The 230,686-nt window shown below is 58.0% G+C and carries 174 protein-coding genes (2 of these 174 only partly in view); 78 read left to right on the forward strand and 96 right to left on the reverse strand.

Annotated features, from left to right (window positions below; translation table 11 throughout):
- Positions 1-707, forward strand: the 3' portion of a protein-coding gene (locus tag HF945_RS13445; RefSeq protein WP_290523078.1) for an alpha/beta hydrolase family protein. 523 nt of this gene lie to the left of the window's left edge; the window shows 707 of its 1,230 coding nt (coding positions 524-1,230); its start codon lies off the left edge, out of view; it ends in the stop codon at positions 705-707.
- 298 nt (positions 708-1,005) lie between these two features.
- On the opposite strand, the gene HF945_RS13450 is transcribed toward HF945_RS13445, so the two are convergent.
- From HF945_RS13450 to HF945_RS13460, 3 genes are all read right to left on the reverse strand, one after another.
- Positions 1,006-1,638, reverse strand: a complete 633-nt coding sequence (locus HF945_RS13450; RefSeq protein ID WP_290523079.1) for a DUF502 domain-containing protein — start codon at positions 1,636-1,638, stop codon at positions 1,006-1,008.
- 89 nt (positions 1,639-1,727) lie between these two features.
- Positions 1,728-2,231 (reverse strand): transcription elongation factor GreB, encoded by a 504-nt coding sequence (gene greB / locus HF945_RS13455; RefSeq protein WP_290523080.1) that lies wholly within the window; start codon positions 2,229-2,231, stop codon positions 1,728-1,730.
- Positions 2,232-2,262: 31 nt separating this feature from the next.
- Positions 2,263-2,685 (reverse strand): VOC family protein, encoded by a 423-nt coding sequence (locus HF945_RS13460; RefSeq protein WP_290523081.1) that lies wholly within the window; start codon positions 2,683-2,685, stop codon positions 2,263-2,265.
- A gap of 311 nt (positions 2,686-2,996) precedes the next feature.
- On the opposite strand from HF945_RS13460, the gene hemB reads away from it, so the two are divergent.
- Entirely contained in the window at positions 2,997-4,001 is a 1,005-nt protein-coding gene (hemB, locus tag HF945_RS13465) for a porphobilinogen synthase (RefSeq protein ID WP_290523082.1), read from the forward strand.
- A gap of 72 nt (positions 4,002-4,073) precedes the next feature.
- Positions 4,074-4,538 (forward strand): MarR family winged helix-turn-helix transcriptional regulator, encoded by a 465-nt coding sequence (locus HF945_RS13470; RefSeq protein ID WP_290523083.1) that lies wholly within the window; start codon positions 4,074-4,076, stop codon positions 4,536-4,538.
- Here HF945_RS13470 and HF945_RS13475 read toward each other — a convergent pair.
- Positions 4,522-5,379 carry an alpha/beta fold hydrolase gene (locus tag HF945_RS13475; RefSeq protein ID WP_290523084.1) on the reverse strand — a complete coding sequence of 286 codons (858 nt, stop codon included), beginning with the start codon at positions 5,377-5,379 and terminating at the stop codon, positions 4,522-4,524. The two genes, HF945_RS13470 and HF945_RS13475, sit on opposite strands and share 17 nt — an antisense overlap.
- A gap of 301 nt (positions 5,380-5,680) precedes the next feature.
- Positions 5,681-7,795: a TonB-dependent siderophore receptor gene (locus HF945_RS13480; protein WP_290523085.1), complete on the reverse strand. Its 2,115-nt coding sequence runs from the start codon at positions 7,793-7,795 to the stop codon at positions 5,681-5,683.
- A 253-nt stretch (positions 7,796-8,048) separates the two neighbouring features.
- Here HF945_RS13480 and ppk1 point away from each other — a divergent pair, with 253 nt between their 5' ends.
- The gene (ppk1, locus tag HF945_RS13485) at positions 8,049-10,130 is read left to right on the forward strand and encodes a polyphosphate kinase 1 (RefSeq protein WP_290525421.1); all 2,082 of its coding nucleotides are present in this window, start codon (positions 8,049-8,051) and stop codon (positions 10,128-10,130) included.
- Positions 10,131-11,184: 1,054 nt separating this feature from the next.
- On the opposite strand, the gene ppx is transcribed toward ppk1, so the two are convergent.
- Positions 11,185-12,675: an exopolyphosphatase gene (ppx, locus tag HF945_RS13490; RefSeq protein WP_290523086.1), complete on the reverse strand. Its 1,491-nt coding sequence runs from the start codon at positions 12,673-12,675 to the stop codon at positions 11,185-11,187.
- 227 nt (positions 12,676-12,902) lie between these two features.
- Between ppx and trxA the strand changes: the two genes are divergently transcribed.
- The 7 genes from trxA to HF945_RS13525 all read left to right on the forward strand — a co-directional run bounded on the left by trxA (position 12,903) and on the right by HF945_RS13525 (position 20,645).
- Positions 12,903-13,229 carry a thioredoxin TrxA gene (gene trxA / locus HF945_RS13495; protein WP_290523087.1) on the forward strand — a complete coding sequence of 109 codons (327 nt, stop codon included), beginning with the start codon at positions 12,903-12,905 and terminating at the stop codon, positions 13,227-13,229.
- Between the two features lie 283 nt (positions 13,230-13,512).
- Complete coding sequence (rho, locus tag HF945_RS13500) at positions 13,513-14,772, forward strand: transcription termination factor Rho (protein ID WP_246971573.1); 1,260 nt, start codon at positions 13,513-13,515, stop codon at positions 14,770-14,772.
- Between the two features lie 457 nt (positions 14,773-15,229).
- Entirely contained in the window at positions 15,230-16,702 is a 1,473-nt protein-coding gene (ubiD, locus tag HF945_RS13505) for a 4-hydroxy-3-polyprenylbenzoate decarboxylase (RefSeq protein WP_290523088.1), read from the forward strand.
- 188 nt (positions 16,703-16,890) lie between these two features.
- Positions 16,891-18,252: a D-arabinono-1,4-lactone oxidase gene (locus HF945_RS13510; protein ID WP_290523089.1), complete on the forward strand. Its 1,362-nt coding sequence runs from the start codon at positions 16,891-16,893 to the stop codon at positions 18,250-18,252.
- 180 nt (positions 18,253-18,432) lie between these two features.
- Entirely contained in the window at positions 18,433-19,713 is a 1,281-nt protein-coding gene (locus tag HF945_RS13515) for an alanine racemase (protein WP_290523090.1), read from the forward strand.
- Positions 19,714-19,786: 73 nt separating this feature from the next.
- Entirely contained in the window at positions 19,787-20,146 is a 360-nt protein-coding gene (locus HF945_RS13520; protein WP_290523091.1) for a NirD/YgiW/YdeI family stress tolerance protein, read from the forward strand.
- Positions 20,147-20,297: 151 nt separating this feature from the next.
- Complete coding sequence (locus HF945_RS13525) at positions 20,298-20,645, forward strand: NirD/YgiW/YdeI family stress tolerance protein (RefSeq protein WP_290523092.1); 348 nt, start codon at positions 20,298-20,300, stop codon at positions 20,643-20,645.
- A gap of 85 nt (positions 20,646-20,730) precedes the next feature.
- On the opposite strand, the gene HF945_RS13530 is transcribed toward HF945_RS13525, so the two are convergent.
- Positions 20,731-23,022, reverse strand: coding sequence for a TonB-dependent receptor (locus tag HF945_RS13530; RefSeq protein ID WP_290523093.1), 2,292 nt, complete (start codon positions 23,020-23,022; stop codon positions 20,731-20,733).
- 236 nt (positions 23,023-23,258) lie between these two features.
- On the opposite strand from HF945_RS13530, the gene HF945_RS13535 reads away from it, so the two are divergent.
- Entirely contained in the window at positions 23,259-24,200 is a 942-nt protein-coding gene (locus tag HF945_RS13535; protein WP_290523094.1) for a metal-dependent hydrolase, read from the forward strand.
- Between the two features lie 50 nt (positions 24,201-24,250).
- Here HF945_RS13535 and HF945_RS13540 read toward each other — a convergent pair whose 3' ends face one another.
- Positions 24,251-25,735: an amidase gene (locus HF945_RS13540; RefSeq protein ID WP_290523095.1), complete on the reverse strand. Its 1,485-nt coding sequence runs from the start codon at positions 25,733-25,735 to the stop codon at positions 24,251-24,253.
- A gap of 152 nt (positions 25,736-25,887) precedes the next feature.
- Between HF945_RS13540 and HF945_RS13545 the strand changes: the two genes are divergently transcribed.
- Positions 25,888-26,898, forward strand: a complete 1,011-nt coding sequence (locus HF945_RS13545; RefSeq protein WP_290523096.1) for a zinc-binding alcohol dehydrogenase family protein — start codon at positions 25,888-25,890, stop codon at positions 26,896-26,898.
- 181 nt (positions 26,899-27,079) lie between these two features.
- Here the strand turns inward: HF945_RS13545 and HF945_RS13550 are convergent, their stop codons facing one another.
- Together HF945_RS13550 and HF945_RS13555 are read right to left on the reverse strand one after the other, a co-directional pair.
- Positions 27,080-28,957 carry a phytase gene (locus tag HF945_RS13550; RefSeq protein WP_290523097.1) on the reverse strand — a complete coding sequence of 626 codons (1,878 nt, stop codon included), beginning with the start codon at positions 28,955-28,957 and terminating at the stop codon, positions 27,080-27,082.
- A gap of 72 nt (positions 28,958-29,029) precedes the next feature.
- Complete coding sequence (locus HF945_RS13555) at positions 29,030-31,522, reverse strand: TonB-dependent receptor (protein WP_290523098.1); 2,493 nt, start codon at positions 31,520-31,522, stop codon at positions 29,030-29,032.
- Between the two features lie 386 nt (positions 31,523-31,908).
- Between HF945_RS13555 and HF945_RS13560 the strand changes: the two genes are divergently transcribed.
- Both HF945_RS13560 and HF945_RS13565 read left to right on the forward strand, forming a co-directional pair.
- Positions 31,909-32,808: a diguanylate cyclase gene (locus tag HF945_RS13560; RefSeq protein WP_290523099.1), complete on the forward strand. Its 900-nt coding sequence runs from the start codon at positions 31,909-31,911 to the stop codon at positions 32,806-32,808.
- Positions 32,809-32,810: 2 nt separating this feature from the next.
- The gene (locus HF945_RS13565) at positions 32,811-33,842 is read left to right on the forward strand and encodes an AraC family transcriptional regulator (RefSeq protein WP_290523100.1); all 1,032 of its coding nucleotides are present in this window, start codon (positions 32,811-32,813) and stop codon (positions 33,840-33,842) included.
- A gap of 343 nt (positions 33,843-34,185) precedes the next feature.
- Here the strand turns inward: HF945_RS13565 and HF945_RS13570 are convergent, their stop codons facing one another.
- The 5 genes from HF945_RS13570 to HF945_RS13590 all read right to left on the reverse strand — a co-directional run bounded on the left by HF945_RS13570 (position 34,186) and on the right by HF945_RS13590 (position 39,142).
- Entirely contained in the window at positions 34,186-35,709 is a 1,524-nt protein-coding gene (locus HF945_RS13570; RefSeq protein ID WP_290523101.1) for an NAD(P)/FAD-dependent oxidoreductase, read from the reverse strand.
- A 39-nt stretch (positions 35,710-35,748) separates the two neighbouring features.
- Positions 35,749-36,585: an SDR family NAD(P)-dependent oxidoreductase gene (locus tag HF945_RS13575; protein ID WP_290525422.1), complete on the reverse strand. Its 837-nt coding sequence runs from the start codon at positions 36,583-36,585 to the stop codon at positions 35,749-35,751.
- A gap of 19 nt (positions 36,586-36,604) precedes the next feature.
- Positions 36,605-37,543 carry a metal-dependent hydrolase gene (locus tag HF945_RS13580; protein WP_290523102.1) on the reverse strand — a complete coding sequence of 313 codons (939 nt, stop codon included), beginning with the start codon at positions 37,541-37,543 and terminating at the stop codon, positions 36,605-36,607.
- A 269-nt stretch (positions 37,544-37,812) separates the two neighbouring features.
- Positions 37,813-38,379: a DUF2780 domain-containing protein gene (locus HF945_RS13585; protein WP_290523103.1), complete on the reverse strand. Its 567-nt coding sequence runs from the start codon at positions 38,377-38,379 to the stop codon at positions 37,813-37,815.
- A 148-nt stretch (positions 38,380-38,527) separates the two neighbouring features.
- Positions 38,528-39,142, reverse strand: coding sequence for a trimeric intracellular cation channel family protein (locus HF945_RS13590; RefSeq protein ID WP_290523104.1), 615 nt, complete (start codon positions 39,140-39,142; stop codon positions 38,528-38,530).
- 143 nt (positions 39,143-39,285) lie between these two features.
- Between HF945_RS13590 and HF945_RS13595 the strand changes: the two genes are divergently transcribed.
- On the forward strand, positions 39,286-41,478 hold the full coding sequence (locus HF945_RS13595) for a TonB-dependent siderophore receptor (protein ID WP_290523105.1): 2,193 nt from the start codon (positions 39,286-39,288) through the stop codon (positions 41,476-41,478).
- A 547-nt stretch (positions 41,479-42,025) separates the two neighbouring features.
- Here HF945_RS13595 and HF945_RS13600 read toward each other — a convergent pair.
- From HF945_RS13600 to HF945_RS13610, 3 genes are all read right to left on the reverse strand, one after another.
- Positions 42,026-42,862 (reverse strand): S1-like domain-containing RNA-binding protein, encoded by an 837-nt coding sequence (locus tag HF945_RS13600; RefSeq protein WP_290523106.1) that lies wholly within the window; start codon positions 42,860-42,862, stop codon positions 42,026-42,028.
- Positions 42,863-42,983: 121 nt separating this feature from the next.
- On the reverse strand, positions 42,984-43,520 hold the full coding sequence (locus HF945_RS13605) for a DUF2058 domain-containing protein (RefSeq protein ID WP_290523107.1): 537 nt from the start codon (positions 43,518-43,520) through the stop codon (positions 42,984-42,986).
- Between the two features lie 68 nt (positions 43,521-43,588).
- Positions 43,589-44,113, reverse strand: a complete 525-nt coding sequence (locus tag HF945_RS13610; protein WP_290523108.1) for a DUF4262 domain-containing protein — start codon at positions 44,111-44,113, stop codon at positions 43,589-43,591.
- Between the two features lie 140 nt (positions 44,114-44,253).
- Between HF945_RS13610 and HF945_RS13615 the strand changes: the two genes are divergently transcribed.
- Positions 44,254-44,994: a TIGR04219 family outer membrane beta-barrel protein gene (locus HF945_RS13615; protein WP_290523109.1), complete on the forward strand. Its 741-nt coding sequence runs from the start codon at positions 44,254-44,256 to the stop codon at positions 44,992-44,994.
- 2 nt (positions 44,995-44,996) lie between these two features.
- A complete protein-coding gene (locus tag HF945_RS13620; protein WP_290523110.1) occupies positions 44,997-45,746 on the forward strand; it encodes a TIGR04219 family outer membrane beta-barrel protein in 750 nt (249 codons plus the stop codon).
- Here HF945_RS13620 and HF945_RS13625 read toward each other — a convergent pair whose 3' ends face one another.
- The 8 genes from HF945_RS13625 to thiC all read right to left on the reverse strand — a co-directional run bounded on the left by HF945_RS13625 (position 45,747) and on the right by thiC (position 55,912).
- Complete coding sequence (locus tag HF945_RS13625; protein WP_290523111.1) at positions 45,747-46,625, reverse strand: acyltransferase; 879 nt, start codon at positions 46,623-46,625, stop codon at positions 45,747-45,749.
- Positions 46,626-46,689: 64 nt separating this feature from the next.
- Positions 46,690-48,933 carry a DNA topoisomerase IV subunit A gene (gene parC / locus HF945_RS13630; protein ID WP_290523112.1) on the reverse strand — a complete coding sequence of 748 codons (2,244 nt, stop codon included), beginning with the start codon at positions 48,931-48,933 and terminating at the stop codon, positions 46,690-46,692.
- 162 nt (positions 48,934-49,095) lie between these two features.
- Positions 49,096-50,982, reverse strand: coding sequence for a DNA topoisomerase IV subunit B (gene parE, locus HF945_RS13635; protein WP_290523113.1), 1,887 nt, complete (start codon positions 50,980-50,982; stop codon positions 49,096-49,098).
- A gap of 56 nt (positions 50,983-51,038) precedes the next feature.
- On the reverse strand, positions 51,039-51,647 hold the full coding sequence (locus tag HF945_RS13640) for a YqiA/YcfP family alpha/beta fold hydrolase (RefSeq protein ID WP_290523114.1): 609 nt from the start codon (positions 51,645-51,647) through the stop codon (positions 51,039-51,041).
- A 256-nt stretch (positions 51,648-51,903) separates the two neighbouring features.
- Positions 51,904-52,710, reverse strand: coding sequence for a 3',5'-cyclic-AMP phosphodiesterase (cpdA, locus tag HF945_RS13645; protein WP_290523115.1), 807 nt, complete (start codon positions 52,708-52,710; stop codon positions 51,904-51,906).
- Positions 52,711-52,951: 241 nt separating this feature from the next.
- The gene (locus HF945_RS13650; RefSeq protein WP_290523116.1) at positions 52,952-53,410 is read right to left on the reverse strand and encodes a DUF1249 domain-containing protein; all 459 of its coding nucleotides are present in this window, start codon (positions 53,408-53,410) and stop codon (positions 52,952-52,954) included.
- Complete coding sequence (locus HF945_RS13655) at positions 53,407-54,036, reverse strand: NUDIX domain-containing protein (RefSeq protein WP_290523117.1); 630 nt, start codon at positions 54,034-54,036, stop codon at positions 53,407-53,409. The genes HF945_RS13650 and HF945_RS13655 overlap by 4 nt, the downstream gene beginning before the upstream one ends.
- Complete coding sequence (thiC, locus tag HF945_RS13660) at positions 54,029-55,912, reverse strand: phosphomethylpyrimidine synthase ThiC (protein WP_290523118.1); 1,884 nt, start codon at positions 55,910-55,912, stop codon at positions 54,029-54,031. The genes HF945_RS13655 and thiC overlap by 8 nt, the downstream gene beginning before the upstream one ends.
- Before the next feature lie 159 nt (positions 55,913-56,071).
- Between thiC and HF945_RS13665 the strand changes: the two genes are divergently transcribed.
- Positions 56,072-57,484, forward strand: coding sequence for a TolC family outer membrane protein (locus tag HF945_RS13665; protein ID WP_290523119.1), 1,413 nt, complete (start codon positions 56,072-56,074; stop codon positions 57,482-57,484).
- A 406-nt stretch (positions 57,485-57,890) separates the two neighbouring features.
- Here the strand turns inward: HF945_RS13665 and waaA are convergent, their stop codons facing one another.
- Positions 57,891-59,159 (reverse strand): lipid IV(A) 3-deoxy-D-manno-octulosonic acid transferase, encoded by a 1,269-nt coding sequence (waaA, locus tag HF945_RS13670; RefSeq protein ID WP_290523120.1) that lies wholly within the window; start codon positions 59,157-59,159, stop codon positions 57,891-57,893.
- A 90-nt stretch (positions 59,160-59,249) separates the two neighbouring features.
- Here waaA and HF945_RS13675 point away from each other — a divergent pair, with 90 nt between their 5' ends.
- From HF945_RS13675 to HF945_RS13685, 3 genes are all read left to right on the forward strand, one after another.
- On the forward strand, positions 59,250-60,443 hold the full coding sequence (locus HF945_RS13675) for an FAD-dependent oxidoreductase (protein WP_290523121.1): 1,194 nt from the start codon (positions 59,250-59,252) through the stop codon (positions 60,441-60,443).
- Positions 60,444-60,691: 248 nt separating this feature from the next.
- The gene (locus HF945_RS13680; protein ID WP_290523122.1) at positions 60,692-61,486 is read left to right on the forward strand and encodes an aldo/keto reductase; all 795 of its coding nucleotides are present in this window, start codon (positions 60,692-60,694) and stop codon (positions 61,484-61,486) included.
- Between the two features lie 23 nt (positions 61,487-61,509).
- The gene (locus tag HF945_RS13685) at positions 61,510-61,854 is read left to right on the forward strand and encodes a hypothetical protein (protein ID WP_290523123.1); all 345 of its coding nucleotides are present in this window, start codon (positions 61,510-61,512) and stop codon (positions 61,852-61,854) included.
- A 131-nt stretch (positions 61,855-61,985) separates the two neighbouring features.
- Here HF945_RS13685 and HF945_RS13690 read toward each other — a convergent pair whose 3' ends face one another.
- On the reverse strand, positions 61,986-62,837 hold the full coding sequence (locus tag HF945_RS13690; RefSeq protein ID WP_290523124.1) for a patatin family protein: 852 nt from the start codon (positions 62,835-62,837) through the stop codon (positions 61,986-61,988).
- Positions 62,838-63,172: 335 nt separating this feature from the next.
- Between HF945_RS13690 and atzF the strand changes: the two genes are divergently transcribed.
- From atzF to HF945_RS13740, 10 genes are all read left to right on the forward strand, one after another.
- The gene (gene atzF, locus HF945_RS13695; protein ID WP_290523125.1) at positions 63,173-64,972 is read left to right on the forward strand and encodes an allophanate hydrolase; all 1,800 of its coding nucleotides are present in this window, start codon (positions 63,173-63,175) and stop codon (positions 64,970-64,972) included.
- Entirely contained in the window at positions 64,966-68,589 is a 3,624-nt protein-coding gene (gene uca / locus HF945_RS13700; RefSeq protein ID WP_290523126.1) for an urea carboxylase, read from the forward strand. Before atzF ends, uca begins: the two co-directional genes overlap by 7 nt.
- A 19-nt stretch (positions 68,590-68,608) precedes the next feature.
- The gene (locus HF945_RS13705; protein ID WP_290523127.1) at positions 68,609-69,334 is read left to right on the forward strand and encodes a GntR family transcriptional regulator; all 726 of its coding nucleotides are present in this window, start codon (positions 68,609-68,611) and stop codon (positions 69,332-69,334) included.
- A gap of 100 nt (positions 69,335-69,434) precedes the next feature.
- The gene (gene urtA, locus HF945_RS13710; protein ID WP_290523128.1) at positions 69,435-70,733 is read left to right on the forward strand and encodes an urea ABC transporter substrate-binding protein; all 1,299 of its coding nucleotides are present in this window, start codon (positions 69,435-69,437) and stop codon (positions 70,731-70,733) included.
- Between the two features lie 168 nt (positions 70,734-70,901).
- Positions 70,902-72,575, forward strand: a complete 1,674-nt coding sequence (gene urtB, locus HF945_RS13715) for an urea ABC transporter permease subunit UrtB (protein WP_290523129.1) — start codon at positions 70,902-70,904, stop codon at positions 72,573-72,575.
- A 1-nt stretch (position 72,576) separates the two neighbouring features.
- A complete protein-coding gene (gene urtC, locus HF945_RS13720; protein ID WP_290523130.1) occupies positions 72,577-73,734 on the forward strand; it encodes an urea ABC transporter permease subunit UrtC in 1,158 nt (385 codons plus the stop codon).
- On the forward strand, positions 73,731-74,576 hold the full coding sequence (gene urtD / locus HF945_RS13725; protein WP_290523131.1) for an urea ABC transporter ATP-binding protein UrtD: 846 nt from the start codon (positions 73,731-73,733) through the stop codon (positions 74,574-74,576). Before urtC ends, urtD begins: the two co-directional genes overlap by 4 nt.
- A 173-nt stretch (positions 74,577-74,749) precedes the next feature.
- The gene (gene urtE / locus HF945_RS13730) at positions 74,750-75,445 is read left to right on the forward strand and encodes an urea ABC transporter ATP-binding subunit UrtE (protein ID WP_290523132.1); all 696 of its coding nucleotides are present in this window, start codon (positions 74,750-74,752) and stop codon (positions 75,443-75,445) included.
- A gap of 564 nt (positions 75,446-76,009) precedes the next feature.
- Positions 76,010-76,885 (forward strand): AEC family transporter, encoded by an 876-nt coding sequence (locus tag HF945_RS13735; protein ID WP_290523133.1) that lies wholly within the window; start codon positions 76,010-76,012, stop codon positions 76,883-76,885.
- A gap of 165 nt (positions 76,886-77,050) precedes the next feature.
- Complete coding sequence (locus HF945_RS13740) at positions 77,051-77,971, forward strand: bile acid:sodium symporter family protein (protein WP_290523134.1); 921 nt, start codon at positions 77,051-77,053, stop codon at positions 77,969-77,971.
- 185 nt (positions 77,972-78,156) lie between these two features.
- Here the strand turns inward: HF945_RS13740 and HF945_RS13745 are convergent, their stop codons facing one another.
- Entirely contained in the window at positions 78,157-79,698 is a 1,542-nt protein-coding gene (locus HF945_RS13745) for a hyalin (RefSeq protein WP_290523135.1), read from the reverse strand.
- Positions 79,699-79,954: 256 nt separating this feature from the next.
- On the opposite strand from HF945_RS13745, the gene HF945_RS13750 reads away from it, so the two are divergent.
- Positions 79,955-81,616: an ATP-binding protein gene (locus tag HF945_RS13750; protein WP_290523136.1), complete on the forward strand. Its 1,662-nt coding sequence runs from the start codon at positions 79,955-79,957 to the stop codon at positions 81,614-81,616.
- A 32-nt stretch (positions 81,617-81,648) separates the two neighbouring features.
- Here the strand turns inward: HF945_RS13750 and HF945_RS13755 are convergent, their stop codons facing one another.
- Together HF945_RS13755 and pdxH are read right to left on the reverse strand one after the other, a co-directional pair.
- Positions 81,649-82,260 carry a response regulator transcription factor gene (locus HF945_RS13755; protein WP_290523137.1) on the reverse strand — a complete coding sequence of 204 codons (612 nt, stop codon included), beginning with the start codon at positions 82,258-82,260 and terminating at the stop codon, positions 81,649-81,651.
- A gap of 81 nt (positions 82,261-82,341) precedes the next feature.
- The gene (gene pdxH / locus HF945_RS13760; RefSeq protein ID WP_290523138.1) at positions 82,342-82,971 is read right to left on the reverse strand and encodes a pyridoxamine 5'-phosphate oxidase; all 630 of its coding nucleotides are present in this window, start codon (positions 82,969-82,971) and stop codon (positions 82,342-82,344) included.
- A 99-nt stretch (positions 82,972-83,070) separates the two neighbouring features.
- On the opposite strand from pdxH, the gene HF945_RS13765 reads away from it, so the two are divergent.
- The 3 genes from HF945_RS13765 (at position 83,071) to HF945_RS17385 (ending at position 85,717) form a co-directional block, all read left to right on the forward strand.
- Positions 83,071-83,634 carry a gamma-glutamylcyclotransferase gene (locus tag HF945_RS13765; protein ID WP_290523139.1) on the forward strand — a complete coding sequence of 188 codons (564 nt, stop codon included), beginning with the start codon at positions 83,071-83,073 and terminating at the stop codon, positions 83,632-83,634.
- Positions 83,631-84,080: a YchJ family metal-binding protein gene (locus HF945_RS13770; RefSeq protein WP_290523140.1), complete on the forward strand. Its 450-nt coding sequence runs from the start codon at positions 83,631-83,633 to the stop codon at positions 84,078-84,080. Before HF945_RS13765 ends, HF945_RS13770 begins: the two co-directional genes overlap by 4 nt.
- Before the next feature lie 212 nt (positions 84,081-84,292).
- Entirely contained in the window at positions 84,293-85,717 is a 1,425-nt protein-coding gene (locus HF945_RS17385) for a fatty acid desaturase (RefSeq protein ID WP_366492081.1), read from the forward strand.
- Position 85,718: 1 nt separating this feature from the next.
- On the opposite strand, the gene HF945_RS13785 is transcribed toward HF945_RS17385, so the two are convergent.
- Complete coding sequence (locus HF945_RS13785; RefSeq protein WP_290523141.1) at positions 85,719-86,753, reverse strand: AraC family transcriptional regulator; 1,035 nt, start codon at positions 86,751-86,753, stop codon at positions 85,719-85,721.
- Positions 86,754-86,904: 151 nt separating this feature from the next.
- On the opposite strand from HF945_RS13785, the gene HF945_RS13790 reads away from it, so the two are divergent.
- Both HF945_RS13790 and HF945_RS13795 read left to right on the forward strand, forming a co-directional pair.
- The gene (locus tag HF945_RS13790; RefSeq protein WP_290523142.1) at positions 86,905-88,080 is read left to right on the forward strand and encodes an alkane 1-monooxygenase; all 1,176 of its coding nucleotides are present in this window, start codon (positions 86,905-86,907) and stop codon (positions 88,078-88,080) included.
- Between the two features lie 151 nt (positions 88,081-88,231).
- A complete protein-coding gene (locus HF945_RS13795) occupies positions 88,232-89,452 on the forward strand; it encodes a saccharopine dehydrogenase NADP-binding domain-containing protein (protein ID WP_290523143.1) in 1,221 nt (406 codons plus the stop codon).
- Positions 89,453-89,611: 159 nt separating this feature from the next.
- Here the strand turns inward: HF945_RS13795 and HF945_RS13800 are convergent, their stop codons facing one another.
- The 5 genes from HF945_RS13800 to HF945_RS13820 all read right to left on the reverse strand — a co-directional run bounded on the left by HF945_RS13800 (position 89,612) and on the right by HF945_RS13820 (position 94,638).
- On the reverse strand, positions 89,612-90,049 hold the full coding sequence (locus HF945_RS13800) for a hypothetical protein (protein ID WP_290523144.1): 438 nt from the start codon (positions 90,047-90,049) through the stop codon (positions 89,612-89,614).
- 241 nt (positions 90,050-90,290) lie between these two features.
- Positions 90,291-91,202 (reverse strand): bestrophin family ion channel, encoded by a 912-nt coding sequence (locus HF945_RS13805; RefSeq protein WP_290523145.1) that lies wholly within the window; start codon positions 91,200-91,202, stop codon positions 90,291-90,293.
- 7 nt (positions 91,203-91,209) lie between these two features.
- Positions 91,210-91,971: an ABC transporter permease gene (locus HF945_RS13810; protein ID WP_290523146.1), complete on the reverse strand. Its 762-nt coding sequence runs from the start codon at positions 91,969-91,971 to the stop codon at positions 91,210-91,212.
- Complete coding sequence (locus HF945_RS13815; protein ID WP_290523147.1) at positions 91,968-92,918, reverse strand: ABC transporter ATP-binding protein; 951 nt, start codon at positions 92,916-92,918, stop codon at positions 91,968-91,970. The genes HF945_RS13810 and HF945_RS13815 overlap by 4 nt, the downstream gene beginning before the upstream one ends.
- Before the next feature lie 310 nt (positions 92,919-93,228).
- Positions 93,229-94,638: a PhoPQ-activated protein PqaA family protein gene (locus HF945_RS13820; protein ID WP_290523148.1), complete on the reverse strand. Its 1,410-nt coding sequence runs from the start codon at positions 94,636-94,638 to the stop codon at positions 93,229-93,231.
- Between the two features lie 137 nt (positions 94,639-94,775).
- Here HF945_RS13820 and HF945_RS13825 point away from each other — a divergent pair, with 137 nt between their 5' ends.
- On the forward strand, positions 94,776-95,789 hold the full coding sequence (locus HF945_RS13825) for an isocitrate dehydrogenase (RefSeq protein WP_290523149.1): 1,014 nt from the start codon (positions 94,776-94,778) through the stop codon (positions 95,787-95,789).
- 252 nt (positions 95,790-96,041) lie between these two features.
- Positions 96,042-97,289 carry a hypothetical protein gene (locus HF945_RS13830; protein ID WP_290523150.1) on the forward strand — a complete coding sequence of 416 codons (1,248 nt, stop codon included), beginning with the start codon at positions 96,042-96,044 and terminating at the stop codon, positions 97,287-97,289.
- Between the two features lie 221 nt (positions 97,290-97,510).
- Here the strand turns inward: HF945_RS13830 and HF945_RS13835 are convergent, their stop codons facing one another.
- From HF945_RS13835 to HF945_RS13865, 7 genes are all read right to left on the reverse strand, one after another.
- Complete coding sequence (locus tag HF945_RS13835; protein ID WP_290523151.1) at positions 97,511-99,175, reverse strand: hypothetical protein; 1,665 nt, start codon at positions 99,173-99,175, stop codon at positions 97,511-97,513.
- A 117-nt stretch (positions 99,176-99,292) separates the two neighbouring features.
- Positions 99,293-100,465, reverse strand: a complete 1,173-nt coding sequence (locus HF945_RS13840) for a helix-turn-helix transcriptional regulator (protein WP_290523152.1) — start codon at positions 100,463-100,465, stop codon at positions 99,293-99,295.
- Between the two features lie 198 nt (positions 100,466-100,663).
- Positions 100,664-101,626 (reverse strand): LuxR family transcriptional regulator, encoded by a 963-nt coding sequence (locus HF945_RS13845; protein ID WP_290523153.1) that lies wholly within the window; start codon positions 101,624-101,626, stop codon positions 100,664-100,666.
- A gap of 146 nt (positions 101,627-101,772) precedes the next feature.
- Positions 101,773-102,171 (reverse strand): hypothetical protein, encoded by a 399-nt coding sequence (locus tag HF945_RS13850; RefSeq protein ID WP_290523154.1) that lies wholly within the window; start codon positions 102,169-102,171, stop codon positions 101,773-101,775.
- A gap of 57 nt (positions 102,172-102,228) precedes the next feature.
- Positions 102,229-103,380 (reverse strand): hypothetical protein, encoded by a 1,152-nt coding sequence (locus HF945_RS13855; RefSeq protein ID WP_290523155.1) that lies wholly within the window; start codon positions 103,378-103,380, stop codon positions 102,229-102,231.
- Between the two features lie 228 nt (positions 103,381-103,608).
- Positions 103,609-104,691, reverse strand: a complete 1,083-nt coding sequence (gene hemH, locus HF945_RS13860) for a ferrochelatase (RefSeq protein WP_290523156.1) — start codon at positions 104,689-104,691, stop codon at positions 103,609-103,611.
- A 325-nt stretch (positions 104,692-105,016) separates the two neighbouring features.
- The gene (locus HF945_RS13865; RefSeq protein WP_290523157.1) at positions 105,017-105,421 is read right to left on the reverse strand and encodes a thioesterase family protein; all 405 of its coding nucleotides are present in this window, start codon (positions 105,419-105,421) and stop codon (positions 105,017-105,019) included.
- A 188-nt stretch (positions 105,422-105,609) separates the two neighbouring features.
- Here HF945_RS13865 and HF945_RS13870 point away from each other — a divergent pair, with 188 nt between their 5' ends.
- Together HF945_RS13870 and HF945_RS13875 are read left to right on the forward strand one after the other, a co-directional pair.
- Positions 105,610-107,193 carry an ABC-F family ATPase gene (locus tag HF945_RS13870; RefSeq protein ID WP_290525424.1) on the forward strand — a complete coding sequence of 528 codons (1,584 nt, stop codon included), beginning with the start codon at positions 105,610-105,612 and terminating at the stop codon, positions 107,191-107,193.
- Between the two features lie 228 nt (positions 107,194-107,421).
- Positions 107,422-107,730, forward strand: coding sequence for a DUF1244 domain-containing protein (locus HF945_RS13875; protein ID WP_290523158.1), 309 nt, complete (start codon positions 107,422-107,424; stop codon positions 107,728-107,730).
- 238 nt (positions 107,731-107,968) lie between these two features.
- Here the strand turns inward: HF945_RS13875 and HF945_RS13880 are convergent, their stop codons facing one another.
- The 3 genes from HF945_RS13880 to HF945_RS13890 form a co-directional block, all read right to left on the reverse strand.
- The gene (locus HF945_RS13880) at positions 107,969-109,858 is read right to left on the reverse strand and encodes a choice-of-anchor I family protein (RefSeq protein WP_290523159.1); all 1,890 of its coding nucleotides are present in this window, start codon (positions 109,856-109,858) and stop codon (positions 107,969-107,971) included.
- 289 nt (positions 109,859-110,147) lie between these two features.
- Positions 110,148-111,713: an NAD(P)/FAD-dependent oxidoreductase gene (locus HF945_RS13885; protein ID WP_290523160.1), complete on the reverse strand. Its 1,566-nt coding sequence runs from the start codon at positions 111,711-111,713 to the stop codon at positions 110,148-110,150.
- A 64-nt stretch (positions 111,714-111,777) separates the two neighbouring features.
- Entirely contained in the window at positions 111,778-112,710 is a 933-nt protein-coding gene (locus HF945_RS13890) for a ferritin-like domain-containing protein (RefSeq protein ID WP_290523161.1), read from the reverse strand.
- Positions 112,711-112,820: 110 nt separating this feature from the next.
- On the opposite strand from HF945_RS13890, the gene HF945_RS13895 reads away from it, so the two are divergent.
- Together HF945_RS13895 and HF945_RS13900 are read left to right on the forward strand one after the other, a co-directional pair.
- Positions 112,821-113,429 (forward strand): TetR/AcrR family transcriptional regulator, encoded by a 609-nt coding sequence (locus HF945_RS13895; RefSeq protein ID WP_290523162.1) that lies wholly within the window; start codon positions 112,821-112,823, stop codon positions 113,427-113,429.
- A gap of 270 nt (positions 113,430-113,699) precedes the next feature.
- Positions 113,700-114,914: a hypothetical protein gene (locus HF945_RS13900; RefSeq protein ID WP_290523163.1), complete on the forward strand. Its 1,215-nt coding sequence runs from the start codon at positions 113,700-113,702 to the stop codon at positions 114,912-114,914.
- 189 nt (positions 114,915-115,103) lie between these two features.
- On the opposite strand, the gene HF945_RS13905 is transcribed toward HF945_RS13900, so the two are convergent.
- Positions 115,104-116,603, reverse strand: a complete 1,500-nt coding sequence (locus HF945_RS13905; protein ID WP_290523164.1) for an NAD(P)/FAD-dependent oxidoreductase — start codon at positions 116,601-116,603, stop codon at positions 115,104-115,106.
- 251 nt (positions 116,604-116,854) lie between these two features.
- Positions 116,855-117,181 carry a hypothetical protein gene (locus tag HF945_RS13910; RefSeq protein WP_290523165.1) on the reverse strand — a complete coding sequence of 109 codons (327 nt, stop codon included), beginning with the start codon at positions 117,179-117,181 and terminating at the stop codon, positions 116,855-116,857.
- A 293-nt stretch (positions 117,182-117,474) separates the two neighbouring features.
- On the opposite strand from HF945_RS13910, the gene HF945_RS13915 reads away from it, so the two are divergent.
- Entirely contained in the window at positions 117,475-117,669 is a 195-nt protein-coding gene (locus HF945_RS13915; protein ID WP_290523166.1) for a hypothetical protein, read from the forward strand.
- A 44-nt stretch (positions 117,670-117,713) separates the two neighbouring features.
- Here HF945_RS13915 and HF945_RS13920 read toward each other — a convergent pair whose 3' ends face one another.
- The 3 genes from HF945_RS13920 to nudE all read right to left on the reverse strand — a co-directional run bounded on the left by HF945_RS13920 (position 117,714) and on the right by nudE (position 120,439).
- Positions 117,714-118,589 carry an alpha/beta hydrolase family protein gene (locus HF945_RS13920; RefSeq protein ID WP_290523167.1) on the reverse strand — a complete coding sequence of 292 codons (876 nt, stop codon included), beginning with the start codon at positions 118,587-118,589 and terminating at the stop codon, positions 117,714-117,716.
- Positions 118,590-118,870: 281 nt separating this feature from the next.
- Entirely contained in the window at positions 118,871-119,683 is an 813-nt protein-coding gene (gene cysQ / locus HF945_RS13925) for a 3'(2'),5'-bisphosphate nucleotidase CysQ (RefSeq protein WP_290523168.1), read from the reverse strand.
- 210 nt (positions 119,684-119,893) lie between these two features.
- Entirely contained in the window at positions 119,894-120,439 is a 546-nt protein-coding gene (gene nudE, locus HF945_RS13930) for an ADP compounds hydrolase NudE (RefSeq protein WP_290523169.1), read from the reverse strand.
- Positions 120,440-120,499: 60 nt separating this feature from the next.
- Between nudE and yrfG the strand changes: the two genes are divergently transcribed.
- The 5 genes from yrfG (at position 120,500) to HF945_RS13955 (ending at position 125,898) form a co-directional block, all read left to right on the forward strand.
- Positions 120,500-121,171 (forward strand): GMP/IMP nucleotidase, encoded by a 672-nt coding sequence (gene yrfG, locus HF945_RS13935; protein ID WP_290523170.1) that lies wholly within the window; start codon positions 120,500-120,502, stop codon positions 121,169-121,171.
- A complete protein-coding gene (locus HF945_RS13940; protein ID WP_290523171.1) occupies positions 121,164-121,550 on the forward strand; it encodes a S4 domain-containing protein in 387 nt (128 codons plus the stop codon). The genes yrfG and HF945_RS13940 overlap by 8 nt, the downstream gene beginning before the upstream one ends.
- A 34-nt stretch (positions 121,551-121,584) precedes the next feature.
- Positions 121,585-122,439 carry an Hsp33 family molecular chaperone HslO gene (hslO, locus tag HF945_RS13945; protein ID WP_290523172.1) on the forward strand — a complete coding sequence of 285 codons (855 nt, stop codon included), beginning with the start codon at positions 121,585-121,587 and terminating at the stop codon, positions 122,437-122,439.
- Positions 122,440-122,807: 368 nt separating this feature from the next.
- Complete coding sequence (locus tag HF945_RS13950) at positions 122,808-124,352, forward strand: phosphoenolpyruvate carboxykinase (RefSeq protein ID WP_290523173.1); 1,545 nt, start codon at positions 122,808-122,810, stop codon at positions 124,350-124,352.
- Positions 124,353-124,605: 253 nt separating this feature from the next.
- A complete protein-coding gene (locus HF945_RS13955) occupies positions 124,606-125,898 on the forward strand; it encodes an NAD(P)/FAD-dependent oxidoreductase (RefSeq protein ID WP_290523174.1) in 1,293 nt (430 codons plus the stop codon).
- A 382-nt stretch (positions 125,899-126,280) separates the two neighbouring features.
- Here the strand turns inward: HF945_RS13955 and HF945_RS13960 are convergent, their stop codons facing one another.
- The 11 genes from HF945_RS13960 to HF945_RS14010 all read right to left on the reverse strand — a co-directional run bounded on the left by HF945_RS13960 (position 126,281) and on the right by HF945_RS14010 (position 155,312).
- Positions 126,281-131,479 carry an OmpA family protein gene (locus HF945_RS13960; RefSeq protein WP_290523175.1) on the reverse strand — a complete coding sequence of 1,733 codons (5,199 nt, stop codon included), beginning with the start codon at positions 131,477-131,479 and terminating at the stop codon, positions 126,281-126,283.
- A complete protein-coding gene (locus HF945_RS13965) occupies positions 131,479-144,675 on the reverse strand; it encodes an isopeptide-forming domain-containing fimbrial protein (RefSeq protein WP_290523176.1) in 13,197 nt (4,398 codons plus the stop codon). The genes HF945_RS13960 and HF945_RS13965 overlap by 1 nt, the downstream gene beginning before the upstream one ends.
- Before the next feature lie 761 nt (positions 144,676-145,436).
- A complete protein-coding gene (locus tag HF945_RS13970) occupies positions 145,437-146,831 on the reverse strand; it encodes an AgmX/PglI C-terminal domain-containing protein (RefSeq protein ID WP_290523177.1) in 1,395 nt (464 codons plus the stop codon).
- A 23-nt stretch (positions 146,832-146,854) separates the two neighbouring features.
- Positions 146,855-147,337 (reverse strand): biopolymer transporter ExbD, encoded by a 483-nt coding sequence (locus HF945_RS13975; RefSeq protein ID WP_290523178.1) that lies wholly within the window; start codon positions 147,335-147,337, stop codon positions 146,855-146,857.
- Complete coding sequence (locus HF945_RS13980; RefSeq protein ID WP_290523179.1) at positions 147,334-147,816, reverse strand: biopolymer transporter ExbD; 483 nt, start codon at positions 147,814-147,816, stop codon at positions 147,334-147,336. The genes HF945_RS13975 and HF945_RS13980 overlap by 4 nt, the downstream gene beginning before the upstream one ends.
- A gap of 10 nt (positions 147,817-147,826) precedes the next feature.
- On the reverse strand, positions 147,827-148,549 hold the full coding sequence (locus HF945_RS13985; protein ID WP_290523180.1) for a MotA/TolQ/ExbB proton channel family protein: 723 nt from the start codon (positions 148,547-148,549) through the stop codon (positions 147,827-147,829).
- A 32-nt stretch (positions 148,550-148,581) separates the two neighbouring features.
- On the reverse strand, positions 148,582-148,866 hold the full coding sequence (locus HF945_RS13990) for a hypothetical protein (protein WP_290523181.1): 285 nt from the start codon (positions 148,864-148,866) through the stop codon (positions 148,582-148,584).
- Positions 148,867-148,882: 16 nt separating this feature from the next.
- The gene (locus tag HF945_RS13995; protein ID WP_290523182.1) at positions 148,883-149,473 is read right to left on the reverse strand and encodes a tetratricopeptide repeat protein; all 591 of its coding nucleotides are present in this window, start codon (positions 149,471-149,473) and stop codon (positions 148,883-148,885) included.
- Positions 149,470-152,847: a tetratricopeptide repeat protein gene (locus HF945_RS14000; protein WP_290523183.1), complete on the reverse strand. Its 3,378-nt coding sequence runs from the start codon at positions 152,845-152,847 to the stop codon at positions 149,470-149,472. The genes HF945_RS13995 and HF945_RS14000 overlap by 4 nt, the downstream gene beginning before the upstream one ends.
- Positions 152,844-154,802, reverse strand: a complete 1,959-nt coding sequence (locus HF945_RS14005) for a hypothetical protein (RefSeq protein ID WP_290523184.1) — start codon at positions 154,800-154,802, stop codon at positions 152,844-152,846. The genes HF945_RS14000 and HF945_RS14005 overlap by 4 nt, the downstream gene beginning before the upstream one ends.
- Positions 154,803-154,805: 3 nt before the next feature.
- The gene (locus HF945_RS14010) at positions 154,806-155,312 is read right to left on the reverse strand and encodes a hypothetical protein (protein ID WP_290523185.1); all 507 of its coding nucleotides are present in this window, start codon (positions 155,310-155,312) and stop codon (positions 154,806-154,808) included.
- Between the two features lie 300 nt (positions 155,313-155,612).
- Between HF945_RS14010 and HF945_RS14015 the strand changes: the two genes are divergently transcribed.
- The 4 genes from HF945_RS14015 to HF945_RS14030 all read left to right on the forward strand — a co-directional run bounded on the left by HF945_RS14015 (position 155,613) and on the right by HF945_RS14030 (position 159,605).
- On the forward strand, positions 155,613-156,542 hold the full coding sequence (locus HF945_RS14015) for a YihY/virulence factor BrkB family protein (protein WP_290523186.1): 930 nt from the start codon (positions 155,613-155,615) through the stop codon (positions 156,540-156,542).
- Positions 156,543-156,620: 78 nt separating this feature from the next.
- The gene (locus HF945_RS14020; RefSeq protein WP_290523187.1) at positions 156,621-157,844 is read left to right on the forward strand and encodes a lytic murein transglycosylase; all 1,224 of its coding nucleotides are present in this window, start codon (positions 156,621-156,623) and stop codon (positions 157,842-157,844) included.
- Positions 157,845-158,334: 490 nt separating this feature from the next.
- Entirely contained in the window at positions 158,335-159,456 is a 1,122-nt protein-coding gene (locus HF945_RS14025; protein ID WP_290523188.1) for a PQQ-dependent sugar dehydrogenase, read from the forward strand.
- Between the two features lie 8 nt (positions 159,457-159,464).
- Positions 159,465-159,605 (forward strand): hypothetical protein, encoded by a 141-nt coding sequence (locus HF945_RS14030; protein WP_290523189.1) that lies wholly within the window; start codon positions 159,465-159,467, stop codon positions 159,603-159,605.
- A gap of 124 nt (positions 159,606-159,729) precedes the next feature.
- On the opposite strand, the gene HF945_RS14035 is transcribed toward HF945_RS14030, so the two are convergent.
- Positions 159,730-162,486 carry a hypothetical protein gene (locus HF945_RS14035; protein ID WP_290523190.1) on the reverse strand — a complete coding sequence of 919 codons (2,757 nt, stop codon included), beginning with the start codon at positions 162,484-162,486 and terminating at the stop codon, positions 159,730-159,732.
- 203 nt (positions 162,487-162,689) lie between these two features.
- On the opposite strand from HF945_RS14035, the gene HF945_RS14040 reads away from it, so the two are divergent.
- The 3 genes from HF945_RS14040 (at position 162,690) to HF945_RS14050 (ending at position 167,792) form a co-directional block, all read left to right on the forward strand.
- A complete protein-coding gene (locus HF945_RS14040) occupies positions 162,690-164,657 on the forward strand; it encodes a CocE/NonD family hydrolase (RefSeq protein WP_290523191.1) in 1,968 nt (655 codons plus the stop codon).
- Between the two features lie 274 nt (positions 164,658-164,931).
- On the forward strand, positions 164,932-166,149 hold the full coding sequence (locus HF945_RS14045) for an MFS transporter (RefSeq protein ID WP_290523192.1): 1,218 nt from the start codon (positions 164,932-164,934) through the stop codon (positions 166,147-166,149).
- A gap of 710 nt (positions 166,150-166,859) precedes the next feature.
- A complete protein-coding gene (locus HF945_RS14050) occupies positions 166,860-167,792 on the forward strand; it encodes an IS110 family transposase (protein WP_290525365.1) in 933 nt (310 codons plus the stop codon).
- A 781-nt stretch (positions 167,793-168,573) separates the two neighbouring features.
- Here the strand turns inward: HF945_RS14050 and HF945_RS14055 are convergent.
- Positions 168,574-169,890 (reverse strand): ATP-binding protein, encoded by a 1,317-nt coding sequence (locus HF945_RS14055; protein WP_290523193.1) that lies wholly within the window; start codon positions 169,888-169,890, stop codon positions 168,574-168,576.
- A gap of 93 nt (positions 169,891-169,983) precedes the next feature.
- The gene (gene ompR / locus HF945_RS14060) at positions 169,984-170,694 is read right to left on the reverse strand and encodes a two-component system response regulator OmpR (RefSeq protein ID WP_290523194.1); all 711 of its coding nucleotides are present in this window, start codon (positions 170,692-170,694) and stop codon (positions 169,984-169,986) included.
- A gap of 241 nt (positions 170,695-170,935) precedes the next feature.
- Between ompR and HF945_RS14065 the strand changes: the two genes are divergently transcribed.
- The 10 genes from HF945_RS14065 to rsd all read left to right on the forward strand — a co-directional run bounded on the left by HF945_RS14065 (position 170,936) and on the right by rsd (position 183,973).
- Positions 170,936-172,234: an HlyD family efflux transporter periplasmic adaptor subunit gene (locus HF945_RS14065; RefSeq protein ID WP_290523195.1), complete on the forward strand. Its 1,299-nt coding sequence runs from the start codon at positions 170,936-170,938 to the stop codon at positions 172,232-172,234.
- Positions 172,227-175,835: an efflux RND transporter permease subunit gene (locus tag HF945_RS14070; protein ID WP_290523196.1), complete on the forward strand. Its 3,609-nt coding sequence runs from the start codon at positions 172,227-172,229 to the stop codon at positions 175,833-175,835. The genes HF945_RS14065 and HF945_RS14070 overlap by 8 nt, the downstream gene beginning before the upstream one ends.
- Before the next feature lie 480 nt (positions 175,836-176,315).
- Positions 176,316-176,678: a response regulator gene (locus HF945_RS14075; protein WP_290523197.1), complete on the forward strand. Its 363-nt coding sequence runs from the start codon at positions 176,316-176,318 to the stop codon at positions 176,676-176,678.
- Positions 176,679-176,838: 160 nt separating this feature from the next.
- Positions 176,839-179,184, forward strand: coding sequence for a Tex family protein (locus HF945_RS14080; RefSeq protein ID WP_290523198.1), 2,346 nt, complete (start codon positions 176,839-176,841; stop codon positions 179,182-179,184).
- 118 nt (positions 179,185-179,302) lie between these two features.
- Positions 179,303-180,865 carry a glutamate--cysteine ligase gene (gene gshA, locus HF945_RS14085; RefSeq protein WP_290523199.1) on the forward strand — a complete coding sequence of 521 codons (1,563 nt, stop codon included), beginning with the start codon at positions 179,303-179,305 and terminating at the stop codon, positions 180,863-180,865.
- Positions 180,866-181,355: 490 nt separating this feature from the next.
- Positions 181,356-181,550: a ribosome modulation factor gene (locus HF945_RS14090; RefSeq protein ID WP_290523200.1), complete on the forward strand. Its 195-nt coding sequence runs from the start codon at positions 181,356-181,358 to the stop codon at positions 181,548-181,550.
- A gap of 142 nt (positions 181,551-181,692) precedes the next feature.
- Complete coding sequence (locus HF945_RS14095; protein WP_290523201.1) at positions 181,693-182,196, forward strand: disulfide bond formation protein B; 504 nt, start codon at positions 181,693-181,695, stop codon at positions 182,194-182,196.
- 7 nt (positions 182,197-182,203) lie between these two features.
- A complete protein-coding gene (locus tag HF945_RS14100) occupies positions 182,204-182,572 on the forward strand; it encodes a CidA/LrgA family protein (protein ID WP_290523202.1) in 369 nt (122 codons plus the stop codon).
- Positions 182,562-183,290, forward strand: a complete 729-nt coding sequence (locus HF945_RS14105) for an LrgB family protein (RefSeq protein ID WP_290523203.1) — start codon at positions 182,562-182,564, stop codon at positions 183,288-183,290. The genes HF945_RS14100 and HF945_RS14105 overlap by 11 nt, the downstream gene beginning before the upstream one ends.
- Before the next feature lie 200 nt (positions 183,291-183,490).
- Positions 183,491-183,973, forward strand: coding sequence for a sigma D regulator (gene rsd / locus HF945_RS14110; RefSeq protein ID WP_290523204.1), 483 nt, complete (start codon positions 183,491-183,493; stop codon positions 183,971-183,973).
- A gap of 427 nt (positions 183,974-184,400) precedes the next feature.
- Here rsd and HF945_RS14115 read toward each other — a convergent pair whose 3' ends face one another.
- From HF945_RS14115 to HF945_RS14145, 7 genes are all read right to left on the reverse strand, one after another.
- Positions 184,401-184,625, reverse strand: a complete 225-nt coding sequence (locus HF945_RS14115) for a hypothetical protein (protein WP_290523205.1) — start codon at positions 184,623-184,625, stop codon at positions 184,401-184,403.
- Positions 184,622-185,980, reverse strand: a complete 1,359-nt coding sequence (gene creD, locus HF945_RS14120) for a cell envelope integrity protein CreD (RefSeq protein WP_290523206.1) — start codon at positions 185,978-185,980, stop codon at positions 184,622-184,624. Before creD ends, HF945_RS14115 begins: the two co-directional genes overlap by 4 nt.
- 354 nt (positions 185,981-186,334) lie before the next feature.
- Positions 186,335-187,735, reverse strand: coding sequence for a two-component system sensor histidine kinase CreC (creC, locus tag HF945_RS14125; RefSeq protein WP_290523207.1), 1,401 nt, complete (start codon positions 187,733-187,735; stop codon positions 186,335-186,337).
- On the reverse strand, positions 187,732-188,388 hold the full coding sequence (creB, locus tag HF945_RS14130) for a two-component system response regulator CreB (protein WP_290523208.1): 657 nt from the start codon (positions 188,386-188,388) through the stop codon (positions 187,732-187,734). Before creB ends, creC begins: the two co-directional genes overlap by 4 nt.
- Before the next feature lie 71 nt (positions 188,389-188,459).
- Positions 188,460-188,918: a hypothetical protein gene (locus HF945_RS14135; protein WP_290523209.1), complete on the reverse strand. Its 459-nt coding sequence runs from the start codon at positions 188,916-188,918 to the stop codon at positions 188,460-188,462.
- Positions 188,918-189,919, reverse strand: coding sequence for a putative solute-binding protein (locus HF945_RS14140; RefSeq protein WP_290523210.1), 1,002 nt, complete (start codon positions 189,917-189,919; stop codon positions 188,918-188,920). The genes HF945_RS14135 and HF945_RS14140 overlap by 1 nt, the downstream gene beginning before the upstream one ends.
- A 422-nt stretch (positions 189,920-190,341) precedes the next feature.
- Positions 190,342-190,785: a GAF domain-containing protein gene (locus HF945_RS14145; RefSeq protein WP_290523211.1), complete on the reverse strand. Its 444-nt coding sequence runs from the start codon at positions 190,783-190,785 to the stop codon at positions 190,342-190,344.
- Positions 190,786-190,903: 118 nt separating this feature from the next.
- Between HF945_RS14145 and HF945_RS14150 the strand changes: the two genes are divergently transcribed.
- On the forward strand, positions 190,904-191,521 hold the full coding sequence (locus HF945_RS14150; protein ID WP_290523212.1) for a TetR/AcrR family transcriptional regulator: 618 nt from the start codon (positions 190,904-190,906) through the stop codon (positions 191,519-191,521).
- A gap of 109 nt (positions 191,522-191,630) precedes the next feature.
- A complete protein-coding gene (locus tag HF945_RS14155; protein ID WP_290523213.1) occupies positions 191,631-192,596 on the forward strand; it encodes a nitronate monooxygenase family protein in 966 nt (321 codons plus the stop codon).
- Between the two features lie 82 nt (positions 192,597-192,678).
- On the opposite strand, the gene HF945_RS14160 is transcribed toward HF945_RS14155, so the two are convergent.
- Positions 192,679-193,536 carry an alpha/beta hydrolase gene (locus HF945_RS14160; protein WP_290523214.1) on the reverse strand — a complete coding sequence of 286 codons (858 nt, stop codon included), beginning with the start codon at positions 193,534-193,536 and terminating at the stop codon, positions 192,679-192,681.
- A gap of 104 nt (positions 193,537-193,640) precedes the next feature.
- Between HF945_RS14160 and HF945_RS14165 the strand changes: the two genes are divergently transcribed.
- Positions 193,641-194,195 (forward strand): TetR/AcrR family transcriptional regulator, encoded by a 555-nt coding sequence (locus HF945_RS14165; RefSeq protein ID WP_290523215.1) that lies wholly within the window; start codon positions 193,641-193,643, stop codon positions 194,193-194,195.
- Between the two features lie 93 nt (positions 194,196-194,288).
- Here the strand turns inward: HF945_RS14165 and HF945_RS14170 are convergent, their stop codons facing one another.
- The 4 genes from HF945_RS14170 to glnK form a co-directional block, all read right to left on the reverse strand.
- Positions 194,289-194,618, reverse strand: a complete 330-nt coding sequence (locus HF945_RS14170) for a potassium channel family protein (RefSeq protein WP_290523216.1) — start codon at positions 194,616-194,618, stop codon at positions 194,289-194,291.
- Positions 194,619-195,439: 821 nt separating this feature from the next.
- Entirely contained in the window at positions 195,440-196,639 is a 1,200-nt protein-coding gene (locus HF945_RS14175) for a class I SAM-dependent rRNA methyltransferase (RefSeq protein WP_290523217.1), read from the reverse strand.
- A 486-nt stretch (positions 196,640-197,125) separates the two neighbouring features.
- Positions 197,126-198,388 carry an ammonium transporter gene (locus HF945_RS14180; protein ID WP_290523218.1) on the reverse strand — a complete coding sequence of 421 codons (1,263 nt, stop codon included), beginning with the start codon at positions 198,386-198,388 and terminating at the stop codon, positions 197,126-197,128.
- 73 nt (positions 198,389-198,461) lie between these two features.
- Positions 198,462-198,800, reverse strand: a complete 339-nt coding sequence (gene glnK, locus HF945_RS14185) for a P-II family nitrogen regulator (RefSeq protein WP_062814825.1) — start codon at positions 198,798-198,800, stop codon at positions 198,462-198,464.
- A 349-nt stretch (positions 198,801-199,149) separates the two neighbouring features.
- Here glnK and HF945_RS14190 point away from each other — a divergent pair, with 349 nt between their 5' ends.
- The 3 genes from HF945_RS14190 (at position 199,150) to HF945_RS14200 (ending at position 203,258) form a co-directional block, all read left to right on the forward strand.
- The gene (locus tag HF945_RS14190; protein ID WP_290523219.1) at positions 199,150-199,395 is read left to right on the forward strand and encodes an accessory factor UbiK family protein; all 246 of its coding nucleotides are present in this window, start codon (positions 199,150-199,152) and stop codon (positions 199,393-199,395) included.
- 838 nt (positions 199,396-200,233) lie between these two features.
- Complete coding sequence (locus HF945_RS14195; RefSeq protein ID WP_290523220.1) at positions 200,234-201,955, forward strand: recombinase family protein; 1,722 nt, start codon at positions 200,234-200,236, stop codon at positions 201,953-201,955.
- Positions 201,956-202,295: 340 nt separating this feature from the next.
- Positions 202,296-203,258, forward strand: a complete 963-nt coding sequence (locus HF945_RS14200; protein WP_290523221.1) for a hypothetical protein — start codon at positions 202,296-202,298, stop codon at positions 203,256-203,258.
- A 16-nt stretch (positions 203,259-203,274) separates the two neighbouring features.
- On the opposite strand, the gene HF945_RS14205 is transcribed toward HF945_RS14200, so the two are convergent.
- The 3 genes from HF945_RS14205 to HF945_RS14215 all read right to left on the reverse strand — a co-directional run bounded on the left by HF945_RS14205 (position 203,275) and on the right by HF945_RS14215 (position 206,453).
- Positions 203,275-203,898 carry a hypothetical protein gene (locus HF945_RS14205; RefSeq protein WP_290523222.1) on the reverse strand — a complete coding sequence of 208 codons (624 nt, stop codon included), beginning with the start codon at positions 203,896-203,898 and terminating at the stop codon, positions 203,275-203,277.
- A gap of 992 nt (positions 203,899-204,890) precedes the next feature.
- On the reverse strand, positions 204,891-205,478 hold the full coding sequence (locus HF945_RS14210; protein ID WP_290523223.1) for an HNH endonuclease: 588 nt from the start codon (positions 205,476-205,478) through the stop codon (positions 204,891-204,893).
- A gap of 6 nt (positions 205,479-205,484) precedes the next feature.
- A complete protein-coding gene (locus HF945_RS14215; RefSeq protein WP_290523224.1) occupies positions 205,485-206,453 on the reverse strand; it encodes a DNA cytosine methyltransferase in 969 nt (322 codons plus the stop codon).
- A 116-nt stretch (positions 206,454-206,569) separates the two neighbouring features.
- Here HF945_RS14215 and HF945_RS14220 point away from each other — a divergent pair, with 116 nt between their 5' ends.
- Entirely contained in the window at positions 206,570-207,958 is a 1,389-nt protein-coding gene (locus HF945_RS14220; protein ID WP_290525425.1) for a YifB family Mg chelatase-like AAA ATPase, read from the forward strand.
- 499 nt (positions 207,959-208,457) lie between these two features.
- Here the strand turns inward: HF945_RS14220 and HF945_RS14225 are convergent, their stop codons facing one another.
- From HF945_RS14225 to HF945_RS14240, 4 genes are all read right to left on the reverse strand, one after another.
- Complete coding sequence (locus HF945_RS14225) at positions 208,458-209,657, reverse strand: acyl-CoA dehydrogenase family protein (RefSeq protein WP_290523225.1); 1,200 nt, start codon at positions 209,655-209,657, stop codon at positions 208,458-208,460.
- 33 nt (positions 209,658-209,690) lie between these two features.
- On the reverse strand, positions 209,691-210,446 hold the full coding sequence (locus tag HF945_RS14230) for an SDR family oxidoreductase (protein WP_290523226.1): 756 nt from the start codon (positions 210,444-210,446) through the stop codon (positions 209,691-209,693).
- A 65-nt stretch (positions 210,447-210,511) separates the two neighbouring features.
- Positions 210,512-211,000 (reverse strand): NUDIX domain-containing protein, encoded by a 489-nt coding sequence (locus HF945_RS14235; protein WP_290523227.1) that lies wholly within the window; start codon positions 210,998-211,000, stop codon positions 210,512-210,514.
- Between the two features lie 532 nt (positions 211,001-211,532).
- Complete coding sequence (locus HF945_RS14240) at positions 211,533-212,579, reverse strand: AraC family transcriptional regulator (protein WP_290523228.1); 1,047 nt, start codon at positions 212,577-212,579, stop codon at positions 211,533-211,535.
- A 119-nt stretch (positions 212,580-212,698) separates the two neighbouring features.
- Here HF945_RS14240 and HF945_RS14245 point away from each other — a divergent pair, with 119 nt between their 5' ends.
- Positions 212,699-213,763 (forward strand): acyl-CoA desaturase, encoded by a 1,065-nt coding sequence (locus tag HF945_RS14245; protein WP_290523229.1) that lies wholly within the window; start codon positions 212,699-212,701, stop codon positions 213,761-213,763.
- 360 nt (positions 213,764-214,123) lie between these two features.
- Here HF945_RS14245 and HF945_RS14250 read toward each other — a convergent pair whose 3' ends face one another.
- Both HF945_RS14250 and HF945_RS14255 read right to left on the reverse strand, forming a co-directional pair.
- Positions 214,124-214,666 (reverse strand): macro domain-containing protein, encoded by a 543-nt coding sequence (locus HF945_RS14250; protein ID WP_290523230.1) that lies wholly within the window; start codon positions 214,664-214,666, stop codon positions 214,124-214,126.
- A gap of 249 nt (positions 214,667-214,915) precedes the next feature.
- Positions 214,916-215,605: a pseudouridine synthase gene (locus HF945_RS14255; RefSeq protein ID WP_290525426.1), complete on the reverse strand. Its 690-nt coding sequence runs from the start codon at positions 215,603-215,605 to the stop codon at positions 214,916-214,918.
- Between the two features lie 170 nt (positions 215,606-215,775).
- On the opposite strand from HF945_RS14255, the gene rep reads away from it, so the two are divergent.
- Positions 215,776-217,797, forward strand: coding sequence for a DNA helicase Rep (gene rep, locus HF945_RS14260; RefSeq protein ID WP_290523231.1), 2,022 nt, complete (start codon positions 215,776-215,778; stop codon positions 217,795-217,797).
- Positions 217,798-218,184: 387 nt separating this feature from the next.
- On the opposite strand, the gene HF945_RS14265 is transcribed toward rep, so the two are convergent.
- Positions 218,185-218,616: a YqaA family protein gene (locus tag HF945_RS14265; RefSeq protein WP_290523232.1), complete on the reverse strand. Its 432-nt coding sequence runs from the start codon at positions 218,614-218,616 to the stop codon at positions 218,185-218,187.
- Positions 218,617-219,062: 446 nt separating this feature from the next.
- On the opposite strand from HF945_RS14265, the gene ggpS reads away from it, so the two are divergent.
- Positions 219,063-221,348 carry a glucosylglycerol-phosphate synthase gene (ggpS, locus tag HF945_RS14270; protein WP_290523233.1) on the forward strand — a complete coding sequence of 762 codons (2,286 nt, stop codon included), beginning with the start codon at positions 219,063-219,065 and terminating at the stop codon, positions 221,346-221,348.
- Positions 221,349-221,437: 89 nt separating this feature from the next.
- On the opposite strand, the gene HF945_RS14275 is transcribed toward ggpS, so the two are convergent.
- The 3 genes from HF945_RS14275 to HF945_RS14285 form a co-directional block, all read right to left on the reverse strand.
- Positions 221,438-221,773, reverse strand: coding sequence for a hypothetical protein (locus tag HF945_RS14275; protein WP_290523234.1), 336 nt, complete (start codon positions 221,771-221,773; stop codon positions 221,438-221,440).
- A gap of 89 nt (positions 221,774-221,862) precedes the next feature.
- Positions 221,863-222,789, reverse strand: coding sequence for a HEPN domain-containing protein (locus HF945_RS14280; RefSeq protein ID WP_290523235.1), 927 nt, complete (start codon positions 222,787-222,789; stop codon positions 221,863-221,865).
- A 1-nt stretch (position 222,790) separates the two neighbouring features.
- Positions 222,791-223,849: a DUF262 domain-containing protein gene (locus HF945_RS14285; protein ID WP_290523236.1), complete on the reverse strand. Its 1,059-nt coding sequence runs from the start codon at positions 223,847-223,849 to the stop codon at positions 222,791-222,793.
- Positions 223,850-224,209: 360 nt separating this feature from the next.
- On the opposite strand from HF945_RS14285, the gene HF945_RS14290 reads away from it, so the two are divergent.
- The gene (locus HF945_RS14290) at positions 224,210-225,196 is read left to right on the forward strand and encodes an integron integrase (RefSeq protein WP_290523237.1); all 987 of its coding nucleotides are present in this window, start codon (positions 224,210-224,212) and stop codon (positions 225,194-225,196) included.
- Positions 225,197-225,450: 254 nt separating this feature from the next.
- On the opposite strand, the gene gcvPB is transcribed toward HF945_RS14290, so the two are convergent.
- The 5 genes from gcvPB to HF945_RS14315 all read right to left on the reverse strand — a co-directional run.
- Complete coding sequence (gene gcvPB / locus HF945_RS14295; RefSeq protein WP_290523238.1) at positions 225,451-226,917, reverse strand: aminomethyl-transferring glycine dehydrogenase subunit GcvPB; 1,467 nt, start codon at positions 226,915-226,917, stop codon at positions 225,451-225,453.
- Entirely contained in the window at positions 226,914-228,272 is a 1,359-nt protein-coding gene (gene gcvPA, locus HF945_RS14300) for an aminomethyl-transferring glycine dehydrogenase subunit GcvPA (protein WP_290523239.1), read from the reverse strand. The genes gcvPB and gcvPA overlap by 4 nt, the downstream gene beginning before the upstream one ends.
- A gap of 165 nt (positions 228,273-228,437) precedes the next feature.
- Complete coding sequence (gene gcvH, locus HF945_RS14305) at positions 228,438-228,824, reverse strand: glycine cleavage system protein GcvH (RefSeq protein WP_290523240.1); 387 nt, start codon at positions 228,822-228,824, stop codon at positions 228,438-228,440.
- A gap of 325 nt (positions 228,825-229,149) precedes the next feature.
- A complete protein-coding gene (gene gcvT / locus HF945_RS14310; RefSeq protein ID WP_290523241.1) occupies positions 229,150-230,229 on the reverse strand; it encodes a glycine cleavage system aminomethyltransferase GcvT in 1,080 nt (359 codons plus the stop codon).
- Between the two features lie 373 nt (positions 230,230-230,602).
- Positions 230,603-230,686, reverse strand: partial view of an Ig-like domain-containing protein gene (locus tag HF945_RS14315; RefSeq protein ID WP_290523242.1) — the 3' end only. 3,177 nt of this gene lie beyond the right edge of the window; the window shows 84 of its 3,261 coding nt (coding positions 3,178-3,261); the start codon falls outside the window, past its right edge; its stop codon occupies positions 230,603-230,605.

Raw genomic sequence — 230,686 nt, forward strand, 5'->3', positions numbered from 1 at the left:
TCATGATCCACGGTTTTGTGGCCGACCCTTACTGGCTGAACACCCGCTGGCTGGCCCTGCCCTGGTTCTACAAACAGGGCTTTGATGTACTGCTCTATACCTTGCCGTTCCATGGCCGTCGCAAGGGCACGTTGGCGCCCTTCAGCGGCGCCCAGTTCTTCAGTCAGGGCATGGCCATGCTCAATGAAACCTTTGCCCACGCCATCCATGACCTGCGTATCTTCATGAACTATCTGCGCGAGGGCGGCACACCGGCCATGGGCGTCACCGGTATTTCCCTGGGTGGCTACACCACCGGGCTGCTCTCCTCGCTGGAAAAGGATCTGGCGTTTGCCATTCCCAATGTGCCACTGGTAAGCATCATGGACCTGATGAAAAGCTGGTTCCCGGTGAATTTGCAGTTTCCGCTGTTCCACAAAGTCTATGACACGGACATGGCGGGCCTGCGCAAATTGACCGCGCTGCATTCCCCCCTGACCTGGCCCTGCCAGATCCCCCAATCCGGGCGCATGATCATCGGTGGTGCCGGGGACCGGTTTGCCCCGCCCAAGCATACCGATCTGCTTCGTCAGCACTGGAACGATTGCAATGTACACTGGTTCCCGGGCAACCATCTGTTGCACCTTGATCAGGGTTGTTACCTGCGAACCATGCGGGATTTCATGCGCGATGCACTGGAAGAAAAGGCGGTAAAATTGAGCGCGTAGAAAATTTGGGGCGAGTTGCGAGTTGCGAAGATCAAAACCGGGACATTAAACATCCGCAAGGTTTGGTTTTCACTCTGCGATCCCGGTGGTGAACAACCAGACCGTCCACCCACCGGACTCGTAGGGCGGAAATTGGCGAATGCCAATCTCCGCCATCAGCACCAACGAAAAGGCGGAGATCGGCTCACGCCGATTTCCGCCCTACGCCTCAACGGGACAACCTGAAGTTTTGACCTTCCACGCCCCCGTGCGGAGTTCCTTCCAGGGGACGCCTGCAGCGGCTTCGTAGTCAGGCCGATCACCCCGCAGGCTTGTCGGTCTTGAACAGGGATGCGGTGCCAGCGCCGCAGGACACCACGGTTTTCATCATACTTTCCACGCCGATTTCCGGGTGCAGCTCCACCAGACTTTCTTCCACGTGGTAGATGAAGCCACTGGTGGGGTTGGGGCCAGTGGGGACAAATACCGTGACATGTCCATCATCGTGGCGGGAGGTGACCAGCGCGGTCACGGACACATCTACCTGCTTTCCATAGAGCCATACCCGCGCCACTTCGCCACGACTGAACGGGCTGTCACTACTGTTGCCCATCAGCTGGGCAATCACTTCACGCACCGTCACATAGCCGGGCAGGCGGCTCATCACGTTCTCTTCCCACTGCTGCCACAACCAGCTACCCAGCCGGGTTGCCACCAGGGTGCCAACCAGAAAACACAGCACCAGCACCGCCAGAAACGCCAACCAGTCCGCCACGAACTTGGGGAGTCCGAAGGCGTTGATGAACACCGAGGTAAACGGCGCAATCATCTCCGTCACCGTCTGGTAGATCCAGCGGAAGAAGAACACGATGATGGAAATGGGCAGCAGGATGGTCAGGCCACCCAGCAGGGATTTGCGGATAAAGAACCAGACACGTCGGTTGGCGGTCATGGAAAGAATATTCCTCTGTTCACAGGGCGAAAATTGTCTCGGCAATCGCCGCCGGCTATGGCGGAGATGGGCTCACGCCCATTTCCGCCCTACGTTTCGGCATACCAGATGCGGTTAATGAAAAGACAACGTTCACCCGCCGGGGTTCTCACTGCCACCTCATCATCCACCTGTTTCTTGAGCAAGGCCCGTGCCAGTGGCGCATCAATGCTGATGTACCCCCTGGCGGAATCGGTTTCGTCGGGCCCTACCAGCCGGTAGGTTTCCAGATCGCCGTCTTCGTTTTCCAACTCCACCCAGGCGCCAAAAAACACCTTGCTCTGATCTTCCGGCAAACGGTCCACCACCGTCATGTCATCCAGGCGCTTGCTGAGAAAGCGCACCCGCCGATCAATCTCGCGCAGCTGCTTCTTGCCGTAGATGTATTCGGCATTCTCGGACCGATCCCCCTGGGCGGCGGCTTCCTGCACCGCCTGGGTCACTTCCGGGCGCTTCACCTTCCACAGGTACTGCAACTCGTCATTGAGCGTTTTATAGCCTTCGGCAGTGATGTACTTGGAGGCAGGTTTGCCCTTTGGTCGCCAACGCCCCATGCCCTATACCTCAGCTCTTAAACTTCGGCTCTTAAACTTCAAAAATGCGATCCAGCTCACGCAACCCCTTGAACTCCAGCACATTGCCGGTGGGATCCTGGACAAAGAAGGTGCCCTGCTCGGCCGGCTGGCCCACAAAACGTTCCCGGGGCTTGAGCAGAAATGGCCAGTCGTGCTCATAGATCCGCTCCACCAGAATTTCCCAGGTGGCAAAATCCAGCACCACACCGAAATGCGGCATGGGCACCGGGTGGCCATCCACGTCGCTGTAGCCCTGGATCGGGGTCAGATTCTCGCCCTTGTGCAGGGACAATTGATGGCCATGCAGGTCAATATCAATCCAGTTGGGCGCATCCCGCCCACGGCGGCCACCGATCACGCGGCAGTAAAAATCCGCCGCGTCTTCCAGATCATTTACCAGAAAGGCCAGATGAAAGGCCGGCTGTTTTTCCATTATCCACTGCTCTTGCTAAACTCACGCGAACCAGCTTGATGCCAGGACCACCCTCGAAGAGTGGCAGGCGGTGAACAAGTAGTTGAAAGTTCAAAGTTTAAAGTTGAAAAGCGCGAGACAGGCAGTGCTGTTTGATCGGCCTTACCCGCGCCCGAACGTCAAGCGCGGGCACCGCGCTGGAAGCCCTCTCAACTTCACCCGCATTTAAACTTTAAACTTTGAACTTTCAACTCACCCCATCACGCCGCAAACACCACTCCCGTGACTGTTCCGGCATCAGACGCGCCCATGTTACTAGAGGACTCCACCCAATGTCTGTGTCTCGTGCCCCCTGGCCTGCCACCCGCATGCGTCGCATGCGTCGTGATGATTTCTCCCGCCGCCTGATGCGCGAGAACACCCTGACGGTGGACGACCTGATCTACCCGGTATTCGTGCTGGAGGGCAGCAACCAGACCGAAACCGTACCGTCCATGCCCGGCGTGGAGCGCATGAGCATTGATCTGCTGGTCAAGGAAGCCGAGGAACTGGCTGAATTGGGTGTGCCCGCCATGGCCCTGTTCCCGGTGACTCCCGCCGATGTGAAAACCCTGGACGGGCGCGAAGCCTGGAACCCGGAAGGGTTGGCCCAGCGGGCAGTAAGGGCCATCAAGGCAGCGGTACCGGAAATGGGCATCATTACCGACGGCGCCCTGGACCCGTTCACCACCCACGGCCAAGACGGCATCATTGATGACAACGGCTATGTGCTCAATGACGTGACCGTGGATGCCCTGGTGAAACAGGCCCTCTCCCAGGCGGAAGCCGGTGCCGACGTGATCGCCCCGTCCGACATGATGGATGGGCGCATCGGCGAGATCCGCAACGCCCTGGAAGCCCACGGCCATATCCACACCCGCATCATGGCCTACTCCGCCAAGTATGCCAGCGCCTACTACGGCCCTTTCCGCGATGCGGTGGGCTCCGCCGGCAACCTGGGCAAGGCGGACAAGACCACCTACCAGATGGACCCGGCCAATTCTGACGAAGCCCTCCATGAGATCGGGCTGGATCTGGCCGAAGGGGCCGACATGGTGATGGTCAAGCCGGGCATGCCTTATCTGGATGTGGTGCGCCGGGTGAAGGACGAATTCAAGGTGCCGGTCTATGCCTATCAGGTGAGTGGCGAGTACGCCATGCACATGGCCGCCTTCCAGAACGGCTGGCTGGATCAGGACAAGGTGATGATGGAATCCCTGCTGGCCTTCAAGCGTGCCGGCGCGGACGGCATTCTCACCTACTTTGCCAAGGCCGCGGCCATCAAGTTGAAGGGCTGAGTCTTCAGCCCTCTTGCAGGACCCGGACCGGCTCCCTTTATAATGCATACACACTATAAAGGGAGCCCCCCCATGTCATCACGCAACACCCCGGCTGCACTCTCCCCGGAAACGGTGGGCCTGCAATGTGCAGCGCTGCATTCCCGAGTACTGTCGCGATTGGTGACCCGCCTCTACAACCAGCACCTCAATGACAGCGGGCTGCGTGTCACCCAATTCTCCGTGCTCAACGCCATCAAGGCCCGGCCACCCGAGTCCATTTTCCAGCTGGCCGAACTCCTTGGCATGGAGCGTACCTCCCTGCAACGCACCGTGGACAAGCTGATCGAGAAAGGCCTGGTGGCATCCGAACCCACCGGCAACAAACGCGCTCTGGGCCTGTCTCTCACCCCCGCGGGTGAGACCTGCTATCAGCAGGCACTGGCAGGCTGGCAGGCCGCGCAGCAGCATTTCGAGTCACTGGTGGGCAAGAAAAGCTGGCAACAGATGTCCTCCGAACTGCGCCGCTTCAGCCACCAGGTCAAGCAGGAACTCTGAGCTGCCCGGCATCCGCTACAGACACGGATAACACGCCCTCACGGGCAAACCCGGCCACCTGCTCGAGTACGTCCTTGTCCGCCAGCACCCGGCGATGGCCCTTGCCCACGGTCTGATGCAGCGTGGCTGCGGCAACCGACCGATACAAACGCAGCGAATCCGTGAACGGCACTTCCCGATCGTCGCTGTCGTGCACCAACAACAGCCTGGCATCGATCCGCTCGCCACGACGGGCAATATCCAGGGCGTCATAGCTGATGCCGACCCGGGCCGCCATCTTGTCCTGCAACTGCTTTCTGGCGCGCCCACCCAGCTTCAGCATGACTGCCATCCTGCCAACCACACCACGAAAGTCCGTGGGCGCCGCGATCAGCACAGCCCTGGCAATATCCCCGCGCTCTGACAGCACATAGGCCGCCGCCGACGCTCCCATGGAATGACCAATCAGCACCTCCACCGGCTCGCCAATCACATCCAGCGCCTGGCGCAGTGTGGCAATGAACTCCCCCACATGGCTGCCACCATCGGCTTCACTGCCGTGGCCGGGCATCTGCAGGGCATAAAACGAAAAGTCGTCTCTGCCCAGAACCTTCATCATGGTCTCAAACTGCGTCCAGTGCCCTGACCAGCCATGGACCAGCAGCACCCGTTTCGGGCCTCCGGCCCAGATGTTCAGGCGGGCACGCTCGCCCACCGGTAACTGACGGTCAGGCGCAAACTCGGCCCGCCCCCGCCAAGCCAGTGGCAGCCTCGGCCCGGTCATCATCTGTAGCGCCAGGTCACTGGCCCGGCCAGGGAAAAGGCGACTGAACAGTGCCATGATCCATTGGAATGCTTTCATGATTCACCTCTTTTGATGTACATACACTTTAGTGTCTCCAGATTTCCGCATTTCTGAAGATGGACATATATTTAGTGTATTTACACTTAACAACCAAAAGCAAGGACTCTTGCGTGCAAGCGAAAGGCTCCTCCCGTCAAGCCAAACCCTTCGCAAGCAAGCTCCCACAAAAAAACAGCGGCCGGGTTTGTTGATATTGAGGAATATGACGAGGTTGCCTTTCCCTTATGTCATTACGTCAGACCCGCAGACCCACAAAAAAGCCGGCGCAAGCGCCGGCTTTTTTTCAACTTGCCTACTATCAGAAGCGATAGCGGGCGTTGGCGGTAACGGTACGGGTTTCACCGTAGCCACAGTCAAACACGGAACCATTCAGTTCCCCGCGACACCAGGACACATATTCCTTGTCGGTCAGGTTCTGAACATTGACGCTGAAGTCCCATTGCTTGATGCCATAGCCAAGCATGGCATCGTACATGGTAACAGAAGGGACTTTCGGGCCAGCACCACTGCCATAGTCGAAGCCCACATTGTCGCCAATGTAACGGGCGCCGGCACCAAAACGCAGACCATTCTCCAGCTCGTACTTGGCCCATGCAGAGGCGGTTTGATCAGCCAGATAAGGCAGACGTTCGCCACTGCCATCATTGACCGCACGGATATCCGTGTAGCTGGCCAGCACTTCCAGGTTGCCCAGCTGTTTCTTCATTTCCACTTCCCAGCCTTCTGACTTGGCGCCGATCTGGTCAATCGTGTTGGGGCTGGTGCCCTGCACCACACGGTTGGTTTCTTCGATGTAGAAGTAAGCAGCCCCCACAGAGAAGTCACCAGCATCGTTCAGGTACTTAATACCCGCTTCCTGTTGCTCACCAGTGGTCGCTTCAAGGCCAGAGCCGGTATTGGGGTTGTTACCCAGATTGGGAACAAAGGCTTCAGAGTAGCTCACGTACGGAGACAGCCCGAAATCAAACTGGTACATCAGGCCCAGACGTCCTGTTGTTTCACTGTCCCGGCTCTGAGTGTTACTACCGCTGACCACATAAACAGTATTGGTGGATTCGTCATGACGCAGCGCGCCGGACACCACCACATTACCGATGTCCACGTGATCAATCAGGTAAACCCCGGTTTGACGAATACCGTTGTCATTGCGGTCCACGGGCGCCAGAGAAGCGTAATTCACATTTCCGTATACCGGGTTGTACAGGTTCAGCTGAGACCCTGTCGCGGAGGAATAATAGTTACCCTCTTCCCACAGCGCATCCTGATAATCGACCCCGAAGGCGAAAGTATGCTCAGTACCGAACAGGCCAAAATCACCCTCAAGCCGCACATCAAAGTTGCTCACATCGGTAGAGCGATCCGCCATGTGCATGGTACGGAAGATGTCACCGTTCGGGCTGATCGGGAAGCCAATGGCAGCCCAGTGTTCCCGGGTTTCCGTTTCGGTTGAGGTATGACGAGCCGTCAGTGCCACAGCCCATTGATCATTCAAACGCTGATCCACAAACAGGGTCACTTCATCCATGCTGCGGTCATAGCGGTCCCAGCTAGGCTCACCCACAAAGGTCTCCACCGGAATATCCCCTCTCACACCCGGCAGCAAGGTACCTTCGGCCGGGAGAAACTGGGCAGAGATGCCGCCATTATTTTCCTGGAAATTGAACAGCAGGGAAATGGTGGTGTTGTCCGTGGGCAGCCAGGTAAAGGACGGCGCAAACAGGAAGCCGTTGTCATCCACGTAATCCACCTGGGTGCCACTTTCCCGCTTCAGCGCCACCATGCGGTATAGCAGCTTGCCATCTTCCGACATGGGACCGGTCACATCCGCCGCCAGCTGCTTGCGGTCGTAGGAACCCACCTGGGCCCAGACCTCACCTTGCTGTTCTGCTTTCGGCAACTTGGAGACCGTATTGACGATCCCGCCCAGTTCAGCCTGTCCGTACAACACGGAGGACGGACCTTTCAGAACCTCGATGCTTTCCATGGCATAGACATTCGGACGGACACTGTTATAGCTGCCATAAAGAGACCGCAGTCCATCCTTGTAGAAGGACGCATCCAGTCCCCGCACTTTCACCCAGTCACCGCGGGTATCAAAACCGAAGGCCCCGGCATAGACACCGGAGGAATACAGCAACGCGTCCTGCACGTTCTTGGCCCCGGTATCCTTGATGAATTCCTCATTCACCACCGTGATGGCGTAGGGGGTTTTCTCGACAGGCACCTTCAGCTTGCCGGTTTTTGCAGGCTCACCTTCGGTGATGTAGCCCTCACCCTCTTCCACGTCAGCACCCACCTGTACAGCCGGGATAACATTGACAGATTCAGCCTCTTCGGCCTGAACAGACAGCGGCAACAGCAGGGAGACCCCCACCAGCGGCGCGCCCCAGATCGCGCGGTTTCGGCAAGTCATTGGCAAACTCCAAGAAAAACAATGCTAATAATGATAACGATTCGCATTATATATGCTATCTGCCCCGCTGAAAAGTAAGCAATGTATGCAGGCCAGCGTCGTCTGATACCGCCTGGCCAGACGAACGTCTTTTTCCGGGCGGCCAGCAGGATTAAGCTGAATGAACGGGCAGTTTCTTCTGCCTTGTCATTCTCATGTCACATTTATGTCATGGAATAGAGGCCCTTCCAGCAGTGCCGGTCAGGACGACACCATGAATGATATCGCCAGCGAACACAGCGCCATCGACCTCAACACCCCGGACTATTACTTCAACCGGGAATTAAGCCTGCTGCAGTTCAATCTGCGGGTTCTTGAACAGGCCATGGACGAGAATCATCCGCTCATGGAGCGTCTCAACTTCCTGCTGATTTTCTCCAGCAACATGGACGAGTTCTTCGAGATCCGTGTGGCCGGGCTGCGCAACAAGCTGGAAACCGGCACCGGCCAACCGGGCCCGGACGGCATGCTGCCGGATGAGCTGCTCAAGGAAATCAGCCGTATCACCCATGAAGCGGTTGATCGCCAATACCACATTCTCAATAACATCCTGCTGCCGGCCCTGCGCGAAGAAGGGGTGGACTTCCTGCGCCGGGAAGACTGGACCGAAGCCCAGGCAGAGTGGGTGAAAAAATATTTTCGCGAGCAAATCTACCCGGTACTGACCCCGATCGCCCTGGACCCCTCACACCCCTTTCCACGGCTGGTGAACAAGAGCCTCAACTTTATCGTACCCCTGGATGGCAAGGACGCCTTTGGTCGTTCCACAGGCCTGGCCATTGTCCCTGCGCCCCGCTCTCTGCCCCGCCTGATTCGCATACCTGATGAGATAAGCGGCGACGGCGATGACAACTTCGTGTTTCTGTCCTCAATGATTCATGCCCATGTCTCTGACTTGTTCCCCGGCATGAAGGCCACCGGCTGCTATCAGTTCCGGGTAACCCGGAACGCGGATCTGGAAGTGGACGAGGAAGCGGAAGACCTGGCCCTGGCCCTGAAAGGCCAGTTGCTGTCCCGCCGTTACGGTGACGAAGTGCGTCTGGAAGTGGCGGACAATTGCCCTCGCCATCTGATGCACTATCTGCTGGAACAGTTCGAACTGGGCGAAGACGATCTGTATGAAGTGAATGGGCCGGTAAACCTGGCGCGCATGTTCACCAGCGTAAACCGTCCGCGCCTGCACTATCCGCCGTTCACCCCGAAAGTGCACCCCACAGTGAAAAAGTCCGAATCGATCTTTGATGCCATTGATCAGGAAGACCTGCTGCTCCATCACCCCTATCAATCTTTCCAGCCGGTAATTAACCTGCTTGCAGAGGCGGCGCGTGATCCCAAGGTGCTGGCCATCAAACAAACCCTGTACCGCACCGGCACCAAGTCAGAAATCCTTGATCATCTGGAAACCGCCGCCCGGAACGGCAAGGAAGTCACCGCCATTGTGGAACTGCGCGCCCGGTTCGACGAGGAATCCAATATTGAGGGGGCACGTCGGCTGCAGGAAGCCGGCGCCATCGTGGTGTACGGGGTGGTGGGTTACAAGACCCACGCCAAGATGCTGCTGGTGGTGCGCCGCGATGGCGACGGCATCAAACGCTATGTGCATCTGGGCACCGGCAACTACCACACCAAGACCACCAAGCTATACACCGACTACGGCCTGATGACCGCGGACAAGGCGATCGGCCAGGATGTGCACAAGATCTTCCAGGAGCTCACCGGCATGGGCAAGGCGGCGCGGCTGAAACAGCTGAAACACTCGCCATTCACCCTGCATCCGTCACTGATCGAGTGGATTGAATTCGAAACCGCTGAAGCGGAAGCCGGGCGCCCCGCGCGCATCATCGCCAAGTTCAATTCCCTCACTGAGGAAAAGATCATCCAGGCGCTCTACCGGGCCAGTCAGGCCGGCGTGGAAATTGATCTGATCGTGCGCGGCATCTGCTGCCTCAAACCCGGCATACCCGGTGTCTCGGACACTATCCGGGTACGCTCCATCGTCGGTCGTTTTCTGGAACACACCCGCATCTATCACTTCCATCACGGTGGTGAGGATCTACTGTATTGCTCCAGCGCCGACTGGATGGACCGCAACCTGTTCAACCGGGTGGAAACCTGTTTCCCGGTAAATGATCCGGCCCTGAAAGCGCAGATGCTGGAAGAAGGCCTGCATTATTATCTGCGCGACAACAGCCGCGCCTGGCTTCTGCAGAGCGATGGCAGCTACCGCCGAGCTGAACCGGCAGAAGGAGAAGAGATGTTTATTGCCCAGCAGACGCTGCTGGACACGTTGGGGTAGTTGCGGGCGACGCCTGACGCCTGACGCCTGACGCCTGACGCCTGACGCCTGACGCCTGACGCCTGACGCCTGACGCCTGACGCCTGACGCCTGACGCCTGACGCCTGACGCCTGACGCCTGACGCCTGACGCAAAAAGGCCCGCCCGGTAACCCGGGCGGGCCTTTTTGCGTCGGTAAAACCCTCACTATACCCCGCTGCAGGAACGTAGCGCAGCGGAGTAACGCACGGAGTGCGGCCCCGAAGGGGTGAGCGAAGCGAATAACTTGCCTGCTCGCGATCCGAGCCTAAGCGAGGAAATGAGTGAAGCGAGTTTCGAAACGCAAAACCCGCATAGAGGATTCGGGTTTGGGTTTTGATCTTCGAAACTCGTGACTCGAAACTCGCCTCTGGAATCCTTACCTCGCTTGGGCTCGGATCGCTTGCAGGCAAGCTCCTACAGCAACCTTCAGCGTTTGCGCGATGAAAGCGCACCAGCGACATCCGCACGGCATCTTCCCCGTTAGAGTGAGTCGAGGAACGGAGCCCTGTGACGGCGCAGAGCAAAAAACCTGTCTGAGCGGAGCGAGTCTTTTGTGCGTCCGGCACAGGGCGAGTACCGGAGTGTGCCTGCGGAGCAGGCCGAACGGAGTCGGGGCAAGGGGGGCGTAAGCGGGGGTTTGCAAAACATGTTTTGCCCGCTGGAGCGCCATTCCCATACCGGGGAATGGCCGGAATGCCAGAGGGGGAGCCTGTTCCCCCTTTGGGTCCGTCCGGCGAGGACAAGCACGTGTCATGGTGCGATGGCATATCAGCCAATGCCAAGTCTCGCAGGCCGGGACCACCATCACCGCAATATTCGCGCCTCACCGAAGCGAAGGATAGTCTGCAAGCTCCTACAGCGGCTTCGTAGCATGTGATCTTTATGTAGGAGCCCAGCTTGCCTGGGCGAATTCGGCCTATCCCCAAAATACATAGCCTCGGGAACCTTTTGGCCTTCCTTAATCCAACCAGCGTAGCTCGTAGCTCGTAGCTCGTAGCTCGTAGCTCGTAGCTCGTAGCTCGTAGCTCGTAGCTCAGCTCAATTTCAGCTCACACCCGGCCGCCTGAAAGTACTCCTGCTCCTGTTCCAGATCCGCCAGGGTCAGGGGGTGCTCTTCCAGCCAGCCTGACGGGAAGGTCAGGTTGAGCACATTGTCTTTCACTTTCAGGCTCATGGCCGGGATCAGTTCATCACAGCGGGCATGATGCAGGCGTGCCGCAATGCGCAGCACCAGGCACAGGCGCAACAACGGCTCACGCTCATCTCCCGGCAGCTCTTCAAGGGACGAAAGCGGAATCTTGCGCCGGTGACCACGCACCAACACCGCCACTGCCTCCTGTTCCTGGCGGGAGAAACCTGGCAGGTCAGAATTCGTGATCAGGTAGGCGCCATGCTTGTGGAACTGGCTGTGTGACACTGCCAATCCCAGCTCATGCAGCAGTGCACCCCAGCGCAGGGTGTCGGCCATTTCTTCGTCATCAAGCCCCCAGTCATTGGCCGCCTGCGTAAACAACGACATGGCGGTTTCGCACACCCGCTCAGCCTGGCTGCGCTCCACATGATGGCGGTTCATCAGCGACTGAATGCTGCGATCGCGCACGTCCTCATGGCCGAAGCGACCCAACAGGTCATACAGCAAACCTTCACGAAGCGCCCCGCTGGACACCTCCATGTACTCGATATTCAGCTGTTCGAAGATGCCGTAGAGAATGGCGAGCCCGGAAGGAAAGATGGGCCGGCGATCTTCGCGCAGCCCCTTGAGATCCAGCTTGGCCACACTGCCAGCCTTGATGACACGCTTGCGTGCTTTCTTGAGCCCCTCAAGGGTAATGCCGGCATCACACCAGCCATTTTCCACGCAGACCTGGCTGATGGCCTTGATGGTGCCGGACGCGCCGACGCTTTGCTGCCAGCCAATACGCCGGTAGTTGGCATGGATGGACAGCACTTCCTGACGGGCTGCGGTGACCGCCTTGTCGAAGGCTTTCTCGCTGATATTGCCATCCGCAAAGAAGCGCCGGGCAAAACTGACGCAGCCCATGTGCAGGGATTCCGTTTCCGAGGATTCAAACCGCTCGCCGATGATCAGCTCCGTGGAACCGCCACCAATGTCCACCACCAGCCTCTGCCCGGCATCATCCGCCAGGGTATGTGCCACCCCCAGATAGATCAGCCGTGCTTCCTCGCGCCCCGCCACGATCTCGATATCATGGCCGAGCACCTCCTCCGCCCGGTCTATGAACTGCCGGGCATTGCGGGCCTGACGCAGGGTATTGGTACCCACCACCCGCACACTGCCACGGGGAATGCCGGCAATGCGCTGGGCGAAACGCCCCAGGCATTCCAGCGCCCGTGTCTGGGTCTCGTCATCAATGCAGTTGTCCTTATCGAGACCTGCCCCCAGTTGCACCTTCTCCGACAGGCCGTCCATAAGCTGAATTTCACCGTGCACCTGACGTGCCACGACCATATGAAAGCTGTTTGACCCCAGATCAATGGCGGCCAGATGTTCGCCGTGCTCCATGCATACTCCTGTCTGCGAATTGGCCGATAGTACCCTGAAATCATGGCGTTAGGATGTCAGCGGCAGTGCATTTCCCATGCTTTACTTTGCCGGCTATCCGTCGTGATAGGCAAATCCACTAACGATTATTCATTCACTCGCTTGAAAATGAGTGCCTGCAACCTGATATTATTGCCCAGTGCGACGACCCCAGCGGTCAGCCAAACCCTTTATATCAGGAGAATTCGATGAGCGGCGAGATTATCAATGTGACCGACGCGGACTTTGAAGCCCAGGTCATCAATGCAGACGGCCCGGTGCTGGTAGACTACTGGGCACCCTGGTGCGGCCCCTGCAAAATGGTCGCGCCGATCCTGGAACAGCTGGCCGGCGAGTACGAAGGCCGCCTGACCATTGCCAAGATCAACATTGACGACAACCCGGACACCCCGAAAAAGTACGGTGTTCGTGGTATTCCGACCCTGAGCGTGTTCAAGAACGGCAACGTGGAAGCCACCAAGGTGGGCGCCCTGTCCAAGAGCCAGCTGAGCGCTTTCCTGGACAGCACGCTGTAACGCCGGAAACACCCTGTAACGCCCCGGTCTACCGGCCGGGGCATTACTATACCCAATACCCTAGACAGCCCTTCCCCATAGTGGTAGATTCCAGAACAGCTTTAAGGAACCTCCTTACAAGCACCCCCTTTTAGTTAGTCCTTCGGAACCTCTGGTTACCCTATTTTCCTGTGGCCCCCTTTCAGGCTTGCCGGCCCAGATTCCGAAAAACCGGATTATCAAAACAACTGTGGCACCGCAGGCGGTGCAGCCTCTCAATTCATTCAAACCAAAACATACGCCAATGAATCTTTCTGAACTGAAGCAGAAGCCGATTGGAGAACTTCTGGACATCGCCAAGGAACTCGGACTCGAGAACCTGGCAAGAACCCGCAAGCAGGACGTCATCTTTTCCATCCTTAAACGCGCTGCCAAGAATGGCTCCGACATTTACGGCGACGGCGTACTGGAGATCCTGCAGGACGGCTTCGGCTTCCTTCGTTCCGCCGAAGGTTCCTACCTGGCAGGCCCGGACGATATCTACGTTTCCCCGAGCCAGATCCGCCGTTTCAACCTGCGTACCGGTGACACCATCGCCGGCAAGATCCGGCCCCCGAAGGATGGCGAGCGCTACTTCGCCATGCTCAAGGTCAACGAGATCAATTTCGACAAGCCGGAAAACGCCAAGAACAAGATCCTGTTTGAAAACCTGACGCCCCTGTTCCCCACCGAGCGTCTGGTCATGGAGATCGGTAACGGCTCCACCGAAGACATCACCACCCGGGTGATTGATCTGGTGGCCCCCATCGGCAAAGGGCAACGCGGCCTGATCGTGGCCCCGCCGAAAGCCGGTAAGACCATGCTCCTGCAGAACATCGCCCAGTCCATCGCCCGCAACAATCCCGAAACCCACATGATCGTGCTGCTCATCGATGAGCGTCCGGAGGAAGTGACCGAGATGTCACGGACCGTGCGCGGTGAAGTGGTGGCATCCACCTTTGACGAGCCGCCGGCCCGTCACGTGCAGGTGGCCGAGATGGTGATCGAGAAAGCCAAGCGTCTGGTGGAACACAAGCAGGACGTGGTGATCCTGCTGGATTCCATCACCCGACTGGCCCGGGCCTACAACACCGTACAGCCCAGCTCCGGCAAGGTACTCACCGGTGGTGTTGACGCTCACGCCCTGGAAAAACCCAAGCGCTTCTTCGGTGCCGCGCGGAACATCGAGGAAGGCGGCAGCCTGACCATCCTCGCCACCGCCCTGGTCGACACCGGCTCCAAGATGGACGAAGTGATCTACGAGGAATTCAAGGGCACCGGCAACATGGAACTGCATCTGGACCGCAAGGTGGCAGAGAAACGCGTGTTCCCGGCCATGAACATCAAGAAGTCCGGCACTCGTCGCGAAGAGCGACTGGTGAGCGAGGACGAGCTGCAGAAGATGTGGATCCTGCGCAAGGTCCTGCACCCCATGGACGAAATCGCCGCCATGGAATTCCTCATCGACCGCATGAAGCAGACCAAGACAAACCTGGAATTCTTCGATTCCATGAAGCGGAAGTAAGAGACGCTTCACGCAACACGCATCATGCAACACGCAAAACCCCGCTTCGGCGGGGTTTTGTGGTTTTGAGGCAGGCTATGCCCGCACACTTTCAGGACTGTAGGAGTTCCCTTCCAGGGGACGAACCCGAGCGCAGCGAGGCGACCGGAGGGAGGGCATTCTTTATAGACCTGTCGAGCGCGGAAACGCCTGATCGCCCTGCGGTCGATTCCGTGCTTCGCACGGTTCGCACCTCAAGTGGTGCTCCTACAGCGACTTCGTAGCAAGGCAGTTTTTGTAGGCGCCCTGCTCGCCTGGGCGAAACCGGCCCGACAAGATCACCTACCCTTCATTCTGACCGCCGCACACTTGCGCCTGCGTTCTGTTTTTGCGTCTTGCGTCGAGCCTCAGGCGTCCAGCGTTCATCCTGCTATACTCGCCGCACAACCTTCCGGTTAGCCGAACAACAAGGAAGCCTATGAAATACCGCGACCTGCGAGACTTCATCACCCAGCTTGAGCAACGGGGCGAGCTGAAGCGCATCACCGTGCCGGTGGATCCGAATCTGGAGATGACCGAAATCTGCGACCGCACCCTGCGGGCCGGCGGGCCGGCGCTGCTGTTCGAGAACCCGAAAGGGTTCGGCACGCCGGTGCTGGGCAACCTGTTCGGCACCGAACACCGGGTGGCGCTGGGCATGGGCCGGGAATCCCTGGAAGAGCTCCGTGAGCTGGGCGAGCTGCTGGCCTTTCTGAAAGAGCCGGAGCCACCCAAAGGCTTCCGGGACGCCTGGGATAAGCTGCCAGTGTTCCGCAAGGTGCTGAGCATGTCGCCGAAGGTCTCCGGCAGCGGCCCCTGCCAGGAAAAGGTGCTGGAAGGCGACGAGGTGGATCTTTACAAACTGCCCATCCAGACCTGTTGGCCTGGCGATGCCGGCCCGCTGGTCACCTGGCCACTGGTGATCACCCGCGGCCCCCACAAGGAACGCCAGAATCTGGGCATCTACCGCCAGCAACTGATCGGCCGCAACAAACTGATCATGCGCTGGCTCAGCCATCGCGGCGGCGCACTGGATTTCCAGGAATGGCAGCAAACCCATCCCGGTGAACCCTTCCCCGTCGCCGTGGCACTGGGTGCCGACCCGGCCACCATTCTCGGCGCCGTCACCCCGGTGCCGGACACCCTCAGCGAGTACGCCTTTGCCGGCCTGCTGCGTGGCTCCAAGACCGAGCTGGTGAAATGCATCGGCAACGACCTTCACGTCCCCGCCAGCGCCGAATTCGTGCTGGAAGGCCACATCTACCCGGACGAGATGGCCGACGAGGGCCCGTTTGGCGACCACACCGGCTACTACAACGAAGTGGAACGCTTCCCGGTATTTACCGTGGAGCGCATCACCCATCGCCGCGACCCGATCTACCACAGCACCTATACCGGCCGGCCACCGGATGAACCGGCGGTGCTGGGCGTGGCCATGAACGAAATCTTCGTGCCTATTCTGCGCAAGCAGTTCCCGGAAATTGTGGACTTCTATCTACCGCCGGAAGGCTGTTCCTACCGCATGGCGGTGGTGACCATGAAGAAGCAGTACCCGGGCCATGCCAAGCGGGTGATGATGGGCGTGTGGTCGTTCCTGCGCCAGTTCATGTACACCAAGTTCGTGATCGTCTGCGACGACGATGTGAATGCCCGTGACTGGAAAGACGTAATGTGGGCTATCACCACCCGCATGGACCCGGCAAGAGATACCGTGATGGTGGAAAACACCCCCATCGACTACCTGGACTTCGCCTCCCCGGTGGCCGGCCTGGGCTCCAAAATGGGCCTGGACGCCACCAGCAAACTCCCCGGCGAAACCAGCCGGGAATGGGGCCGCGCCATCAGCATGGACAAGGCGGTGAAGGAGCGGGTGGATGAGATGTGGGAAAGCCTGGGAATTAATAATGAATAATTAATAGTTAATAATGGCGCGTTAAGCGATCTTCATTCTTAACGGCCTCCCGCCGCGCACCAACGTTAGTGCGCGGCTCAAATCGCCCCGCAACACTTGGCGCCTGAACGCGCAGCTATTAACTATTCACTATTAACTATTAATTGCTCTTCTTGTACGATAGTGCCAAATAACAAAAAGGACCCTCTATGGCACTCCTGAACTCCATCGATCGGCGCGCCTTCCTCAAGGCGCTGGGCAGTGCCGGCGCCGCCGGAGCGCTGGCGCCGGGACAATTGCTGGCAGACGCCGGCGAATCCTCTTCCGCCTGGCAGAACTGGTCTGGCAACCAGACGGCCAACCCGGAACAGATGGCGTTTCCCCGTAATGACGACGAGCTGCGCCAGGCGATGAGCGGCAGCACTGGCACCCTGCGCGCCTTTGGCGGCAGCCACTCTTTCAGTGGGGTGGTGCCCACCGATAATACCCTGATCTCCCTGGAAGCCATGGCCGGCCTGAAGCATCAGGACGGCGATCTGTTCACCTGGGGCGCGGGTACGCGCCTGGGCATGGCCAGCGCACAGGCCTGGTCGCAGGGGCACAGCTTTACCAACGAACCGGACATCAACCTGCAATCCCTGGCCGGCGCCATTGCCACCAGCACCCATGGCACCGGCCGCCAGTTGACCAGCCTGTCCGGTCAGGTGGAAGCACTGACCCTGATGCTGCCTGACGGTGAATCCCTGAGCCTCACAGAAAAGGACGGCGACCCTTTTCTGGCGGCCTGCTGCAGTCTCGGGGCTCTGGGCATTGTCACTGACCTCACCTTCCGACATCAGCCTGCCTATCGTCTGAAGGAGCACACCTGGACACTGCCATTGCGGGAAGCCATGGCGTTTGTGGAGCGAGAGAAAGACAACTACCGCCATATCGAATTCTTCGCTTTCCCCCTGGGCAACCAGGCCATCGTCAAGACCATGGAGATCACCGACGATCCGCAGGACAGCCCACCCCGTGAAGATGACAACGAACTGCTGGAGCTGATCTGCAAGGTGGCCATGCATGCCGGCTGGCTCACGCCTTCTCTGCAGAAGCTGGTCACCCTGTTCGTTGAAGACAGTACCTTTACCGCCCCCTCCAATGTGGTTTACGGCAACCGCCGCACCGTGCGCTTTAATGAAATGGAATACACCGTGCCCGCCGACGATGGCATGGCCTGCCTGGAAGAGGTATGCGACACGCTTCGCAAGGAAGACATCAATGTGTTCTTCCCCATTGAGTTTCGCTATGTGGGTGAGGATAACCGCCTGCTCTCTATGTACCACGAACGTGCCGGGGCCAGTCTTTCGATTCACCAGTACTTTGCCCAGGATTATGAGCAGGTGTTCAAACCGGTAGAGCCCATTCTTCGCAAGTACCAGGGGCGCCCTCACTGGGGCAAGCTGCATAACCTTGCCCGCAGGGAACTGGCCGAACTCTATCCGGCCTTTGATCGCTTTCAGGCTGTACGCCGGGAACTCGATCCGCAGGGCAGGATGCTCAATCCGCATTTGATGCGGTTGTTTACGTGAGGGAAAGGCAGTTGACAGTTGACAGTTGACAGCGCCGCGGCATAGCGCAGTTGCCGCTCCATGCAATGAGCCCGCGCCCACGCGTTGGGCGCGCCCTCTTTCTTATAAGATCAAAACAGCATTGTTTGCGCAGCTGTCAACTGTCCACTATCAACTGTCAACTACAAACAGGGATTGGCAATGAACCGACGTGGATTTCTGATCGGACTGGGCGCTCTTGCCGCAGGGGGCTGGCTGCTACGACCGGATAACCGGGGTGCCGCCCATGCCCCCTATTTCCTGAAGATCAATGACACGCTGAAAGAACACGGCCCGGGGCGCCCCTTGATGCTGGTTGACCACCCGCGGTTGGCCGCCAACTGTCAGACGCTGATGACCATGCTGCCAGACGGCAAGGCGTTTCGTATCGTCGCCAAGTCCTTGCCCAGTGTGCCCCTGATTCAGGAGGTGATGACACACACCGGCAGCCAGCGGGTGATGGTATTCCATCAGCCATTTATGAATGCCCTGGCAGACGCTGCCCCCGGCTGTGACATGCTGCTCGGCAAGCCCATGCCGGTGCAGGCCGCCCGACAGTTCTACCAGGAGCTGGGCAACCAGCACGGCTTTGCACCTGCCCGGCAGTTGCAGTGGCTGGTCGACAGCCTGCCACGACTGGAGCAATACCTGTCACTGGCCCGCGAGCTTGACCAGCCCATGCGTATCAATGTGGAAATCGATGTGGGTCTGCACCGGGGCGGCCTCACCGAACCGCAGCAACTGGACGCCCTGCTGGAACGGATTCACGCCCACCCGGATCACCTCTCCTTCAGCGGCTTCATGGGCTACGATGCCCATGTGGGCAAGCTGCCCGCTTTTATCGAGAACGCCACAGAAGGACACCGCAAAACCGAGGCCAGGTACCAGGCCTTCATCCAGCGGCTTTACCAACAGGCTCCCCACTACCGATCACAGTCATTGTGCTTCAATGGCGCCGGCAGCCCCACCATCGCACTGTATGACGAGACCTCGGTGGTCAACGAGCTGAGTGCCGGGTCCTGCCTGGTCAAGGCCAGTGATTTTGAGCTGCCACAGCTGTCGAGCTTCCAGCCCGCCGTGTTTATTGCCGCGCCGGTGATCAAAGCCATAGACGGGCTGGCGCTCCCCGGCCCGGTTCCACTCGGTGACGCCTGGCAACGCTGGGACCCGAACCGGCAACGCACCTATTTTATTTATGGCGGCTACTGGAAGGCCCGGCCCGAATCCCCCGCCGGCATTCAGGCCAACGGGGTCTACGGCGCCAGCACCAATCAGATGATGTACAACGGCAGCGCTGAGACGGCCCTGACCATGGACGACCAGATCTTCTTTCGCCCGACCCAGAGCGAATTCGTGCTGCTGCAGTTCGGCGATCTGGCCGTGTGGGACGGTCGGCGCATCAGCGACTGGTGGCCCGTATTATCCCAGGGCAGCGGCGCATGAACCTGAGGGAACCACTGCAAAGGCAAGGACTCTAACCGGGTAACCGTTCCTTTCACTTTTAAGGACGCATCCCATGACGAGACTGCTGGCCACCACCCTGCTGTTACTGGCGGCCTTTACCAACGCCGACAGTGAATGGCTGCATAGCAGCGCAGACATCACCGCCCGTACGGCGGCAGGCACCCCGGTAATACTGCAAGGGGAAATTCTCCCCGCACTGGGTCAGGACCGCTATCTGTTACAGGACCGGGAAGGCAGGATCGAGATCACATTGCCCGGCAAACTCACCGCCGGCCGGGTACTTGAGTCCGGTAGCCGCCTGATCATTTCCGGGCAGGTAGCGCACACAGCACATCACCCCCGGGTAGACGCCGACAAACTCCATTCTCTCAAGAGCGCCGTCAGCCCGGCCGCCTCCACGATCAGTTACTGAACCAGCAACACAACGTCGTTTTCCGCGTGGTCCGCTGACCAGCAACCCTGTGGTCGCCACAGGGACTTTAACTCGCCTTTTACAATAAACAGGAACATCGCTCGCTATAAGCCGACTAATTCCATGAGACATCAACCAAGGAGGATGACTCATGAAAAAACTGATTATTGCATCTGTACTTATGAGCGCTGCTGCCACCGTTACCGCTGGCGATATCATCAAGAGCGATAGTGCCGCTATTACTCAGGGCATCAAGGAAGGCACCCAGGTACGCATGGAAGGCGAGATTGTTCAGTCACTGGGTGACGAACGCTACCTGCTTCGCGACCGCAAAGGACAAATCGAGATCGAACTGGATGACGATCTCACCGCCGACCGCCCACTCGAGGCCGGCACCCAGGTCAACTTTACCGGTGAAGTGGACCATGATGATGGCCGCAGCATCGTGGACGTGGAAAAAATTCACTCCCTGAAAGGGGCGCCAGCGCCGCAGGTCTGATTCCCTGAAACGAAAAAAGCATGGCAGGTTTCCCTGCCATGCCGAATTAATGTTACTAACACCGCCCCGCTCGGGGCGGTGTTGTTCAGAAGGAGGCCTGCAGACCAATCCAGAAATTACGACGGGCATCCTTGTTGTTGTAGTCGTCGTAGTATTCCACGTCGTAGCCACCGGAACCGTCATCCACGAAGTCCACCTCATAGGTGGTGAAGTCTTCGTCCAGCAGGTTGTTGATGCGTGCGTTCAGGCTGACTGACTCGTTGAGGGCAAGACGGGCACCCAGGTGGTAAATCTCGTAGTTCTTCCAGTACTCGCCACCATTGGCATCCTCATTGAGAACACCACCGCGCCCAAAGCCACGGAAACGGTCATGACGGCCTTCCACGGTCAGGAACATGCCGAACTTCTGCGTGGCCTGCCAGTCCAGGGTGCCGTTGAACATATGACGGGCGCTACCGGTCAGCGGATAACCTTCCCCCTCACCACTCTTCACTTCACTGTCGATGTAAGTGTAGTTGGCACGCAGGGACCAGCGCTGGGAGATCTGGTAGCGACCCGCCACTTCAACCCCACTGATGACGGCCTTGTCCACATTCACCGGCTGGGTCAGGATCTGCCGACCGCCCAGGGCATCGTAGGCGCCCAGATCCACACAGGGCGTTTGCCCGCCTGTGGCTGAACAGAGCTCGCTATCCTGGCGTACAATCTTGTCCTTGAAGTCGTTCTGGAACACCGTCACGTTGGCGCTGTGCCGGTTCGGGCTCTCCCAGTAGAGGGCAATTTCAGAGTTCACACTGGTTTCCGGCTCCAGGTCCGGATTCCCCACCCAGGGATAGGTGCCCTGACCACCGAAGCCGGTGATGCCGTCATACAGGTCGGTGGTCTTGGGAGTCTTGTACCCCGTGCTCACGCCCCCTTTCACGGTCCAGGCTGGATTCAGGGTGTAGACGCCATACACACGCGGGCTTACCTGATCACCAAAGGTTTCGTGATTGTCATAACGCACACCGGTGGTCAGGGTGAAGGGATCCACAATGGTCCAGTTGTCTTCTGCATACAAAGCCCAGAAGTTATTCTCGGAGACCTCACCGGGGTTACCGTCTTCAAGACCAAAGATGCCATCCTCCAGTTCACCACGCAGTACCTGGGTACCGACCACCACAAAGTGCTGATCATTGATGGGCAGGTCCAGCTTGCCATCCAGGCGCAGCTCGTTGCTTTCCAGCTTGCGCTGAGCCCGGGGCAGGAAGGTCGCCCCCAGCAGGTCAAGACAGCCATCGCTGTCCGGCGTCGCACAGGCCGGGTCGTTGTTGATGATGTCGTCATACTGCAGACGCTCATCGGCTGACAACGGCATGGTGCGGCCGTCATTGTTGGTGGCCAGGTAGGTCAGGGAAACATTACTGAAACCAAAGCCCCACTCCCCTTCATGGGTCAGGGCAATCTGCTCACGGGTGAACTCCTGGTTTTCTGCATAGCCCGCCCGGGGCAGCCGCTCAGGGCTATCGTGGGTACCCAGCTGGCTGTCCGAGTTGTCATAGGTCTGTACGGAGTCATCGTAATCCAGCGAGATACGCTGGTTGTCGGTGGGGGTCCAGCGCAGTGTGAAACCCAGAGACGCATCCTCATTATCCACGGTTCTGCCGCCGCCACCGAAACCCAGCTCTCGCTCATGCACCACGCCATTGGGATCCGTCACCGGGTCATATTCCGGGTTGGAGGCATCCTGGTCGTACAGGCTGCCACGCAGGGCCAGACCGAACTGGTTGCCCAGCGGGCCGGAGACAGAAAAATCGGTGGTGGAGGCATCACCGTATTCGTCGTACTCCTGGATGGTACGGCTCACATTGATGCTGCCGCCCCACTGGTCGTACTGCTTCTTGGTGATGATGTTGATCACCCCGCCCATGGCATCCGCACCGTACAGGGTGGAGGATGGACCGCGAATCACTTCGATACGCTCGATGGCTTCCAGCGGCGGGATATGGTTGAACTGGTTGCCGCCAAAGTTGTTAGGGTAGATGTCACCGTGATTATTCTGCCGGCGACCATCAATCAGGATCAGGGTGTAGTCAGCGCCCATGCCGCGCATGGAGATGCCGGATTGACCGGTCTTGTCGCGGGTTTCCCCCACATCCACACCTTCCAGATCACGGACCGCGTCCACCACAGAGGTAAACGGACGGCTGTGCAGCTCTTCTTCGGTAATCACCGAGATACTGGCCGGTGCATCCACGATTTTCTGCTCGAAACCCGCTGCGGATACCACCTTTACTGGCGCCAGCTCATTCATCTGAGCGTCGTCGGCCACGGCCTGCACCGCAATACTTCCTGTTGCCAGACCCAGCAGGACCGGCACCCCCATGCGCTTGTTCATTGAAACACCCCTCAAAACTCTTCATTACGACAAAACGGGGCGGAGTATCACGCAGATGATAATCATTATCAAACGATAACGATAATTGATAGTGTAAGAATTGTAAGCGTCGCGCGTTACAAGGTTCCACGAAGGGGCTTATTGTTACATTGAGTAATGATACATTCTTGATGTATTCGTTGTTCGCCGTCACACCCGGCGAACCACCAATGGCCAGACAAGAAAAGAGAACCGCCATGATGAATGCTGCCCACACTCCCCTGCCTGACAGCGCACAACGGCACAGGCTGCAAGCCCGCCGGGTAGATTTCGATTTTGCCTCCACCCCGCTCCATTGGCTGAGCAACGACCCCTTCTCTACCCATATCATCAACGGTATCCATATGCTGCTGCCGGCCGGTGAGCTGTGGTTCTGTCGCGTGTACAACCAGGCACTGCCAATGGTGACCGATGAAGTCTTGCGTGATGATGTACAGGGTTTTATTCGCCAGGAAGCCATTCACTCCCGGCAGCACACCAAGGCCCAGAGCTATCTTGAGGCCCATGGGTTCAATGTGGCCTTCGCGGAACAAGCAGAATGGTTGTTCGGCACCGTGCTCGGGGATGCGCCGTTGGGACTGAAGTTTCTGCAACGACAGGCGTGGAAAAAGCAGTGGCTGATCACCCGCGTGGGACTGATTGCTGCCATTGAGCACTTCACCGGGGTGCTGGGCCAGTGGGCCATGGATAACGAGAGCTGGGAAACCAACGGGGACGCCACCATGGTGGATCTGTTCAAGTGGCATCTGGCCGAGGAAGTGGAACATCGCACCGTGGCCTATGACCTGTTTGAACACCTGTGCCGTACCCAGCTGGGTTTCTATGTCAGCCGTCAGGCGTTGATGGCCATCGTGTTCCCGCTGTTTCTGTATTTCATTGCAGAAGGCGGTCGCCAGCTGGCCGGGCAGGACCCGGACCCCCGTGCCCGCAAGATGGCCCGCATGCTACTGCCGCAGATCCTCATGAAGCTGCAGCAGGTCGGCAAACGGACCCACAACGTACCCACCTTCAGTTTTCTGCTGAAGGCCACTGTTCGCTGGCTATCACCGAATTTTCATCCGGTTCATGAGGGCGACACGGAACAGGCACTGGCGTATCTGGCACGCTCACCGGCGGCACAGGCAGCCATGAACGCCTGAAGCCGAAAGCCGGATGCATGACGCTACCACCCGGCATCGGGCGTCAGGCCTCAGGCATCCGGCGTTTTACCAAACCACGGCGCAGCGTCTTCCAGCTGCGCGGCCAGCGCCAGCAATTTACCTTCATCGCCGTGGGCGCCAACGAACTGGGAACCCAGCGGCAGGCCGGCTTCGGTCCAGTGCAACGGCACTGACATGGCAGGCACGCCGGTGACGTTGGCGAACTGGGTGAAGGGCATGTACTTGAAGTTTTCCATGGCCATCTCTTCGATCAGACCAGTCTTCATCAGCAGCTTTTCCGCCCCCACTTTGAGTACCAGCTTCAGCGCCGTTTGCTGCAACGACGGTGTTGCCATGGCTCCGATGGTCGCCGGGGGCATGGCCAGGGTTGGGGTCAGCCAGAAATCATACTTTTCCAGGAACGTATCCAGGGCAATCATGTACTGTTGCCAGCGGCTCTGGCATTTCACGTATTCATGGGCCGGGGTGGCACGTCCAAAGGCGGCAATGCCGAGCGTATCCAGCTCAAACCCTTCATCCCCGCAACCGGTAAGCGCCTTCACCTCATCCACTTCGGCCGCACACTGACCGAACCAGACGGTCAGCCAGTCCATGCACATCTGTTTGGCATCCATCTGCGGCTCGGCTTCCTCCACCTCGTGCCCCAGATCACGCAACAGTGCCACCGTTTTTTCCACCGCCTTCACGGCTTCAGGGTCTACCGCTGTTCCCAAGGGTGAAGCGGTGGAAAAACCGATTCGCAAGCGACCGGGTTTCTTGGCAGCGGCCACCGCATAACGTTGCTCCGGCCCGGCAATCTGAAACAGGCTGCCTCGCTCATCGCCGTGTACGGCATCCAGCAGCAGGGCACTGTCACGGACCGATCGCGTCAGCACATGGTTTACCGCAATACCATGCATGGCTTCGGTAAAGGTGGGCCCCCAGGGGGTCCGGCCACGACCGGGCTTCAACCCAAACAGACCACAACAGGCCGCCGGGATACGAATGCTGCCGCCACCGTCATTGGCTCCGGCGATGGGAACGACCCCGGCGGCCACCATGGCGGCGGAACCGCCGGATGAGCCCCCGGGCGTATGCTCCGGATTCCAGGGGTTACGTGCCGGGCCAAAGGAGTCCGGCTCGGTAATCCCCTTGGCACCGAACTCCGGCGTATTGGTACGCCCAAAAGGCACCAGCCCGGCCGCCTTCCAGCGGGCTACCAGGGTAGAATCCTGTTGGGCACGGATGTCGTACTGTTTACGCGCCTTGTTGCCACGGTAATCCGGCTGGCCCCCGATCTCCTGAAACAGATCTTTCACCAACATGGGCACCCCGGCCAGCGCCCCCTGCAAAGGAGACTTCGCTCTTTGTCGGGCCATGTCGTAAAGGGGGATAATCAAGCCATTGAGCTGCGGATTCACCGCTTCTGCCCTGGCAATCGCCACTTCCAGCAACTCACTGGCGGTCACCTCACCCTTGCTCACCAGCTCAGCCAGACCGATGGCATCAAACTTGCGGTATTCTTCGAATTTCATTTCAACTCCTGCTCTCCCAACGCTGCCAAAGGTCGCACGGCAGTAACCACTTTACTGTGGCATAGTCTGCGCTTCAGTATGTGCCAAATTTGTATCACCAGCGGCTTGGCCACTGACGCATAAAGACACCAGCAGCCCAACAGGGAGAAATCATGAAAGCCATCGGATTCAATCAGCCTCGCAGCATTGATGACGTCCATGCCCTGGAAGACATCCAGCTGGATCTGCCCTCTCCGGGCCCCCGGGATCTGCTGGTGGCGGTACAAGCCGTGTCCGTAAACCCCATCGATACCAAACTCCGCCAGCGCCCGCTGGATCAGCCCGGCCATCGGGTACTGGGATTTGATGCTGCCGGCGTGGTGGAAGCGGTGGGCAGCGAGGTCAGCCGCTTTCAGAAAGGCGACCGGGTCTGGTATGCCGGCGCGGTCCAGCGTCAGGGCAGCAATGCCGAATACCAGTGCGTGGATGAACGGCTGGTATCACGCAAACCTGACAGCCTGGGCATGCAGGAAGCAGCCGCCCTGCCTCTCACCGCGCTGACCGCCTGGGAAGCATTGGAAGATCAACTGGGTTTCCAGCCCGGTAAATGCGAAGGCAAAACCCTGCTGGTGATCGGCGGCGCAGGGGGCGTGGGCTCCATTGCCATTCAACTGGCCGCCCGGCATTTCGGGCTGCGCGTCATCGCCACCGCCGGCAGAGAGACATCCGCCAACTGGTGTGAGGCAATGGGGGCCCATGCCCTGGTGGATTACCGCCAACCCATCCCGGTACAACTGGAAAAGCTGGGGGTGCCCCAGGTAGATGGCATCTTCATCACCCAGAACCTGGATGATTACTGGCAGACCGCCTGCCAGGTGATTGCGCCCCTGGGCGGCATCTGCGCCATTGTGGATGCCCGCGGGCCGCTGGATCTGAACCCGCTGAAACCGAAGAGTGCCCGGTTCAGCTGGGAGTTCATGTTCACCCGCGCCATGTTCGCCCAGGACATGCAGCGGCAAGGGGACATCCTCAGCCAGCTTCGCGAGCTGGTGGATGCCGGCACGATTCAGACCACCATCAGCGAAGGCCTCGGCCCGATCAATGCCGACAACCTCAAAACCGCCCACCGGCGACTGGAGGAAGGGGCAACGATTGGCAAACTGGTCTTGGCGGGCTGGGAGTAAAAATCAGCTACAAGCTTCAAGTTGCAAGCTACAAGGCGCGGGCCAAGTCCGATGGTTTTGCAGGGCCGTGCCCGCGTCTAAGTTCTCGGTGCGGCTGAGGGCAGAGAAACCATCTCCAGATTTCGGCTCGCATTCTAGCTTGTAGCTTGTAGCTTGCCCCTCGTAGCTCGTAGCTGATAACTCAAGGCTTTTCCAGCAACGCCTCGATGTCTTTCCATGCCACGATCTTGTAGTTCTGCGGCGCATCGGGGAGGCGGTTGCGGCCGTCCTGGACCACCAGCATGCCACGCTCATAGTCCCCGCCCAGATTCACAGAGGTCACGTCCAGACCATCGGTTTCCGAAGCTCCGTCGATACCCGCTGCGGGATTCATGCCGATGCGGAACTTGCCGACCACATCGTGGGGCGCGTTGGCGTCCAGGATCACGTAGCTGTCATCCCCCTGACTGGACACCACCAACCAGTTCCTGCCATCACGCTGATACAGGGCAAGGCCCTCGATATCATCCACCAGCACGTCCCCGACCGCTTTCACTTCGCGGCCATCGGTGGGCTGATCCGCTGCCGCGGCAAACACCCAAACGGCCCGGTCCTCTTCCCCCACAAAAAGACGCTGACTCTGTTCATCGGCGACACACCCTTCCGGCTGTGTTTCCACCTGCAGTTGGCGCACACGCTCACCGGACACGGTATCGCCGCCGGTCAGCAACCACTGCTCGATCAGACCACTCTTGTCGTTGGCAAAGGCATAGATGCCCTGGTCATTCTGGTACATGCACAGCCCATAAATCTCTTTCATTCCGGTGAGAATCTGTGTGGCTTCCTGTACCTGCCCATTGTCCGGGTCGATCAGAAAGACATGCAGGCTGTTATGATCACGGTTGGACGCCACCGCCACATCCCATTGCTTGTCCGCAACGGTCAATCCGTAGCGCAGGTCCACATTGTTCAGCCGTCCCACTTCCAGAAACTGGCGGGTTTGTCCCTGAAGATCGTATACATACAGGCCGGCTTTCTTGTCGGTACCAAGAATGCGGCTATGCTCGGGTTGTGCGCGGTTGATCCAGATGGCGGGATCATCAGCGGCATCGCCGAAGCGCTCTACGCTGTCACTCTGCGCCGTGGGCAACACCATTGGCAGGTGGTCAGCGGCAGACGCCGATGCAGACCAGTCGACAGTGCTACGCAGTACACCGCCGTTGCCATCGTCCAGCGCATACAAGACCAGATTCTCATCGGCACCACTGACCACCAGGGTTTCCGGTTCTTCCAGATCCGGCACCCCAATACGGCTTTGCAGGGAACCGTCTGCCAGGTAGAGATTGATCACACCGGCTTCCTTGTCGATCAATCCCACACCACCGGGCAATACGGCGACGCCACTGGCGTTCTCGGCAATCTGGCCGTGTGGGGCAAGACGGTCGAGCAGCTGACGCTCAGCCTCTTTTTCCGGGTCTGCGTTATAGCGCCACAGGCCCACGGATTCCTCTGCCACATACAGCACGGCCGCGGCATCATCCACGGCACAGCTTTCCGCCCCCGGCGGCAGCACCAGATGACGCACCGCCATGGCGTCATCGGTTGCCCCCATCAGCCACTGATCCGCGCCACCCCGTTCATCAAGAACGAACACGGACAACAGGGACTGAGCGTCCTGATACAGGCAGAAACCGCTGATTTCATAGTCCGGTGCGGGCATGCGCTGCACTTCATGCAAGCGCCCATCCTGAAACGAGAACAGCACCGCCTGATTACTGCTCCGGTCTACAGTCACCAGGCGCGCCTCTCCCGTCCCATTCTCCCGGCCTGCCAGGCCTTCGAAATTCCCGCGCTGAAGCACCTTCTCGCCACTGACCAGATGCCCCTGGGCATTCACGCTGACACGCTGTTGTTCGCCTACCCACAACCCCAACGGGTTACCCAGTGACGTTTCGCTGTTCCACTGCGGGGTGGACGCCGCCATCATCTCATTGTGATCAGTGCCGTAATCCCGTTGGCAACCGGCAAGCAACAGGGCAGACATCCCCACCAGCAGTTGCATCATTGTGTTATTTCGCATGGTACTTTCCTTCGCACTTTCCTTCAGACAAAAAAGGGGCCGGGGGTATCGCACTCCCCCCGACCGGCCTGATTAAAGGTTCTTCAGAGCCAAACCCAACTTGAAGGTGGGGCCGTATTCTTCGTACTGGGCATTGAACTTCTCCTTGCCGGTGTAGGCATAGAAGGGTTCGTCGTTGATGTTGATCGCCTCGAAGGTGAGCTGCAGGTCTTCGGTCAGGAAATAGTGGCCATTGAAATCCAGCTGCACATGATCATCGGTGTAGATGTCATAGCGCTTATCCAGCGGATCGCTCACTTCCTGCAGGAATTTTCCGGTGTAGTTGGCCGCCAGCCGCAGGCTGAGTCGCTTGTCTTCATAACCGAACATCAGATTGCCGGTGACGTCGGACTGGCTGGGCAGTGCGATATCCCGTTTTACGCTTGTGCCAGCGCCATCATCATAGGCTTCAATCTCAGCGGTGGAATCCACAAAGGTGGCATTGGCGCCCATCAACAGGCCATTGAACGGTGCAGGCAGGCTGCTGAACTGCTTGGAGTAAGCCAGTTCCAGACCGTAGAGACTGGCATCGTTACCGTTCTCGAAGGTTTCCGCGTCATCAAATGCGGTGAAACCCGGGGTGCCGCCCTTGTCGGTCAGGTAGGCGAAGTTCTTGATGTCCTTGTAGAACGCGAAGGCAGATACCACACCGGCATGCCCCATATAGTGCTCAATACCCAAATCCAGATTATTGGATTCCAGGGACTTCAGTTCCGGGTTGCCAAAGCTGGCCTCGTTACCATCGATCTCGAAACCCGGTGACAGCTGCTCGAAGGTGGGACGGACTACACTGCGTGTGAACGCTGTGCGCACCAGGGTGTCATTGGTGAGCTGGTAGCGCAGATGCAGCGCAGGCAACCAGTGGTCTTCATCTTCTTCGTAGTGGCTCGGGGTGATGGTGCCGTTGTCATCGCCGAAACCATCCGCTTCAAACTCGAGTTTTTCATAACGCACACCGGTGAGAATGCGCAGTTGCTGAATATCCACGGTGCCCATCAGGTAAGCCGCCTGACGGTCTTCCGTCATTTCGAAGTCCTCGATCGCAGAGTCCACATCCTCGAACTGGCCCGGCCCCGCGATCAGCCCGTCAATGGAATCCGGATCCACACCGGGTCCGAAATTGCCCAGCTCATAATCCACATCCGTTGCATGGTCGGCCAGGTTGGCGGTGGGTCCGTAGGTCCACACATTGACGTCACTGTCCTTGGTGCGCTGGCTGGCCTTGGTGCCAAACTTCACCGACGCGGGATTGCTGTTCCAGTACAGGTCGCGCTTAAAGTCCAGCGCCACATCCACTTGCTCATCGGTAGTCTTGCCCTCAGTGACTTCAATCTCGTCCAGATCATAGTTACTGGCATCATAAAAACCTGTCGGGTATATGGCCGACGGTTTGCGATTCCCGCTGAATCCGGCATCGGTAAAGTCAGCAATGAACACCGTGCTGTCCGCATGCCGCGGCTCATCTTCTTCGGCAGTGCTGTAGCCGATATGGAAATCGGTGGTCCAGTCACCGGAGAAATGCTGCCCGCCCAGCACAAAGGAAGAAATTTCCTGGGTCTCTTCCCGGTCCTTCAACTCCTTCTCGACTTCAGCGATACCGGTCTGTCCCGGTTCTTGCGCCGCATCGAAGGAAAAGATATTGGCCTGACGGATTTCCTCATCACGAAATTCACTGTGCAAGGTGCGCAGGTAGAGGCTGGTATCGTCACTGAGCAGATAATCGAAATTGACGGCCACACCCAGCCTTTCACGGGTGATCATGTAGTCACGCTGTTCGAACTCTTCCAGGGCATTGTTATCGTCGAAGTCCCAGCCGCCGCCGGTTTCCACATTATCGGAACCGAAATCACGCTCCCCCCAGCTGATGGCACCGGCCACCCCGAAGTTGTTGGTACCCTCGCCCAGAGAAAACTGGTTACTGGCGGCCACCGCCAGTTCCGGACTGGTCTGGTCGGTATGCTGATCATGGCTGGCTGCGGCGCTCAGGGAATAGAACAGGCCGTCGCGGTCAAAAGCAGACAGGGTATTCACTTCCACCGTCCCCCCCAGGGAGTTGGCATCCATGTCCGGGGTCAGGGTTTTCACCACCGTCAGGGATTCCAGCAGATCCGCCGGAATCACATCCAGCGCCACCGCACGACGCCCCGCTTCCGGGGCCGGTACCTGAATCCCGTTAACGTTCACCGCGTTCAGATCCGGCGCCACACCCCGCACACGAACAAAACGTCCTTCGCCCTGATCTCGCTCGATGGAAACACCCGGCATGCGCTGCAGGGATTCGGACACATTACTGTCCGGGAAGTCACCGATGTCATCGGCACGGGTGGTGGTTTCGATGTTGTCCGCTTCACGCTGTTCGGTCAGCGCACGGTTGGTGCTGGCCGCCTGGCCAATCACCCGTACCGTTTCCAGTTCATTACTGTCTGCGGCGGTTTCTTCTGCCTGCAGCTGACTGCAGGCCAGCGCCACTGCAGTGGCAAGAAGTGTCTTGGTCACAGGTGGAAAGAATCGCTTGGTACTGGACATGGTATCCCCCGGGCAATGCCCTGATGTATTGGCAATGCCGGCACCCTAAGGAGAGCCCGTGTCACTTCTGTTACAGGGTTGCGGGGAAAACGTGTTTCCAGAGGGGTTTGCCAGGGATTTGAGCCGAATGGACCCGCGTAGAGATTTCAGTCGGACGTCTGACGTCGGAGGTCTGACGCCCAAAGCCCAAGCCTCCACCACTGCTCGACCGGTTTTGACTTAAAGCGTCCGACGTCAGACGTCCGACTTCAGACTTTTTCTTATCTCCCCTGAGCCAATCGCACCCCCTGCACATCAATGTGATCAATCACACAGTTCTTCATCGGCTTCATCAAACTGACACAGCACTACGGTAAAGCTGCTGCCAACAGGCAGGAGAACCCGACGTGAAAAACCTGATCAACCGACATCGCAGCACCCTGATGGTGCTGGTGGCACTCGCCAATCTGATCGTGCTGGCCAACCTGGCGGCGGGTGATCCCAAGGACTGGCAGGAACTGGTCTGGCTGGATATCGCCGGCGAAGGCGGCGCGGCACTGCTGTCTCTGCTGTGGATTGCCCTGATCCTCAACAGCCGTCCCGGCGGACGAGTGACACGCATGCTGGTAGCCGGACTCAGTGGCGTCTTTCTGGCTTACTGGCAGGATCTGATGGATGAATTTATTCGTCTGCCAGAAACCATTATGTGGGACCACTGGCTGGAATCCGGTGCCATGCCGGCAGGGTTGATCATGCTCACCATCGGCATTTATCACTGGCATCGTGAACAGCAGGCCATTTCGAGCCAGCTGCTGCGCCGGGAACGGATCTTTCGCGAACATCGTAGTCTCGACAACCTGACCCCCCTGGCGGGGGCCCGCTACCTGCGCGAACAGCTGCGCTTGGAGCTGGGGCACCCCCATCGCCCGGTTGCGTTGATCATGCTTGATCTGCATTGCTTTGATCACAGCCGCCGTCTGCTTGGTCCCGCTGACAGCGACCGGTTACTGAAAGAACTGGGCGAGCTTCTGCTGCTCAACCTGCGCCGGCAGGATCTACTGTGCCGCTATGCCGGTGACCGCTTTGCGGTGGTGCTGCCGGGCAGTGGGCAAGGAGAAGCCGAACGCATCGCCGGCGAACTCCAGCAGCTGGCGCAGCATTTCGCGTTCAAAACACAGCGGGGTGAGAGCCATTTCATTCAGGTGCAGACCGGTATCGCCACTGCCCATGATGATGATGAGGCGTCCCTGATCGAGCGCGCCAATCGCAATCTGGCCCGCACCCTGTCCGCTCACCAGGCCGCCTGACCATGAACGGCTACCTGCCAGACAGCGCCTTTATCCCGGCCCACCATATGCCGGCAGCGCTGATTGATCTGGTGCAGGATCAGGGAATCGATACCCACCGCCTGTTCCGTCACACCGGTCTGTTTCCCGACGCCCTGATGCGCGGGGAGGCCCGCTTGAGTCCGCTGCATTATCTGCAGCTGATTCATAACGCTCGCCAGCTGTGTCCGGATCCGGAGCTGCCGTTTCGTTTTGGACAGCGACTGTTTCCAGGTCACTACGGCGCCATCAGCGCACTACTGGGACAGGCCAGCAACCTGCAGGAGTGCCTGCTTGGCTTTGAAGAGCATACCGCACTGATCAGCCCACTGGTGGGCATGCGTATGACGCTCAGCCAGGAGTATCTGTGTGTGCAGTGGCTGGATACCTGCGGTGCCGGTAGCCACTGGCCCTTTCTGGTGGAAAGCGCCATGACCGGACTCGCCTCGGTTACCCAGTGGCTCAGTGGCCGCTCGCTGCCCTGGCAATTCCAGTTCAGCTATCGCTGCCCACCCTGGCCGGAGCAGTATCAGGTACACCTTGGCGGGCCACTGCACTTTGAGCGCTGCATGGATGCCATGTTACTGCCACGGGGACTCGTGGATATCCCCTGGCCCGGAGGCGCGGCCACCGGTTGGCAGGTGGCGCGGCAGCAATGCCACCAGCAACAGCAACAATTGGGGTTTTCCCATAGCCTGCGGCAGCAGTTGTATCGCTACCTGCAAACCCGGGTTACCGCTCCGCCCTCATTGCAGGAGGTGGCAGAGACTCTGGGCACCAGCCCGGCCACCCTGAAACGACGGCTACAACAGCATGACTGTCATTACCAGCAACTGCTGGATGAAGTGCGTCTGCACCAGGCGATACTGTGGTTGCAGTTCGACGGCATGACGCCGGAACAGGTCTGCCGGAAACTGAATTTCTCCGACAGCACCAACTTCCGGCGGGCGTTCAAACGCTGGAGCGGCCTGACGCCGTCAGCGTGTCACAAGCTGCTTCAGGCGTTGGGGGAGTAGTGGCAAGCCTCAAGCTACAAGCTACAAGGCGCGATCACAGGGTGTCGTGACTGAAAGGCAGTGCCCGCGGCCTGACGTTTCGGCGCGGCTCAGGTGGCTGGAAAACCACCCTAACCTCGATCCGCGTTGTAGCTTGCCAAGCTTCGCCTGCAGGCAGGCTCCTACGGAAAAACAGCGGCAAGCCCCAAGACCCAAGCTGCAAGGCGCAATCGCTGTGTGTCGTGACGGAAAGGCCGCGCCCGCGACCTGACGTCTGGGGCGCGGCCCAGGCGGCTGGAATCAACACCCTTCCCCCGATCCGCGTTGCAGCTTGCAGCTCATTGCTCATAGCTTGCCCCTGCCTTTACGCCGCGTTCTGCTTTTCCTTTACGCCGTACTGCACATCATAGTCTGACACTGCGAACTCGCTGAGGCGGTTTTTCAGCTCTGCCAGTGACCAGGGCCAGGCAGCGAAGTTGCGGCCGTTCTGGTCCAGGTAGTAGCTCTTGCAGCCACCACTGTTGAACACCGTCCCTTTCAGATGCTTCTGAACCTTGTCGTTGTGACGCTGCAGCACACCCGGGTTGATCGCCAGACGGCTGATGCCCTTCGCTTTGATTTTCTTCAAGCCATCAATGATGTAATCCAGCTGCGCTTCCGCCAGACCGATAAAGGAGTCGTAGACCAACACATTGGGGCCCAGCACCAGGAAGGCATTGGGGACATCTTTCATGGTGGCGCCCAGATAAGCCTCCGGAGAGGTGTCTTTCCACAGGTCAGACAGCCGCTCGCCATTGGCATTGATCACCTTGCGTCCGATGGGCGGATGGGACACTTCAAACCCGGTACCCCAGATGATTACGTCCACTTCGTGCCGTTCACCGTTGGCCGCAATCACGGTGTTGCCATCCACTTCCACGAGACCGTGGGGGATCAGATTGGCGTTATCGGCCTGCAGCGCAGGATAGTAATTATTGGCGAACAGAATGCGTTTGCAGCCCAGGGTAAAGTCCGGCGTCACCGCCTTTCGCAGGGCCTTGTCTTTCACCTGAAGGCGCAGCAACTGTCTGGCCGCAGAGCTTACCGGCTTCAGCGCCAGCGGATTACGCAGGCCGAAGTTGATCACGTTCAGGGACTGGGCCACCGCCTTGCGCCAGGTTTTCTGGATCGCCGGCAGTTTCTCTATTACCTGCTTGCTGGTATCACCCAGGTTCATGTCCGGCTTCGGCAGCACCCAGGGGGCGGTACGCTGAAACACGTGCAGCTCTTTTACCTTCGGCTGGATCTGCGGCACGAACTGAATGGCAGAAGCGCCGGTGCCAATCACCGCCACGCGTTTGCCGGTCAGGTCATAATCGTGATTCCACTTTGCGGAATGGAACATCTCACCCTTGAAGGTATCCAGCCCGGGCAGGTTAGGGATCTGGGCTTCCGTAATCGGGCCAGTGGCAAACACCACGGTGCGCGCCAGCGTCTGAGATTTCTTCCCGTTGGCGGTCGTGTCCAGCACCCAGACATGACGCGACTCATCCCACTCGGCATGGTCCAGCTCGGTACCGAACTCGATCAACTCCTCAATGCCGTAATCCCGACTCACTGTTTCCAGGTATTCCAGGATTTCCGGCTGGCGGGCAAACAGATGGCTCCACTTGCTGCTTGGGGCAAAAGAAAAAGAATACAGTGACGACGGCACATCACAACCGCAGCCCGGGTAGGTGTTCTCGCGCCAGGTGCCACCTACGCGGTTGGCTTTCTCGATAATCTTGAAATCGTGATAGCCCTCTTTCTTCATCTTGTACGCGGCACAAATACCGGAAATGCCGGCACCGACGATAAAGGAGTCGTAAATGCGGGCCTCGGTGGCCGTTTTCTTTTTAGCTGCTGCCATGAGAAAAAACCTCTATACGTTCTATTTTCCGCTGATGGTTTATTTCACAAACCGGTAAGAGAAGCCGAGGAAATCGGCATACAGGTTTGGCGATACGCGCTTCATCACCCAGAACAGCTTGGCGTCCACCTGCGGGGTGGTGTACAGCTCGCCTTTGTCGAGACGGTTCAGAGTCAGTTTGGCCACCGAATCACTGGTGGTCATGGCATAGTTCATCAGTGCATGGTCGGCCAGCTTCGAGTAGCGATCCGGAATCCGGCCTTCCTTGATGATGTTGGTGGGCACCAGGGTCGGACACAGTACATTGACCTTGATGTTGTCTTTCTTCAGTTCGGCATACAGGGTTTCTGACAAGGCTCGCACACCGGCCTTGGTGACGTTGTAGGCACTCATCTCCGGCGCCGCGGTATAAGACGCCGCAGAAGCCACATTGATAATGGCGCCACAGCCCTGTTTCTTGAAGCCGGGCACGAAGTAATGACAGCCATGCACCACACCCCACAGGTTCACATCCATGGCCCATTTCCAGTCTTCCAGACTCAACTCTTCAAACTTGCCACCGATACCCACACCGGCATTGTTGATGACCAGGGATACCGGATTGCCCAACAGCTGCTCGGCCTTGTCCGCCAGCGCCTCGACCTGCTCCGCCTTGCCCACATCACAGGCCACGGCGTAGGCCGTACCGCCGGCTTCTTCGATCATGGCGGCGGTTTCTTCCGCGCTTTCCAGTTTCAGGTCTGCGCAAACCACCGCGGTGTTTCGTTTGGCCAGCTCCAGTGCAAAGCTGCGACCAATGCCACTGCCGGCACCGGTTACCACGGCATAGCCGTTGTAGCTGGGCTTGCTGGAACGGAACTTGAGAATATTCAGCATCATTTTTTCCTGCTCAGATTCAGGCGCGCTTGCCCGGAACGAATTCTTTGGTCATGTAAGGGGTCAGCAGACCGGTTTCCGGGTGCAGCAGTTTTTCCTTGTAGTACTCAAGGTAGGCACTGGTGTCATGGTCATTGGGGTGGAAGTCACGACGCAGATAATCCAGCGTATGCTTGATGGTGCTGCCGAACACGCCCTCTTTCGGTCCGGCCAGCACGGCCAGACTGCGCTTCACATCCTTCCAGTAACTGGGGCGCAACAGATTGGTCGGTTTGCGGAACACAGGAATCAGCGAACCACCCAGCGGCACCAGGAAGAAGATGGTGAAGGCCGCCAATGCAAAGCCCCGCATGCGCAGACCGTAGTCACCGGACAGTTCCTGGAACACATCATAGGCAATGTCCTTGTGCTCGGATTCTTCCAGCATGTGCCACATCCACAGGGCCCGCTGCTTCTCGTCCTGGGATTCGTAGAAGATGTCTTCGTGCTTCATCATGTATTCCGCCAGCACCGCAGTGAAATGCTCGATGCCTGCCATCAGCGACAGCTGCATGCGGTTAGACAGTTTCTTGAAGCCCAACTCGAACACCCGGTCCGCCAGGAAGCGGTAGAAGTTCACCGGGTAGCGATGCTGCGCCAGCACATCGTTGAATTCGTTGTGCATCTTTGAGTGAATCGCTTCCTGCCCGATCAGGGCGGTCACCAGTCGCTTGAGTTCAGGATCCTTGACGAACTGACGGTGATGGCGAGCGGTATCGATGACCAGATCTTCGCCAAAGGTCAGGAAGATAGACAGCGCTTCGAAATAAGCACTGGCCAGCTCGGTGTTGCGGAAGAAGGTATCGTCCAGCTCTTTCGCCTCGAACTTGAAGTCCATGTGGCGAATCGGCACTTCCAGTCTTTCGCCGGCGGTCTGGGCGGTTTTGGGCACATACTGATGAATCGTTGCAGTTGTCATTTCGGCTCACCTTTCCTCTGAAAACCCCACGGTCAGCGGGGTTGAGATCTGGTGAGACCGGCCGCCAACCATTACATTGATTGATGGCAACAATAAATCAAACGCTTGTTCGGATTCAATTCGGGTTAATGGATGCCTGACCCCAGACGCAGGATGCACGACGTTACAACCGTCGCAGCCCCGGCGCAGATGAAGGTCTGCGCCGGGATCGCGTCGGCAAGAGCTTGTGTTTGGATTTTGGTGTCAGAGCGCAGCGTCTGACGACGGCATCATTCCGCCGGCGCGCTCACGCCCCAGAGGCCGCTCAGGCTGTCGAGCACGCTGCCCGCCACACCTTCACCGCCGAGGAAACCCAGGATCTTGGGGGCAAACTGACTGATCATGTCGGGGCTCAGCCCCAGGGAACTGAATACCTTGGCCACACCGCTCAGGCTGGAAATATTGCCCAGCATGCTGCCGGCAATACCGCCACCTTCACCACCGCCCAACAGGGAATCCAGTCCCGGCACCTTGGACATTATGCCGCTGAACTGATCACCGGAAAGATTGTTCTGTGCCATGGCCAGCAAGGCGCCCGCACCGCCCGCCGCCTGTTGTTGGGTCACGCCCAGATCGGTGGACAGGCTATCCACCAGTGCCTTGGCTTCACCGCTGACCGCCATACCACTGCCCATAGCCTCATTGGCCTGATCCATGGAGCTGCCTGCTGCCTCGGACGCACTGTCCATGGCGCTGTTGGCGGAATCGGTCATTTTCTTGAAGTCAAAGGCCTGTGCCGGGGCACTGATTGCCACACCCAACGCCGCGCAGAACATCACTGTCGTTAACTTGTTCATACTCACTCCCTGTTAATAAAAGTCACTGTCCGAAGAGTAGCAGGAATTCCGCAATTCGAGCTATGAGCTATGAGCTATGAGCTATGAGCTGTGAGCTGTGAGCTGTGAGCTTTTAAGCGTCCAGCCTCAGGCGTCTGGCATCAAGCGTTCATTCATCCGGCACATTGTATTCAAAGCGGGGCAGCTGCCATTCATAACGAATGGCCAACAGGCGCACGATAAAGCCGCTGCCAACGGTAATCGGCACTGCCAGCCAATCCGGCACCATGAAATGCAGCAGCACCAGATACAACACGGCGGCACCCAGCGACACCACCGCATAGAGCTCTTTCTGAAACACCAGCGGCACCCGGTTACAGAGCATGTCCCGAATGACGCCACCGAACATGCCGGTAATCAATCCTGCCAGCGCCGCAATGGGCGCGCCCAGCCCCATTCCCAGCGCCACCTTGGCACCAATGACGGTAAACGCCATCAGGCCCAGGGCATCCAGCACCAGAAACAAATAACGCAGTCGCGACATGAAAGGTGCGATCCAGGTCGTGACCAGCGCCGCCAGGGTGGTCAGTAACAGGTATTCGGGATGGGCAACCCAGGTCAGCGGGTAATGCCCCAGCAGGATATCGCGCACGGAGCCACCCCCGAAGGCCGTCACCGTGGCGATCATCACCACGCCAAACAGATCCATCTTCAGACGACCCGCCGCCAGTGCACCGGTCATGGCTTCGGCGGTAATCCCGATCAGGTAGAGGGCCAGCAGCATCCAGGGGTCTCCAGCTTTGACATATTATCAAGAATCATTATCATTTGCGGCCCGACGATCCAGCCAGGTAATCCCCAGCCCACGTCATACAACCGGGGCCCCCATGGGCACCCACTATTATGCAAGCGACCACTGGGGAAACCATGTACCACTTTCGTTTATCTCTGCTGACCAGCGGCATTCTTGTTGCTGCCGGCCAGCTTCATGCCGAACCCGCCACGCCAACCGATACCGCCCACTCACTGGAACAAGTCGAGGTGGAGACTCGCAGCATCAATGACCGTGATGCCAGTATGACAAGCGAAGGCAGTGAACGATACGGCACCCGTGCCTCCGATACGGCAACGCGAATGGTGCTGTCTCCACGGGAAACGCCTCAATCGGTTTCCGTAATCAGTCGCCAGCAAATGGATGATTTCAATCTGGACAGTGTGGCCGAAGTCATGCAGCGCACCCCCGGTGTCACCGTCAATGCCCAGGACACCGAACGCCTGCAGCTGTTCGCCCGCGGTTTCGAGATCACCAACTTCCTCTATGATGGCATGCCCTCTACCCGTATCAGCACCCTGGGCAAGCAGGCCGCTCTCTCCGACACCATCATCTATGATCGGATCGAGGTACTGCGAGGTGCCAGTGGGCTGCTCAATGGCATTGGCAACCCCTCTGCCACCGTCAATCTGGTCCGCAAGAAACCCACACGGGATTTTTCCGGTCAGGTCGGCGCCGAGCTTAACAGCTGGGACGGTTACCGGGGTGAACTGGACGTGGGCGGTTCGCTGATTGGCAGCGGTCGGGTACGTGGCCGCTTCGTCAGCGCCTACGAGCAGGGAGAATCCTTCCTCGACCACTATGACAATGAAAAGCAGGTGTTCTACGGTATCGTCGAAGCGGACCTGTTCGACAACACCATGCTGACCGTGGGCATGGACTACATGGACTATGACCCCATGGGGTCCACCTGGGGCGGCGTCCCGCTGTTCTACAGCGATGGTGGCATTGCCGATCTGGATCGGGACATCAACCCGGCGACCGACTGGAGTAGCTGGGCGCAGGACAGCCAGACCGTATTCGTGAATCTTGAGCATCAATTCGATAATGGCTGGTACAGCAAATTCGCGTATACCCTGCAAGAAAACAACTACGATGCCCAACTTGCCTCCGCCGGTGGCGGGCAACTGAATCGCGATGGCAGCGGCAAGACATTGTGGTCGGGCCGCTATGTGGAAGACAAAACCCAGGACACCTTCGATCTGTACGCCAATGGTCCCTTCGAACTGTTTGGCCGCCAACATGAACTGGTGGTGGGCGCCAGCCACTCGGAAGCCGACCGCGATTACACCGGGCAGTCACCCATCGGATTCAACAACGTGGTCCCGAACCTGCTGAATTGGGATGGCAACATTCCCAAACCCGCCTGGGACACCCCCAACACGGTAGAAAAACAGACCACCTCGCAAACCAGCTTTTACGCCACCGCCCGTTTTAAACCGACAGACTCTCTTGCTGTCATTGCCGGTGGCCAGGTGGTGGACTGGGAAACAAAAAGCAAAGGCGTGAATTGGCAGGGGCCACTGGATGAGCACTACCAGGAAAATGGCGAGGTGGTTCCCTATCTGGGTGTGATCTATGACCTTGGTGATCACCATTCGGTCTATGCCAGCTATACCAGCATCTTCCAGCCGCAAACCGTGCGCGATGCCAACAACCAGATTCTGGACCCGGAAGAAGGGAACAGTCTCGAAGCCGGCCTGAAAAGCGAGTTCAACCAGGGCCGTCTGAATACCACCGTCGCTGTTTTCAGAACCAATCAGGACAATCTGGCAGAATCCACAGGCCAACCGATTGCCGGTGGCCCGCCGAACTCCGTTGCCTATCGCGCAGTGGATGGCGCAGAAACCAATGGTTTCGAATTGGAAGCGGCCGGCGAGCTTCTTCCTCACTGGCAGGTTCAGGCTGGCTATACCTACCGCATCACGGAAGCCCCGGACGGGGATGAAGTTAACACCACCTCACCGGAAGATATGGTGCGCGTTGGCACCCAGTACGGTTTCCAGGGCAATCTTCAGGGGCTGACCGTGGGTGCGGCCGTCTCCTGGCAGAACAAGACCTATGCCTATGTGACCCGCCCCGGTGCCAGCAGTGACTTCAAGTTCGTTCAGGATGCCTACACGCTGGTGGATTTGATGGCGCGCTATCAGGTCAGCGACGCTCTGGGCGTGGCCGCCAATGTCAGCAACCTGACGGATGAAAAGTACTTCAACAACCTGGGCTTCTATAACGGCGGCTACTACGGGGATGCCCGCAAATACAGCCTGTCACTGGACTACCGGTTCTAGGCAGCAAGCTCTACATTGCACCACCTTCGCCCCGGCATCTTGCCGGGGCTTTTTTTAGGTTCATTGCGGATGAACGGGAAAGTGCTGCTACCGAAGTCTTTCCGTAGGAGCCTGCCTGCAGGCGATCCGAGCCCAAGCGAGGTAAGGATTCCAGAAACGCCGATAGAGTCGGGGAGAGGCAACTTGTTGGCCGAAGTGCTCTCAGGCTGACACAGCATCCATGAACAGAGACCCCATTCGTTCAGCAAGCTGAATCTCCCACGGCAAAGCCTGCTGGCTTAGGGGGGACTGCTGAGCTCGGTTTTTGCTGCCGGTGGCACCACAATCCTCTGTCGGACATGCCCCCTTCTGTCGCTTCGCCCAGGCAAGCTGGGCTCCTACAGAGGCGCGCATTTTTATGTAGGAGCCCAGCTTGTCTGGGCGATCCGAGCCCAAGCGAGGCAAAGATTCCAGAAACGCATCTCGAAGCTCATTACCCACCCCCCTTTCCACGAGGCCGGCTTTGCCTTTCGAAACTCGCTTCTTCCCCTCTCTTATCTCTCCCCGTTCAGACCTTGAGGATACGGTCTTTTTCGATCACGATCTTGCGCGCCTTGTAGAGCCCGCCAATAGCCTGCTTGAACGCGTTCTTGCTGCAGCGAAAGGCCTCAAAAATGGCATCCGGCGCGCTCTTGTCACCCAGCGGCAATTCTCCACCTGCCTGCTCCAGCGCAGCCATGATCTGCTCACTGAGCGCATCGCTCTTGGCCGCACCCGGCGCGTTCAGGGACAGGCTCAGCTTGCCGTCTTCACGCAGGCGCTGCACGTAACCGGTGACACGCTGTCCGTGTTTGAGCGGGGCACGCAGTTCCTTGCGGGCAATCATGCCCCAATAGCGATTGTTGACCACCATCTTCCAGCCCAGATCGGTTTCACGGGCGGCAACCAGGGCCACCTCATCGCCTTGCTGGAATTCATTGCAGGTGTCCTTGAGAAAACGATCCAGTTTGGCACTGGCCAGCAGCCGCCCTTCCCGGTCCGTGGTCACCATGACCAGTGCACGGCCGCCGGGACGCAGAGGGCCGGTCTGCTCGGCAAACGGCAGCAGCAAATCCTTGGGCATGCCCCAGTCCAGAAACGCGCCCAGCTTGCTGGTAGATACCACGCCCAGACTGGCCACCTCTCCGCGCAGCACCTTGGGCGCTTTCACCGACGCCATGGTACTGCCCTGACCATCGTTATAAAGCGTCACCAGCACGCTATCTCCCGGTGCCAGATCCCCGGCCTCGCGACTCGGTAGCAACACATCCCCCAGACTGCCACCGTCCAGCAACAGGCCATTACGTACCGCCCGAATCACTTCCAGCGAATAACGACGCCCCAGCGTCAACGAAGAAGAAGTCATATCAAAACCTGTTTGCGGAGTGAAGGGCGGCCTGCTCCGGCCAGAATCGCGGGCACAAAGCTGAAGGTTTCCCCCGCCTCAACCACGTTGTTGCGTGATGCGTGTTGCATGCTGCGGCTCATTACCACATCAGATCATCAGGAATCGGGAAGTCCTTGTAGGGATCATCCTCGTCCACTTCCTGGCTGCCGCGCTCGTTGAGCAGAAGGATCGCCTGTTCATCACGCTGACGAATCTTCTCTGCCACCACCGTGGGCACCAGCTCATAGCTGTCACCCAGAGACACGATGGCAATCTGGCCGCGCTCCAGCTGCTGTTGTTGCTTGCCCGTCACCCAGGCTTTCTTGATCTTCTTTTCCTGCACAAACTGGTAGGCCACATCGCCCTTGCTGCGGTCGATACGGCTCTGCTCGATCATCTGTTTGATCTGGGCGGCGATTTCCTTCTTCTCGCGCTCCGCCTTGCGCTGTGCTTCACGCTGACGGTCAGCCTCTGCCTGCGCTTCACGCTGGCGGCGGGCACGCTCGGCCGGGTCTTCCAGCTCGATCTCGCCCCGCTTTGCCTTGTTGACCTCTTCACGTTTCTGTTGCTTGGCCCGGCGTGCCTTTTTCTTGTCCGCCAGGCCGGACTTCATCAGTTGTTCCTGCAAGGAGCTCATGGGGTTCTCTCTGTTGCAATGACTGGGATTATCGTAGGTCGGAGTGTCCGCCAGGCACAATCATGCGCCTAGCCCCGGTTCAGGGGCGTTGCCGGAGCAGGCCCCAACAGGGGCTGGGCGCGACTGAAACGCTTGTCATAACCCGGCTGCCAGGGAAATACCCCCTTGGGATCCGGCCACACCATCTGCAATGCTGGGTAAGGGGCCGGCAGGCTCTGGTAGAACCAGTTGGCGAAACCCAGGTATTCCTTGTAGTGCGGAAAAGCCACCGGCAGGAACATCACCTCCAGACCATCGGCGATATCGCTGTACAGCCGATAGGGCTGGTAGGGCTTGTTCAGGCCACGAATACGGACCGCCGCGCTGTCCAGCAGGCGACTGGCCAGTGCATCCTTGAGCCCTACCACAATCAGTTCAGGGTGATTCAGATTGAGAAAATGCCCCACACTGAAGGTATACCCGGGCAGGCCATCGCCGCCGGCAACAGCAAAGTGGTGCCAGCCCTTACGCTGAATGTCCGCAAGCAGGGCTTCATCTTCCGCATCCTCCGGGGCCGGATAGCGGAATTTGCCGGGCATTTCGTCAAGAAACATGGGGTGGTCTGACTCCGTGGAAAGGGCTGATAGCCAAGACTGATTGACGGTGATCAGTTTAACAGAAAGACAAGGACCTTGGCCCCTTTCCATCCAGCTGCGCTACACTGCAGGGCACACCTTCTGCCCAGGGACTGATCATGAAACGGATACTGCTCGCCACATCGGCACTGCTCGCCAGCACCGCCCTGCACGCCGCCCCCGGATTAACGCTCTACGGGGGTGGCTATAACTGGAATGCGGATTTCACTGGCACCATTTCATCCGGGGGGGCCAACATCGATGTGGAAGACGATCTGGGCATGGGTAAGGCCGACCAGAGCGTGATCTGGCTCGGTGTGGAGCATGCTGTGCCGCTGATTCCCAATGTCCGGGTGCGTTACTTTGATCTCTATGAGTCCGCCAGTAACCGCCTGCAACGCAGTTTTGAATTCAACGGCAATCAATATGTGGCCAGCACCCGGGTAGACAGCGAACTTGAGCTGGAAATGCTGGAGGGCACGCTCTATTACACGCCCATCGATACCACCCTGAAGCTGGACCTGGGCCTGACCGTTCGCCATGTCGACGGGTTCGTGCGCCTCAACAGCATCATCAGTGATTCGAGACTGGACGTCGACGAGATGTTGCCACTGGTCCATGCCGCAGCCCGGTTTGACATCCCTTCCACCGGTGCCTATCTCGGCGCAGAACTGAATGCCATCAAGTACGACGACTCCAGCATGAACGACTACAACGTGCGCATGGGCTGGCGATCGGACTTTTTGTTGGGAGTGGAGGTCGGCTACAGCCGCATCAATCTGGACCTGGATGACGTTGCCAATCTCACCACGGATCTGGATATGGGTGGCCCCTACGTTGCCCTGTCGCTGGGCTTCTGATCATGCTGCTACGCCATTTTCCGCTGGCCCTGGCGCTCACCTGCGCAGCCAGTGCCGCGGTTGCTGACATGCGCATCAGTGCCGGGGGGTTTTCATGGGACAGCGAACTGGAGGGTACCATCGCCTCCGGCGGCGACCCCGTGGACCTGGATAATGATCTGGGTTTTGGCTACGTCCGCCAGACTGGCGCCCAGCTGCAGCTGGAACACGATGCTGGCCTGTTTCCCCAGGCTCGCCTGCGCTACCTGTCACTGCGCGCAGACAGCCAATCCCGGCCCAGCCAGGCACTGGACCTGGGCGGCACACGTTTCCCGTCCGGGAACCCCCTGCACAGTGATCTGAATCTGGAAATTCTCGACGGCACGCTCTACTACGCCTTCGCGCAAGACAATGATCTTCGCCTGGATGCGGGCCTTACCCTGCGGCGCCTGGATGGGGAGCTGGTATTGGAATCCGCCACCCGACAGGGTCACCAGGCCATTGACGACACTCTTCCCCAGCTTCACCTCGCGGCGCATTACCCCTTCCGGCTGCTGTCCGACAACGCCTGGTTCGGCGCTGAGGTCAACGGGATCTATCTGGATCAGGATCAACTGGCCGATTTCACCCTGCGGGCGGGCTGGCGCAGTGATTTCCTGTTCGGAGTGGAAGTGGGCTTCAGCCAGATGTTCATCAAACTGGACGAGGACAGTGACAGCGCGATCAACCTGAAATTCGGCGGCCCCTACCTGGCGCTGACACTGCACTTCTGATCATGACAGGGCTTGCTGCAGCTCGCTGATGCGCTGATCCTTGTCGTGCCAGAGATCACTGACCCACTGCTGCACTTCCGCCCGGAACTGGGGGTCGTCCTGATAATCGCTACGCCACAGGGCAGGGTCCAGCGGCCGGGTCTGCACATCCACCACCACGGTTTTTACCTCACCGCAGAGTAACGCCCAGAAGCCTGGCGGCTTGCCCTGGGGATAGACGATGGTGACATCCAGCAACGCATCCAGGTTATCGCCCAGCGCGGCCATAACGAAAGCCACACCACCGGCCTTGGGCTTGAGCAGGTGCCGGTACGGGGATGCCTGGGCCTGTTGCTTGGCCGCGGTGAAGCGGGTGCCCTCCAGGAAGTTCACCACGGTCACCGGGATGCCCTGGAACTTCTCACAGGCCCGCCGGGTGATCTCGAGATCCTTGCCCTTCAACTCGGGTCGCTTGTCCAGCACCGCCTTGCTGTAGCGTTTCATGAAGGGGTAATCCAGCGCCCAGAAAGCCAGGCCCAGAAACGGCACCCAGATCAGTTCTTTCTTGAGGAAGAACTTGAAATAGGGGGTCTTGCGATTGAAGGCTTCCACCAAGGCAGGAATATCCACCCAGGACTGGTGGTTGCTCACCACCAGATAAGAGGTGTCCTGGCGCAGGTTTTCCACACCGCGGATGTCCCAGCGAGTGGGGGTCATCAGGGCAAAGATGGCCTTGCAGATTTCGGCCCAGGTTTCGGCAATCCCCATTACCACCCGCGAGCACAGCCGCCGCCATCCCTTGCCGGGCAACAGCTTGAGCAGTGCCACGAGCATCATCGGACCAATCAACACCAGCGTGTTCACCAGCAACAAAAGAATCGTCGTGACGCCCCTCACCATCGCCCTTCCCTCTTTTTCTACTGCTCAGCGTTCCTGTGAGCACCGGCCCGCAGGCCGGCATCCCTCAGGCATCATCCTTGCGTTCCACCGCCATGCTGTCCACGTTCTGGAACCCCCGCGGCAGTTTGGCACCACGCCGGCCCCGTTCACCGTAATAGTGTTCCAGATCCGACGGCTTGAGCGTCAGGTGACGCTTGCCGGCATAGATGGTCAGGGAATCCTGGGGACCCACCACCTGCACATCCTGAACAAACTCTTCCCGGGACTGCACCCGTGCAGAGGGGATGGACATCATCTTGTTGCCCTTGCCCCGCATCATCTCCGGCAACTCCTTCACCGGGAACACCAACAGGCGCCCCTCGTTGGAGACCAGCGCAATCAGATCATTCCCGGTACTGGCAATCGCCTGGGGCGGCAACACCTTGCCTCCCTTGGGCACACTCAGCACGGTTTTGCCTGCCTTCTTGTTGGCCAGCAAATCGGCATACCGGACCACAAAGCCATAACCTGCGTCGGTACTCATCAGGTAGGCATCCTTGTCCTTGCCCATGACCGCTGCCATGAAGACCGCCCCGGACGGAGGGTTCACCCGACCGGACAGGGGTTCACCCTGACCACGGGCGCTGGGCAGGGTATGCGCAGGCAATGAATAGCTGCGCCCGGTACTGTCGATAAAGCAAACTGGCTGGTTGGACTTGCCCCTGGCAGAGGCCCGGTATTTGTCCCCCGCCTTGTAGCTGAGACCCACCACATCCACATCGTGGCCCTTGGCGGCACGGACCCACCCCTTTTCGGACAGCACAACGGTCACCGGATCCGCACTGACCAGATCGGTTTCATCCAGCGCGGCAGCGGCGTCACGCTCCACCAGCGGGGAACGACGATCATCACCGTACTTGTCCGCATCTTCCTTGAGCTCTTTGGCCACCAGCTTTTTCATCTTCGCGGTGGAGCCGAGGGTGGCTTCCAGCTTTTCCCGTTCTTCGTTGAGCTCGTCCTGCTCGCCACGAATCTTCATTTCCTCGAGCTTGGCCAAATGGCGCAATTTCAGTTCGAGGATCGCTTCCGCCTGACGTTCGGAAATACCGAAACGCTCCATCAGCACCGGCTTGGGTACATCTTCGGTGCGGATGATATGAATCACTTCATCAATGTTGAGGAAGGCAACCAGCAGACCTTCCAGGATATGCAGACGATCCAGTACCTTGTCGAGGCGGTGCTGCAGACGACGGCGCACCGTGACCATACGGAACTGCAACCACTCATTGAGAATGGTATCCAGGCTCTTCACCTGTGGCCGGCCATCGATGCCGATCATGTTCAGGTTTACCCGGTAGTTCTTTTCCAGATCCGTGGTGGCGAACAGGTGACTCATCAGCTGTTCCACATCCACACGATTGGAGCGCGGCGTAATCACCAGACGAGTGGGATTCTCGTGATCGGACTCGTCACGAAGATCGCTGACCATGGGCAGCTTCTTCTTGTTCATCTGGTCGGCGATCTGTTCCAGCACCTTGGCACCCGACACCTGATACGGCAGCGCAGTGACGACGATGTCCGCTTCCTCACGCTCATAGACCGCACGCTGCTTCAGGGAGCCCTTGCCCTCCGCATACATGCGGATGATGTCGTTCTGGGAAGTGATCACCTCCGCCTCGGTGGGGAAATCCGGCCCCTGGATGTATTCCATCAGATCATCCAGGGACGCCCCGGGATCTTTCAGCAAATGGATACAGGCGTTGGCGACCTCACGCAGGTTGTGTGGCGGAATATCCGTGCTCATGCCCACCGCGATACCGGTGGTGCCATTGAGCAACACATTGGGCAGCCGGGCCGGCAGCATCTTGGGCTCTTCCATGGTGCCGTCGAAATTCGGCAACCATTCCACCGTACCCTGGCCAAGCTCGGAGAGCAGCACTTCCGAATAGGGCGCCAGCTTGGATTCGGTATAACGCATGGCCGCGAAGGATTTGGGATCATCCGCGCTGCCCCAGTTCCCCTGGCCATCCACCAGCGGATAGCGGTAACTGAAGGGTTGAGCCATCAGCACCATGGCTTCGTAACAGGCAGAATCCCCGTGGGGGTGATACTTACCCAGCACATCACCCACAGTACGGGCAGACTTCTTGTACTTGGACGTCGCCTTGAGACCCAGTTCGCTCATCGCATACACGATGCGCCGTTGCACCGGCTTCAGACCATCGCCGATGTTCGGCAAGGCCCGGTCAAGAATCACGTACATGGAATAATCCAGGTACGCTTTTTCGGTGTATTCCCTTAAGGGAAAACTTTCAAAATCGTCAGCCATGTTTGCTCGCTATACTCGCTGGCTTGCACGCCTCACGCTTCACGCAACATGCTTTCGCTGCGCTCCACGAAAAGAACAAACCAGAAGATTGTTCCAATTTTTGTCATTCATTCCAGCTTCAAACAGCCCCCGCGTGAAGCGTGAAGCATGTTGCGTGAAGCGTTAGACTTCAGCTAGATTGCCTTTCTCTTCCAGCCAGCCCTTGCGGTCGGAGGCGCGCTTCTTGCTCAGCAGCATGTCCATCAGCTGATGGGTTTCATCATCACTGCTGATGGAGAGGCGCACCAGACGGCGGGTATCCGGGGCCATGGTGGTTTCGCGCAGCTGCAGCGGGTTCATTTCACCCAGGCCCTTGAAGCGGGTCACGTTCACTTTGCCCCGCTTCTTCTCGGCCTTGATGCGGTCCAGCACGCCTTCCCGTTCTTCCTTGTCCAGGGCGTAATAGACTTCCTTGCCCACATCGATGCGGTACAGCGGCGGCATGGCCACAAACACATGGCCGTTTTTCACCAATGCCGGGAAGTGCCGCAGGAACAAGGCACAGATCAAGGTGGCGATATGCAGACCATCGGAGTCCGCATCGGCAAGGATGCAGACCTTGCCGTAACGCAGGCCGTTGAGATCGTCGCTGCCCGGCTCAATACCCAGCGCCACGGCGATATCATGAATTTCCTGGCTACCCAGCACTTCGGCAGAGTCCACTTCCCAGGTATTCATGATCTTGCCGCGCAGCGGCATGATGGCCTGGAACACTCGATCCCGGGCCTGCTTGGCAGAACCGCCTGCTGAATCCCCCTCCACCAGGAAGATCTCACTCTGGGCCGGATCATCGCTGGTGCAATCCGCCAGCTTGCCGGGCAGCGCCGGACCACTGGTGACTTTCTTTCGGGTAACCTTTTTGGCGGCACGCAGACGTTTCTGGGCATTATTGATACACAGATCCGCCAATTTTTCTGCTTCATCCGTGTGCTGGTTCAGCCACAGGGAAAATGCATCTTTGACCACGCCGGACACAAAGGCGGCCGTCTGCCGGGAACTGAGTCGCTCCTTGGTCTGGCCGGCAAACTGCGGGTCCTGCATCTTCACGCTGAGCACATAGGCGGCGCGGTCCCAGATATCTTCCGGGGTCAGTTTCACGCCCCGCGGCAACAGGTTGCGGAATTCGCAGAACTCGCGCATGGCATCCAGCAAGCCGGAACGCAGGCCGTTCACATGGGTACCGCCCTGGGCCGTGGGGATCAGGTTCACATAGGATTCCTGCACCAACTCGCCACCTTCCGGCAACCACATCACCGCCCAGTCCACCGCTTCAGTTTCCGCGCTCATGGCACCGTTGAACGGTTCTTCAGGGACTCGCTCCCAACCGGTGGCAGATTCCAGCAGGTACTCGATCAGGCCATCCTCGAACTGCCAGGTCTCGCTCTCACCGTTGACCTGGTTTTCCAGAATGACTTTCAGGCCAGGACACAGCACGGCCTTGGCTCGCAGCAGATGCTTGAGGCGGGAAACGGAAATCTTCGGCGAATCGAAGTAGGACGGATCCGGCCAGAAACGCAGGATGGTACCGGTGTTTCGCTTGCCCACCGTATCGATCACTTCCAGATCACTGCGTTTCTCACCGTCACCAAACTCAATGCGGTGCAGCTGGCCATCACGTTTGACCAACACTTCCAGTTTGGTGGAAAGGGCATTCACCACGGACACCCCCACCCCGTGCAGACCGCCACTGAACTGGTAGTTGTTGTTGGAGAACTTGCCACCCGCATGGAGGGTAGAGAGGATCACTTCCACCCCCGGCTTCTTCTTTACCGGATGAATATCTACCGGCATACCACGGCCATCATCTTCCACTTCCACGCCACCATCCTTGAACAGGGTGACCTTGATGGACTTGGCATGCCCTGCCAGAGCTTCATCGACGGAGTTATCGATCACTTCCTGGGCAAGGTGGTTGGGGCGGGTGGTATCGGTGTACATGCCGGGACGCTTGCGCACCGGCTCCAGGCCCGACAAAACTTCAATATTTTCGGACGTATAATTATTGGTCATAAATATCCCAAAAGCGCCGGACGCATGATGCCCGACGCCAGACGCAAACAGGTACGTCAGGCGTTCGGCGTCTGGCCTCCAGCGTGTATTTCCAGGCCACAAAACCGCAGGATCAGCGGTATGAAGGCGTCAAAGTTATCAAAGCCGTGGCTTCCACCCAAGCCGCAATAGCGGTGGCAGTCGCCATAATAGTCCCAGCCATCCTCCCAGTTGAGGGTTTCGTCCCCGGTCTGGGTGAGCAGCAGCAGGTTTTCCGGCTGGGAAATCGCCTCCACTTCGTAGCGGCGCAGCTCATTCAGCCAGGCCGGGTCGAACTCCCAGGCCTCGCCGGTGTGATAGTTATGCTGGATACCTGTGTATTTGTCCAGTAGTCGCCACGGACGCACCGCCGGATTGACCACCACCGCCTTGAGATCATGGTGCTCTGCCAGCCAGGTAGCATAGAAGCCCCCCAGAGACGAGCCCAGCAACGCCACTGGCCCGGCCGAGGCAATGGCCGCATCCAGTTCCGCCATAGCCTGGCGGGGGGACGGCGGCAGCGCCGGCGTGATCAGCCGCTCCGGGCACCCGGCCCGCTCGAACACATCACGCAACAAACCCGCCTTGTGGGATGCCGGGGAACTGTTGAAGCCGTGAATATAGAGAAGGGAGGTTTCTGGTGCCATGGGATCAGATCCTCAACAGTGAACAGTGAACAGTGAACAGTGAACAGTGAACAGTGAACAGTGAACAGTGAACAGTGAACAGTGAACAGTGAAGGCTGCCCGAGCAGCATACCCTGTCAAGCTTTATCAGGCTTTTTCTTTGTGTTTAAAGGCATGAGGCCGCGTCCAAATTCTGGGCGCGGCCTCTATCCTTTCAGATCACATGACACGCTAACGCGACGCTATTAACTGTTCACTGTTAACTATTAACTGCCTTTCAGTAGCCTTTAACGCTGAAGTCCACCTCAAAGGTGATCCCCTCCACCCGGCTCACACCCGTGTCGATGCGGCCATCGGCGTGCAGATCCAGCCAGCGGTAGCCCGGGTTGGCGTCGTCCACCGCGAAATCCTCGCTGCCGGGCTTGAACTGCACACAGGTACTGGGCACGGCCATCAGGCGCACGCCATTGCGAGTACTGTCATATTCCTGGTGAACATGCCCCCAGATAATCGCCCGCACCTTGGGATGGCGATCGATCACCTCAAAGAATTTGTCTGCGCTGCCCACCAGCTGGGTGTCCAACCATGCGCACCCCATTGGCACAGGGTGATGATGAAGGCAGACCATCAGATGTTCGCCGCGGGCATTGCGCAGGGCGTTATCAAGAAACGTCAGATCTTCGTCAAACAGCTCCCCGGGCACTTCGCCGGGAATGGTGGAATCCAGCATGACGATGGTCCAGGCACCCTGCTCCAGGACACACGGGCTCATTCGATCCCGCTGGGCGTGCAGCGCCTCCAGCATGGGGGCAGGCTTGTCATGGTTGCCTTCCAGCCAGTACACCGGCACCTGAAAGCTTTCCAGCGCATCATCCAGCCGCTGATAAGACTCAAAGGACGCATCCTGGGACAAATCTCCGGTGGCCAGAATCAGGTCCGGGTTCGGCTGCTCCCTGCGGACCAGCTCCAGTACCTTATCCAGGCTGAACTGGGTATTGAGACCCAGCAGCTTGCCGCTGACATCGGCAAACAGATGGCAGTCCGATAACTGCACAATTCGAAGGGGCTGCAACTGCTGCGTCAAATCCCCGCTCCCGTGACCATGCTCTTGTTCCAATCGATTTTGTGGAAGGCCCACCCTCCCAAAGGTAGCCCCTGGGTAGCTCCCTGACGTCCCCAAGTCGTCGTCAGGCCAGTCAGGCCCATACCTTGTTCTTATAACCAAGATGATGTCACATTTCTAGGCAACAACGCCCAGACCCGGAAATGGTTACCAATTCTCCACAAATGGCACCCTCGGCGCTTGCCCGGGAACGTAATCCGTGTCAGTCACCGGAAACCTGTTGCCGCCACTGCTGCCCCGCATCACGACCATGGTCGTGCACATGGCGCAGCCATTCAGCCAGGAAACGGTTCCACTGCGCTTTTTCATCGCGCTGGTGCATATGACGGTTGGGATAGGCATAACGGGCGCTCACCCGTCGAAAGGGCCGTGCCTCGGTCACTTCCGCAAGGCGGGCATCGTGATAGAGGCGCACGGTAAGGCGTGATGCCGGCAGCAGCGCCAGCAACTCCTGGTCTTCCAGTCGCACCGTAGTGGTATACGGGGAGCGTTCCAGCACCCGCAGATTGAGGGTATGGGGGTGGTGCTCATGCCCCAGCTCCACAGCCAGGCTGTCACTGTCCCCCAGGGCATTCAGCAGCGGCATCATGCGGGCGTAGTTTTCCTCGCACTGGGTCATCAACGCGCGAAAATCCAGACGGTAACGCCCCCGTCGACTCATGCCTTGCCCCACCGGGCATCCAGTTCAGCGCGATGCAACAGGAGCCACTGCAAGGCAATCAGGCTGGCGGCATTGTCTACCCGGCCAGACTCCAGCAATGCCGGAATCTGTGTCACGGGGACGGTGAGGGCGCGAATATCCTCCCCCTCTTCAGGACAGCCGAAAATACCGCCCGCGCCGGCCAGATCCGCCTGGCCCACAAACACATGCAGACGCTCATCGGTACCGCCCGGGCTGGGCATGTAGTGCGCCACGGTTTCCATGGCGCCCAGGGTCAGGCCACCCTCTTCCACCGCCTCACGCCGGATCAGGTCCTGCGGACTTTCCCCTTCCTTGTCGGCAAGGCCCGCAATCAGCTCCAGGCACCAGGGGGAATCTCGCCACTCCAGCGCTCCCACCCGGAACTGCTCCACCAGCAGAATCTCGCCACGCGCCGGGTCGTAGGGCAGCACCGCCGCCGCCCGGGGACGCACGAACAATTCACGACGAATGGGCTTTCCCCAGCCACCTTCATATTGTTTGTGACGCAGGGTCAGCGCATCCACACGGAAGAAGCCTTGAAACGGGGTTTCCCGTTCCAGGATTTCCACATCGTCCTGACTGAAACGCGGCTCGATATCAGTCATTGGCTTTATGGTACAGGGCACTACCCTGCTCGCGGAATTCCCGGGACTTCTCTTCCATGCCCGCCTCGGCATCCGCCTGCGCCACCTGCGCCTTGCCATCGCCGTAGGTTTCGCGAACTTCCTGGCTGATCTTCATGGAACAGAACTTGGGACCACACATGGAACAGAAATGCGCCACCTTGTGAGCCTGCTTGGGCAGGGTCTCGTCATGGAACTGCCGCGCCCGGTCCGGATCCAGGCCCAGATTGAACTGGTCCTCCCAGCGGAACTCGAAGCGAGCCTTGGAGAGCGCGTTGTCGCGAATCTGGGCACCGGGATGCCCCTTGGCCAGATCGGCCGCATGGGCAGCAATCTTGTAGGCGATGATCCCTTCCTTCACATCCTCACGGTTGGGCAGCCCCAGATGCTCCTTGGGCGTCACGTAGCAGAGCATGGCCGTGCCATACCAGCCGATCATGGCCGCACCAATGGCACTGGAAATGTGGTCATAACCGGGAGACACATCGATGGTCAGCGGACCGAGGGTATAGAACGGCGCTTCGCCACAGTGCTCCAGCTGCTCATCCATGTTGGCCTTGATCATGTGCATGGGCACATGGCCAGGGCCTTCGATCATCACCTGTACATCATGTTTCCAGGCGATCTTGGTAAGCTCCCCCAGCGTGCGCAGTTCGCTGAACTGGGCTTCATCGTTGGCATCGGCAATGGAGCCTGGGCGCAGACCATCACCGAGACTGAAGGTCACGTCATAGGCCTTCATGATTTCGCAGATGTCTTCGAAATGGGTATAGAGGAAGTTTTCCTTGTGATGCGCCAGACACCACTTGGCCATGATCGAGCCACCGCGGGAAACGATGCCGGTGACCCGGTTGGCGGTCATGGGTACATAGCGCAGCAACACACCGGCATGGATGGTGAAGTAGCTCACCCCCTGCTCGGCCTGCTCGATCAGGGTATCGCGGAAGATTTCCCAGGTCAGGTCTTCAGCGATGCCATTCACTTTTTCCAGCGCCTGGTAGATCGGTACGGTGCCGATGGGCACCGGCGAGTTGCGCAGAATCCACTCACGGGTTTCGTGAATGTTGTCACCGGTGGACAGATCCATCACCGTGTCGCCGCCCCAACGGGTGGCCCAGGTCATCTTGGAGACTTCTTCCTCGATGGAGGAGGTCACCGCGGAATTACCGATGTTGGCATTGATCTTGGTGAGGAAGTTACGGCCGATGATCATCGGCTCGATTTCCGGGTGGTTGATATTCACCGGGATCACCGCGCGCCCACGGGCCACTTCATCACGCACAAACTCCGGGGTAATCTCGGCGGGGATGGCCGCACCAAAACTCTGCCCCGGATGCTGCTCACAGGGCAGCCCCGCGTCGCGCTGCTCCTGCAGGCGCTGGTTCTCACGGATGGCGATGTATTCCATCTCCGGCGTGATAATACCCTGCCGCGCATAGTGCATCTGGCTCACATTCTTGCCCGGCTTGGCCCGGCGTGGCGTACGGACATGCTCAAAACGCAGACCGGCGACTTTCACGTCCGTAGCCCGTTTGCGGCCATAGTCGCTGGTCAACCCGGGCAGTTCCTCGGTATCATTCCTCTCCTGAATCCAGTTCAGACGGATTGGCGACAGCCCTTTGCGGACATCAATCTGTACATCCGGGTCGGTATAAGGGCCAGAGGTATCATAGACCGTCACTGGCGGGTTATCCTCGAACTTTCCGTCTGCCAGCGGGGTCGGATCCTGACGGATCTCTCGCATAGGCACCCGGATGTCCGCACGGGAACCGGTCACATAGATTTTGCGGGAGCCGGCGATGGGCTGGCAGGATTCATCAATGGCAGTAGCCGCGATGGGGCGCTGATCGTCTGGCACGTCGGCCTCCAGAATATGGGTACAGATAGGAATGGCGGACACTATACGCCAGCGTCCATTGGCCAAACAACCGCAGGACAGGCACGGAAAAGCCACTATTAATTTCTAAACCAGCCAGTACTATAATTGACTGACAACGACAGGAAAGAGTGCCCCAGAATGAAGCGCAGCCCCGGCAAGACCCTTGTATTCATGCTGACCGCCCTGGCCAGCTCCGTAAACGCCGCCAATCTGGTCGATGTGGCCAACGCCGCCTGGAGTTACGACGGCACCTGGCGCGCCGCGCGCATGAACTGGAACGCGGATCAGGAGCTGCTGGTACAGGGCCGGGCGGCGCTGTTCCCGAGCGTAAATGCCAGCTACGGCGTCTACGACAACGATCGGGAAATCAAGGATCTGAATTTCGATGAAAGCTACGACAGCGAAATGACCACCGTGACACTGGCGCAACCACTGTTCCGTGTGGATGCCTGGTACGGCTACAAGGAAGCCAAGTCCAGCACCGATATCGCGCACGCCAATTTTGAGCAGGCAAGACAGGATTTTGTCCTGCGAGTCGCCCAGGGCTACTTCGGTGTACTGCGTGCCTGGGATAACTGGGTGTCCGCCAAGGCGGAAGAGAAAGCCATTGGACGCCAGCTGGAGCAGACCCAGGAACGCTTCGATGTGGGACTGGTACCGGCCACGGATGTGGAAGAAGCCCAGGCCACCTATGACCTGACCCAGGTGAATCTGATCGTGGCACGTCAGCAGTACGAAATTGCCCGCGACCAGCTGGAGACACTCACCGGCCAGCAGTGGGAAACCCTTGCCGAACTGAAGGAAGAACTCCCCATGGAAGGCCCCCAGCCTGCCGTGATGGATGACTGGATTGAAAAGGCCAAGGCCGAAAACCCCCAGGTACTGGCGGCGCTGTACAACACCGAACTGACCGACAACACTGCCAAGCGCCAACTTGGCACCATGATGCCGCAGGTTCAGCTGGTGGCGCAGTACCAGAATTCCAACCTTTACCCGGACGACAACTCGGCTGCCGCCGGGGCCGGCAGTGGCCTGAACAGTACGGACACCCGCCAGATCGGCATTGAGGTGAGCATGCCCCTGTTCCAGGGCGGTGGCCTCAACAGCCGCCGCAAGGAAGCTTACCTGCGTGCTGACGCGGCCGTTCACCAGTACGATCAGACCCTGCGGAATGCGGTGCAACAGACCCGGAACGCTTACCGCACCGTGGAAGCCGATGCCCTGCGTATCAAGGCCCGTGAGCAGGCCATCCGCTCCACCCGCTCCGCCCTGGACGCTACCCAGTCCGGTTATGAAGTGGGCACCCGGAACGTGGTGGACGTGCTCAATGCCCAGCGCGCCCTGTTTGCCGCCGAACGGGACTATGCCAACGCCCGGTATGACTACATCGTTGATTCCCTGACCCTGAAATCCAGCACCGGCGATCTCCACCAGGGCGACCTGGCCTCGGTAAACCAGTGGCTCTCCTCCAGCGAAACCCTGAACCTGTACGCGCCGGACCTGGAAGGGAAGAGTGAGGAGATGATGGAAGAAAATTCAGTTAACAAATAACAGTGAATAGTGAACAGTGCGCGTGCAGCGCCTGAGTTGACTGAACGCAAAGAGGCCGCGCCCGGACACCGGACGCGGCCTTTTTGTTTTGGTTCATCGCGGGTTAGCGGGGAAGCCTGTTGAGCATCTGTATCCGCAAGCGCTGCCCGACTCTCACATCAAGATCGAAATCGCCTTCAGCCAACCCTGGCCAGGCCCCTTTCCCATAATTCCGTGATGAACGTTTTTGGGGAAAAAGCGAGTTTCGAGTAACGGGTTTCGAAAGGAAAAGCCCTTGCTGTGCTTTGCTTTTCGCAACTCAAAACCCGTTACTCGCTCCTGAATTACTATCGCCCTGGAAATACCCAAAAACCCATTAACGCGGCCCTGCACCTCGCAGCACCCAACCACCCCAACCCGCGCGCTGTTAACTATTCACTGTTAACTGTTCACTAATGAACAACAGCCCCCTCTCCAGCGCCCCCCGATTAGCGGCCACCACCGCCGCCGCCGCCTGCCCCTGTTGCCGGCAACGTTCGGCATCATCGAACAGCGCCAACAGGGTTGTTGCCAGTTCATCCGCATTGTTAACCACTGACAGCCCGCCGGCGTCATCCAGCAGTTGTGAGATGGCGGTGAAGTTGTGTAGGTGGGGGCCGGTGAGCACCGGTTTTTCCCAGGCGGCAGGCTCAAGCAGATTGTGGCCACCCACCGGCACCAGGGAGCCGCCCACGAAGGCAAGATCCGCCGTGCCGAACAGCATCAGCAATTCCCCCATGGTGTCGGCCAGATACACCTGCGTCTGCGCAGGGTCTTCCCCGGCACTGCGCCGGGCCACTGTCAGTCCCTGTTGTCGCACCAGGTCAGCCACATCGTTGAAGCGTTCCGGGTGGCGAGGCACCAGCACCAGCAAAGCCTCCTGATGCTGCGCCAGCACCTGTTGATGGGTCGCCAGCACCGGCTCGTCTTCACCGGGATGGGTACTGGCCGCAATCCACACCGGACGCGCGCCCATCCCGGCTCGCAGCGCAGCCGCCCTGTCGCGCAAGGCGGCATCCAGTGACATGTCAAATTTCACGCTGCCAATGGCATGCACCCGTTCCGGCCAGGCGCCCAGCGCCACATAGCGCTCCGCCTCCACGGGAGTCTGTACCGCCAGCGCATCGAAGCGGGCCATCATGGGCCGCACCAGCCGCGGCAACTTGCTGTAGCCACGGTAACTCTTTTCCGACAGCCGCCCGTTCATCAGCATCAGTTTGGCGCCGTGGCGCTTGGCCGCCGCACACAGATTCGGCCACAGTTCGGTCTCCAGCACCACCACCAGCTGCGGATCAAACGCACGCATGAACCGTCGCAATGCGCCCGGGATTTCCCAGGGGCAGTACACATGGGTGACGCGATCACCAAACAGGGCCTTCACCCGCTCGGAGCCCGTGGGCGTGGTCGTGGTCACCAGCAATGGCGTGCCCGGATGGTCCGCCAGCAACCTCTCGATCAAGGGCGCTGCCGCCAGGGTTTCCCCCACCGATACCGCATGCACCCAGAGACTTTTTTGCAACGCCCCTTTGCGGTACCCCCAGGCCATGCGTTCGGCCCAGCGCTGACGATAGGCTGGCGCCTTGCGCCCGCGCAGCCACAGGCGCAGGAACAAAAATGGCAGGAGCAAATACCAGAGAGCGGAGTAGAAGGTTTGCATAGGGCTTCTTGTGTCGGATGTCGGGCGCCGGACGTCTGACGTCCGGCCGGTCTATGCTAGCATAGCCGCACTGTTCAACGATGGTGCTCCATGAGCGACAACACTCTGAAACCCGACATCCTTGTATTCGGTGGTGGCATCGCCGGTCTGTGGCTGATCAATCGGCTCAACGCCGCTGGCTATCAGTGCCTGCTGCTGGAAAGCGGCTCCCTCGGCGGTGACCAGACCCTGGCCAGCCAGGGCATCATTCACGGTGGCCTCAAGTATGCGCTGAGCGGCAGCCTGTCCAGCGAATCCGAATCCATTGCCGCCATGCCCGACCGTTGGCGCTCAGCCATGGCCGGTGACGACCCGGTAGACCTGCGCAACCTGAAAGTACTCAGCGATACCCAGCACATGTGGTCCAGCGGCTCGGTGGCGTCGCGGATGACCAACTTCTTTGCCAGCAAGATGCTGCGCGGTCGCATCGACAAGCTGAAGCGTAGCGACTTTCCCTCCGCACTGGCGGACAGAGCCTTCAAGGGCAACGTCTACAAGCTGGATGACCTGGTGATTAATACCGAGTCCCTGATTGAAACCCTGGCCGCCCCGGTGCGTGATCGGCTGCTGGCCTATGATCCGGCAAGGGATACGCTGGAGTGGAACGACAGCGGCCTGGCTTGCGCCACCGTTAACGGCGTGCGCATTGAACCGCGCATGACCTTGCTGGCCGCCGGCAACGGCAACCCTGAACTGCTGGAGCAAGCCCACAAGGCACACCTGCTGGAAGAGGAATACAGCCAGCTTCGCCCGCTGAAAATGCTGCTGGTCAAGCATGATCTGGGCCACCGTCTCTACGCCCATTGCGTGGGCACCAGCAACAAGCCGGTGCTCACCGTCACCACCCATGACTGCCCGGACGGCAAGGTAGTGTGGTATCTGGGCGGCGACCTGGCCGAGCAGGGGGTGGAGCGCAGTGACGAGGAGCAGCTGGCCGCCGGCCGCGCTGAACTCAGCAAGCTGTTTCCCTGGCTGGATTTCAGCAACGCTGAGCTGGCGACGCTGGATGTGGTGCGCGCAGAGCCCAAACAGCAGGCGTTGGTAAAACCGGACAACGCCTACGCTCGCCGCGACCGGAACCTGATTATCAGCTGGCCCACCAAGCTCACCCTGGCCCCGGATCTGGGAGACCGGGTGATGGCGCTGGTGGAAGAACACGGCCTGCAACCGGGCGAGCCAATGGCGCTGCCCGCAGAACTGAAGCAGGCGCCCATGGGCGTGCCGTACTGGCATACCTGTTTTTAACATTGCCCGAGGGCTTTGCTGGAGACGTGTGGAAATGAGTTGAAAGTTCAAAGTTTAAAGTTGAAAAGCGCGGGATAAACAGGGTGCCGGTTTTAATGCCGCCACCGCGCACCATTGCTTGTGACCGCGGAGCACCAACGTCGAAAACCGAAACAGCCTGGCTTCGCGTTTCAACTTTAAACTTTGAACTTTCAACTGCTTTTGCCTCGCTACCCGAACCCCTCCCACCACCAACACAGAGGACCGTCATGGCTTTCATGCGCCCGCTGGGCAACACAGGTTTGACCGTCAGCGCTCTGGGCCTCGGCACGGTGAAGATTGGCCGTGACAAGGGCGTCAAATACCCCAACGGCTTCACTATCCCGGATGACAAGGCGGTGAGCGATCTGCTGGCCCAGGCACGCGATCTGGGCATCAACCTGATCGATACCGCCCCGGCCTATGGGCATAGCGAAGCGCGGCTTGGCCAGCTGCTGAGACAGCGCCATGAGTGGGTCATCGTGACCAAGGTGGGGGAAGAGTTCGACAATGACAGCGGTGAAAGCCGGTTCGACTTTTCGCCGGCCTACGTTCGCCAATCCGTGGAACGCAGCCTGAAAAGACTGAACACGGATTACCTGGATTGCGTACTGATTCATTCCGATGGCAATGACAGGGCGATCATTGAACAAGGCACCCTGGATGCCCTGAACGATCTGAAAAAGGCGGGCCTGATTCGTGCCACCGGCATGTCCACCAAGACCGTGGAAGGCGGTATCGCCACACTCGACCACGGAGATATAGCCATGGTCACCTATAACCTGCAACATGCAGAAGAGGTGCCGGTGATCGAACATGCGGCGACGCATCACAAGGGCATCCTGATCAAGAAAGCCTTTGCCAGCGGCCACCTTGCTGAGCATATCGCCGACCCGGTACAGGAAAGTCTGAACCAGATCCTTGGCACGCCCGGCGTAGGCAGTATCATTGCCGGCACCATCAATCCCGCACATCTGCAGGAAAACGTGGCGAAAGCCCGCCGCGCCTGCTCAGAACAACAATGACAATGCACACTACAGAGAACACAATGCCCATGCGCTTCACCCTGGCCACCCTGCTGATTATGCTCGCCACCGTTTCCACCGTAACCCACGCCGACAAGGTCCTGCTACTGCGTGAGGCCCCCACCGACTGCGAAGACAAAGGCGAGGTGTCCATCACCACCGGGAGCCCCCTTCAGGGCATGTTTTTCAGCGATGCCATGATCAACAACAACGCCACCAAGAAGATCAAGAAAGCCATCAAGAAGGCGGGAGGCAATGTTGGCGTGATCAGCGACCGTCGCGAGTTCATGATGGAAAGCCATTTCCGGGGCATCGAGCATATCGAGCTGGATGCCTGGGTGTGGAAATGTGAAGAGAAAAGCAGCTAACAGCTACGAGCTTCCAGCTTCGAGAAAGATCTGCTCCCCATTACTTCCAGCTGTGAAGCCGCGACTTGAGTATGGACGCGGCTTCATCCGCCGCAACCCCACAAGCCTTACTCGCGACTTGAAGCTCGAAGCTAGAAGCTCGAAGCTGCTTTTGTTTCTACTCCCAACGCCTGCAGCCCTGCCCAATGCCCTTGCTGATACCCAGCCTCCAGCTTGCCAGGATGGGTGGTCAGGCGGCTGACCGGGAAGTGCTCCTCTGGCGCGATCACCGTGAGTTGGCAATCTGCTGGCGGGTTGGCGATGAATGCCAGTGAATCGTTGTAGATGTCCACGCGCTTCAGCATGGCTTGATATAAGGCGGGCATATCCTTAACCCAGGGTTTGAGCAGCGGCGTCAGGGCGCTGGGCTTCTTGCGATAGCCCTGGTGGCGAGACAGCACCACGGTGATCTCCCGCGCGCCCTGCTCATAGGCCCAACGCACCGGGATGGAATCCGCCAGGCCACCATCCGTCATGGCCTGGCCGTTCACCTCAGGAAAATCCCGATACGCAAAGGGAATCGAACAGGAGGCGGTCATGATTTCATCGAGATTGTCCTGCCCGGCCTGAAAGTAATGGGGAGCCCCCTCCTCCACTGACGTGGTCACCACCCATAACGGCACGGCTCTTTGCCAGTGTCTCTCCAATGCCAGCGGCACATCGGCAAGAGACTGATGCCACAACCAGTGCACATCGCACAGATGCCCTCCGGCCATAAAACGCTGCCAATTGATAAACTCCGGTCGACAGGCGTGATCCGTAATGATCTTCCGGCTACGGCCATGGTCGCCCGCCAGATAGCCAATCAAGTTGGTGGAGCCGGCGGAGACGCCTACGGCAAAATCGAAGGGGCGGTAATCATGTTCCAGAAAGGCATCCAGCACCCCGGCGGCAAAGATGCCGCGCATGGCACCGCCTTCTACTACCAGTGCACGTTGCGTCATGACGCTTTCTCCCGATGAGCCTGATCTCTACATCACCATGCCAAATCGTTTACCCGTGAGGAAATAGGATCACCCTGTCTTCACCATTGTTTTCGCTAATGCCAGCCCATGCAGCAATAGCACCGCACCAACAAGGCCCCGGGCACAGCACCTGCACCGTTGCAGCGCAGACGCCTCAGTTTGGCGCATCAAGGTTGCCAAGAGGGCTTTACCCCCTGCAACGACCCTCCTATTAATTTCTGTAAAAACAACGCATTAAAACAATTTTTTCAATCTGGCACCGGGCTTGCACAAGAAGGCATACCAACTTGTATACAAACAGGTGTGCTAACGAAATGATCGGCTGGACTCTCGAACAATGGCAGGCCGCCTACCGCAACGGGGACCTTTCCCCCGTGCAGGCGATGAAACAACTGGCTACCGCATTACACGACAGTGAACGTGCCCTGTGGATCCACCTGCTTGACGAGTCTTCCCTGATTGCCCAGGCGGAATCCCTGGACGACCCGTCCCTGCCGCTTTACGGCATTCCGTTTGCGGTGAAGGACAATATCGACGTGGCGGGCCTGCCCACCAGCGCCGCCTGTCCTGCCTTCACCTACACACCGGAAGATGATGCCACCGTGGTACGCCTGTTGCGTGAAGCGGGTGCCATTGTGGTCGGCAAGACCAACCTGGACCAGTTCGCCACCGGACTGGTCGGCACGCGCTCCCCCTTTGGCGAAGTGCCCAACCCCTTCAATGCGGATTACCTCAGCGGCGGCTCCAGCTCAGGCTCGGCGGTCGCCGTCAGCAGCGGTCTGGTGCCCTTTGCCCTGGGCACGGACACCGCGGGCTCCGGGCGCGTGCCCGCCGCCTTTACCAACACCGTGGGCCTGAAACCCACCCGTGGGGCGGTCAGCACCCGGGGCGTTGTCCCCGCCTGCCGCACACTGGATTGCGTCAGCGTTTTCGCCCTGGATGTGGCCGATGCCCAGACCATCTACCGCATCATCGGCCAGTTCGACACCGACGATGCTTACTGCCGCCCCTCTCCCGACCTGCAGGATCAGAGCCTGCCCGCTCGCCCCAGGCTCGGCATTCCTACGGACCTGCCCTGGTTCGGAGACCAGCAAGCGAAGGCATTGTGGGAGCGCAACCTGGCCGCCATGAGCGAAATTGCCGATCTGGTGCCATTGGATACCATGGTGCTTCAGGATGCCGCCGCCCTGCTCTATCAAGGGCCCTGGGTTGCCGAGCGTTTCACGGTGACCGAATCCCTGCTGCAGACACAGCCGGAAGCAGTCCTGCCGGTGATCCGCGACATCCTTGAACCGGCAGCCACCCTCAGCGCGGCGGACAGCTTCCGTGCCCAGTATCAGCTGGCGGACCTCAAGCGGGAATCCGAAGCGCTGATGGCGCAAGTGGACGCCCTGCTGCTGCCCACCACCCCGGGCATCTATGCCCGCGCGGCGGTCAGCGAAGATCCCATCACCCTGAACAGCCAGCTCGGCACCTGGACCAATTTCGTCAACCTGCTGGATATGTGCGCCCTGGCCCTGCCCGGCGGATTCCGTGAAGACGGCCTGCCCGGTGGACTCACCCTGATCGGCAGCGCCTGGCAAGATCATGCGCTGGCCGAGTTCGGTCAACGCTGGCAACACCACCTTCCCTGGCAGGCCGGCGCTACCGGCCAGATGCTGACGCTGCCCCATGAGCACGGCGCGGCCGACCAGCCCGCTGACACCATTACCGTGGCCGTAGTAGGCGCCCACCTCACTGGCATGCCTCTCAACAGCCAGCTCACCGAGCGCAATGCGGTGCTGCTGGAGGCCACCCGTACCGCCCCCTGTTACCAACTCTACGCACTGGCCAACACCGTGCCCCCCAAACCCGGCCTGATTCGTAACCCGAACGCCGCAGGCGCCAGCATCCCCATTGAACTGTGGCAGATGCCACTGGAGCACTTTGGCAGCTTTGTCGGGCTGATCCCCGCACCGCTTGGCATCGGCAGTCTGGAAACCGTGGATGGGCGCTGGGTAAAGGGTTTCATCTGTGAGCCCTGGGCCATTGAAGACGCCACCGACATTACCGCACTGGACGGCTGGCGGAATTACATCGCGTCATTGAACAAGGAGACATCGCTGACATGCTGAAGAAAGTCCTGATCGCCAACCGGGGTGAGATTGCGGTTCGTATCTGTCGCACCCTGAAACAGATGGGCATTGCCTCCGTGGCGGTGTATTCCGATGCGGACCGCAACAGCCAGCATGTCAGTGCTGCGGATGAAGCCGTGGCGCTGGGCGGCCAGACCGCAGCCGAGAGCTACCTGCAAACCGACCTGATCCTCAAGGCCGCCAGAGACACCGGCGCCGACGGCATCATTCCCGGCTACGGCTTCCTTTCCGAAAACGCCGAGTTCGCAGAACACTGTGAAAGCAACGGCATCGCCTTTGTGGGGCCGACGCCGGACCAGCTCCGCCAGTTCGGCCTCAAGCACGAAGCCCGTGCTCTGGCCGAGCAGGCCGGCGTGCCCCTGGCCCCCGGCACCGACCTCCTGCAAAGCCTGGCCGAGGCCAAACAGGCCGCCACAGATATCGGCTACCCGATCATGCTGAAGAGCACTGCCGGGGGTGGCGGCATCGGCCTGTCACGCTGTAACAACGAAACGGAACTGGTGGCAGCGTTCGAATCCGTGAAACGACTGGGGGAAAGTTTTTTCTCCGACAGTGGCGTCTTTATCGAACGCTTTGTAGCCCGTGCCCGTCATATCGAAGTACAGATCTTCGGGGATGGGGAAGGCACCGTTCTGGCACTGGGCGAGCGGGAATGTTCCCTGCAACGTCGCAACCAGAAAGTGGTAGAAGAAACCCCGGCACCCAACCTGCCCCAGGCCACCCGGGAAAAACTCCACGCCAGTGCCGTACGCCTGGGCCAGTCCGTGAAATATCGCTCCGCTGGCACCGTGGAATACATCTACGACGACGAGCGCGATGAATTCTATTTCCTGGAGGTGAACACCCGCCTGCAGGTGGAGCACGGTGTTACCGAATCCGTGTTCAACGTTGACCTGGTGCAGTGGATGGTAGAATTGGCAGGCGGGGAACGCCCACCGCTGGATGCCGGCTACACCTGCCAGGGCGCGTCCATGGAAGTGCGTATCTATGCCGAAGATGCCCTGAAAGATTTCCAGCCCAGTCCCGGTGAACTCACCGAGGTCGCGTTCCCGGAAAATATTCGCCTGGATGGCTGGATCGACACCGGCACTCTGGTCAGCCCCCACTACGATCCCATGCTTGCCAAGGTCATTGTCCACGGTAGCGACCGCAGTGATGCCCTGACAAAAATGCAGGACGCCCTGGCCGCCACCCGCCTGTCCGGGATTGCCACCAACCTGGATTACCTGCGCCAGATTCTGCGTGACGACAATGTCATCGCCGGCACCGTCTCCACCCGCTATCTGGAAACCTTTGCCTATACCCCCACCGCCTTCGAGGTGGTGGAGCCGGGGACCTACACCACGGTGCAGGATTACCCAGGCCGCAGTGGTTACTGGGACATTGGCGTCCCGCCCTCCGGCCCCATGGATGACTACGCCTTCCGCATTGCCAACCGTATTGTCGGCAACCATGACAGCGCCGCAGGGCTGGAAGCCACTCTGGTAGGGCCCAGCCTGACATTCCATTGCGATACCGTGGTCGCCCTGACCGGGGCCCACTGCGATGCAACCCTGGAGGGCGAGCCAGTGCCCTTCTGGAAACCAATCAACGTAGTGGCTGGCCAGACCCTGACCACCGGCAAGGTGGACAGTGGCTGCCGCACCTACATTGCTGTTCGCAACGGGGTGGATGTGCCGGATTACCTGGGCAGCAAATCCACCTTTGTACTCGGACAGTTTGGCGGTCATGGCGGCCGTACCCTGCGCAAGGGCGACGTGCTATCCATTTGTCAGCCGCACCTGGCCGGCTGCCCCACCCCGGCACCGGTGGCTGATCCCCATCCCCTGGAAGGGACCATGGTTCCTGATTACCCACAGCAGTGGGAGATCAAGGTGCTTTACGGCCCCCACGGCGCGCCGGATTTCTTTACCGAAGACGCCATCGAGGAATTCTTCAGCGCCGACTGGCAAGTGCACTACAACTCCAACCGTCTGGGGATACGTCTGGTGGGCCCGAAACCCAGCTGGACCCGCACCAACGGTGGCGAGGCAGGGCTGCACCCTTCCAACGTACACGATAACGAATACGCCATCGGCTCCATCAATTTTACCGGTGATTTCCCGGTCATTCTTACCAAGGATGGTCCAAGCCTTGGCGGGTTCGTGTGTCCGGTCACCATTGCCCGGGCCGAACTGTGGAAAGTGGGCCAGCTCAAGCCCGGCGACAGCATCCGCTTCTGCCCGATCAGCTTTGCCGAAGCAAAAGCCCTGGAAGAAGCCCAGGACGCCTCCATTGAAAACCTGGGTGTCATCCCGGTGATCAATCCGGTTATCCAGGACCATAGCGACCGCTTTACCTCCGCCACCATGCTGGCGGAAAAAGAGGCCGACGGTCACGTGCCCCGCATTGTTTACCGCCAGGCCGGGGACAAGTACATCCTGATCGAATACGGCGACAACATCCTTGATCTGGCATTGCGCATGCGCGTGCATGCATTGATGGAAAATCTGAAGGCCACGCCCGTAGGTGGCATTCTGGAGTTGTCCCCCGGGGTGCGCAGCCTGCAGGTTCATTACGACTCCCGGATCATCGACCAGGACACGCTGGTCGCCACGTTACTGGATCGCGAACACACCATTGGCAGTGTAGATGACAGAGTGGTCACCTCCCGCGTGCTCCATCTACCCATGGCTTTCGAGGACAGTGCCACCCTGGATGCCGTTACCCGTTACCAGGAAACCATTCGCAGCGACGCCCCCTGGCTCCCCAACAATGTGGAGTTCATCCGCCGCATTAATGGTCTGGACTCCATCGACCAGGTGCGGGACACGGTCTTCAGTGCCAGCTATCTGGTGCTCGGTCTGGGAGATGTCTACCTGGGCGCGCCCTGCGCAGTACCGGTGGACCCTCGCCACCGTCTGATGACCTCGAAGTACAACCCGGCGCGGACTTACACCGCCGAAGGCACCGTGGGCATTGGCGGGGTCTACATGTGCATCTACGGCATGGACTCTCCGGGCGGTTATCAGCTGGTGGGCCGTACCCTGCCGATCTGGAACAAACACCTCAAGAACAAACAGTTCAAGGACGGCGAACCCTGGTTGCTCAAATTCTTTGACCAGGTGCGCTACTACCCGGTAAGCGAAGCAAAACTCACGGAAATGCGTGACGCCTTCCGCCACGGGCACCTGGAAATTGAAATCACCGAAGAACCGTTCAGCCTGGCCGAGCACCGCCAGTTCCTGGAAGACAATGCCGACAGCATTGCCGCCTTCAACGAAAAGCGGGACATCGCCTATCACGAGGAAGTGGCCCGCTGGCAGAACGAGGATGCCGCCATCGAGTCCGCCATGCTCGGTACCAAGACCGACATCGGCAAGGTGGATGGTCACCTGATCAGTGCGGAAATCAGCGGCAACGTCTGGAAGCTGCTGGTGGAAGAGGGGGCAACCGTCAAGGAAGGCGACACGGTGGTGATCGTGGAAGCCATGAAGATGGAATTCGAAATCGTCGCCAATGCCTCCGGCAAGGTCACCGGCCTGCATTGCCAGCCCGGCGCCATCATCAACGCCGGTGACCCGGTGCTGGTCATCAACACCGGTCATGCAGCCTGAACGGAGCCCGAGACTACTCATGAGCAGAGCCGCAAGAAAGACAGAGAATCTGGCCGAACGCATCTATCTGCAGTTGAAGCAGGACATCTTTGACTTTCGCCTGATGCCCGGCGACCGCTTCAGCGAAAACGAAATTGCTGAACGCATGGGGGTATCACGGACCCCGGTGCGGGAAGCCCTGTTCCGCCTTCAGCGTGAGTTCTATGTGGACGTGCTTTATCGCAGTGGCTGGCAAGTCAAGCCATTCGATTTCAAATACTTCGAAGAGCTTTACGACGTCCGCACCATTCTTGAATGTGCGGCCGTTCGCAAGCTGTGCGAACAGGACAGCGAGCTGAGCAATCTTGATGAGCTGGTCTCGCTATGGTGCGTACCGGTTGAAGAACGCCTGGAACATGGCCCCACCGTGAGCGGCATGGATGAACATTTTCATGAACAACTGGTGGAAGCCGCCGGCAACAAGGAAATGGCACGCATCCATCAGGATCTGACAGAAAGGCTGCGGATCATCCGCCGACTGGATTTCACCAAGCCTCCGCGGCTGGAAGCCACTTACAACGAACATCAGGCCGTGCTGGAAGCCATCCTGCACCGCCGTGTGGAGCAGGCACAGATACTGTTGCGTGCCCACATCGAAGAATCCCGCAACGAAGTACGCAAGATAACCGTGCACATGCTGCACGAGGCCAGTGCCCGCAGCCAGCTGCAGGCGGTCGACAATACAACAGGTACTTCGGGGGGATAGGCCGTTACCCGGCAGGGTAAGGAGTCTCATTGCCTGGATCAACGTGACACAGGCGCTTCAGGACAGGGAAAAACCAACTTCAAACGCAAGGGGAAACATCATGAGCTTTTCCAAATCCATGAAAAAACTGGCCGCAGGCGTGGTTGCCTCCAGTGCCATCGTTTACAGCGGCGCAGTCATGGCTGCTGACACCATCAAGGTGGGGGTGCTGCATTCCCTCTCCGGCACCATGGCCATCAGTGAATCCACACTGAAGGACACTGTTCTGATGATGATCGAAGAACAGAACAAGAAGGGCGGGGTCATGGGCAAGAAACTGGAGCCGGTGGTGGTCGACCCGGCATCCAACTGGCCGCTGTTTGCAGAAAAAACCCGTGAGCTGATCACCAAGGAAGATGTGGATGTAATCTTCGGCTGCTGGACCTCTGTTTCCCGTAAATCCGTACTGCCGGTGGTGGAGGAATTGAACGGTCTGCTGTTCTACCCGGTACAGTATGAAGGTGAAGAATCCTCCAAGAATGTTTTCTACACCGGTGCGGCACCGAACCAGCAGGCCATCCCGGCGGTGGACTACCTGCTCAACGATCTGGGTGTGAAGCGCTTTGTCCTGGCGGGTACCGACTATGTCTATCCGCGTACTACCAACAAGATTCTGGAAGCCTACCTGAAAGCCAAGGGCATTCCGGAACAGGACATCATGATCAACTACACCCCGTTCGGTCATTCCGACTGGCAGTCTATCGTGAGCGACGTCAAGTCTTTCGGTAGCCAGGGCAAGAAGACTGCCGTGGTGTCCACCATCAACGGTGATGCCAACGTGCCTTTCTACAAGGAACTGGGTAACCAGGGTATCAGCGCGGAAGACATTCCCGTGGTGGCCTTCTCCGTAGGTGAAGAAGAACTGTCCGGTATCGACACGGGCCCGCTGGTCGGTCACCTGGCCGCCTGGAACTACTTCCAGAGCGTTTACAACGACGCCAATGAAGCCTTTATCGACCAGTGGCACAGCTTCACTGGCGACGACAAGCGGGTAACCAACGACCCCATGGAAGCCACCTACATCGGTTTCAACATGTGGGTCAAAGCCGTCGAGAAAGCCAAGTCCACCGATACTGACAAGGTGGCTGACGCCATGATCGGCATCCAGACCCCGAACCTGACCGGCGGCATGGCGGTCATGAACGAAAACCATCACCTCTCCAAGCCGGTACTGATCGGTGAAATCCAGGACGACGGTCAGTTCGCCGTGGTATGGGAAACCGACGGCCTGGTGAAGGGCGATGCCTGGTCTGATTTCCTGCCGGGCTCCAAGGACCTGATCTCTGACTGGACCGCACCGATCAAATGCGGCAACTACAACACCAAGACCAAGAGCTGTGGCGGCGCTGCAGCCGAGTAAGGCTCCACCGACCCGCACTCCGGGCAATGCCCGGAGTGCCTGTCATATAAAAACATCGTGTACACATTGAACGCCGGCGCAATCCGCCACTGACCGAAGGAAAGCTAACTTCGGCGTCTGGCATCCAGCGACCGGCTTTCACCTTTAACGCCCTGCAAGGAGCCCGCCATGGGTGACATATTCAGCCGTATGCTGGCCGCATGTCTGATGATCATGCTCACCAGTCTGAGCTGGGCAGAAGCGCTGCTGCCGGAAGAGACAGCGCCACCCCAGACCATAGAGGAAACGCCGGCGGAAGAGATCGCCGCGCCACTTTCCATTCAGGATATTCTCAACCAGCTGACCGAGCGCAGCTTCGACAAGAAAGAAGCCGCGATTCGTCAACTGGCCGAGCAGGACAGCCCCCGGGTTGTTCCCTTGCTCAACGCGTTGATGGAACGGGAACTGGTCCACAACCGCGAAAACGACACCATTGCCCTCGGCACCAAATCTGACGGGGAATGGCAGCTGCGCGATCCGGTCAGCGAGGCCGATATCGGCACCGCAAGCAGCCGCGCGGCACGTCCGGTGGTCATCAACAACCGCTTGCGTACCGTGATCAATAACCAGCTGGCCCTTTTTGCACTCAACAGTGACGACAGCGAGCAACGGGCCCAGGCGGCCGAACAACTGATCGGCAACGATGATCCTGACATGCTCGCCGCCCTTCGACTGCGACGCGAGAGCGAAGACAACAAGCGGGTGATTGAGCAAATCGATACCGCATTGAATATTGCGGCTCTGGCCAGCGACGAGCTGACCACCCGCCTAAACGCCATCGACACCCTGTCCAGTAATCTGCACCCGGAGGTGAAAAACAGTCTCAACAACCGGTTGCGCATGACCGATATTGCTGCAGAAAAGCGCGCCCTTGAGAAAGCACTTGCACGTATTGATGCCCGTATCGAGAATTTCCAGACCGCCGACACCATTTTCTTCGGTCTGAGCCTGGGCTCGGTATTGCTGCTTGCGGCCATCGGCCTGGCCATTACTTTCGGGGTTATGGGCGTGATCAACATGGCCCACGGCGAACTGATCATGCTCGGTGCCTACACCACCTATGTGGTACAGCAGCTGTTGCCCAACAGCCATGAATGGTCCTTGCTGATTGCCCTGCCGGCCGCCTTTCTGGTCTCTGCCGTGGTCGGCATCCTGATTGAACGTTTCGTGATTCGTTTCCTCTACGGCCGACCGCTGGAAACCCTGCTGGCCACCTTTGGGGTCAGCCTGATCCTGCAACAGGCGGTACGGGTGATTTTCTCTCCCCTCAACCGCACCGTGATTACCCCGGACTGGATGAGCGGTGCGCTGCAGATCAACCCGGTTTTCTCACTGACCTACAACCGTCTGTACATCATCTTCTTTGCCCTGGCCGTGTTCCTCGGTCTGCTGACCCTGCTGAAGAAGACCCGACTGGGCCTGCAGGTACGCGCAGTCAGCCAGAACCGTACCACGGCACGCGCCCTGGGCATCCGCAGCGAACGGGTTAATGCCCTGACCTTCGGGCTCGGCTCCGGTATTGCAGGCATCGCGGGGGTCGCTCTGGCGCAGCTCACCAATGTGGGACCGAACCTGGGCCAAAGCTACATCATCGATTCGTTCATGGTGGTGGTGTTCGGGGGCGTCGGAAACCTGTGGGGCACGCTCACTGCAGCCTTTGGTCTTGGCATTGCCAACAAGTTGCTTGAGCCCATGGCCGGTGCCGTACTGGCAAAAATTCTGGTGCTGATCTTCATCATTCTGTTCATTCAGCGAAAACCCCGCGGACTGTTCCCGCAACGTGGCCGGGCAGCGGAGGAATAATATGCGAGATTCAACATTCAAGAGCGCGCTGAGCGACCGCACAGCCAAGACTTTCATGGGCGTGCTGTTTGGCGCCACCCTGCTGGTCACCCTGCTCAACCAGATATTTCCGCCGGATTCGGCACTGCATGTGAGTGCCTACACCGTCACCCTGCTGGGCAAGTATCTGTGCTATGCCCTGCTCGCCCTGGCGCTGGATCTGGTGTGGGGTTACTGCGGCATCCTCAGCCTGGGTCACGGCGCCTTCTTTGCTCTCGGCGGCTACGCCATGGGCATGTACCTGATGCGCCAGATCGGTGATCGCGGCGTGTACGGCAATCCCGAACTGCCGGACTTCATGGTATTCCTCAACTGGAGCGAATTGCCGTGGTACTGGCAAGGCTTCGACCAGTTCTGGTTTGCTGCTCTGATGATATTACTGGTGCCCGGCCTGCTCGCTTTTGTGTTCGGCTGGTTGGCGTTCCGTTCCCGGGTAACCGGCGTGTACCTGTCCATCATCACCCAGGCGCTCACCTACGCCCTGATGCTGGCCTTCTTCCGGAATGAACTGGGCTTTGGCGGCAACAACGGCCTCACCGACTTCAAGGACCTGCTGGGCTTCTCCCTGCAGTCCGACGGCACCCGTGTGGCGCTGCTGATGGCCACCGCCATTTCGCTGGCGTTCGCCTTTGTGCTGTGTCGCTGGATAACCGGCAGCAAACTTGGGCGTGTGGTGTTGGCGGTACGTGACGCGGAATCCCGGGCCCGCTTTATTGGCTATCGTACCGAGCATTACAAACTGTGGATTTTCACTGCCAGTGCCATTCTGGCCGGCCTTGCCGGTGCGCTGTATGTCCCGCAGGTGGGCATCATCAATCCGGGCGAGTTCTCTCCGCTCAACTCCATCGAACTGGTGGTATGGGTTGCGGTAGGTGGTCGCGCCACGCTGTATGGCGCAGTCATTGGCGCCATCCTGGTTAACTACGGCAAGACCGTGTTCACCGGCATCATGCCGGAAGCCTGGCTGTTCGCCCTTGGTGGGCTGTTTGTGGCCGTCACCGTCTTTATGCCCCAGGGGATTGTCGGACTGGTGGGAAAATACTGGCCCACCGTCAAACAACGTCTGTTTGGCAAAGGCAAAACGGACGACGCCCCCCTGACGCAAGGAGAGCAATCATGAGCGCGCTGGATAACCTGCGAGAGACCTTCCGCCGTGATCAGGTGTTCGACTTCATGCGTCAGGGCACCCGTGCAGTCGCCCCCGGGCAACTGGATGCCGGCGATGGCAAGAACATCCTTTATCTGGAAGATATCACCGTCAGCTTTGATGGCTTCAAGGCACTCAACGACCTGACGATGTATATCAAGACCGGTGAACTGCGCTGCATCATTGGGCCCAATGGGGCAGGCAAGTCCACCATGATGGACGTTATCACCGGCAAGACACGCCCTGACAGCGGCAGTTGTTTCTTTGGCCAGACAATGGACCTGACCCGACTCAGCGAAACCGACATCGCCACCGCTGGCATTGGCCGTAAATTCCAGAAGCCCACCGTGTTCCCGGAACACACCGCCTTTGAGAACCTGGAACTGGCCATGCACGATGTCAAAGGCACCTGGCACTCCCTGTTCACCCGCATGAGCGGCGAACAGAAAAGCTGGATTGAGGAAACGTTGGCCCAAGTGGGCCTGCTGGAAGACCGCGACAAGGTCGCCGGCCTGCTTTCCCACGGCCAGAAGCAGTGGCTGGAAATCGGCATGGTGCTGATGCAGAAACCACAACTGCTGCTAGTAGATGAACCCATCGCCGGCATGACCCGCCAGGAGGTGGAACGCACCGGTGAACTGTTGCAAAGCCTGGCGGGAAAACATTCCGTGGTCGTAGTGGAACACGACATGGAGTTCATCCGCTCTATCGCCAACACCGTGACGGTATTGCACCAGGGCAGCGTACTGGCTGAGGGCACCATGGATCAGGTACAGAATGATCCCAAGGTGATTGAAGTGTATCTGGGTGAATGAGTTGAAAGTGCAAAGTTGAAAGTTCAAAAGCGCGGACGGGAAGGGTTGCCACCTTTAAACACTCTGCCCGCGCTGAACGACAAGGGATCGCGGGCAGGGCGTATCGAATACCTGCCAGCCAGATCGCGTTTCAACTTTAAACTTTTAACTTTCAACTGAATTTGGAGCTAATGATGTTGAAACTGAACAACGTCAACCAATACTACGGCGAATCCCATACGCTGTGGGACGTGGACCTGGGTCTTACCCAGGGCGAGTGTCTGTGCGTGATGGGCCGAAACGGGGTGGGTAAAACCACGCTATTGAAAACCATCATGGGACTGCTTCCGGTCAAAAGTGGCAGCATTGAATTCGCAGGCAACGACTTTGCCAAACAGGCAGCCGAAGAACGGGCCCGTGCGGGCATTGGATATGTCCCCCAGGGGCGAGAAATCTTTCCGCTGCTCACCGTGGAGGAGAATCTGGAAACCGGCCTTCAGGCCCGCCCGGATCGCAGCAAGAAAATTCCTGACCGGATCTACGAACTGTTCCCGGTGCTGCATGAAATGCGTAACCGCCGCGGCGGCGACCTGTCCGGTGGCCAGCAACAACAACTGGCCATTGGGCGCGCCCTGGCACTGGATCCCAAACTGCTGATTCTGGATGAACCCACCGAAGGGATTCAGCCCAACATCGTCGATATGATCGGCCGGGTGATCAAGACACTCAACAAGGAAGAAGGGCTCACAGTGCTGCTGGTAGAACAGAAGCTGCATTTTGCCCGTGCCTGCGCGGACCGCTTTGCCATTCTCGATCGTGGCAGCAAGGTGGCAGAGGGAGCCATGGGGGAACTGGATGATGCATTAATCAAGGAGTTTTTGACTGTGTAGAAGGCAGTTAACAGTTAAGGAGCCTCTGAATAACTCCTTGCATGCTCAGCGTGGCCTGGAGCGTGCAGCTGTTGTGTCTTGCCGCGATGGTCAGGGTGGTTCCCTTTCCGAGAGGCAAGGCGCAGCAGATGTGCGCTCCAGGACGCGCCCTCCGGGTCTTCCAGGCTGGCCCGCACTCGTTGTTGCGCTTTTTTGACAGGCAACCAGCATGCCTTCAAAAGCGCGCCTAGATTGCGAACCAGCCTGAAAGACTGAGCATGCAAGGAGTTATTCAGAGGCTCCTTAATAATGAATAGTTAATAGCCAAGTTCAAAAGCGCCCCCTCCGCTACGAAGCCGCGTAGGTCGGTAATGGGCGTGAGCCCATCACCGACATGGCGTTCAGGTCAGCAAAGGAACGGCTTCGAGAAACGAGTCTCGACTGCAGTCTGTGTTACGCACACCGAAGCCTGCGAATTTCGTGGCCGAGCCACATGGCTTCCTGAACCGACATAGCGCGGCTCGCTAGACAGTCTCGCCGACAACTCGCACACTGCGTCTTTCACTGACACTGTGGCAGGCGCACATGCTGCTGACACTCTGGAATATCATCGCACCGGTTCTGTTCTGTGCCGGACTGGGCTACTTCTGGGCGCGAGCCGGTAAGCCCTTTGACACCCAGATGGTTACCTCCCTGGTGACCAGCGTCACCACCCCGTGCCTGATCGTTGCCACGCTGGGCAAGACTGATCTGGATATGGCTGCGCTGACAGAAGTCACCGGAGTCGCCCTTACCGTGATGTTGCTGACACTGGCACTGGCGGTATTGGCCATTCGCATCGGCGGCCAACCCTTCCGGGTATTCCTGCCCTCTCTCACCTTCCCCAACACCGGCAACATGGGGATTCCCCTGTGCATGCTCGCCTTCGGCGATACCGGACTGGCCCTCTCCCTGGCGTGGATGATGATTTATTCGGTGGGGCACTTTTCACTGGGCATGGCTATCGTCAGCGGACAGGGCTTCTCGCTGTCACTGTTCCGTCATCCCATCCTGTTGTCGGTATTCCTTGCCGTGGCCATGGTGGGACTGGACCTGAGACTGCCACAATGGCTTTTCAACACCGTCAGCCTGATCGGTGACGTCACCATTCCGCTGATGCTGATCACCCTGGGCGTGTCCCTGTCGCAACTGAAGGTGCACCACCTCGGCAAAGGCGCCGCCTTTGCCGCCCTGCGCCTGGTGATCGGTTTTTTGGTGGGCCTGAGTGTGGCGGAGATACTGGATCTGCAAGGCCCTCTACGCGGCGTGGCCCTGATCGAATCCACCATGCCGGTGGCCGTCTTCAATTATCTCCTCGCCAGGGCCTATCAGCGGGGTGAACAGGAAGTGGCGGCGATGGTGGTCATCTCCACATTGCTTGCGTTTCTGATTCTGCCATTATTGCTGACGTTGGCGTTGTAGGAATAGCTGCATGCGACAAGCTACAAGGCGCGAGCCACGCTCTCCTGTTTTTGGGCCGTGCCCGCGTACAGGATTTTTTGCGCGGGCACAGCCTTGTCGTTACCTTTAGACGCACCCGCGTTGCAGCTTGCGGCTTTTAGCTTTCTTTCAAGGATTAGGACCTTCATGATCCAGCGACTGACCCAACTTTTCCCACTATGGGCCATACTGATCTCCCTGCTCGGCTGGTGGCAGCCGCAGTGGCTGGTGGGCGGACAACCAGCCATTGTGCCACTATTAATGCTGATCATGTTCGGCATGGGGTTGTCGCTGAGCTGGCAGGACTTTGCACAGGCGCTAAAGCGACCCGGCATCATCGGGCTTGGTGTCTTGATGCAATATGCCCTGATGCCGCTGATTGCCTTTTTACTTGGCTACCTGCTGCAACTGCCGGCGGAATTAACCGCCGGCCTGGTGCTGGTGGGAAGTTGCCCTGGCGGTACGGCCTCCAATGTGATCGCCTATCTGGCCCGGGCCAATGTGGCGCTGTCCGTGGCCATCACTTTTGCGTCCACACTGGTGGCCGTGATCGCCACGCCCTTGCTCACCTGGCTATATCTGGGCGAAAAGATTCCCGTGCCTGTCACCGGCATGCTCATGTCGCTGACACAGATAGTGGTTATCCCGGTGGTGATTGGCTGCACCCTGAACACCTTCCTGCACAAGCAGCTCTCCCCGATTCGGGATCTTTTCCCACTGATTTCCGTGGCCGCCATCGTGCTGGTGATTGGCATCATCGTGGCTCTCAATGCCGACCGCATCGGTGATGCCGGCTTGCTGGTGGTAGCCGCCGTGGTGCTGCATAACGCCATGGGGCTAGTCAGCGGTTATGGCATTGCCCGGCTACTGCGGCTGGACACCATCACCGCCCGCACCCTGGCCATTGAAGTAGGCATGCAGAACTCTGGCCTGGGCGTGGCGCTGGCCATCAAGCATTTTACCCCCCTGGCCGCTTTACCGGGCGCGCTGTTCAGTGTCTGGCATAACCTTTCGGGGTCATTACTGGCGACAGTCTGGCAGAAGAAAACAGTGAACAGTGAACAGTGAACAGTGAACAGTGAACAGTGAACGCTGCGCGACCGGCATGACCTGTCAAGTATTTGTTTTGCTTTTTCCTTGTCTTTAAAACGAAAAAAGGCCGCACCAAAACATGGTCGCGGCCTCCTTCCTGGAAGTCACAACGACGCGCTATCGCGCCGCTGTTAACTGTTAACTGTTAACTGTTAACTGAATTAGTCGATAACACTACTCCCACTGCCCGCACTGATATCCTTGAGCAGCACAGTGCCTGCCTCAGAGCCATCGGACACCCAGGGCTCAAAACCTTCACTGCCGTTATTCGCCATGAACAGGTATTTGCTGCCCAGGCCTTGATTCACGGTCGGCGGCACCTGATACATGAATGTCAGCGGCTGAGGCAGCGAGTTTGCGCCTGCCATGGTGTCATTAATATCCTTGACCAGTTCCGTTCCCTGCTGGGTGCCATCGGTTTTCCACAGTTCAATACCGAAGTCACTGCCACCGGCATCTTCGGTGTAAGCGCTGAAGAATACCGTTCCGTTTGCCTCCACCATGTATTCCACATCAGCGAAAGAATAATCTCCGCTACCGCGCAGCGCGCCCGTAACACCTGCAGGACCGTTAGTGTTATCTACACGCAGAAGATACGGTGGCAGACCCGTCATCTCCACGTACATGAACACACCCAGTGACGTGCCTACCAGTCGCTCCTGATAAGGACGGCTGGCCTCGCTGGTAGTCAGGTTAGTCACGGTAGTTCCGTCATACTCGAAAATATGCAGACCGACACTCGAGTTCGCCACAAAATACACCTTGCCGTTGCTGGCGACCACATTCTCGGTGATATTCAGCCGTACGGTATTGCCGCCATCAACGAGGGAAATTTCCTCGATATTGCCATTCTTATCCAGTTCGTAAAGGCGAGTTTCAGCATCGGCTGCGTTGAAGCGCCCGGTAAACAACAGCTTGCCGTTATAACCCAGCCAATCATCGTCACTGATCAGCTGAGGATATTTTGCCAGAGGGCTGGCAGGGTCGGTGATGGTGCCGTTATTGGTTGCGATCTTCACGGTACCGGCCGCTGTTCCATCGGTGAAGTAGACATCCCCGGCATCCTGATCAAAGAAGAACAGACCGCCATCCACCGGGGTCAGCGACTCAGGCGCATTATTGCTGCCCGGGTTTCCATCAATAGTCGACGTCAGGGCCTGCAGCGCATTGGAAGCGGGGTCGAAGACCACCAGCTCGCGACCTACACCTGTGGCATCATCCACCACTGCATTCATGAATAGTTTACCTGTCGCCGGCACCATATTGTGTGGCTGACCACTGCCATTGGCATAGATATCCGCAACACGCTCAGTGCCCGCACCGGAGCCGTCCGTGGCCCACAGTTCAACATCACCACTGCTGTCCTTGCCCGCGAAGTAAATTTTGCCGTCCAGTTCCGCCATGTATCCGCTGCCAAAACGGCCAACTTCAAAACCGTTGTTACTGTCATCAACGATTTTGGTAGTCCCGGCAGGGGTACCATTGGTTCTGTACAGGTACTCAACAGGCAGTGCCGCGCGAGGCGTGGCAGCGCGGAGAGCGATGGCTCCAGCGCTTTCAGCAGCGGGAAAAACCACGAACCCATTGCCGCCCGGCGCCACAGAGGTTCCACCGCCACCGGAACTGGAGGATCCACCACCACAGGCGGTCATCATGGTTGCGATGCCGATGGCACCGGCCAGCTTGCTCACTTGCTTCATCATCAGAGTTACCCCGATTCATACTCATCCCAGACAAGCGCTTATTAGAGCATCAGGGGACCTGACACCTCCTTCACCCCGTTGGGTGAATTCTCAGGCTCAGCACTTACAATCTGTAATAAACGGGCTAGACTCAAGCTTCACGATTGCCAGCGAACCACCGATCATGCCTGACACTCTTCCTCGCGCCACAGGTCTCAACCGCGAACGTATCCTCCAGGAGCGCCATAACCTGTTTATGAAGGAGGTAGGCCCACGCATGATACTGTCAATGATGATTGCCGCCGGGCTGCCTTTCTTCTTCCCTGACACCTATGGCGAGACGGCGTTTTCGGTCTGGTTTGGCATGCTGGCATGTATTGGTGTTCAGTCTTTTTTTATTGTTCGCTATTACAACCGGCACAGTGAGACTGAATCGCTTCACACCAGAAAGTGGCACCGTATCAATATCTATCTGGCACTAATCTGGGCAGGACTTTGGGCCTCCTTCCCCTTCCTGTTTCTACCCCAGACCGATGCCATCACCATTCTCACCTGCCTGGTCATCCTGACGGTGGCATCTTCCATTCCCTCTGTCTCAATGGGGGTCTATCCGGATATTTTTATCAGTTTCATTACCCCGGTGTTTCTCACCTACTTTGCCTTTATCCTGCTGCATGTCCCTGAGGCACCGGGGATCATCAAGGCCATTCCCCTAATCAATCTGCTCTCACTGACCATCTTCAGCCTGTTCATCCACAAGACACAGATCAGCATGATTTCGCTGCGCATCCAGGCTGAGCAAGCCAGTCAACGGGCCAGCAAGGCCAGCGCCAGCAAGACCCGCTTTCTGGCGGCCGCCAGTCATGACCTTCGCCAGCCATTACAGGCAGCGACTCTGTACGCGGCCATGCTCAAGAACAGTGACAGCCCCCAACCCGTGATTGTCGAGAAGCTGGATGCGGCCATTGCTTCTTGCAGCGACCTCCTCAACCACCTGCTGCTGTTATCGCGTTTACAATCACAACGGCTGAAGCCAGAAAAGCGGATTATTTCTCTGCCCGACACCTTGAACCCAGTGATTGATGAGTTCCGGCCCGGCATCAACAAGAAGGGCCTGTCGCTGTCTGTGTCAGGGCTGGAAGCACACTATATTCTTACGGATAACGTGCTGCTTTCCCGCATCGTGCGCAACCTGATCAGCAACGCGCTCAAGTACACCCAACAGGGAGAAATCAGTATCAACGCCTGCCTGCAAGGCGAATCATTGCTACTGGAAATTGCCGATACCGGCATCGGTATCGAAGAGGCCTACCAGGGGGATGTATTTGAAGAGTTCATGCAGATCGATAATGATCATCGCTCTATCCAGAACGGTCTCGGACTGGGGCTAGCCATTGTCAGTCGGCTGAGCGCTCTATGCGACATTCCTGTGGCCATGGCTTCGAAGCCCGGCCAGGGCACCCGCTTTACCCTGACCCTTCCAGCGGCAGCCATGGGGAGCACGACCACTGATAGCCCGGCGGCGACAACACGCCAACCTTATGATGACGTCACCATACTGCTGGTTGATGATGACAAAGCTGTCACCGAAGCGCTGTCCAGCTTGCTGGAAAGTCTTGGTGCGACGGTCTCCGCACACCAGAGTCTGGCCTCCGCGCTGATGGCCATGGAGACAGCGGTTGAAGCACCATCGCTGCTCATTACGGATCAGCAGATTGGCCCCGGCACCAATGCCACCACAGTAATCGACGCCGTCACCAGGCATTTCGGCCAGACGATTCCGGCGCTGGTGATTACCGGCAACACTGCTCCCGATTTTTTGTCACAGCTGCCGGATAATGTTGATGTGTTGTTCAAACCGGTGGGGGTAGACGCACTGACCCGCAAATTCTCTGAAATGCTTGTCAGGCCCGGGGTTGCCCAGGGAGCCTCTGAATAAAGCCTTTCAGGCTTATCGTTATTCAGTAGCCCCTAGATCAGGTTTAGTTTGCGGGCCTTCTCGATACAGGCAGTCCGGTTGGCCACCTCAAGTTTTTCATAGAGCAGCCGCAGGTGGGTCTTGACGGTGTTAATGCTGACAAACAATTGCCGGGCAATCTCCTTGTTGCCATGTCCTTCCTGCAGCATGGCCAGAATCGCCAATTGCTGTCGCGTTAATGTCAGAGGTACGGCGGGTTCGGCTCTCGCCAGAAGGCGGAAGGATTCAGAGAAGTAGGAACGCCCCGCCATCACCTCACGAATGGCGTGCAGGATTCGCTCCACCGGTTCACTCTTGTCGACAAACCCGTCCACTTTCAACTGGGTGGCTTTGCGTACCGTTGCCTCATCCGCCGAGCCGGAGCAGACCAGCACCCTGGCATCCACCATCAAGCGTCCCACCAAACTCCACAGGGTCAGGCCATCCAGCTCCGGCATGGCCTGATCCAGAATCAACAGATCAAACCCTGGCAGCAATTGACGGTTATCCAGCAACCAGTGCGGATACTCACAAGTGGTTATTGCCGCTTCAGGATAGAAGCTTTTAAGCGTAATGGTCAGTGCATCGGCAAAAAGCTGATGGTCATCAACAATCAGAATCTTCAAGGTTACTGCCTTGTTCCCGTCCCGTTGGCAATCCTATAAGACAACCGCTGTCATGACCATGTGAACCCGACCATGGTCGAATCAGGGAGCCAGTCGCTCCCGTTGCCAGCTGCCATCAGCCTGTCGTGTAAAGCGAAACCGGTCATGCAGCCGGTTCGGCCGACCGTGCCAGAACTGCAGTTCGGTGGGGTAAATGCGATAGCCTCCCCACTGTTCTGGTCTGGGCACCGGGGCGGAAGGGAATTCCTTCTGCAGACGAGCCACTTCCTCTTCCAGCCATTCCCGGCTGGCGGGGCGGCTCTGGGGGGAAATGGCAGCACTGACCTGGCTGGCATGGGGGCGCGAGGCGAAATAGGTATCGGACTCTTCCCGGTCCACCTTGTGCGCTTCACCGATGACAATCATCTGCCGGTCGAACGGCTGCCAGAACATGGTGAAAGACACCTTTGGGTTGGCGGCAATTTCCTCACCCTTGCGGCTGTCGTAGTGGGTAAAGAAGGTAAAGCCACCCCCTTCAATGCCTTTCAGCAGCACAACCCGGGAGGAAGGCTGCCCGTCTTTGCTGACGGTAGCCAGAGTCATTGCGTTGGGTAGCGGCAGCCCTGCCTCGATAGCTTCATCGACCCAGCGACGGGCCTGCTCCAGGGGATCCGCGTGCAGAGAATCTTCAGTGAGTCCTTCTGCGTGGTATTCTTCGCGCACATCTTTCATGGTTTTCCTCTTTACGGGGCCAGGAGAATGGCATCCTGTGGAACGTGGGGCCAGTATAGCGCTGCCACTGTGAAGGAAACGAACCGGGATCAAGATTTCATGCTGGATACGTCCGAAGAAAACCGTCGTCGCCATTCGCTGGATCCCCACCAGCCTGTATGGCTATTTGGCTACGGCTCCCTGATCTACAAAGCGGATTTTCCTTATCTGGAACGCCAGCCCGCTTACATCAGCGGCTGGGCACGACGCTTCTGGCAGGGCTCCCATGATCACCGCGGCACCCCGGACCAGCCCGGCCGCGTGGTAACGCTGATCGAAACCCCCGGCCACCGCTGCGACGGCATGGCCTATCGCATCACTCCGAATGTGTTTGAACACCTGGACCACCGGGAAAAGAACGGCTATCTGCGCCTTCGCCAGACACTCACCTTCAACGATGGCCACACCACCGACGGACTGGTCTATATCGCTAGCGAAGACAACGCCGCCTTTCTTGGCCCAGCAGATGAAGCGGACATCGCCAGGCACATCGCCGGCAGCCATGGTCCCAGCGGCAGCAATCGTGATTATCTTGTGCAACTGGCCGAGGCCCTGCGTGCCATAGATGCCCACGACGAGCATGTCTTTAACCTTGAGCGGCACTTGCAGGAAATGAACCGATGACCACGCCACTCTGCCCCTGCCAGTCGGGCCTGGATTACCCACGCTGCTGCCAACCTCTCCATGGGGGTCAGCCGGCGGCCCATCCGGAAGCCTTGATGCGTTCACGCTTCAGCGCCTTTGCGCTGGGCAAGGCTGACTATATTCAGCGCAGCTGGCACCCTTCCACCCGGCCAGCCACCCTGTCGCTGGATGACCAGGAGCGTTGGCTCGGGCTGACCATCCTTGACGCCAGCCAGGACGGCGATACAGGCAGAGTGCATTTTCAGGCGGTGAGCCAGGCGCACAGCGACTTCAACATGCTGGAGGAGATTTCCAATTTTATCCGCCAGGACGGGCACTGGTTTTATGTGGATGGCGAGACCTCGGTATCCACGCTCAAACCTGGCCGCAATGATCCCTGCCCGTGCGGCAGCGGCAGAAAATTCAAGAAGTGTTGCGCTTGGTGAACCAGCCAGAAAGCCTGGCCAGGAATGGCGTTATCCTGGATACACAAGCCCCTTCGGTGGTCGCTTGATGCGGGAAATGCACCGCATTTCATAGGCAAAAAGCCGCCTCTCATCAAAACTTTCCAAGCCGATACAATCCGCAACTTGGCCTACCCGCGAGACAGGCATACGGTAAAGGTATGCCCTTTGCGTCTCGACGATTGAGGTGGACCATGGCTTTTGCACAATCACAACAAACACCAACCGCATCCTGGCAAGATGGCAAGCGCTACCTGTGGCTGCTCAGCCCCGGAATTCCCGTACTCGCCCTGACATTGCTGCTGATCTATCAATTCGTCTGGTCCTGGCCTGTGCTGCTGTGGGGCGGCCCGATTCTGGTCTATATGCTGATCCCCTTTGCCGACTGGGTCATCGGCACCGACACCAACAACCCGCCTGAATCTGCCGTGCAAGCGCTGGAGGATGACCGCTACTACCGACTGATCGTATACGCCTACATCCCCACCCAGTATCTGGCCACCATTCTGGGCGCCTGGATCGTGGCCCAAGGCAATGCCCCCTGGTGGGGAATACTTGGCCTGATCCTCAGCGTCGGCGCAGTCAATGGCATCGCCATCAACACGGCCCATGAGCTGGGCCACAAGAAAGGCAGCCTGGAACGGTGGCTGGCCAAGATCACCCTCGCGCCCGTGGCCTACGGGCATTTCTTTGTGGAGCACAACAAAGGCCATCACAAGAATGTAGCCACACCGGAAGACCCGGCGTCGTCCCGCATGGGCGAATCCTTCTGGCAGTTCCTGCCGCGCACCATGACCGGCAGCCTCAAATCCGCCTGGGACATTGAAGCGAAACGGCTACAACGCTGTGAGCAACCGCTGTGGTCATTGCACAATGAGAACCTGCAGGCCTGGTTGATGACCGTGGTGCTGTTTGTATCGCTGACCGCGGTGTTCGGCTGGATCGTATTACCGTTCCTGCTCCTGCAGGCGTTCTACGGAGCGTCACTGCTGGAAGTCATCAATTACATGGAACACTACGGTCTGCTGCGCCAGAAGGATGAACGGGGCCGCTATGAACGCTGCCAGCCACGCCACTCCTGGAACAGCAACCACATCGTCACCAACCTGTTTCTTTATCAGCTGCAGCGCCACTCTGACCACCATGCCAACCCCACCCGCCGCTTCCAGGCATTACGCCATTTCGATGACAGCCCGCAGCTGCCTTCCGGGTATGCCTCCATGCTGATCCCTGCCTACTTGCCTTTTGTCTGGTTCAAGAAAATGGACCCGCTGGTCTACAAGCACTATCAGGGGGACCTGAGCAAAGCCAACCTGCAGCCGGAGAAACGTACTGCCCTGCTGGCAAAATGGCGTACAGCCCCGGTGACTTACCAGAGCGCTGATTCAGAGCCCGATGTGGATTCCGCAGCGTTGGCCGCCGCTCAGCAGGCTGAGCAGGAACAGGACCGGCTGCATCAGTTTCAATGCCCCAATTGCGGCTATATCTATGACGAGCGCCAAGGCGAAGAGCGGGAAGGCTTTGCGCCTGGCACACACTGGATTGAGATTCCCGATACCTGGTCCTGTCCGGATTGCGCGGTGCGCGACAAGGTAGACTTCGTGCTACGCCAACCCTGAATCAGGGCTCCGGGGACGCCCCCTTGCGCATGGCCAGGGGCGTTTGGCCGAACCAGCGCCGAAAGGTGCGACTGAAGTTGGAGGTATCCTGGTAGCCCAACTGCTCGGCAATGCGCTCGATGGGCAAACTGGTTTCCTGCAACAACCAAAGCGCCTGCTCCTTGCGTACCTCATCCAGCAATTGCTGGTAGCTGGTGTCCTCGCTTTTCAGTTTGCGAATTAATGACCGTGACGACATGGCAAAGCGCTCCGCCATCACCTCCAGAGAGGGGAATTGGCCGCCTTGATCCAACAGCGCGATACTGATCTGCTGGCTCAATGGCCCACCCCGTTGCAAGGTGGCTCGCTGGTGCTCGCAATCCCGGATGGCATTGCGGTGAGTGGCTACATCTGCGGTCAAACAGGGGGTCGCCAACAGGACCTCCGGAAGGCTGATGGTAAAAGCCGGGGCAGCGAAACACAGCTGGCAATCCATCAACGCACTGTAACGGGCCTGAATAGCCGGAGAAGAAAAAGGCAGCGCCACCGACAACCGCTGGCACTGATTGGGCGTTACTGCCTGCACCATCTGCACAAAGGTGCCCAGCAGGGCACCATGGATGAACTCCCGGCAGTCGCCCAGATCCACCGTTTCCTTGATGTCCAGGTGTGCCACACCCGGCTCGCGACGCAGGTAAAGCGACACCCAGCGTATGCGAATGGAAACAAACCGCTCCAGCACCGACAGCATGTCACCCAGATTGGCTGAGGAGACCACTGCATATCCCAGGGCACCATGGGCAGACACCGATGTGGAACGGCCCAGTTCCAGCCCTTGCCCCTCAACACCGGTCAGTGCCCTGGCCCGCCGGATCAGCCGTGAAAGCTGTTCCAGGCTGAGATAGCGGTGCTCATTGACCAGCTCCGACCACTGCAGACGGGTACCACTGAAAATATCCGCCTGGCTAAAGCCCTGCCCCTGCAGCCAGGCACACAACAGGCGGCTGTAAGCTGGGTGTATGCCGGGTTTCAATCGTTCGGGAGCCATCGGGTCCATTGGACGGTACCAGCAAGCAACGGAAGCCCCACGCTAAAACATTCTGTTTAATCTGTCACTATATGACGATTTTTTGCCATCTATGGCGGTGCTGCTGATGGCTTCAGCAGCGCAAGATGAAAGCCATGAACAACAACAAGAGGCAATAACCATGAGCAAGGCAGGTGTCTTTACTGGCCCGTCCGGGGTCGAATACCGTGACCGCAAGCGCGCGCTGTGGATGGTGTCACTGCTGGTACCCGGCAGTGTCTTTCTCGGTCCGGTGCTTTACTTTGCCACCGGTGAAGCACTCACCCTGTGGCTCCCACTCATGTTCTATTACCTGATCATCCCCCTGCTGGACATGCTGATCGGCGAGGACCAAAGCAACCCGCCGGAAGAGGTGGTTCCACAACTGGAGGCGGATCCGTACTACCGGTACATGACCTACGCCCTGGTCCCTATCCTGATCGGCGCCTATCTGTTCGGCATGTGGTTTGTTGGCACTCACACTCTCCCCTGGCATGGCTGGCTGGCCATGGTGCTGCTCACCGGTACCATCTGTGGCGCCGCAGGGATCAATCTGGGCCATGAACTGGGCCACAAGAAAACCCGCCTGGAGCGCTGGCTGGCCAAGATAGTGCTGGCCCCGCTGGGATACGGCCACTTCCCCATTGAACACAACAAGGGCCACCACCGTGACGTGGCTACCCCGGAAGACCCGGCATCATCCCGCATGGGCGAGACCATCTGGGGCTTTGCCCTGCGGGAAATTCCCGGTGCCTTTTTCCGTGCCTGGGAACTGGAGGCCGCGCGGCTGAAAAAGCAGGGTCAACCGGTATGGTCGCTGCATAATGAAATTCTTCAGCCCGCCCTGATGAGCGTGTTGATATGGGGCAGCATCATTGCCCTGTTTGGCTGGCAGATGGCGCCCTTCATTGCCGCCGTCACCCTGTGGTCCTACCTGCAGCTGACCTCTGCCAACTATGTGGAACACTATGGCCTGTTACGCCACAAGCAGCCTGACGGCCGCTATGAGCGTACCCAGCCTCACCACAGCTGGAACAGCAACCACATGTTCTCCAACTGGGCGTCCTTTCACCTGCAGCGCCACTCTGACCACCATGCCCACCCCGCACGTCGCTATCAGAGCCTGCGGCATTTCGACAATCTGCCCACATTACCCAACGGCTATTTCGGGATGTTCCTGATCAGCTACGTGCCCCCGCTATGGTTCCGGGTGATGGATCACCGCTTGCTGGCCCACGCCGACCACAGCGCCACCAACATCAACTTCCACCCGGGCAAAAAAGCGGCATTAATCCGCCGGTACCAGATCCAGCCCTGATAGCGCCCCACGAAGGGCCATCCCATTGCCGTGGATAACGACACCGGGGTGGCCTCTCTCGCCTTTTTCACAGTCAGGCAGATACTTTGTCTGTCTTGTCCGTTACCCTCTTGTTCTGGATTGATTCAGCCTGTCAGCACAAGGAGTTCTCATGAGCGACACCCCCTTCGATGTGGTGGTCTTCGGCGCCACCAGTTTTGTTGGCCAGATTCTCTGTCAGTACCTCACCGACACCTACGGTGTGGACGGCGAGCTGAAATGGGCCGCAGCCGGCCGCTCCCGGGACAAGCTGGAACAAGTCAAAGGCGCACTTGGCAGCGCTGCCAGCCAACTGCCGCTGCTCACCGCCAATGCCAACGACCCGGCCAGCCTGGATGCACTATGCGCCCAGACCGCCGTGGTGATCTCCACCGTGGGGCCCTACGCCCTGTACGGCGAACCCATGATTCGCGCCTGTACCGACAGCGGCACCGACTATTGCGACCTGACCGGCGAGGCCCAATGGATTGCCGCCATGCTGGAAAAATACGAGGCCACCGCCAAGCAGAACGGTGCCCGCATTGTGCATTGCTGCGGCTTTGACTCCATCCCGTCCGACATGGGGGTCTTCTTCCTGCAGCAGCAGGCGCAGAAGCAGTTCAAGGCCCCGGCCACCCGTGTGGCCATGCGCGTGAAAGTAGCCAAAGGCGGCGTCTCCGGAGGCACCGTGGCTAGCATGATGAACATTGCCGAAGAAGCGTCCAAAGATCCGGCACTGCGCAAAAAACTGGCCAACCCTTATCTTCTGTGCCCCCCGAACCATGGCCTTGGCGCTCGCCAGCACAGCATCACCATGCCGGAATATGAAGATGACCTGCATGCCTGGGCTGCCCCCTTCGTCATGGATGCCATCAACAGCCGTATCGTCCATCGTTCCAACGCACTGAACGATTACAGCAAGGACATGACTTACAACGAAGGCATGCTTACCGGCGACGGCATCGGCGGCCGGCTCAAGGCGCTGGGCATTGGTATCGGCACAGGCCTGTTCTTTGGTGCTGCGGCCATTGCCCCGACCCGCTGGGCATTGAACAAGTTTGTGGTTCCACAACCTGGCGAAGGCCCCAGCCCGGAAGCGCAGAAAGCCGGTTTTTTTGATGTGCGCCTTGTTGGCCACACCGCCAGCGGCGACATGCTCCAGGTGAAGGTGACCGGCGATGCGGATCCGGGTTATGGCTCCACCTCCAAGATGCTGGCCGAATCCGCCGTGTGTCTGGCCAGAGACATTTCCCCCGAAGCCCCCGGCGGCTTCTGGACCACCGCCAGCCTGCTCGGCGAAGCCCTGCTCAAACGACTGCAGAACAAGGCAGGTCTGACGTTCGAGGTGGTGTGATTCCATGCAGCACGCAACACGCTTCACGCAACAACGCGACCTGCTTTGGGTGTGAACTTTTTACGCTTGAGGGCGCGACTCATCGAAGGGCGCGGGCACCGGGGTTAAAACAACACCAGCCTTGCCCGCGTTGTTGCGTGCTGCGTGAAGCGTGCTGCGTTACTGCTTCTTCATCATCTGATAACGCGCAGAGGTCTCCCAGATTTCATTGGAATCCGGCAGGAAATAGAACTTGGAAATATGGTGCTGGTCCTTGATCTTCATGGCCAGGATGTAGGCGCCGACGAACTCCGGCTTGCCGGGGCTGGATTTGATCCGCATGAAATCACCGCCACCCTTGGTGCGCACCAGCCCCCAATCCGCTTTCACCGTGCGACCACCGGCCCAGTTGACCGTGACCGTGCCATCCTTGCCGAAGTGGTAAGTGCTGCCATCCCGTGAAAAGCCACCACCCTTGCCTTCAAAGTTGTCATAGCCACCGAACACAGCAGCCGGCACCCCGTTAACCGTTACCTTGTGGCCAGAGTAATTGAAGTCCTCTGCCACTGCCGGCAGGGACATCCCCAATCCAACCATCAGCATGACAAACCAGCGCATCACTATCCCCTCTTCGTTATCCGTACAGGCGGAACGATCTCCGCAACGGGTTAACGGTAACGAGCCGTGGCAAGGCGCACATCCCCCATATGAGGTATGTCAGGCAAAGGCAGAGGCACATTCGCCACAGAGTTCACCGAGGCCACAGAAAAACCCTTCTGTCCTCAGTGAACGCTGTGTGCTCTACGGTAACAACGGTTTATCTTCTGACCAGGAAGCGCGCTGCTCACAGCTGCTTTTGCTACTGCAACTGGAAGTGTTTCACCGGCAGGGGCGGCGGTGCAGGATCGCCCAAGGCATCGGCCACGGAGATCTCATGAATACGACACAGGGCATCCAGTGGCAGATCATTGGGATCACGACCGAACGGCGTTTCCAGATGCTCGGACAACTTGTCGATGCCGAAGAAGGTATAAGCCACAGCCGCCACCAGTACTGGCGCAGCCCAGCCCAGGCCGCCCACCAGCGCGAAGGGAAGCAGGTAGCAATAGGCATAGGCGGTGCGGTGCACCAGTAACGTATAGGCAAACGGCAACGGGGTAGCAGCGATGCGCTCACAGGCTGCCTGGATACCGCTCAAGGCCGTCAGTCGCTCATCCAGCAGTTTCAGCCCCATACTGTCCAGTCGCCCCTGCCGGTATTCGGCGCCCAGCAACTGCCCGCACTGGGCAATGAACGCCTCTGCCGGATTGCTCCGCTGGCGGGCCGCCTGCAGGGTCTCCTGTGCAACCCATTGGGTCAAAGTCTCTGTCAGCGGTTCTTTGCGCAGCTGTGCATTGAGGGCATGGGCATGGGCCAGCACCCGCATCAACAAGGCACGACGCACCGGGCTGTCCTCACCGAGCAAGCTGCCACTGGCCCGGGCCAGACTGCGAACCTCGAATACCATCTGCCCCCACTGCTTGCGTGCTTCCCACCAGCGATCGTACGCCGCATTGTTGCGAAACCCCAGCAGAATGGACAAGGCGATCCCCAGCAAGGTGACAGGCATCACCGAGAAGGCACTGATCTCCACCAGGTGAGAATGACTCAGGGCGGTAACCCCGGAGGCAAACAGAGCAACACAAATTATGTGCGGCAGAATCTCCGGGACAATGGAACCGCGTAACGCAAACAGCAGTGCAACGGCGTTGGGGCGTTCCCTGACAATCATCGCCGCCTCAACTCTTCAGCTTGTAGCCGGTCTTGAAGATCCACCCCACCAGCCCGATACAAATGGCAAGGAACAGGGCGGTCATACCGATACTCACCCCCACATGCACATCCGCAGTACCGAAGAAACTGTAACGAAAGCCACTGATCAGATAGACCACCGGATTGAACAACGTCACGGTCTGCCAAAACGGCGGCAACATGTCGATGGAGTAGAAACTGCCACCGAGAAAGGTCAGTGGCGTGATGATCATCAATGGAATGATTTGCAGCTTTTCAAAGGTATCGGCCCACACTCCAATGATAAAACCAAACAGACTGAAGGTAATGGCGGTGAGGAACAGGAAGGCCAGCATCATGAACGGGTGCTGGACCTCGTAGTCCACAAAGAACCGCGCGGTCAGCAAAATAAGCAGACCGAGAATGGACGATTTGGTGGCCGCTGCACCCACATAGCCAAGGACGATTTCCACATAGGACACCGGTGCCGACAGCACTTCATAGATGGTGCCGGAAAAGGTAGGCATATAGATGCCAAACGACGCATTGGAAATGCTCTGTGTCATTAGCGTGAGCATGATCAGGCCGGGAATGATGAAGGCGCCGTAGCTGACACCATCGATTTCCACCATCCGCGAGCCGATAGCAGAACCGAACACCACAAAGTACAACGAGGTGGAAATCACCGGCGAAGCAATGCTCTGCATCAGGGTGCGCCAGGTGCGCGCCATTTCGAACTTGTAGATGGCCTTGATGGAGTAAAAATTCATGTTGCCTCTCCTGTCAGTGCCCGCTCGCCGTTCTTCACCAGATCCACAAAGATATCCTCCAGCGAACTCTGTCGGGAATGCAGATCCTTGAAGTCGATCCCTTCCTCATTGAGTTGGCGCAATAGCTCGGCGATACCGGTACTTTCCTGGTTGGCATCATAGGTATAGATCAATGACCAGCCATCGTTGACCAATTCCAGGGCTTCATAGTTGAGGGAGCCGGGCAGGGTCTGCAGCGGCTCGGCCAGCTGCACGGTCAACTGCTTGCGGCCCAGCTTTTCCATCAACCGCGTCTTCTCATCCACCAGCACGATCTCGCCACGATTGATGATCCCCACCCGGTCCGCCATCTCTTCGGCTTCCTCAATGTAATGGGTAGTCAGGATGATGGTAACGCCCTGCTCACGCAGCTCCCGCACCATTTCCCACATTTCCCGGCGCAACTCCACATCCACCCCGGCGGTAGGTTCATCCAGAAACAGGATCTTGGGCTCGTGGGACAGAGCCTTGGCAATCATGACCCGGCGCTTCATACCGCCAGACAGCATCATGATCTTGTTGTCTTTCTTGTCCCACAGAGACAAGTCACGCAGCACTTTCTCGATGTGGGCATCATTGCGCGGCTTGCCGAACAGGCCACGACTGAAGCTTACCGTGCCCCATACCGTTTCAAAGGCATCGGTGGAAAGTTCCTGGGGCACCAACCCGATGGCACTGCGCGCCGCACGGAATTCCTTGATAATGTCATGGCCATCCGCCAGCACCTTGCCACTGGACGGATTGACGATGCCGCAAATGATGCTGATCAGGGTAGTCTTGCCGGCCCCGTTGGGCCCCAGTAAGGCAAAAATCTCTCCGGCCTGAATCTCCAGGTTCACCCCCTTGAGGGCCTGGAAGCCGGAATCATAGATCTTGTTAAGATCCTTGACGGAAATGACAGCACTCACATGTTTCTCCCTGGTCGGGGCAATTTACGTATGACGCCGGATGCCGGATGCCAAAAATCAAAGGCCCAAACCCGACGAACTCAAACCTGATCGCACAACACGGGGGGTCCACGATTATGTTTTTTGTGGGAGCGTGCTTGCACGCGAATGAAGCGCAATGAAAAAACTTCGCGTGCAGACATACCCTAAAGGACACAAGCGCTCCCACAGAGCCATCGGGCTGAACTGAACCGCATTACAGGTTATGCACCTGGTTCTTTATCGGTTTTCCGTCAGGCATCCGGCGTCCAGCGTCTGGCCTGACATTATGTCATGAATTGGCTTCGCCGCGGGGTGAAGCACAGTCTCTTGGCGTGTAAGGCAGCACCTGCGGCCGCACCTGCACGCCACTGGTGTAGATCTGCTGCTGCACGCCCCACCAGCCGCCAAAACGGGCCTCCACAAACCAGCCACGATAACCCTGCGCCGGCGCGTCCAGAGACACCCTGTAGACCCCGTCGTCATCCGGTATCAGCGCCACCGGGCGCCAGTTCGCGCCGGAGGTCGCCAGGCGAAAGTCCCGCGCGTCGGGATTATCGGCCTGCCACAGCACCATCTCACGGGGCGACTGACTGGGGCGGACTTCCAGCACATTGTCTGTAACCCGGGAATCGATCGACGGCGGCGTCTCCCCCGCCAGCACCTGATCCAGCCAGTTGGCTACCTGGGCAAGGCGGTTAAGGCGCGCCATGCCATCGCCCTGGGAATGTCCGGTATTCGGGGTATAACGCAGCCAGTTGTTACCCGCGAGCCACGGGTAATAAAAGCGCCAACTATCACTGACGAAGTAAGGGTCACCTGAGGCATTGATCACCAGCTTGGGCAACGTTAACTGCTCCCGATAGCCCCAGGGATCTACCTGATCGAGCATGGCCTTGCCCGACTCGCTGCGGATCAGGCAATCAATCCCTTCCGCGCTGAACGCCTTGAGGGCCGGGGTATATTCACCGTAGCTGGCATATTGATGATCAAACTGCCGGCCCAGGTTCAGCATGTCGATGGACACCGGCACCAGTGCCCGGATGCGCGGATCATGGGCCGCCACCAGCCAGGCGGTCCAGCCGCGTTTGGACGAGCCCAGCAGGGCAAAATCCTCAATCGCGTCCACACCGGATTGCTGGCGACTGAACGCCTGCACCGCATCCATGGCAGCAATGACCGCCTTGACCATGGCATTGTGGACCGGCCACTCATGCTGTGGCTGCGCCACCGCCAGCGTCATGGAGCGGGCCAGCAGACTGTCTTCCGAACGGGCCCGGGCCTCCCCCGCGAACGTCAGTGGCTGGTTGGGAACCTGACGCACTTCCACCACCGGACGGCAGAACAGCAAGGTCAGCGCCGTGGCCATGCTGCCGGGCGCAGTACGCTCTTGCGCTCCCGGTCGCTCCCCCCCACTGATCAACACCAGGGCGGTCTGGTCCTGCCGGTCACGCCCGGGACAGGCCGGCGACCAGGGCACCGACACCGTTACCTCATGCTCCCATAGCGGTTGATCCACCTGTTGCCTGTCCAGCCAGCGCTGGGAGGTAACGCGCAGGAAATAGTGATCTGCCAGCCAACCCGCTTCGTGGTGATAATGCTGCCAGGCGAAATCCGGCTCGGGGCGGGCCAGATAGGCCTCCAGAGCCTGCGCCCCGGCCCAGCCAGGGCAGTACAGCAGCAACGTCAGCAGGGCTTTCACAACAATGTCCTGAAGCTGGTGCATAGTCGTCCTTGAAAGTGTGAGCAAGATGCGGTGCGACTTTGGTCGGCATTCAATTTAGCCGCGCCTGCGGGCAGAATGGGAAGCCCCGCAGTAATGGCCATTCAGGAGGCAGTATGAACGAAAACACCGTAACCGTAATCCCGGGCGATGGTATCGGCCCGGACATTGTGGATGCCACCGTTCGCGTATTGAAGGCCCTGGACTGCGGCCTCGAATTTGACTATGCCATTGCCGGCCAGACTGCTCTGGATCAGGGGCTGGATCTGGTACCGGAAGCAACCCTGGCCACGCTCAAGCGCAATCGCCTGGCCCTGAAAGGACCGATCACCACACCAGTCGGGGGAGGCTTCACCTCCGTCAATGTGACCCTGCGCAAGACCTTCGACCTGTTTGCCAACGTGCGCCCGGCGCTGTCCATTCCCGGAGTGAAATCCCGTTATGACAACGTGGACATCATGACCATCCGGGAAAATATCGAGGGCATCTATTCAGGGCTGGGTCAAACCGTCAGTGACGATGGCGAAACCGCCGAGTTGCGCAGCCGCATCACCCGCACCGAATCCGAACGCCTGCTGCGCTTTGCCTATGAAACCGCCATGAAGCAGGGCCGCAAGAAGGTCACGGTGGTGCACAAGGCCAACATTATGAAGTCCACCTCCGGCCTGTTCCTTGATGTGGCTCGCAAGGTACGCGAAGACTACCCGGATCTGGAACATGAAGAGATGATCGTGGATGCCACTGCCATGCAGCTGGCCATGAACCCCCATCGCTTCGATGTGATCGTCACTACCAACCTGTTCGGTGACATCCTGTCCGACCTGTGCGCCGGCCTGATCGGCGGACTCGGTGTGGCACCCGGCGCCAATATTGGCGAACACGGTGGCCTGTTCGAAGCGGTGCACGGCAGCGCCCCGGACATTGCCGGCAAGGGCATCGCCAATCCCACCGCCATTATCCTGGCAGGCGCCATGATGCTCGATTACATGGAACTGCACGACAAGGCGAAACTGCTGCGCCGCACCGTACGCCAGGTAGTGGGCGCCGGTGAAGTGGTTACCCCGGATCTGGGGGGGCGTGCCAGCACCGACGAGTTCACTGACGAACTGATCCGGCAGCTGACGGCCTGATTTCACGCACAAACTTCAACCCGCGACGCCCGTTTATCGTTTCTGGCATAGCGTGACGAGTTGCGAGTTGCGAAAGACAAACCCCATTGGCGGGTTTTCGCTTCTCGTGACTCGTTACTGCTTACTCCGCAATGACCTCCCCTTTGCCGCCATCCCCTCCCCCGGCCAAACCGCACATCGTGATCCACTTCACACTTCCTCCGTGCACCGGTAAGGTACTTGCTATCCCCTGTTTGGGGGATGGGGAAAGGATTGCTGCCCATCATAATGGTCGTCGCCTGGATTCATGGGCGAATCCGACAACGACCGGTAGCCAGCAGGGGGAATAGCATGACAACCATCACAGCCACTCGAGCTAATTGCCATGCTGGTGAGGGCATTGGGATGAATGCCTCAATGACGCTCAACAATGAGTCTGAACTGCTCCATTCACTCTATGGCGCGCTCACCCATACCGAGGGGTTCCACCCTTTTCTGGAAAAACTGGCCAGTGCCATTAACGGTTGCGCATCCCAGTTGCTCATGGTCAGACGAGCCCCCCTGCAGATCGATCATCTCTGGTATCACGGTCTGTCGGAAGCCTTCATCGACTGGTATCTGAAAAACAACATGATCGCCCAGGATGTGGTCACCCATCAGGCCGTCAAACAAGCACCGGGCCTGTTCCAGTCTGCCCTGCCCCTGCTGCCGGATTTTGAGCCTGACGAAGACTATTCCAAATGGGAAAACGACCAGGACATGCTTGACTCCGCCTGGTTGGTCGTCGACACCACTCGAACCCATAGTTATGTACTGACCATTCAGCGCACCGTAGGTCAAGGGGCCTACCAAACTGCTGAACTGGAGGCCCTGAATCGTCTGGTTCCCCATATCCGCCAAGCCATGCAGCTTTTCCGGCAACTGGAGAACCGTAACGAAACAACCTCATCCCTTGCCGCGGTGATTGATGTCCTTCCCGACGCCACCTTTGTCCTCGATAACATGGCGACCATTCTCTATTCGAACAAGACAGCCCGAGATCTTATCGCCCGTGAGCAATGCCTGAGCATTCGAGAAGAACGCTTCCGTTTTGCTGAGGACGATGTTCAAGGTGCCTTCATGCGAGCTTCTACCCAGGTGGTACGCTCCAGCATCGGCAAGGAAAACTATTGCAGCGAAACCCTGTTTCTCAAACGGGGACCCCGCCCCCCTTTGATATTCGTTATTCGGCCCATTGAGAGCAGTGAACTATTGGCAGGCGGCGCGCTCGTCATGGTCTATGAACCAACTCATCGCACGCTACCCAATGCCGAAAAGATTGCCGCTTATTTCGACCTGACGCGGGCCGAAGCCCAGGTATGCGAGGAACTCCTCAGCGGAAACGATGTGCAGCTGGTTAGCAGACAACTGGGGCGCAGCGTCAACACCGTACGCTCGCAAATCAAGCAGATATTCCAGAAAACCGGCTGTTCACGGCAAGGAGAACTGATCAGCCAGATTTTGACCGCGTTGCTGAGGTAGCACTCCCCATCCTGACTATTGGGCTAACGGCCCTGCGGGCTAGTTCAAGACAGGCTCAAGGGCGTTCAGGTGGTATCTGCTGAACATCAACAGTCTTTGGACAATAACCCTGTCGGCATAACGATCAATGGAACATCACCCCGATGAAGGCGATGGAGTCACTCAATAGCAGCAATCGCACATAAGGAAACGAGCCCGGGAGGGCTCGTTTCCTGTTGCAATTACTCAGCAGACCCGGGGGCTGGGCCGGTCGGGAACAGCGGACTGATGAAGAATCCCAGGGGATTATGGGTCCCGCCAGAGATGTGGCTGAAGTCTACCAATGCCAGCGGCCCTTCATCGCCACCTTTGATAATGGCGAAGTTCCAGGAACCCGTACTCAGATCGCCCGGGATGGTTTCTGTAAAGGAAAGCGTTCCACTGTCCAGCATCTCCCACGGAGCGTTGATTACCGACTCTTCTTCATCCTCGGTTTCCAGGGCAAAGGTAAGGGTGCCGGAACCATCACCACCCAGCTGCACCATGCTGTAGTCATTTTCCCCGTTACCATCCAGATCCTCGCCTGCCATTTCGAACACAAAACCAAACGGCATGCCGTCATCAGGGAAGCCCATCTCGGTAACGCGCTCCACAATCACCGTGCTTTCTTCTCCAGAAAGATCTTCCAGGTCTACCGGAAAGCGACCAACGCGAACAAACGCAATACGGTCTTGCGGACCAAACGCCATCAAGAGGTCGCCATAGGCCGTTGCCTCAACATCGGCAGACGCGCCGCTACCATCGTCATAAAAACCACCAGGCCCATCGGTTTCACTGACATTCCCGGTGACCTGGAACTGACCTCCAGCAATGCTGTAGGTCCCCCATTCGGAGGATGCAGACACAGGCTCACCGGTATAGGCTTCAGCATTATTGGAGTGTGCGACAACGTAGTTACTGCCATCCAGAATGGTCAGCACATTGAAGTCCTCCCCTTCAGGAAGATACCAGCTGCCCACGTAGGGATTACTGGAACTCTCTACCGCCATGAATGGCGTTTCCGCCCCTTCTTCGCTGCCGAGATGCAGTTCATCACCGACCAGCCTCAGGGTGTCGGTTCCGTTACCCAGGCCACCGTCAGAATCTGACTCCAGAGAGACTTCGGTACTCAGCTGACCGGATACGGGATCCCAACTGTAGAACCCCCACTCCACGGTCGCGGCGCCCTGATCTTCATTTCCGTACTTGTGAGCGACAATATAGCGCTGCCCATCCAGGAAGGTGATCACATTGATCTCTTCCCCATTGGGGCCTTGCCCGTTGCTGCTTTCACCCGCTGGCTCAACAAACACCCAGCTCCCCCGGAGATCCGCCTGCTGGGATTGAGCAAAGTGCTCATTGGCTTGCTCTTCGCTGACCAGAGTTTCGCCGATGGCCGTCTCCGCCTGGGAATCAAAGTCACCGGCAGCGCCGGTCACATCCAGGGACACGCCATCCAGCAAATTATGGGCCTGATCCCCAATAGAGATCCCGTTATCCGGGTTACCGTCCTCATCCAGTGTCTGAAGCAGCTGCAACACATTGGTCACGATGTCGGCATCATCCGACATATCCGCCGGCGTCACACGCCCCGAAGCTGCCACCGGCGGCAGGGAGGTCCCCCCAATGGAGAAGGTCACCGTGTCACCTTCCTCATAGTTGTATTCCCCGAGCGCATTGGTCTTGCCTGACATGCCACTTGGGGAGGTGCTGTAGTTGATGCCTGCAACAGCACTGTCGACAAAGACGCCGGTTTCGGACGGGGTTGCTGCGGGTGTAGCCCCCCTACCCGATGAAGAACCGTCCCCACCACAGGCTGCAACAGCGGTAATGGCGACAGCGAGTGCACTGAGTTTGAATGTATTCATGATCCCTCCAGATAATTGCATTGCAGGATCACACTAAAGGACTAGCAAAGGGCGGCGCATCCCCCAAATTGGGTACGCAAAGACATCAACCCAACATTTTCTCGAAAACAGCGTTCATCAGCCCGCACTGGACAGGAGAAAAGGGGTTCTGGGGAGAGGGACCTGACGCTGCACAGGCAGCGCCCGAACCAGCTTGGTGAGCTGGGCCTGGCTGGAAACCTCGGTCTTGAGGAAGATACTCTTGATCTGGCTACGCACAGTGTGCACAGACACGCCACAAAAGGCCGCGATGTCGGCAGGCTTGTCGCCCTGGGAAATCAGTGCTGCCACCCTCGCCTCAGCGGCGGTCAGGTCCAGCAGTGATGCCAGCTTGTCCAGATCGATCTGTGTTTCTTGCTCGCTGTCTACCAAATAGATAGCAGCATGGGCGGGAACCGGCATCAAAGTGCTGTCCGCATCCGGATGCAAGGGGATCACCTGCATCAGCAACGGCGTTCGAGCATAGCGCCAAAGCGGCACGACGCCGCCGGTGACCGGGGCATGAGCACTGCCACCAGCAAAAGAAGCGGTGAGCAGTCGGTCCAGATTTTCCTGGCTGGCTTTGTCTTGCAGGCGCAGTTTGCGAGCATGCATTCGGATGCCGGGTTCATCACGCAGGGTGTGCCAGGCAGACTCGGAAGCATAGACCACCTCGCCTGCGGCATTGACCAGCAACATGGCACTGAAGCGCCCCTGCTGCTCGAGAAACGCCTGTTGCTGCCTGCGCTGGTGCATGATGGCCTCCAAGCGCAGCGCCCTGCGAATATGAGGCGCCAGCGCGTTGAAGGCGTTGGTTTCATCACGGGTAAAGTGCCCCTGACCACCGGTGCGCTGCATGAACATCTGAATGGTCTGGCCATCATGCTGCCAGACCGTGCCACTGGCCCCGTGATGGATATCCAGATGGCGAGCCCAGTCATTGAAGAACTCGGAACGATAGAAAGTTTTCTGGTCGCAGATGCCGTCCAGAAACGAGGAATAGAACTTTCCGGGGGGCAAGGTGGAGAGCCCCGGCCGCCACGGGCAGAGGTTCACATAGTGATCGACAAACGCCTGGTAGGCACTGGCATCCGTGTTCACCTGCACGCCATTGAAGACCTGGTCTGCACTCTTGTTCATCACCAGAATACGTGCTGAACGGCTGCCGGACAGGCTGACGATCCGGTTCAGGAATTCCTGCCAGCCAGAGGCGTCATAGGGCGCGTAATAAAGCGCATCCAGTAATGAATCCAGTCCCTTTCCAGCAAACATGATGTCAGCCTCTTGTTTGTAGGACGTCGGGAGTCAGGTGTCTGACGGCAAAATCAGCCCCCGAATACTCAAAACGTCTCACCACCCTGAACCCGTGATAAAGGTATCTGCGTTGTGCGTTCGACACCCGGTTTCAGTCGTCCGACCCGCTCACCCCGTCAACACAACATAGCAAGACCCGCGCCCCCGGAGCATGACTCAGGCCGGCAAGTTGAGCACCAGTGCGGTCAACTGGGATTGTGAGTGCGCCCCGGTCTTGCGGTAGATGTTCTTGATGTGGTGCCGCACGGTGTGCACCGACAGCTCGATATCACCGGCTATCTCTGCCGGCCGGCGCCCCTGGGCAATCAGGCTGGCAATGCGCGATTCCGATTCCGTCAGCCCCAGCCATTGGCCAATAACCTGCTCTTCGCTACTTTCTTCGCAGGCGTCACCGACAATGAACACAGCCACCAGTCCATGACTCTGAAACAGTTTCTGATCCCGCGGCTGCACTGTACTGACCAGCAACCGCGAGGCGCCCGGCTCGCCGCCTTTCAGGTTGACCATGCCAGTAGACCTGGTTTCAAAGCACGCCCGAATCAGGCCATCCAACTCTGTCTGTTTCTTGCGCTGAGACAGCTGCAGGCGCCCCTCTTCCAGTCTGGCGGCAGCCGTACTGGATAGCAGCAATTCTGCTTCCGCAGAGAGGAAAACCACATTGTGTTGGCCATCGAGTAACATCATGGCCCCCTGTTTCTGCCGATGAACTGCCGCCTGTCGGTCATTGAGGAGCCGCGAGGCCTCTTCCTGGCGCATGGCCCGGGCAATATGCGGCATCAAGCCTTCCAGCATCTGCTTTTCCGGCGCGGCCCATGGCACCTGATCCTGTGGCTTCTGCACGATCAGGTCCACCAGTGCCCCATCAATTTCATGGCGAACACGCCAGGCCATATCAACCACAGCCCCAACTCCGGTTTCATCGGCGGGCTGACCGATCGGCAATCGGCTCTGGTAGCCCGCCACAAGCTGGCCATTGTCACCATTTACCATCAGCAGCTGGGCGCCCTCCGCACCACTGTGCCTGCAGATCAGATCCAGGCACGTCTGCCATCCATGCTTCTGGTGAGGCGCAAAGTAGATTGCGTCCATCACCTCGGTCAGGTCTTCTTGCCCAATCACCCCGGCGTCCTCTTTGTTCCCTCAGGATTACCTTAATCACTGGTAGCTGCGCGCACATCCCCAATTTGGGGTATTAATGGCAAAACGCCAGCAAAAACGGGCGGTTGCCAGGGACTTGTCAATATCAACAAGAGTGGGCAGCGGCCCTAGAAATCCCTGTCTTCCGGATCAAACCCCCGCAACTTGTAGGTATAGAAGCCCTTCCTGACAAAATCACTTTTGAAATCCTGCAAATCCCGGGACACACCGGAGGCAGGCTTGTCATGGCATTCACAGTCGGATTTCACATCCATGGTATACTTGAAAGATTCACGCACCTCACTCTGAAAGAATGAGCGCCACTGGTTGCGAATAAAGGTGCGCTCCGAGCCCAATGCACAACCTCGGGTATCCTTGTATCTAAAACCCACCTTCCTTGACTGGTAAAATTGCTTCGTGTCATAGGAATACGCATAGCCTATGGCCTCACACTCAAGATAATAAATCTCCGCGTTTGCCCCTGCGCCAATCAGTACCAGCAACACTGACAGCATGAACTTTTTCATCTCATTCCTCCCCTTTCATAAAACACTTCGCCTGCGATCTCATCTCGCTGACACAAACTAATCAGCATGAAAAAAATCAGCCTCTACACGCTTTGCCCTTGCACAGTCCCTGATGTCATCAATGTCAGGCCCTGTTGTCCTCATTTTTGAACGTTCCGGCTCATAGATATCTTCCACCATAGCCAAACTGTTCCTGTGACCCGATTCTGTCTTGCCAAAGAAATCCTTCACATAGATATCGCCGTAGCGGAATCTGTCTTCCAGGCAGCTGGCGATCCTGCCCATATCCAGTGAATTGACTTTTTTCCCACCTCTTCCTTTGACAAAGTATCTATAGGTTTTCCAGGCATAGTAATAATAATCCACCCCCAGATGATCAAACTCCGCCACCTCCAGTGGGGATAACTGCCTAAGCTGATAATTACATTGCTCACAGGCAGCCATGAAGGAGACCACGCCATCAAACTTATGCTGGAAAACCAGATTCTCCGCGTCCTGGTGACTGATTGAGACTTTCCTCACCAGGGTAAACCTGTTTTTGTTGCGACGATTGGTAATGACGATATCCAGATCATCGCCCTGGTTTAGCCTGGAGAAGTCGAACCAGTTATTCACTTCCCATTGATATGCACCACTACGACTGTTCCCACGGAAGCCAGTGAGATTCGCTTGATTGATCCTTTTTCCGTCCGCTTCCAGAAAGAAAGTGAGCCGCCCATCCCTATCCCGGTAATCACGCTTTATCAGTTCCACGGACTGGATGCCCGCCAACTCCGGCGGCAACTCTTTTTCCGTCTTGTTCCACTCATAAACCTTGTAACATGACTTTTTCAAACTATCCGCATAGTCATCGTCGATCATTGCGAATAGCACATTGAAAACCGTTACCACACTAATTACACAGGCTGGCGGGCTATATCGAATCGGTCCATAGCGTTGATAGCTGACTTCTTTTTTGACCACAAAGAGCTCTTTTGACTGCGTATAAATCTCTTGTGGATCGATATTCACTAAAAGATTACCGTCGGAGACCTCGTAATCCAGCGCCATCTCGTACCGTGAAAACGCAGGCGATGACACCGCATCGCCATAATATCGGCGCGCCTCATAGACGCTATCTTTCATGTAGCTTTCGCGCTCGGCATTAATGGTGCCACAGCCGCCAAGCAACGATGACAGGCCCGCCAAAACCAGCAGCAAATACCGCATTTCCTTCCCCTGGATCTGATTTCTGTGCGCTCGGGGCATCCTCCCCTTCGAGTGAGACATCCATGTTCAACCTGGCCACCCCAACATGTCAGAGTGTCTCTGCCGGCCAAGCAGTCACTAGAGCGAGATACTAGTTGGGGGACAATGCATCCGCATCACCCATTTTGGGGATAGATAGCAAAACGCCCGCAAAAAGCGGGCGCCATGAACCGGAACAGAGAGGGGAGATTACTTGAGGGCATCCGCCCGGGCGGCGCGGGCGTTGCGGGTTTCTGGCTGATTGTCCTCCCGTTGCCACCCCTGCAGGTTGTCTTCAATCAACTGCGTGAGCGCATCCAGGTGAACAGGCTCGGCATTGAGTGCCGGGATATAGGCGAAGGATTCGCCGCCGGCCTCTTCGAAGTAGCCGCGGTTTTCCACATCGATTTCCTCGATGGTTTCCAGGCAGTCTGCGGAAAAACCCGGGCAGAACAGTTGCACGGATTTCACCCCCTCGCCGGGCAGGGCCTTCATGGTGAAGTCGGTATAGGGCTGCAGCCACTCTTCTCGGCCGAAGCGGGACTGAAAGGTGGTCATCCACTGGTCGTCACTCAGCCCCAGCGCCTCTGCCAACAGACGTGACGTCTTGTGGCATTCGCAGAAGTAGGGGTCACCGTTGGTGAGGTAGCGTTTGGGCACACCGTGGTAACTGAAAATCAGCTTGTCCGCGCTGCCGTGAGTCTCACGGTAGGTACGGATGTGTTCCGCCATGGCCTGAATATAGGGCGGGTAATCCGGGTAGTGACTGATGAAACGCAGATCAGGGAGCCAGCGACGCTGCATGAAGTCCTTGGCCAGGGCATCAAAGGTGGAGCCATTGGTGGAGCCGGAGTATTGTGGATAGAGCGGCAGCACCAGCAGCTGACGTACACCTTCCTCTTCCATTTCCTGCAGCTGGCTGGCGATGGAAGGGTTGCCGTAGCGCATGCCCAGCTTCACCACCACATCGTCACCGTACTGTTGCTGCAAGCGCTCGCGGATACCCTTGAGTTGATTCTCGCTGTGCACCAGCAAGGGGGAGCCTTCCTCGGTCCAGACCGTCTTGTAGGCATGGGCAGACCGGGGCGGGCGGATCACGAGAATCACCAGGTTGAGTATGAAGAACCAGATAAAGCGTGGCACTTCCACCACCCGGGGGTCGGACAGGAACTCGCGCAGGTAGCGACGCAGAGCACCCGTTTCAGGGGCATCCGGGGTGCCGAGATTGGTGATCAGTACGCCGATACGACGGGGCTGACGGTGGTCGAAATTGGGTTGTCCCTGGTAGGCCATCCGGGTCTCTCTCGCTGGTATAGGTGCAAACTCAGGCTGATAGTGTAGCGAGATCGCGTCAAGACGCCATGATGCTGTGCCATGGTCTGACGTCGGAAGTCTGACGACTGGCGCCAAATTCAAAACCGGATATCCCAACCCTCTCTGTGGGAGCAGTGGTTCCACCGCGATCCCGGGAGGACGCTACGCGCCATCGTGGTCGCACCCACAGAGCATAGCAAACCACCACTCCTACACAGGCAGGGTAATCCCCTCCCCCCTGCAGCCTCACTCCCTGTCTTTTGACTTTCCTCGCAGCTCAAAGCTCATAGCTCGTAGCTGCCCTTTACTCCGGCAGCTCGCCCAGGTTTCGCTCCAGCTCTGCCCGGAAGGCCTCCGGAATCGGTGACGACGCCTGCTTGTCGTGCTCGAAGTACACCTGCACCGCCTTGCCACGGGCTACCAGCTTGTCGTTCTGCCAGGCCTGCTGGGCCACCACAAAGGAGCTGTTGCCGATGCGCTCGATGCCGGTGCGGATCAGCACCTCATTGCCGTAGTAGATCTGTCCCACAAAATCCACTTCCACCCGGGCAAGGATCAGTGGCAACGCCGCAGGATTGTCCAGGCCCGCACCGAACAGTTCAAACAGCGGGGTCCGCCCGGTTTCGAACCAGCCAGTGACCACGGTGTTGTTCACATGGCCAAAGGCGTCAGTCTCATAAAAGCGTGGGGTAACAGAGAGTTCGTACATGGTGGCATCCCGGTACAGTAAACAGGTGAGCCATGATACCCCCGCCCCGGAGCAAGTCGAGACGATGCTGCAAGTCTGGCCCCAACTGCCCGGCGGGACTGCGCTTTACGACATGAACCGGTACAATGCCGCCACATTTCATGCACCCGGTGGCCTCTGCCCACCGCGCTTCGCTACAGGATAGTCCCTTGATCTCTACCGCCAACATCACCATGCAGTTCGGTGCCAAGCCGCTGTTTGAAAACGTCTCCGTGAAATTCGGCAACGGCAACCGCTATGGCCTGATCGGCGCCAATGGCTGCGGCAAATCCACCTTCATGAAGATCCTCGGCGGTGAGCTTGCGCCCAGCAGCGGGCAGGTGATGCTCAGCCCTGACGACCGCCTCGGCAAGCTGCGCCAGGACCAGTTTGCCTTTGAAGAGCACACGGTGCTGGACACAGTCATCATGGGGCATACCGAACTGGCGGAAGTGAAAGCCGAACGGGATCGCATCTACAGCCAGGCAGAAATGAGCGAAGAGGACGGCATGCGGGTGGCCGAACTGGAGATGCAGTTCGCCGAAATGGATGGCTACACCGCCGAAGCCCGCGCCGGAGATCTGCTGCTGGGCCTGGGCATCCCCGAAGTGCAACATAACGGCCCCATGTCCGAGGTTGCGCCGGGATGGAAGCTGCGGGTACTGCTGGCACAGGCCCTGTTTTCCGATCCGGATATCCTGCTGCTGGACGAGCCCACTAACCATCTGGACATCCACACCATCCGCTGGCTGGAAGATATCCTGGTGGCCCGTTCCAGCACCATGATCATCATTTCCCATGACCGTCACTTCCTGAACAGCGTTTGTACCCACATGGCGGATCTGGATTATGGCGAACTGCGCCTGTTCCCGGGTAACTACGACGAGTACATGACCGCCGCCACCGCCGCCCGTGAGCGTCTCCATGCAGACAATGCCAAGAAGAAAAAAGAGATCGCCGAACTGCAGAGCTTCGTCAGCCGCTTCTCCGCCAACGCCTCAAAAGCCAAGCAGGCCACCAGCCGAGCCAGACAGATCGACAAGATCCAGCTGGAAGAGGTGAAGCCGTCCAGTCGGGTGAGTCCTTACATCCGTTTTGAGCAAACCAAAAAACTGCATCGCCAGGCGGTGACCGTGGAAGGTCTTGCCAAGGGCTTCGAGGACCTGACCCTGTTCCAGAAGCTGGACATGCAGATCGAGGCCGGCGAACGGGTCGCCATCATTGGCCCCAACGGTATCGGCAAGACCACGCTGCTGCGCTGTCTGGCCGGTGATCTGGCGGGAGACACCGGCACTGTTAAGTGGGCAGACGCCGCCGAGCTGGGTTATTTTGCCCAGGATCACAGCCACGACTTTGAAGAGGACATGATCCTGTTCGACTGGATGGCTCAGTGGACCGCCGACGGCGAGCAGGCTGTGCGTGCCGCCCTGGGGCGCATGCTGTTTTCCAACGATGAAGTGAAGAAGTCCGTGAAGGTGATTTCCGGTGGTGAGCAGGGTCGCATGCTGTTCGGCAAGCTGACCCTGACCAAACCCAACGTGCTGTTGCTGGATGAACCCACCAACCACCTGGACATGGAATCCATCGAGGCCCTGAACCTGGCGCTGGAGAACTACCCCGGCACCCTGATCTTCGTCAGCCACGACCGGGAATTCGTCAGCTCCCTGGCCACCCGGATCCTGGAAATCACCCCGGACGGCATTCGTGATTTCAGCGGTAATTACGACGATTATCTGCGCAGTATTGAAGTCTGATGAGCAAACAGTTGAAAGTTCAAAGTTTAAAGTTGAAAAGCGCGTGACAGGCTTTCAGCTTTGAGAGTCTGTACCCGCGCCCTTACCAGCGATCGCGGGCACAGGCTCTCAGATCATTATGGCTTTTGTCGCGTTTAAACTTTGAACTTTAAACTTTCAACTCAGCGCCATCACCCCGCTACAATCCACCCGGGGCTGACGTTTGGCAAAACCTGAATGGAGAACCCCATGACCGACATCGACCAGACCACCAAAACCGAACTGGAAGCCGCGGCCTTTCGGCGCTTGCTGCAACATCTGGACGAACACAAGGAAGTACAGAACATAGACCTGATGATCCTGGCGGATTTCTGTCGTAACTGTCTGTCCAAATGGTTGGCTGCAGCAGCTTCTGAGCGCGATGTGGAACTGGATTACGAGCAGGCCCGGGAATGGGTGTACGGGATGCCGTACAGCGAGTGGAAGGACCAGTTTCAGGCGCCGGCGACGCCGGAGCAGATGGCGGCTTTTGAGGCAAAGCAGAAAGCCAAGTCGTGAAAGAATGGTCGGAGGTCTGACGTCGGACGACTGACGCCAGAGGCTGAGAACCAGGCTGAAAGCATCGCGGTGGAACCACAGCTCCCACGGCAGCCCTGAGCCGGTCACTGCGGGATTCGGGGTAATGCGGATAGAGAGGGGGATGAGTTGGTCAGACGTCCGACTTCTGACGTCCGACCAGCCCAGCATCCCCGCCAGGGAGCAAAATGCCCACTGCGTCAGCAGTGGATGCATCGCCTTACTCTTCTGATACCTGCACTTCGTACACAGCGGTGGAACCGCTGACCTCGTGCCCCACCACCAGCAGCGGCTCTCCGCTGGGTGAATCTTCACCACTGATGAAGACCAGCCCTTCCGGCCCCAGATCACCGTAGCCATCCAGGTTGCCTGCATCCGGGTCCACGTCCCAGGTATTACGGCTATTCAGGTAATCCTGGAACACCGGCGCTTCAGGGCCGGTGATGTCGTAGACCAGGATCCCCCCCATGCGCTCCAGGCCCAGGAACAGGAATGCCTGTTCGCCGATCATACCGATGGTCAGACCTTCCGGCTCCGGCCCCTTGGCATCGCTACGGCTGTCCAGGGAATCCCCTTCGTCATGGCCGGTGTTGAAGTAGTCCGCACAGGGAATGGCGCGGTCCACACCCAACATGCACTCTGTGCTGGCCAGGAACTGCTCAATGGCATCACCGCTGTCGAACACCAGGCCACCGTTTTCATCCCATACGGAGAAGGAACGGCCGCCATAGCTGTACAGCTTGTCGTACATGAGGCGATCACCCGCTGCATCTTCCACACCGGCATCGGTGTACATCACCGGATTGCCCGACGCATCGGTCTTGTAACCGGCCGTCCAGGTAATGTTCAGACGCCCCAGCACATCGTCCTCACGGCAGTCGCCGGGATCACCCGCGGTGGCACCGCAGTAGCCGAAGATAGCAGGGTCAAGCAGAGCGCCGGCTGCCAGATCACGCAACTGCGGGGGCATGTCATCGCCACAACGACGGTCAAAACCGCTGGCATGCACCAGATGCTTGACGCGCCATTCCTCCACGAAGCCCTGGCTGGCATCCGGCTCACAGAGCACGGGCGGGGCGACCGAATCGTCTGCTTCCTCACCCCAGTAGGCATCATTATCTTCGCCCCAGGCGCGGGCATCCCCTTCATTGGCGGTGACCAGATAGGTGCTGCCAGCCGCTGTATAGGCATGGATGGCATCCGGCTGGTAGAGACCTACCACTCCCGGCCAGGTCTTGATGTTGATGATTTCGTCATCATCGCTGGCATCCATCCCGAAACCCTCCACGCTGCGGTCGATTTCACCCAGCGGCAGCACATCGGTCACGGTGGCACTGGCCACATCCAGCTTGGCCATTGCATTGTTTTCCTGCAGTGCCACCCAGGCAGTGGCGCCATCGTCAGACACGGCGATGTATTCCGGTTCCAGATCCTGGGCCACCGTAGCGTTGGGGCCATAAATGCGCACCCCTTGAGACATCAGGCTGTCCTTCTGGGCATTGAAGGCCGTGAAGTCCGCCGTGCTGACAGTCAGGTTATCCAGGTCGCTGATATCCACCACGCTGATGGAGCCTTCCGGGTCTACACTGTAGTCATCGCTGGGCTCGCCTTCATTGGCGGTCATCACCGTTGCGCTATCGGGCGTGAAGGTAATCATGTCCGGCTGGGCGCCCACCTGGATGCTGTTAATCAGACTCAGATCGGATGCCTGATACAGGGCCACGTAACCATTATCGGTCTTGGGGTCGGCTTCAACGGCAATCGCCACCAGACCATCCTGTACGGCAACGCTGTTAACCTCGGCACCGGCGGCTATCGCGGATACATTGATGCTGCCGATCTTGACCGGTGCAGCAGGGTCACTCAGATCCAGCACGTCCAGCTCCCCGGCTTCAGCATTCACCACGAACAGACGTTGGCTGGCAGCATCATAGGCGGGAATTTCCGCGGCGGATTCATCCAGCAGGCCGGTCTTGTAGCTACCCAACCAGCTCAGCTTGACGCTGGCGCTGGCACCGCTGTCGGTGTTGTCATCGTTGTCGTCGCCGCCACAGGCGGTGAGGGCAGCCGCCATGACCAGACAGCCCCCCAAAGTCACAATACGTCGCATGGTTGTCCCCACTTCTGTTCTTGATTCGGACCGGAATAGGTGCGCGACAGTATGGTGTGGGGATTATTGCATCAGAGCGTCGGAGAGATGACGGTTTAGAGGCAATAAGAGACGCAACATGCGAAGAGACAGGGGCAAGCTACAAGCTTCAAGCTGCAACGCGAGGACAGGTTTGTTGTTATTCCTGTACCTGTGTTACGCGATCACAACTTGTGCGCGGCGCCGGCTGTCACTATTCCACTGCCCTGCCCGCGCCTTGTAGCTTGTAGCTTGTAGCTTGTAGCTGACGTTATGCGGTTTCGTAATCGTCCTCGTTGAAGTCTGCCATCTGCGCCGCGTACTGGGTGGCAAAACCCGGGTACATGGTGGCGTTGAAGCCGTCTTCAGTGAGGTACCAGCTCTTGCAACCGGAATTCCAGTTGGTTCTGGCCAGCCGCTTTTGAATACCCTTGTTGTAGCGTTGCTGCACGTCCTCTTTCACATCCAGCACTTTCAGATCTCCGCCAACAATCTTGCGGATCCCCTTGAGCGCATACTCCAGCTGGGACTCCATGTAGACCAGCGCGGAGTTGTGACCCGGACCGGAATTGGGACCAAAGGTGAGGAACAGGTTCGGGTAGCCGGAAACATTAATGCTCTTGTAAGCCTGGGCGCCACCTTTCCATTCTTCCCCCATGACCTGGCCATCACGGCCAATCACCGGGAACGGCGTGCCGGCATTGCTCACATCAAACCCGGTTGCGAACACGATGCAGTCCACCTGATGCTCAATCCCTTCCACGGTGCGAATGCCTTTTTCGCTGATCCGGGCAATGGGCCAGGTGATCAGCTTGGCATTGTCTTTCTGCAGGGCGGGATAGTAGTCATTGGAGATCAGTACCCGTTTGCAGCCAATGGTGAAATCCGGGGTTAACTGACGCCGTAACCAGCGGTCTTTCACCTGGCGACGAAGATGCCACCTGCCAATTCGCTCGGCGATGCGGGTCAGCGGGGAGTTCCAGATCACTGCCAGCGCCATACTCTCATGACTCCAGTAGAGCAGGTTTCGCATGGCCTGCTGGCTGGCCGGCACCTTGCGGAACAACAGCTTGTTCCATTCCGGGGTCGCAAAATCCGGGCGCGGCATCACCCACCCTGGCGTCCGCTGGAACACCTTCACATGCTTTGCCACCTTGACCAGTTCGGGAATGATCTGGATGCCACTGGCCCCGGTACCGATCACCGCCACATTCTTGCCGGCAAAGTCGTAATCATGATCCCAGCGGGCGCTGTGAATCTTCTTGCCCTGGTAATCCTCGATACCGGTAATGGCCGGGAAGCTGCAGTTGGCCAGTGGCCCCTGCGCCATCACCGCCGCACGGCCGGTGAAAGTTTTTTTCTTGTCCGTGGTGGCGGTCCAGATCCCCCGCTTTTCGTCAAAACGCAGCTCCGCCACGTTCTGCTCAAAGCGGATATGTTTTTCCAGGCCAAACTCGGCCACCAAATGATGGACATAATCGAGAATTTCTTCGCTGCCGGAAAAACTGCGTGACCAGTTGGGATTCGGTGCGAAGGAATAGGAATACAGGTTCGAGGGAATATCACAGGCAGCGCCCGGATACTGGTTATCCCGCCAGGTGCCCCCCACCGCGTTGCCACGTTCCAGAATAATGAAGTCTTCGATACCCGCCTGTTTGAGACGAATGGCCATGCCCAGACCGGCAAAGCCAGCACCGACAATCAGTACCGACACCGGTTTCTCGACCGGCTTCTTCCTGGTCGGGGCCTTGCGCGCAGCGGTCTTTCGCACCGCCGCCTTTTTCTTGCGAGCGGCCTTGGGTTTGGCTGGTTTTTTGGGATCTTGGGTCGTACTCATAACATTAAAACTCGTACAGGGTCGTGCCGCCCGGCGTGACCGGGCGGCAATACTGACATCAGGATTAGCGTGTGGCGGTGGGCTCGTAGGTGAGTTCCTTCACCCAGGACGGCACCGCAGGCAGCGCCTTGCGCGGCACCCTGCCGGTGATTGCTACCAGGGCATCCACCGGGATGTGATACGCCTTGTTACTCCGGTTCACCATGATTCGACCGTGATGCTTGATCAGCTGGAACCAGGGGTTACGGCGGCCCTCTTCGGTCCGGCCACCAATACGCTCGAATTTCTGCATGGCCTTGTAGAGCTTTTCTTCCGGCAGCCCCATGGCAACCACGTTGTCGCGCATCTTGTTGAGCAGGGGCATATAAGAAGCAATACCAAGGATCAGTCTGGGATCCATCACCCGCGCCATCATCTGGGCCATCTTGATATAGGACGCACTGCGACCCTGCATCTCCATCACGGTAAAACCCACCCCCAGGTGACGGGATTCATCATCATTGATCTTCTCGAAGGCCTGGTGACAGACCGGGTCCTTCACCGTATCCAGCAGGAAGGTACACAAGGCGCCATCCAGGGCGATTTCCAGCATGGGCACCACCGTACCGAGCACATACACCGGCATCTCGTCGGCATAGCGGTCCAGCCACTCGATAACGATGCGCAAGTTGATGTTGGGCTCGGGCAGCTCATCGCCGTCCAGCATGCCCCAGCGACGCATCAGGGCCATTTCTGCATTGGCGTGGCGCTGCTCTTCCGCGTGGAAGTAGGTGTAGATCTCACGCAGGTTATCCGTAGGGGCTTTCTTGGCCAGCGCCGCAAAAGCTCGGGCGCCTACATGCTCAATCCACATCAGATCGGCCATAAACTCTTTGAGCTTGGGCCATTGCTCTTCCGTGATCAGCTCCGCACCGGGTGCATCCCAGTCGATATCCGACAGGGCCCACTGTGTGCCTTTGATTTTTTCCAGCATTTTGTCCAGATCGATGGAAGCCATGATGTCTCTCCAAAACGATGATTCGCACTTGCGTCCACAAGCGGATTAATGTCACATTGCCTGATGTTAAGATAAAGCGAATGCTCGTTCGGATTCAATTCGGATATCTCATGGCCAGAAAACCCAAACAACAACGCTCCAAAGCCACCGTGGACGCCATCGTTCAGGCCACCATGATGGCCATTGCCGATCACGGTCCCGCCGCGATTACCGCCCGGCAAATCGCCGAAACCGCAGGGATTGGCGTGGGCTCCCTGTATGAATACTTCGAGGACAAGGACGCCATCATTCATGCTGCCAGCGTCCGTTTCGTGGAAGACACCGTTGGGATGATCAAACCGCTGGTCCCGGAACTGGTCAAAATGGACATCCGCAGCGCCATCAAGCTGTTGCTGTTCAGATTTCGGGAGTTTCTGGAGGAGAATAACCAGCTCTATCTGAAATGCGCCCGCCACGCTTTCACCATGGATATGGTGGTTTATCAGGAGCCAGTAAACCGGGCACTGATGGATTTCTTCACCCAGTATCTGATGCACCACCCGGAGCTGCTGAAGCTGCCCAATATCCCCACCGTGGCGTATTTCTATATCAATGGCGGGGTCTTCACTGTGGTCCGCCACCTGTGCGAAGACGAACCCATGCAGACCTTCGAAGAGCTGGCAGAGGTGTTCGGTGATGTGCTGGCCAGCTATACGGAACGAAAGCTGGAGACGCTGTAGAGGCGAGTTGAAAGTTCAAAGTTTAAAGTTCAAACGCGACAGGCGTTGAATTGTGTCGCGATGCCATGCCCGCGGTTACCGGTAATCTCGCGGGCAGAAAGGTTCCGAACCCGACAAGCTTGACCGCGCTTTTCAACTTTGAACTTTAAACTTTCAACTCAGCTCCTGAATCATCCCGCCAGCAACCTGGTGAATGTGACCCCCGACACAGGCATGCGCCCCGCCACCCGCCTACACTGAGCCTTCGCCTCCAGGGAAAGGAGCGGAATCATGGTTTGTCCACGCTTATGCCTGCTCGGCTATCTGACTACCCTTACCATAACAACCAGCGCCCAGAACTGGCACGTCCCTCATCCGTGGCGCAGCGAGGCCGTGGTCACGGGGAGGGCCAATGACTACGGTGACGAGTATTTTCTGCACGCTTTCAGTTACCGCCATATTCAAGCGCATCCCTCCCCTGTCGAAGAAGGCATCCGCGGTACCGGCGGCAGCCTGACCAGCGACCGCCTCTATCTGGATTTTCGTTATCTGCAACGTTTTCAGTTCGATAACCCTGACCAGGCCTTTGTGCTGGATATACAGCGTGGTGAAGATTTCGATGGCAGTTATGACCGGCAGTTGGTGGGCTTTCAGCAAACCCTGGCACAACGCTGGGAGCTTTCCCTGCAAGGGGATGTATTCAATGCCAAGTCACTCAGCGATATATATTTCGGCGTCCGTCGCCATCACGGCAATGGCAGTTGGCTACAGGTTAACTGGGTGCTCCCCAACGCCTATTTCAATGACAAGACCGACACGGACAGCGAAATCATCACCCGCCCGCAAACCCTGTTTCTGCAATGGCACCAGCAAACCAGCGCAGAAGACAGCATGACCCTTTCACTCAACCACTCGCCGGAATCCACGCTGAATGACCGTGCGCAAGGCGACCAGGTTTCCAGTGAGCAAAGCCGGCTGGCCCTGCGATTGCGCAAGACGACAGCCGACTGGCAATGGCAGACCGAGCTGAAAGGGGAGCGAACCCGTCGCACCCACCAACTGATTGAACGACCGCAGGTTGAGCCTTTCCGTCGCGACATGGGCGCCGTTTCCCTCAGCGCCCGTTATCGCAAACACCCACTTCAGCCCATGCTCGGCGCGCACTACTTCTGGCTCAAGGAGTCGGGATGGTTTGGAAGAAGCCTGGATGGCACCGCCCGTATCGAACGCCGGGAGCCATTATTATTCGGCAGCATCTCCTGGCGACTCACCCGTAGCCAGACGCTCTCCCCAACCGTTTATCTGAGTTGGCCAACGGTGCAGCAGACCGTAACCAACACTCGCTGGAGTGACCGGGATGAGAATGGCTTCATCGGCAAATTGAGCCTGCCCTGGCAGATTCTGGTATCCCGTGAGCATGGCGCGGTCCTGAGTATCGTGCCTTCCTTGCGCCTGCACCGCCTTGCTTTTGGCGGAGGAAATCTGCAGTTGCACTGGCCGTTGTAGGAGGAGGCCGTCGAAAGTTCACAGTGAAACGTTAAAAAGCCCGACGCAGGACTTCATCCCTTTCTTTTGCGTGTTGCCTGATGCATGAAGCGTGTTGCGGCCGCAGAGCGGCCAACAAAAAAGCCGCCCCCGTTTCCGGAGGCGGCCTTGTCTTTTACTCACAACTGGAAGCTGATAGCTCGCAGCTTTTTAAGCGCCGAGCAGCGACGCCACCAGCCCTTTCTTCTTCACCGGCTTGAAGTCACTGAACTCAAGCACATCATCTTCCACGCTGCCAAAGCGCAGCCGCGGCAGGTCGTAGAAGTAATTCTGCACGACCTGCCAGGGGGCACGGGAGCCCTGACGGGGGAGCTCATTATTGGCGCGCTGGATGTAGCCGGACTGCATGCCGAGGAAGTTTTCTTCGCTCTGGCAACCTTCCTTGTCACGGGGGATCACAACCTGGGCCCCGGTCTTGTCCATGTGGTTGAGCACACGGCAGACGTATTCGCACACCAGATCAGCCTTCAGGGTCCAGGAAGAATTGGTATAGCCGAAAATCATGGCCATATTGGGGATATCCTTGAGCATGGATCCCTTGTAAACCATGGTCTCGCTGGGATGCACCGGCTTGCCATCGACGGTGCCCTGAATACCTCCCAGCATCTGGATGTTCAGGCCGGTGGCGGTAATGATGATGTCCGCTTCCAGCTCTTTACCGGATTTCAGCAAAATGCCGTTTTCAGTGAAGTGATCAATGTGATCGGTCACCACCTGGGACTTGCCCTCGCGCAGGCTCTTGAACAGATCACCATTGGGCACCGCACAGAGACGCTCTTCCCAGGGGTTATAGCTGGGACGGAAATGAGTCATGTCAAAGTCATCACCCAGCTGGCGGCGGGCAGCAGCCAGCAGTGCGCGACGCACCAGCTTTGGCCGCTGCTGGGCCAGCTTGAAGACCAGACGCTGAATGCCGATATTACGTGCCCGAGCCATGCGATACACCGCCGTATTGGGCAGGAACCGGCGCAGCCCGACCGAAATCTGGTCCACCTCCGGCACGGTGGCCACGTAAGTGGGAGAGCGCTGCAACATGGTCACGTTGGCCCCCTTGGCTGCCATGGCCGGCACCAGCGTCACCGCCGTCGCACCGGAGCCAATCACCACCACTTTCTTGCCCGCATACTGCAGATCTTCAGGCCAGTGCTGGGGGTGAATAATCTGGCCCTTGAAGTTTTCCTCACCGGGAAAATCGGGACGGTAGCCCTGATCGTAGTTGTAGTAGCCGGTACAGGAAAACAGAAAGTTGGCAGTGTAGCTGTCCTTCTTGCCGGTTTTCTCGTCGGTGGTTTCCACGTTCCAACACTTGTCGGCACTGGACCAGTCCGCCTTGATCACCTTTTTCCCGAAACGGATATGGCGAGGCACCCCGTGCTCGTTGGCAGCCTCTTCCACGTACTCACGAATGGAGGCGCCATCGGCCAGCACCTTGGCCCGGTTCCAGGGCTTGAAACCATAACCCAGGGTGGACATGTCGGAATCGGAACGGATGCCCGGGTATTTGAACAGATCCCAGGTGCCGCCGATACGCTCGCGACGTTCGAGGATCGCATAGGTGTGATTCGGGCATTTACGGGTCAAGTGAACCGCGGCGTCGATACCGGACAAGCCAGCCCCGACGATCAGTACATCAAAATGGTTATTGGACATTATTCTTTACCTCCGACAGCACGCTGCCTGGTCGCAACTGCAAACACTTACATTGGCCAATGGCACAATTAACTTTCAGCAAGAATAACCGTACCCGCCGGTAGGGAAAAGGCCAGAATGGGCCGATTATTGGCCGCAGAGACGGCGAAAACTGCCGCTAGAGACCTGAAAGGTGGCGCACTTGGGACATAAAGAGAGGAGAGGACAGGGACCGGCAGGCCTCGGCAAGCCCGGCCAACAGCCCGGCAGGGTCAGTATCTACCCTCATAGCGCTCAAGGCAGTCCAGCTTGTTGGCGGGAATCAGATAACCCAGCAGGCGTTGTTCACTGGCATGTTCATCATAGGCCCACAGCCGGCGATCATTGGCCACCTTGCGCGGCTGGTAGCTCAATCCCCGTTGCCGCAACAGCTTGTCCACCAGGGCATCACGCTGCCCATGACTGAGCTGCTGCCCCATTTCCCGCACGCAATCCTCATATCCGGCAATGAGGGCGAACTGTTCCAGCGAGTAATGAAAACGCGGCGAACCTTGCCCCGTCAGCGGCAGCAATAGCAAGACCGTGATCAGCACACGCATGGCACTCCCCCTCTTCAGTCAAACCTTTACCTACACATCGATAGGCAATATGGCGCATATCGTAAACTATTGATATTACAGGAATTTCATAAAAAAGAGGTAAACGATTAATCATTCACGGTTTACCTTTTTGTTTTGTGATCCTGTCGACACTGAAGTCAATTCACATTCTGTGATACTGGCGCTGGCTTCTCGGGGGAGGAGCCGGCTCCTGCCCAAAAAAGCAATATCACAAGGGGATCACCATGCAGGCTTTCAGCGATCTATGGCATACCATGGGAGAACACCCATGGGTGAGCATACCTTTCCTTTATGCACTTCTGTTTACCATGTTGCTGTGGACCGGGCGAATTCGCCACCCGGCCGCCATCAACCTGATCGCTGTCGGTCTGATCCTGCCTTGCATCAACCTTGGCATGATTGCTGCCGGAGCCATGCTGTCATCGGAGCGCTTTGAGCTTGCCATGACAGGCCTGATGCCGTTCTGAAGCCGCAGTAACGCGGGCCCCTTACGCTGCCAGGGCCCCGTTGCTCAAACCAGGGTTTTCAGGAACGCCAGCTGGTCGTTCAGGCTGACCTCACGAGCGTCCCCTTGATACACATCAAAGTGCCCCACCGGGTAACGTTTCACCGTGGCGTTTGCCATGGCTGCGGCGGCCTTCTCTGCCGCTGACGCCGGGGCAACAGAATCGGTTTCGCAAATCAGAATCAGTGCCGGGCAGGTCACCTTGCTGGCGCTGGCAACGGGGCGAAACAGGGGTAATACCAGGGCAATGCGCGCCGCCACTTCGTTGGGGACATGATCCGGCATCAAAGCGGTGTAACCCTCCCAGGCGTCGGCACTGGACATGGCGGCCAACTCCCCGGGGCGGCCTGCAGAAGGCAGAGTCTTTGGGCCCATTCCCAGCGTACTGACAGCCAGGTCGAGCATCCCCAGACCGGTCATCTTCACTGCCTGCCCGATACCCGCATAGCGCACCACCTCCAGCACGGACGCCAGACCATCCATCATCGGGCACTGGGAAATGATCCCGGCCACCGGCTCCTTGCCGGCCACCACGGAGACCAGACCGCCCGCGAAAGAGGTGCCCCACAGCACGATTTTCTGGTTATCCACTTCCGGAATCTTGCGCACGCAGGCCAGTGCGGCCTGCCAATCCGCCACTTCCCGGCTGGGGAGCAGTGCCTGACGGGGAACCCCTTCGCTCTCACCGAAATGACGGTAGTCGAACAGAAATACCGCGTAACCCGCTGCCAGGAAGGCATCGCGGAACGGATCCAGCCCGCATTCCTTGGTGAGACCAAAACCATGCCCCATGACCACCGTCAAAAAGGGGCCGTCACCGTCCGGTAGATAAAGATCACCACGACAGGACTGGCCGTCGCTGAGAAATCGCAGTTCGCGCATTTCACTCATCTTTCAACCTCTCTCTGCTCTCCAATGCTGATCCAGACGATCAGCCAAAAAACAACGTCAATAAAAGGTCGCTAGATGCCTGACGCCTGATGCCTGACGAAAAATCACAACACCGGCCGACACCGTAAGCCTGTGCTTCCTCCGGTGCTATCGGGGTAACAGCCAGGCTGGCGCACTCTGATGAGTTCACCCCTGATGGCTCTGCCTTTCGGGCTCAGACCACCTGGCAGAGTGCGTTCTTTTCCAGCATAAGGCATCCCGCGCTTGGCGTATCACCCAATCGCTGGCGCGATAAAGCGCCACTCGTCCACGCTTTGTCCCAGCACCAGGAAGAACGGGTTGAGGATGTCTTCCTTGTTGTACCGCAGGGGCTCGAACGCGGTGTTGGTCACGACCCCACCCGCGGCCGTGACGACGGCATGAGCCGCTGCGGTGTCCCACTCGCTGGTGGGCGCCAGGCGCGGGTAAATATCGGCACTGCCTTCTGCCACCAGACACAGTTTCAGGGAGGAGCCCATGGAAGCTCTCTCCACCTCACCGATCTCCTCACGGATAAAGGCTTCCAGTTTTTCCACCGCCTCACCACCGTGACTGCGACTGGCCACCATCACCACCGGGGTGGTGCGTTCACGACACTGAATGGGCTGACGCTCACCATTCTGTTCCTTGAAAGCCCCCACGCCTTCGCCGCCCAGATAGGTAACAGCGGTAACCGGCACATGGACCACACCCAACACCGGCGTGTCGCCACGGACCAAGGCGATATTCACGGTAAACTCGCCATTGCGCTTGATGAATTCCTTGGTGCCATCCAGCGGGTCCACCAGCCAGAACTCCGGCCAGTCCTTGCGGTCCGCATAGGCAATATCACCGGACTCCTCGGAATACACCGGGATTTCCGGCGTCAGCGCCTTGAGGCGAGCCTCGATAATCTCGTGAGCCGCTTTGTCCGCCTCGGTAATCGGGGACTCATCCTGCTTGGTTTCCACTCCGAGATCTTCCCGCTCGTAAACTTCCAGAATGGCCTTGCCCGCGTCACGGGCGATGTCGGCGAGGGGGTTGAGCAGGGTGTTGAAGTCGGTCATCTGTTCTTCCATCTTTCTGTGTTTAATTCGGGTGAGTTGAAAGTTCAAAGTTTAAAGTTGAAAAGCGCGGGAAATTCATCTGCCACGCGACTTGCGCCAGGGCCGCGCCGCAATCTCAGCAGGAGCCCCCCTCTCGGTGCGCGGCAAGGAAGCCCAAAGACAGGCACCCACCTTCGTCGCGCTTTTGAACTTTAAACTTTCAACTTTGAACTATCTCTTCTCCAGCAACCGCTTCGTCATCAGCAACGCGGCGATCACCCTTGCCTCGGTCACATCATCCCGCTCGATCAGCTGATCCAGCTCGGACAGTTTCCAGGGCACCACTTCCAGCGCCTCCGGCTCATCGCCGGGCAGCGATTCCTCGTAGAGATCCTCTGCCAGTACCACCTTGATACGATGGCCCATATACCCCGGCGACAGGGTCATGTCCTTTAACAGGGTGAGGTTGTGCGCACCGTGGCCAGCTTCTTCCTTGAGTTCACGATTGGCGGATTCACGCCAGTCTTCACCATGCTCGCAGGCACCTTTGGGCAGGGTCAGCTCATAGCTTTCGGTACCCGCGCCATATTCCCGGATCATCAGCACGGTATCGTTATCCAGCAACGGTACCATCATCACCGCCGCAATAGGCGGGGTGCGCAAGCGTTCATAGGTCCGTTCCACCCCGTTACGAAAACGCAGGTGCAGCTCTTCGATACCGAACAAGCGGCTCTTTGCCACCAGGCGGGTGTCGAGAATCTCCGGCTTCTCATCCATAATCAGCTCTGTGTGCCTGCTTGTGATGGGCGAAGACTAACCTGAACGACCGGGAATTGCATGATCGACTGGCAGTCTGTAGACACGGTATTACTGGATATGGACGGCACTCTGCTGGACCTGCGTTTTGACAACTGGTTCTGGCAGCGCCATGTGCCCGAAGCCTATGCCCGCCAACTGGGGCTCCCCCGGGAGGAAGCGGACCAGATCATCCATGACTGGATCCGCAGCCACCAGGGCACCCTCAACTGGTACTGTCTGGATTTCTGGACCGATGAATTGGGCCTGGAAATCGCGCGCTTGAAAAGGGAGGCCCGCGACCGCATATCCGTGCGTCCGGGTGCCGAGCAGTTTCTGCAGCGGCTGCAGCAGTCCGGCAAGCAGATCATCATGGTCACCAACGCTCACCGCGATGCGCTGGACGTGAAAGTGGCCCAGACCGGCATCGACCAGTATTTCCACGAGCTGGTCTCCAGCCATGATTACGGCCACCCCAAGGAGGCCCAGGCCTTCTGGCAGCATCTGCAACGCCATCTGCCCTTTGAGCCAACCCGGGCATTGCTGCTGGATGACTCCCTGCCCGTGCTGCACAGCGCCAAGCTGTATGGCATCGGCCAACCGGTCAGTATCCTGCACCCGGATTCCAGCCTGCCGAAACGGGAACACACCGATCCGTTTCTGGCCGTTGACGACTTTGCATCGGTATTACCACCAGTACAGAACCATGGATAGCGTACGCATTGATTCCTGGCTGTGGGCCGCGCGTTTCTTCAAGACCCGCACCCTGGCCAAGACCGCCATCGAGGGCGGAAAGGTACATATAGATGGCAGCCGCACCAAGCCCAGCAAGGCCGTGCAGCCCGGCCAGACCGTGACCATCACCAAGGGCACAGAGCATTTTGAAGTGGTGGTGCGCGATCTGAGCAGCAAGCGCGGCCCGGCCAAGGTGGCCCAGACGCTCTACGAAGAAACCGCAGAAAGCGTCGCCAAACGGGAAATGAACAGCGAGCAGCGCAAACTTGCCCGCGCCGCTGCCGCCGCCCCGGACCACCGGCCCAGCAAGAAAGAGCGCCGCGACATCCAGCGCTTCAAGCGGGACAACGACATTTAGGCCCGGCTCCCCGGGCCCAGACCAGGACATCATCATGCAAGACCACAAACAGCGCTTCCTTTTCCCTGACTCCGACATTCGTGGCGAACTGGTGCAGGTAGAAAGTAGCATCACCCGCATCCTGGAAGGCCACAGCTACCCACTTGCCGTGCAGGGACTGATCAGCGAAGCGGTAGCCGCGGTGGCCCTGCTGGCCAGCACCCTCAAGTTCAAGGGTCGCCTGGCCCTGCAGGCCCAGGGCCACGGCCCGGTCTCCCTGTTGCTGGCAGAGTGCACCAACGAAGGCGAGTTGCGCGCGGTGGCCCGCCACAGTGAGGGCCAGGACTGGAGCGAAGGGGATGTGCGTTCGCTGATCGGCGATGGCCACATGGTGATTACCATCCTTCCCGAGCAGGGCCAGCAATATCAGGGCATTGTCCCACTGGAAGGTGACACCCTGGCCCAATGCCTGGAAGCCTATTTCCAGCAGTCCGAACAGTTACCCACCCGCCTGTGGCTGGCCAGCGGCAATAATCGCGCCGCCGGCCTGCTGCTGCAGCGCCTGCCCAACCAGATCGCCGGCAGCGACGCCAACACCCAGATGTGGGAGCACCTGGAAGCCCTGGCCGCCACCCTGACCATGGAAGAGCTGCTCAATCTGGACGATCAGACCATCCTGCACCGCCTGTTCCACGACACCCCGCCGCAGCTGCCCACACAGAACCCCCTGAAATTCGGCTGCACCTGCTCCCGGGAGCGCAACCGTAACGCCTTGATTTCTCTTGGCATCAATGAACTGCAGACCCTGCTGGACGAAGACGGCGAAGTAGAGCTGACCTGCGACTTTTGTCGCAACCAGGAGAAGTTTGATGCGGTGGATCTGGCGGAGATGATCAGGGAAATCAGTTAACAGTTAATAGTGAACAGTTAACAGCGGCGCGCCCCCCCGTCTCGGGGTTCCCACCCCCCGGAGGCCGCGCCCACTCCTGGGCGCGACCTCCGGCATCTCAGGGCCTGAAGGCCTGAAACCGCGCACTATTCACTATTAACTGTTCACTGTTCACTGCCCCGGTGCATGACCGGCCAGTCCGAAGGGGAATCGCCACTGTTTCAGAATTCTGGCATAATCGCGCGCCTGTGCTGACTGGAGTGGAGCTCTGGTCACCTTTTGTCTTGCCCGCAGGCTGTGAAACGGGCACGAGACCGGCACTGTTACCCGCAATGCGAACCCGGTACGGAATACCACACCGTGCCATGGCGATTAGCCCAGGAATGACCATGACCGACCCGATTGTTTATAACGACCTCAGCCCAGCCCAGCTGGTAGAGATGGCTGTTCAGCGTAACGAAGGCCGCCTGTCCGACACCGGCGCCCTGGTGGTGGAAACCGGTCACCGTACCGGCCGCTCCCCCATGGACCGTTACATCGTTGACGAGCCGAGCACCAGCGAGCACATCCACTGGGGTGCCATCAACCGCCCCTTCCCGGCTGACAAGTTTGACGCCCTCTGGGACCGCGTTTCCGCTGCCACCGCGGAAAGCGACAGCTTCGTTTCCCACCTGCACGTGGGCGCCGATTCGGATCATTACCTGGCGGTAAAAGTGACTGCGCAGACCGCGTGGCACAATCTGTTCGCCAACACCATGTTCATCCGTCCGGAAAAGTACAACCCGCGCAGCAAAGAAGAATGGCAGATCCTGCACGCACCGCACTTCCAGTGCGAGCCGGAGCGTGACGGCACCAACTCTGACGGTTGCGTGATCCTCAACTTCGCCCAGCGCAAGATCCTCATTGCCGGCATGCGTTACGCCGGTGAAATGAAGAAAGCCATGTTCTCCGTACAGAACTTCCTGCTGCCGGAGAAAGACGTCCTGCCCATGCACTGCTCCGCCAACGTGGGTGAAGACGGTGACGTGGCCCTGTTCTTCGGCCTGTCCGGCACCGGTAAAACCACCCTGTCCGCCGACCCGGCCCGTTACCTGATCGGTGACGACGAGCACGGTTGGGGCAAGGACGTGGTCTTCAACATTGAAGGCGGCTGCTACGCCAAGTGTATCGACCTGAGCCAGAAGAACGAGCCGGTGATCTGGGATGCCATCAAGTTCGGTGCGGTACTGGAAAACGTCATCATCAATGACGAAACCCGTAACGCGGACTACACCGATGTGTCCCTGACCCAGAACACCCGTGCCGCCTACCCGCTGGAAAACATCGACAAGAAAGTCGAAGCCAACCGCGCTGGCGAGCCCAAGCACATCATCTTCCTGACCTGCGACCTGACCGGCGTACTGCCGCCTGTCTCCAAGCTGAGCAAGGAAGCGGCCGCCTACCACTTCCTGAGTGGCTACACCGCACTGGTCGGCTCCACCGAAATGGGTTCCGGCGGTGGCATCAAGAGCACCTTCTCCACCTGCTTCGGCGCGCCCTTCTTCCCCCGTCGCGCCGGCGAGTACGCCGAGCTGCTGATCAAGCGCATGGAAGAATTCGGCTCCACCGTTTACCTGGTCAACACCGGCTGGACCGGTGGCCCCTACGGTGAAGGCGAGCGTTTCAGCATCCCCACCACCCGTGGTGTGGTGAACGCCATCCTGTCCGGCGAGCTGGACAATGCCGAAACCGAGCACCTGGACATCATCAACCTGGACGTGCCGAAAGCCGTTCCCGGCGTTGACAGCAACCTGCTGCAGCCCAAGAACACCTGGGCCAACCCGGAAAACTACGAAGCACGCGCCCGCGATCTGGCGGAACAGTTCGAAAAGAACTTCGCCGAGAAATACGCGGATGTGTCCGACGAGATTCGCGCCGCCGGCCCTAAAGCTTGATGGCGTAATCGACTGAAAAAGCCCGCCACCGGCGGGCTTTTTCGTTATCGCCCATGGCGCAGACCCGCGCCATCGGGAAGATAGGAAATTTTCCGGTTTGCCCCCGCGCACATACGGGCGCAAACTTTTTCCGGCCCAGCAGACGTTTGAGCCGGCCGCCCCAAAAGGGCCTGCCTTTGAAGAATAATTCAGAAATACCCAATGAATTTGAACGGTTTGCCCGTGCATAACGGACAGCCTGACAGGAGCTTCAATGAGCATACCCAAGATTGTTGTCGTTGGTGGTGGTGCCGGCGGATTGCCGCTGGTGACCAAACTGGGCCGCAAACTCGGCCGCGTCGGCAACGCCGATGTTACCCTGGTGGATTCCTCCAGCATTCATGTCTGGAAGCCCCGCTTCCACGAAGTCGCCACCGGCGCCATTGATGCGGATCTGGATGCGGTGGATTACCGCGCCCACGCCCAGCTGAACCATTACCGGTTTGAGCCCGGCACCCTCACCGAAGTGAATACCGCCAACCAGCAACTCACCCTGGCCCCGCTCCATGACGAGCATGGCAAGGAAGTACTGCCCGAACGCAAACTGGACTACGACTACCTGGTACTGGCCACTGGCAGCCAGAGCAATGACTTTGGTACACCCGGCGTGCGCGACAACTGCCTGTTCATGGACAGCCGCGCCCAGGCCGAGCGTTTCCGTGAGCGTTTCCTCAATGCCTGTCTGCACGCCAATTACGAAGGCAAGCCGGTATCCGTTGCCATCGTGGGCGGCGGTGCCACCGGTGTGGAACTGGCCGCGGAACTGCACCATGCCGTTTCCATGCTCAACTTCTACGGGCACGACAAGCTGGATCGCAAACATCTGCAGGTGGATATTATTGAAGCCGCACCGCGTATCCTGCCGGTACTCAGCGAGCGGGTGTCTGCCACCGCCACCAAGCGTCTGGAAGCCCTGGGGGTAAAAGTGCGCACCAGCGTGATGGTGTCCGAAGCCACCGAAGCCGCCTTTGTGCCGAAAGACGGCGATCCCATCAAGGCCGACTTGCTGGTCTGGGCCGCCGGGGTAAAGTGTCCGGAATGGCTCGGCCAGATCGAGGGCCTGACCACCAATCGCATCAATCAGGTGGAGGTGGAGCCCACATTACAGGCCAAAGGCCACAAGAACATTTTCATCATCGGCGATGCCGCCTTCCTGATTCCGGAAGGCGCCGAACGACCGATTCCGCCACGCGCCCAGTCCGCCCAGCAGATGGCCCAGCACACCGCACGCAGCCTGCAACAGCTGCTGATGAACCGCGACCCGCGCCCGTTCGAATACAAGGACCACGGCTCGCTGGTATCGCTGTCCAACTACAGTTCCGTGGGCATGCTCATGGGCAACCTGAAAGGCGGCAATTTCTTTGTGGAAGGCTGGCTGGCCAGGATGATGTACATCAGCCTGTACCGCATGCACCAGGCTGCGCTGTACGGTTGGCCGAGAACCGTGATGCTGTTGATCGCCGGGCGCTTTAACAAGCTGGTTAGGCCGCGGTTGAAACTGCATTAAAGGGCGAGTTGAAAGTTTAAAGTTCAAAGTTGAAAAAGCGCGGATGAGTTAGGCAGTAAGCGTCGCCGACTCTGCCCGCGCACCACCCACCCACGCCGTAGGAGCCTGCCTGCAGGCGATTTTGTGGATTAGACGTTCGCATGCGCAATGGTTTCAATCGCCTCGCTGCGCGCGTTCCTCCCTCAAGTGGAACTCCAACAAAAAAAGGCCGCCCCGGTTAGGGGCGGCCTTTTTTATTGGGTCTCTCTGTGCACTTGGCATGCCTGCAAGCAAAAAGATCGTCTGCAGGCAGGCTCCTACGGTGAGCGCGGGCAGTGGGTTTTCGATCATTAGTACCAGCCCCGCGCCTTTTCAACTTTGAACTTTAAACTTTCAACTGCTCCTAGATCTTGCCCACCAGATTAATAAACGCCCCTTCGTGATCGTAATCCAGATCGGTCAGATCATCGGAGAACGAGCTGAAGTTGTAGCCCACGCCAAACTTGATGTTGTCGTTCAGGTGACGATAGATCGCGGTCAGCACACCGCTTCGGCTGTCTTCGGCATCCGGCAGGTCCAGCAGGCGCCCCTCGAGGGTGGCATCCCATTTGCGGATGAAGTGCCAGTCGATGCGTGCCACATAGAGACTGGCACGGCTGTCGAAGAACTCGGGGTCATCACGGTCCTGACTGATTTGCCCCAGACGGTAGGCGTACTTTCCACCGATGCTCCAGCGACGGGTGAGATCATAGATGGCATCCACCGAGAGGATATGGCTCTTCTGGATAAACTCCGTGCTGGTGTTGTTCACCGTCACCTGATCCGCTGTAGGCAGATTGTAGAAGTAGGTGTACTTGGCCAGCACGTTGAGACGATCGTTATACACTGGACGGTAACCGTAACCAAAGATGGCTTCGATAAAGCGGCCGTCGTAAAAGTCGCCTTGTGAGCTGATGCTGTCCGAGTAGTTCAACCGGCCAATCAAGCGCCAGTCCGGAGTGAACTGATATTTGAGGCTGTTCTTGGTGAGCCAGGTCTTGCGCTCGGAATGGCTCAGGTCTTCCGCCTCCAGTTTATCGATCCGATATTCCAGCACGCTGGCCATCTGCACGGTCTTGTACCCGTAGCCCACTTTGGCCCCAATCGCACGGCGCTCCTGCTCGGCGCCGGTTTGGCGGTCACGCAGGGTGCCGAAATCCAGGCTGGCGCCGTAGTTCCAACGATCATTAGGCGCGATATCGATACCCGTGGCATGGGTCAGACCGGTGGGCACATCACCGTGGGTGTAACGCTCTTCCAGGTAGACACTGGTGGTATCGGAATAACGGGAACGCACCCCGGTGGCCATGTTGCCGCGACGGGCACGCACGCCGTTGTCGCTGCGCTCATTCTCCAGCGCATAGTTGAGATACAGATTGCTGCGATCGGACACCTGGAACTCGGTACCGGCCTGGGCACCCACGCCCAGATCACCGCCGGAGACCTCACCATTGGTGCGCCAGCGATCGGAAATACGCACTTCCCCCCCCGCCCCCAGGCGGGCATTGTCTTCCTGGGTGCCATTACTGGAGGCGGTATCCTGGGCATAACCGTAGGCCGCCCAGCGCCCCAGGGAGTCGTAGTCACCCCGCACCACCACATCGGTGCGGTCGCCTTCAATCTGTGTCAGCGGCACTACCGGGGAGTTATCCTCACGCTGCTCCTGACGGACCCCGGCACTGACCTGCCACTGCGCATTGAGTCGCTGGGTCACATTCAGTTCCGCGGCGCTGGTATCCAGTCCCTGTTCCTGCTCCAGGCTGTCCGCTTTCACCGTGACGCTGGTGCTCTTGGTCACTGGAACATGGAGGCTACCGCCCTGCTGCTCGGTATCCTTGGCGGTAATCTGGCCCGGAGCGGAATAGCCTGCTTCCACCTCCTGCCGGTATACGGTCATGTTGCCGTCCACCGACTTGTCCCATATATCGCGGAAGCCCACGCTGGCATCCACCCGATTGGCATCGGCACTGATATCTTCACCCGGCAGCGCACCGTTGCTGACGCCGTCGAAGTTATACCCGCCATCGGTTGAGAAGAAGGTGGACGTGTCTGTGCCTTCAGAGCTGGCAAATTCGGTTTTCAGCCAGGTGCGGGCGTTCTTGCGCAGGGTCAGGTCCACACTGCCCAGATCACTGCTGCCTTCTTCACTGGTGTTGTTGGCGGTGAGGCCCAGCTTCACATGGTCGCCAAACCAGTAGTGCATGCGCCCGCCCTGGGACAGGTCGCTGGTTTCCTCAAAGCTGAAGGTGTACTCGTAGCGCGCCACCAGGAATACATCGTTGTCACTCCCCGCATCCGTAGACACCAGAAGCTCATCGGCCATGCTCGGCGAGAGTGGCTCGTTGAGCATCAGCCGGCCCTGCAGATAGTCGATGTCATAGTCGATGCCGGGCACCAGGTTCTTCACCGCCAGCACCATCCCGGAAGCCTTGTCCCGCACTTCCACACGCACCCGGTCCGAGCCTTCCAGCACATCCAGATGACGCAGGTAGTACAGCGAACCACCGGTGCCACGGAATTCATCCCGACCGGCCAGCGTGCCCGGATCCGCCACAAAGCCGTCCACCAGTAACCGCTGCTCGCCGAAGCTGGTCACCGAATCGGACTCATAATGCAGCTTGCCCCCGTAGAGACTGCGGTCCACCTGCGCCAGCGTGGTGTCCAGGTAACTGGTGTGGAAATTACCCCACATGCCGTAGTCATCGTCACGCTGTACCCGCAGATAGAACTTGCCCAGGGTCGGCGCCCCGTCTTCTACCGTGCTGTCATCCCCGTAGGTGGGGAAGTAATAGTCCGGATCAATACGACGAAACAGGGCATCCGGTGACTTGTCCATGAAACCGCTGAACAGATCATCCACCGGGCCATCCAGGGTGTCTGCGCTGGAGGTCAGCTGCCAGTTATCACCAAACTTGCCACGGGTGTAGTAAGCAAGACGACCATAGAGATTGAACTTGTCGTCGTAGTACTCGTCATCCGTCACCAGCTTGGCCGGGCCGGTGGTTTCTCCATAGGAGGCGGTCACGTCCGCCACACCCACGTAGAACCAGTCGTTCTTTTCCAGCTCCAGGTCGCGCAGGAACAAATCACCGTTACCCTCATTATCGATAACGGCAACCTCGACGGTGTGCAGCCCCGGGGGGAGAATCTCTTCCACCGCAAACTCACCTTCTGTGGCCACCGGCACACTGCGGCCCGCCACAAAGACTTCACGGCCTTCCGGGATTTCACTGCCATAGACACGAATGGTGCCGCCATCCAGGGGAATCTCGGAACGCACCAGGCGATTCTCGCCGTAGCCCACTTTCAGCTCTTCGTCCGGGCTCAGGTATTCGTCTTTCTTGTCGGCAAGATCGTCCGCTGTCAGGGAATTCACCACCCACAGGGTCTGCGGTGCCGTTTCATCGTAGCGGCCTTCGCTGTCGTACACGCGCAACAGATAGCGCAGGTCGGTATTGGAGGTGATGGACTCATCCAGTTCCACCTGCCATTCCGCATCACCATTCACCGGCAATTCAATCACCGCCAGCGGCTCATCACGAACCGATTTACCCAGCTCGAACAGGCGCACTTCAGCCTTCTCCAGATAGGCCGGGTAGTTGCTGTAGGCGCGGAACTGCACCAGGTTGTCCGGGCCTTCGGTATCCGGGTTATCTTCACGCATGACCGTGTTCGGCCAGGCAGTCACGTTCAGGCGAGGCTTGATCTCGAGATTGTCGAACTTGAACTGAATGTCTGCCTTTTCCAGCGCCACATCGGTACAGCGCTGCACATCAGCAGAACTCTTCAACGGGTCATCAATGGCCTTGCCGTCCACGCTGATGCGCATCAGGTTGAGTGCATAGGGGTTGGCGATGTCCACCTCACGGGTAAGCCGCTGGATATCCACACCTTCCAGATCATCCAGCACGGCCAGCTCATCGTAGACCACCTCCACATCCACGCGGGACACATCGGATTCCACAAAGCCGGCGTTGACCACATCATCGGTCTGCACATGGCCGCGGCCTTCCCACTCGGTCTGTTCTTCCGTCAGCTTGAGCTGCTCACTCACGGCTTCCATGACACGACGTGCCCGGGCAGTGGAAAGCCCCACATCGTCGCCATACACCATGGCGGTACGTCGATCGAGTCGCTCATTGCTGGTGTAGCCGATAAAGCGCAGGCGCACATTGGTCTTGTCCTGCACATCAGCAAGGATGCCGGACAGTCGTGTCATATACCCTTCCGGGATATCCGGATTGCCCTGCTTGTAGATCACCGGGGCAATCGGACCAGAAGGCGGGTCGTAGGTTCTTGTCACGGTTTCCGCGCCGGCGTCCTCCGGGCACATCTGCGGCTCACCGGACAATGACTGCAGGATATCGTCGTACCAGAACTCCACTTCCACACGACGATTAAGGGCGCGGCCGGACTCGGACTCATTGGACGCAATGGGGTTGCTGCTGCCCTTGCCAGTGCTTTCCAGCATGCTGCTGGGCAGCCCCAGCGCATCCTGCAGCGCCAGCAGCGCCCGCCGGGCACGCGCCTTGGACAAGCCTTCATGGGTGCCATAGATACGGGCATCACGGCCGGTAATCACTGCGTTGTCGGTATAGCCAATCAGGCGAAGGGTGACGTTCTGCTTGTTGGCCAGATTCTCCAGCGCCTGACGGATATGGTTCTGGAAGGATGCCGGAATCTCCACAGATTCATCATTGAAATGCAGCGGCGGCACCAGGTTTTTCACCCGGGTACGCTTGGAATGGCCTTCCTTGTAGGTCAGCTTACAAACGGTTTCTACCCGACAGACTTTTACCCGGTTGAGTTTTTCCTCAACCACGACTTCTTTCTCAACGGTGTTCTGTTCCACTTCGTCATACCAGACTTCCACTTCAACCCGGCGGTTCTCGGCACGACCTGCTGACGTATCATTTGACGCCAGCGGCTGACTCTCCCCCATCCCTTCATAGGAAATGGATTCCGGTGGCAGATCCAGGGCCACCTGGAAGTATTCGGCTGCGGCGCCAGCACGTTCGCGGGACAGGCCAGTGTTATCACCCAGGCGAGCACGCAGGGCACCGAACAGGGGAACGTTGTCGGAATGGCCAACGAAATGCAGGCGAACGTTCAGACGGCCACGCATGTTTTCCAGTACCGCACGCAGGCGCTCTACATACGAAGCCGGAATTTCCGATACCCCGGATTGATAACGGATTGGAGGCACCACATCAGTGAGCTTGATAGTGCGCAGGTTTTCCACATCCTCCGTGACGGTTTCAATACGGTCGCCCAGATTCTGCTCATAACGGCTGGGGTCCTGCACCCAGGTCTGATAATCCATATAGAGGGGCAGCTGCCGTTCAACCGCCTCCCCCAGCGACGGGGTTACCCGTACGTCCGGAGCCGGGAGAGCCTGTTCAGTCTGTGGCGCCGCGATTTGCTCTGCCTGCAGCGGCAACGCTATCCCCATGATCAATACCGTCAGCACCCCCGCACGGCCCGGAGCGCCAATAGCACGGGGGGAGGCCATCTTCATGGACAGCCGCTTCATTGTTTTTGTCAGCACAGTCAGCCTGTTCATTACTTGCCACCTCCTTTCAGAGGCGCGCCGGTTCGCCAGAAGACTTCCGTCTCGATGACCAGCTCATTGTCATTCCCCAATTCTGCCCATTTGCGGGCAACCCGCTTTCTGATGGCCTTGAGGCGGTCATCCACCAGCCCTTCATCTTCCCGCTCAGCCATATAGGCAATGCGCAGGATGGACGGCTTCCCTTCCAGCTGTTCCATCAGCAGGGGCATGCGCGACGCCCATTGCAGACGCATCTCGGTGCTGCCCTTCTCGAATACCGGGTCGGCAATATCCAGACGCACCACCCGGTGCAAGGCCGCACCAAAGTTGAACTTGATCATCTTGCCTCGAGTGGCACGACGCACCAGCGGGTTCGGTGTGGTCATGCGATAACCGGAAGGCAGCGAGCGATCGTCTACCTTGAGAATGAAATTGGAACCACGCAGCTCGTTGGGTACCACCGCACAGGTGATGTGGAAGCGGCCATACTGGTCGCTGGTGACAATCAGGCCACGGGCAGTGACGGCACGCACATTTGGCAGGCCGGCTTCGCCGTCATCCTGATAGCCATTCATGTTGGTGTCGTCGTAGACCTTGCCAATCACATCACTACAGTCGAAGTCCGGATCCGGCACGACGCGCACCGTCGCCTGGGCTTCTCCGGACACCGCAGCACTGTTGGCAAGGCGGGCGCGACTGGTGCGCGCCTGGAAAACCTGGGCGCGGTTCACGTACTCACCTTCCGCCACGCCGGAGCCCACGATGAACAGCAACTTCAGCGCATACTGCCCACTGGCATTGAGGTCCAGATCGCGCCATATCAGGTTGCGACCATCCACCTCCGGCTCCACCGCCTGGTCGCCCAGTCGGGCAGACCCTTTCACATACTTGAAGCCTGCCGGGAAGCTGTCGAGGATCGCCAGATCGGAAAGATCACTGCCAAAGTTGTTGTTGATGCGAATCACGTAGGGCACGAACTCACCGCGGCTCACGTTCACCACCGAGGCACTCTTGGTGATGGTCACCGCACCGCTCAACTCCGGATCCAGTGGAATGTGGTTGTTATAGATCTGGCTGTCCTCGGGGGTGGTCCCGGCAAACATCAGATTCAGGTAGTAACCGGTCAGCGGGCTGCCCGCAGCCACTGAGGAAGGCGGCACGGCGGCAGAGATCTGGGCCTCACACTCCGCAGTGGTCGCCAGCGCATCATCACTACAGGCCGCCGCATCATAGGCGGTGGTTTGCTCGCCGGTCAGCGGCGGAATCACTGCGGACTCTCCGCCGGTGAATGCACCAGCCGGCGGGGTCACCACAATCCGATAATCCTGCCCAGAGGGGCAGGAAGCGCCGCTGAAGTTCAGGTCGAATTTGTAGAAACCGGACACCAGCGTTACCTGCCCCTGCTGCGCCGGGCTGTCGAAACAACTGTCGGCGATGGCATTGCCAGCCCCGTCCACCATGGTCAGGGTCGCGCCGGCAATGGCTTCACGGGTAATGGCGTTGTAGACCACCCCGTTGGGATCAATCGGCAGGTTCAGATCAGCCACCAGGCTGTCTGCCGCCGCGGTGATATCCGTGATCACTTGCAGACCATCGGTGAAGGCAGGATCAGAATCGGTGTAACCCAGCGGCGCCGTGGTGGACGACGCGCCCGGTGCCACAAACCGCAGCTCATAGGTTTCCCCCGGCTGGGTCATCGGCAGGCCAATAACGCTGTAGTTGCCATCGGCGCCGGACACCGTGCTGCGCAGCATCACATTGTTCTGCCAGGCCTGGACTTCCCAATCCACCAGCGGCTGTTCGGTGGCATCGAAGATATTGTCGAAATCCTCGTCGTGCCACAGTGCGCCACTCAGGGTTGCGGTACCGGGAATGGCCCCCACCTGAACATCCACCGTACTGCTGGCCATCTGGGTATTGTTGTTCCAGTACACATCGCCGGTATTGCTGACGATGGACTCCCAGGGAATGGCACTGTCCAGGGTGACCCGGAAGCGCAACAGAGCATTCGCCCCCGGCGCCAGATCGCCATAGGCCATACCGTAATCCGCCACCAGCAAGGTGCCTTCCGTTACCCCCGCAACGCCACCATTGAGCGTGGCCGAGTTGGTGACAAAGGTGCCCATGGAGGCCAGCCAGGACAGGTCATCCTGAATGATGACCTGGGTTGCCGGCACCGTGCCCACGTTGGCGACCTGAACCGTATATTCAAGCTCGGAGCCGGGCATCACGGCGCCGCCGCCCACCACCACCACATTCTTGACGATGGCCAGTTGCTGGGCTTCACCCACGGTGATTTCGGTGGGCTGGTCACCATTGGAATCGATGCCGTCCTGATCCGACAGTTCATCCGGCAGCTCTTCACTGCTCATGGTGCCCTGGTTGACGATCACCGTGCCGTTGGCCGTACCGGTATTGATGGTGACCTGCAAAGTCACTTCAGCCGTGCTGTTGGCAGCCACGGTACCGGCCACGTCACCCATCGAGTTGACCTGCATGCCGGACACCAGCGGCGAAGCACCACTGAGATCCGCCACCGCGGCACCGTTCAGGGTGGTGCTGGCAGGAACATAGGTGGTGTTGGCCGGTATCAGATCGGTCAGCATCACATTGGTAGCGGGCTGATCCGCCGTATTGGTCACCGTGAAGGTGTACAACAGGGTGTCATCGGGGTCCGGTGCGTTGTTGGCATTGAGGTCATTGGCCAGCACTACGGTTTTCTGTACATCCAGCAGGGGCAGATTGCCGACAATATCCACCGTGGGATCATTCAGCGCCGGTGTGGCCGGATCATCGGAGGGCTGCTCCATGAAGTCAGTCCCCCCATTGCCGGTGCCCACCACAAAGCCCTGGTTGGCAATCAAGGTGCCCGGTATCGCGTCACTGTCCACTTGCACATCAAAGGTCACCGTGGCCACGTGATCTGCCGGTGCCAGGGTGTTCGCCAGCATCACACCTGGAGCCGCATCCACCGGTGCGTTGACCAGCATGCCGCTTTCAAGCGCCGACATGCCCGCCGCCGGATCGGCCACCGGATTCCCGTTCAGGGTGGTGGTACCCGGCAGGTAGCTTGTGTACTGGGGAATGGCATCGCGCAGGAACACATCACGCGCGTCTTCATTACCGATGTTCGTCACAGTGAGGGTGTAGCGCAGGGTTTCGCCCGGCTCCAGCACAGCGGGATCGGCACTGATATCGGCAGACACTTTCTGCACCCGCATCTGTGGTGCCGAATTCACCGTGATGGCCGTGGGATCTTCCGTGCCGCCCAGAGCGGGATCATCGGTTAGCTGCAGGGGATTGCCGAGGAATTCGACCTGGCCCTGGTTCAGCACTTCGGTGGCATCATCCATCACCGCCACCAGGGTAATGTCGAAGGCCAGCTGAATGGCATCACCGGCTTCACCCTGGGCAGCCAGGTTAAGGTCACGGATATCTACCTGCCCCTGGCCGTTGGTGCCACCAACAGGGTCGGAATTATCGCTGCTGCCTGGGGGCAGCGAAGCCATCACCAGAGAACCGGCTTCAAACCACTCCCCGGCATTCAGGGCACCCAGATCATCAACCATGGAGAAACCGGTCAGTGAGGCCGCGCTGGTATTGGTCACATCAATCACATAGCGCAGGGTATCCCCAGGGCTGGCCTGGCCATCACCATCCGCATCCACCTGCACACTGACGGTCTTGTCCACCTGCATGGAGGGCAGCACCGGGGTCAGGGTGTGGTAATCCTGCGGGTCCGCCACATCTTCGATTACCTGCTGCAAATCATGGTCATAGGTACGACGCGCCGGTGACGTATCCTCTGCGCTAAACCATTGCGTGGCCGCCGCAAAGTTGGTCAGGTTGGCATCCGTGGGCGTGTCCTGATCCAGTTGCGCTTCATAGCTCACCACCAGGATCTGTTCCGGGCCCAATGCCGCTGTTGCGCTGACGCCATTGATGACCAGCGCACAGGGTTCCCCTGGCGTAAAGCTCAGCGTGTAGTCCGTACTTTCTGCCAGTGTGTTTACCAGGGTAGTGGCATCGGATTCGTAGATGCTCACATCCGTCACCACCGGCGGCACATCACACATGCCGCCCTCTGCCAGTGTCGGCAGATAATCGGTCACGGTGATATCCCGCGCCGTGGCCACGGTATCCGTGTTCTGTACCGACAGGGTGAACAACCCGGGCGTCCCATAGGCCAGGGTGGCCGGGCCATCCTTGGTCATCACCAGGGACGGCTCGACAATGGTCATGTCTTCCGAGGTATCGGCCAGGGTGGCGGTATCCCCTGCGAAGCTGCCGTAGGAATAACGCGCCGTATTGTTGAAGGTCAGACCCGCCACATTGGCCGGGTCATCCTGCAGATACACGGTCAGCTCCACCAGCATCTGCCCCGATGCCGGCACATCCACACCGTCGCCGCTGGCCTGATCCACCAGATCCAGCGCGGTGGCCGTGCCCTGGTTGCTCATGGCGGCCCAGCTGGTGCCGCCATCAAGGCTGTAGCGCGCCTCACTGAAAGCCAGCACCGCTGCAGAGGAGGACAGGTCATCCAGTACATGCACATCGCTCAGCGCAATGTTCTCCGCCACTGCCGGCACGCGAATCTGGTAAGTGAACGGCACCCCGATTTCGGCTTCAGGCTGGGTGATCGCTTTCTCCAGCGCGCCGGCGCCAGGGGAGGTGAGGCTGGCAGACAGGGGCGCAGTCGGGCCGTAATCTTCCCGCTCTGCGGCATCACCGTCGGTGGGCACATCACCGTTGTCGAAGGAGAAATAGAGATTCACCAGTACACTGTTGTCCAGCGTCAGGCTGGCGCCGAGATCCGCATCCGCCTGGGCGGTGTAGACCAGACGCAAGGTGTCGCCTGCCGGAATTGTCCAGGCATCGGCGGCGCCGTCCAGATCCCACTGGGCCAGGCCAGTCAACGGATCGAAGCCGGGGGCCTGCACCGGCAAGGCGGCGCCCGACAACAGTTCAATACTTTGCGTGGTGACACCGGCCACCCGCAGACCCGCTGGCAGCACATCCTGAATCTGCACGTCGTAGGCCGGTGCCTGACCGTTGTTCTGGATATCTACGGTGTAGGTCACCCCTTCACCGGCGGTAACCACCGCATCTGCCCCGGTGGCTGACGTCACATTCACCGCAGAGACTTCCAGAAAGGGCTGATGCACCGCGATGCTGGCCGTGGCAGGAACCGGGGTCACCGGACCACTCACCAGGGTATAGGCCAGCTCTGCACTGTTGGCGAGAGTCTGCACCAGCGGCTGCTGGTTGAGTGCATCCAGGTTCAACACCCGAGCCTGATAGGTGATGACATAGACGTCGTTGCTGGCATCCCCATCCACCGGGTTGGTGATATCACCAATATCGAAAGTGACGGTCTGGCCACTTACCGCCGGGGCCGCCAAGGTCCCGGCCGTACCAAACTGGTCCACACTGACCACTTGCTCGAACGCCATGCCTGCGGGGAGGGTATCGGTCACCACCAGATCGGTGTGGGAGCCCTCCTGCAATGCCACCTGCAAGGCAAAGTTGACCCGGTCACCGACTCGCAATATGCCATCGTCATCGGGCAGGTAGGTATCGCTGACCACCTGTTTGCTGAAGGCGGTACTGTCGGTGGTGGCAACCTGACTGCTGTCCGTAGCCACATAATCATTGAAGGCAGGGGTTTCACTGCCGGTCCGCTCGAAAGCGCTGCTGCCCGCCAGACTGGTCCAGCGCAGCACCAGGGTGTTGTTCAATGTCTGCCCGGCACCCACGCTGTCTTGCACAGCCGCCTGGTAGGTGAGATTGAGGTTGTCACCTTCCGCCAGAGTGGCCACGTTCCAGGTGAGTACCTGGGGCGTGTTGATGCCGTCACCGGTGATCGTATCCGGATCCCCCAGGCTGGCACTGCCCGCCTCATACACCAAGCCGATATCCAGCGTATCGGTCAGGGTCAGGTCATGGGCATCTGCGGCATTCGCCCCGGTAGCCGCGGTTACCTGGACGCTATAATCCAGCAACGTACCGGCACTGATGCTGGCCGGTGCCGTCACATCCTTGCTCAGGGTCAGTTGCGGCTCGGCAATGGTGAGTGCCGCCGTAGCGGAACTGGTCAGGGTGTTACCGTTGAAGGTATAGCTGGCCGTGTTCACAAAGCTGTCGCCGGCATTGCTGTCCGCGGTGTTCACCACTCTTGCTACAAGGGTAATTTCCGCCTGCTGTCCCGCCGGAATCTGGGTCAGGCTCAGGTCCACGTTCTGGGCCGCGCTGCCGTTGTCGGTCAGCCCGAACGCCGGGTCGTTGACGGTTGCCGAGACGAACTCCAGATCACTGTTCAGGGTATCGGTGATCTGCACATCGCTGAGCGCGGCGGACAGGGTCGCGCCGGGAACGGTGATGGTATATTCCACTTCTTCACCCACCACCGCCTTGGTGGTGGGCGTCACCAGGGTCTTCACCGGCACAGCCAGTGTGGCCGGATTGCTCATCACAAATTCGGTCACCGCAACCGGCGCATAACGCTGGCCACTGGTGGCGGGCAATGACCAGTACTCGGTAATTCCGGCGCCATGACTCCAGCTGGTGTTGGGAGGCGTATCGGTATGGAAACCGATGTCGTAGTCGATGGTCAGCACACCGCCGGGCATCACCGGCACATTCAGTTTGATGCTGGTACTGCCGCCGCGCGTCGCCGGCGGGGTAAAGACAAAGTCAGCGGCCGCCAGAGGCGTGCCGTCGATGCTCACCACCGGCGTGGTCAGGGTGCTTTCGTCCAGCTCGTAGGCCACGTTGCCGCTGATCAGCAGATCATAGGCCGGTGCATCGCCGTTGTTCTGGGTCTCCAGCCGGAACGCCATGGTCTCGCCAGCCAGGTCCATGACGTTGTAGGGACTGGTGCGACCATTGCGCTCGGTCTTGACCACATCACTCATCAACGGCTGGTCAACGGTGATCCCCACCGTGTCCTGCATGCGGGCCGGATCCAGTGGCACCGGGTCGCCGCTCAGGGTGGCGTAGGAAAGGGTCACCGCATTGTCCAGCCCGAGGGTAGCCTGGTGCGCCAGCACGTCCTCGACCACCCGCGCGCGGTAAACCAGCACCAGGTCATTATTGGCAGAGTTGTTGTCGTTGGCGTTGCCCACATCCCCCAGACTGAAAGTCACCGTCTGCCCGCTGGTTGCATCACCGGCCACCGACGGCGCACCCAGCGGCGCATGGGTAAAGGGATAAACCGGATCAAATGGCGCGGCATTGTCACCGTTGACGGACACGATCCGGTCGAACGCCATACCTGCGGGAAGCACATCGGACAACACCACATTACGGGTGGTGCTCTCGTTCAGGGTCAGGGTGAGCTGATAATCCAGGCTATCGCCTACCCGCAATCGGCCGTCGCCGCCGAGACTGCCATCGGCTGCCCAGGTGTCCACCAGGAACGCCTTGCTGACCGCCGTGTCATCGGAAGAATCGGCAGTCGTGACCTGGGCGGAAATACAGTAATCATCCGGGGCAGTAATCGCCGGACAGCCGGCACCGGTACGCTCGTAGACACTGACATCCTGCAGTGAGGTCCAGTCCGCGTTCATGCTGTTGGTAAAGGTGCCGCCGGGAATGCCGATCACCACACGGTAGGTAAGCACCAACTCCTGGCCAGCAGGTAGATCAAGACTGCCGTCCGCATTATCACGACCCCAGATCCACTGGCCACTGCCGCCATCGGCAGGGGCACTGACAAAGCCGGCCACGGCGCTGCCGTTGATGGTGGCCGTCGGGGTAAAGCTGCTATCCAGGGTCAGGCCCGTGGGCAGGGTGTCAACGATGTTCAGATCATAGGCGGTGGCATTGCCGTTATTGTTCAGGGTAACGGTGTACTCCAGTACCGTCCCCCCGGTGAGCTGGCCACCACTGATGTTGGTGTAGTTCTTGGTGGCAGACAGATCCGATTCGATGGCGCTCACCAGCGCCGTGCTGTCATTCAGGGTCGGAGCCGGCGCACCGGTCTGCCCATGGGTGTAATTCACCTGTACCCCATTACCGAGTGTGTCGCCACGGTCGGTATTGAGGTCGTTATTGATACGCCCGTAGTAGGTGATGCGAATCTGCGGATTCAGGGTGGTGGTGCTCAGATCATCTTCCGTGGCGGTGACCACCGTGCCCAGATCCCACAGCACCGCCCCACTGGCGCCGTCCACCGGCACCGCATTCATTGCCGCTTCGGAAGGCGCAGCACCGTTGATGCTGGCGATACCGGTAAAGTCGTAGGTGATATCAAAGTCAGCGTTATCGGCCAGCAGGTAGCTGACCGCACCACTATTCAGGAAATCCTGGATTTGCAGGTTCTGGGTGGTGCCTTCCGGCAACAGGATATCCAGCTGGAAGGCCTTGTGGGCACCGATCTCGGGCGCCATGGCCGGGTCCAGATCGGTCTTGGTCAGGGCCAGCGGCCCCACGGTGGCCTGCACCGTATTACTGATCGCTTCGTAGTCGTTGGGGGCGGTGGCCGAGCTATCCAGGGAACCGATACGCTGGCCATCGGCCGCGCCATCCGCACCGATCTGGCCGGTGCTGTTGAGGGCAGTGCCTTGCCCCGGCAGGGAGGTCCAGTCTCCCCGCACCAGGTTCTGCAGCATTTGCAGCGGCTGGACCGCATCATCTACCCGTACCTGGAAAGTGAAGGTGCGGCTGGCCCCTGGGGCCAGCGGGTTGGCAGGCTGCCACACAAACACCGGGCGGTTTGGGCCATAGGTGGTGGTGTCCACCACATCCGGCGGATCCGTTCCTGATACGCTACCGGCGATAAAGGTCATTTCACTGTCGAGCAGATCTTCCCATACCCGCAGGTTGTAGGCCGGCGCGGTGCCGTTATTGGTCGCGGTAATGGTGATATCCACCAGGTCACCGCCGTCCACCGGCTCTACCCAGACCTTGTCCAGGCTCACGTCAGCTTCCTTCACCTCAACGGCCACTTCATCAAAGGTCAGCACCACGGTGGCGCCGCCCTGATTCTCATAGCTCAACTGGGTGGTGGTGGCAGGAAAGCCATTGGTCAGGGTGGTGCCATCATTGTTGCCCGCACTGTTATCTACCCGGGCAATAAAGGTGAGCGGAAATTCGAAACGGCTCTGGCCGGCAATCACGGACGTCAACGTCACATCACCAAAATCCCAGCGCACCTGAGTGCCACTACAGGACGGAGTAATGGGCGGCACCGGAGTCAGGTCAGGACGCTTGAAGCCCGCCGCAGCATAGGGCGGCTGACTGAGATCAACAACCGGGGCTTCGGCACAGGTCAGTCCGGCTGGTAATTGGTCTTCCACAACCAGATTGCGCAACACGGCCACCGGCAGTTCTGCCAGCAGGCGATACTCGATTTCCTCGCCCGGGGTCACTTCCTGGGGGCTGCCCTGCCCCAATGGCGTCTGCGACAACCGCAGGATTTCCTTGGGCTGGGTGAGCAGCGGAATGATCTCGATAGCCGCATCCGCTTCAGCACTGTTGTATTGACGGGCACCGCCCAGTTCGCCGTTGCCCGGCGTGGTAACGGTCTGCTGGCCATGTTCGTTGGCGCTGCCTTCCAGGCTGTCATAGAGCGAGCTGAAGCGGTTGGTCAGCACCTGCTGCGGCGCAGCCCGTTCATCCGGGTCCACCCGGTAATACAGCTCCACACTGCTACCGGGTTCGATGCGGCGCAAACCTGTGCCATCCACGCCGTGCAAATGCGAGAAGGTGATCACTGCCGGGGTACCGTTGAGCACCACGTTGTCTGCCACGCTACCTTCACCGTCCGTGTCAGCCCCATCGACCAGACCATCACCGTCGTTATCCAGACCGTCGGTGGCAAAGTCCACCACCAGCATCAGGTCGCTGGCATCCAGATTGTCGGTGAGTTCCAGATCGTAGGCTGGCGCACGCGGCTGGCCATCATCGGCGGCGCGGTTGCTCACCGTGAGACGGAAAATATAGCTGTGAAAGGTATCCCCTTCGTCCGTCAGGTCCACCCAGTTGCTACAGCCCGGACCGGCACCATACAGGGTTTCGTTACACACCTGTTTTTCCACTTCAATCAGCGGCTCGGTGACGATCACATCCGCGCGCCGGATCGGCTCTTCCGGGTAACCGGTGGTGGTGCCCTGTGACAGACTGCCCTCGGCACCGATCAGGCCGCTACCCAGGGTGTAGTTTTCCTGCAGCTGGGTGTTCTCGTTGAAGAACGCCGCATCAAAGGTGGAATCCAGCACATTGGTGCGGTTGGCCGCATGCACATTGGGCGCATTGCGATCATCCTGGGGCTTGTTCAGGATGCGCGTCACGGTATCCAGGATGAACCACTCATCCGCCACCTCGATACGGGTACTGTCCGGTACATTGAAGCGCCAGCCAAACTCCCCTTCCTCCAGCGGCGAACGCGAGACATCCCTGGTCACACCCGTGATCAGCGAGGTGGATTCCAGGGTGTAGTCGGTATTGGATATATAGCTCTGACCATCCGGCACCTGATCACGTACCTGGATGTTCTGAACCGAGATGAAGGAAAAACCCGGGGTCTCGAAACCGAACCAGCCGCCGGTTTCGATCTTCCAGGTACACTCTTCGCCAATCTGTACCCGTTCACGGTCTTTGGCCTGACCGCTGGCCGGACCGTCGTAGCTCACATCCGCCACGTTTTCATTACAGGTACCCACCAGATCCTTGATCAGGTTGAAACCTATGACCCTCGCCCAGTGAGTATCCAGCGAGTAGTTGTTGCCACGGTCGATTTCGCCATCGCCGCGCAGGTTGTCGGTCCCGCCCGGAGCCGGGAACCACAACGGCAAGCCTGCGCCAGTGGCATTGAGACCATTGGCGGTAAAGATTTCCCCCACCACATCGGCACGGAAGGTCAGATCATCTTCAGCAATCCCTGCCGGGTCGTTGGTCTTGATGACCTCGAAATCGTAGTTGACCGTTTGCCCGGGGGACACGGGAGACGGCGCATCACAGCGGTAGACCGTGGCCGTGGACGGAATCGCCACCGGATCCACCCAGGTTTTCCAGGGTGCAGGCTGGATGGGGCTGCCAGACACGGGCACCACCGAACACTGTCCCGGCGAGCTCACGATTTCCATGGTGGCGCCGAAGGTCACAAAGGCCTGGAAGTCTTCAGCGTCATGACCACCGTTGTTGGTCAGCATGACTCGCAGCGGCAGACGCTGGTTCCGGTCATTGGTGAGAATAAAGGTCTGGCCATCAATATTGATATCCAGATCTTCCGGGTCCGCCGGCACCTGTCCGCGATCCTGATCGGCAATCGCATAGTTGTTCAGACTGTTGCCAGTCATGCTGCCGTCATTGTTGTTGCCGCGCAGGTCATACTCCTGCAGCCCCTGTGCCGCACAGAGCGTACGGAACTGCACGTACAGACGATTCTCCAGGTCAGGCACCTTGGAGGGATCGGTGTTGGGTTCCGGCGAGGAGATCACATCCTCTTCCAGCACATCCAGGTTGGCTGACAGGTCATAAAAGTCTGGATCGATCAGCACGACACGGAACTGGAAGGTCAACTCGTCACCATGGCGCATCAGGTGCCGATCTTCTTCCGCCTGATCTGCGTCGCTGTCGATGGTGGAACTGGACAGCCGGAACTCCGGTGCTGTGTTGTTCAGGTAGGTGGTGGAATCACCGCCGTTGAGTGGCAAGCCACCGGCCCGGTTGATCCATTCCAGGGTATCAATACGTCCTTCGTAATTACCGTATAACTGCGACTCAGCCACAATCTGCGGGGTGAACGTGGGATCCATGACATATTCAGGGGGCAACACGTCGCGCAGGTGCCAACTGTCTCCCTGATCAAAGTAGACCGTACCGCGCCCTTCATTGCGCAGGGTGATGGTCATCAAGCCACGCGCACCCACTGGCTGCACACTATCCAGACCGGTGAGACGACGCTTGACCCGCAAGCCGATATTGCTGCCACCACCATCGGTTTCGCCGTAACGGGTATACATATTGGCGTCACCGGTGTCGCTGGCGTTCAGGCCACCAGGGCCCGGCTGCGCCTCACAACCGTACTCCACATCCTGCGCATCATTCTGCAGCCAGCCCTGACGACAGGACGCGTCGTTATAAATCTTGCCCACCATGTAGATGTTGATGTTCTGGCCAGGGTTGGCATCCACCAGATCCCCATTCTCATAGGGAAGATTGTCGTCGCCAGCGCCGAACGGTGGCTCCACCACGTAGTTGTTCAATGGATTTCCCAACGCAATACTGGTCGGCTCACAGTCCCCGGGCATGCCCGCACCGTTGTTTGCCGCCACGGTATTCGCAGATCCCTGGGACGCACAGATGTGGGTAATTTCCATCAAATCCGCATCGCTGATCACATCATCCAGGCGCAGATCCTGTACCGGCGCATTACCGTTGTTGCGGATCCGGATGCGCCAGACCACATCATCATCATTGTGGCCGTATACCGTGTCACTCTGGGTGGATTGGCGCTGACCCGCATCGTAGTTCCAGCCCCACTTGGCGATATCCAGGTTGGGAGAGCGATAATCCAGGGTTTCATTACGATTAAAGGCGCCTTCGTTATAGGGGTCGGTTTCCCAGCTCCACCCTCCGGGAAAGCTCCACTCACGATCCCACTCCAGCGCATTGGTGGCCGAGCAATTGTCCTGCATCTCAAAGTCGACCAGGCGCGCACTGACGTTCTTCGAAGCGAATTCCAGCCCCTCCGGGTTAGAGGGACGGTGTACCGCGATACGCACCCGCAGGGTGTTGGCCCGTCCGATGCCACCACCGTTCTCACGGTTGTTGCTGGTGTTATTGTTCAGCGTGGGAAGGTTGGTGACTCTGACAACATTTCCGGATTGGGAGACAGAGCCGCCACTGGTGAATCCACCACCATTAAAACTGTACGACACTTCCGGCACCCCGCCACCGCCGCCGTACCACAGCTGCAGCCCGGTGGAGCCGAGATCGAACTCGATCTCGATGTCTTCCATATCAGGGTCACTGGTACCGTCCCCGCCATCCATAAAGGGGTTGCGCACCTCCGCGGTCATGTAGCCATAGCCGCACAGTTCGCAGTAGTTCAGGTTATTGTTCCCGACAAAGTCAAAAAGCTGCGGCGATCCCTCCCGGGCATAACACTGCGCCCAGAGTTGACCTGACACTGCCAGCAACACGGCCACCCCCAGCCCCCGCGCCAGCAATGCCGCGGGATGCCCCAAACAGGCAGCAGCCATCGTGTTTACCCCAGCCACGAAACTGCGGAATAGAATGAATATCGAGTTCAATTGATATGTTCTTCTTGACTTAATAAGTTTTAACACCCTTTAAGGGCATTTTTTGATTAGGAATATATTCGTATAAGTTTGAACCCAATACCGTGAATCCCCTCGCATCTGTCCGCTCGATCTACGAAGAAAGCGTGACCCGCCTCATAAAAATGCAAATCCACCCAATGCCTCCATTGTTTGCCTCTCTCATTGAGGGAGCCTGTTCCAAAAAGGGAGCGAAGAGGTGCATACCAAGCTTCAGGGAATAGCCCGCTTTTCTTACTGAACGCTACGCCCTCTGTGGTAAACCTGTATTCAGCAACGGCTATCCCGCCGCCAGCGACGCGCCTAAGGAAAGAGGGAATTGAATCCACTGCTGTGCCACAGTTTGTATCTGCTTGTCTGAGTTGTGCGGGCCGACATTCCGGCAGGGGATCTCGTGATATGAAGGCATAAATTGGCGGCGAGCCAGTTTTTAAGATGCCGCCACCCAGCTTCCGTAGATTCTTCCTGGGTAGACGCTTGCTTGCAGGCGAAGACGTGTTCGCAAGGGCCGAATTCGCTTGCAAGCAAGCTCCCACAAAGGAAGAGGGCCCTATCCCAAAGAGGAGCCTGAAAATGTGGGACAGCTGTGGATTGAATCGGGCTTTTCTCGTGAATCGTAATGAGCAAAAAAAACGCCGCCCGGGAAGGCGGCGTCATAAAACAACGCTCAAACCAGAATCAGCCTACCCGGCAGGCAGGAAATCAATGGGGTAAAGGATCTTGGTTTGCGGCACCCCTTCCTTGGCGCCGAAATTGAACATCTGTACCCGCATGACGATCTTCTGTCCCAGGGTTGGTGAATCAAGATCCGACGATTTCACCCGACATGAAGACACGGAGCCATCCGGTTCGATCACCAGCTCCAACACCATCTTGCCGCGCAAGCTGGGGTTGTTGCGTAGCTCCCGGTTATAGATGCGGTACAGCGCCGATTTGTAGCGATCAAAGACAATCTGGATCTCTTCATCGGTTCGCGACGGACCAGCACCCTTGGACAAGGGACGGGCCGTTTCCTTCACGCTGGCCGCCACCGAACTCTGTACCTGGCCAGTGGACAGACCACTACCACTGATGGCATTTCCGCCGCCGCTGCCAACACCTCCACGGCTAACCGCGCTGGCTGCAGCCACACCGCCACTGCCCCCTGCCGAAGCAGTGATAAGCGCCCTGGAGCCTTCGGCGCCATTGGCGGCGGCAGCCCCTGTGGCCTTGCTGCCAGAGATCTTCGCCTCTGCACCGAGATTAGAGGTCATGGAATCATCCATCAGGTCAGCAAACATATCGCGATGTGCAAGCACCCCTTTGGTCTCGGCTTTCTTGCGAGCCTTCTTCACCTCTTCCGGCTTGGGCTCCTCCTTCTTCGCCACCTTGGGTTCATCCGGCTTGGGCGCATCGTCCTTCTTCTGCTCCTGCTTTTTCTCAACCGGTTTCGGCTTGGCTTTCTCTTTAACCAGCTTTGCCAACCGCTCCGGAATCTCGATTTCCTTGTTCGGGTCAGGCGGCGGCAACGTCCAGATAGCCGGAATCCCCCCCACCAGGAACATCACTGCCAGAGAGACAAGCAGCGCCTTGCGCTGACGCTTTTCGTCTTCTTCCGTTTTGGACCAGGGCAGAAGACCTGCGGCAAAGACCTTTCGATCATCGGCATCACGCTCAATGACAAAGTCATACTGCGCCTTGTCAATTTCCTCGGATACTTCAGCTAGATGAAACTCCAGTTCATTAAGATTGCCCTGATGCCAGGCAATTTTTTCAGCCAGCTCACTCTGGGCCTGATCGAGCACCTTGAGCTCGGCATTGAATTGATCGGCCACACCACGAGCACTGGCTATCTTCTGCTCGTGCTCTGCCTCCGATACCCCTTCGCCCCAGAAAAGTGACGCAGCATCCATTTCATGAAGCTGGTCCAGTGATTCACAGATCACACCCAGCAACTGAAATTTTTGACGCTGCGGCGCCTTTTCCTGCAGCTCGCTTTCAACCTTGTTCAGCTGTTCCTGCAGGACGGCAAGCGCTTGTTGCTCGCTCTCCACCTGTCCCATCAGGTCCTGCTGTCGCTGTGCTAATGATGTATTCACAGGATCTGCCAATCTGGAAATTATTATTTCTGATTAACCGCTAGCGAAATCTTGGTGTACCCGGCAGCCGTGCATGACGCCATCACACGTTTCATGATGCTGTAGTGCACCTTGCGATCAGCCATGATCGTGACTTCGGTACTCTTGTCTTCTTCTTCGGTACCCAGCCCGATCGAGCTTTCACGGATTTCCGTCATCCGATCACGGATCGGCGCGATTATGCCCTTGTCGCTCGCCAGAACATCTTCCATGGAAACGACAGGCTCCCCCTTCACGATCACCTGCTCCGCATTCACCGTCACCACCAGGGTTTCCCTGGGTTTTGTTTCGACAATGGAGTCAGGAAGTTTCACATTCTTCGGCGGCTCCAGCGGGGTATCTGACTGATTCACCAAAAGGTAAAGCAGCAGAATGGTAAAAATATCCATCAGGGACGTCAGATTGAGGCCTGAACCCGCCTTGTTGCCCACTCGCTGCAAACGACGCATACGACGCTGATTTCTCATGGCGCATCTCCTATGGAAATATCCGGAAACAGCACCTCAGATACGGGCGGCGCGTCCTCCTGCTCCTGCCTGTAGATTTTCACCGTGTCCATCACCGCAATCATGTCGTTGTACTCAATATTCGGCTCCAGAAGCACGGTAACGTCTTCCTTCTCCGGATATTTTTCCTTGAGCGCACGGAGTTCAGCGGTAAGGGCGGACAGATCATAGTCTCCTTCCTTGTTGGCAAAGCGATCCGTAATCACTTTGCCATTACTGATCTCCAGCGCGTCTTTACGCACCATGATCTCGATGGTCACCTTCGGCTTGTCAGCCACCTCACCCCCGGAACCCGATGGCAGATTCAGCTCCTGAATGGACACCTGCGAAAAGACCGCCGTTGCCAACAGGAAGGGAATCAACACCACCATCAGATTCATGAACGAAGTAACGTCCAGTTCCGCTTCAGGTAGCGGTTTCTTGTATTTCTTTCGAGCCATGACTCAACTCTCAGCTGGTGGCTTCGGCAGTTTTTCCGCCCGCTTCACCTTCATTGTCTTGTTCACCCTGGCCGGTCTCATTGGACGCAGGCGCGGCCTGATAATTACGACGGGACAGGGTGCTGATCAGCTTGAGCGTCTTCACAGAGATCATTTCCAGGCTGCCCACAATCGCGGCCGTTTTGGAGTTCACCATGTTGAAGCAGACCAGCAGTGGAATCGCTGCAATCAGCCCGAATGCCGTGGTATTCATGGCCATCGCAATGGAACTGGAAAGCAAGGCAGATTTCTCGGCCGGATTAGCATTGGCTACCGCTTCAAACGCAGAGATCAGACCAATAATGGTACCCAGCAGTCCCAGCAGAGTGGCAATGTTGGCAAACATGGAAATGTAGACCGTGCGGGCTTCAAGCTGAGGGGTGATCTCCATCATGGCTTCTTCCATGGCGATCTCGATATCGTCACGACGCCGCACCGTACCCTGCACTTCCAGCCCCATGGTAAGCAGCTGGGCAACAGCAGAGTTACTGTCCTCTACCCGTTTTCTTGCCTTCTCGAACTCACCTTTCACCAACAACGGATGAATATCGTTCCAGGTATTCCGGTTTGCCCGCTCAAGCAGTTTCAACTTGATAAAACGCTCAACGGCAAAGGCCCCACCCAAGATCCCGACGACCAGAATCGGATACATCCAGAAACCGCCATCCTGGAAAAATTTGATAATAACGTTCATGACTTCACTCTTCCTCAGACCCTATTGGTTGATTATTTTCCGCTGTCTTCCTGACTGACCTGGTAGAAATCCAACTCACGCATGAACACCGGCTTATCTACCGGCACCATATCCTCATTGAGGAGATTGGACGTCAGATCAGTTTCCACCCCGATTTCGGAGGTCTTCCAGGGAACGATATAAAGGGATTTGGGTGCATCGTTATTCCCCATTACCGACATCCCGGAAATTTCCTTGGTTTCCTGCTCCGCCTCTTCGGCCTGCACCCAGACAGGTAACGCCGAAATCAGAAAAAAAAGATAAGCAAGTCGCTTCATTTCATTCACCCCCTGCTTATTGCGTTCTCATTTCCAGATCCGAAATCCAGATCCCCACTTCTTCGTCATCTGGCGTAACCGCGCTGTATGCCTGGTACGCATCAAGAGCGCATTGATAGTCCTTCATATAGATATCACAGAGCACACCCAGGTTTTTGTTGGCCAGCGCAAACTTTGGATACTTTCTAAGAATATTTTCGTATACTTCCCGCGCTTCTATAAACCGCCCCTGCTTTCTGAGCAGCAACGCATATTCGTTATTCGCCACCGGGTTATCTGGCTCGATCTTCATTGCCTGTTGCAGCGCCGTTTCCGCCTGCTCAGTGTCTTCCAGTTTCTTGTAGGCGATCGCCATATTGATGTAGGGAACTGCGCTGTCACCGTTCTGCGACACCAGCTTCTCAAGCTGACGAATACCGTCCTGATACTTTTCCTGTTGCAGGTCCTGCATGGCCGCATTGAAAAGCGCATTCTCATCCTGATTCAGGATAATATTTCCCTCGGTACCCTGGGGCCCTGGAGTGGTAGCACAGCCGCCCAGCAACAGGGCAAGGACGACCCCGGCACGGGCCATACTCAACCAACGGAATGACGTCACAGCGCTCATTGCCCCTCCCCCTTGCTCTCAACCACGGCGGCAGTGGCCGTTTGAGTCTGCTCGCCATCTGTATCGCTCTGCGCCTCATCCCCCTGAGCGCCATCACTGTCTGCGTTCACTGCTGCGCTTTCAGAGGTCGCGGCCATGTCACCTTTCGCCATCTCGGTTTCACCGGAAGAGTCAGCCGACATGCTGGCGGCATTATCTGACTCGCTACTTTCTACCGATGCCGCCGTCTTGCTGTCCGGTTCATCTTCCGCCACGGCCAAAGGCTCATTCTCTTCGCTGGCGGGCTCAACATCGGCTGCGACACTATCACCGGAAACGGCCGTAGCGGGATCGGTTACCACCACCGGCAATTGTGGGTTGACCAGGGACTGGTAACTCACGTTATTCACTGTCGTAATGAAACCGCTGCTTTCTTCAAACTTGGCGTAACGTCCGGGCATCAGTGATGCGAGTTTGACAATGCTACGGTCTACCCAGTCGTTGTAGACGCCCCTGTCAATGAAGCCCACATTCTTCTCATGAATATCAATGGCCTTCTCTTCAAAGGGATAGGACTGTTCATCCAGCAAGAACTCGTACTGCTGCATTTCCAGTTCGCTGAGACCATTGGGGCGCTCGGAATCGAGCAGTGAACGGCTGAAGTTGTAATAAATCTCCGCAATATAAAAAGTGGCCGCGGCGGTAACCTCGCCAATCTCGTAGTCCACCAGCTTCCCGAAGGCGGCATTGGTAGCCTTCATGGCATCACGCTTGCGTTTCAGGCTCGCCTGGAACGGCTGGTTCAGTTTCAATGCCGCAAACTCTGCGTACATGGGCTCGGTGATCTTGAGATGGGATGTCCCTGCAAGGTAGCGCATGCGATCAGTGCGTGCTTCCGGAGCCGCCTGGGAATACACGTACACCATGGCATTCAATTCATCGTGATAACCTGCCTGGTCGCCGCGCTTGTCCAGAACGCCAGCAATGGCATGATGCATTTCCATCACCGGCTCACGGGGTGACGGGAAGTACTCAATGAATCGACGGCGCACCAGAATCGCCTTGTCGGTGTTATCCACTTCCATATACAGATCAGCGGCCACTTTCAGTGCTTCACGACGAATGCCTTCATCATCGCTCTCACTTTCAATGCGCTCATACTCCGCCGCTGCAAGCGCCAGCTTGCCGTCCTCGCTATACACCTGCGCCAGCTTCTTGGTGACATCCGCCTGCAGTTCATGGTCCGGGTAATGATTGCGGAATGCGGTGAGCACCGACGCAGATCGCGCCCAGTCTTCCAGCTTTATCAGCGCAGTGGCTGCGTCATAGTCTGCTGACGGGCGCAGTTTCGATTGCGGGGCCGCCTGTCCCACGCGCAGGAAATGCTCCGCCGCCACCAGGAACTCACCCTGATCGTTGGCTTGCTCGCCCTGCTTGTAGATGGATGCCGCCAGATTCTCCACCAACTCCTTCCGTGATGGATCATCCTGGGCCGTGAGGTTAAGCACATTCTGGTAGGCGGCTTCTGCATCGGCATACTGCGCAAGTTCGAAAGAAGAATGCGCCACAATCAACCAGCCGGAATGACGTTCCTCCTGCGGCGCCTGCGGGAACATCTCCAGCATCTTGCGCCCGGTGGTGACCGCGAAGGTGTAATCCTTCATGGCAAAGATATCTTCCAGCGCCGCATTCATGACCAGAGAGGCTTTCTCATGCTCCGGGAAGACCTCGGAGAAACGCAGGGAGCTGCGAATCACCTCACGCTTGACCGGGTCCTTCGCTTCTTCTTCCGCCACTTCCAGATTCTTGCGGTGGGTATACACCGCGGCATAACCCGCCGCAGAGGCCTTGTCATGGGCCGGATAATCATAGGCCGTGCGCTCATACTCCAGCGCCGCCTCGCGGTAAGACTTGTTCTCCAGCAGCAGATCAGCCAGCTGGTAGTTCATCACCGGTGCCTGGTTGTCTTTCGGGAATGAATCCAGGAACTCGTGATACCAGTGTTGCGCCTCCACAAAATGCTCTGCACGCTGCTTGGCAAAGTCCTTGTTCTGATACATGGCGTGGTAGTAGTTAGCCAGTTCAGTCAAGGTGGACTTCAGTAGCGCCAGCACATCCGGATAGGAATCCACTTCAAAGTGCTGCCAGTATGGCGACTTCAGCCCGTAACTGGTGGCGAATTCCTTGTTGGCTTCGATAACCAGCTTGGGGAACCCGCCTTTCTTGTAGATCTCGATGACGCGCATATCAAAGTGCGGCGCCACCTTGTGATAGGGGTTGAGCTCCACAAAGGTCTTGTAGGATGAAGCCGCATCCGCATAGCGACGCTTCTCCAGATAGTGCTCACCCAGATTGCGGTAGATATCTACTTCATAGCTTCTCGCGCCATTCTTCTCGAAGTAGTTCACCACGGAATCCGGGCCGCCCATGGCCGAGAAACTCAGACTGATCACCCGGAAGGTGTCATCAATCCGCTTCTGTTCAATATCGTCATCCGGGTTTTCAAAGTCGTAGCCAATGTTGATCTTGTGATCCAGCAATGCCACGAACTGGTCCATGGCTTCTTCAAGCATGTCCTGCTTGTAGAAAGTCCACCCCAGCTTGTACAGGGCAAGTTCATAGTAGAAAGAGCTGGGCCCCATTCTGGCGATGGTAAGGTAGGCATTCTCTGCATCCAGATATTTCTTCCGGGTAAAGTAGTATTCACCACGGCGGAACTGGATTTCATCAATGTAATCGGAGTTCGGATATTCCGACGCAATGCGGTTCATCACCTCAACCGCTTCATCCACACGACCCAGTTCCTCATAGGCCCGCGTCATCTGGTAGAGCACCTGATCATTGCGCTCATACATCGGGTACTTTTCCAGCAATTGCTTGTAGAGCCCGATGGCTTCCTGCGCGCTCTTGTTTTCCAGACCATTGGCTACCTGGTTTTCCGGTACCGCACCCACAGAGGCGGGCAAATTGGTCTGTGTGGCACGGCTTTCAAAGTCGGATTCCGATTCCCTGTCGCCGATCACCTCCACCCCGGTCGCCGAAACCGGCGCAGCAAGGGTTGCCGTCTCCGGGGCATCCATGGGCGCTGCAGAACCTGCACCTGCAGCAGGCGCTGTCACACCGACGCCCGGACTTTCAAAGGTGCCGTACTCCCGCTCGATCTTCAGGTCAGCAAGACGACGTATTGCCTCCGGCGTCATGGCGGTTTCCGGTGTTTCTTCGAGGAAATTCTGGTAGCTCTGCATGGCCTTTTCGATGCCGCCCTCGATGACTTCATCGGAAAGGTCCAGCTTTACATCTCGCAGTTCGGCAATGGTGCCTTTCTCGGACACCGAGGCACAGGAAGCCAGCAGCACGGACACCGCAAGCAGACCTGAATAGCGCAAGGACATCATGGCTTGTCGCCCTCCCCGTCGTTGTCTTGCGCTTCACTGTCTGGCTTGTCGTTTGTATCCAGTATCTTCTGCTGGGCCGCCTCCTGCTGGGCCTTCACCGCCCGGTCATAGCTTTCCGCCATCGCGAAGCGTGCCTGAATCTGGTACTGATCAATACGGTCACGACGCTGTTTGAGCTCGGTAATTGCCATTGTCTCCAGCATGTGGCCAACGCCTTTCATGAGGTGGGCAACGGTTTCCGTGGCGCGCTCAATTTTGGCCCTGGCCCGGACGATCTGCTGGTTATAGCCTTGATAACTCTGTGTCGCCGCCTGCCGGGTACGGACATAGGAGGCATAAATGCTTTCCATTCGCTCCACATCGGCTTCAAGGGCCTTGAGATGGGTGAAGGTTTCAGTGAGACGGTCCTGATAATCCAGTTTGGTATTCCAATGGATAACACCGCGCAGACGCTTTATACGACGGCGAGCCTCTTCGCCAGCGGCGCTATTATCATTTGCGTATTGCGCTTCCAGCTGATCAAGCTGCATGGACAGGATGCGTTCATCGGCGGTGATCAGCATTTCCGGCTGTGGCGCCACCAGCAGGCGCTGAAGCCGGTCACGGATACTGTTGCGCTGTTCAAGGCGCAACAGAATTCGCGAATCCAGCTCACGGAAACGGGCATCGATACCGGGCAATAGCGGGGCATAGTAACGACGCCGCATTTCGATCAGATCCTCATAGGCATTGAGATCGTTCTGCCAGGCAATCATGCGCCGACGCATGTCTTCCAGATCCAGGTAGTTTTTCAACAACACCTGAAAGTCGTTGGAAGCCATCAAGTCCATCAGATAGTAGGTTTCCGGGGTTTCCGGCAATTCACGAAGACGAATCAGCCAGTTACTGTCCAGCTTGATCTCCTCGCGCACCATGGCCTTGAAAAAATTGCCATTGCGAATGCTTTCGATGGAACTGTTGAGCCGTTGCTTTTCCACACCGAAGGCATCCAGCGCATTGCCGTACAACACTGCGGCTCGGCCATGCATGTCCAGATTGGCGTAGGAGTAAGGCACCCCCAGCAGACTTTCCTGGACCGCCTTGTTGGTGGGATTGCGTTTGAAAAGAATGCTCCAGGGCACCAGGGCGCGGTCATAACGCTGGGCCGCCACATCGGCCCAGCCCGAGCCCAGCAGCGCCTTGTTGGAGAACGGGCCTTCCAGCCGCACCCGATCCAGATACTGCTTGGCTTCCTGGGGCTGCTCGGCTTCGAGCAATCGGTAGCCCAGCACCAGATTGGCCTTGTCACGAATCCCCAATGAAGGAGCATCATCCTTGCTGAACTTGATCTGGCCGGTTTTCTCAAGTTGCGCCAGCCCTTTCTTCTCTTCACCGGAGAGAATCAGGGCAATGCCCAGGTTGTAGCCGGCAAAGCCTTCAAAGCCTGATACTTTTTCCAGCTTTTCAAGGATCTCCACCGCCTCACTAAAGCGCCCATTGACGGTATAGATCTGCGCACGCAACAAGCGTTCATCATCACGCACACTCTCGGGCACTTCCCCTTCGATGCGATCGATGGTGTGCACCGCGTTCAGCTTTTCCCCTTTTTCATAGTAGATTCTTGCCAGACGGTAGGCCGCTTCATTCTTGACCTGCTGATCCACATCCCCTTCCAGCACTGCCTTGATGGCACGCCCGGCCTTCCTGTGCATACGGTAGGAGAGTTCAAAATCCCCAACCGAAAATTTCGCGGTACCGGCATGAATATGTAACGGATCCAGGTGACGCTCATCCACCCGATGGTACTGTTCCAGTTCCGCATCCAGTCGGGAAATAGCGTCAAAGTACAACCCTTGCTGGGCGTAATAGAACGCCTCCCCCAGGAACAGGTCCCGGGGTTGCTGACTGGAGGTGTCGTCAGCCCAGGCCGGCACCATGGCGCACAGCCCGAACAGCACAAGTTGACGGAGAGCCATGGATTAGCGGTCTTTGAAGTTGATGGTATTGCCCGATTCGAACAAGGTGATCTCGAGCAGGCGTGGTCCCTGTTCCTTGGTGAAAGCGTGACTGGCGGTTTCCTGGAAATCCTTGCCGGTTACGGTCACTTCTATCTGGTGCTCACCGGCCCGGACGTTCCCGGTGTACAGGCGCTGCACACCCCCCTCCTGCAGGGCCTCCAGTTCTTTGTGGGTATAGACGTGATGCATCACATCTTCGCCATCCACCCGTATTGCCATGGAATCCACTCGCTGATCCTTGTCAGCGGCCATGGAGACAAAAACAGATACCTGGGTATTGGAGGGATAAATCAGTTTCTCTTCGAGCTGTAACAGCTCAGTGGAGATAGCCAAAACATCCTGTTTGATGTCCTGAACCTGCTCATCAAGGCCCTTGATCTTTTCACGGGACACCTCATCCGCTGCGCTCGCCAACTGGGATACCAGCAACAAAAAAGCCAGCGCGCCCCCCTTGAATATAGCCAACATATCTTTTCCGGATATCACTCCGCCTCATGTTCTTTCGGCGTATGAGATCACGGGGGCAACCACCAATTCCTCCGACTGGTGCTCATTTTACTAAGTTAAAGGTATTAGATATGGATGCAGAACAAGAACCTACAAGCCATCTTTAATGCAGCACTTTCACGTTAGCCATTTACCTTTTTTCATGGCGACATACATGCCGTTTCGTACTGTCGTAAGCGCCACTCATGCTCTCGGCGCAGAAGAATTGTGACGCCGGTCACTCAATGTAGAGCCTTCCAAGCCGGCTCTGCCTCAGCCACAATGCCGTCAGTCATTCGGAACAAGACCGCCATGAACCTTCACCTCAGTGATTCAGTTTCCATTTTCAAGCGCGCTGTTCGCTTGTGGCTGGACAGCAATGCAGGCAGCTACGCCGGTTCTCTGGCCTTTTTCACCCTTTTTTCGCTGGCCCCGGTCATCATTCTGGCGGTCAAGGTCACGTCCCTGGTGATGACCAGCGATGCCGCCATGGCAGAAATCCTCGCCCAACTGGAAAGCACCGTGGGCCCCGCCGCCACCGACGAGATCCGCAATCTGATTGCCAAGACCGAGTCGCCCAGCCAGGGGTTACTCGCCGGCGCGCTCAGTCTGATGGTCATCATCATTGGTGCCACCACCGTGTTCGCCCAGATGCAACGCTCCATGAACACCCTCTGGGATGTGGCACCTCGCCCCTCACGCAACACCCTTATCGCGCTGATCAAAAGTCGCCTGTTGTCGCTGACGGTGGTCATCTCACTGGGCTTCGTGCTGATGGTGTCACTGCTGCTGAACGTGCTGGTCCATTCATTGATGAACTACGCCAGCCACTGGTTACCCTTTCATGGCAGCCTCGCCATCGGCATGGAAATGCTGGCATCGCTACTGGTAATCAGCCTGTTGTTTGCCACCATGTTCCGGGTGTTGCCAGATGTGGTTCTCGCCTGGCGGGATGTGTGGCTGGCCGCCCTGATCACCGCCATCCTGTTTTCCATTGGCCGCGCCCTGATTGCCATCTACCTGACCTATACGGCTACCGCCTCCACCTATGGCGCTGCCGGTTCCCTGGTGGTGCTGCTGATGTGGGTCTATTACTCATCCATGATCCTGCTGTTTGGCGCCGCCATGGCACGGGCCCTGTGCGAGTATCGCCAGGTAGAAGTACGCCCGCGCAGCACTGCTGTTCGCGTACGCCGAGAACTGGTTCACTGAGGTTTTTACAGCCCTGTCCGCCAAGGCCGGGTATCCTTGGCGTTTACCCGCAACACCACCATGCTGCCTGGAGAGTGCATGTTCGCCGTACGTCTGCTACCCCTCGCCTTTCCCATTCTGTTGTTGGCCCAGCCCGCTGTAGCAGCGGAGACTGGGGAAACCCTCACCGAGGAGGGATTTCGCCAGTGCATCACTGAACTGCAAGCCGACGCCATCGCCACAGGCCTGCCAGAAAATCTGGTGAAGGAAAATCTGGCCGGCGTCAGACTGAATGAAAAGGTAATCGAGCTGGATCGCAGCCAGCCGGAGTTCACCAGCAGCTTTGCCGACTATTACACCCGCCGGGTCAGTGACACCCGCGTGGCCACCGGCCGCGAACGCTACCAGGAACTGCAGCCGTTGCTGCGCGAACTGACTCGCACCTACGGCATTCCCGGCCACTATCTGGTGTCATTCTGGGGCCTGGAAACCAACTACGGCGGCTATCTGGGTTACATTCCTACCCTGGACGCCCTGGCCACCCTGACCTGCGAAGGGCGCCGCGGCGCCTATTTCAAGGGCGAGCTGTTCAATGCCCTGCGCATTCTCCAGGCCGGTGATGTGGACCTGAAAAACATGCAGGGCTCCTGGGCCGGCGCCATGGGCCAGACCCAGTTCATGCCAGCCATCTTCCTGCGCTACGCCACCGACCACGACGGCGATGGCCGCCGCAACCTGTGGGGCAGCCGTGAAGACGCTCTCGCCTCTGCCGCCAACTTTCTGCGTGACCTGGGCTGGCAAGAAGAAGAACGCTGGGGCCGGGAAATTTCTCTGCCCGATAACTTCGACTATGCCCTCACCGGCCTGGCCGTGAAGCGTAGCCTGAAAGAATGGTCGAGTATGGGCGTGCGCATGCCCAACGGCAGCGCCCTGCCCGCCGCCGACATGGAAGCCTCGGTAATTGTGCCTTCCGGCCATAACGGTCCGGCCTTTCTGGCCTACCAGAACTTCCGGGTGATCATGGGCTGGAACCGGTCTGTCTCCTATGCCCTGGCAGTGGGACGACTGGCAGACCGGATTGCCGGGGCCGGCGAGTTAAGCGTGGCACCGGTACCCGCTCCCCGCCTTGACCGGGGGCAAGTCACCCGCCTGCAGCAGACCCTCAACCAGCTGGGGCATGACGCCGGACCGGAAGACGGCCTGCTCGGGCCGGGCACCCGCAAGGCGCTGGCCCGCTACCAGCAAAGCCAGGGCATGGTCGCCGATGGCTTCCCCGATAAAAACGTCCTCACCCGGATCGGGGTACTTGCTGACCAGGATTAAACCCCTGTTTCACCACAGAGGGCGCAGAGTTCACTGAGGCATGAGATAGAGACGGCACTGCGGGAAACAGGGACAGACAAGGACCGGCCGAAGGCGATTTCCAATCTTGATGAGGGAACGTAGCGTAGCGAAGTAACGCACGGAGTGCGGCCCGAAGGGTTAGCGAAGCGAATAACTTGCTTGCAAACGAAGCCTTTCCCAACCGCACGAAAAAATGCCTGGCGCGCAAGACACCCTCTAACGCAGACGCCCTCTAGAAAGTAACCAGGTTCCCACGGTACAGCTGTGCCGACTTTGTGTGTTGCATGCCAGCCTGATGCGGTCGCCCTGCGACGCCAGGATCAAATGCGCTTTCACCTCAGCGTTCAAGAAAATCAGCCCCCTCAGTGATCTCGGTGTTCTCTGTGGAGAAAAAGCATTTACCCCCACCCGGGTTTTATCCGTCACAGGCCCGTGGCATTCTCCTTGTACACCCGCACCGGAGTCTGTCATGCGCCCTGTCACCACGTTACTGCTTACCTCCCTCGCCCTGTCTGCCTGTGCCGACAATGCCGCCACGCTGGCACCTCAAAGCAACAACGACATTCGCGCCAGCGAAATCACCGACGGCCTGCATCACCCCTGGTCACTGGCGTTTGTCTCCGACAGCGAATGGCTGGTCACCGAGCGGCGCGGAACACTGCGGCGCATTGTGGACGGCGACCTGCAGGACAACGCAGTGACGGGCGTTCCCCAGGTGGTGGCCTCTGGTCAGGGGGGGCTGATGGACATGGCTCCTCATCCGGACTTCGCCGACAACCAGCGTCTTTACCTCAGTTACGCCAAACCCTGCGGCGATGGCGGCGGCACCACCGCAGTGGGATACGGTATCTATAAAGACGGCGCACTGAGTGCATTCCAGGATGTGTATGTGGCGGAAGCCTCCTGCACCAACACTGCCAAACATTTCGGCGGCAGAATCCTGTTTGATAATGAGGGTTTCCTGTTCCTGACCATCGGCGACCGCGGCCAGCGCGATCGGGCCCAGGACACCAGCGACCCGGCTGGCAGTGTTGTCCGCCTGCATGATGACGGGCGCATCCCTGAAGACAACCCCCTGGCCGGCCAGCAGGGCAAGGCTGGAGAAATCTGGAGCTGGGGCCATCGCAATCCCCAGGGGCTGGCTCTGCATCCACAAACTGGCAAGCCCTGGCTCAATGAACACGGCCCCCGTGGCGGTGACGAAATCAATGCCCCGGAACCCGGCATCAATTATGGCTGGCCAGTGATCACCTACGGCCGCGAATACTACGGGCCCAGCATCGGAGACACCGAAAAGAAAGGCTATGCCCAGCCGTTACTGCACTGGACCCCGTCCATTGCCCCCTCCGGCATGGCCTTCGTCACCAGTAACCGCTATCCGGATTGGCAAGGGGATATCGTCAACGGCGCCCTCAAACTCACCCACCTGAACAAGGTCAGCTTTGACGGCAAGACCGCGACCAGGGAAGTGCGACTGCTCCAGGATCGCGGTGAACGCATTCGCGATGTGCGCCAGGGACCCGATGGGTATCTGTACCTGCTCACCGACAGCAGTAACGGCAAGCTGCTTAGACTCGCGCCGGCGGAATAGGAGAGGAGTTGAAAGTTCAAAGTTTAAAGGCGCGAGGCCAGGACGATGCCATTCCTCAAGCATTTGGTTCCGCGCCTCAGCTGCAGTGGGTTGAAATTCGGGATGGCAGGAAAGCCTTTGTGAGAGATTCTGTTTTTATGAAGAAATGAAGTCTACGTTCAAGCGAACAGCGCGAAGTGATGAGGCATGAATTCGGCAGAGCCCGTCACCGCGCCATTCAACTTTAAACTTTGAACTTTCAACTCACCCCGAAATCCTGAGCACCACGCCTCTTCAAAACCCCACGGATGTCACCAGCTGAAAACTGTTCTCGCTGGTAAGTCGGTCATCATCGGTGTAGGCGTATTCAAAGGCAAAACGAATCGGGGTGCGATGGAACAGCAATAGTTCCGCATCCAGGCCCACAATGGCCTGGTTCAACGCCAGTTCCGCAACACCGAAGTCGATATCGTAATGGCGATAGCGCAGATGCAATGCCTCGCGCCGCAATGACACCGGCGATTTGAAGGAGTACCAGGGCAGGTTGATGACCTTGGACAGGCTCGCCTCCCCGAACGCCACTTGTTCAGCATAGTAAGTATCATCCAGTGCCGGGATGACCACCCGCGAAGGATCTTCGGCGAAAAAGTCCTGGCTCTGATCCAGCTCCACCCCGCGTCGCTGGAACTGGCTGATATCCGCATTACTACGGGAAAACTGGCCACGCGCCCCCACATAGAACTCTGCAGGAAGATCCGTCATCACACTCAAGGACATGCCCTGGCTGGTATCGTCACGGTCGTCTACCTGGTAGCCCGTCAGCCCGAAATGCTTGTTGGGCAGGTAGCTGTTGCCAAAGCGGGTGGTGCGACTGATCCCCCACTGCACGGCCAGCGGCTCACGTTCATCCAGGTGGTAATCCTGGTACCAGGTACTGGCAAGCTCACTGTACCAATATCCCGATTGCAGTAACGGCAAACGCAGCTCCGCACTGAGGCCATGGTTGCGAGCATCTTCAGGAGGCGTCTCCCGATCCAGCTGGTCGTCCAGCACCCAGTACTGCTTGATGCCACCCAGCAGGAAGAACTGACTGTTGCGATAGCCCACACCGGCAAGCTGTGTAAGGTCTTCATCCCGGTAGCTGAACAGGGACAATTCATTCTGCTCCAGCGGATCCGCAAACCTCAGCTGAACATTATAAAGCGTGTGCAGATCAGTCTCGTCTTGCGGTGTAGTGTCGTCATCTTCTTCGGCATACAACGCCAACGACAGATCCGTCGCGCTGTAACGCATCGCCGTCAAGGCATGGTAGCGACGATCCAGATTCAGTGCTGATGGTTGCCTTTCCTGATGGAGGTTTTCCGCCGCATTGTCCTCATGGTCCCAGCGCAACGCACGAACCGCAGGCGCTTGCGGACGCGGCTGCAACGGCTTCAGGTAATAACCGTAATGATCCGCCTGGATGGCCACCGCCAGCACCTGCTCATCATCCAGCAGGCGGGCCGCGACAATATCATCTTCCGCCAGCACCCGACTGACCTGGTTACCCGCCAGGCGGAACAGTGTGGAGCCCTGCTCGCTGTTGGCCACGAACAGTACCCTCCCCTGGCTATCCACATCGGCGATCACCCCGTAGTAACCCTGATACGCATACAACGCTGTACGGTTACGGTAGAGAGTACGCAGGGGGCCATCCTGTACGAAGTAGTAAAGGTCATCGCCATGCACTTCCACCGAGGAATTCACCTGGGCGTAAAACGTTTCCCCCACATACAGTTGAGGCTGATCATAGGAACTGGCCACATCGAAATAGACCGGCTCACCTGCAGCGGTATAGCCCTGAATGATCCGGCCACGTGTGTCGTCATTGAGGTAGGCGCTCTCACTGTAGAGCCCCTGATAAATTCGCCACGGTGAACTGTAGCCACTGGCCATGGACCAGGTGTCCCCGTCATGGCGAAACAACTTGCCGGCCCGATAGGTGGACCGCTGCTTGTCGAGACTGGCGGTGTGCCGGTTCAGCGCCACATGAAACGGCGCTCGCACATCCTGCGGGCTGGCCAGGAAGAAGATCTCGTCCTCATCACTATTGAGGGCCGTGAAGTGCTTCGAGGTGAGTAATGGTTTTCCCTCGGACATCACCGCCAGCGCCGCCTGCTCTACTTCATGGGTAGCCCAGTCGGCGAAGGTGTTGTCAAAGTTGTTGCCAATGGCGGCTCGCAACGGCGCATTGGTCACCAGTGGCAGATACCAGTAACGCGAGCGCATCTTGAAGTAACGGTTGGTGGCATCCAGGCCGTACTGATCGGCAAGAAAATACTGATAGTGACTGCCCAACACATAACTGCTTTCCCCATAGGGAAAATACAGTGTCTGGTTATAGGTTCGCGCCGGCGTCAGGTAGCCCGCTTTTGCCTGGGCGTGAACCAGGGCATCAAAACGGCCGCTGTACAGTCGCCCGCCGTTGCCATGGCGGGATTCATTCAGCACCGCATTACCCTCCAGCATGAAGGAGGACTCGAACATGTTCGGCACAATGGCGGGAATCAAAGGGGTCATCAGGGAACCATTGCCCAGCACCGAATGCAGGGTACTGGAGACTGGGTTGTCCTTGGCATTGAGCTGATAGTTATGGGCAGTTTCATGAAACAGCAAGGTGTCCAGCCAGGAGGTGGTGGCAAAATAATCCACCGCGGCCGCGCCGCCCATGTAGTTGATTTGACGGTTATGGGGAAACTGGGTGGAGAAGCCATTGGCGATCTGGTTGTTATCGGAAATCAGCCCCACGTAGAGCGGCGAGTCCATGCGATAACCAAAGGTCGCTTCATAATCTGGCTGCAGGTGCTGCTCTACACCTGCTGCGTGCTCGGCAAAGTCCTTGTTCTGCTCGGTGAAGATCAACTCGGTGTTGCGCACTGTTGCCTTGTAATAGGGCTCATCGTGGGGCACCACCGTCTGGTTGCGCTGCACCAGGGGTTCAGCCATGGCAACCAGCGGCAGCAGGGGCAGTCCCCCTGCCAACAACCACACAGCCTTCCTTTTCGTTCCCATTATCTTTATCACCCCGGTTAACACAGGCGTCATATAAGCAGATCCGTCCTCATCACACCATTACACAGATTCACAGACTTCACGGTTTGATAACCAAGCCCCACCGCATACCAACAGCCTTGCATGTTCACATTCTTTACCCTCGGCATCACCTGTCACCAGATCCACCGACAAAACCTAAAACAACAATGACGAGGCTCGACATGCTCCTGTCACTCACAGGCCGTCACTGGCCGGCCGCCTGTACGCTGGTGCTATCCCTGCTACTTACTGCCTGTGGTGGTGGAGAGGGCAGCGCCCCGGTGATTGCCAACCCGTCAGCGCCTGACAGCCAGGCACCCGCTACGCCCAATTCCCCACCCCCGTCTCCAGAGCCAGAAAGCCCCAAGGCAACCAGTCTGGTATGGCCTGAAGCCTACCAGCGTGAAGCAGACTACCCCGGCACCGTTAATCTGCCGCAACAGCTGATCACCCTCCGTGACGGTATTCGCCTCGCCGCTACGGTAACCCTGCCTGCGGACGAAAACGGCAATGCCATTGACGGCCAGTTTCCGGTCATCGCCACCTTTACCGGTTACAACCAGTTTTATTCCGGGCTGATTCTCTCCGACACCGCACTGGTGCAGAAAGGCTATGCCTACATTACCGTGGACATGCGCGGCACCGGCGCCTCGGAGGGTAGCTGGCAGGCCTTCAGCCAGATTGACCACGACGACATTGCCGAGCTGGTCGAATACATCAAGACCCAGCCCTGGAGCAACGGCACCATCGGCATGAACGGCGCCTCCTACATGGGCATCACCGGCCTGCTGGCTGGCGCCACCGAAGACCCGGCGATTAAGGCCATCTTTGCCGTCGTACCCATGGCCGACGCCTACCGCGATGTGGTGTTCGGCGGCGGTCAGGTGAATGCCGGCTTTATCCCACTGTGGGTGACCCTGGTCACCGGCCTGAGCCTGGTGCCAACGACAGCAGGCTTTGATAACCAGGAACCCGGCTACTTCCTGACCACCCTGCTACAGCACCTGCAAGGCGCCCTCACCGATTTCCAGGTCCCCGTCATTGCCGGCGCCCTGATCGGTGACGAAAACAAGTTCGACACCGAATTCTGGCGTATCCGTTCACCCATCGAGAAGATCGATCAGGTGAGTGCACCCACCTTTGTGGTGGGCGGCCTGCATGACATCTTCCAGCGCGGCGAGCCACTGATCTATGAAGGCCTGAAAGACCACACCAATGCCAAGCTGCTAATCGGCCCCTGGACACATATCGAGGGCTCCTTCGGCGCCGGCTTGCCCGCAGACGGGGTACCGGATCTGGCCAGCCTGCGCCTGGCGTGGTTTGACCACTACCTCAAGGGCATGGAGACCGGTGCCGAGGCCTACCCTCCGGTCACCCAGTACTACAAAGGGGAAGAGCGCTACGTCACCGCCGCCGATTGGCCACACCCCGAAACCCAGGCAGAAACCTTCTATCTGCATGGCAAACCCCTGCTGGCCCAACTGGGCACCATCACCCGGGATGCCCCCGCAGCCAGCTACCAGACCAGCCTTTTACAAACCCCACTCAACGGCCTGTGCTCCGCCAGCGCCAGCCAGTGGACCGCCGGCATCCTGGGCATGATCACCCCGCCCTGCGCCGCACAGGACAACGTGGTCAATCTGCTTGAGGCGGTCTACACCAGTGATCCCCTCACTGAGCCCATGGCCATCAACGGTCCGATCACCGGGCAGATCTGGGCCTCGACCACCGCCTTCGACACCAACGTGACCGTGCGCATCAGCGTGGTGGACGAAAACGGCATCGCCCGGCCCCTGACCCACGGCATCCAGATGGCCTCCATGAGCGCCAATGATCCCCAGCGCGCCCGCTACCTGGATGACAAACTGATCCAGCCCTGGCACCCCTACAGTGCCGAGAGCCAGCGCAACATCAGCCCGCTTACCCCGTACCAGACGGATGTGGAGGTCTTCCCCACCAGCGCCGTCATCGCCGCCGGTGAGCGCTTGCGTGTCAGCGTGGGCGCCAGTGACCTGCCCCACGGCATCAGCCCGCTGCCGGACCTGCTCGCCAGCCTGCTCGGCGCCCTGACGATCTACAGCACCCCGGCCATGCCCTCACGGGTCAACATCCCGCTGGTGCCCATGTCCGCTCTGCAGCCTGGCGATTGAAAGAAGGTTTCACCTCCGGGCACACAGCATTCACTGAGGCAAACCAACAGGTTTCCTCAGTGATCTCTGTGCTGAATCCGCTTTTGATCTTTGCCTGCCGCGTGTTGCGTGAAGCGTGCTGCAGCCGCAGAGCGGCCCCAAAACTGCCTGCTCCCCACACCCCAAAAGCCCCCGGAAACCACTCATCATTTCCTTGCCCCACAGGGGGTGACGGTTATTTTTTCGCCATGTAGAATCGCCGGCCTTTTTTTCGTCATGACGCCCTGGAGCCGCCATGTCTTCCGGCACAGTTCTATCCCCCAAACGCGTACTTTTTCTCTCCCTGGCACTGGCCCTGGGAGGGTTCGGTATCGGTAGTGGCGAGTTCGTCATCATGGGGCTGATCAGCCGGGTGGCCACCGACTTGCAGGTGTCTCCCGCCGACGTGGGCTATGCCATCAGCAGCTATGCGCTGGGGGTGGTACTGGGCGCTCCGGTGATCTCGGCCCTGTCCGCCCGCCTGCCCCGCCGCGCCCTGTTGATCTGCCTGATGCTGGTGTTCGCGGTGGCCAATGTGGCCAGTGCCTTCGCCGCAGATTTTCAGACCTTTGTGGTGCTGCGTTTCCTGGCCGGCCTCCCCCATGGCGCCTACTTTGGCGTGGCTGCCCTGGTGGCGGCCTCTGCGGTGCCCTACCACAAACGGGCCCGGGCCGTTGCGCGGGTCATGAGCGGTCTCACCGTGGCTATTCTGGTGGGCGCCCCCCTGGCCACCTGGGCCGGCAACCTGTTCGGTTGGGAAATTGCCTTCACCGGTGTCGGCGTGATCGCCCTGCTGACCGCTTTCCTGATCTGGTTGTGGGTGCCCCGTCAGGCGGTAGACCCAATGGCCAGCCCGGCAAGGGAACTCTCTGCCCTGTTCAACCAGCAACTACTGTTCACTCTGGGGGTAGCCAGCATCGGCTTCGGCGGCATGTTCGCGGTGTTCAGCTATGTGATGCCCACCCTGACCGAGCAGGCCGGCATGGCGGAACGATGGGGGCCCCTGGTGCTGATGATTTTCGGCATCGGCACCATCATCGGCAATCTGGTCGGCGCGCGACTGGCAGACGGCAATTTGCTGCGTGCCATTCCGCTGATTCTGGGCTGGTGCGTACTGGTGCAGGCAGGGTTTTTCTTCGCTGCCGATCACGTCATCGCCGGCATTGTGTTTGTGGCACTGGTCGGCACCTGCATGGCCATGGGCCCTGCCCTGCAGACCCGCCTGATGGATGTGGCCGGTGACGGGCAGACCATGGCGGCCTCCATGAACCACGCCGCCTTCAATATGGCCAATGCGCTGGGTGCCTGGCTGGCTGGCGTCACCGTCAAGAGCGGCGCAGTCTGGTCCACCACCGGCCTGGTGGGCGCCGCCCTGGCCATCGGCGGCCTGCTGATCTTCTTCGCCGGTCGCAGCCTGAAACAGCGCAAACCGGCAGGCACCAAAACCGCTGCCAGCGCAGAACCGGTGGTCTGACGCCCGCATCAGAAGCAAGGGCATCTGCGCAGCGTTACCCGTTATTTTTTGTTTTGTGGGAGTTTGCTTGCAAACGAAGGTTCCCCCCTCCTTCGCTTGCAAGCAAGCTCCCACAGCAGCCTCGGATCGGCGATAAAAAAGGTTCATCGCAGTTTTGCGCGAAAGCCTGGTTCGATCCTCCTCCCTTCCCGCAAGAGCGCCGCGGCGCGATTCCAGCGCTTTACTTCGCCCGGGTGAAATCGATGTCTGGTGTGAGATTCAGCTTGCTGAACGAAGATTCTGGTAGCGTGCCCTGGTCTGCATCAGCATTCGTTCAGCAAGCTGAACTTCCCACACAAGCAGCAAAGCCAGTTTTACCACAGAGGTCGCAGAGATCACGGAGTTAAAACAATCGCTTTCCTCCATGATCTCCGTGATCTCTGTGGTGAAAACGTTTTTGATCCTGGTCTGAAATCGCGCCGCCAACGACGCTTGTATGTTTGAATGCCTCTCCTGCAATGATGCAGGACTTGCCGGGGTGGAGGGACCAACGACGCATCTGACCTCAGGGTACAGACGGTAGGAGACTTGGCCCCACCCCGCACCTATTCATACGCCGATAAAGAATCCATCGGCTGAGTTGCACCTCAGACCGACGATACCAGCAAGCCAGCGTTTAGGTGCGCCCCGACAAGCATGTGTAACCTAGCTCAAGGGGCAGTTCAGTGGCAATGCAAGTAGCAAGATCTATCGTCGGCATCGACGTCGCCAAGGCCGAGTTGGTCATTCATTTCCAGGGCCAGACGTTCACCATCGAGAACACCCCCAAAGCCATTAAACACTGGCTCAAGAGCCTGCCATGCTCCTGTGAGATCGCCATTGAGGCCACAGGGACTTACCACATGGCAGTCATCGAGTTGGCCCATGCCAAAGGGCACCACATTTACGTCATTGATGCTTCACGTCTCAGCAGCTACCGCAAGGGAACAGGCGGCCGAGCTAAAACAGACGCCTCTGACGCCCAGCTGCTTGCCCGCCATCTGCAGAGAGAGAAGGAGGATCTGCGCCGTTGGAGCCCGCCGCCCAAGGCGTATCGAACACTGCAGACACTGCTACGCCGCCGCGCGGCGCTGATCAAGGCGCGAACCATGATCCAACAGAGCCTGGGTGGCGAAAAGATTCTCAAGGCGAGCCTGACAAGGCTGATCTCACAGATCAACAGTCTGGATACACTAATCCAGAAGCATCTTCGCAACACCGTAAGAGAGGCAGGGCTCTGCGATCAGGTACAACGCTGCAAATCTCTGGAAGGTGTGGGCGATCTGACGGCTTACGCCTTGGTCATGGCCTTCCTGCGAGGAGACTTCCGCAACAGCGACGCCTTCGTCGCCTTCCTGGGGATGGATGTCCATGTAAAGGACTCCGGCACCAGAACGGGAAAACGCAAGCTGACCAAAAAAGGCGACTCAGAGACCCGCAGACTGCTTTACTGTGCGGCCATGGCCGCTCGTAAAAGCGCCCGCTGGGCGGGTGTCTACCAAGGTTATCTCGACCGTGGCCTGGCGAAAACGCAGGCCCTGGTCATCCTCGCACGTAAGCTGGTCCGTATCGCCTTCGCGCTGATGAAGAGCCGTACTGACTACGTATCTATGCCTGCCTCATAAAAGGGGTGGACAACATAGAATCTCCTACGGAAAGGTGGGGCTTTCCCGGAAATCCGCGATGAACCAAAAAAAGGCCGCACAAAGGTGCGGCCAAGCGACCTGTGCCAGGGGGCAACAGGTTATCGGCATTCACAACACGTCATGGATCAACCGTTAACGGCAGAACCCGCATGATGGAATCAGCAGAAAAATGTGTGGGGTGGTGAGGCAATACGGGGCGTGTGCCCGTTTTTAAGACAGGTCATGATGAGCTCTCCCAAGTCCTTTTGTTCGCTCCCGGCCCGCTTGTAATACGTATATTTGTCAGGCCGTTCGTTATCTTGTTGTGTTTCCAGGCATTGTTATATGCAGGGTTGCGCGTAAACACAATCCCTGGTTTACGGCTACTGGCCAGACGGTCGATTTCAACGGGTTTCCGGTTGAAACGCCGGCACGAATGGCCTTCATTGATTTCGAGGATGCGCCGCTTGCCGGTGACAAACCGTGATCCGCCTCACACTCAACAAAACCCAACAAAGAATATCCCTTCGGTTACCTGCGGAATGCCGCAAACCCGCGGCAATAACCCCACCTGCGCCGCTGGCTGCTACCTAGAAGCTACGAGCTGTGAGAAAAGTCAAAATCGAGAGCAGAGGGAAGAAAAACAATATTGGGGACATCTTGCGGATTTAGGCTTCTTTCATTCCGGGGCAGAATAGCCCTGCCTGGGCCTCAGCACCTCAAGGCTGCTGCGGCCCGGGTTTTAGCGTCAGGCATCTGGCATCCAGCGTCGAGCGTCCACTCATCTCACCCCGGCAGACAGCGACTCCGGTTGCACAAACTGGCCGGTGACCGGGAAGCGCACGGTAACCAGCAAGCCACCGTGGGGGTGGTTGGCCAGGGACATCTCGCCGTGGTGCATGTCCACAATCCGTTTCACGATGGCCAGCCCCAGACCACTGCCACTGAGGGTGCGCGCCTTCTCTCCCCGGGAGAACGGCTGCAACAGCAGCGGCATGTCCTCTTCCTTCACGCCCTTGCCATGGTCACGCAGAGTCAGCACCACCACGTTGTCCTGCACTGCGGTACGGATCTCCACCGGAGACGCGCCGTACTTGAGCGCATTGCCGATCAGGTTGGCCAGCATACGTTTGACTGTGAGGCGCTTGAGCATCATGCGGGGCAGATCATCCAGCTGGAACCGCAATTGTTCTGCCGGGTACTTGCCCGCCACTTCCTGAATCAGGCCATTGAGGTTCTCAAAGTCCGGGGTTTCATCAGCACCGTCACGAATGAAGGCAATGAACTGATCGAGGATGGCATCCATGTCCTCGATATCCTCGATGATCCCCCCGGCCAGCTCCTCATCCTGCATGAATTCCGCAGACAGCCGCAGTCGGGTCAGGGGAGTGCGCAGATCATGGGAGACCCCCGCCAGCAACAGGGCGCGATCACGCTGGGCCTGTTGCAGATCGCTGGTCATGCGGTTGAAGGCCGCATTCACCGCCTGGATTTCTTCCGGCCCGAGGGTGGTATCCAGCACGGGCACCGCTTCACCGCGCCCCACTTTCAGCGCCACCCTGGCCAGCCGTCGCAGCGGCAGGTTGAGCCCCCGCGCAATCAGCAGACCACCAATGATGGCAAGCAACGGTACCGTCACCCCCCATCCCAACAGCAGATAACGGTCGTAATCGCGGAAGAACTCCATGGGCACCCGCAGCCAGTTCCCCTGAAACGAAGGCGCACTCACCCACAGGACAGGCTGACGGTTATCCTCCAGTCGCACCGTCACCGGCTCTTCCAGCATTTGCTCCAGCTCTTCCCGGAAACGGCTGACCACTGGCTGTGACAACAGCATGGTTCCCTGATGAAGATTGCTTGGAGTGGCCACTTCAATGCTGGTGGCACCGGCCAGACGGCCAGCCAGCCGGGCATCCTCTTCCCCGTTTTCGTTGAATGCCAATTCCGCCTGCAGCACGGTCAGGCGTGCGTATTCACGAATGCCGGGCAGATAGGCATTGCGCGCAAAAAACCACAGGGTCAACGCCTGGCTGATACCAATGACCAGACCGACAACAATGGCAGAACGGACAAAGGCCGTGCGGGGATAGAATTTCATGAATAGATCGCCAGAGGCTGGACGCCTGACGCCCGACGCTGAAAAGAACGCCCGGTTTCAGGCGTCGTGCATCCGGCGTCCTGCGTCATGCGTTCAATCAGGCACAAACACATAACCCACCCCCCATACCGTCTGCACGTAGCGGGGTTTGGAGGGGTCGTCTTCCAGCAGGCGGCGCAGGCGGGAAACCTGAACATCAATGGAGCGCTCCATGGCGGACCATTCCCGGCCCCGAGCCAGACTCATCAGCTTGTCACGGGTGAGTGGCTCGCGGGGGTTCTGCACCAGCGCCTTGAGCACTGCGAATTCGCCAGTGGTCAGCCCCTGCGGGTCGCCATCACGGGTCAGCGTGCGGTTGGCCAGATCCAGGGTCCAGGGACCGAAGCTGACCTGGCCCTCTTCCTTGCTGGGCGCCCCCGGCAGCTCCCGCACATGACGACGCAATACGGCACGGATGCGCGCATCCAGTTCCTTGGGATTGAAAGGTTTGGGCAAATAATCATCCGCCCCCGCATCCAGACCTTCGATGCGCTCGGCATCATCGCCCTTGGCCGTGAGCATGATGATCGGCAGGGCATTGTCGGCGTCACGCAGTCGGCGACAGATGGACAAGCCATCTTCCCCGGGCAGCATCAGGTCCAGTACCATCAATGAGTAGATTTCACGGGACAGGGCGCGGTCCATCTGTTCGGCATCCGCCACCGCCTTGACGGCATACCCCGCCTCTTCCAGAAAGCGCTGCAACAGGCTGCGCAGGCGGGCATCATCATCGACGACGAGAATCTTGTCTTGTTGTTCGCTCACTGGACCTCCCTGGGAAACAGCTCTTGCGCAGAGGAGCAAAATGACAAAGAGCAGATCAAGACGTGCTCCTGCGGCCAAGATTTACGTATTATGCTGCGAACGTGCAAGAAAATGGCATGACAAGATTGTTTGCAAACATTGCCGAAGCGGGCACCCGGCCATCACTGGGACCTCTGGGCAGAGCCTGACAGAGCCGCTACAGTTCAGAGCCTGAAAATTATTATCAAAAAGGGACGCAACCTTGCGAGAGCGCCTGAAACAGATTCCCCCGGTCCCCCGTGTCATTCTTGGCACCCTTGCCGCCATTATCCTGCTGTCGGTGTTCAAGCCAGCAGCAGACACCCGTGACATCAGCGATCATCACGACCGGGTTCGCTTCGTGCTGGCCGAACCCGCCGCCCACTCGCCGCAAATCCAGTTGTTCGGCCGGGTCCAGTCCCCCCGTGCCGCCAGTCTGACCGCCGTGGTCACCGCCAATGTGGCCGACATCCCGGTGCGTGCCGGCAACCGTGTCAACGAAGGCGACCTGCTGATCCAGCTGGACGACACCGAAGCCGCCCTGGCACGGGATCGGGCCCGGGCCGCCCGTGACGAAGCCCGCGCCCAGCTGGAGACCACCCGGCTGCGCTACGATAGCGACAAGCAGAACCTGGCCCTGGAAAAGAAACTGGCGCAGCTGGCCAACAACAACCTGGAACGCCTGCAATCCCTGCGCGGCAAGAACCTGGTCTCACAGACCCAGCTCGACCAGGCTGAGGAAGCCAAGGCCAGAGCGGACCTGTCGCTGGCCCAGCGCCAGCTCAGCGTCAATGATTACCGCAACGAACTGGCCCGGATGGAAGCCCGGCTGGCCAGCAGTGAAGCCCAGCTCAAACAGGCCGACATCGACCTGAGCCGTACCCGGGTAGAAGCGCCCTTTGATGGCACCGTGACCAATCTGGCGGTGGCGCCCGGTGAGCGGGTACGCCCGGGCGAGCCGCTGGTTAGCCTGTTTGCCAATACCGACCTGGAAGTGCGAGCCCAGATCCCCAACCGTCACCTGCCCGCGGTCCGTGATGGCCTGGTGGAAAAAGCACTCACCGCCACCACAGTGCTGGAAGGCCAGACGCTGGCACTCAAACTCAAACGGCTGGCCGGTGACGCCGCCGATGCCCGGGGCGGCATTGATGGCCTGTTCGAGTTTGTGGACGGGGCACCGGCGGCGGCGCTGGGCCGGCCGATCACCATTACCCTCACCCTGCCCAGCCGGGATCAGCTGCTGGCCCTGCCGGCCACCGCCCTGCACGGCCTCAACCGTCTGTATCGCATCGATGACGAAAACCGACTGCAGCGGGTGGATGCCGAGATCGTGGGGGAAGCCATCAGCGGAGAGCAGCCACTGCTGTTGCTGCGAGCACCGGATCTTGCCGAGGGCGACAGGGTCATGACCACCCAGTTACCCCAGGCCATTGTCGGCCTGCCGGTGGACGCCCGCCCGGCCCCCGGCAGCAATGCGGACACCGACAGCTCACCCTCGGCGCAGGAGATAGAGGGTGAGTGAGTCCGGCAGCCTGATCGCCAGCTTTACCGGCCACAAGGTGGCCGCCAACCTGCTGATGCTGTTGATGCTGATGCTGGGGCTGCTGGGGTTGAACCGGCTCAACACCCAGATGTTTCCGAACTTCGAGTTCGATTACGTCAGCGTTACGGTGCCCTGGCGAGGCGCCAGCCCGGAGGACGTACAACGCTCCATTACCATCCCCATCGAGCAGGCCCTCAAGACCCTGCCCAACACCAAGAAACTGATTGCCCGCTCCCAGCAGGGGGCCGCCGCCATTTTTATCGAACTGGAGGCGGGCTCTGATCTGGGGCTGGCGCTGGACGAAGTCCGCCAGCGCATTGATTCCATCCGCAACCTCCCCCAGGACGCCGAACGACCGGTGATCCAGAAGATCACCCGCTACTCGCTGGTCACCAGTATCCTGCTCACCTCCGAGCAGGGCAGCCTGGAAGAGTTGCGCCATCTGGCCCGGGAAATGGAGGATGAGCTGCTGGCCATGGGGGTCGGCAAGGTGGAGTTTTCCGGCATGCCGGAAGAGGAAATGGCCATCCAGGTGCCCTCCGGCACGCTCCACGACCTGCGCATGACCCTGGGCGACATTGCCAACCGGGTGCGCAGTTTCAGCCAGGACACCCCCGCCGGCACCGTGGGCCGAGATGACGCGGCCAAGCAGCTACGCGCCCTGGGCCAGCGACGTGACGAGAAGGCCTTTGCGGAACTGCCCCTGATCACCACCGCCGACGGTCAGCAACTGACCCTGGGCGACGTGGCCTTTATTGAACGACGCCCCCGCGACGACCAGCCCACCCTGACATGGCAGGGCGACCCGGCCATTGAGTTGCAGGCCATGCGCGGCGAAGACGACGACATGCTCGAGCTGGCAGACAAGATTCTCAGCTGGGGCCATGCTCGCCAGGCCTCCCTGCCGGAAGGGGTCACCCTGACCTTCCACTCCCAGGCCTGGAAACTGGTGGAAGACCGTATTTCCACACTGCTGTGGAACGGCATCTCCGGCCTGGTCCTGGTCATTCTTACCCTCTATTTTTTCCTTAACGCCCGGGTGGCCTGGTGGGTCACCGTGGGCATCCCGGTATCGTTCATGGCTACACTGGGGCTGCTGTGGATGTTCGGCGGCACCATCAACATGATCAGCCTGTTCGGCCTGATTCTCGCCCTCGGCCTGATCGTGGATGATGCCATTGTGGTCGGCGAAGATACCCTCACTCATTTGCAGCAGGGGGAATCCGCCCACCGGGCGGCCCTGGGCGGAGCCCGGCGCATGTTCTGGCCAGTGGTCGCCTCCTCCACCACCACCATGGCCGCCTTCCTGCCGCTGGGCATGATGAGTGGCGCCATGGGCAAGATCGCGTTCGACATCCCCTTCGTGATGATCTGCGTGATCATGGCCTCGCTGCTGGAATGCTTTCTGGTATTGCCCGGTCACCTGCATCACAGCTTCCGCGGCCTGCAGATCAAGACTGGCGGCCTGCGCCAACGCATCGATACCGGCTTCAACCGGATTCGCGACGAAAAATTCCGCCCCCTGGTGCACTGGGCGGTGCGCAACCGGCACCTGGTCAGCGTGTCTGCGATCTGCGCCTTTGTGCTGGCTCTGGCGGTGGTGGCCACCGGCTGGCTCAAATTCACCTTCTTCCCGCCGGTGGACGGTGACCAGATACGTGCCATTGCCCAGTTCACCTCCGGCACCGATCAAACCCGGGTCGACCAGTTTCTGGATCATCTGGAAGAAACCCTCTATATCACCAACGAAGAGCTGGGCGGACACCTGGTGCTCACCTCGATCATGCACCATGGCGCCGCCTCCGGCTTCCCCAACCCGGGCGGCGCCCAGAACAAGAGCGGCGACGAATACGGCACCCTGATGGTCGAGGTCTATACCGGACCCGACCGGGAAATCAGCAACGACACCTTCATCCAGCACTGGCGCGACAAGGTGGTGCTGCCCGCAGGCCTGGAGCAGCTTCTTATTGCCCAGCCGGAGGCCGGCCCACCGGGCAAGCCCATCGAGATCAAGCTGACCGGCAACGACGCACCCGTCCTCAAGGAAGCCTCCATGGCCCTGCAGGAACGGCTGCGGGAGTTTTCCGGGGTCAGCAATGTGGATGATGACCTGCCCTACGGGAAGGAACAGCTCACCTTCGAACTCACCCCCCTGGGGCGCTCACTGGGACTGTCACTCAATGATGTGGCCGGGCAACTGCGCTCCGCCTTCGACGGTAACCTGGCGCAGCTCTACAACGAGCAGGACGAGGAAATCGAGGTCCGGGTCATGCTGCCGGACAACGAACGCCGTCGCTTCAGTGCCATTGAGCGCCTTCCCATCATTACTCCCCAGGGCGATGCGGTTCCCCTGCGCGATGTGGTCAGCTTTGACGCCCGCAAAGGGGTGGATCTGCTGCGCCGGGTGGATGGCGAAATGGCCGTCACCGTGTATGCGGATCTGGACCCGGAACAGGGCAACGCCAACGCCATCATCGAGGACCTGAAAGCCGGCACCCTGCCCGGCCTTCAGGCCCGCTACGGGGTGGGCGTGGGCTACGAAGGCAAGCTGCAGGAACAGGCTGACAACATGCGTGACATGGCCACCGGCGCCCTGCTCGGTCTGGCCATCATCTACATTGTGCTGGCCTGGGTATTCAGCTCCTATTCCTGGCCGCTGGCCATCATGACCGCCATCTTCTTCGGTCTCACCGGCGCCGTGATCGGGCATCTGCTTACCGCTCCCTTCGGCATCAAGTTTTCCATGTTCTCGGCCATGGGGCTGTTCGGCCTGTCCGGGATCATCGTCAATGATTCCATCGTGCTGGTCAGTTTCTACAAGCAACTGATTGCCGAGGGGATGGACCGTTTCGACGCCATTGTGGAGGCCTGTGTACGACGTCTGCGCGCGGTGCTGCTCACCTCCATCACCACGGTGGCCGGCCTGACGCCTATCCTGTTCGAGACCTCCCTGCAGGCCCAGTTCCTCAAGCCCATGGCCGTGAGTCTGGTATTCGGCCTGCTGTTCGGCACCGCCCTGATCCTGCTGGTGGTGCCATCCATGCTGATGATCATCGAGGAACAGCGGGATCGCGTGCAGGGACTGAGTCACCATTTCGCCCCCGGCAACTGGGGCACCCTGGCACAACGGCTGTGGCGGTTTGACCCGCAGCACTACCGCCAACAACCCGGCCCGCAAGGGTTGGGCGGGCACCTCTGGTGGGTCATGCTGCTCGGACCCTTATTGCTGCTGAAACTGCTCGGCCTGCTCCCGCCCCTTATCGAGGCGGGCAAGGCCGGTCAGTGGCTGGTGGCCATCCCCGTTGGGGGAATCTGGCTGGCCATGACCGCCTTCGGCGCCCTGTTCCTGTGGCAGCTTTTCACGCGCAGACACACGGCTCCTGCCAGCGCTCGTCGCTGGCTGCTGCTCACCGGTATCGGCGGTCTGCTGATCGCCATCCTGGCCCCCTGGGCCGGCGACACCGGTTCCGAGCTGGCGGCGTCCTACTGGGCCCTGGCCAACAGCACCCTGTGGTATGGCCTGATCATGTTGCCACTACTGTTCTGGACCCGCCGCAGCGCCAGCACCCTGACGAGATAGAAACGAGCTACAACGCGGAAAGGGGCTTTGCCACACAGCCCCTCAACCTGTAGCCGCTGTGGGAGCCAGCCTGCAAGCGATCTGGGCCTTGGCGAGGTCAGAGGCCTGGCGGACACACAATCGCTGAAAGAATGGATTTACCACAGCAATTCCAGAGTGGGGATTATCCCCCTACTCTCGACTTTTTGTGGGGAGCGTGCTTGCACGCGAAACCTTTTCCCTCAGTGAACGCTGTGACCTCTGTGGCAAAAAAGCCTTTAATCCAGACCTGATGCGCGGGCATAGCGGCAAACGAATGGCACCCACCTGCTCCGCGTTGCAGCTTGCAGCTGCTTTAGGCGACATTTTGCGTCACAATGCCTGCCCAAATTCGACAGATTACCCGCCGTCATTCAGCTGATATGATGGTGAATTGATCGCACTGCATGACCATAACAAGACAGGCCACCACAGCGGATGGCCGGGTTTCAGGAGAGCACGATGGCAAAAATCCTTGTAGTGGATGACTCCCCCACGCAACTCACCAACCTGGTGAAGATTGTGGAAGGCCAGGGCCACAGCGTGGTGACCGCCACCAACGGCATGGAAGGCGTAGACAAGGCACGCGAGGAACAGCCTGATCTGATTCTGATGGATGTGGTGATGCCGGAACTGAACGGCTTCCAGGCTACCCGCAAGATCACCCGTGATCCCAACACCGAGGCCATCCCGGTGATTCTGGTCACCACCAAGGACCAGGAAACCGACAAGGTATGGGGCGAGCGCCAGGGCGCCTTTGGTTATGTGGTCAAACCGCCGGTGGAGGCGGAGCTGGTGGCCATGATCAACAAGGCACTGGGATAACTCCCGGCGCCGCCAGATCCAAGCCACAGCAGCCCATACAAGTCAATCTGTTAACGACCGGCATCATTCCCTATGATTCCGGTCGTTTTCGTTTTTGAAGAACGCTTGCACGCGGCACGCTGATACGCCGGCACTGCAGGCATGCAAGCCAGGAATCAACATGCGTAGTATTGAACAGATCATCGCCGAGGAAATCGGCTGTCAGGTACAACAAGTCAACGCCGCCGTCGGCCTGCTCGACGAAGGTGCCACTGTCCCCTTTATTGCCCGTTACCGCAAAGAGGTAACCGGCGGGCTGGATGACACCCAACTGCGGAATCTGGAAGAGCGGCTGCGCTACCTGCGCGAGATGGAAGAACGCCGCGAGGCCATCCTGAAGAGCATCGCCGAGCAGGAAAAGCTCACTCCCGAGCTGGAGAAGGCCATCAAGGCGGCCGACACCAAGACCCGACTGGAAGATCTCTACCTGCCCTACAAGCCCAAGCGTCGCACCCGTGCCCAGATCGCCCGGGAAGCCGGCCTCGAGCCACTGGCCGACAGCCTGCTCAATGATCCCACCCAGGATCCGGAAGCACTGGCCGGCGGCTACCTGAACGAAGATCACAAGATCGCCTCCGCCAAGGACGCCCTGGACGGGGCCAAGCAGATCCTCATGGAGCGTTTTGCCGAAGACGCCGAGCTGCTTACCCGCCTGCGTACCTACCTGTGGGACAAGGCCCACATCCAGGCCAAGGTGGCCGACGGCAAGGAAAAGGACGGCGCCAAATTCAGCGACTACTTCGATCACAGCGAAGCTCTCAAGGACATCCCCAGCCACCGCGCCCTGGCCCTGTTCCGTGGCCGCAATGAAGGCATCCTGCATGTCTCCATGGTGCTGCCGGAAGAACTGGAAACCGCGATCCCGCATCCCTGCGAGTCCATGGTCACCGCCGTGTCTGGCTGGAACCACGAAGGCCGCGCCGCCGATGACTGGCTCAAGGAAGTGATGCGCTGGACCTGGAAGATCAAGCTCAACACCCACCTGGAAACCGAACTGCTGGGCCGCGTGCGCGAGCTGGGCGAAGAAGAGGCCATCCAGGTATTTGCCCGCAACCTGAAGAGCCTGCTGATGGCCTCCCCGGCCGGCCCCAAGTGCACCATGGGCCTCGATCCGGGCCTGCGTACCGGGGTGAAGGTGGTGGTGGTGGACCCCACCGGCAAGCTGCTGGAGCACACCACCATCTTCCCGCACCAGCCGAAGAATCAGTGGGACCAGTCCCTGTCCGTACTGGCCGCCCTGTGCATGAAGCACAAGGTGGAACTGATCGCCATCGGCAACGGTACCGCCAGCCGCGAAACCGACAAGCTGGCCGGTGAAGTGGTCAAGGCCAGCAAGGGCAACATCCAGAAGATCATGGTCTCCGAAGCGGGCGCCTCGGTGTACTCCGCCTCCGAAACCGCGGCCCGGGAATTCCCTGATCTGGATGTATCCTTCCGTGGCGCCGTGTCCATCGCCCGTCGTCTGCAGGACCCGCTGGCCGAGCTGGTGAAAATCGATCCGAAGGCCATCGGGGTAGGCCAGTACCAGCATGACGTGAGCCAGGTGAAACTGTCCCGCTCCCTGGATGCGGTGGTGGAAGACTGTGTGAACTCCGTGGGCGTGGACGTGAACACCGCCAGCGCCCCGCTGCTGTCCCGCATTGCCGGCCTCAACAGCACCATCGCCGGCAACATCGTCACCTTCCGGGAAAAGAACGGCGCCTTTGGCAGCCGTGACGACCTCAAGCAGGTGCCGCGCCTGGGCGACAAGACCTTTGAACAGGCCGCCGGGTTCCTGCGCATCATGAACGGCGCCAACCCGCTGGATGGCTCCTCGGTGCACCCGGAAGCCTACCCGGTGGTGGAAAAGATCGCCGCCCAGCACGAGCGACCGCTCAAGGAAGTGATCGGTGACGTGCCCTTCCTGAAGAAGGTCAATGCCGCCGACTTCATCGATGACAGCTTCGGCCTGCCCACCGTCACCGACATCCTCAGCGAACTGGAAAAACCCGGTCGTGATCCTCGCCCGGAATTCAAGGCGGCGGTGTTCAAGGAAGGGGTGGAAACCCTCAAGGACCTGAAGCCCTCCATGATCCTGGAAGGCACGGTAACCAACGTGACCAACTTCGGCGCCTTCGTGGACATCGGTGTTCACCAGGACGGTCTGGTGCATGTGTCCGCGCTGTCCGACAAGTTCGTTGAAGATCCGCACACCGTGGTCAAGCCCGGCGACATCGTCAAGGTGAAGGTGCTGGAGGTGGATCTGGACCGCAAACGCATCAGCCTGACCATGCGCATGGACGACCAGCCCCAGGAAAAGGCCGCCGGCCAACGTCCTGCCGGCGCCCGCCCTGGTGGCGGCCAGCGCCGCGGCGGAGGCAACAAGCCCCAGCGCGGTGGCGGTCAGCCGCAACAGGGCGGCGGCACCTTTGCCGACCTGTTCGCCAAGGCCAAGGAAGATCAGAAGAAGGGCAAAAAACGCCTGTAGCCTTTAACTTCACGCACCCGGGCGCTGACTTCCCAGCGTCACGGGATTGCCCCATGATTGTCGGATTACCGTCACACCCGCCGCCGGCACGACCCGGCGGCCCGGACCGGGCCCAGCCATGAAACAACTGGAACAGCGAATCCACGCCCTGCTCGATGCCAATGCCGCCGCCACCCTGGCCGGCATCCGTCGCGGTATCGAGAAGGAAAGTCTGCGCATCACCACCGATGGCACCCTGGCGCAGACGCCACATCCTACGGCCCTGGGCTCCGCCCTGACGCACCCCTACATCACCACGGATTATTCCGAGGCGCTGCTGGAATTCATTACCCCGCCCACCACCGAAGTCCACAAGCCGCTGGCCTTTTTGGAACAGCTGCACCGCTATGTGTACAGCCACATCGGTGACGAAGTGCTGTGGGTGAATTCCATGCCCTGCATGATCAGCAAGGACAGCGATGTACCCGTAGCCCAGTACGGCAACTCCAATGTTGGCCGCATGAAGACCATCTACCGGGAAGGGCTGGGGCACCGTTACGGTCGCAAGATGCAGACTATCGCCGGCATCCACTACAACTTTTCCTATCCGGAAACGTTCTGGCAGCTGCACCAGCAACTGGAAGGAGACGACGCGCCGCTGCAGACCTACATCTCGCGCCGCTACTTCGACCTGACCCGCAACTTCCAGCGCTACTCCTGGTTGCTGGTCTACCTGTTCGGCGCCTCTCCAGCGCTGTGCAAATCCTTCCTGGCCGGTCGCGAGCACCAGCTGGACACCTTCGACCACACCCTCTACAAGCCTTTCGCCACCAGCCTGCGCATGAGTGATCTGGGTTACCAGAACAATGCCCAATCCTCACTGGCGATCAGCTACAACAATCTGGATGAATACGTCGAGACCCTGACCCACGCCATCAAGACCCCGGAAGCAGCCTACGAGCGATTCGGCGTGAAAAATGCGGCCGGTAATTACCAGCAGCTCAACGCCAACATCCTGCAGATCGAGAACGAGTACTACTCCTCCATCCGCCCCAAGCGCACCATCAACTCCGGCGAACGTCCCACCACCGCCTTGCAGAAGCGCGGCGTGGAATACATCGAGATCCGTGCCCTGGATCTGAACCCGTTCGAACCGGTGGGTATCAACCAGCAGGAAATCCGCTTCCTGGACCTGTTTGCCACCTACTGTCTGCTGATGGAATCTCCCCAGCTGGAGGCCTGTGACCTCAACGCCAGCAAGTCCAACCTGCAGAAAGTGGTCTATGAAGGCCGCAACACCAGCGTTGAACTGTGCCGCTGGGGCAAGGCCGTCAGCCTGAAGGACTGGGCCACGGAAAAACTGGAACAGATGCAGCCCATCGCCGAGCTGTTCGACCGCGCCCATGGCGGAAACGATTACGCCAACGCGCTGGCACGTCAGCAGGAAAAAGTGTCCACTCCGGACGCCACCCCTTCCGCCCGCATCCTGGAAAAACTGGAAGGTCGCGAGCAGAGTTTCTTCCAGTTCGCCATGAACCAGGCCCTCGCCCACCGCGATCACTTCCTTTCCCGCCAACGCTGCGACGACACCAACGCCAGACTGGAACAGCTGGCGGCCAGCAGTCTGGAAGAGCAGGCCACCCTCGACCAGACCGAGGAACCCTCCTTCGAGGAGTACCTGGCGGATTATTTCAGGGATTGATGTGACGCCTGACGCCTGACGCCTTTTTGCGTCGGTACAACCCTCGCTATACCCCGCCGTAGGAGCGAGCCTGCTCGCGATCCGAGCCTAAGCGAGGTAAGGATTCCAGAGACGAGTTTCGAAGATCAAAAACTTGGGCCAGGCACGCGATTTGGGGTTTTGCCTTTCGAAACTCACAACTCATCGCCTCGTTGTCGCCGGTTCGCTCAGGCAAGCTGAGTCTCCTACAGCAGGCCATGCCATTTAAGAGTCGCCGAACTCAACGATCTGGAAGGCGTTTCCGTTCTTCAAAAAACCAGAGAACTATTCCGGTTTTCCCGATCCAATCCACCGGGCCCGTAGCGTAATCCAAACCTGCGTCACACACTCCGTGACCATTCGTACACGTTGTTGCACTTTGCCTGCGCTTCTCAACAAAAATGCGCATTGTCTCCCTATGCAATTCCCGTCGTGGTGCTAGTCTCAACGGAACCAAGCCGGGAGACTCAGGATGACCCCGAACCAGCAACAGCGAGAAAAAGCGTACAACCAGGGGTGCATGTGGGGGCTCGGAGGGGGCGACAGCAATCGCTGCCCTTACACCGCCGAAGACCCACTCACCGAATGGTGGTTCCAGGGCTGGGAAGCCGGCATTGATGCCTGGAACGAACGCAATTTGAAAGACAGCCAGATCCGTCAGGCCTGAATCCCTCCGGCCTCACACCGGGTCGCCGGCTTTGGCCACCTGGGCACAACGGCAATCCCCAACGGCCCCCTTGTCGTTATAGCCTTGCCGCCACCCACGCTTTTCCCTACCCTTCCGGCGTCAACGAACGAAAGAGCCCACCATGACGTCCATGATCCCTGCTCCGCGACTACTCAATCTGCTTGCCCTGCTCGGCTGTATTGTGGCCATGGCGGGCGCCCTTTATCTGCAACATGTGGACGGTCTTGAACCCTGTCCCTTGTGTATTTTTCAGCGCGTGGGCGTGATGGCCGCGGCGCTGGTGCTGCTGGTGGCGGTCCTGCATGGCCCCAAACGGGTGGGCATACGGGTGTATGCCGTTCTCACCGCGCTGGCGTCCATGGGTGGCGGGGCCATCTCCATTCGCCATATCTGGCTGCAGAGCCTGCCCGCTGACGAAGTCCCTGCCTGCGGGCCGGGCCTGGAATACATGCTGGATGTGTTTCCCCTGCAGAATGTGGTGCAGCAGGTGTTGGCCGGCTCCGGGGAATGTGCCGAACTGGACTGGAGCTTCCTCGGTCTGAGCCTGCCGGCCTGGACGCTGGTGGTCTTCTCCGGCCTGCTGCTGGTAGCCCTGATCCAGCTGTTCCGCCCATTGCCCCGCTGACAGCAACATGATCGATGGCCTGCTGATCCTGCTGTTTTTCCAATTCCTCGGTGAGGTGCTCATTCGCCTTACCGGGCTGCCTTTGCCTGCCCCGGTGTTGGGCATGGTACTGCTGCTGATCGCTCTGCTGCTGAACGCGCCGTTCACCCAGCGCGTCGCCACCGCGGCAGGCACCCTGATCAAGCACATCAGCCTGCTGATCTTCCCGTTGGGTGTGGGCATCGTGCTGCAGTGGGACCGCTATCAGGAAAACGCTCTGGCGCTGGTGGTGGCCGTGGTGGGCGGCACCATCGTCAGCCTGATCCTGGTCACCCTGATGCTGAAATTGCTGATGGGCGGCAAGCACCGGGAAAAGGAGGACGGCCATGGACACTGATCTGCAAGGTCTGGCCGGGCTGGTGCACACGCCCCTGTTTGGCATTCTCCTCACCCTGGCCAGCTACCAGTTCGCCCTGTGGGTGTACGGCAAAAGCAACAGCCTGCCCCTGTTCCACCCCTTCCTGGTGGCCTCCATTCCGGTTATCGTGGTGCTGCCACTGGTGGGCGTGGATTATGAGGAATACCGGCAACAGACCAGCCTGATCGCCTTCCTGCTTGGCCCCGCTACCGTGGCCCTGGCCTGGCCCCTCTATCGTCAGCTGCATACCGTGCGCAGCGTGCTGACACCGCTCATCATCGCCACCCTGATTGGCGCCTTTATCGCCGCGGCCATTTCCGTAGGCCTGGCCTGGTGGCTGGGTGCCCCCGAAGACGTAATTGCCTCCCTGGCCCCCAAATCCATCACCACCCCCATCGCTGTGGAAGTGGTCAAATCCACCGGCGGCTCGGAATCCCTGGTGGCCGGCGCCGTGGCCATCACCGGCATCGTCGGCGCCCTGGCTGCCGGCCCGATATACCGCCTGCTCAAGGTGAAGGATGACCGCATCCGCGGCTTTGCGCTGGGCCTGGTGGCCCATGCCATCGGCACGGCGCGCGCCTTTGAATATGGCGAGAAAGCCGGTGCCTTCAGCGGGCTGGCGCTGGGCCTGTGTGGCCTGGTCACGGCCCTCGCGCTGCCCTGGATCTGGCCCTGGATTGCCGGCCTGCTGTCCTGAACTCTGTGCCCGGGCAGGCGCAAAAAAACATGTCGTTATGAAAAATCCGTCTTTAGCGGCAAGTTACTGACCACCCACCCTTTTTTTTCACACACATGACCGTTCCGCGATGACGCCCCATTCTGCCCATTGCGGCGCCCCGCTCGATCATCCTAGTCTCGAAAACCCGTAGGGAAACACGGCAGACAAGGAGGACACCCATGGCGAGCACCTCACCCAGCGCCATCGCACAATGGCAACGCATTGAAACCCTGGTCAAGGCCTGGCTGGATGAACGCCAGCAACTGATTGTGTTGTTATGCACCCTGCAGGGCATTCGCGGGCTTGGCAACCAACAGCCGCAACACAAACAGCTGCAGCGGTTTTGCGAATTGCTGATGGATTACATCAGCGCCGGCTACTTCGAGGTCTACCGCGAACTGGTCAATGAGGCACGGCACTTCCAGCGCGAAAACCCCGCCCTGACCCATCACATCCTTCGCCAGCTGGATAATTCCACTGACGAGGCCCTGGCCTTCAATGCCGACTTTGACAACCCGGCTCATATCGCCGAACACCAGGACCAGCTACCCCAGCGCATCAGCCACCTGATGCAAAGTCTGGAAGAGCGTTTTGCTCTGGAGGATCAACTGATCCTCAGCATTCACCAGCAGGAACCGCCGCTGCGCCAGGCAATGCATTGAGGGAACGCGTCACGCTTCACGCAACAGGCAACACGCGAAAAACCGAAAAACATGTCCCCAAGCGATCATTCAGCCCTGTAGGAGCCCAGCTCGCCTGGGCGAACCGAGCGCAGTGAGGCGACCGAAGGGAGGATGTTTTTCTGGGATCTGTCGCGGTTTGCCCCTGTTCTACTTTAAGCTCGAAACACGTCTCTGGAATCCTTACCTCGCTCAGGCTCGGATCGCGAGCAGGCTCGTTATTCGCTGCGCTCACCCTTCGGGCCAGCCTGCGGCTGTTACCTCCGTTGCACTCCGGTTCCCACAGCAGCTCCGTAGAAACGCACAACCTTGGGAACTTTATTGGTTTTCCCAATCCAAGCGTAGCTTGTAGCTTGTAGCTTGTAGCTTGTAGCTTGTAGCTTGTAGCTTGTAGCTTGTAGCTCGTAGCTCATAACTCATAGCTGAAGCTTACCAACGCCCGCCCCCGTCGCCTTGCCCCGAGTCGCCACCACAGCAGTCCCAGACAACGAATCGCCTCGCGATCATCCGCCTGTTGGGCCAGAGCCTGCTGCGCCAGGCGCAAGGCCTGACGCAGCAGTTGATCGGCATGACCAGGCTGTTCCCGGGTGGCGATCAGCAGGGCATGGATGATGACGTGCACCGCACGCTTCATGAGCTCGCCTCATCCGCCAGTGACGTTTTCTGCTGCCCACGGCCTCCAGCAAAGCCATACCAATCCAGCTTGCGGGTCACCAGCATCACCGCCGACAGGGCAGAGAACAGCAACAAGGCGCCCAACAACAAGGCGTAATCTTCCGCCATCAGGATGCCGTAAATCAGTCCCTGCACCAGCAGCAGGCTGCCGGCGAATCCCCATCCGGAAGCGGGTGAGCGCATCACCGCCACCAGGTACACGCCAATCAACGCACAGCACGACAAGGCCGCAGCCAGATAGGCCCAGACGAAGTCGATATGCTCACTGAGCGCCACCAGCAGCAGATAGAACATGGCCAGTGCCAGCCCCACCAGCAGGTACTGCATGGCATGCAACGGATATCGGCGCAGCACCTCGAACAGGAAAAAGGCGGCAAAGGTGAGCCCCACAATCAGAAAGGAATACTTCAATGCCCGCTCACTGGACAGCAGCCCCGTCACCGGCTGCACCAGACGTACCCGCAGGGCCTGATCCGGCTCGTTGCACAGTCCGTTACCCTGCGCACAATGAATCGCACTGGCGGCGGCCAGACTGTTGGTGCGCCACTGGCTGGTAAAACCGTCCCCGCCCACCTCTCTTTCCACCGGCAATACCAGCCCTTCAAAACTGGGATGGGGCCAGTCTGCCCGCAGCGCCATGCGTGTTTCCTTGGCCAGCGGCAGGGTGGCCAGGGACTCGGTGCCATTCAGGTTAAGGCGCACCTTCACAGTAAAAGCACCCTGAATATTTGGCGGCAGCTTCACCGCCACCGCACTGTCACCCAGGCTGGAGGGCAGCTGTTCGGTTTCCACCAACGGCAACGCCACATCGTTGACAAAAATCTGCGGCCGTTCCACCAGGCCTCGCAGGTCGGCGATCTGCATGACTAATAAAGGCGCCTGCGACGACACCACCTGTTCCGGCTGTTTGGCCTGCCGCCAGCTGGCCGGGAACACCGCCTCCAGCTGCATCAGACTGCGATACACCGGCGAGCCATAAATACCGCGGTAACGCATGCTGGTCTGCAGCTCCCCATCAATGCTGAGCGTGTCCGGGATGGCGCTCTCCAGCACCTGCCGGTGGCGCTCCACACGGCAATCCTTTGGTGCCTCACAATCAGATTTTTCCGCCAGATAACGACGCACCCGCGGCACCACCAGCAAAGGCCCGCTGACCATCTGCTCACCACTCACCTGGCGGGCGATCTCGTTTTTCACCCGCCAGGCCTCATTACTGCGGTCACGCACCTTGCCCTGGATCATCATCAACGGCACCACCAGCACCAGCATCAGACCGGCGATGGTGAGCATTTTCAAAAACAGACTGTTTCGCATGGTTCCTCTCCCTCAATGGTTGGGGAAAGAATGCCGGCGGAATGGGAGGGTTTTGTGGGGATTGTGTGGGGGAAGGCAGCTGCGAGCTGCGAGCTTTGAGCGGCGAGGAAAGTCAAAAGCCTAACGGATGCAAAAGGGCACAGGTAACTTCCCCCTGTGGGAACGTAGCGCAGCGGAGTAACGCACGGAGTGCGGCCCCGAAGGGGTGAGCGAAGCGAATAACCTGCCTGCAGACGATGGCCGTTAATTTCACCCGGTGTTATTCGCGTGCAAGCACGCTCCCACAGTAACCCCCCCTGTCTTCTTCTGGTCTGCTTTTGACTTTCCTTGTAGCTTGTCGCTTGAAGCTTGCAGCTATAAATGCAGTGTCACCGCCACGCCATCGGCGGTGTTTTCCACCTTAAGAGTGCCCTCATGCAAACTGGCAATTTCCTGGACCATGGCCAGGCCCAGGCCAGAGCTTTTTTCCTGGCCCGGGGCGGGCAGAGAATAGAAACGCTCGGTGACACGGGCCAGGGCATAGTCAGGGATCTGCGGCCCCTGATTGCTCACCCGCAATAATCCCGCCTTGGCCTCCACCGTCAGCACCGAGTCCGGCTCGGCGAAGCGCAGGGCATTATCCAGCAGATTGAATAACGCCAGCTTGAGGGTGTCCGGTTCGGCATGAACCCCTTCACCATTCACCGAGACGCAGACGTCTTTTTCCTGCACAAGCGCATAGCGACTGTGCTGCCATTGTCTCGCCAGGGATGCCACATCCACGGCCTGTTTCTGCGCCGGCAGGCATTCCAGCTTTTCCAGTTGCGCCATGGCCAGCAGACGATCCAGCAGATCACTGAGGCGCAGGCTTTCATGCACCACGTTATCGGTGAAGCGCTCAAGCGCAGGATCAGCAATTTCGTCAGCCAGAATTTCTCCAGCGCCGCGAATCGCGGCCAGCGGACTTTTCATTTCGTGGGTGAGCAGGGTGACGTTATCTTCCAGCCGGGCGCGATCTTCCAGCTTGCGACGCATGGCGGTCACCGCGTCGGCCAGGGCATGAATCTCATCGCGGCCACGAAACGCCGGCGGCGACACACGTTCCCCCGCCGCCACCGCTTGGGCATAACCCTGCAAACGATTGACCCGGCGGCTCAGCCACCACACCAGCAAGCCGCCCAGCACCAGACAAAAAAGCAACACACCGCCGCCGTACCACATCAGCCGGCGCTCGGCGCGCTGAATGAAAGGCTCGATGGAACGGCCCGCCTTGCCCAGACTGATCACCCCGATCAGGCTACCGGCATCGCGGATCGGCGCCGCCACATACATCACCGACGTGGATGGATCCCCCGGGTCACTGCGGGTGGTCCTGGCACCGTAGCGGCCCTGCAGTGTCAGGTAGACATCATTCCATTGGGAAAAATCTTCCCCTTCGTCACGGCCCCTCGAATCAAACAGCACCACGCCATCTGGCCCGGTGATATAGACATGGGTATGAATACCACCTTTCTTCATGCCCCAGATATCCGCATCCGGAGTTCGCGCTGCATAACGCTGAAGGGCTTCCCGTAATTGCGGGGTGATCACGATAGCGCCATTCTGCGCATCCACCGCCACCATTTCTGCCAGCAGGTTAGCGGCATCCACCAGGGTTTCTTCCGCCGACTGGCGCACCAGTGGCTTGGCCTGACTGAACACCATGTCCAGCACGAACCAGCCCAATAACCCGAGTATCAGGAAGTAGAACAGCAGCAGACGCTGACCGAGCTTCACGCGGTCTCCAGGTAGTAGCCAATGCCACGGCGGGTGGCGATCAGGTGATCGCTGTGCAGGGGTTTCAGCTTGGCGCGCAGGGTCTTGATGTGGGTATCCACACTGCGCTCGAAACTGTCTTCATCGCTGTCGCAGATATCCAACAGGCGGGCGCGGCTGAAAACCTGCCCGGGATGCTGGATCATGGCCGCCAGAATCCGGTATTCGGAACGGGTCAGTGACAGCGCCTGCCCCTTACACAGGATGCGAGCCCCTGCTTCATCCAGTTGCCACAGCGTCTGCGCCTGACGGGGCTGGCCACGCTTGAGAATGGCGCGAATCCGTGCCACCACTTCCCGCGGACTGAACGGCTTGGTGACATAGTCATCGCCCCCCAGCTCCAGCCCGAGAATGCGGTCCACCTCTTCCTGGCGGGCGGTGAGAAACAACACTGGCACCTCACTGCGCTGACGCAGCTGCTTGAGCACCTCGAAGCCATTGATATCCGGCAGCCCCACATCCAGCACCACCAGGTCCACCTTGTCGGCAGCCAGCCGGGACAGGGCTTCCTCACCCAATGCCACATGGCAAACCGAGAAGTGCTCACGCTCCAGCGCAAACATCAACGGCTCCGCAATGCGCGGCTCATCATCAACAATCAGTACTCGGGTCACGAAAGGGTATCCTTGCCAGTCACACTTGCATGATACCCACAGCCCATTGCATAACCCAGCCCGTCAGCAGATCACCACTCCCGGGTGCGGATACGCAGCGTGTGTATCAACAAGCGATCACCGTCTGGCACCAGCTCAAGGTGAATGTTGTTTTCCCGATGCAGGGTGGTCTGGAACAGGTCGTACTCTTCTTTCATTGTAAAGCTCACCTGCGCACCATTGTCTTCAGACGCCTTGCGAATAGCCGGCTTGCCAATACTGAAAGCGTGATCCGAGGCGAAACGCCAGAGCGCCCTTTGCTGCTGCAGAAACTCGTCCCGGGTCAGCGAAATCACCATCGGCGCTTCCTCCCCAATCTGCATGGCCACACTGATACGGGCATCTTCTGCCATGAGGGCGGCAATGGTGTCACTGTCCTGCTCGCGCAACGCCTGCTCGTAGCGTTCCAGCACATCCTTCACATCTTCCCCATGGGCAACCAGAGGCATAAAAAACACGGTCAATATCAAAATCCAAATGGCTCGTTGCATTACCATGCCCTCCCATTGCCACACTCCGCCCGCTCCGGAGACACCTTGCAACGCACTTTCTTCATCCACGCCATCATGTCAGTGTCATAGACGCCTGACTCGATCAGAAACACGCGGGCATCATCCATCATCTGCCGGTAGCGGTTGCGATCCTTATCCGGAGGCGGGAAGAAAAACAGAATATCCTTTTCCGCATCGCGCACCACCTTCATGGCCGACTCAAACTGGTCAGCAAAATAGCGCCGGGATTTAGCGATAAACTCCGCCGAAAATTTTTCATGCCGCAGCACCAGTTGCTGGGTCAGCTGGGCAGTGGTCATCTTCAACACCAGCCCTCTGGCACCCACACCGCGATACAGCTCCAACGGCAAATAGGCCACCGCTGGTGCTGCGATCACATCCACCACACCATTATTGAATTTTGAAGAAAAGTTGCTCACGTCGGACAGATCTGGGCGCATGCCCACATGTTCGGCCATGAGGATCTGCGCCCGGTCATTATCAAACACCGCCATGGTGTGGCCCGCGATTTTTTCCACGCTGTTGATGGTGCGATCATTGATGTGCAGGTAAGCGGCACCCAGCGGCAGAATGCCGGCGGTTTCATAGGCGCCATGCCGCTGGCTTTCTGCCAACTTGGGATGGGCGAGTAATTCGATCAGGGTTTGCAGGCTGGTGTAATCCTGCAAACCGCCAATGGCATCAATGCTACCGGTAAACGGAACAAACTGACGGGCACGAATCCCGGTCATCATCAGTCCATCACAGAACCCCGCCTTGAGATCTTCCGCCGCCACGCGTTCATCGGTGAACACCTTGAGCTCTACAGGCTCTCCCCACCCGGCAGCGGCCAGCTGGTAGCCTTCCATCTGCTCCCATAAGTCGCCTTGCGCGCCAATCAGGCTGAAGACGCAGATCGTTCTGGCCGCCACTTCCGGCGCCAGGACGACGAGCAGCAGTCCGATCAGGAGATGCTTCCATGCATATCGTGTTGTTTTCATGATTCGCTCATAGTGGGTTGATCCGGTGACCAGAGTTTCTGCATCAACAGAGCCCCGGCTCGCACTGCGCCAGGCATCCATCGCCGGCGCCAAACCCAGACTAGCAAAATCATTCACAACAACGGCATGCAACAACAGACCGAAAAAGCGGCATCATGACAGAAACGCCCATTACCTCACGCAAAGACAGGCGTCACACAAGAACCGTCAGGCCATCTGATCCACCCGGCCAGGGAAAGAGGGGGTGGGTAGAATGGGCAGAGCAGAACAATGCGCCAAGCTGACTGGCGAGCTGAGAAGATCAGCTATGAGCTATGAGCTATGAGCTGCCAGCCATGAGAAAAAACCGGACAGCCTTAATATTCAGGGTTTTGATTTTTCTCACAGCTCATAGCTCAAAGCTCGCCGCTCGAAGCTGCTTTTCACCCCGCCTGCCGCACGCTCAATTTCAGCGCGTCAAGCAGGTCCCTGCCAGCGCCGTGGAGTTCACGGATATCCTTCAGGAAAAAGGTCTTGAGGGCTTCGGTCTGTACCACCAGAACCCCATACAGCACGCTGTCATGCTCCAGCGGGATCCCCAGGTAACTGCGGTAGCGCTCCTCGTCGGAGCCTTCGATATGGAAATACGCCTCGTGTTTCTGGCTATCCCTGGCCACCACCGGTGACCGGGAACGGGCAACCTTGCCGGTAAGCCCCTGGGAAAAAGACAGCGTGGCCCCCAGCGCATTCTGGTTAAGGCCGCTGGTCGCAACGATTTCCAGTGTCTGATTCACCACATCGGCCCGATACAGGCTGCATACCTGCACATTGAGCCGGTTGCGAACCGCATCGACGCGGGCATGCATGAAATCCGGAGGTAAGGGCACGGCACTCTTCCTGACTGGTCTGGATACCGAATCTTTCAAGTTTCGTGCCGCTCCGGTCTATTACTGCCCGATTTTTTTTGTTTACACTGTATATGTTAATCAACAGCGGAGTGCCATTTTGGCCAAAAAAGCAAAAACCGAAGCCGAGATCGCACACTTCCGTCATACCGTTTGCGAAGCCGCCACTCGCCTGTTCATCGAACGGGGCCCGCAGAATGTGACCATGAGGCAGATCGCCAGCGAAGTGGGCGTCAGCCCGATGACCCCCTACCGCTACTTCCGGGACAAGGAAGAAATTCTTGCCATCGTACGCGCCGAAGCCTTCAACCGTTTTTCCGGTGCCCTGGAAAACGCCGTGGCCAACGCCCCGGATGCGCGCAGCAAGGGCCGCGCCGTGGGCGATGCCTATGTGAATTTCGCCAAGACCTATCCCGCCGCCTATCAACTGATTTTTGCCTTCTCCCAGCAGGATGAGGACCAATACCCGGAACTGGTCACCGCCAATGCCCGGGCCCAGAAAGCCATGGTCACCTACGTGGAGGAGATGATCGCCGCCGACCTGCTCGAGGGGGACGCTCAACTGATTGGCTACATGTTCTGGGCCACACTGCATGGCATCGTGGTACTGGAGCTGGCCAGTGGCCTGCGCGGCATGAATGGCGACACCCTGCGCGACAAGATCATGCGCACCCTGTACGCCGGTATGAAGGCACACCCGCCCCACCTGGATGATTGACCATTTCGCTCACGGCCCGGCGAGAGTGCTTGACCTTTAAAATATACGATGTAAATTTATACCGTAAATGATTTGCCCGATCCCGGGCCCCTGTACGAGGAAAGCGACCATGTCCCTGCCAGAATCCATTACTTCCCGGCTCCGCCTGCCGGTCATGTGCTCCCCCATGTTCATCATTTCCAACCCGGAACTGGTGCTGGCCCAGTGCAAGGCCGGGGTGATCGGCTCCTTTCCGTCCCTGAATGCCCGCCCTCTATCCCAACTGGATGAGTGGTTGTCACAGATCACCGAGGAACTGGCCAAGTGGGATCGAGAAAACCCGGATCAGCCTGCCGCGCCGTTTGCCGTCAACCAGATCGTACATCGCTCCAATGATCGTCTGGAGAAAGACCTGGAACTGTGTGAAAAGTACAAGGTGCCGCTGGTGATCACCTCCCTGGGGGCCCGCGAAGAAGTGAACACCGCCGTGCACGGCTGGGGCGGCATGGTGATGCATGACATCATCGACAATTACTTCGGACACAAGGCCATCGAGAAGGGGGCCGACGGCCTTATCGCCGTTGCCTCCGGTGCGGGTGGCCATGCCGGCACCCAATCACCGTTTGCCCTGATCCAGGAGCTGCGCCAGTGGTTCGATGGCCCGCTGGCGCTGTCTGGCTCCATCGCCAGCGGCCGCTCGGTACTTGCGGCCCAGGCCATGGGCGCCGATCTGGCCTACATCGGCTCCATGTTTATCGCCACCGAAGAAGCCAATGCGGTGCAGGAATACAAGGACATGATTGTGGAAAGCAGCGCCAAGGATATCGTCTACAGCAACCTGTTCACCGGGGTGCACGGCAACTATCTGGCGCCGTCCATCGTCAATGCCGGCATGGACCCCACCAACCTGCCGGAAAGCGATCCGTCTGCCATGAACTTCGGCTCCGGCGGCAATAGCGACAAGAAAGCCTGGAAAGATATCTGGGGCTGCGGCCAGGGCATTGGCGCCATTGAGGCCGTACAGAGTGCCGGTGATGCCGTGGCACGTCTGGCTGATGAATACGCCGCCGCCAAAAAGGCACTGTGCAACAGCTGACAACCCCGTAGACGGCAGCCTCGCGAGGTTGCCGTCCCGCATGCGGACACGGAGGTTCCCTGAAAACCGATCGCCGTAACGATCAGCCTGCCTGGGCGCCTTCGCCGGATGGATCCAGACTCGCCAGAAAGGCAATCAATGCGCCCAGGAACGTATCCGGCTGCTCGAGAAATGCCGAATGTCCGCCCGCGAAACGGGTCAGCTGAGCCTGCGGTATCCGCCGGATTGCCGGACGGCACAACCACAATGGAATCACCCGGTCTGACCTTGACCATGCCACCCACACCGGCACCTGCAAGCGGGCCGCCACTGCCCTCAGATCCGCTTCCGGCTGACCAAAACTGTCCCAGGCCTCAGCCAGCACCCCCGCACACTCGCTACCGGCCGCAATAATACGCTCGCGCTGCAGCCTGGCCGCCGGTGCAGGCAGCACCATAAACCGGTAGTACCAGCGGAACAGCCGTGGATACCAACGCGCGCCCCGCTCACCAGACCGGAAGAAACCGCGGAACAGACGGGTCAGGCCCTTGACCACCGGCCACATCGGCACCAGTCCGCCAGCATCACACAGCACCAGCCCCGCCACGGAATGCTTGCTGGCATACAGCATTGCCGCCGCACCACCGATGGAATTACCGACAATCACCGGGCACTCAATCTGCAGCTGCTGCAGCACCTGCGCCAATAATTCACTGTAGCGGGCCGCCGACGCCGGCCGGTTATCCGCACCCGAACGCCCCTGACCTGGCCAGTCAATGCGGATCACTTCATAGCGATCACTGAGCATGGCGGCAAGCCCGGCAAAATCACCACCACCATGACCCACTGCATGCAGGCACACCAGGGCCGGGCCCTGCCCCTCCCGGGACACCGCCAACCGCACCCCGTCACAATCCACAAACTGTGCCGTTTCTGGCACACCACAGGCGTATCGCTTCATTCTCACCCACCTTGTGTGATATAAGTATCACTATGATGTGATATTTATATCACACATCGACGAATTCCCCACTATCACGTTCACCATTCAGCGTCGGAGAAACCATGGCCAAGCCAGCTAAAACCACGCAACAACTACTGCAGGCGGCGGCGGATGAGTTCAACGAGCAGGGCTTTCAGGGCACGGATACCAACAAGATTGCCCAGCGGGCCGGCTTCTCACCGCAGACCTTTTATCGGCACTTCCCGAACAAGACTGCTGTGTTTGTCGCGGTTTACGAGGCCTGGGAAAGCCAGGAGCGGCAAGGACTGGAAAAGCTGGTTAGCAAGGGGGGCACGCCGATCCGGGTTGCTGATGCCATTGTGCGACAGCACCGCGATTACCGGATCTTCCGGCGCAGCCTGCGCCTGCTCGCCGTTGAAAATGATGCGGTGCGCTGTGCCCGCACGCTCAGCCGCCAGCGGCAGGTCAAAGCCATCCTCACAGCATTGTCGCTGCCCGCCAGCATGAAGCACGACATCAGCATCCGCCTGTTGCAGATTGAGCGTCTGGCGGATGGCCTGGTGGAAGGGGAATTCAAGGATCTTGGCGTTAGCGACAAACGCGTCAAGGAAGAGATTGCCGGGCTGCTGCCTTTCAATGTGCAGGATCAGCTATGAGCTGTGAGCTGTGAGCTGTGAGCTGTGAGCTGTGAAAGCCTGGCGCGAAGGAGTGGCCGGAGCCAGCGCTTTCTCTCGTTATTGCGAATGGACTCAGCCGACACCTGCAGGCATATAACGGTGAAAAGCTTCTGTGGCTGCAGCCACCGTTATTGCCACGAATACCCCACTGAACATGATGCCCACCGTGGCAGTGGCCAGTGCCAGCAGCTTGCTCTTGCGGCTGGAGGGACGGAAGTCGCCGTAGCCCACGGTAAGGGCAGTGATAAACGCCCAATAAAAAGCGTCAAAGCGGGACCAGCCTTCAATCCGCCCCACCCGTTGCCCCAGAAGAGTGATCAACAAGAAGAAAAACGCCAGCAAGGGAAAGCCCAGGCGCATGGCTTTCAGGAACAACTCCAGAAACAGCAGTGTGAATTCCATTTTTTCCCCTCATCAATCAGCGTTTCTGGAATCCTTACCTCGCCAGGGCTCGGATCGCGGTCGCACCCGGAGGGCATAGCAAACGACCGTTATTCGCTACGCTCACCCTTCGGGGCGCACTACGTGCTTTATTCCGCTGCGCTACGTTCCTACAGCAACTCTAAGCGTTTGCGCTATAAAAGAACGCCAATGCCATCAGCACAGCACCTTCCCCGTTAGAGTGAGTCAAGGAACGCAGCCCTGTGACGGCGAAGAGCAAAAAACCTGTCTGAGCGGAGCGAGTCTTTTTTGCGTCCGTCACAGGGCGAGTACCGGAGTGTGCCTGCGGAGCAGGCCGAACGGAGTCGGGGCGCGGGGGAGTCCAGAGGGGTGTCGCGCTACACCCCTTTGGGCCCGTCCGGCGAGGACACACACTCATCATAATGCGATGAAATACCAGAAGATACCTTGTCATCCAGGTGGGGACCACCATCACCGCAGGTTCGCACCTCAAGAGGTACTCCTACAGTCGGCACAAAAGGCGTTTCTGGAATCCTTACCTCGCTTAGCCTCGGATCGCGTGCAGGCACGCTCCTACAGGTTCAAACAAAGCCTCGTGCCAGCGGCATCTCAGTTCCTCGCTGTCGCTCGGTTCGCTCAACAAGTTGAGTCTCCTACAGCGGCTTCGTAGAAAAGCCGAAAACCCAGGAACTTTTCGACCTTTCTTAATCCAATCGAGCGTAGCTCGTAGCTCGTAGCTCGTAGCTCGTAGCTCGTAGCTCGTAGCTCGTAGCTCGTAGCTCGTAGCTCGTAGCTCGTAGCTCGTAGCTCACAGCTCACAGCTACTGACTAAAGTTAACCCGGCAGAACCAGCTTTTCAGGTACGAGGTTTCCGGAATCGCCGGATGCACCGGATGGTCCGGGCCCTGGCCTTCATAACCGATCACCTGAATGCTGCGATCAATATGTCGGGCGCTGGACTGGATCACGTCCAGCAGCTTGTCCGCCGGCATATGCATGGAGCAGGACGCCGAGATCAGGTAACCGCCCGGCTTCACCAGCCGCATGGCCAGCTCGTTGATGGCGTGATAGCCAGCCAGGCCATTCTTGAAGTCTTTCTTTCGCTTCACAAAGGCCGGCGGATCCAGCACCACCAGATCGTACTTTTCCCCATCCGCAATCAGCTGCTTCATGGCCGCGAAGGCATCCCCCTGCATGGAGCCCACCTTGTCCCCCACACCATTCAGCTCCGCATTGCGGTGCACATACTCGATGGCGGTTTCCGACGCATCCACGCAGGTCACCGTATCCGCACCAGCCAGTGCCGCCTGGATACCCCAGCCGCCGCAGTAAGAGAACACATCCAGCACCCGCGCCCCATTAGCCAGCGGGGCCATTTTCTGCCGCGCGCTGCGATGATCATAAAACCAGCCTGTCTTCTGACCTTCCGCTAACGGCGCACTGAAACGGGCACCGTTCTCCAGCAACGACACCTCATCCAGCAAGTCGCCCTTCAGGGCTTTGGTGTAGCGCTCCATGCCCTCGATCTCACGGGCTGCCGCCTCGTTCTTGGCAATGATATGAGAGGGACTGAGTACCGCATCAAGAGCACTGACGATCACCTCCAGATGCGCCTCCATGGCGCCGGACCCCGTCTGTACCACCAGCACATCGTTGAAACGATCCACCACCAGCCCGGGCAGACCATCCGCTTCTCCGAAGATCAACCGATAACAGGGCTCATCAAACAGCGTCTCCCGCAGGGCCAGCGCCTGCTCGATACGCTTCTTGAAGAAGCTGCGTGACAGTTCCTGCTTCACATCACGGCTGTAAAGCCGTGCCGCAATCAGGGAATGGGGGCTGAGTAGCGCGCGTCCCAGAGGCTTTCCGCGGCTGTCTTCGACAACACAGGCCGCGCCCACCGGTAGCTCTTTCAGTGGCGTCTGCCGGGTATCGATCTCGTTGGCGTAGATCCACAGGTGCCCGGCCTTGAGGCGGCGTTCTTCATTCTTGCGCAGGCGGATAACAGTCGATTCGGTCATGGTAAATACATTGGCAGGCCGGAAAGGGCGCATGATAACACAGGCACTCTCATCCCGAGGGAGACGTATCTTTTGTGGGAGTTTGCCTGCAAACGAAGGTTACCCCACTCTCCAGCCCCCCTTCGCTTGCAAGCAAGCTCCCACAGCAGCCGCAAAGCGGCCATAGAAAAGGTTCTTCGCGGATTAGCGGGAATCGGCTGCTACGGAGCCCCCCCTGCAGGAGCGTCGCTCTTGTGCTCGTCAGGTCAGGCAACGCTATTGCCCTGCGTCGTTAAAGGCAGATACCACAGGGGACACAGAGATCACTGAAGAAAGACTGTCTTTCTCTGTGCCCTCTGTGGTGAAAGAGGGGGTTGGTTTCAGCTCTTAGCGTCAAGCGTCAGGCATCCAGCGTCTGGCGGCCGCGAAGCGGCCACAAAAAACCCCGGCCAGATGGCCGGGGCTTTTTTGTCTTGCATGACGCGTGTTGCGTGATGCGTATCCTGCTTAGTTCTTGACGAACTCGGGGTAGGCTTCCATACCGCAGTCTGCGATATCCATACCTTCGTACTCGTCTTCTTCGCTGACGCGGATACCCATGACTACTTTCAGGATACCCCACACTACCAGGCTTGCACCGAATACCCAGATGAAGATGGTAGCAGCACCGATCAGCTGGCCAGAGAAGCTGGAGTTTTCACCGTTGGTGATCGGTACCAGCAGCAGACCCAGCAGACCTACAACACCGTGTACAGAGATAGCACCCACCGGATCGTCGATCTTCAGCTTGTCCAGGGTCAGGATGCTGAATACAACCAGTACACCACCCAGAGCACCGAACAGGGTTGCCTGCAGGGCAGTCGGCGTGGACGGCTCGGCAGTGATGGCAACCAGACCCGCCAGTGCACCGTTGAGCAGCATGGTCAGATCAGCCTTGCCGAACAGGATGCGGCCTACGATCAGGGCAGCCACAGCACCACCGGCGGCAGCGGCGTTGGTGTTCAGGAACACCATGGCTACAGCGTGTGCGTTGGCAGCATCGCCCAGTTTCAGTACGGAACCGCCGTTGAAACCGAACCAGCCCATCCACAGGATGAAGGTACCCAGGGTAGCCAGCGGCAGGTTGGCACCCGGAATCGCGTGCACTTCACCGTTCGGGCCGTACTTGCCTTTACGAGCGCCCAGCAGCAGAACACCGGCCAGGGCAGCAGCAGCACCCGCCATGTGAACGATGCCGGAACCCGCGAAGTCAGAGAAGCCCAGGTCGCCCAGGTTGTACATGCCGAACACATCAGCACCACCCCAGGTCCAGGAGCCTTCCAGCGGGTAGATAACGCCAGTCATGACCACTGCGAAGGCCAGGAAAGCCCACAGTTTCATGCGCTCGGCAACCGCACCAGAGACAATGGACATGGCAGTGGCCACGAACACGACCTGGAAGAAGAAGTCAGAAGCACCAGAGTAAACGGAACCACCATCAAAACCGGCTTCGGCAGAATCTGCCAGCACACCGGCCAGATCGAAGGCTTCGATCCCGCTCAGGAAGATACCGCCGCCGTACATGATGGCGTAACCGCACACCAGATACATGATGCAGCTAATGGCGAACAGCGCCACGTTCTTGGTGAGAATTTCGGTCGTGTTTTTGGCGCGGACAAGGCCCGCTTCCAGCATGGCAAAGCCTGCTGCCATCCACATTACCAATGCGCCACACACCAAAAAGTAAAAGGTGTCCATGGCATACTGCAGTTCAAAAATTTGGTTTTCCACAATGCAACCCTCCGAAAATGGAAGCGTGTTTTTTCAAGCCCTGGCATGGGTCGATTTCAAAACACGGTAAAACTTAAATCGCGTCCTCGCCGGTCTCGCCGGTGCGGATACGAATGGCCTGCTCAAGGGTGGTAACGAAAATTTTGCCGTCACCAATCTTGCCGGTATTAGCGGCTTTCGCGATGGCCTCGATCACCTGGTCCAGGGAGGACTCGGCGATGGCTACCTCGATTTTTACCTTGGGCAGAAAATCAACAACATACTCGGCACCCCGATACAGCTCGGTGTGACCTTTCTGGCGTCCAAAGCCTTTCACCTCGGTAACGGTGATGCCCTGCACGCCGATCTCGGAGAGTGCTTCACGCACGTCGTCCAATTTGAACGGCTTAATTACGGCAGTAACCAATTTCATTTCATTCTCCTCAGCTTTCACCGCGTCCGGTGACGTCCGTTTCACTTCGAGCCCCGTTATGGTTCCCGATCCACAGCTTGCTCGAACGCTCTGACCCAATAAGTGCACGACCCATGCCAGTTTTTGAAAATCATGCAAATTCAGTGGGTTACATCTTGCACCACCCCGACTCGGGGAGGACTGCGCGCCATTATAGGGCACCACTTTGGGGCGAGATCCAATTTGGTGCAGCACGGTATCGGTCTGCGCCACGCTGTGCCCCAAAGTCACACACCGTGCTACCATCCTCACCGGATTACAAGGACATACTCGCGCCTTGTGCCATTATCCTGTCCACACCGGAGTCAACATGCCTGATCAGCCTTTTATCGACCGCCTGATGGCCGACATCAGCCGCCGCCTGCCCACCGATCTCGGCGGCCTGCGCAGCGAAGTGGAACGAAACGTACGTAGCGTACTGGCCGAAACCGTCAGCCGCATGGACCTGATCACCCGGGAAGAATTCGACATCCAGCAACAGGTGCTGATGCGCACCCGCGAAAAGCTGGAAGCACTGGAGAAGCAGGTGGCCGAGCTGGAGAAGAGCGAGGGCTAAAGCAGCGGCCCTCCCCTACCTGTAGGCGTTCCCTTCCAGGGGACGAACCGAGCGCAGCGAGGCGACCGAAGGGAGATTGTTCTTTGGAAGCATGTCGAGCCCGGAAATGCCTGACCGCCCTTAGGTCGATTCCGTGCTACACACGTTCGCACCTCAAGTGGTGTTATTCGCTTCGCTCACCCTTCGGTCCGCACTCCGTGCGTTACTCCGCTGCGCTACGTTCCTACAGCGGCTTCGTCGAAACGCCATTTTTGTAGGAGCCCAGCTCGCCTGGGCGAATCCAGCCGCAAAGGAAACCGCCAACCGCCAGGAACTTATTCGCCCCTGTAAATCCAATCTAGGGCCCGTCCGGCGAGGACACGCACATATCATGGTGCGATGGCATCTCAGCAGGAGTCATGTCCGCCAGGTGGGATCCACCACCACCGCAGGTTCGCACCTCGAGTTTCTGAAGTTCTAACAGCGTCTCTGGTATCCGTACCTCGCTTAGGCTCGAATCGCCTGCAGGCAGGCTCCTACAGCGGCTTCGAATTTGGCATTGGAGATCGGGAACCTTTTGCCCTTCCCTAATCCAACCGAGCGTAGCTCGTAGCTAACAAAGCCAATCTCCTACACCGAGCCCCGCCAACCTCGCACACCGGCCCGTCACGTTCCCCCTTACACTGCCCTGCAGTGATAAGCACAGGCGAGGAACCGTGACACACGCTTTACTGTATAGCCGCGCACCATTGGGTATCGAAGCCCGGGAAGTCCGGGTAGAAACCCACCTGGCCCCGGGGCTCCCTGCCTTCACCATTGCATATACTAATAAACCCCAAATCACTGGTACTATTGTGCAATGGCTAGAATTGCGTACTCCTATCAACGATTTTCAAATCAGACACAAGCCCGAGGCGACTCTCTACGCCGTCAGCAGGAGCTTGTAGACCACTATATAGCCGAAAAAGGGCTAATACTGGACAAAACCCTAACAGATAGGGGTGTCAGTGCTTTTAAAGGAAAGAATGCACGACAAGGGGCTTTAAAGACGTTTCTCGACGGCATTGAGAGTGGAGACATCCCATCAGACGCCATCCTCATTTGTGAAAGCCTGGACAGGCTGAGCAGGAATTCCATTGATGACGCCTTGGATCTCTTTCTCAGGATAACGAGAAAGGGGGTAACTATTGTCACGTTATCTGGTGGTGTAGCAAAAGAATACGATAAGTCAGCCACTGCCATGCAGTTGATTGAGTGTCTTCTGATTTTTCAACGTGCAAATGAAGAAAGTGCCATCAAGAGTGAAAGGGTCAAATCTAAGTACGACGAAAAAGTCAGAATAGTGAAAGAGTGGTCAGAAGGTGGATATGGTGAAGTGGTGCCGGGCCAACCACCAAAGATCATCACAGGTGAAGCCCCAGCTTGGATTGATATTGAATGGCAAAACAAGAAGGACAGAAAAGGAGAACTCAGGCTAAACAAGGAAAAGGCCACCACAGTCAAACAAATCATTAAAATGTACTTTGACGGCTTCGGATTCATAACCCTAGCCAAAGAACTCAACCAGAACAAAGTAAAAACAATCTCTAAGGCCGATCTCTGGCACCACTCATATTTGAACAAGATTCTAGACAACCCTGCACTATATGGCGCTCTTGAAGTATTCAGGAATGACATTTCTTTCTCTGAAATGAAACAACGGTATGTCAGGAAAAGGGTTAAGACTGGAATTGTTATAGAAAACTACTTCCCTGCACTTATAAGCAAAGAAGACTTTGACTACCTACAGTCAATAAGAAAAAACCGGGGAGGAAGAAAGGGCAGGAAAGGTGAAAAGTTTTCAAACCTATTCACTGGTCTTGCTGTATGCGGAGAATGCGGCAGCACAATGCGCTACGTTTCGAAAGGAGCAAAGGGGAAAAATGGAGACGGAAACGCTCTTGTATGCTCTAGCGCAGTAACAGGGTCAGGATGCTCTTACAAACAAATCCACTATCACAACTTAGAAGGCAGATTCTTTGACACATTCAAAGATATTTCAGTTGAAGATCTTTCTGGTAGGAAATCCGAAATCACCATCCAGATAAACAAGAAGCATAAAGAATGTGAAGCCATCAGGGCAGAGCTTAAAGAAACAGAAGAGAAGATTGACAACATTATCAATGCTATTGCCGAAGGAATTAACTCTAAGAAGCTAAAAGGAAAGTTATCCGAACTCGAATCAAAGCAGTCAGAATTATCAAATACGATAAGAGATAAAGAAGCAGCGCTTGCCCAGAGGGAAAGAGAAACCAATAACAACAAAGAAAAGTTCAAAGAGATACTGGATAAGGCAAATGCCGAAGGCAGCACATACTACAGCAGATCTCAAATCAATGAAGCACTTAAGCGATACATCCACTTCATCGCATTCTACCCCTTCCACAACTTTGCCATTATTAAGTCAAAGGCAGGGAAAGATATTTCTTTCGACTATGCTGACGCCGGAGAAATTGTTCAGTCGAAAAAGGCTTGGCTGAAACACACAGACAATAATTTTGAGTTTTGGAGCCACACACTGCCAGACCCAGAAGACTACTAAAGCACTGCTTTCACTGCTTGCATTTTTCTTATAAAGCAGAACATTTGGAGAAATGTGCAAGCAGTATAAAATGGAACACATTTTATTGTTGCAAGCAGTAGCAAATAAGCCACAAGTGTCCATTTACGCTTGCTGTCTCGCTTTGCTTGACATTGTTTATAACCACAAAATCAAAGACCACTGCTTTAATAGATTTTGATTTTTTCTTTTCCGGGGATTCAAGAAGGGGCGGAGCCTCTTTTGCTCACTGCATAACTTGTTATGCTTTAGTGAGTTAAATCTGGCTCTTGCGATCCAGTGAAAAAATGATAATTTTATTATCATAAAGAACTGGATAAGCATGAGTCAGAATAAAAAGAATTTCGTCGCAGTAAGAACACAATACTACAAGAGCGGTGCAGCACAGAAAGTGCTGGCACACGGCTACCGAAAGCACAGCAATTCCCCCAACGTAGTAGAGAAATACACCCCTTATAACTTTGGGATGCGTTACCAGTCGCTAGACGACTGTATGACGCAATACAAAGAAGCATCAGGCAGAAGACCACAAGAGAAGATGAACGTGCTGTTTGAGCATGTGGTTGTATTCTCTGAGGATCAATTCAAAGAGAGAAAGCCCGGAAAGAAAGAGTTTGATGAATGTATGCAGCGCTATATTAAAGCGATATACGCTGATTTCGGCTTCCAGCCCCTCGGCTATGAGCTTCATCTCGATGAAGGTCATGCAGACGAGAAAACGGGCGAATTCAAGCGAAACATACATGCCCATGTGTACTTCTTTAACTATGATTTTAAGAAGAAAAAAGCGCCATTGCGTGACTTGATGAAGAAAGGAAAAGACGAAAACGGCAAGACCCTACCCTTAAATCATAACTTTGTGAAAATGCAAGACTACGCAGCATTAGCATTTAAACCGTTAGGATTTCGTAGGGGAATATCAAAAGGGGAAAGGAACAGGAAGCATTTAGACAAAGATACGTTTGTTGTCAGCAAGAAGTTAAGCGAAATAATTAACAGATACGATAAAGTCAGGAAGCTGGTTCACAATCTCGATAAAGACATAACAGAAAAGAAATTAAATCTTAAAGAGCAAGAAGAAAGACTGGCTGAATATCAAGAGTTAGAAGAATTACACAACACAAAGATACAGCCAATGCTTTTGGCTTTTGAGAAATTAGAAGAAGCATTTAAGTCTGGACAAGACTATAAAGAACAACTCAACAGTTTCAAGAAAATACAGTCAGAGATTACAGAAAAAGATCTCAAGAAAGCTGGAAGAATAATTAAAAAATTTCAAATTTAAAATTTAAAAAAAAGGGCTAGTCAGCCCTGTTTAATAAATGATCTTTAATAAGTTTTTTCACTTTGGGAAGTTGCTCTTCAACGTCTTCAATTTGATTGATTATGCCTACTAATTCTTCCGATTTTTCTTTTAAGGTATTTCGTAATGAATCTTTCTGAATCAGTAGGTTTCTCTTCATGCCCTCTAATTTATTCAGTTCGTCTTCTTGTTTGTCTACTTGTTTTTCTAAACATTTCCCTAGGTCTGAAATTTCTTTTGCAAGGCTCACCAGCCTTTCGTCTTTAACATCGTCAAAATAATAGCCGTAGAAATAATTATCGTCTCTTATATCACCAACTTCTCTATCTACATACACTAAAATTTCATCTGAACAAAACTCCCAGATTTCGTCATATTCTTTTTCTCCGTCAAATCCTCTACATTCTCCTTTGTTATATTCATTTATTTCTTTTACATGGTTATCGTAACGTTCTTCTATTTCACCAAACAATACACTGCCTCTTTCTTTAAAATTATTCGTTACTTTGAACCAGTCGTAGTTATATTTTTTCAGTTCTTCCATGAGAAGGTCTTCGAATATATCAAAAAAAGAATAAATCTTTTTGATTAATTCATTTTTAATTTCCTCTAATTTTTTCATTTTTTCTCCTTTTTTGTTCTTCTTAATAAAAATTATCATTTAAAAATCGGGAGTCAATAAAATATCTACTAAAGCAGAATAAAAAATTAATAAAGCACTGAAAAGTGCTTTTCTATTTCATTACTAAAGCAAAGCATTTACTGCACTGTGCGGGCAGTATGTAAATGTGGTAAACCACACACAAAAACATATCACTACGCTCTATGTGGTAAAAAATGTGGCAAACAATAGTTGATATTAATAAAGAAATAATTTGACAAAATTAAAAAATATGAAAACATTTTTTGTAGGAATAAAAAAGAGCCGCATTAAGCGACTCTTGGTATGGTGGAGATTGGTCTTTGGCAGGACTGGCACCATACAAAAAAGATTATCACTCATTTTTTGTATTTCAAGTCCTGCCAAAACAAACCACTCAAAAAAATAATTTTTTCACTATATCCGCATAACACTTTGGATCGTTAGTCGTGTTGGTTGGGTGTTGTCACAAGTTTTATTCTTAGCGTTTACAACGGGGAGCACTCCGTAGACGTGACCCACGAAGCGCCTTTTGGTAAACAGCTTTAAAAATGGTACTTGGTAACTGCATAGCAAACCTGACCGGGCTGGGCGTCAAAAGGAACAAGACAGGGTGGAGTGAGCAGGCTGTGTATCTGTTTAAGTGTCTTGTAATCAATGCATAAGCACATATGACATTGATCATGCAAAGCTGACTTTCTTGAAGCCTCTTAACTGGGTGGAAGGAGAGACTCACTTTGCTAATCAAAACCCAAAGCCAAAACCTAATCGCTTCGCTTTCTGGAAAAACAGGCAATAAACTTAAACTGAGTTAAGCAAAGTGAGGCTTCACAAAGTGAAGGGCGAAGTGAAACGAAGGGTTAGGTGCTTTTAAATAACAAACGTATTAATAGAATAGAAGAAAGAGATAAGATAGAACAAACACTATAAATTTTGTCGAAAATTTTTAAAAAAGGCCCAATTAAGGGCCTCAATCAATCCTCTAACATTTCTCTAGTTTGCTTGGGGAATTTTTGAACAAGCCACTTTAAAAGCTCTACCTGCTCTGAGCCTCTAGCTCTACGAACTTGAGACAGAAGCTTTAACGCCGAGGGTCGTTCAAGAGTGAGATTGGAGGCCCCCTCATTACAAACAGAACACAAAGCTCTTAAGTTACTAGGGTCATCCGTTCCACCTTGGGATTTATCAATGATATGGCCAATGTGGAGTCGTGTTTTTCTTGTTGTATCGTATGGGTGTGGCTCGCCAGCTACAGCACCACACATCTGACAAGTAAAGCCGTTCCGATCCAACACGAAGGATCTTGTCTCTTTTGAAATTGCTCTCTCGAATGCTGGTTGAGGCTTTGAGTTTTCCAACAAGTACTCGTTTGATTTTAATGCAGAGCGGTCGTTATGAGTCAGGATCTGGTATCCCTCCTCATTTCTCAACTCACGGATTCGACGAGCCCATTCACTAATACCAGCAACCTCCCGAAGCTCATCAGAAGTTAAAACTTTTCCAACATTCGCCAAGAAATACTCACGAAGCTTGGCCCTTGCCCCTTTTTCTTTCTTCGCCATTTAGATTTATCCCACACTGCTAATTATTTTTTTGGACGAAATTGCACTATAAATCTGATTTGCCACCGCTTCGGCAACAGGCGCAGGAAATGCATTCCCAATTTGCCTATAAGCAGGGGTTTTCTTACCAAAAAACTGCCAGTCATCTGGAAAACCTTGGATTCTGGCAACCATGCGACAAGTTAATCGGGGCATCCCAACAAAGTCTCGATCCGGAGCCTCATTTGCAATCCCCATTCCATCAACACCGAGGGTTGCCCAAGCCTTTTTGGCCCTTGTCGGCCCAAGATCAGGGCCTCCATGTTTTTTGGAGCCGCCAACTATTGTTGGTGCGATATCATCTGCACCATCAGCCCAACGCCGGGCACCCTTCCAGCCGTTTTCTGCCATCAGGTCTTTTAGCAAGGCACCGACTGGTGCAGGGTTCACACCAAGGGGTTGAGGCCACTCAAAGTCCGTAGCCAAGTCTTTTCTAATAGCGACGATTACGACCCTTGGACGCAGTTGGGAAACCCCATAGTCTGAAGCATTCAAAAGTCGCCAATCTGCTACATAGCCTAACTTTTTAAGCTGTTTCTTAAGGCTAAGACGGTAATCCTCGAAAACGGCATCCAAGAAACCCCGAACATTCTCCAACATTACGGCTTTCGGACGGATTTCATCCACAAGACGAAGAGCCTCAGGGAAAAGATCCCTCTCATCATTTTCACCGAGTTGAAGCCCTGCCTTAGAAAAAGGGGGGCAAGGAACCCCACCAGCCAGAAGATCAACTCCTTTGTACGGAGCACCAGAAAACAGCTTCACATCGGATTGCAGTCCATCCAACACATTCCAGTGGGGACGGTTCAATTTGAGAGTTTCTCGGCAGGGAGCCTCAATTTCAACCAGCGCCTCAGCCTCAAATCCTGCCTTTTCGAGACCGATTGCCTGACCTCCTGCCCCGGCGCAGATCTCCACACAGCTAGGCTGATACATTGCATTGCTCCCTGTTAGCGATATCACGATATCGGGCAATACTACACTATGCCCCTCATCTTTTTGAGGCCAATTCAGCATAAAACTGGATAGGTTTAATTGAATATGCGTTTACTATTGTCGGCATGGGCGATACTGCTGTGCGCGAAAGCCGCGACCGGGTGCGCTCGGCCCTGGTCAACAGTGGCTTCGAGTTCCCCCAACGGCGCATCACCGTGAGCCTGGCCCCCGCCGACCTGCCCAAGGATGGCGGCCGTTTTGATCTGGCCATTGCCCTGGGGATCCTGATTGCCAGTAATCAGCTCGGCAAGATCAGCACCGACCATCTGGAGTTTTCCGGCGAGCTCTCCCTGAACGGTTTACTTAATCCGGTCTCCGCTATCCTGCCCTGCGCCCTCGCGTGTCAGGACAGCGGGCGACGCCTGGTGGTGGCCAAAGACAACGCCGATGAAGCCAGCCTCACCGGCGCCGAAACCCTCGCCGCCCGCCAGCTTTGCGAAGTGGCCGCCCACCTTACCGGCCAGCAGCCCCTGGTACCCCATCGCAGTGAGCCTCCCCGCCCCCTGCCCTCTCAAGGAGGATGCCTGTCCGAAATCCGCGGCCAGGCCATGGCCAAGCGGATTCTCGAGATCGCCGCCGCCGGGGGGCACTCACTGCTGTTGTGCGGTCCGCCCGGTGCCGGCAAGAGCATGCTGGCCTCACGGCTTCCAGGACTGCTGCCACCCCTGCGCACCCGCCAGGCCCTGGAAGTGGCCGCCATCCATTCACTCAAACAACCCCGCGAAAGCCAGCTGTTCTACCAGCGCCCCTACCGGGCGCCGCACCACACCAGCTCCGCCACCGCCCTGGTCGGTGGTGGCAGTTATCCCAAGCCGGGGGAAATCTCCCTTGCCCACCATGGTGTGTTATTTCTGGATGAACTGCCGGAGTTTGATCGGCGTGTGCTGGAAGTGCTGCGCGAACCCCTGGAAACCGGCGAAGTCAGCATCGCCCGCGCGGCCCAGCAACTCACGTTCCCGGCGCGTTTTCAGCTGGTGGCCGCCATGAATCCCTGCCCTTGCGGTTTTCTGGGGGATCCGGAAAAAAGTTGCGGCTATCGCTGCGAAAAAGCCAAGCGCTATCAGGCCAAGTTATCCGGCCCGTTACTGGACCGAATTGATCTGCATCTGGATGTGCCCGCGGTGGATGCCCATGAACTACTGGGCGACAAGGAAGGAGAAAGCAGCGTGGAGGTGTGTCAGCGTGTGCGTGAAGCCTGGCAACAACAATGGCAGCGACAGCGCTCATTGAATCGGGACCTTGTCCCCGACGACCTTGAACCGCTACTCCGCCCCCACCGCGACTGGCTGGCTGGCGTCATGAACCGCCTGGGTCTCTCCGCCCGGGCACTCCATCGCAGCATCCGCGTGGCCAGAACCATCGCCGACCTGGCACAGAGCGAAGAAGTGGAACGGGATCATTTACGGGAAGCGCTGAGTTACCGGCAGAATATTGAGAAGGGGTGACGACGCCTGATGCCTGATGCAAAGCCCCACCCGCTAAAACGGCGGGCCTTTTTGCATCGGGAAACCCCGGCTAGAGCCTGCTGTAGGAACGTAGCGTAGCGGAGTAACGCACGGAGTGCGGCCCCGAAGGGGTGAGCGAAGCGAATAACTTGCCTGCTCGCGATCCGAGCCTTGGCGAGGTAAGGATTCCAGAAACCCTTCTCGAACCTCAAAACCCAATCCACTTTCCATACTTCTGGTTTTACCTTTCGCAATTCGCTTTCGTCATTCGAAACTCATTCCTCGCCGAGGCTCGGATTCGCCCAGGCAAGCTGGGCTCCTACAGAAAGCGTTCAATCCGTGTCATCCCTGTCGTAGCACGCCACAAAAAAAGGCTCATTGCGGATTAGCGGGAAGTTGTGACTACCAAGGCCTTCCCTCAAATCCGCGATGAACCCAAAAAAAGCCCCGCATTTGCGGGGCTCTTTTGTTTTGCATGGTGCCTGTTGCGCAGAGCGACTTACGCTCCCCACTTGAAGAAGTCGCGCTTCTCTTTCAGGTAGAAGCGGGACAGCACCATCTTGTGCACCTCGCTGGCGCCGTCTACCAGACGCGCCTGGCGGGCGTAGCGGTAGATCCACTCCAGCAGGGTGTCCTTGGAGTAACCGCGGGCACCGCACAGCTGGATGGCGGTATCCGCCGCCTTGTGCAGGGTGTCGGCCACGTGGATTTTTGCCATGGAAATTTCTTTCTTGGCAAAGTCACCCTGGTCCAGCATCCAGGCAGCCTGCATGGTCAGCAGACGGCCCACTTCGATTTCCTTGGCCACATCACCCAGCATCCACTGCACACCTTCGTGTTCGGCCAGGGTTGTTCCAAAGCTCATGCGGTTTTCCACATAACCCGCCGCTTCTTCCATGCAACGCTTGGCCAGACCCAGCCAGCGCATGCAGTGGGTCAGACGCGCGGTACCCAAACGAATCTGGGTAACCTTCAGGCCATCGCCCACGTTGAGCAGACGGTTTTCGTCGGGAATCACCAGGCCATCGAATTTCAGTTCACAGTGACCGCCGTGCTCTTCCGGGCCCATGATCGGGATACGGCGCACGATCTCCCAGCCGGGCTGATCGGCGTCGAACAGGAAGGCAGTGAGGCCCTTGCGCGGGTCATCGCTGGTTTTGGCAATCAGGATAAAAGTCTGCGCGCCTTCGGCACCGGTGATGAACCACTTGCGACCGTTGATGACCCAGTTGTCACCGTCCTTGGTGGCGGTGGTGTAGGTCAGGGACGGATCGGACCCACAGCCGCCATCGGGCTCGGTCATGGCGAAGGCGGAACGTACCTTGCCGTCGATCAGTGGCTGCAGCCAACGTTCTTTCTGCTCATCATTGAGCACCTTGTTGAGCATGATCATGGTGCCGTCATCCGGCGGTGCACAGTTGAAGACTACCGGGCCAAACGGACTGCGGGCAGCTTCTTCATAGAGCACGGCCATGCCGGCCACACCCACATCCTGGCCACCGCGCTCTTTCGGCAGCTGAAAGCCCCACAAGCCTTGCGCACGTGCCTTTTCACGCAGTGCATCGACCACGCTTTCCTTGAAGTTTTCGTGCTCGTCGTAGTTGGCCTTGTCGTTCTCCATCGGCATGACTTCGGCTTCAACAAAAGCCGCCACACGCTGACGCAGGTCTTCCAGTTCCGGGCTCAGGGAAAAATCCATGATCTGTCCTCGGTGAATTCGGTTAGCAGATTTTTAAAGGGTATTGCAGAGATGCGCGCCATCCACGGCGATGATGGCACCGCTCATGTAGGACGAGGCATCAGAGGCCAGCAGCAACAGCGGGCCCACCAGTTCATCGATCTGACCCAGACGACGGTACGGAATGCGCTTGAGCATTTTCTCCGCCTGCGGGCTGTTGAAGAAATCCTTGTTGATGTCGGTTTCCACGTAGCCCGGGCAAATGGCGTTGCAACGGATGTTGTAACGGGCACAGTCCAGCGCCAGGGATTTGGTCAGTTGTACCACCGCCGCCTTGGAGGCGGTGTACGGCGCCACTCGGCCACCCACACGCAGGCCAAGAATGGAGGCAATGTTGACGATGCTGCCGGGACGGTTGTCGCGCTTCCACTGCTGGATGGCGAACTTGGATACCGCCCACACGCCTTTCAGGTTGGTGTCGACCACGCGATCCCATTCTTCTTCAGGGATGTTCTCGGTGGGGCCTTCCTGGGAGATACCGGCGTTGTTCACCACCACATCCAGGGCAGGCATGTCGGCAAAGGCCGCTTCCACGCTGGCGTGATCGCTTACGTCCATGGGCACCACGATGGCTTCACGGCCCAGGGCACGCACGGCGTTGGCGGTGTCTTCCAGTTTTTCCACGCGGCGGGCGGCCAGCACCACATCCGCGCCTTCTTCGGCCAGCGCCTTGGCAAAGTGGGCGCCAAAGCCGCTTGAGGCACCGGTAATCAGAATACGCTTACCGGCAACACTGAATCGCTGAGTCATAAGGCTCTCCTTCTTGATGGGGAGAACCTAACCAGCAGAGGGCCGTTGAACAAGGACGAAAACGCTCAGGGCACTGATGTCAGCAGTAAGGACAAGGCATGGCGGGTATCGGGGGTGGCATCCGGCAGGGCCAGCGCTTGCCGGGCCGGCAGCCAGTCGATGGCCACCACTTCATCACTCAGGGACACCGCTTCCGGACACACCCGCACCGATGACAGCGCCCCCCACACCCGGTGATGGGGATTGGCAAACCAGAACCACTGCCAGCGGCGAAACTGGCGGCGCAACCCCAGTTCCTCATGCAGTTCACGGCTGAGTCCCTGGGCCACGGATTCGTCCGGGCGCATCACCCCACCGGCGGCCAGATCCCAGCCACCGGGATAGAAATGCTTGTCCGCCGCCCGCTGCTGCACACACACCCGCCCGGCCAGATCCTGCACCACCACGTAGGAGGCACGATGAATCAACCGGTCGCGCTGCATGCGGCCACGCTGGCAACTGCCACGGGGATGGTTATGCCGGGACACCAGCAGGACAGGTTCGTGATTGCTCATGGGGTGTTGTTATTCAGCAATGCGGATCGGCAACAGTAGCGGCATGGGAGGGGGAATACCAGATCGAAGCTCGAGACCTCACGTAGGAACGGTCTGTGCTCGTCAGGTCAGCCAGCAAGCGACCTTATCCGTAGGAACGTAGCGTAGCGGAGTAACGCACGCAGTGCGGCCCGAAGGGTGAGCGAAGCGAATAACTTGCCTGCAAGCGATCCGAGCCTCAGCGAGGTAATCAGTTTTGAGTAACGAGTGCGAGTCTCGAAAGGCAAGGAAGACAAAAGCCGCAAGCTACAAGCTACAACGCGGGGTATGACCTCATCATTTGCAACGCCGTGCCCGCGAAACCTATGGCGGGTGCGCGGGCCTGGCTTGGCAATTTTCCAAAAGCGCCCCCTGTAGGAGCCCAGCTCGCCTGGGCGAACAGCCATAGTAGCTATTGGCTTCTTTAGGTGAGCCAAATTGTTGGCCCTCCTACAGCCTTGCCCAGGCTCGGGATCGCCCAGACGAGCTGGGCTCCTACATAAGACAGGAGAAGTTACGGCTGGAAATAACTCGGCGGGTGGCCGGTCCATTTGCGGAAGGCGCGGGCGAAATTACTGGGGTCCGCATAGCCGAGACGGTTGGCCACCTGCTGCACGGTAATGTTGGCCTGCAGATAGCCCATGGCCTTGGTCATGCGCACCTCTTCCAGCAGTGAGCGGTAACTCACATCCAGTGCGTTGAGATAACGGCGCAGGGTACGGGAAGTCACATGGAAGTTGCTGGCCAGCTGCTCCAGGCTGGGCAGCATGCCTTCCGCCTGCATCAGACGGGCACGCACCCGGCTGGCCCAGTCCTGATCCGCTTCCAGCCGTTGCAGCTCTTCCTCGCATTTCTGCGCGGCCATCTGCCGGGAGGCCGGATCAGACAGGGTGAACGGCTCATTCAACAGCCGGGTCGGCAGACGCAGTGCCGCCACCTCGGCGCCAAACTCCACCGGCATGCCCAGCAGTTCACCGTAAAGCGGAGCATGCTCTGGCGCCGGATACGGCAGCTCCAGCACCGCGCCCTGGAAACGGTCGCCCAGCAAATAACGGATACCACCGACCACCGCCGCCACCACCACTTCCAGGTAGGTCTCGCGGATATCGCCCAGCGGCATGCTTTCGATCAGGCAGAAACGCACCCCGCTGCTCACCGGTTCGATACGCGGCACACACAGGCGGGTACGGGTACGGAAATAGCGTTCCAGCAGGCGCAGGGCATCGCCCAGGTCGGCACTGCTGATGGCCGCATAGCCCAGCAGGCCGTGGGCGGTCAGAGTCAGCTGCTGGCCCAGCTTCAGACCCAGCGCCGGATTACCGGTCATGTCACGCGCGCCCACCATCACCCGACGGAACTGCTCGAAACGCAGCGCCGGCTCCGGATTGTAGACATCTTCCTTGCTCAGACCGACACGGTTCAGCAGGCGAGAGGTATCAATACCCAACTCACCAATCAGCTCCACCAGATTACGGACATAGTTGACCGGGACCGGGGAGCGGCCTGTGCCAGGGTCCAGCTGTACGAAACGTTCGCGACTCATAACGTCATTATACGCCATATTTCACCCCTGTCCGAAAATGACCGATAACTGGCCAGCCCTGCACTTCGAACGGCTACAGCTGTTCACGAAAATGCGCGTCATCAGACCAGACTCGGCATCAACGCCAAGGACACAACATGAACACTGATACGCAAACCTACAGTCGCCAGTTCGGCGCCGATGACGCTCGCGCCATTCGTGATGCGGTCAAGAAGGACTTGGGCCCGGACGCCTTCCGCTCCCGCCCACGGCGTGCCCTGTGGTTTATTCCCATGACTGCCATCATCGTCGGCAGCATCGCCAGCATTCTGGCCTTTGATCTGCCCTGGTGGGGCAACCTGCTGCTTAGCCTGCTGGCGGGCCACACCCTGGCCTGCCAGGCGCTGCTGGCCCATGAAGTGCTGCACGGCGCCCTGGGCATGAGCCGTCGCATGCAGGATGTGCTCGGCTGGATGGGCTTTGGCCCGGCCATGGTGCCGCCAGAGTTCTGGCGTCGCTGGCACAACGTGGCGCACCACGCCCACACCAACCTGGGCGACAAGGACCCGGATTCCTTCGGCACCATGGCGCGCTATGAGAAGTACCCGCAGATGGCCAACTTCACCAAGCCGGCACCGGGCAGCGGCACCTGGTACAGCTTCCTGTTCCTGTTCTATTCCTTCATGTTCCACGCCCAGCTGGTGCTGTGGATGCAGACCCGCCGCCGCGACGAGTTCAAGGGCTTCAACCGCCGCAAGGCCATTACCCAGTCCATGCTCTGCGGCGCCGCCTGGATCGCCCTGGTCATCGCCTCCGGTCCGCTGGCCATCTTCACCGTGCTGATCCCGCTGATGATCCTCAACTTCATCGGCCAGAGCTACATTCTTACCAACCACATGCTGCGCCCACAGATGGACAACAACCACCCGGTGGACAACTCCATGAGCGTACGTGCCTGGCGCTGGATCGACCCGCTGCACTTCCACTTCAGCCACCACGTGGAGCACCACCTGTTCCCGAAAATGGGCTCCGACCAGGCCCCGAAAGTGCGCGCCTGGCTACAACGGGAAATGCCCGACCGCTACGTGTGCCCGAGCCACGTGAAGGCAGTAGCCATGCTCTACCAGACCCCACGGGTGTACAAGGATGCCAAAACCCTGATCGACCCACTCAACCCGGAACGCACCGTGGACGTGATGGAGCTGCAGGGGCAATTGGGATAGGGACGCCTGACGCCTGACGCCTGACGCCTGACGCCTGACGCCTGACGCCTGACGCCTGACGCCTGACGCCTGACGCCTGACGCCTGACGCCTGACGCCTGACGCCTGACGCCTGAAAAAAGGCCCGCCCGGTAAACCGGGCGGGCCTTTTTGCGTCGGTACAACCCTCGCTATACCCCGCCGTAGGAGCGAGCCTGCTCGCGATCCGAGCCTTGGCGAGGTATGGATTCCAGAGACGAGTTTCGAAGATCAAAAACTTGGGCCAGGCACGCGATTTGGGGTTTAGCCTTTCGAAACTCGCTTCTCGCAACTCGAAGCTATTACCTCGCTTAGGCTCGGATCGCTCAGGCGAGCTGAGCTCCTACGGATCATTCGGCAGGGCCATCAATGCCCTGTCGAAAACCGCCCTGTCACTCTCGCCAAACAACACAAAACGCACCGTACGGACATTGCTTAAACCAGTCGCAACCTCCGCCACGGTTTTCAGGGTAACGTCGGCAGCCTCTTCGATGGGATAACCAAATATACCGGTGGAAATCGCCGGAAACCCAATGGCAGCGATGCCGTTCCGGTCAGCCAGCAAAAGGGCGTCCCGATAACAGGATGCCAGCAACCCGGCCTCCGGCTTGTCCCGGCCATACACGGGCCCAAGACAATGAATCACATGGGCATTGGGCAGGTGATGACCACCGGAAATCACCGCCTGACCGGGCTTGATCGGCCCCAGCGGAAGGCATTCCGCCTCCAGCCCCGGCCCCGCAACCCGATGAATCGCCCCTGCCACCCCACCGCCCATACGCAACTCCGCATTGGCTGCATTCACAATGGCATCCAGGTCCGGCTGATTGGCGATATCACCCTGCACCGTTTCCACGGTGACCTTCCCGAATTGGCGTTGCGTCATGACAGCCTCCTTGTCTCTAATCCAATCTTCGCAACGAAGCCGCTGTAGGAGCCCAGCTTGCCTGGGCGATTCGAGCCTAAGCGAGGTAAGGATTCCAGAGACGAGTTTCGAAGATCAAAAAAACCTGGGCCAGGCAAGCGATTTGGGGGTTAGCCTTTCAAACTCGTTACTCGCAACTCGAAGCTATTACCTCGCTTAGGCTCGGATCGCGAGCAGGCTCGCTCCTACAGCGGCTTCGTAGAAGCAGCTTTAGATATTGGCGATCTCTTCCTCCGTCAGCGCCCGAAACGCCCCCGGCGCCAGACCCGCATCCAGCTCGATCTCACCGATCTGCTCCCGGTGCAGCCCGACCACCTTGTTGCCCCGGGCGGCCAGCATCCGTTTCACCTGATGGTAACGACCTTCGGTAATCGTCAGCAGCAGTTCGTGCTCACTCACCCGCTCCGCCTTCGCTGGCAGGGTGGGCTTGTCCTCACCACGCAACAGAATGCCGTCACGCAGCGCCTGAAGATCCTCATCACTGACCGGATCGGCACAGCTTACCCGGTAGCGTTTGCCACAGGCATGATTCGGCGAGGTCAGCCGATGTGACCAGTCGCCATCGCTGGTCAGCAGCACCAGCCCGGTGGTGTCCCGGTCCAGCCGCCCGGCCGGGTGCAGATCCCGGCGCAGCTCAACGGGAATCAGATCCACCACGGTGCGGTGCTCGCCGTCCTCGGTGGCACTCACCACCCCCGCCGGCTTGTGCAGCATCAGATAGCGATGGCCCGGCAATTGCACCCGTTCATCATGGAGCCAGACTGCCTGGCCTTCTGTCACCCGGGTATTGGCCTTGGGCCGCGCTTCGCCATCCACACGCACCGCGCCCTTGCCGATCAGTATTTTCACCTGCTTGCGGCTCAGCCCGGTGCCGTGAGCAAGAAAGAAATCCAGACGCATGACCATACTGATGCAGACCACTTCCACAGGCCGCCCCCGGCCATGCCAACGCGCCGGGAGGAGCAAAATTCGTCGATCAACTGACACCCGGTATCTGGAGTGCAGCCACTTCGCTGGTATCATACCCGCCTTTGCCATTCACCTCCGAACCCGAGCCGGATAACCGCCCCATGAGCAAACTCAATCCCCGCCAGCAGGAAGCCGTGCACTACGCCGATGGCCCCCTGCTGGTGCTGGCCGGGGCGGGCTCGGGCAAAACCAGCGTGATCACCCGCAAGATCGCCTGGCTGATCCTGGAGCGGGGCATGTCGGCCCGCCACATCGCCGCGGTGACCTTCACCAACAAGGCCGCCCGGGAGATGAAGGAACGGGTGCAGTCCCTGGTCAGCCGCGATCTGACCCGCGGCCTGATCGTGTCCACTTTCCACAATCTGGGCCTGCGCATCCTCAAGTCCGAACTCAAGGCCTGCGGCCTGCGCAGCGGCTTCTCCATTCTCGATGGCGCCGACAGCAAGGAAATCCTCAAGGAGATCCTCCGCCAGGGTGACTCGGAAAAAGATCTGGACGCGGTAGACGCCATCCACAAGCGCATCTCCGACTGGAAGAACGCACTGGTGCTGCCGGAAGAAGCGGTGAGCACCGCCGACTCCGACGAAACCCTGCGTGCCGCCATGGCCTACGGCGGCTACGACCGCATGCTGCGGGTCTGCAACGCGGTGGATTTCGACGACCTGATCCTGATGCCCGCGCGCATGTTCAACGAGCAGCCGCGCATTCTGGAAAAGTGGCGCAACCGCATCCAGTACCTGCTGGTGGATGAATACCAGGACACCAACGGCGCCCAGTACGAACTGGTCAAAATGCTCACCCTGCCGGAAGGCAAGTTCACCGTGGTAGGCGACGACGACCAGTCCATTTACGCCTGGCGTGGTGCCCGCCCGGAAAACCTGGCACAACTGCAGGAAGACTGGCCCACCCTGAAAGTGGTCAAGCTGGAACAGAATTACCGCTCCACCGGCCGCATCCTGAAAGCCGCCAATACCGTGATCGATAACAATCCACACGTATTCGAAAAAAGCTTGTGGTCCGATTTCGGTTACGGCGAACCGATTCGTTTTTCTGCCCTGCGCGATGAAGACGCGGAAACCGAATGGATTGCCAGCGACATTTTCCACCGCCGCCTGCAACAGGGCCTCAAGTGGAAGGACTTCGCCATTCTTTACCGCGGTAATTTCCAGTCACGCATTCTGGAAATGAAACTGCAGAGCCTGTCGATTCCCTACAAGGTCTCCGGCGGCACCAGCTTCTTCTCGCGCAGCGAGATCAAGGACCTGATGTGCTACCTGCGCCTGCTGGTGAACCCGGATGATGACAATGCGTTCCTGCGCATCATCAACACCCCGCGCCGGGAGATCGGCCCCACCACGTTGGAGAAACTGGCCACCTGGGCCATCAAGCGCGAGCAGGGCCTTTACCATGTCTGTGATGACTTCGCCCTTGGCGAAGTCATGGCACCCAAGTCCGCCGAGAAGCTACAAAAATTCAAGGCGTGGCTGGATGCCAAACGCGAGTTCTGCTTTGGCCAGAACAGCCTGCAGGCCGTGAACGAACTGATCAGCGATATCGATTACGAAGGCTGGCTGATGCAGAACGCCTCCAGCCCGCGTATCGGTGAAAAACGCATCGAGAATGTCTGGCAGCTGGTGCGCAGCATCGAGCGCATGCTGGAAAAACAGGAAGAAGAAGATGACGGCGCCAGCGATCTGGAATCCGTGATCAAGAAACTGGTATTGCTCGACATGCTCGAGCAACAGGAAGAAGACGACGATTCCGACCGCGTCCAGTTGATGACCTTGCACGCCTCAAAAGGGCTGGAGTTTCCCCATGTCTACATGATGGGCGTGGAAGAAGAACTGCTGCCCCACCGCACCAGCATCGAAGAAGACAACATCGTCGAAGAGCGCCGCCTGATGTACGTGGGCATCACCCGCGCCCGGGAAACCCTGGCCATGACCCAGGCCCTCACCCGTAAACAATACGGCGAACGCATCGACACCGCCGCCAGCCGCTTCCTGGATGAAATCCCCCAGGATGATATCGACTACCTCGGCATCGGCGTCATTAAAGACGAAGCCCAGGAAGACGCCGTCGCCGAAGCCAGCATCGCCAACCTCAGAGCCCTCTTGGACTAATCCCAACCGGTTTTTGTAGGAGTTCCCTTCCAGGGGACGAACCGAGCGCCAGCGAGGCGACCGAAGGGAGGTATTGTTCTCTTTCTAATAAAGACCTGTGCCAGCAGCATCGCAGTTCCTCGCTATCGCTCGGTTCGCACCCTAAACGGTGCTCCTACAGCGGCTTCGTAGAAATGCAAAACCACGGGAACTTTTCCGGGGCTTTCTATCAGATTCAAGCGTAGCTTGTAGCTTGTAGCTTGTAGCTTGTAGCTTGTAGCTTGTAGCTTGTAGCTTGTAGCTTGTAGCTTGTAGCTCGTAACTCGTAACTCGTAGCTCGTAGCTCACAGCTCAGCTTCGTTTTTGACTTTCCCTTTCAACTTTCAACTTTGAACTTTCAACTGCTTTTCACCCCGCCATCCACGCAATCACCACATACCGCAACAACTTCCCCACCGTCACCAACAACAAAAACCACAACAACCGCACCCGCAGAATCCCCGCCATCACCGTCAGCGAGTCCCCAATCACCGGCGCCCAGGCCAGACACAGCGACCACACCCCATACTTCCGAAAGCGCTTTTCCGCAGAGACGAACTCCGCTTCAGACATCTTCAGCCAACGCCGAATCACCGCCACCCCGGCCCAGTACCCCAACGCATAGTTCACCAGCGCCCCCAGCACATTACCCACCGTGGCCACCGTCACCAATGACGTCGGCGACAGCCCGTTGAGCAACAACGCCACCAACACCACCTCGGAACTCAACGGCAACACCGTGGCAGCCAGAAACGCCGCCATAAACAAACCGATATGACCCAGCTCGGTAAAATATTCCATTACACCTCATACTTTCCCGTTGTGAAAACCCGCCCCCTGGCGCCAACATCATGCACCAGCCTCATCAAACGCCCCACAATCACACGAAAACCACTGCAACATTTCCGTCACCCCCACCCAATACACCATGGATACACGGTTTTTTGTAACCGCCGCAATCCCGCACGGCATCAGCCTTTCAGCTATTTAACAAAGGGCCAATCCCGAGCAAAAACCACCACCCGGCACAGATTATGCAGCACCACTTTCAGGAAACAGATTGCCAGTTAGCACCGCGGTGCCGGTACATTGTTCCCTTGTGATGCGGAATCACCTTCTACGTCAGCCCCGCATCCGGCTGCTAAATTGGCAATGCGTACTGACTCTCAAGCTATCCCTTCTGAGTCAGCGCTATTGTGAACTCGCATTCTCGCAATACTGGAGTCGATTAACTTCACAGCGAGGTAATGATGCTTTTAGCAACGGATCTTGACGGGACTTTTCTGGGCGGCAACGAAGAAAGCCGCTCCAGACTCTATCAACTGATCTCCGCCCACCCGGATATCGACCTGGTTTTTGTCACCGGACGCGGTCTTGAATCCGTACTGCCGCTCCTGTCGGACCCCACCATCCCCACACCGCAATACATTATCTGTGATGTGGGCTGCACCATCGTGGATGGCGAAACCCTGCAGCCCGTACAACCGATCCAGGGTCACATCGACAACCTCTGGCCCGGCGAACATATCGTCGGCAACGCGGTAGAACAGGTGGCCGCGTCCCTGCAGCGTCAGGATGTACCCCAGGAACGTCGCTGCTCCTATTTTTGTGATGCCGATGAAGTTGATGCCGCCCTGGAAACCCTGGTGGAAGATCTCGGTTGCGACCTGCTCTATTCTGCAGATCGTTATCTTGATGTGCTTCCCAAAGGCATCAATAAAGGCAAGACGCTACTGAACCTGGTGAACCATCTGAATATCAGCATGGAAAAAGTGCTGGTAGCCGGCGACACACTCAACGACTTGTCCATGTACGAGCATGGTTTCAAAGGAGTCTGTGTGGGTGAATCCGAACCGGCCCTGCTGGAAGCCACCGAAAACAGCACCCGCGTCATGCACGCGCCATCACCGGGTTGCGGAGGCATCCTGGAAGCACTGGGTTACTTTGGTTTCCTTGGGCCCGCCGGTGTAGACACAGAAGTCCGCGACATTACCACCCCGGGCAAGGCCGATCTGGTGATCGTCTATCACCGCCTGCCCTACGAAGAATCCATTATCGACGGCAAGGTGGTGCGTCACCGCCCCAAATCCCCCAACGGCATCATCCCCACGCTGCTGAGTTTCTTTGATGACGCCAAGGCGGGCTCCTGGGTAGCCTGGTCCGCCCACGATGGCGACCCGGAAGATTTCCAGACCCACACCGAAGTGGATGCCGAACGCTTCCCCAATCTGGTGGCCGCCCGCGTGCCCCTGAACAAGGACGATATCGACATCTTCTACAAGCGCTTTTCCAAGGAAGCCTTCTGGCCCACCCTGCACACCTTCTGGGAACGGGCCAGCTTCAAGGAAGAGCACTGGGAAGTGTTCCTGAAGGTGAATAAAATGTTCGCCGAGCGTACCGCTGCCGAAGCCGCGGAGAACGCCACCGTGTGGATTCACGACTACAACCTGTGGATGGTACCGGCTTACCTGCGCGAACTGCGCCCGGACGTGACCATCGCCTTCTTCCACCACACCTACTTCCCGTCGGCAGATGTGTTCAACGTACTACCCTGGCGCCGGGAGATTGTCGGCAGCCTGCTGCAGTGCGATTACGTCGGCTTTCACATCCCCCGTCAGGCAGAAAACTTTGTCGACGTGGCCCGCGGCGTCACCCCGCTGAAAGTGGTGGAAAAAGTCGGCTGCGCGCCGCGCTTTCTCACCTACGGCTGCGCCGTCGGCCTGGATGAAATGACCAAGACCATCAAGGTGAATGATCGCTATATCGGGCTCGGCGCCCATCCGGTAGGCATCGACCTGAACCGCATCAAGACCGTGCTGGATGACAGGAAGTCCCAGGCACGCATGGCCGAACTGCGCGAGCAACTCAAGGACACCCGCCTGATCCTTTCCGTGGAACGCCTCGATTTCACCAAAGGCATTCTGGAAAAACTGGTGGCCTATGAACGCCTGCTGACAGAAAACCCGGAACTGATTGGCAAGGTCACGCTACTCACGGTCTGCGTCCCCGCCGCCAAGGAAATGCGCATCTACGACGAACTTCAGAACCAGATCGAGCAGACCGTAGGCCGCATCAACGGGCAGTTCGCCCGGGTCGGCTGGACCCCGGTGCAGTTCTTCTTCCGCGCCTTCCCGTTTGAAGAACTGGTGAGCTACTACGCCATGGCGGACGTCATGTGGATTACCCCGCTGCGCGATGGTCTCAACCTGGTGGCCAAGGAATACGTGGCCACCCAGGGCCTGACCCGGGGCTGCGGCGTACTGGTACTTTCAGAATTTACTGGCGCCGCTGCCGAACTGCGTGGCGCCATCCTCACAAACCCTCACAACCCCATGGAGCTGGCCGACACCTGCTACCTGGCCCTGTCCATGAGCAGCACAGATGCCCGGGCAAGATTAGATGAGGCCTTCAGTGCAGTTCAGCACTACGACATTGATTACTGGGCGAATGACTTCCTGGACAACGTTGACCAGTTCAGCCGAAAGCCGAAGAAGAAGGTGAAGCTGGTGGGGGCGGATAGTCAGGTGGCCTGATGGGATATTGAGAGACTGAAGGCGTTATAAGCCCGGCTTAGCCGGGCTTTTAACGCTGCGGACACGCGCTTGTCGCGTGCTCTTCCTTGTTATGACCCGTACCGCATATCACAGGCCCATTGAACTGATGTAATCCCAGAAACATTGCTTTCATTTGACCACCCCTCAGCCTGGTCATTTATATCGCCCAAAATCGTCCAACCTCTACCGAGTGTTTGCCCTGCCGCAATAACCTCTACTATGTGGTCATTCCAGGTCGTGGCACGGCCTGCGGCTACTAGGGATATAACGTAGCCGCCTTTGTGATATGGATCGATCGTATGATCCACAACATTCAGGAAGAAGCTATTTCTTAGCTTTGAAAGTACTACGCCAGCATTTTTCTCATTCTTAGCGTCGCACCAAAATTTCCAGTGAGATTTCATGGCTTCTCAGTCATAACGCCGCGCTCTGCGGCAAATTTGGAGCGCAGCGGAAAATTTGTCCGACAGCAGCGCCTTGTTATATGGTGCCATCATAGGCACTCCCATCCGCTTACCAGTCCTGCCTCATCAAATTCGACGAGCAATTCCTTCGATGATAGAGCTCTTCGCCTAGCTTCTCTCGATATAGAATCGAAATCATTAGAAGTCCTAAATGCGCGAACACTATTTCCTCTATACTCTTTCCATTTACTATCAACAAATTTAATAGTTCTAAATTCTATATCGTTGGCGCTTAGCTTTACGCCATTCCTAACAAAGTCGTCATCATTTTCTAGTAGCTTATGAATTGCTTTTGAGAGCAAGGCATCAAATGTTATCGCTATAGCGAACGCCTCTTTCACAAATTGCTTAATATCTGTCGGTGGTGTATCTGCTCCGGCAACATGTGCCGCTTTGTGCCTTCTCAACGAGGCACTCTTAAATATCTCAGCCAACGATAACGTTGCAGTCAATCCTAGATCAGATGAAATTTTTGACATTTGACGCCACGGGTCTTCAACATTAAAAGATTTCAGAATATCTCCTATTACGGCATTGCTTATATTGGCTTGAGAGTGAGCAAATGTATGGCTAGACAATTCATAGTTTGGAGTTGCTGTGGACGAAATTTTAAGAGCATGATCTTGAATATAAGAAGGCTTATCGTCCTTATCCAGCAGGCCCAACTGGTAATTCAATGCTGAAAGCACCTCGTACGTTGCTGCTCTTTGTAATTTCTCTGGCAACTCGACAAATGCGATTTTACATCTGCTGACTTCTTCCATGGCTTCTGAAGATCGTTTTTTAATAAAATCCTCTAACGATGCAAAGCTCACTACCGCTAGTCCGTTTCTGAGCATTCTCGCAATTGAGTTATGCTCTCTCTCAGTTAATGCTCTGTTCTGAACAGCATCCGTTTCAATTGAAGAATCAAGGCACCTGATACGCTCAATAAAGTCTGTTTTTGCTGAAGGCATATCAAACCTCAACAGATTCAAGCATATCTTTTAGCTTTGATACTCTATTTCTAATGGCTAGTGTGTCACCTGTAGCTTGTGTCACAGCTTTATGAAAATCAGGATCATTTTCATATAAATCTCTAGTTGCAGATAGGACGACATCTTGCGCACCTTCCAACTCCTGAACTCTAGCCGGATCTAAAAGAGAAACGGCTACCATTTGTGCATCAAAAAGTGGGGTGATAAGTTGTTCTCTCCAGCCATTATTCAATGGTTTTTGAAAAGAAAAATCTCCCCATATCTTCTGGCAGCCTTCTATCGAGTACTGAAAAAGCTCCCGCAGCTCATTGACTTCTTTATCCTGGTTCTCTGCCATAAAGTCATCCATTGCCACAGATATTTTTTTACCAAAATTCTCCCAGCGACTATGAATTGTAAAAAACCTTAAAACCAGTTCTAGGTCATCCATACTTCTATATGCAGCTGATTTATTAGAAGTTATCTTTAGCTTCGATTTTAAAAAATCATTTTCAGATAGCTCAAAAAGCAAGTCATTTAATGGGCCTGCGAACGCAACATTTCTAATCTCTTGAGCTTTCAACTTCTCCCCACCAGTATTAAGCCTCAAGAAAACTTCATATTTCAATTCTGGATCAGATTGTTTGAGTAACGTTATTACACGCATGAATGGCCTAATAGAAAGAGCTCTCTTTAATTGAGTAGGCAGCTGCTCAAATGTAAAACCGTTTAGCTCAGGAACTTCTTTCAAGTCCTTTAATTTGAATTTTCCAGATAGAAAGTCATAAATGGCTGTTATTCTTTGCTTTCCATCGATAACCGTATACGTGCCATATTCATCTTCGGAGAGATAAACAGGTGGAACGGGTATATTTAGAAGAAAAGACTCAATTAACGCAGACTGCTTCTCGACATGCCAACGATCCCTTCTTTGATAATGGGGTGTTATATCTATTGACTCAAACTTAACCATCTCCGCTATTGCCGAAAGTGAGAAATCAGACTGTTGGGTAACGAGGCTTTCCTGTGCTCTGGCAAATTTATCTAGTATTTCTTTCATTTCATATCCAAATTTTCAATCTGACTTGTTGGTATCAACTTAAATCATATAACAGCGTATTAATTAGAACGTTCCGTATAACTCGGTTCTATATAACTCTGGAACCTCCGTACATACTCCCCGATAAAAAGCCTGCCATAACAAAGGCTTGAGACGCTATAGCCAATCTCCTACACGGAGTTATAAGGAACCTTCCTTATAACTCCTGACTCCTGGTCACTTATTGGCTCCATTCTTTTCTATTGTATATCAATCAGATAGATGACGAGTAAGCACCAAACTTTCGGAATGAGCACTGCTTCCGTTGAAAAAGGGCTTAACCAACTGCAATACTGTCATTTTGAACAGTATGGAGTTGTCATGGATGACATCCCTCGCGCCCTGCCCGAAAAGCCGGTAAAGCTGATGGATCAGTTTCGGTTCTGGCTGAGAAAGAACCACTACAGCTACCGAACAGAGCAAACCTATGTTCACTGGGTGATCAAGTACATTCGCTACCAGCAGCTGCGGCATCCTTCGAAGATGGGTGCCAAAGAGATAGAGGCATTTCTTTCACACCTGTCTGTGCAGCGGCATTGCAGCCCATCCACTCAGAAAATCGCCCTTAATGCGCTGAATTGTTTCTATCGTCGCTTTCTTCAGCAGGATTATGGTGAACTAAATTTTCGCCAATCGAAGCGCAAGCCCCGTATTCCTGCCGTCTTTTCTGATCAAGAGGCCCAGGCAGTGATTGCACTGATGCCTGAGCCTTCCCAGCTGATATGCGAACTGCTCTATGGCGCCGGCTTACGTGTATCCGAGGCACTTCGCATTCGCATCAAGGATCTGGATTTTGATCGAATGATCATTACCGTGCATCAAGGCAAAGGAGACAGGGACAGGAGAACACTGCTACCCGAGTCTTGTCAGGAACGACTGCGCCAGCAAGTTGCCATCGCTTCCAATCTGTATGAAATGGATCAAAAAAATGGCGTTGGCCCTGCATGGATGCCGCATGCGCTGAGCAGGAAATATCCTGGGGCAGGCTCACAGCGTATCTGGCAGTTTATTTTCCCCTCAAAAGAGCCTGCCACTGACCCGCAAACCGGGATTGTCCGGCGCCATCATTATCATCAGGATACTGTCCGCAAGCATGTCAAACAGGCGGCCTCGGAAGCCGGCATCGCCAAGCTCTGTGGTCCTCATACGTTTCGCCACTCCTTTGCCACCCATTTACTGGAGAAGGGCTACGACATCCGCACGGTTCAGGAGCTGTTAGGCCACAGCGATGTGTCTACTACCGAGCGCTATCTGCATGTGATGAACCGGGGTGGGCTGGGGGTGATCAGTCCGCTGGATCGGGGGTAGGTAGGTGGGAGATTCAGCTTGCTGAACGAAGGGGATTTTGATCCCGGGTTTGTTCGCCCCTCCAGAGGGGCTCCTACAGCAAGAACAAGACTCCGCTGCCACCCTCCGTAAACGCTGTGCCCTCTGTGGTAAATCCGCTTTTGATCTTTGCGTGACGCATGTTGCAGCCGCGAAGCGGCATAAAAAAAACCCGGCGAAAGCCGGGTTTTTGTGTTTCATGCGTGCTGCATGAAGCGTGTTGCGTGCTGCGTTTCTTATTCCGCCCAGGTGAGATCCAGCTCTCTTGCTGCCTTTACGTCATCCAGGCGGCGCACTGGCTGGGTGAAGGGGGCTTCCTTGACCATGTCGGGTTCGGTGCGTGCTTCTTCCAGGATGGCGGCCATGGCATCGACGAACTCGTCCAGGGCTTCCTTGCTTTCGGTTTCGGTGGGCTCGATGAGGAAGCACTCCGGCACCAGCAGCGGGAAGTAGGTGGTCGGTGCGTGCTGGTTGTAATCCAGCAGGCGCTTGGCGATATCCATGGCGGAGACACCCAGCTCTTTCGCTTCTTTGGCGAAGGTGAGGATGAATTCGTGGCTGGCACGACGATCCGGGTAGGCGGCGGTGCAGCCCACGGCTTCCAGTCGCTTGAGCAGGTAGTTGGCTGCCAGGGTGGAGAATTCACCCACGCGGATCATGCCTTCGCGCCCCAGGGAACGGGCATAGTAGTAGGCGCGCAGCAGAACACCCGCGTTACCCATGAAGGCACTGAGATGGCCGATGCTGGTGCCAAGGATATCGGTGTCGATCCAGTGATAGCTGCCATCATCCCGCTGGCCCGCCATGGGGGTGGGCAGGTAAGGCAGCAGACGCTCGGACACACCCACCGGGCCGGCACCGGGACCACCACCGCCGTGGGGGGTGGCGAAGGTCTTGTGCAGGTTCATGTGGATCACGTCGAAACCCATGTCACCGGGGCGCACCTTGCCGAGGATGGCGTTCAGGTTGGCGCCATCGTAGTAGAGCAGACCGCCCGCTTCGTGGACGGTTTTGGCGATGGCTTCAATCTGCCGTTCGAATACGCCACAGGTGCTGGGGTTGGTCATCATCAGGCCGGCGGTCTGGGGACCGCAGGCGGCTTTCAGGGCCTCCAGGTCCACGTCGCCATCCTTGCCCACCGGCACTTCACGGACCTTGTAGCCACACATGACGGCGGTGGCCGGGTTGGTGCCGTGGGCCGCTTCCGGAATGAGGATTTCAGTACGCTCGTCGTCACCGCGGGCATCGTGGTAGGCACGAATCATGGCGACGCCGGCGAACTCGCCCTGGGCGCCGGCCATGGGTGCCAGAGACACGCCCTTCATGCCGGTCACTTCCTTGAGGAAATTCTGCAGCTCGTACATGCAGCTGAGGAAACCCTGGCTGTGGCTTTCCGGGGCCAGTGGGTGGCGGTTGAGGAAGCCCGGCAGCATGGCGGCACGGTTGGCGCCACGGGGGTTGTACTTCATGGTGCAGGAGCCCAGCGGGTAGAACTGCTTGTCGATGGCGAAGTTCTTGCTGGACAGGTTGGTGTAGTGACGCACCACCTGCATCTCGGACACTTCCGGCAGGGCCGGCTTCTGCTTGCGACGCAGGCTCGCCGGGATGGCGCCGAGCTTGTCTTCGGACACGGCTTTCGGGGCCTGGGAGACGGCACTGCGACCGGGCCGGGACAGTTGGAAAATCAGTTGGGTCTCGCTCATGCCAGCACCTCCTTGAGTGCTACCGCAAACAGATCCAGATCGCCTTCGCTGTGCACTTCGGTGGCGTTGACCAGGATGGCGTTTGGCAGGTTGTAGTCTTTCGCCAGGCTGACACCGCCCAGCACATCTTTCTCGGCCAGTTGGGCCAGCACGTCATCCGCTTCCTTCGGCAGTGTCAGCACCACTTCGTGGAAGGTGGGGGCGGTAAAGGCACGCTCCACACCCGCGATGGCGGTGAGCTTTTCTGCCAGCGCCTGGGTGTTGGCGTGGCAGTGGGCCGCCACATTGGTGAGACCATCCGGCCCCAGCAGTGAGGTGTAGATGGTGGCCGCAGTCATGGCCAGGCCCTGGTTGGTACAGATGTTACTGGTGGCCTTGGAACGGCGGATATGCTGTTCGCGGGCCTGCAGGGTGAGGGTGAAGCCCTGCTTGCCTTCCATGTCCACGGTGCGGCCGATGATGCGGCCGGGCATCTGGCGCACGTGCTTCTGCTTGCAGCACATGAAGCCGAAGTAGGGACCACCGGAAGACAGCGGCACACCCAAAGGCTGACCTTCACCCACTACGATGTCGGCACCGTCATTGCCCCACTCACCGGGTGGCGTCAGCAGCGCCAGGGAGGTCGGATTGACCACCGCGATGACCAGCATGCCGTTGGCCTGGGCCCAGTCGGTGAGCGCGTCCACGTCTTCCAGGGAGCCGAAGAAGTTGGGCTGGCTGATCACCAGGGCTGCATAGTCCTGGCCTTCAAACGGCTTGAGGGCGTCCAGCGGGGTCTGGCCACTGGCGGCATCGAACTCCACCATCTCCAGGGCCACATCCTGGTTTTCCACGATGGCCTTGGTGGCGGCGGTGTAGCGCGGGTTCAGGGCGGTGGGCACCAGCACCTTGCGGGACTTGCTCTTGCGGTTGGCGCGCAGGCTCATCAGCACCGCTTCGGCCAGACCGGAGGCACCGTCATAAACAGAGGCGTTGCTCACGTCCATGCCGGTGAGACGGGTCATCAGGGTCTGGAATTCGTAGATCACCTGCAGGGTGCCCTGGCTGGCTTCCGCCTGATAGGGCGTATAGGCCGTGTAGAACTCGCCCCGGGTCGCAATCTCCCATACCGCTGCCGGAATATGATGCTGGTAGGCACCGGCACCAATGAAGCTCACCGCGCCCGCATCCATGGCGGCGCGCTCGTTCATCAGCCGGGTCACTTCCATTTCGCTGAGGCCTTCAGGCAGCGCGTCCAGCTTGCCGGCCGCTTTCAGGTGCGCGGGAATTTCATCGAACAGATCTTCGATGCTGTCGGCGCCAATGGCGTCGAGCATGGCACGCACGTCATCGGGGGTATGGGGGATATACGGCATTGGAAATACCTGGATAGGTTGGGATTGGCTTTGGTTCCGCAGCGCTTAACTCACGCTGGAGACTAGCTACAAGCTGCAAGCTTCAAGCTACAAGGAAAACCGGGGTTAGGGTTTAGCTTGCAACTTGTGGCTTGTAGCTTGCCGCTGCGAATAACGGTAATGCCGTTATTCGCTTTCGATCTGCGCCTGGTACTGGTCGGCGGTGAGCAGGTTGTCCAGATCGGTTTCTTCGCTCATGGCGATCTTGAACAGCCAACCACCTTCATAGGGGGCGTTGTTGACCAGCTCGGGCTCGTCTTCCAGGGCTTCGTTGATCGCCACAATTTCGCCGGAGACCGGGGCATAGATGTCGGAGGCGGCTTTCACGGATTCCACCACACCGGCTTCATCGCCCGCGGCAACCACTTGCCCCACTTCCGGCAATTCCACATAGACCAGATCACCCATGGCGTCCTGGGCGTGGGCGGTGATACCCACGGTCACGGTGCCATCTTCATTGCTGGCCCATTCGTGGCTGCTGGCATAACGCAGTTCGGCGGGGATCTCGCTCATTGTTGGCTCTCCTGTTTGAGTCGCTGCACGCAACATGCTTCACGCATGGGCGCTGAAAATTCCTGGTTCAGTTTAAAGTTCAAAGTTGAAAGTTGAAAAGCGCGAGATGGGCATCCTGGTTTGCCATGCCCTGCCCGCGCCTTATCGCTTGAGCGCGAAACACAAAGCCCGATTCCACCCGGGCCCGACTTCGCGTTTCAACTTTAAACTTTCAACTCACTGCGCCTGACTTTGCGATCCTGTCTGAAACAATAAAAGATCGCTTGCAGGCAAGCTCCTACGGTGGCCGCTTCAGGCGTGTTGCGTGAAGCGTGCCGCGTGGTGCTTAAATCGCTTTATAAACCGCCTTGCCGTTACGGACGAAGGGGGCTTTGACCACCTGGGCCGGGAGACACTTGTTGCGGATTTCCACTTCTACCTTGCCGGTGGCGCCTGCAGGCAACCGTGCCAGGGCAATGGACTTGCCCAGGGTCGGCGAGAAGGTACCGCTGGTGATCTCGCCTTCTTCATCGTTGGCCAGAATCACTCTCTGATGGGCACGGAGCACGCCCTTGCCTTCCAGCACCAGCCCGACCAGTTCGGCATGACCATTCTTCTGCTGGTTGAGCAGCGCCTGGCGGCCGATGAAATCACGATCGTTGAGCACCAGGGTCCAGCCCATGTTGGCTTCCCAGGGGGTGATGCTGTCGTCCATATCATTGCCGTACAGGTTCATGCCCGCTTCCAGGCGCAAGGTGTCACGGGCACCGAGGCCCGCCGGCGCCACACCTGCCGCCAGCAACTGCTCCCACAGTGCCACGGCGTCGGCATTGGGCAGCATGATTTCCACGCCGTCCTCACCGGTGTAGCCGGTGCGGGCAATCATCCAGTCACCGTCTTCGGCGAAACCAAATACCTTGAGATTGACCACCGCCTCCGATTTGGCACCATCCAGCAAGCCGGCCAGAATCGCGCGGGCTTCGGGGCCCTGTACCGCCAGCATGGCCAGATAGGGGCGCTCCTGAATATCCACCGCAAAGCCACCGGCCTGTTTTTCCATCCAGTCCAGGTCCGTTTCACGGGTGGCACAGTTCACCACCAGGCGATAATCATTGCCGCGCTTGTAGACAATCAGGTCATCGATGACGCCACCGCGCTCGTTGAGCATACCGGTGTACAGGGCACGGCCTGGATCGATGCGATCCACATCATTGGCCAACAGGTGACGCAGGAAATCGCGGGCACCGGCGCCGGCAATATCCACCACGGTCATGTGCGACACGTCGAAGACACCTGCCTTCTGGCGCACCGCATGATGCTCCTCGATTTGGGAACCGTAATTGATCGGCATGTCCCAGCCGCCAAAATCCACGATCTTGCCGCCCGCGGCCACATGCGCGTCGTACAAGGCTGTGCGATGTCCCATAACGTCACCATCATTCAAATGAGCGGCAATTATATCCGCCAGAGGCGTGGGGGAATAGGGTGTCGGGATGGACAGGTGAGGCTTCGGAGCCAGTAACAGGGTGTCTACCGGGTATTCGCCGCCATCCGCTGGGCCGGGAGTCGTTGCGAGTGGTGATGGGCGAGTTGAAAGTTCAAAGTTTAAAGTTGAAACGCGGTTGCAGGCCGAGGGGATTGCCCGCCCCTCTCCGCGATCACCGGTAATGGCGCGGGCACACCCCATGACAACCCTGAGAGCCTCTCTCGCGCTTTTGAACTTTCAACTTTGAACTTTCAACTAAAAAAATGCCCCGGCAAGCCGGGGCATGGGTTGTCATCGGAACGTGACCGCCAAATTACTGGATGGAGGCGCTCTGATAGCTCAGGTTGATGCCTCCCGGCGGAATAATCAGATTCACTTGCCCACCTTCCAGGCCAGC

The organism is Alcanivorax sp. (assembly GCF_017794965.1).
In the GTDB taxonomy this organism is placed as follows: domain Bacteria; phylum Pseudomonadota; class Gammaproteobacteria; order Pseudomonadales; family Alcanivoracaceae; genus Alcanivorax.

Coding starts and splice junctions, on each gene's coding strand:
- HF945_RS13900 (WP_290523163.1), top strand. CDS start 113,700: ATGGTTTGTCCACGCTTATGCCTGCTCGGCTATCTGACTACCCTTACC.
- urtD (WP_290523131.1), top strand. CDS start 73,731: ATGAGCGCGCTGGATAACCTGCGAGAGACCTTCCGCCGTGATCAGGTG.
- HF945_RS14240 (WP_290523228.1), bottom strand. CDS start 212,579: ATGGCGTATAATGACGTTATGAGTCGCGAACGTTTCGTACAGCTGGAC.
- HF945_RS13510 (WP_290523089.1), top strand. CDS start 16,891: ATGGCACTCCTGAACTCCATCGATCGGCGCGCCTTCCTCAAGGCGCTG.
- HF945_RS13475 (WP_290523084.1), bottom strand. CDS start 5,379: ATGAAAGCATTCCAATGGATCATGGCACTGTTCAGTCGCCTTTTCCCT.
- HF945_RS13590 (WP_290523104.1), bottom strand. CDS start 39,142: ATGCTGCTGGCCCTCTACCTGATCGGGATTACCGCCGAAGCCATGACC.
- HF945_RS13605 (WP_290523107.1), bottom strand. CDS start 43,520: ATGAGCTCCTTGCAGGAACAACTGATGAAGTCCGGCCTGGCGGACAAG.
- HF945_RS13940 (WP_290523171.1), top strand. CDS start 121,164: ATGGATAGCGTACGCATTGATTCCTGGCTGTGGGCCGCGCGTTTCTTC.
- HF945_RS14020 (WP_290523187.1), top strand. CDS start 156,621: ATGTTCGCCGTACGTCTGCTACCCCTCGCCTTTCCCATTCTGTTGTTG.
- HF945_RS14080 (WP_290523198.1), top strand. CDS start 176,839: ATGCGTAGTATTGAACAGATCATCGCCGAGGAAATCGGCTGTCAGGTA.
- HF945_RS13975 (WP_290523178.1), bottom strand. CDS start 147,337: ATGAGAAATCAGCGTCGTATGCGTCGTTTGCAGCGAGTGGGCAACAAG.
- rsd (WP_290523204.1), top strand. CDS start 183,491: ATGGCGAGCACCTCACCCAGCGCCATCGCACAATGGCAACGCATTGAA.
- HF945_RS14205 (WP_290523222.1), bottom strand. CDS start 203,898: ATGAAAAAATTAGAGGAAATTAAAAATGAATTAATCAAAAAGATTTAT.
- HF945_RS14170 (WP_290523216.1), bottom strand. CDS start 194,618: ATGGAATTCACACTGCTGTTTCTGGAGTTGTTCCTGAAAGCCATGCGC.
- HF945_RS14045 (WP_290523192.1), top strand. CDS start 164,932: ATGTCTTCCGGCACAGTTCTATCCCCCAAACGCGTACTTTTTCTCTCC.
- HF945_RS13480 (WP_290523085.1), bottom strand. CDS start 7,795: ATGACTTGCCGAAACCGCGCGATCTGGGGCGCGCCGCTGGTGGGGGTC.
- yrfG (WP_290523170.1), top strand. CDS start 120,500: ATGATCGACTGGCAGTCTGTAGACACGGTATTACTGGATATGGACGGC.
- HF945_RS13530 (WP_290523093.1), bottom strand. CDS start 23,022: ATGAACAAGCGCATGGGGGTGCCGGTCCTGCTGGGTCTGGCAACAGGA.
- HF945_RS14265 (WP_290523232.1), bottom strand. CDS start 218,616: ATGGAATATTTTACCGAGCTGGGTCATATCGGTTTGTTTATGGCGGCG.
- HF945_RS13835 (WP_290523151.1), bottom strand. CDS start 99,175: ATGAATACATTCAAACTCAGTGCACTCGCTGTCGCCATTACCGCTGTT.
- HF945_RS14280 (WP_290523235.1), bottom strand. CDS start 222,789: ATGCCTTCAGCAAAAACAGACTTTATTGAGCGTATCAGGTGCCTTGAT.
- HF945_RS13850 (WP_290523154.1), bottom strand. CDS start 102,171: ATGAAAAAGTTCATGCTGTCAGTGTTGCTGGTACTGATTGGCGCAGGG.
- HF945_RS13800 (WP_290523144.1), bottom strand. CDS start 90,049: ATGCGCTGGTTTGTCATGCTGATGGTTGGATTGGGGATGTCCCTGCCG.
- HF945_RS13470 (WP_290523083.1), top strand. CDS start 4,074: ATGTCATCACGCAACACCCCGGCTGCACTCTCCCCGGAAACGGTGGGC.
- HF945_RS13865 (WP_290523157.1), bottom strand. CDS start 105,421: ATGTACGAACTCTCTGTTACCCCACGCTTTTATGAGACTGACGCCTTT.
- HF945_RS13525 (WP_290523092.1), top strand. CDS start 20,298: ATGAAAAAACTGATTATTGCATCTGTACTTATGAGCGCTGCTGCCACC.
- HF945_RS13625 (WP_290523111.1), bottom strand. CDS start 46,625: ATGGTGAGGGGCGTCACGACGATTCTTTTGTTGCTGGTGAACACGCTG.
- gcvH (WP_290523240.1), bottom strand. CDS start 228,824: ATGAGCGAGATCCCCGCCGAACTGCGTTATGCCAGCAGCCACGAATGG.
- HF945_RS13705 (WP_290523127.1), top strand. CDS start 68,609: ATGAGCAGAGCCGCAAGAAAGACAGAGAATCTGGCCGAACGCATCTAT.
- HF945_RS13575 (WP_290525422.1), bottom strand. CDS start 36,585: ATGCTGAATATTCTCAAGTTCCGTTCCAGCAAGCCCAGCTACAACGGC.
- HF945_RS13995 (WP_290523182.1), bottom strand. CDS start 149,473: ATGAGCGCTGTGACGTCATTCCGTTGGTTGAGTATGGCCCGTGCCGGG.
- HF945_RS13460 (WP_290523081.1), bottom strand. CDS start 2,685: ATGGAAAAACAGCCGGCCTTTCATCTGGCCTTTCTGGTAAATGATCTG.
- HF945_RS13890 (WP_290523161.1), bottom strand. CDS start 112,710: ATGGCTTCCATCGATCTGGACAAAATGCTGGAAAAAATCAAAGGCACA.
- parE (WP_290523113.1), bottom strand. CDS start 50,982: ATGACCAATAATTATACGTCCGAAAATATTGAAGTTTTGTCGGGCCTG.
- HF945_RS13515 (WP_290523090.1), top strand. CDS start 18,433: ATGAACCGACGTGGATTTCTGATCGGACTGGGCGCTCTTGCCGCAGGG.
- HF945_RS14190 (WP_290523219.1), top strand. CDS start 199,150: ATGCCTGATCAGCCTTTTATCGACCGCCTGATGGCCGACATCAGCCGC.
- HF945_RS14160 (WP_290523214.1), bottom strand. CDS start 193,536: ATGAAGCGATACGCCTGTGGTGTGCCAGAAACGGCACAGTTTGTGGAT.
- HF945_RS14095 (WP_290523201.1), top strand. CDS start 181,693: ATGACGTCCATGATCCCTGCTCCGCGACTACTCAATCTGCTTGCCCTG.
- HF945_RS14035 (WP_290523190.1), bottom strand. CDS start 162,486: ATGGGAACGAAAAGGAAGGCTGTGTGGTTGTTGGCAGGGGGACTGCCC.
- waaA (WP_290523120.1), bottom strand. CDS start 59,159: ATGCAAACCTTCTACTCCGCTCTCTGGTATTTGCTCCTGCCATTTTTG.
- HF945_RS13770 (WP_290523140.1), top strand. CDS start 83,631: ATGACCACGCCACTCTGCCCCTGCCAGTCGGGCCTGGATTACCCACGC.
- HF945_RS13855 (WP_290523155.1), bottom strand. CDS start 103,380: ATGCGGTATTTGCTGCTGGTTTTGGCGGGCCTGTCATCGTTGCTTGGC.
- HF945_RS14275 (WP_290523234.1), bottom strand. CDS start 221,773: ATGAAATCTCACTGGAAATTTTGGTGCGACGCTAAGAATGAGAAAAAT.
- HF945_RS13920 (WP_290523167.1), bottom strand. CDS start 118,589: ATGCGCGAACTGCGATTTCTCAGCGACGGCCAGTCCTGTCGTGGTGAT.
- HF945_RS13980 (WP_290523179.1), bottom strand. CDS start 147,816: ATGGCTCGAAAGAAATACAAGAAACCGCTACCTGAAGCGGAACTGGAC.
- gcvT (WP_290523241.1), bottom strand. CDS start 230,229: ATGGGACATCGCACAGCCTTGTACGACGCGCATGTGGCCGCGGGCGGC.
- ppx (WP_290523086.1), bottom strand. CDS start 12,675: ATGGAGCACGGCGAACATCTGGCCGCCATTGATCTGGGGTCAAACAGC.
- HF945_RS13765 (WP_290523139.1), top strand. CDS start 83,071: ATGCTGGATACGTCCGAAGAAAACCGTCGTCGCCATTCGCTGGATCCC.
- HF945_RS14075 (WP_290523197.1), top strand. CDS start 176,316: ATGGCAAAAATCCTTGTAGTGGATGACTCCCCCACGCAACTCACCAAC.
- HF945_RS13960 (WP_290523175.1), bottom strand. CDS start 131,479: ATGAACAGGCTGACTGTGCTGACAAAAACAATGAAGCGGCTGTCCATG.
- HF945_RS14010 (WP_290523185.1), bottom strand. CDS start 155,312: ATGTTGGCTATATTCAAGGGGGGCGCGCTGGCTTTTTTGTTGCTGGTA.
- HF945_RS14255 (WP_290525426.1), bottom strand. CDS start 215,605: ATGCGTCTGGATTTCTTTCTTGCTCACGGCACCGGGCTGAGCCGCAAG.
- urtE (WP_290523132.1), top strand. CDS start 74,750: ATGTTGAAACTGAACAACGTCAACCAATACTACGGCGAATCCCATACG.
- HF945_RS14225 (WP_290523225.1), bottom strand. CDS start 209,657: ATGGATTTTTCCCTGAGCCCGGAACTGGAAGACCTGCGTCAGCGTGTG.
- HF945_RS13750 (WP_290523136.1), top strand. CDS start 79,955: ATGATACTGTCAATGATGATTGCCGCCGGGCTGCCTTTCTTCTTCCCT.
- HF945_RS13740 (WP_290523134.1), top strand. CDS start 77,051: ATGATCCAGCGACTGACCCAACTTTTCCCACTATGGGCCATACTGATC.
- HF945_RS13955 (WP_290523174.1), top strand. CDS start 124,606: ATGAGCATACCCAAGATTGTTGTCGTTGGTGGTGGTGCCGGCGGATTG.
- pdxH (WP_290523138.1), bottom strand. CDS start 82,971: ATGAAAGATGTGCGCGAAGAATACCACGCAGAAGGACTCACTGAAGAT.
- HF945_RS13910 (WP_290523165.1), bottom strand. CDS start 117,181: ATGCGTGTGCTGATCACGGTCTTGCTATTGCTGCCGCTGACGGGGCAA.
- HF945_RS14285 (WP_290523236.1), bottom strand. CDS start 223,849: ATGAAAGAAATACTAGATAAATTTGCCAGAGCACAGGAAAGCCTCGTT.
- greB (WP_290523080.1), bottom strand. CDS start 2,231: ATGGGGCGTTGGCGACCAAAGGGCAAACCTGCCTCCAAGTACATCACT.
- HF945_RS14210 (WP_290523223.1), bottom strand. CDS start 205,478: ATGGCGAAGAAAGAAAAAGGGGCAAGGGCCAAGCTTCGTGAGTATTTC.
- urtC (WP_290523130.1), top strand. CDS start 72,577: ATGCGAGATTCAACATTCAAGAGCGCGCTGAGCGACCGCACAGCCAAG.
- HF945_RS13875 (WP_290523158.1), top strand. CDS start 107,422: ATGACCGACATCGACCAGACCACCAAAACCGAACTGGAAGCCGCGGCC.
- rho (WP_246971573.1), top strand. CDS start 13,513: ATGAATCTTTCTGAACTGAAGCAGAAGCCGATTGGAGAACTTCTGGAC.
- HF945_RS14140 (WP_290523210.1), bottom strand. CDS start 189,919: ATGAAAACAACACGATATGCATGGAAGCATCTCCTGATCGGACTGCTG.
- HF945_RS13795 (WP_290523143.1), top strand. CDS start 88,232: ATGAGCGACACCCCCTTCGATGTGGTGGTCTTCGGCGCCACCAGTTTT.
- ggpS (WP_290523233.1), top strand. CDS start 219,063: ATGATGCTTTTAGCAACGGATCTTGACGGGACTTTTCTGGGCGGCAAC.
- HF945_RS13985 (WP_290523180.1), bottom strand. CDS start 148,549: ATGAACGTTATTATCAAATTTTTCCAGGATGGCGGTTTCTGGATGTAT.
- HF945_RS13905 (WP_290523164.1), bottom strand. CDS start 116,603: ATGTCCAATAACCATTTTGATGTACTGATCGTCGGGGCTGGCTTGTCC.
- rep (WP_290523231.1), top strand. CDS start 215,776: ATGAGCAAACTCAATCCCCGCCAGCAGGAAGCCGTGCACTACGCCGAT.
- HF945_RS13570 (WP_290523101.1), bottom strand. CDS start 35,709: ATGGCAGCAGCTAAAAAGAAAACGGCCACCGAGGCCCGCATTTACGAC.
- HF945_RS13735 (WP_290523133.1), top strand. CDS start 76,010: ATGCTGCTGACACTCTGGAATATCATCGCACCGGTTCTGTTCTGTGCC.
- HF945_RS14090 (WP_290523200.1), top strand. CDS start 181,356: ATGACCCCGAACCAGCAACAGCGAGAAAAAGCGTACAACCAGGGGTGC.
- HF945_RS13540 (WP_290523095.1), bottom strand. CDS start 25,735: ATGAAATTCGAAGAATACCGCAAGTTTGATGCCATCGGTCTGGCTGAG.
- HF945_RS14200 (WP_290523221.1), top strand. CDS start 202,296: ATGAGTCAGAATAAAAAGAATTTCGTCGCAGTAAGAACACAATACTAC.
- HF945_RS13680 (WP_290523122.1), top strand. CDS start 60,692: ATGGCTTTCATGCGCCCGCTGGGCAACACAGGTTTGACCGTCAGCGCT.
- urtA (WP_290523128.1), top strand. CDS start 69,435: ATGAGCTTTTCCAAATCCATGAAAAAACTGGCCGCAGGCGTGGTTGCC.
- HF945_RS13895 (WP_290523162.1), top strand. CDS start 112,821: ATGGCCAGAAAACCCAAACAACAACGCTCCAAAGCCACCGTGGACGCC.
- HF945_RS13620 (WP_290523110.1), top strand. CDS start 44,997: ATGCTGCTACGCCATTTTCCGCTGGCCCTGGCGCTCACCTGCGCAGCC.
- trxA (WP_290523087.1), top strand. CDS start 12,903: ATGAGCGGCGAGATTATCAATGTGACCGACGCGGACTTTGAAGCCCAG.
- HF945_RS13650 (WP_290523116.1), bottom strand. CDS start 53,410: ATGAGTCGACGGGGGCGTTACCGTCTGGATTTTCGCGCGTTGATGACC.
- HF945_RS13885 (WP_290523160.1), bottom strand. CDS start 111,713: ATGAGTACGACCCAAGATCCCAAAAAACCAGCCAAACCCAAGGCCGCT.
- gcvPB (WP_290523238.1), bottom strand. CDS start 226,917: ATGAGCGAGACCCAACTGATTTTCCAACTGTCCCGGCCCGGTCGCAGT.
- uca (WP_290523126.1), top strand. CDS start 64,966: ATGCTGAAGAAAGTCCTGATCGCCAACCGGGGTGAGATTGCGGTTCGT.
- parC (WP_290523112.1), bottom strand. CDS start 48,933: ATGGCTGACGATTTTGAAAGTTTTCCCTTAAGGGAATACACCGAAAAA.
- nudE (WP_290523169.1), bottom strand. CDS start 120,439: ATGGATGAGAAGCCGGAGATTCTCGACACCCGCCTGGTGGCAAAGAGC.
- HF945_RS13840 (WP_290523152.1), bottom strand. CDS start 100,465: ATGTTTGCTGGAAAGGGACTGGATTCATTACTGGATGCGCTTTATTAC.
- HF945_RS13655 (WP_290523117.1), bottom strand. CDS start 54,036: ATGACTGATATCGAGCCGCGTTTCAGTCAGGACGATGTGGAAATCCTG.
- HF945_RS14155 (WP_290523213.1), top strand. CDS start 191,631: ATGTCCCTGCCAGAATCCATTACTTCCCGGCTCCGCCTGCCGGTCATG.
- ppk1 (WP_290525421.1), top strand. CDS start 8,049: ATGAATGATATCGCCAGCGAACACAGCGCCATCGACCTCAACACCCCG.
- HF945_RS13555 (WP_290523098.1), bottom strand. CDS start 31,522: ATGTCCAGTACCAAGCGATTCTTTCCACCTGTGACCAAGACACTTCTT.
- gcvPA (WP_290523239.1), bottom strand. CDS start 228,272: ATGCCGTATATCCCCCATACCCCCGATGACGTGCGTGCCATGCTCGAC.
- HF945_RS13565 (WP_290523100.1), top strand. CDS start 32,811: ATGAACGGCTACCTGCCAGACAGCGCCTTTATCCCGGCCCACCATATG.
- hemB (WP_290523082.1), top strand. CDS start 2,997: ATGTCTGTGTCTCGTGCCCCCTGGCCTGCCACCCGCATGCGTCGCATG.
- HF945_RS13790 (WP_290523142.1), top strand. CDS start 86,905: ATGAGCAAGGCAGGTGTCTTTACTGGCCCGTCCGGGGTCGAATACCGT.
- HF945_RS13745 (WP_290523135.1), bottom strand. CDS start 79,698: ATGATGAAGCAAGTGAGCAAGCTGGCCGGTGCCATCGGCATCGCAACC.
- HF945_RS13585 (WP_290523103.1), bottom strand. CDS start 38,379: ATGAACAAGTTAACGACAGTGATGTTCTGCGCGGCGTTGGGTGTGGCA.
- atzF (WP_290523125.1), top strand. CDS start 63,173: ATGATCGGCTGGACTCTCGAACAATGGCAGGCCGCCTACCGCAACGGG.
- HF945_RS13665 (WP_290523119.1), top strand. CDS start 56,072: ATGAAGCGCAGCCCCGGCAAGACCCTTGTATTCATGCTGACCGCCCTG.
- HF945_RS14135 (WP_290523209.1), bottom strand. CDS start 188,918: ATGCAACGAGCCATTTGGATTTTGATATTGACCGTGTTTTTTATGCCT.
- HF945_RS13950 (WP_290523173.1), top strand. CDS start 122,808: ATGACCGACCCGATTGTTTATAACGACCTCAGCCCAGCCCAGCTGGTA.
- hemH (WP_290523156.1), bottom strand. CDS start 104,691: ATGGCCTACCAGGGACAACCCAATTTCGACCACCGTCAGCCCCGTCGT.
- HF945_RS14040 (WP_290523191.1), top strand. CDS start 162,690: ATGCTCCTGTCACTCACAGGCCGTCACTGGCCGGCCGCCTGTACGCTG.
- HF945_RS13595 (WP_290523105.1), top strand. CDS start 39,286: ATGTACCACTTTCGTTTATCTCTGCTGACCAGCGGCATTCTTGTTGCT.
- HF945_RS14105 (WP_290523203.1), top strand. CDS start 182,562: ATGGACACTGATCTGCAAGGTCTGGCCGGGCTGGTGCACACGCCCCTG.
- HF945_RS14230 (WP_290523226.1), bottom strand. CDS start 210,446: ATGACTCAGCGATTCAGTGTTGCCGGTAAGCGTATTCTGATTACCGGT.
- urtB (WP_290523129.1), top strand. CDS start 70,902: ATGGGTGACATATTCAGCCGTATGCTGGCCGCATGTCTGATGATCATG.
- HF945_RS14165 (WP_290523215.1), top strand. CDS start 193,641: ATGGCCAAGCCAGCTAAAACCACGCAACAACTACTGCAGGCGGCGGCG.
- HF945_RS14195 (WP_290523220.1), top strand. CDS start 200,234: ATGGCTAGAATTGCGTACTCCTATCAACGATTTTCAAATCAGACACAA.
- HF945_RS13880 (WP_290523159.1), bottom strand. CDS start 109,858: ATGCGACGTATTGTGACTTTGGGGGGCTGTCTGGTCATGGCGGCTGCC.
- gshA (WP_290523199.1), top strand. CDS start 179,303: ATGAAACAACTGGAACAGCGAATCCACGCCCTGCTCGATGCCAATGCC.
- HF945_RS13450 (WP_290523079.1), bottom strand. CDS start 1,638: ATGACCGCCAACCGACGTGTCTGGTTCTTTATCCGCAAATCCCTGCTG.
- HF945_RS13615 (WP_290523109.1), top strand. CDS start 44,254: ATGAAACGGATACTGCTCGCCACATCGGCACTGCTCGCCAGCACCGCC.
- HF945_RS14175 (WP_290523217.1), bottom strand. CDS start 196,639: ATGACCGAATCGACTGTTATCCGCCTGCGCAAGAATGAAGAACGCCGC.
- HF945_RS13690 (WP_290523124.1), bottom strand. CDS start 62,837: ATGACGCAACGTGCACTGGTAGTAGAAGGCGGTGCCATGCGCGGCATC.
- HF945_RS13580 (WP_290523102.1), bottom strand. CDS start 37,543: ATGACAACTGCAACGATTCATCAGTATGTGCCCAAAACCGCCCAGACC.
- creD (WP_290523206.1), bottom strand. CDS start 185,980: ATGCGAAACAGTCTGTTTTTGAAAATGCTCACCATCGCCGGTCTGATG.
- HF945_RS14290 (WP_290523237.1), top strand. CDS start 224,210: ATGGATGACATCCCTCGCGCCCTGCCCGAAAAGCCGGTAAAGCTGATG.
- HF945_RS13545 (WP_290523096.1), top strand. CDS start 25,888: ATGAAAGCCATCGGATTCAATCAGCCTCGCAGCATTGATGACGTCCAT.
- HF945_RS13810 (WP_290523146.1), bottom strand. CDS start 91,971: ATGAATTTTTACTCCATCAAGGCCATCTACAAGTTCGAAATGGCGCGC.
- HF945_RS13600 (WP_290523106.1), bottom strand. CDS start 42,862: ATGACTTCTTCTTCGTTGACGCTGGGGCGTCGTTATTCGCTGGAAGTG.
- cysQ (WP_290523168.1), bottom strand. CDS start 119,683: ATGACCGACTTCAACACCCTGCTCAACCCCCTCGCCGACATCGCCCGT.
- HF945_RS13640 (WP_290523114.1), bottom strand. CDS start 51,647: ATGGCACCAGAAACCTCCCTTCTCTATATTCACGGCTTCAACAGTTCC.
- HF945_RS17385 (WP_366492081.1), top strand. CDS start 84,293: ATGGCTTTTGCACAATCACAACAAACACCAACCGCATCCTGGCAAGAT.
- ubiD (WP_290523088.1), top strand. CDS start 15,230: ATGAAATACCGCGACCTGCGAGACTTCATCACCCAGCTTGAGCAACGG.
- HF945_RS14115 (WP_290523205.1), bottom strand. CDS start 184,625: ATGAAGCGTGCGGTGCACGTCATCATCCATGCCCTGCTGATCGCCACC.
- HF945_RS13685 (WP_290523123.1), top strand. CDS start 61,510: ATGCCCATGCGCTTCACCCTGGCCACCCTGCTGATTATGCTCGCCACC.
- HF945_RS13535 (WP_290523094.1), top strand. CDS start 23,259: ATGATGAATGCTGCCCACACTCCCCTGCCTGACAGCGCACAACGGCAC.
- HF945_RS13805 (WP_290523145.1), bottom strand. CDS start 91,202: ATGATTGTCAGGGAACGCCCCAACGCCGTTGCACTGCTGTTTGCGTTA.
- HF945_RS13675 (WP_290523121.1), top strand. CDS start 59,250: ATGAGCGACAACACTCTGAAACCCGACATCCTTGTATTCGGTGGTGGC.
- HF945_RS13610 (WP_290523108.1), bottom strand. CDS start 44,113: ATGTTTCTTGACGAAATGCCCGGCAAATTCCGCTATCCGGCCCCGGAG.
- HF945_RS14055 (WP_290523193.1), bottom strand. CDS start 169,890: ATGAAATTCTATCCCCGCACGGCCTTTGTCCGTTCTGCCATTGTTGTC.
- glnK (WP_062814825.1), bottom strand. CDS start 198,800: ATGAAATTGGTTACTGCCGTAATTAAGCCGTTCAAATTGGACGACGTG.
- HF945_RS14015 (WP_290523186.1), top strand. CDS start 155,613: ATGCCGTCAGTCATTCGGAACAAGACCGCCATGAACCTTCACCTCAGT.
- HF945_RS13825 (WP_290523149.1), top strand. CDS start 94,776: ATGAACGAAAACACCGTAACCGTAATCCCGGGCGATGGTATCGGCCCG.
- hslO (WP_290523172.1), top strand. CDS start 121,585: ATGCAAGACCACAAACAGCGCTTCCTTTTCCCTGACTCCGACATTCGT.
- HF945_RS14025 (WP_290523188.1), top strand. CDS start 158,335: ATGCGCCCTGTCACCACGTTACTGCTTACCTCCCTCGCCCTGTCTGCC.
- HF945_RS14245 (WP_290523229.1), top strand. CDS start 212,699: ATGAACACTGATACGCAAACCTACAGTCGCCAGTTCGGCGCCGATGAC.
- HF945_RS14250 (WP_290523230.1), bottom strand. CDS start 214,666: ATGACGCAACGCCAATTCGGGAAGGTCACCGTGGAAACGGTGCAGGGT.
- HF945_RS14005 (WP_290523184.1), bottom strand. CDS start 154,802: ATGGCTCTCCGTCAACTTGTGCTGTTCGGGCTGTGCGCCATGGTGCCG.
- HF945_RS13785 (WP_290523141.1), bottom strand. CDS start 86,753: ATGGACCCGATGGCTCCCGAACGATTGAAACCCGGCATACACCCAGCT.
- HF945_RS14050 (WP_290525365.1), top strand. CDS start 166,860: ATGCAAGTAGCAAGATCTATCGTCGGCATCGACGTCGCCAAGGCCGAG.
- HF945_RS14100 (WP_290523202.1), top strand. CDS start 182,204: ATGATCGATGGCCTGCTGATCCTGCTGTTTTTCCAATTCCTCGGTGAG.
- HF945_RS13965 (WP_290523176.1), bottom strand. CDS start 144,675: ATGGCTGCTGCCTGTTTGGGGCATCCCGCGGCATTGCTGGCGCGGGGG.
- HF945_RS13990 (WP_290523181.1), bottom strand. CDS start 148,866: ATGAAGCGACTTGCTTATCTTTTTTTTCTGATTTCGGCGTTACCTGTC.
- HF945_RS14215 (WP_290523224.1), bottom strand. CDS start 206,453: ATGTATCAGCCTAGCTGTGTGGAGATCTGCGCCGGGGCAGGAGGTCAG.
- HF945_RS14000 (WP_290523183.1), bottom strand. CDS start 152,847: ATGATGTCCTTGCGCTATTCAGGTCTGCTTGCGGTGTCCGTGCTGCTG.
- HF945_RS13550 (WP_290523097.1), bottom strand. CDS start 28,957: ATGCGAAATAACACAATGATGCAACTGCTGGTGGGGATGTCTGCCCTG.
- HF945_RS13520 (WP_290523091.1), top strand. CDS start 19,787: ATGACGAGACTGCTGGCCACCACCCTGCTGTTACTGGCGGCCTTTACC.
- HF945_RS14235 (WP_290523227.1), bottom strand. CDS start 211,000: ATGAGCAATCACGAACCTGTCCTGCTGGTGTCCCGGCATAACCATCCC.